Raw genomic sequence first — 230,686 nt, forward strand, 5'->3', positions numbered from 1 at the left:
CTTCACCCCCAGCCGGTCAGGAACTATCCAGATTTGCAGAAAATGGACTGGCTCATACGCTGAAGCATTATCTTCACTATGGGTGATCCCCGTGCCAGCACTCATTATCTGTACATCTCCCGGGCGAATGATGGAGGCGGTTTCCATCGAATCCCGATGCTCAAGCGCGCCCTCCAGCACATAGGAAAAAATCTCCATATTGTCATGTGAATGAGGGGCAAAACCACGTGCAGGCTGCACGCGGTCCTCATTGATCACCAGCAAATCGGAAAATCCCATTTGCTCAGAATCCTGATAGCTACCAAACGAAAACGTATGTTGCGAATATAACCACTCAAGGTCAGAAATACCCCGCGCGTTTGCAGATCTAATCTCTAACATGATGATCTCCTTTTACGTAAAAAATTAGACGCCATCACCATACAGTTTGCGGTCTAATGACAAACGCCCCGCACCGGCTAAAGCAAGCACCAGCAAGCCCCCTGCTATACCGAGATTTTTCATCAGCATGATTTGCTGGATCTGCTCGGCTGAGCCTGCATGAAAAATAATGCCGGTGACAATCGAAAATCCAGCGAGCAACAACGCTATAGCGCGTGTTTGCCAGCCGAGTATCAATGCTATACCGCCCCCCAGCTCAAGTGCGATAGTCAAGGGTAATAACAAGGAGGGCACTCCCATGCTGGCCATATACTGGGCTGTCCCTTCATAGCCCATACCCAGCTTGCCATAGCCGGCCATAACAAAAATAGATGCGAGCAAGACACGCGCCAATGGGAATAATATATTGGCTACGGTAGCTTGGGTCAAAAAACGGGTTATGGTGTTGTGAATGGCTTGAAACATGTTGGCTCCTCCAGAAGTAAATAATCAGGTTGATACTTTACTACTGTTCCAGATAGCAGATAAGTCTACTAAAATGAGAAAAACTGTTATTAATAATGGAACAATAATCCTAAAAACCGTAGTTGGACGGGGTGGAGCGTATGCTGATCAAGGTGCGAGGCAAGGCGCGATGAGGCCGCAGGGCAGCCCCCTGCAACGAAGAGCAACGCCGCATTCGCGCCTGGAGCGGCATGCGATGCACCTCGTAGCGGCCTCACCATTTTGGTGAATGAGAAAATTTCGAAAATACCTCTATATATCATGTCCTTAACTCTCCAATCAAGCGGTCAACTGCGGTTTTTAGGATAATGTTGCTAACCCACATTAATCTCAACGACTTGATCATATTTAGAGAAGTCATCCGCGCAGGCGGTTTCAGCGTCGCTGCACGCAAATTGAATCAGCCCAAAGCGTCAGTCAGTCGAGCCGTTCAACGGCTGGAAGATGATCTGGCTGTTCGCCTGATCCAGCGTACTACACGCAGCTTACACCTGACAGAAGCGGGTGTGCTGCTGTTTGAGCAGGCGAATGCTTCGCTGCAGCAAATTGGGGATGTGCTGTGCCGTATCAAAAATATGCATGAGCAACCTGAAGGTCACTTGAAGATCACCATGCCGGTAGAATTTGGCATGTTTTTTATGGGTAGCTTGATTGCGGATTTCATGCAGCTTTACCCGCGCGTGCATGTGCAGGTGGATCTTTCCTCACGCCTGGTCAATTTAATTGAGGAAGGATTTGATCTGGCGCTGCGCATGGGTGCAGGCGCATTAGAAGATTCAAGTCTGGTCGCCAGAAAACTGGGCGAACTGTCGCTCAGGTTTTACGCCAGTCCTTACTATCTGGGCAAGCATGGTCGTCCGGATACATTGCAGACATTGACCAAACATGAAAGCATTCTATTTCGTCATACTCACCAGCAAACAATTCAAGCGAGCTGTCTCTCTCATAAAAAAGTACCGGATAGCCGCACTGAGATTCAACTTCATGGCAAGCTGAGCGTAGATCACTATAGTGTCATGAAAGATGCTGCAGTGGCTGGCGCGGGCATTGCCTTGATGCCACCCTTTATGTGTCATGCTGAAGTACTGGCCGGTCAATTGGTGAATATCCTTGAGCAATATATTGTGGAGACCGATCAATTGTTTCTGGTTTATCCTACCCGTAAACATCTACCCGCAGCCGTCAAAGTCCTGCTTGATTTTATGAGCGAGCGTTTGCTCTCCCATCCATTACTGAACCTGGAACAGTCCAATGAAATTCATGCATAGTTGCTCACATAGCCCGCTAATATCGTTCTTATTCCATTTCTAAATCAAAACTGACTTTGTCGGCTTCACCTTGCCGTATTATTTATACTGTCCGCGGTTCGCCTTCGTGTCATTTTTGATTTAGAAATGGTATTACCTGGCTAATAACTTATACACCGCAGCAGCAGAAAAACCAAACACGATATGGGCAGCTACCGTAATCCAGTCCCGCGTTTCTACAAACCACGGAAAAATATGGACAAAACCATACATATTTACGATAAATAAGCCCACACCAAATAAGCCACCCACAATCAACGAAGCTTTTAAGGCGAGCGGACGAATCAACCAGGACAGTGCGATCGCATAGATAATTGATAAGACAAGGTGGATTCCTGTCGCGATCAGCATCACCTGCCAATCCAGGGTTGCCGGTGGGAGCAACACTTTCTGCCCCAGAATGATCGCAGCAGCAAAACGTGCATCGCGATATAAAATCGTAGGCAGCGCATCCCAGAATAACCCCCACAGCAGGATTTGAGCGACAGTTGATAATACTGACGCAGCCACCCCGGCATAAAGCGCAGCTGTCAGGAATTTTGCTGGCGGATTCATTATCAAGAGATAATCAGACCGATTTATGTCTATCTAACAAATTTCAGGGTTAAGCTTTCAACAATGTCCATATCCCAATGCCGATAAATCCTACCCCGGCAAGATAGTGCAGATGTTTGGCACTGATATACTGGGCAATTACCCGCCAAGCAACACCCCAATGGCCGAAGTCAATATCAGTGCCAATGAAGCGCCGAAAAATATGGTTATTTTGCTTACGTCCTTATCTGCCGCAAATAGCATCGTGGCTAATTGAGTCTTATCCCCTAATTCAGCAATAAACACAGCAGTAAAAACAGTGAACAATAATTTGTAGTCCATTTTAAAAAATATTTTTGGGTCACTCCATCAGTAGCTCAAGCAGGATATCAGCTACTTTAGCCGGCGTACTCAACTCCGCTTTGGCTTAAGCCAACGAGATTGATATTGGTCTCATTCACAGCGGAGTTGGCCGCTAACACCAACAGCTCAGCCTGAGTCATGGAGCCGCCATCACCTTGCAACAAACCAACATAGAAATCTCGCTCCTCTGCTGAAGGCGGTGCACCGACTACGTTTTGGTAAACCAGGTTAACGAAATCGGCATTGCTGGACGAACCGGCTAGCGAAGCGAACTGCGGGGTATCGATGGCTAACTGACTGACTTCCAGCATCGATCGGCCACTATCAAATAGCTGTAAGCCGGTAGCCACGAATTCAGGGGTAATGTTCTGTGTGTCAAAGGCCGCTCCAATGAGGCGCACCGTATTACCAGCAGCTTGGCCCTGAGCAAGATCAAATGCCAGATTTTTATCCTGGAAATCGAACCGTTCCATGTTGACGAGCGTGTCATTACCTTCCGGTCCGCTCACACTGAAGCCGGATGCAGTTGCATTGATGTCAAATGCCGAGCTGTTGCCGCTGTAGACCGCAGTATCCGCACCGGCTCCACCATCCAGAGAATCATCTCCGCCAAGACCGTTTAAAAAATCGTTCCCGTCAGTGCCAGTAAGCGTGTCCGCGCCATCGGTCCCTACTATTGTATTACTTTGAACGGTTCCAGCTTCTCCCGCAATTGTGCCAGCTTCTCCCGCAAAATTTTTAGGTGAGTTAACTGCGATGGCACCATCGCGGTCGATTGAGTTCGTGCCATCGAGTGGTAGCGCATTGTAAGTGACCGCGTCGACATCGGCAAAATTGACAGTTGCGCTACCATTGGTAAACAAAAATCCATCAGGAATAATGAAATCTGGCGTGGCAACGCCCAGATTAGCGAAGCCTTGTGTTGCGATCAGTACGCTCGTATTGGCAGTAGAGGTATTAGGAAGATCGGCAGGAAAGCTGAAAGTGTTGGTTGTGCTACCTTGCGTCACAGAAATACTCTGATTGTTCCAGAATGATTCTGCATTAAAATCACCCACTGACATTTCTATAAATTGAATAGAACCGTCTGAATTCGAATAAAGTTCGTTGATGCGATATAGGTGAAATGACATAGAGTCCTCCTAAATTATTGAATAGTGTAAAATTTTATTGCGCTTTCTTAGGGATTGGGAAAGATTGGAAATAAATCTATTGCACAATCCGGAAAGCCGTATCGGGCGGTGCTTGTTCTTTGCCCGTTTTCTTGGCATGTGACTGCGTTAAAAGTTTGTTTGGTCGTTTCTGCGTTACGTCTACTTTGCTTCTGATCATTTGCTGCGATTTTTTAGTGAGCCTTCGTTTTAACGGAATTTCGTTTTAACAAAACTCCGTTGTAACGAAACTTCATTTTCAAAAGTTTTCAATTGATGTGAACAATTTGATGAATAGAGGTCTTATATTCTATACAAAGAAAATTCGGCGTTTATCCGATGCGTATATTTTATTAATTTCTGTTCTTGCCGAGCATTCTCTCTCTATTACCTGCGTGTCAGAACAGAGACCCCTGCATAACTGGCGTTTTGAATAGATTTAGTATTTTTAACTGATTGATGTTAATCCATTCTTACATCAAAAATGACGCGAAGGTGAACCGCAGACAGTATAAATAATACAGCAAGATGAAGCCGACAAAGTCAGTTTTGATTTAGTAAAATGGATTAAAACAATGCGACACAAATAATTTTCTGATTTTTCGGTCAGAATGGATGATATTAAAAATAGCTGGAACTCGAATATACGATAGTTACTCGTATTAGTTATTAAATTAATCTTTTAATTACTTATGAGACCGCGTGCCCATCTTATCATTAACGCAAAATCAGGAGTTGGCAAAGGCTCAACATTAGCTCAAGAGTTTAAAAACATCTGCGAGGAGCTTAATTATGAGCTTGTCGAGTATATCATACATAATCCTGAGGAGCTTGAACAAAAAAGCCAAACTGCTGTAGAACAGGCATTGGATACTTCCGATGTTGTGATAGCTGCTGGCGGTGATGGGACAATACGTAGTGTTGCACAAGCAGCGTATGGAAAAAATATACGCTTTGCCATTGTGCCTTGCGGAACTTTTAATTTCTTCGCACGTGCCCATCATATTCCTGAAGATCATCTGGCGGCATTCCGCCTGGCACTGACAGGGCTGCCTCGGCCAGTCAGATTAGGTTTAATAAATGAGCAAGTGTTCTTGATTAATGCTAGCTTAGGTGTCTATGCTAAAGCGATTAAAGATCGCGAACGTAGTACCAGCCGTTTTGGTCGATATCAATTAGTCGTTATTATTTCCACGATCCTTAGTTTTTTTAGTAAACACCGCTTACTTAAAGTAGATTTGCATACCGGAGATAAGCTTGCTACGGTATATACCCCTACGATTTTTATTGGTAATAATGCCCTGCAACTACGCAACCTTGCCCTGAATGTGGCTCATTGTATGAAGGTTAATCTTTTAGCGGCTGTCATGGTGAAACCGGTTACTAAATCTGAAATTATCAGAATTATTTTTAGAGGAATATTTAAAACGCTGGAAAATGAAGAAAACCTCGAATCCTTCTGCGTTGACTCTCTAACTATTCATACACGTAAGCCATCAAATTTGGTTGCCTTGGATGGGGAAATCATGAGTATGAATTCACCTCTTCATATCAATGCTCTGCCGGGAGCTCTCAACATGGTTTTACCGGCCGACACATCATTGACTGGTGAGCTTTAAAATGAGTTTATTACGAATAGCTCATCTTTCCGATCCTCATTTCGGGACAACACGTCTAGATGTGGTAGATGGGTTACTTAACATTTTAAAGAAAATTCAACCAACCTTAATTCTTCTGACAGGTGATATCACTCAACGAGCACGGGCTAATCAATTTAAAGCCGCCAAAGATTTCGTTGATCAGCTTGGACCAGCGGCTGTAATTGCCGTGCCTGGCAATCACGATATATCTCTCGGAAATATTTATGCGCGCATTTTTCATCCCTACAAAGGATATAAAAACATCTTTAAACAAAAACTGGAACAACATATTGTTTTGGAGGACCTCTGTATCACATGCTTAAATTCAACCAGCCGTTGGCGGCACATACAAGGTGACTTTCAAAATTCCTACCTTGAAAAGCAGTTTCAGGAAAATTATTCTTACTGTAAAGTACGCATCGTCGCATTTCATCACCCTATGGACTGCGCTAAACATGTTGATGACAAAAATTTACTTAAGAGTCGTAATCATGCTATTGCTCTTTTTGAGCGCCATAAGGTAGATATGATTGTTTCCGGTCATATTCATGATCCCTATGTCAGCTTATCTGAGGATCGCTATCCTCATATTCAGCGGAAAATGATTCTTTCTGTGGCGGGTACTTGTCTTTCATCGCGAACTCGAGCTGGAGCTCCAAATTCTTTTAATTTGATTGAAATCAATACGGATCTGATTCCCAGCATTACGTTAACCCGTTTTGACATGGACTTATGGTTTCATTTTAGCCCCAAAGAAACCCACCGTTTTAGCCGCGATCCCAACTTAAGTTGGAATCGCGAGCCATCTTCTTGGGCGGGGAATCTGACCGAACACCCTAGGCAATGATTAAGGATAGGGTACAGTATTGCGGAGGAACCCATCTCGTGAAAAAGATGCCATCCAAATAGGGAAAACGCTGTTTAACCAACAAGACAAACGTGGCAGGCTGGTAGCGTGCTGGTGGGATGAAGTATGGTTAATAAAGTATCTTCAACCCTAAAACCGTAGGGAACTAGTTATTAAAAAATAATATTCTCCTTGACCAGCATGAATGCCAACAGGTAATGTTCACCTTTACTCGATTACAGCGTATCTTTCGAATTAATTATTTTGAGGAAGGAGTCGGAGCCTAACCATGAAAAAAATAACTTTACTCTTAGCAACCATAGGATTGGCAAGTTTGATGGGTTGTACCAAGACTGATAATTACACACCCGCGGCGACCGCCAGTGGTGAGGAGATATTCAGCATGAACTGTACTAAATGCCACAAACCCAATACGGATGGGAGTGTGTTGGTGCTGGACCCTGCCATGGCAAATAAAGACGCCATCATCAAAAAAGTACAAACAGGCAGTATGGGCATGACTGCCTTCCCTAACATCCAGGGTGAGCCAGCAGATCGTTTGGCTGAATACGTTCTCACCAACAGCAGAACCAAGTAAACTCATTGTTTAGCCTGACTATTCCACTAGCTCCATCTGATGAAATAGTCAGGTTAAGCCCAGTGCTCCAGGCACAACCATCACCACAAAGGCTTTTCGAAATCTCCCACTTTGCAGTGGTCCGGAGAGATGCTCTTCTGCGAAAGAAGCTATAGCTTAACCAGTTAAGAATGAGCAAAATATATAAGATTTGAAAAGCATCTCAACGGTTTGGTCTGAGCCCATTTATGTTCGATCACAAAACCGGACTCAGGGCTGGCAAGATAGGCAACCATCAGCGCGATTTCATCGGCTTGGCATAATAGCACGGCAGGGTCATTACTTTTTCAGCATCTCGGCAAATTGACCTGTTCGGGTTCATTTCAGTATCCACCGACCCGGCTGAATATTGTTTATGGTGATGCGGCACGGGCCCAGATTGCACGCCAGGTAATAGCAAATAATCTTCTCAGGAGATAGTTATAGCCAAACAATAAAATTCGGTACCTGGATTACCTTCCCTGTCAGGTAAAACGCCTACAAAATCGCCACGGCCTTCTTTCATGACGGGCACATTGTACTCCATGGTATAAATTGACCATTCTGGCCCTGCATTGAACCAGCGCCAGCCGGAATTACCAACCTCATTGGTTGAGTAGGCTACAGCAAAGCTCGATTGATCTCTACTGGCAGCACGGGCAATGACACTGACAGTGATACGATGACCGCTGGCAGCAGTTTCGATTTGATGAGGAAGGCGGATACTGTAACCACCCGTTGCCCCACTGGATACAGCTTTAGGGTTACCATTTGCAAGAGTAATATAGCCAGCTTCGCCATTCTTGCCGACATGACTTAAATAGACCATATCTTCCTGAATGGTTGATGCCTCACAACTTTCAAAAACGTAAAGAAAAGCGGTATCTTGAGCATTACCTATTATGCGCAGTTGTTCTGACAGACTGGCCGGTATTGCTGGTACTTTCGTTACTTCAGGAGAAGTAAATTTAGGAGGAGTAGCTATAGGAGAAATAGCTTTGGGGAACGTAGCTGCCGAGGATTTTTTCAGTGCACACACAGACTGACCAAATGCTTGTAACCCTTCAATTACTCTACCATCATCAAGACTAACTGGCTGAGGTAATAAGATAAATGGCTTATTTCCTGCAGTAATTGACTCGATTGACAAACCTAACCGATCTGCCCAGCATTCGATGGCATCGCGGCCAATAAATGTATTCAAATGAACATTAGATTTACCAGAAAGAATATTAGAGTAAGTAGCTTCGAAAACATCCCAATTTTGGGAATATTCCAAGAATGAAAAAATTATCATGCCATCATCTTTGATAACCCTTTGAGCTTCAATTAAATAACAGTAGATTTCTTCGGGAAGTAAATGCGTAAATACTGAGAAGAAAACACAAAAGTCTGCACATTTACTGGGGTAAGGAATAGAGATATTCTCAACATTCTGAAATTGCCAATTAAAAGGGCAATCTTTTTTTGCGTAATCGAGCAACTCATCAACAATATCGGTTCCTAAATATGTTCCATTTTTTAAATAAGGAATCATAGCTTTTGCCAAACGCCCCGAACCACAGCCGATATCAATAAGTGTATGATTTGGCAACAGACCAAAGTGAATGAGCAATTGTCTTTCGATTTGACCCCATGCAACAAAGTTTCCCCCGATAGCACGTGACATAGCCTCATCCAGTGGATACTGCTCCATTAAATTTCTTACTAAGTTTCGATAATCTTCAATAAAATGAAATTTCTGGCTAACAACATTTTGTGTATATGAAGCAGCACTTCGTTTCTCGTAGTAACCATGTTTCTTAAAATGATCATAACCGGAGCTGAATATGCCTAGTTGTATAGCTTTAACAACATCAGGATTGTTGCAAAGATAAGTAGTCTCATCCCATTCTTCTGGGATAGTGTTTGTAGAAATTAAAAGTTTAGTCATTTAGAAATTCTCAATGGTTAGCTTCAAGCTTAAATTCCTGGAACTACTCCGAGTCTTCCAGAGAATCTATAATTTGAGTCAAACTGCAATGTCTGGCTCTTCTTTCAAACGATAACATGCCCTTTCCAAATCTACCAATGGAATGTTGCCGATGTGCTTTAGCAATCGTCAATGTGAAACTGAAGTGGTACCCAAAAACTGTACAGGTTGTTAAGCTCTGGCAGAATTAAAAAGGAGCTTAATGACAATGAGTAAAAAGCGCATACAATATACTGGCGCTGGCGGCGATACGTGGTGATAAAACGTCTCCCCCAATTAGCAGCGCGTTATAAGGTACATCCCACGCAGATCAATACCTGGAAACGGCAACTCATTGAGCAAGCTGCCGAGCTATTTTCTAAAAATAATACTGCCGCTAATAAGGAGCAACCTACAACAGATGACCTGCACCGGGTTATTGGGCAATTGACGGTAGAACGCGATTTTTTAGTGAGAAAGCTCAATCATTAAGTCTTACAAAACGCAAAGAGATGATTGCACCCCATGGGAGTCTTAGTCAGGTTCGTCAATACCAATAATTGAAATGGCAAGGGGTGCTACTATGACAACATTTTTGTTGAACAACTTTGGCGAACAGTTAAGTATGAGCTTTTATATACCCCAAAATTTAATAATCTGAAGGAGATAAAGCAGAATTTATCCACATAGTTGAAATGGTACAATCAAGAACGATTTCATCAAAGCCTTGACAGTCTTACACCTGATGAAATCTACTATAATGATTCAAGAATTGATCGGGTTGCCTGAGTCCGATTTATACATGTCAGAACTTAACTTTCTTTTAGGTTGTCCAGTTATAGGAAATCACATCAGCGCTGATATTGACTGCAAACAGGCTGACGGTGAGCAATCGCTTTCCGATCAGGGCGCGCCGATCGCGTTGACACACCTTGCGCATGCCAGTCATGCGTGCCATGACATCTCTGGCCAGCAGGTGCATAACCGTGCGTGCGCGGCGCATCATGTGCAAAGCCATTTTCATCAACTTCGCCTATGCGTCATATTTGGTCAGGAAATATAAGTCATCCCATCTCTAAATCAAAATTGACTTTGTCGGCTTCACCTTGCCGTATTATTTATACTGTCTGCGGCTCGCCTTCGTGTCATTTTTGATTTGGAAATGGAATCAGATATCAATCCTTATTCAGATTTTTCTTCTGAAGTAGGAGCATCTCGTGTTTCAACCTGATCTGTTTCAGCTTGGCTGGTCGCAGGCGGGGAATGCTTTGTACGGTAAGCCATCTTACTAATCACCACAAAAAAGAGCGGTACAAAAAAGATGGCAAGAAAGGTAGCGGCCAGCATGCCGCCGAACACGCCCGTTCCGATGGAATGCCGGCTCGCAGCACCCGCGCCAGAGGCAATCACCAGTGGAAACACACCCAGGATAAAAGCCATGGAGGTCATGATAATAGGCCGGAATCGAAGACGTGCCGCTTCAAGCGCAGCTTCGACTAAAGGTTCACCTGCTGCATAGCGTTGATTGGCAAACTCGACGATTAGAATCGCATTCTTGGCGGCAAGCCCAATCAGGGTGATGAGTCCGATCTGGAAATAGATATCGTTACTTAGGTCACGCGTCCAGATAGCCAGCAGGGCTCCCAGGACACCAAAGGGGATCGCCAGAATAACTGCAAACGGAATGGACCAGCTTTCATATAAGGCCGCCAGCACCAGGAAAACCATGAGCAAGGCGAATAAAAATACCAGCACGGCTTGCCCGCCGACCTTACGCTCCTGGAAGGAGATGCCGCTCCAATCGAGTGTGTAGCCTTTCGGCTCCAGGATTTCATGGGCTACTTGCTCCAATGCTTCCAGTGCTTGTCCTGAGCTATAGCCGGGTGCAGCGCTTCCGAGTACGAGGGCTGAATTGAAGCCGTTGAAATGAGTCACCGGGTCTGGCCCGCTGCTGAACTCAGTGGTCACCACCGAATCGAGCGGAATCATTGACTGCGTATCATCACTGCGAGCGCGCACATAGATTTTGCTGATATCATCCGGGCTGGAGCGATATTCAGGTAGGGCTTCGGTTTGTACCCGGTAAATACGGCCAAATTTTACAAAGTCGTTGATATACAGATTGCCGAAATAAGCCTGCATGGTATCGAATACTTCAGAGATAGGCACACCCAATGCTTTAGCCCGCTCCCGGTCTACCTGGGCATAGAGCCGGGGCGAGCTGACCCGGAAATTGGTACCAGCCACCGCGATCGCGGGATGTGCCATGGCCTGCGTGACAAATTCCTGAGCAGTGGCTGCAAATTCGGCAAAATCACCTCCGCTGGGGTCCTGCAATTGAACCGTGAAACCGCCAGTGGTGCCTAATCCGCTGATCGAAGGCGCATTAAATGCCAGGATTAAGGCTTCAGGGATTTTGGCAAACTCCTCAAAAGCCCCTGCAATCAGACCAGGCACCTGCTCCTCGGCATTTGGGCGCGTATCCCAATGATGCAACGGGATGAACATCGTGGCCTGATTCGTTCCGCGTGTACTGAACACAAAATTCTGACCAGCCAGCGTATCGGTTGAGTGAACGGCAGCAATCGACTGGAAATATCCCTCTACCTTATTCAAAACCTCAGTGGTGCGTGCCAGTGAAGCCCCATCGGGCAACTGGATAACCGTAATAAAATAACCCTGATCTTCTTCCGGCAGGAAACTCTCCGGGGTGATCTTAAACAAACCCAGAATAACGAATAGCAAGACCAGAAAGAGGGTCATGGACATCACCGACCGCTTGATGATAGCCCCGACAGTGCCTGTATAGCGTACCTGCACCCAATCAAACAGCCGGTTGAATAGCTTCCAGAATCCCCCGGGCGCACCATGACTGGGTTTAAGAACCAGCGCACATAAGGCAGGGCTGAGCGTCAGTGCCACGAAGCCGGAAATGGTCACCGAAAGCGCAATGGTAATGGCGAACTGCTTATACAATTCACCGGTAATACCTCCCAGAAATCCCACCGGTACAAATACGGCAATCAGTACCAGCACAATCGCAATCACAGGCCCGGTCACCTCCTTCATGGCTTTTTTTGCCGCTTCGCGCGGTGCCAATCCGCCTTGGGTCATATGGCGCTCGACATTCTCTACCACTACAATGGCATCATCCACTACAATACCGATCGCCAGTACCATACCAAAAAGGGTTAACGTATTGATTGAGAACCCCAGAGCCGCCATCCCGGCCAGTGTGCCAATGAGCGAGATCGGAACCGCGACAGTTGGAATGATGGTCGCTCGCCAGCTTTGCAGAAAAATAAAAACAACCAGAATCACCAGCAATGTGGCTTCAACCAGGGTTTTTACCACCTCTTTGATGGAAACATCGATAAATGTGGTTGTGTCATACGGAATATCGTACGACACCCCTGCCGGAAAGCTTTTGGCCAGCCGATCCATTTCCTGACGTATCCGTTTTACGGTATCGAGTGCATTAGCTCCGGGAGAAAGAAAGGTTAAAAGAAAGGTATTGGGTTTGCTATTCCATCTTCCCTCAAGATCATAGGATTGGGCTCCCAGTTCTACACGCGCGACATCGCTCAACCGCACCATGGAGCCATCCGGATAGGCACGCACAATCATGTCCTCGAATTCCTTGACCTCGCTCATGCGACCACGTGTAATGACCGGAATAGTTAGCTCGGTTGCTTGAGGTAAGGGTTCACGGCCTATTCTGCCAGCCGGAAAATCACGATTCTGATCGCGCACGACAGCTGCAATTTCAGTTGGAGTCAGATTGAGCTGCGCCATACGGATAGGGTCGAGAATAATTCTCATGGAATAGTTCTGCCCGCCGAAGATAGTGGCATCTCCCACACCCGGAAGCCGCTTGATGTTATCGATAATCCGCAGCAATGCATAGTTTGAGAGAAAAACATTGTCATGCTTGGGATCAGTCGAGCTCAACGCAATGACCGCTAACAAATCAGGTGAAGTCTTTTTGACGGTGATCCCCTGGCGGATGACTTCAGCAGGAAGCTGGGGTTCGGCAAGACGTTGCCGGTTCTGCGTCTGTACCTGGGCAATATCGATATCCGTGCCAATCTCGAAGGTGAGTTTCAACGTCATATGCCCATCATTCGTGCTGGTGGATTCGTAATAAAGCAGATTATCGATGCCGGGTAGCTGCACTTCAATGGGTCGTGCTACCGCTTCTGCCACCACCTCTGCGCTGGCACCAGGATAATCCGCATCGATCTGCACCATGGGAGGGGTAATTTGAGGAAACTGCGCAATCGGCAGCGACTGTAAAGCAACCAACCCGACTACCACAATGATGATAGAGAGGACCGAGGCAAAGATGGGCCGGTCAATAAAAAAATGTGAACTCATGGCATTTTATACGTGACGTGATCTGCAGAAGGAGTTGAAGCAGAAATACTCTCGTTCTGCATCTCAACAGCATTTACTCGCGTTCCTGGCAGGACACGATGAAACCCGCCTACCACCACACGTTCGCCGACATGCAGACCGGAGTCAATCAGCCATTCATCGCCATGCCAAGTGCTAGCCTGGACCGGCCGCAGCTCTGCTTTCTCTTCTTCGTCAATCACATAAACAAATGAGCCGGTTGTTCCCTGCTGCACAGCACGCTGCGGGATGAGAATAGCATTCGTTCGAATATAACCCTTGAGGCGAATCTTGACAAACTGGCCAGGAAAAAAATAAGAGCGTCCCGGCGCTTCTTTCCCTTCCGGATTGGGAAATTTGAATCGACCTTGCAACGTACCTGTCTCAGGCCGTAAAGCGATGTCGGCAAAATCGAGCACTCCTTCTTCCGGATACACACTTCCATCAGAAAAAATCATTATGCCCCTTAATTGAAAAATATCAGGCCTCTGAATTTTTTGATCGGCTAGTTCGCGACGGCGGCGCAGCAGATAACTTTCGGGAACACTTACATTCACATACATGGGATCCAGCTGGTCGATGGTTGCCAGTAAGGTCGTCTGGGCCGAGATCAACCGCCCTTCGTAGAATTTGCTTCGACCGATGCGACCACTCACAGGCGCTGTAATCAGGGTATTGTCCAGATCGAATTTCGCTTTGATTAGATCATTCTGCGCAGCTTCCAGGGCAGCCCTGGCTGCCAGCACCTCGGCCTCGGCATCATCAACATCCTTTTTGCTGACAGCCTGTTTTTTTAGCAGCGGCTTCACACGCTCCAAATCATTCCTGGCCTGAGTCACCCGAGCCTGGGCCTCGGCTACTTTCGCTTTGCTGCTAAGGTAAATGGCTTTAAATGGCACGGGATCAATCAGGTAGAGTCGGTCCCCTTCTTTAACATCTCGACCTTCCGTAAAAAACACCTTTTTAATAATGCCGCTGACCTGCGATCGAATCTCCACGGGACGGAAGGCTTCAGTTTGCCCGATGAATTCCGGTTGATCCTCAATCGTTCGTGCCGTCACTGTCATGACTTCCACCTGCGGAACAGGCGGTAATAAATCGGTGGATGGTTGCTCGTCACAGCCGGCAAGCAGAAGCAGGCATAAGCTGACACTCATGCCTGTTACGACATGTCCAGTACGAGCAATCAATACAGTTAACCTTTGGATCATTTGGCACATAGACTCAGACTCCACTCTCTTAGTTCTTAATTATTCTTATTTAAAGTAAGGGTCTTCAAAAAATCAGCTTCCGCGAACACTCAACCTCAATGCTTAAACAGCCTTCTCTCATCACGGCAACCATCCTCCACCCAACGCTTTGTAAAGTTGAACCACTGACACCAGGTGAAGCCGGTGGCTTGCCATGAGCGCGAATTCGGCATCGAACAGCGTGCGCTTGGCCAGAAGCACATCAACATAGCTGGTAATACCTCCTTGGTAACGAAGATCAGCGGTACTTAAAGCTGAGCGAAGCGCCTCGACCTGCTCTTGTTGTGCCTTACGCTGTTCGTTGGCGGTGCGAATCGCTACGAGGGCATCTTCTACCTCTTTGAACGCGACCAGAATGGTCTGCTCGTATTGTGCCAAGGCCTGTTTTGCCTGCGCTTCTGCAGCGCGTTGCTGAAAACCCAGGCTTTGTGCATTCAGTAGCGGGCCTGCCAGCCCAATTCCACCTACGCCAAACTTACTATCCGAAAGCAATAAATTGGACAAGGACGGGCTGGCCACACCGAGGAAACCTGTTAATGAAATTTTGGGAAATCGTTCCGCTTTGGCTACTCCAATCCTGGCAGTGGCCGCTGCTAAAGTTTGTTCTGCCTGAAGAATATCAGGGCGTCGTTGCAATAACTCGGAAGGCAGGCCGGCCGGTATTTCAGGCGGTATCAGCTGCTCTGTAAGAGAACGTCCACGTACAATCGATATCGGATTTCTTCCCAGCAACACACTGAGTTCATTTTCTTTCTGAATCATTAACCGATCAAGCTCTGCCACCCGGGCAGCGGCATTAGCCCGCTCCGCCTCAAACTGATCCAGATCGAGACGGGAAACGACCCCTTGTTGCAACTGTGCCCGGGAAATGTTAACTGACTCTTCCCACGAAGACAATGCCCGCCTGGCAATATCCAATTGCATATCAAATTGCAAAAGGTCAAAGTAGGCTTGCGCCACCGCGCCGACTAATGTTAGCACGATAGCACGCCGGTTTTCCTCACGCGCAAGGAGATCAGCACGAGCAGCCTCATTGGAGCGACGGATCCTGCCCCAGATATCCACTTCCCAATTCAGGGTGGTCTGGCCAAAATAATTAAAAGCTGACGGAAATCCGGGCGGAGCGAATCCACCGAGCTTGCCAGCCACTGGGGCATTGGCTGACACGTCCATTTTCGGTAGAAAATCCATGCGGGCAATATTTAGACGGGCCTGAAGCTCCTCAACACTGGCCACAGCTTGTTTCAGGTCTTTATTTTCCAGCAAAGCCTGATTGATCAGGTGGCGGAGTTCTTCATCCTGCAGAAGCTCCCACCAGGAAAGATTGGCAATAGACTGCCCCTCCGTCTCCGTCATACGAAAATTATCAGCCATGTCGATACGAGGCCGTGCATAATCAGGGCCCATGGCACAGGATGCGAGCAACAGAATCGGCAGCAACCACACCATACGAAACCAGCTATTCTGGCAGTCATAGTATTTCATTCCTGATAGACAGGGTGTCAGGAATCCTTGGCTGAATCTAATCAATCTAACCAAGGCCATGCTGATGGTATCCACCCGTTTAAAATTCATCATCGCAGCAGTTACTATCTTCTAAAACAAGCATGCTTTGAATCCAGCAGCAGGCCAGGCGGTAGGGGTTCAGGGCTATCTTTATGGCACAACAGTATCTCTACCTGGGCGCCCAGTGTAATATGGTAGAAATCGAGAGCCTCTTCACAACCTCCACCGAAAAACAGATAAGGTTCGATAAATGTGTCTGGCATGGTACTTCCTTGAAAAAAAATGACGGCTGAGGCCTGATCGCGATTTGCCTTGTCCCTGGATCACCACACGCTCCACCCCGTCCAACCACGGTTTCTTCAGGATGAAGGCTCTGCTCATGATAACCCATTGTATTTGAAAGTAATTGGTTGATCTAGCTTTCAACATGACAGATTGTACTTGATCTAGCAATATAAGAACAGGAGATGCACCTTTTGCACCGGTTGGGGCTATACCCGCAGATACGCATTTTTATCCCCTAGCCAGCGCTGGAGATGACGCTGGGCTGCTTCGGGGTAGTCACGCAGCAAGGTTTCAGCCACGGTCCTGGCTGCTTCCAATAAATCCATATCCTGCTGCAGATCAGCGAAGCGCAGCATCGGAATGCCACTCTGGCGGGTGCCCAGAAATTCTCCCGGGCCCCGCAGTTTGAGATCCTGACGTGCAATTTCAAACCCATCGCTATGCTCGAAGATGATACGCAGCCGTTCGCGCGCAATTTGGGACAATGGTTTCTGATATAGCAATACACATATTCCCGCTTCACTGCCACGACCAATACGACCACGCAGCTGGTGAAGCTGTGATAACCCCATGCGCTCTGCATGCTCGATCACCATCAAACATGCATTCGGCACATCCACACCGACCTCTATCACGGTCGTCGCAACCAGTAACTGAACCTCTCCCTGGCTGAATGCGCTCATGATGGCAGATTTATCCTGTGCATTCAACCGGCCGTGTACCAGGTTGATTTTTAAATCAGGAAAAGTCTGGCTTAAAAACTCATAGGTTTCGACGGCTGTTTTAAGTTGCAATGCCTCGGATTCTTCAATCAATGGGCAGACCCAATAAGCCTGCTTACCTGCCTGACAGGCTTCCCGCACACGCGCAATCACTTCACTGCGTCGGCTTTCATCGATCAGCTTGGTAACGACCGGTGACCTGCCTGGCGGCAGTTGATCAATGACCGATACATCCAGATCAGCGTAATAGCTCATCGAAAGCGTACGCGGGATAGGGGTTGCGCTCATCATCAATTGGTGCGGCAGCCAGTTGGGTTCACTCCCTTTCTCTCGCAAGGCCAAGCGTTGATGGACACCGAATCGGTGTTGCTCATCAACAATGACCAACCCCAATCGAAAAAACCGGACCTGCTCCTGAAACAAGGCATGCGTGCCCACCACCAGCATGGCGTGACCCGCAGCGATTTGGTTCAGCTCAAGATCACGCTGTTTCTTTTTCTGGCTGCCGGATAACCAGGCCACGGTGACACCGAGCGGGGCAAACCAGCTCAAAAATTTTTGATAATGCTGTTCCGCAAGAATCTCGGTTGGCGCCATGACGGCAACCTGGTAGTCATTTTCGATGGCTTGTAACGCTGCCAGTGCAGCCACAATTGTTTTGCCACTGCCCACATCACCTTGCAACAGGCGCTGCATGGGGCTGGTCGTAGAGAGATCGCTCTTGATTTCAGCCAGCACTTTTTTCTGGGCAACCGTTAGCTCAAAAGCAAGCGTTGCAAGCAACACGTGGGTTAAATGGTTCCTCTCCTGTAAAGCAGGCGCTCGGTAACTTCGCCGCTGACGATAATGCATGCGCATGGATAATTGCTGCGCCAATAACTCATCAAACTTGATTCGACGCCAGGCCGGATGAGTGCGAGATTGCAGTAAATCGATGGTGATATCAGGGGGAGGCTGATGCAAAAGAGCAATACTTTCTCTAAATCCTAACAACTGATAGTGCTGCAATATGGCTTCCGGCAGTGTTTCTGCCATGTACTCTCTGCTATGGCCCCTACTTAGCGCTTGCTGAATCAGTTTGGCAAGAGCGGTTTGAGTAACACCCGCTGTGATGGGATAAACAGGAGTCAAGGTGTCAGCAAGCGGTGATTCTTCATGCACGATGCGACACTTGGGATGAACCATTTCTGCACCAAAGAAGCCGGTACGTGCTTCGCCTAATACCCTTACCCGGGCGCCTATCGAATAGGCTTTCACCTGGCTGGGATAAAAGTGAAGAAAGCGGATAAAAAGGATGCCGCTGGCATCCTTTACCTGACACACCAGCTGCCGCCTTGAACGCGTGATGACCTCACAATGGATAATAACCCCCTCTACCTGTACCTGGCCAGTTTTACCGTCCGGAATATCCCTGATGGGATAAAGCCTTGTCTCATCTTCATAGCGAAGAGGCAGATGCAGAATCAGCTCTAATTCACTGCGAATACCTAACCTGACAAGCTTTTGCTGCAGCTGTGGATTGAGAGAAGAAAAGTGATCGTTTTTCAGTGCGTTCAAGTGAGTTGCTTGTTTACCTTTCGTGGTGATTTTCCTGTCTGAATGACTGAGCTATCGCCTGATTATTTAGACATTACCATTACCGCATCCATTTCCACCAGTGCGCCCCGTGGCAACGAGGCTACACCAATCGCTGCTCGCGCAGGATAGGGCTGGCTGAAATGATGGGACATGATTTCATTGACCTTGGCAAAATGGGCGAGATCCGTTAAATAAACATTTAATTTGACAATATCACCCAGACTGCCGCCGCTTGCTGTGGCCACAGCTTTCATATTGAGGATGACGCGCACGATTTGTGATTCGATTCCTTCGACCATTTGCATGGTCGCTGGATCCAGCCCAATTTGACCAGAAAGATAGACCGTTTCTCCTCCACTCACTCGTACCGCCTGTGAATAAGTACCAATCGCTTGCGGGGCATCAGCCGTCTGGATAATTTGTTTATTCATTCTATCTCCTCGATTATTAAAATAATATAATTTCAGTTAATGACGCTCGTTCAAAGTTTGTGAGAAAGTTTATGAGAAAATCGGTTGTATGTTCTGCTGTGATTCTGCTCTCATAGCTGTGTTCTTATAGCTGTGTTTTGTTCGCCTTATTCCTGGCCACCTGCTACGATTTTCTTTCACAAGCGCTAAGCGCTGGGTCAATTTTCAATAAATCCTTATTTATTACCGTTATTCTGATTACTTAAACACATCCATGCAAAAACTTGTGATTCATGGTGGCAACCCACTTTGTGGTGAAATAAGCATTTCCGGTGCAAAAAATGCCGCATTACCTGCGCTGTGTGCCTCATTGCTGACAAATGACACACTCAAACTCAGAAATATCCCTGATCTCAAAGATGTCACGACCATGATGAACTTGTTGAAACAAATGGGCGTCACTATCTTAACAAACGATCCATCAGAAATGGAGTTATCTGCGGCCCATCTTACCAATCCAACCGCACCGTATGAAATGGTCAAAACCATGCGTGCCGCCATACTGGTACTTGGTCCATTACTGGCTCATAAGGGGGAGGCCATCATTTCCCTGCCCGGTGGCTGTGCCATCGGCCTGCGCCCTGTCGACCAGCATATTAAAGGTCTCCAGGCCATGGGTGCAGAAATCAAGATTGAACATGGTTATATTCATGCCAAAGCTACCAAATTAGTTGGGACACGGATTGTGATGGATATCGTTACTGTGACCGGCACCGAAAATCTCATGATGGCAGCTTGCCTGGCTTCTGGCTTAACGATACTGGAAAATGCGGCACGTGAACCCGAGATTATTGATCTAGCGCAGTGCCTGATTAAAATGGGAGCAAACATTGAGGGTGCCGGAACAGATGTCATTACTATTCAAGGGGTCGAAGCATTGCATGGTTGCATGCATGATGTCATGCCTGATCGCATTGAAACCGGCACTTTCCTAACCGCCGTTACTGCCAGTAGCGGCGAAATCCACCTGAAAGGCGCACGAGCAGATATGCTGGATGCGGTCATCGATAAATTGCAGGAGGCAGGGGCCATCATTAATTCAGAGGAAAACTGGATTCATCTCACGATGAACAAACCACCCAAATCAGTCAGTTTGCGAACGGCACCCTACCCTGCTTTCCCAACCGATATGCAAGCCCAGTTCATGACACTCAACAGTGTAGCTAATGGCACGGCTATCATTACTGAGACTATTTTTGAAAACCGTTTCATGCATGTTCAAGAATTGAGGCGCATGAATGCCGAGATTACGGTAGAAGGTAACACTGCCATTGTGCATGGCATACCTAAGCTTGATGGAGCGAATGTTATGGCCACTGATCTACGCGCATCAGCCAGCCTGGTGATAGCAGGACTGGTTGCGCAGGGTGAAACAGTGATTGATCGAATTTATCATCTTGATCGTGGCTATGAGCGCATTGAACAAAAATTAGTACACTTGGGTGCCAGGATTGCACGCATAAATTAAAAAACCCCAGTAATGAGTTACTGGGGTTAGAGTATACGGCTCTGAAATAAAATTAGCTGCCAGTTAGCGCAGCTTGCTTGTAGCTAACGACCACGGTAGCCAAGCGGGAATTCAGCCCCATCACTGGTACAACCAGCAATTTCTTACCATTCACATCCGACAGCATGGTAATTTTACGTTTTTGCAGCACTTCAGCAGGATAGAGATCTTTCCCTTCTGCTTCTTCCAGTTTTTTATCTGTTGAAACAAGCAGTTTGCCATCATCACCGATCAACACAACGCGTTCCGTATCTTTCATTTTAACCAGCTCATTCAGATATTGACTGACCTGATCAAGATTATTGCGGATCAATTCGCCTCGTACTGCCCATGATAAAACCTGACCAAAACGTTCTTCTTCTTTGTTATATTGACTGTCAGCATATTCACGTGCTCTTCTCATCATTATGGAACGCTCTGTTTCAAGATCCTGGGTTATTTGTACACGTTCTCTGTCCACGCGGGATTCAGCTTGACTGACCGCAATATATTTCCATGCAATAACCAGCAATAATATCCCCAGAAAAACCAGAAGCGACCAGGCGGGTAATTGCATGTGCTGAATTTTGGCAATTGGGGCAAATTTTTCGCTCAATATGTTCATGAGGGAGGCGGGTTTGGCCCACTCGAGTTTGCTTTTTCCGCTTTGATCACCTTCATTTTGTTTGTACTGATCTGTCATGAAATAGCTCCTTGTTGATGTGACAGGAAAGAAAAGTTCCAATTATCCACTATTCCGGATTGAAGGAAAAGAAAAGTTCATAATATTTTGTATGGATGGGTAAAGGATGTTGTAATTCCATTTTTAAATCAAAACTAACTTTGTCGGCTTCGCCTTGCCGTATTATTTATACTGTCTGCGGCTCGCCTTCGCGTTATTTTTGATTTAAAAATGGAATTCATGAAATGAGTTTATTTTTGAATTGATAATCCACCATACTTCAAGCCATTTCAGAGCACTTGTCAGAAGTAAACTATTGCTCCTTACAGGATGTGGAAAACCCTATTCGAGGCAGACAGGTCAAAACAGCGGAAAAAGCGGGGTTTACTTCTGATAAATAAGCATATGAAGCTGTTCTTATACCGCAGCGGCAAGGTAGATAGTTTTTCAACAGCCTGTTAATCTTGAGCATAAAACTTTACCAACTCAATAAACCAATTAAATCCAATTAAACCAATTCTAAATGGAGAAGAAAGCCGCAGTGGAAATGAATGCCAAAACCTGGTCAGGACGGTTCAATGAACCTGTTACTCAATTAGTGCAGCGATATACTGCCTCAATAAATTTCGATAAACGATTAGCTGAATACGATATACAAGGCTCCCTGGCTCATGCTCAAATGCTTTCATCAGTCGGTATCATTAACTCAATTGATCTGGTTGCTATCGAGCAGGGACTCAGCCAGATTCTTGAAGAAATTCGGAATAACCGCTTTGAATGGCAAATCGAATTAGAAGATGTCCACCTTAATATCGAAAAACGCCTGACCGCACTGATTGGGGATGCAGGGAAAAGATTACATACTGCCCGCTCCCGCAATGATCAGGTAGCCACTGATATCCGGCTTTATTTACGGGCCTCGATTGATGAGATTACCCAACTAATCCAATCCCTGCAACGGGCGCTCCTGGATTTGGCTGAACAACATATTGAGACCGTGATGCCTGGTTTTACTCATCTCCAGGTGGCTCAACCTGTCTCATTTGGCCATCATCTAATGGCCTATTATGAAATGCTTGGCAGAGATATCGCAAGACTTCTAGACTGTCGCAAGCGTGTCAATAAATTGCCTCTGGGGGCAGCAGCGCTAGCTGGAACCAGCTATCCCATCGACCGTGAGATGGTCGCACAATTGCTTGGTTTTGAGGGCATTTGCCTAAACTCACTCGATGCCGTATCAGATCGTGATTTCGCAATAGAATTTTGTGCCTGTGCAGCATTGCTCATGACTCATCTTTCACGCTTTTCTGAAGAACTGATCATCTGGATGAGTCCTGCCTTCAATTTTATTCAACTGGCAGATCGTTTCTGCACAGGCTCATCCATCATGCCGCAAAAGAAAAACCCTGATGTACCTGAACTGGTTCGGGGAAAAACGGGGCGTATTAATGGTCATCTGGTGGCATTGCTGACATTGATGAAATCTCAGCCACTTGCCTATAATAAAGATAATCAGGAAGACAAAGAGCCACTATTTGATACGGTCGATACCCTGGTCGCTACACTGCGTATTTATACGGACATGCTCTCTGGCATAACCATAAATCAGGACGTCATGCGTCAGGCCGCCATGCGCGGTTACGCCACCGCAACCGATCTGGCAGACTATCTGGTCAAGAAAGGTCTCCCCTTCCGTGATGCCCATGAAATCGTGGCTCAAGCAGTTCGTTTTGCTGAAAATAAAAGCTGTGATTTAAGCGAACTGTCGCTGTCTGAATTAAAACAGTTTTCATCGATCATCGAACAAGATATTTTCTCCTTTTTAACGCTCGAAGGCTCCATGAACAGCCGCAATCATCCGGGCGGAACAGCGCCAGCGCAGGTACGTGCAGCAATTGTGCAAGCGAGAAAAGAGTTATCCAATCATTGAATCATGATGCGATCAACCCATAATTTATCTTCTCAATCTCCCTGGCCAGAGATTGCCGAGCAGATTGAGAGCACTTTAGATACTCATTTTGTTATAGAAAAGATCCATGCTATTGGCGGCGGATGTATCAATGAGACTTATCATCTTCAAGGCAGGGAGCAGCACTATTTTGTCAAACTGAACAAAGCAAGCACGCTACCGATGTTTGAAGCAGAAGCAGCAGGTCTTAAAGAAATACATAATTCTCACACTTTGCGCGTTCCTGAGCCCAAGTGCTGGGGTAGTAATGAGGTCCATGCCTGGTTGGTGCTAGAATACCTGGAGTTAAAACACTTACCTAATCCACACGCAGAAGCATTAGGCGTGGGTCTCGCCAATATGCATCGCACTTTCTCTGATCAGTTCGGCTGGTTTCGTAATAATACCATTGGCTCTACTTTACAGAAAAACGACCGTTCTTCTGAATGGATCCCATTCTGGCGTCAACACCGGTTAGGATATCAACTCCAGCTTGCTCAGATAAATGGCTATAAAGGCAGGCTACAAACTCAGGGTGAGCGGCTTATGGCCGATCTCGATGTATTCTTTACGGGAACGCGCATCAATGCTTGCTTGTTGCATGGTGATCTATGGAGTGGCAACTACTCGTTTGATGCGGCAGGACGACCGGTATTATTCGACCCCGCCGTATATTATGGAGATCGTGAAACTGATCTTGCCATGACTGAGCTTTTTGGAGGGTTCCCGGCCCAGTTCTATGCGAGCTATCAAGATGCTTATCCACTTGAAGCGGGCTATCATACGCGCAAAACACTTTATAATCTCTACCATGTTTTAAATCATCTGAATCTGTTTGGAAGTGGTTACCTGCGCCAGGCAGAGCAGATGATGGATAAATTGCTTGCTGAGATAAAATAAAGGGTCGGTACGAAGCATCACTATTTTTGTACTTGATTGTAAAGGCATGAGAGACACAATAGAATAAGGGTACCTCTAAAAATTCAAATTTCGTCACAATATTCATTGTTCACAAAAAAAGTTTCCTTACCTATCCGTGATAGGCTGCGTTAACCTTTTTTGTTGCTTGCTTAGAACTCTGAATTTTTAGAAGCGCTCATAAGATCAAAATCAGATTAAACGCTATAATAATTAATCAATTACACTCTTTGTTATTTAACGAATCAAATAAGGACTGCTATGGCACAAAGCTCAACAAATATTTATAAGCGTCTGGAAAGCCTCGAAAAACATCTTGCGGAAGAACATCCTGATAACCCGGTCTTGGCTAAGGCAGTTCACAGTTTTCGCAAATTAGATCGTGTCGCCCAGGATATCGGTTTACTCGATCGCAACGAGTCTTATGCAACCCATGTCACCTGGTGGCCGATGATTGCGGTACTGGGAACATTCTCAGCCGGCAAATCCACTTTTATCAATTCTTATCTGGACATGCATTTGCAACGCACGGGTAATCAAGCTGTCGACGATAAATTTACGGTGATTTGTTATAGTAGCGATAATGAAGTCAAGACGTTACCGGGGATAGCATTAGATGCTGATCCACGTTTCCCCTTTTATCAAATCAGTCGAAGTATTGAAGAGATTTCAGAAGCCGGACCTCAGCGTATTGATGCTTACATTCAGTTAAAAACGTGTCCTTCTGAAAAGATCCGCGGCAAAATTCTGATTGACTCTCCTGGGTTTGATGCCGATAGCCAACGTAACTCTACGTTACGTCTAACGCAACATATCATCGATTTATCCGATCTGGTGCTCGTATTCTTTGATGCACGCCATCCCGAGCCAGGCGCCATGAAGGATACATTGGCATATCTGGTATCAGGCACCATTAACCGGGCTGACTCCAATAAATTCCTTTATATCCTTAACCAAATGGATGTCACTGCCAAAGAAGACAATCCTGAAGAAGTCGTTTCTGCCTGGCAGCGTTCGCTGGCACAAGCCGGTTTATTCGCTGGCAAGTTTTACCGAATTTATAATCCTGAAGCCGCTGCACCGATTGAAGATCCCCTCATCCGGGAGCGTTATGAGACTAAACGCGAAGAAGATATGGCGGAGATCAATACGCGCATGCAGCAAATTGAAGTAGAGCGCTCCTACCGTATAGCCGGTATGCTTGAGCAGACAGCTGAAACCATCAGCAACCAGATTATTCATAAACTTACCAGCATGCTCCAAAAGTGGAAAAAACGAGTCATTTTGTTTGACAGTATCGTATTCGGTACCTTGTTAATTCTAAGTGGGGTCGCTTTCTGGTTAACCGATAGCTGGAATCTATTGAAAACATTTGCTGAAAATATTATGGCCTATGACACTTCCTCACTGATTGGTCTTGGCGTAATAGTTGTGGTTATGGCTTATATTCATTTCACCATTCGCCGTAAGGTTGCAGACAATATGGCAGAAAAACTCCCAGGAAAATTTGGTCATGATCATACCGCCTGCAAGCAATACACTCAGGCATTCCTCAAGAGTACAGCGGGTTTTCGCCCCATGTGTTTTCAAAAACCTGCTGGTTGGAATGGCTCAAATCAAAATATTCTTGCTGAAGTGAGAAGCGAAGCCAATGACTATATCCAGTCATTGAACGATCAATTTACCAACCCTTCTGGTCGTAAAGTTGAAGTTGCAGTGGCAGCTGAAGAAAAACCTGCAACAGAAAGCGTCACTACGCCTGAAACCAGGGTCGAATAAGCAGGGCAAGTGCTCAAAACAGAGTCGCTTGCTTGATGGAAAAAAAACTAACCCTGTCTTTTAAAAGAATGGTTGCTCATCACCCCCAGCCTCGCTGGGGGTTGATTGAGTAAATTGCAGAGAGAGCAAACCCTATCACCCAATAGGACGCAAAAGGACGCAATAGCGCAATATGACAAGGAGAAACCGGCCAAGCCTTTTGATTTTATAATCGAACTATTTGTATTCCGATTTTTTCGTTTTAGTTTCAATAATCTCAGCATCTTCGATGTCAATCGATCTTTCTTTCTCCTCAAATTTTCCAGATTTTTGCAGTTTGCGCCGCAGCCACCAGAACCTTACGCCTATAGCTCCAGCCGCTATCACGATTAAAGCAAAAAAGATTGAAAAAAAGACCATCCCTAGCAACATGGCACCAATAAATAAAGGAATCAGCGCCAAGAAAAATAGCCAGCGTTGCCAAGGTGAACCAGGGGTAGATCGATTCGTCGATGACTCTGACTGCTTATCATCAATTATCCTATGGATAAATATTTTTCTGTGATTATCATTCATTGTGTTAACTCCTCTATTTCTGCCACCGTTTTAGGCACATCGATAGTCAGTACTTCATGACCAACGGCTGTCACTGCTACATCATCTTCGATACGCACCCCGATATTCCAGAAATGCTGCGGAACATTATCCGCCGGACGAATGTAACATCCTGGTTCCACCGTCAAAGTCATTCCCGGTGATAAACAGCGCCATTGACCATTCTGTTTATATTCACCCGCATCATGCACATCCAGCCCCAACCAATGCCCGGTGCGATGCATGTAAAAGCGCTTATAATCTTCTGATTGAATCACACTGTCCACACTCCCCTGGCATAGCCCCAGATCGATAAATCCCTGGGCAAGCACTTGTAAAGCAGCCTGATGAGGCATATCCCAGGTATTCCCGGGTTGGACTACCGCAATGGCTGCCATTTGAGCAGAAAGCACGAGCTGATAAATATCTTTTTGTACCGGTGTAAATTTGCTATCTACCGGGAAGGTACGAGTGATATCGGCTGCATAACCATTAAATTCACAACCTGCATCAATAAGCAGCAAATCACCTGACTGTAATTGTGCTTTATTTTCGATATAATGCAACACACAGGCATTAGCGCCCCCTGCCACGATAGGCGAGTACGCCGGCGCTTGCGAGCCCAGGCGACGGAACTCATGCAATAATTCGGCTTCGATCTCATATTCATACATACCAGGTTGTGTCTTCTGCATCGCTCGACAATGCGCTCCTGCAGAAATTTTTGCCGCATGGCGCATGAGCGACAGCTCTTCCTCACTTTTAAACAAGCGCATTTCATCCAGAATATGACAAATATCACGTACTTCGTGAGGTGCTGATACGCCTCCGCGTACCTTTTCTCTTACCTGTTTAATCCAGCTAATGAGGCGTGTATCCCATGTCGCGTCTTGCCCTAGCATGGCATAGATAGTTGGCTGATTCTCAAGTAATTTGGGTAACCATTCATCCAATTTGGTGATGGGATAAGCTGCATCAAAACCAAATGCTTCACGCGCAGCATCGGGCCCATAGCGGAATCCATCCCAAATCTCACGTTCCTCATTTTTTTCCCGGCAGAACAGTATTTGTTCTGCCTTTGCCTGACTATTCTCGCATATAACCACTAAGACAGCCTCAGGCTCATAGAAACCAGTTAAATAATAAAAATAGCTATCGAAACGATAGGGATAAAAAGCATCACGATTTCTGAGTCTTAAAGGAGAAGTTGCAATAATAGCAACCCCCTGCTGCATCTGTGACAATAAGCGTAAGCGCCGCTCGCGAAAAGTTTTGATTTGATCCATAGTGGCTTGAGTTTTACAAGAGTTTTCAGGGAACGCAAGGACTAATGCGCCTGCTCCCAATTATTGCCCACACCTAGTTCGACTTGAAGGGGCACATTAAGTTTGCAGACATTTTCCATTAAATCCGGCAAGACATGTTTTACTCTATCGACTTCTTCACAGGGTACTTCCAGGACTAATTCATCATGAACCTGCATGATGAGCATACTGTGCATCTTTTCCTTTATCAGCCATTCATGTACGGCAATCATGGCAAGCTTAATGATATCTGCTGCAGTTCCTTGCATGGGCGCATTGATAGCGGCACGTTCCGCTGCCTGTTTGCGATTGTGATTGGAGCTGTTGATTTCCGGCAACCATAATTGACGACCAAATACCGTCTCAACATAGCCTTTCTCTTTGGCCTGCAGTCGAGTCCTCTGCATATAGTCAGCGACCCCGGGATAGCGTGCGAAATAGCGATCGATATAAAGGCGCGCGGCACTACGCTCAATCCCTAATTGGGTTGCGAGACCATAATCAGACATCCCATAGATGAGTCCAAAATTGATTACTTTAGCATAGCGACGCTGTTCCTGATTAACCTGATCCACCGGTACACCAAATACTTCTGCTGCAGTGGCGCAGTGAATATCCTCATTAGCAGCAAATGCCTTAAGCAATCCCTTATCCTGAGAAATATGGGCCATGATGCGCAATTCAATCTGAGAATAATCTGCCGAAATAATACGACTGCCAGGCGGTGCTATGAATGCTTCCCGGATGCGCCGGCCTTCCTGCCTGCGCACCGGTATATTCTGTAAATTTGGCTCATTGCTGGCTAACCTGCCGGTTACGGCAACGGCCTGCGCATAAGTGGTATGTACCCGATGAGTAGTGTTATCCACCATGAGGGGTAATTTATCCGTATAAGTTGATTTAAGTTTAGCCAAGCCACGATACTCGAGCAGAATCTTAGGTAGTGGATAATCGAGCGCGAGCTGCTGCAAAACATCTTCGTCGGTCGAGGGTGAGCCTTTGGGCGTCTTCTTGATAACCGGTAATTTAAGCTGGTTAAATAAAACTTCCTGGATTTGTTTGGTTGAATTCAAATTGAATACTTGTCCGGCACTGAAACAAGCCTGCTGTTCCAGTGCCAATAATTGCTTTTCCAGCTCACGGCTTTGTGCCCGGAGCAGATCCACATCCAGCAGCACGCCATTACGCTCGATCTGAAATAACACATTGAGTAACGGCATCTCGATATGGCGATAAATATAGTCGAGCTGTGCTTGACACGCTATCTTCGGATATAAGCACTGGTGCAATTGCAGCGTAATATCAGCGTCTTCTGCTGCATAGCGCGTTGCCTCATCAAGCATAACCTGGTCAAAACCAATCCGGCTGACTCCTTTCCCCGTTACTTCATCATAGGTTATCGTTTTTACACCCAGGTGACGCCATGCCATGCTATCCATATTGTGCGGATAATGAGACTCCAGCACATACGATTGCAATAAGGTATCATGCGTTATTCCCTTCAGGCTGATGCCATAATTCGCAAAAATATGCTGATCATATTTGAGATTTTGCCCAACTTTCAATTTTGCTGGATTCTCCAGCCAGGATCTCATTTTGTTCAACACAACATCGAGCTGTAATTGTTGTGGTGCACCAGGAAAACAGTGCGTCAGCGGCACATACGCGGCTTGACCCGGCTCCATACATAACGAAATCCCAACCAGTTGCGCCTGCAGTGGGTTCAAACTAGTCGTTTCAGTATCGAGCGAAACCAATGGTGCCGCATCGCACTGCACCAGCCATTTGTTCAACTGATCTTCGGTAAGAACCGTTTCATAACTAACTGATGTGGTTTCACTGGAGATGGATACCGCACCGCCTGGATTTAGCAGTGCAGCCGTTAATGGATCGGACAGAGCTGAGCTGGATAGCTCATTCTGCTGCAACTCGCGTGACCAGGTTTTAAAATCCAGACATTCAAACAGTGCGACCAGTTTTTGAGTATTTTGTGGTTTAACCACCAGATCTTGCCAATCGATTGAAAGATCCACATCACACTTAATCGTCAGCAATGCGCGTGATATCTCTAACCAAGGGATGGCTTTGCGCAGATTCTCTCCGATGACGCCGCCAATTCCATTGGCATGTGCGAGGATATTATCCAGGCTGCCGTACTGCGTCAGCCACTTCACTGCCGTTTTAGGCCCTACTTTTTCTACCCCTGGAATATTATCGGTGCTATCCCCTACCAACGCCAAGTAATCGAGTATCTGCGCAGGCATGACGCCAAATTTATTCAGCACCCCCGCCTCATCCAGAGTCTCATTACTCATAGTATTAACGAGTCTGATCCCAGAATTTACCAATTGCGCGATGTCTTTATCACCGGTTGAAATAATGCATTGTATCCCGGCTTGCTCCGCTTTTTTAGCAAGCGTCCCAATCACATCATCTGCTTCAACGCCTTCAATGATCAGTAAAGGCCAGCCCATTGCCTGGATACATTCGAGCAATGGCGTAATTTGTGCCGACAAATCTGCCGGCATAGAAGGACGATGCGCTTTGTATTGCGGATAAATCTCATCACGGAAAGTTTTGCCTTTTGCATCAAACACGCACGCGCTATAATCTGTCTGGTAATCCTTGTGCAAGCGACGTAACATATTAAGTACACCGTAAATTGCGCCAGTTGGCTCATTTTGTCGATTGCGTAAATCGGGTAATGCATAAAAAGCACGATATAAATAAGATGAACCATCAACTAGCAAAAGTGCTTTCATCTAAAAAAGGACCCCTATGAGCTTGGAAGAAAAACTTAGCGCGGTGATGACTCTTGAGAAGCCCTGGTCGACCAAAGAGTCATGGCGCGTATTTGGAATCATGTCTGAGTTTGTGGAAGGTGCACAGCGCCTGGAATACATTCAGCCGGCAGTCAGCATATTTGGGAGCGCACGAACTGAACCGAGTCACCCCTATTATAAATTAACTGAAGTTATTGCACGGCAATTGTCGGATGCGGGCTTCTCAGTCATTTCGGGGGGTGGTCCGGGAATTATGGAAGCTGCCAATAAAGGCGCCTTTTATGGCAAGGCTCCCAGTGTCGGTCTTAATATCCAGCTTCCTCATGAGCAACACCGCAATATTTATCAGGATGTGAGTCAATCGTTCCGTCATTTTTTTGCCCGTAAATACATGTTTGTCAAATTTGCGACTGCTTATATCGTCATGCCTGGGGGATTTGGCACATTGGATGAACTAATGGAAGCGCTAACGCTTGTCCAGACTGGTAAAACAAGAAAAATGCCTATTATTTTAGTATGCTCGGATTTCTGGCGTGGTCTGCTTGATTGGTTTCAGCAAGTACTCATCCATGAAGGCTATATCTTACCAGAAGATATGAATTTAGTTCAGATCATTGATGAGCCTGTCGAGATTGTCAACGCAATCTTTAAATATTATGAAACGTCCGGCTTTGAACCTACCGCTGCTGAAAAGGAAATTCAACTCAATTTGTAATAATTCACTTTATTTAAGATAGAATGAACATGACCATTCTCCAGGAACCAGCATGCAACGTATAAAGACGACTCTATTTTTGTGTGCTCTTTGTGTTACATTGCCAGCCTCGGCACAATCTACTCAGAAACCAGCTGATCGACCCTCCCTTCCTGAACTGCCTGATTTAGCGTCACGTGAGGAGCCAGAACTGCCTGAGCTGGGAATTGACCCTTCACTGGAACCGGAAGTAACGATTAAAAAAGGTAAAGAAGAAACGGTGGAGGAATATCGCATCAATGGTCAGCTCTATATGATCAAAGTCATTCCTCGTATTGGCAAGCCATTCTATCTTTTAAATAAACGCAGTCCCGTGGGTGAGCCACATCGAGGTGACCTTGAAGGTTATGGTGTAAACGTTCCGATGTGGGAAATTTACAGATTTTGAAACCAAACGAGATTAACATGAGAAAATAATAGCTACGCGAGGCATAAATCTATTTACTGACGCTTATTCTACTGCTTATTCATGTCTGTTTTTACTCCAGTTAGCAAGGAACAACTATCAATCTGGCTCCAGGATTATCCCATCGGCACACTGGTCGATCTTCAAGGTATCTCATCTGGCATTGAAAATACCAATTACCTGGTGACAACCACACTGGGTAAATACATTCTGACGCTGTTTGAGAAATTGACTGCAGCAGAACTCCCCTTCTACCTCAATCTGATGGCTCACTTATCGCAGCGAGGGATTCCATGTCCCAATCCCATTGTTACATGCGAACAAAAACTACTGGGTGAATTGAATGGCAAACCGGCCAGTATTGTGACGTTTTTACCGGGTAAATCGCTGAAACATCCCACGGCCGAACAATGTGCCGAGATTGGAGGAATGCTGGCCAGAATGCACTTGTCTGGCTTGTCTTATCCCGTGAAAATGACCAATCCACGAGGTTTGGAATGGTGGAATACGGCAGCGAAAGAAGTGATGCCATTTCTTACGAAAGAGGAACAAAAATTACTTAATGAAGAGTTGCAATTTCAAGTATTACATCAAACAGAGGCTCTCCCGCGGGGGGTGATCCATGCTGATCTATTTCGCGATAACGTATTATTCACTGATACATCAATCGGTGGCATTATCGATTTTTATTTTGCTTGTAATGACGCATTCTTGTACGATCTTGCTATCACCATTAATGACTGGTGTATATCTGAAGACAGCGTATTAGACGAGATGCACGCCCAGGCACTTTTAACAGCCTATCACCATATACGGCCCCTCATTAATGAGGAGCATAAGGCATGGCCACGCATGCTGCGTGCTGGCGCATTGCGCTTCTGGATATCACGTTTGTATGATTACCATTTACCTCGAGAAGGAGAGCTCACTCATAAGAAAGATCCCATGCATTTCAGAGAAATTCTGAAATATCATCTGGCTAATCATTCCAAATTGATGCAAATCTGGATTAACTAATCAATTAAAATAATCTATCTAGTGCTTGATCATTAACCCTGATCTCATTTCTAAATCAAGCATGGCGCGCAGGTAAAACCGACTCTTTGTCGGTTTGATTTAGAAATGAAATCACCAGAACGGAAAGATGAATGAATGGAATGCTTTTCCCAGGCATTATGTTTTAGAGTCATTCATGTGATTCCATTTCCAAATCAAACATGGCGCGAAGGCGAACCGCAGACAGTATAACTAATACGGCAAGGGGAAGCCGACAAAGTCAGCCTTGATTTAGAAATGGAATTAATTCACATCTTCCCTGCAAAAGGGAATATTTCTAACAAATTATTATATTTTCAGATTAACTAACAAAATTTATTGGAGAAAACAAATTGATAGAAGCTCGACAGGTTCCTGGTAAACAAGGGTTGCAATGGATACTGAGCGGTTTTTATATGTTTCGCTTATCCCCGTTTGTCTGGGTATTGCTGTGTTTCACACTCATATTAATTGCCGCTACACTGGAGCTTCTGCCTGTGCTAGGGAAATTTATTTTCACGCTCCTTTCTCCTGTTTTTATGGCTGGCGTCATGGTAGGTTGCAAAAGCCTGGAACAGGGTGACCAATTAGAACTAGGTCATTTAATGGTTGGTTTCAGAAAAAATACGGTACCGCTGATTACGTTAGGAGGATTTTATCTAATAGGGCAAGTTCTGATAATCGGTGTGTTCATGATGATAGGGGGAAGCGAGCTGGTCGATATGCTGCTCTATGGAAAAAGATTTGATGAGCAAGAGCTGATGGGGGTGATGGATAACATTTTATCTGCCTCAATCGCTGGATTACTGCTGACAATCCCACTCATGATGGCAATGTGGTTTGCGCCTTTATTGGTCATGTTTGAGAATATGCCACCTTTCATTGCCATACGAAAAAGCTTTTTTGCCTGTTTGAAAAATATTATTCCCATTCAGATCTATTTGATTGTGCTCATCATACTGGGCTTGCTCGCGATTATACCTTATGGCATAGGGCTCTTAATCTATATCCCTACTGTATTTGCCTCCATCTATGTGAGTTATCAGGATATTTTCCATCCTGAATCCATGTTTAGTGACAAAGAGGCAATAGAGAAGAAAGAAGAAGATACCGAAGTTAATCAGTAAACCCGCACATGAGCCTGGTAATTCCAGTTCTACATCCAACCTGATTTTGCCGGCTCTCCTTGCCGATTTGGCCACGGAATTACAAAGGTGTCAGTTTGGCATATTCCAGCAGGAGCCATTTGGTTCCTGCGCGATTGAATTGAACCTGAACTCGGATGTCAGAGCCTTGGCCCTGATAATTGATAATTACCCCGGTTCCAAATTTTGCATGCGACACATTCTGTCCTATGCGCCAGCGGGATGACTGTTCTGCTGAATCTGCTGTCACTCTTTCCTGTACCGTTTCTTTTCCAGCAGACTGCCCCCATGCATTCCTGCCAAAGGTAAAGCCTGCCTGCTCATTGACAGATTGAAAAGATTCGCTGTTAACTTTGGATTGTGGCTGCAACCACTTGAGCAAATGATCAGGTATTTCATTAATAAATCGCGAAGCAATATTGTAATGGGTCTGACCATGCAACATCCGGCTTTGTGAAAAGCTCAGATATAACCGTCGCCGGGCACGTGTCATGGCTACATACATCAAGCGTCGCTCTTCTTCCAATCCATTTATGTCATCACGGCTATTTCCGTGTGGAAACAGCCCTTCTTCCAGTCCGCTTAGAAATACAGTATGGAATTCCAGTCCCTTGGCTGCATGCACCGTCATAAGCTGCAAGGCATCCTCATGATGATCTGCCTGATGCTCACCTCCTTCGAGTGAGGCATGGGAAAGAAATGCCACCAGGCTGTCATCTTCAGCTTCGTGCACAAAGCTGGTTGCTGCGTTGATTAATTCATTCAGATTTTCCAGCCGCTCTGCGCCATCACGTTCCAGACCGTAATGGCTCAATAATCCACTGTGAGTCAGCATGTAACGGATAGTCTCAGGTAACGGTAAATTGACACAAGCACGCTGCATCGTCATGATCAGATTAATAAAGCTGGGCAGCCCTTTTTTAGCCCTGCCTTCATCAACGAGAGCGGTTGTTTCGCCACCACCCTTGCTAAAGGCTGCTGCCCATAAGCTCGTTTGATGCAATTTCGCCTCATCCTGCAATTGTTCCAAAGTGCGCGCACCAATGCCACGAGGCGGGAAATTGATCACCCGTAATAACGCATGATCATCATCAGGATGCGCAATCAAGCGCAGATAGGCCAGGGCATGCTTGATCTCCTGACGTTCAAAAAAGCGCATGCCGCCATAAACTCGATAAGATAATGACGCATTGAACAGACTATGTTCCAATACACGCGACTGGGCATTGGACCGATAGAGTAAAGCAATCTCGGAAAGCGCAACCCCCTCTGCATGAAGGGCTTTGATCTCATCAACGATAAAGGCAGCCTCATCAAAATCTGTCACAGCGTTATACACACGCACGGGCTCACCATGCCCTTCAGAAGTCCACAAGTTCTTACCAAAACGCCCGCGATTATGTTCTATCAAGGCATTGGCTGCTTCCAGAATATTGCCATGGGAACGGTAATTCTGCTCCAGCTTGATAATTTTCTCTATAGCAAAATCATATTCCAGCTCCTGCATGTTTCCAGTATGAGCCCCGCGGAATGCATAGATGCTTTGATCATCATCCCCTACCGCAAATACGACAGCAGATTTGGGTGCATCCCCACCGGCCAGTAATTTGAGCCAGCGGTATTGCAACCGATTGGTATCCTGAAATTCATCTACCAGGATGTGTCTGAAGCGATCACGATAATGATTACACAGAATCTCGTTACGCGTCAGTAGTTCATAACACCGTAATAAGAGTTCGGCAAAATCAACCATTCCTTCGCGCATACATAATGTTTCATATACACGGTAAAACTCAAGCATCCTGCGCGTGAAATTGTCATGCGCTTCAACTTGAGAAGCACGCAACCCCTCTTCTTTGGCATGATTGATAAACCATTGGATCTGCCGAGGCGGGAATACTTTCTCATCGACAGACAGATCCTTCAGCAGTCGCTTGATGACTGCCTGCTGATCGCCTATATCGAGAATTAGAAAGGTCTGTGGCAATCCGGCATCCTGATAATGTGCACGCAGCATACGGTGACACAAACCATGAAAAGTCCCGATCCACATCCCGCGCGTATTGATAGGCAGCATCGCAGCGATACGCGCCATCATTTCTCTGGCTGCTTTATTAGTAAAGGTGACAGCAAGAATACCGTTTGGACTCACCTGCCCTGATTGGATCAGGTAGGCGATACGTGTGGTCAGCACCCGTGTTTTACCACTACCCGCGCCGGCCAATATCAAGGACGACTGATACGGTAGTGTGACAGCTTCAAGTTGTTCTGGATTCAATCCAGAAAGTAAGGAAATCATGGCTCAGAAAGTAGTGCTGGTGTTCCCTGCCTGAAAATAAATGAATAACTTATCATAAAACTCATTACTTTTCCCAGGCAGGGATTGAAGAATTACTGTTTACTTTTTGCAGCTAAATCAAGAATTAATGGGGTCAGAATCAATTCAATTGCCAAGCCCATTTTGCCACCCGGCACCACTATAGTATTGGGGCGTGACATGAATGAATCATGAAGCATATTTAACAAGAAAGGAAAATCGATATGCTTGTAATCACGGAAACGGACGACCACCATACTTTCATCTAACGTCGGAATATCACGAGCAATGAAAGGATTGGAAGTATCGACTGTGGGCACCCGCTGGAAATTGATATGTGTGCGTGAAAACTGCGGGGTAATATAGTGCACATAATCGTGCATACGACGCAGAATAGTTTGCGTGACGGCTTCGGCAGAATAGCCACGCGCACTGGTATCGCGGTGGATTTTCTGTATCCATTCAAGATTGACGATGGGCACCACGCCCACGAGTAAATCCACATATTTTGCCACATCCGCGGTATCGCTTTTGACACCTCCATGCAAACCTTCGTAAAACAAAAAATCGGTTCCTGCTGTGATGGGTTTCCAGGGAGTGAAGGTGCCAGGTTTCTGATTGTAAGGAGCCGCCTCTTCTTCATTATGGAGGTACAAACGGGTCATACCCGACCCTGTTTCACCATATTCTCTGAATAAGGTTTCTAATTTTTCAAATTCATTTGCTTCCGGGCCAAAATGGCTGATAGCACGCCCGTTGCTTTTCTCTGACTCTGCAACTGCGTTTTTCATGGCGTCCCGGTCGTAGCGGTGGAAACTATCCCCTTCCACGATAGCGACATTTAATTTTTCCCGACGAAAGATATGCTCAAAACTATTCTTAACCGTGGATGTGCCAGCGCCGGATGAACCAGTCACGGCAATAACGGGATGTTTTCGCGACATTTTACTACTCTCTCCTTAAATATAAACAAAAATGCTAAATTTCCAGATGATCTCCTAGCCACAGAGCTTGTAAAAAAATTGTAGCGCGTGGCTGAGAGCAAAAACAGACAGAATGCTGCACAAGAAAACGAGTCTAACAAGTTTAGACGCGGCCGCATCACATACCCAACACATACCAGATAATTGGCGAAGTTAAAGTTTAAATACCGCCCAACGCAGCTACCAAGACATATAACTAAATTTTTTTACAAGCTCACAAGCACATTAACTTTATATGATACCTTCTTTCCGCATTAATTTGCAGGTAGTCACTTCAAAATATATCCTGATATTCACCAGGCCGAGCCTGTACCATCCTACTGCTTTCCTTAGTTGAAGATACCCGTTCAATCGCTCAAGTATCCTATAAATAAGGCATTTGGAGCAATTCTTGCTATCACCAATCAGGTGAGATTTTAATAAAATAATGTGATTTCGACATCATTCCATTTCTAAATCAAACATGACGCGAAAGCGAGTCACAGACAATATCAATAATACGGCAAGGTGAAGCCGACAAAGTCAGTCCCGATTTAGAAATGGAATAACAGCAATGGTTGGAAGAGCCTGAGTAAACTTAGTATGAAATGGTATTTTTCCCGCGTAACGCTAAGCCATCAGTTCAGCTACCTGATTAACAAAATCGGCTGTGATAGCGGGAATATTCGATTGGGGGATGGTTTTCGATTTAAACCGATAAAAACTAATAAACACGACTCCTGTACCGCAACTCAAAACCCTTCACAAAAGTCGTCAATCCTATAAAAAATCGCTATAGTATCCATCGGAATCTGGCCCCTCTAGTGATGAAATCCTTTTCCTATATTACTTCATCATAAAGAATTCAGATTTATTTTACAGTTTGTCTTATCTCGAACTCACGTTTCTTAACAAGGGGTAAATAGCAAGGCAAAATCGGTGGGCGAGCTGCTTGCTCATGAAGGTTTAATGACTACAGAGCAGCTAGATCAGGCAATTGCATTCCAGCGGCGTAACAATGTGCGTTTAGTTAATGCCATTGCATCATTGGGTTTTCTTACTGCGGAACAGTTAGACCAATTCTTATATCCTGCCCCACCCGTACCCCTAAAAATAATTGACACTGGTTTGAGCGAAGTTTATCTGGTCGATTTATTGCTTAAGGCGGCGTATCTGGAAGCAGGAACATTTACCCTGCCGCGCATGGCAAACATGCTTTCGCTACCCTTCAGTGTGATAGAGGAAATGATTGAGCAAATGAGAGCGGATCATTTGGTGGCTATTCGGACTTCTTCCACTTATACCAGCAGCACTCAGGTACTTGAATTAACTCAGCGTGGGCGGGAAAGAGCAGAGGCAGCATTTAAGATTAGCTTATATGTCGGGGCTGCGCCTGTTCCATTGGAAGATTATACCTTTATGCTTGAAAGGCAAAGTGTTCGTCAGATTGAACTGGATAATGAGTGGATTAATGCTTCTTTAAAGCATTAGTGATTGGCGATAAATTACTGAGCCAATTAGGTCCTGCATTTTCTTCAGGGCGCTCAATCTTTTTATATGGTCCGCCAGGGACTGGGAAAACCAGTATTGCAGAAGCGTTAGGGCATGGAATACCCAGAGAAGTTTATCTTCCACAGGCGATAGAGGTGGGAGGGCAAATTATACGTTTCTTTGATCTGGCTATTCATATGCCTGTCGATAGCCAGAAAACATTAGAAAATTCATCGCTCGATCTTAAAATGAACCTGGCCTATGATCCACGCTGGAAAAAATGCCACCGTCCAGTCGTGATGGTGGGAGGTGAGCTCACGCTTGACATGCTGGAATTACGTTATGACTATTCGAGCAAATTCTATGAAGCACCTATCCATATGAAGGCAGGGAATGGTGTTTTTATCCTGGATGACTTTGGCCGGCAACGAATAGAGCCACGCCAGCTACTTAATCGTTGGATTATCCCACTAGAGCGTGGTGTAGATTTTCCTTCGCTGCATACCGGTATGAAATTTGAGATACCTTTTGATCAGATTACTGTGTTTAGTACCAATTTAAATCCTCTCGATTTGGTTGACGATGCGTTTTTACGGCGAATTCGCCATAAAATATAGCATGTCCCCTATAAATTGATTATAATTTACAGATGACCTATCCGATATTATTTCGCCGTAAAGTATTATCCGTTCGTGAGAAGGAGAACCTCTCAATCGCGCAAGTGGCCAAGCGTTTTGGTGTAGGTGTGGCCAGCGTGATGCGTTGGATCAAAACTCCCGATCCCAAGACCACCCGCAACAAACCTGCCACCAAGATCAACATGGAAATGTTGGCGCAGGACATCAAGAATTATCCGGACGCGTATCAGTACGAGCGCGCCAAACGGTTGGGTGTCAGCAAGCAAGGCATTAACCATGCTTTAAAGCGTCTGGGCGTGACTTATAAAAAAAAAGCCTGTGTCACCCCAAAGCCAGCGAAAAAGAGCGGCGTATCTTCCAGCAAAAAATTGAAGACTATGAGCGAGCAGGCCGCGTTATCGTCTACCTTGATGAAAGCGGCTTTGCGCACGACATGCCACGCACGCATGGCTATGCGCCAGTGGGTGAGCGCGTCCATGGCGTAAAAAACTGGCATGCACGAGGTCGAACCAATGTGATTGGCGCTCTGATCGGAAAGACGCTGCTGACCATAAGTCTGTTCATCGCCAATATCACCGCTGACATTTTCTATGCGTGGATAACGCAGGACCTGTTGCCTAAACTTTTGCCCGCTTGCGTGATTGTCATGGACAACGCAACCTTTCATAAACGGCAGGATATCCAAACCGCCATTGCCAATGCCGGGCATACACTTGAATACCTACCGCCTTATTCCCCTGACTTAAATGACATTGAACCCAAATGGGCTCAGGCCAAAGCCATCAGAAAAAAGGAAGGTTGTTCCATCGAGCAGCTCTTTGCCGCTTATGAAATTTAAATCATTTTATATGGGATCTGCTATACATGTGCAATACCAGACCGAAGATGAATTCAAGGAGATTCTGCGGCGTATCTGCCGTAAACAAAGCGTTCAGTATGATAGTGAAGTAACCGAATATCTGTTAAACAATTACTATCGTAAACAAAATAGACCATTGGTAGGTAGCCATCCACGCGATCTGATGGAGCATATCATCGATCATGCCAAATTCCTGAAGCGGACTCCAGAATTTATCCCAAAGACAGTGGACTCGGCTGCAGCCAATTATTTTATCGAGCTATGACTTTATGTTGAGGATAAAGCAGCTGGTAGAGCACAATCAGCACATACGGCGCAATGCCCGATGGTTATTGCGCCCTACGCGGGTTGGATCGGGTCGGTCGCGCATTTATAGACTCTTTCCATCCCCATTGCGCGCCAATCGTCGCGGGATACGTCAAGCTGCTCGTCCATCCCCTCCCCATCACCCCGTGTCCTGGCATAAAATCCGGACTAATCAAACCGGTTATACTTTCTCCCCCAATACCAAGATCAGCAAGCTAGCTGCCTACCCTTACCCGCAACGTCTGGAATTATCCTTTCACACAATGCGGATTTTTGCCTGCAGCTTTGGCTTGCTGTTGCAATTGCTGTGCTTTGGGTATGCGGGCTTGCAGATCCTTAATACGCGTAGTATGGGAAGGATGTGTCGAGAGAAATTCGACGGGACGAGGGCCTTGACTTGCCTGCTCCATTTTTAACCATAATGCAACGCTTTCGGCAGGGTTGAAGCCCGCTTTGGCCATGAGATCCAATCCGATCGTATCGGCTTCACTTTCATGCAATCGACTAAAAGGCAAGATGATCCCGTACTCCGCGCCGATCCCCAGCAAACTGACTGCAGTCTGACCCATCGCTGTCTGCGGCGCTGCTATCGCCTGAACCAAGGTGATTCCAGCCTGGGCACCTAATTGTTGGGATAGGCGTTCATTGCTATGTCTGGCCAAAACATGACCGACTTCATGTCCGATGACCGTAGCCAATTGATCTTGATTATCAACCAGATTAACCAGACCCGCATATACGCCAATTTTTCCACCGGGTAGAGCAAATGCGTTGAGCGCCGGGTCCTCAAAAACCACAACCTCCCACTCTCCCCCGACTTCTCGTGCAATGGCACTGGCGACACAATGCACAAACTGATTGTCCTGTACGTTGCGACTGATCGGTTTTTCATGTTTTAAATTCTCAAATGCCTGCAATCCCATGTTATTCACCTCTGCATCTGGCATAAAAGCCAGTTGCGTTCTACCAGTTGGAGTTGTGGCGCATGCAGTCAGAAATAAAACAGATAACAACAGTAAACACATTTTTAAACATAGCTGAATGAGCATTTGAAAATCTCCCCAATAAATATTCAGTTTTGAGATGAGGCTTATGAAGGAATCATTACGACAGCTCAATGGCAAGGCAGACAGCACGCAGAGACAGGAAAACGAGTTCAGGAAGTTTCGGCACCATTACCTATCAAAGTGATCGGCAAGAAGCGCGTATCTGTCCAACATAGCTATTTAGAGCGCACAGTTGATTAATTCACACGCTCTGAGGCTATCATGAGCAGTTGAAGCATATCAAGCGTATTATTCACGTTATAATCATGGTTTTTGTCTAGTGCCGGGAAATTCGTTATATGCAAGAAAAATATCACCCTCAGGAAATCGAACAAGATGCACAGCAATACTGGGAAAAGACCGCCGCCTTCAATGTGACGGAAAACCCTGGCATGCCTAAATATTATTGTTTGTCGATGTTTCCCTACCCCTCGGGTAAGCTGCACATGGGACATGTTCGTAATTACACAATAGGAGATGTATTGTCTCGCTATCGCCGTATGCAGGGATATAACGTTTTACAACCTATGGGCTGGGATGCATTTGGGCTACCCGCTGAGAACGCTGCCATGCAGCATGGCGTCCCGCCAGCGACATGGACATACGATAATATTGCCTACATGCGCAAGCAATTGAAAAGCCTGGGCCTGGCTATCGACTGGAATCGTGAAATTACCACCTGTGATCCTCATTATTACCGATGGAATCAGTGGCTATTCCTGCGCATGCTGGAGAAAGGCATCGCCTACAAGAAAACTCAGGTGGTGAACTGGGATCCCATCGATCAAACCGTACTTGCCAATGAACAAGTCATTGACGGGCGCGGCTGGCGTACTGGCGCATTGATAGAAAAGCGCGAGATACCAGGTTACTACCTGGCGATCACCCAATATGCGGATGAACTGATCAACGATCTGGACAAATTACCCGGCTGGCCTGAGCGTGTAAAAACCATGCAAGCCAACTGGATTGGTAAAAGCTACGGCGTCGATATTATTTTTCCTGCTGATAAACTATCTGGCACCCCGCAGGATTTGAAAGTATTCACCACGCGCGCAGACACTTTGATGGGAGCGACTTATGTCGCAGTGGCGGCAGAGCATCCCCTTGCACTCTATGCAGCAAAGAATAATGCAAAACTGACTGAATTCATTGAAGCATGCAAACACGGCGTCACGATGGAAGCTGACCTTGCCACCCAGGAAAAAAAGGGGATGGATACCGGGTTGTGTGTGCTTCATCCCCTCACAGGAGAGTCTCTGCCGGTATGGGTTGCTAATTACGTACTCATGAGCTATGGTGAAGGCGCTGTCATGGCCGTGCCAGCGCATGACGAGCGCGATTTCGAATTTGCCACCCAATATGCTTTACCCATTAAGAGGGTGATCGAACCCAAAGAGGGTGAAATCTATCCAGAGCTTAGTCAGGCTTATGTCGAATATGGCGTTACCATTAACTCGGGAGAGTTCTCCGGACTCGAATCTCAAGCTGCAGTTGGTGCGATTGCAACTGCTCTGAAACAAAAAGGATTAGGAAAAAAACGCGTGCGTTATCGCCTGCGTGATTGGGGCATTTCCCGCCAGCGCTACTGGGGCTGTCCGATTCCATTGATTCATTGTGATCATTGCGGCGTCGTTCCTGTGCCGGATGATCAGCTGCCTGTAGTATTGCCAGAAGATATGGTACCTGATGGGTCGGGTAATCCACTGGTAAAATCGCCCTCATTTTATGAATGTGCCTGTCCCCGCTGTGGCCAGGCTGCCCGCCGTGAAACCGATACCATGGACACATTCGTTGATTCATCCTGGTATTACATTCGTTATGCCTGCCAAGATCAGGGCTCCACCATGGCGGACTTGCGGGTAAATTATTGGTTACCGGTCGATCAGTATATCGGCGGAATTGAACATGCCATTTTGCATCTGCTCTATTCGCGATTCTGGAGTAAAGTCATGCGCGATCTGGGATTGGTCTCCTTTGATGAGCCTTTCTCAAATCTGCTGACGCAGGGGATGGTATTGAACGAGATTTTCTTCCGGAAAATGGCGACAGGTCGCATCAGCTATTTCAATCCATCGGAAATTGATATTCATTTTGACGAGCAAGGCAAACGATTTAGCGCCGTGCTGCGTGCGGATAATCAACCCGTTGAATCAGGTGGCATTGGCACTATGTCAAAATCGAAGAATAATGGGGTTGATCCACAGGAATTAGTGGCGTCCTATGGTGCAGATACGGCGCGATTGTTCATGATGTTTGCCAGCCCTCCCACCCAGACACTGGAATGGTCCGATACGGGCGTAGAAGGGGCCTTCCGTTTCTTAAGACGCCTGTGGCGATTGGTCTATAGCCATTTACAGCGAGGTGCGATGGCTGATGGACAGCCCCTTGCCGAAACACTGCCACCGGAACTCAAATCGTTGCGTTGCCAGCTTCACCAGACCATAGCCAAAGTAACGGATGACCTCGATCGTCGTCACACCTTCAATACGGCCATTGCCGCTGTAATGGAATTGATGAACGAATTAGCTAAACTACAGGATAGCGATTTAACTGCACGACAACTCATGCAGGAAGCACTGGAAAGTATTGTCCTGCTGTTGTCACCGATCGTCCCGCACATCTGTCACGCGCTCTGGCGGGAACTTAGGCCAGGTACGGAATTGCTCGATCAACCGTGGCCCAATGTTGATCCTCTGGCGCTGGTGCAGGATGATATCGAGTTAGTCGTACAGGTCAATGGTAAATTACGTGCGCAAATACGTGTCCCCAAAGAGGCAGATCGTACCACGATCGAACACATGGCATTGGACCATGCGCATATTCAGAAAACCATTACAGGACAGTCAGTGAAAAAAATAATTGTCGTTCCAGGGAGATTAGTCAATATTGTCGTTTAATAAGTTATCAAAAAGCTTATTCGAAGCAGTCGCTGACAGGCAAAAACAGGCAAAAAATCGGAGTTGATACCTGATAAATGAACTATGTTGCGCCTGTCTTTAACCCTGCAACGATAGTTAGAGCGCGTTGCTGAGAAGACGGTGTAACGCTTTGAACAATTGATGACCGAACAGACTCCAACGATGGTTTTATACCAGAAACAAACAGTCGCCACATGATGAAACCCATCCGTATTTTGCTTGTTATTCTTACTATTAGTCTTATCCTCGCCGTTACCGCCTGCGGCTTCCGTTTACGTGGACAGATCTCTAATCTCCCGTTTGAGACTATTTATGTCGCTGCCCCACCCGGCCATACCATCGGGCTGGATATGGAGCGAGCCATTAGTGTCAGCACCACGACCAAAGTGGTCAAAAAACCAGAAAAGGCACAGGCGATACTTCAAATCCTCAGCGCGGTCAATGAGAAGAAAATATTGTCTCTTTCAACCGGTGGACGTGTCAGGGAATTCCAGCTGATCTATCGCGTTTCTGCGCGCCTGCTCGATGCTCAAGGCGCAGCACTTACACCCGTGGATGATATCATTCTGACACGCGTCCTCCCTTTCCTTGATGCGCAGATACTGGCTAAAGCGGCAGAAGAGGAAATGCTATACAAAGATATGCAAGTAGACGCCGTGCAACAGCTCATTCGGCGAATGGCTGCAGTCAAGCTTTAAGGACTTTTTTGAAAATGCCGATTTTTACGCCACTTGCATTCGTTTAACTTATGCGCATTAACTCCGATCAATTGTTTCGTCAGCTGCCAAAACAGCTCATGCCACTGTATACCATCACTGGCGACGAGTTGTTGCTCGCGCTGGAAGCAGCGGATGCGATTCGCCATCAGGCTCGACAACACGGTTACACCGAACGCGATATCTTTACAGCAGATCACCGCTTCGACTGGTCAAATATACAGCGCTGGCAAAGCCAATCGTCCTTGTTTGGAGAACGGAGCATACTTGATCTACGTATTCCTACCGGCAAACCGGGTAAAGAAGGCGGTAACGCTATCGAAGCACTTTGTCAGAACCCATCTGCTGATACCATTACGCTCATCATGCTTCCTAAAATCGATAAGCAAACACAAACAAGCAAATGGTTCAAGGCGCTGGATCATTCCAGTGTGATGGTCACAGTTGATCCGATAGAGCACGCCCGGTTAGCCAACTGGATACAACAACGTCTCGATATCCAAGGACAGCAAATTGCATCCGATAGCCTGCAATTTCTCGCAAATAAGGTAGAGGGCAATCTTCTGGCTGCTCAGCAGGAGATCAAGAAGCTGGCTTTACTTTATCCCTCCGGGATGCTTTCTTTTGAGCAAGTCAAGAATGCGGTACTCAATGTCGCGCGCTATGATGTATTTAGTCTGCCCGAGGCCATGCTGACAGCCGATACTGTGCGCTATACGCGTATCCTGGAAGGGCTGCAAGGCGAAGGCACTCCTCCTCCCCTGATTCTGAGCACACTTACTGAACCCATACGCACATTGCTACTCATTCACCAAGCCCTGGCTGCAGGCAAGCAACTTGCCCAGGCGTTAAAAGACAGCCGTGTCTGGCATCAGCAGCAAAAAATCATGACAGCTGCTGTCAAACGCTTGCCCCCGCGATTACTGTTACAAGCATTGTTACACGCAGCCAGCATCGATAGAATCATCAAGGGTGTTGCCCAGGGTGATATCTGGGATGAATTGCTGCAGTTTGGCTTGCGCCTCACAACGCGCCAGACTTCTATGCATTAAGCCTATTTCTAAATCTAACATGACGCGAAGGCGAGCCGCAGACAGTATCCATCAACGGCAAGACAAAGACGACAAAGTCAGGCCGGCAAAGTCAGCTTTAATTTAGACATGGCATAACAATGCAATTAAACGGACGCAATTAAACGGTAGATTCGCCTAATCATAAAAATACAGGAAAAAAATGAAAGCACGGATTAAATGGCTGGATGGGATTAGCTTTAGAGGTGAAACAGAAAGTGGACATTCCGTATCAATTGATGGCGCACCGGATATAGGTGGGAAAAATCTGGGGCCACGCCCGATGGAATTGATTCTACTGGGACTCGGCGGCTGCTCTTCGATTGACGTCATCCTGATTCTGCAGAAAAGCCGTCAGCAAGTGGCCGATTGCGTCGTGGAAATCGATAGCACCCGCGCTTCTGAAGATCCGAAGGTCTTCACCGACATCCATCTGCACTTTATCGTCACCGGAAAAAACCTGAATCCTCAACAAGTAGAACGTGCGATCAATCTCTCTGCAGAAAAATATTGTTCAGCCTCCATCATGCTCAGGAGTACTGTTAATATCACGCATGATTTTGAAATCATTGAAGGCTAGGGTTGCAGATTGCAGGTTGCAGGTTGCAGGTTGCGGGTTGCGGGTTGCGGGTTGCGGGTTGCGGGTTGCGGGTTGCGGGTTGCGGGTTGCGGGTTAGCATAAAATGAGAAAGTAGGCCTATTATTTCATTTCTAAATCCAAATTGATTTTGTCGGCCTGACTTTGTCGTCTTTGTCTTGCCGTATGATGGAGATTGTCTGCGGCTCACCTTCGCGTCATGTTTTATTTGGAAGAGGAATTAGCAGTCAGCCTGAATTATCCTGAAAAACTACGGTTACGATAATTCATGGCGCCGTATAAAAAACCGAAAATCAAACCTACCGTGAGGAAGTGATATGGCTAAAATAATCGCCATCTGTCCCGTCTGACAATCCAGGCGGCAAAGGCCCAGCCCCTTGGAAGAAAAAATCTCCACTGTTTCCAAAGTTATCTGACCAAATGCCATTCAGTGACTCTGTATTGAGCGACACAAAAAAATTGGCCATGAAACCCGTTAGGAAAATGAGAGGTAAATCCTAAATGATATCGATTGGTTGAACGGTTCAAATTAGCTGCGCCATGTGATGAAGTTTGAAAAGTGGCGATCCCTTGGGTTCCTGTCAGTTCAAAAACAAACCCTTTATCTTAAATATCGAAACACAAAATATCGACAAACGGATTCAGTCTCCAGCAAAACACCCCCAGGCTTTGGGCGTAGTGAGTAATAGGTAATAGTAATCCAATGAAATTAGCTAAGACGATTAACCTTTTCATCTTTACCCCTGCCGGCTAGCTGCCGCTTAAACTCATTCATAAAGGATGCGAGATAAATAACTTATTCTTCTCAGAAAGGTTTTCCCGCTGTCATCCACCCCAGCTTGACTTCTCTATCTCATGCCTACCACTCATATGGATAAAACGTATTTGAAGTTGATACACGTTGGCAGGCCCAGCCTACTGAAACACCTATCGCTGTAGTTGCCTGCTCTATTGAGCATCAAACTCCAAAGGTAGTACTACAACCAGCGCCTAGGCGCCATGACAACATCTCCCTTTATAAACCAATTGCATTATTTCACTGATTCCATTTCAAATCAAACCTCGCGCGAAGCCGAGTCGCAGACAGTGTAAATACTATAACAAGGAAAAGCTGACAAAATCAGGTTTAATTTAACAATAGAATTAAGAAATAGAATGGAACAATGCGAAATATTTACTTGGCATTATTCGCTATATATTTAATTTACAACGATTTAATCCAAATACAAATGTCTCTATTCAGAGACATTTGTATTGCCTCATGCAAACAGAAACAGTATGATGTATGCAAATGCTATACCAATTTAAGTAAATAACTACATTCTAGAATTGATTGTGATAACGCAAAATATCTAGATACAAATGAAATTATTGAAAAAATATAGCTTGGTTTAAGCAAGATAGCTCAAACCACTCGAAAACCAGGGATGAAGTTGATTTATCTACTCATGAATCGAGAATAAAAAACATAACAAAACGTAAAATAAAGGAATTTTATATCATGTAATTAGCATGTGATGACAGCATACTAGATTTAATTGGAGATTCACTGAAATGGCAGTGTTGATTTTAGACTGCCTTCGATAACACGACCCTAATCAAGTCAGACAGGAGTAATTATCTTGATTTTATTTGCCAGCTCAACTGAAGACAAATTTTCTCATTGGAAGCAAGGATTATCAGATATATCTTCTTTATATTGTCTGTCAAATCTGGATATCCTCAGAAATGAGCTGATAAGAAGAACCCCTCCCATCCTTTTGCTTGATTATGACTTACTGGATATCAATAGCTTCCAGATAATTGAAAACCTGCTGATGCTAAGCCCCAGAACTCGCATTATATTGTTTAGCTCCGGGATTTCTGATGAAAATGAATGGAAGTTATTAAAAGCAGGAATTAGAGGCTTTTGCCTGAATACGTTCTCATCCGATCAAATCAGGCGCGCAGTTGAAGCCGTCTGGCGAGGTGAATTATGGATTCGGCGCCAACTGGCCCAGCGTATGCAGAGTGAGCTGGTCATGGCAATGCAGGAAAAAAAACACATTGAGCGTGCGGTAAATAGTCTGCTGGAAAATTTAACAAAACGTGAATATGAAATCGCCATCCTGGTAGGTCGCGGCGAAAGCAATAAGCAGATTGCCAAACGATTGGATATTACCGAACGAACCGTCAAGGCGCACTTGACCGAAATATTCCGTAAATTGGCCATTTCAGACCGAATCAAGCTGGCCTTACTCGTTAAAGATACCGCTACGGCAACGAATCAGGTATTTGACAATAATGACAGTGATTATCCAACCATCTCCGCCTGATACTGTATTTGCTTGCTTATTCAAAAGCCTATGATCATTATTGTCCAGTTAAGCGGAACCAAGCAGTTGATCGGATCGGGGTAACGGATTGTGTCTGTTACCTCTCCTCCACCACCAGACATGCGGTTTTAGCTTTACTGATACTCCGTATTTCGCATCCGGCGGTTGAACCCAGTGACTTAAGCTATCACAAAATCCGATGGAACCGCTTTCCATCAAACTTTCATTCAGTGCCTTCTATTTCTCCTTCGCCTGCGTTTCAGCTTGCATCCTACGGTCACGCTTCCGATTGGAATCCACCAACCTCACGTGACCGCTGGGCAAGTGGTTGCCGCAGTTGCAACGCTCACCCACGTCAGAATACTCCCCGCCAATCGACAAAGATGTTTAAAATGGCCTTCTTTTGGTTCTTCAGCTCTTCGCTCCAACTTGCTTCCAAGGCTTCTTCGCTAATACGGCTTCTGCTGACTTCTACCCTGAATCTCGTTCGGGAGATCTCCCCGGGTAAGGTGCTAAAACCTTCTGCCCGTGCCGCCAATCTCTACCTCGTGCGTCTTTCGGTAACGGTTGAATTTCGTGTTCCCTGTCATTCTTAACTGGTCAGGCTATATGAAAAATTATATCCAGCGCTTCTTCTTAAAGTAGACAAGCATGACTGCCGCCAGCCCAATCATAATCATCCATATCAGTAGGTAGCCATATTCCCATTCAAGCTCTGGCATATATTTAAAATTCATACCATAAACACCGGCGAGAAACGTTAATGGCATAAAAATGGTAGCAATGATCGTCAGCACTTTCATGATCTCGTTCGTTCGGTAGCTCACATTCGAGATATACAAATCGAGCAAGCTCGTAAGCATATCCCGGTAAATCTCGACGCTATCAATGGCTTGCACGACATGATCATAGACATCAAGCAAATAGGGAACTGTTACTTCATGAATCAATGGCGACTCGCGCCGTGCCAGAGATGAAATCACTTCGCGCAACGGCCACACCACTTTATGTAAAAACAGAAGTTCCCGCTTCAACTGGTAAAGCTGCTCTATAACAATTTTATCAGGCCGGATCATTAACGTCTCTTCCAGCAGATCAATCTTATCGCCAAGTTTTTCGAGAACGATGAAATAGTTATCCACCAATGTGTCCAGTAGCGAGTAAGCAAGATAGTCGGTATCCATCTTCCTTAATTTCCCTTTGCCATGACGCAGATGGTCACGAATTAATTGGAAATCATCTCTTTTACTCTCCTCCTGAAAAGATAGCAGGAATTTCTGTCCAAGAATAATGCTGATCTGCTCCGGATGGATTTTGTTCTCCTGCTCGTCAAAGGTAAGCATCTTGGCAACGATAAAGAGGTAATCACCAAAATCATCACATTTTGGGCGCTGCACGATGTTCATCAAATCTTCAGTCACAAGCCGGTGGATGCCAAAATCTTCACTCAATTTCTCAAGTATAACGGGATCATGCACGCCATCGACATCGATCCATGTGATGGTGGGCTTAAGTTTATAAGGTAAGCACTTATCTACTTGTTTAAGTGTATGCTCCTCAAAATTCTGTGCATCATAATCAGTGAGCGTGATATGGATACTGTTGTTCTCCCGTTCCCCTGTGTATAGCAAGGTTTCAGCGGGTAAACCCACCTTTTTTGCTCTGCGTCTAGTTGCCTTTGATTTATGCATGAGAATATTTTTCAGAGGAATCAATCACCAATTGATGATTGCATCTTATAAGGAGCGATACTGGCCTTACTGCGAATAAGCTTCGCTATCCACCAATACTCATCTTAGCATGAAGAACAAACAGTACTCTCACCCTGATGACAGGTGAAAAAATTAGGAGTGTGCGATAAGGGGCGAATAACTTCTTACTTATCCACCCACTTCTAATAAAGACGCCTCTAAAATTAATCTAATCCCAGAGAATCAAGCGTGATTTCAATTTCCTCGATTCTAATTTCCTCATCATCTTCATTGAGGAATTCATTTTCATCAATTATCTTCGCTACTCGGCTAACGGGCATGATGTCATCGACTACATCCTCAACATCAATATTATCAAAAGAAAGTTCTTTGTCCATTGCAACAAACCTCCTTACAACAAATGAAGATGGTAAATCAGCTTTGCTGAGACGACTTATAGCATACAGAATAAAAATAATGAGCGAATTACATTTTCACAATTTGAAGGTTTATATAAAGAAAGTCAATACTTAATTGCTTTTTTTATAAAATTATTAAAACTGCAATTGGAAAACGGCACGTAGAACGGTACAGCGGCACATTAAGCTCGGTCATTGTCCATCGCATCATTATTATTGCGATACGGCCAGTGCTTCTTAATCTAACGTGAGTTCGACATAACGGTCATGCCACTGCAACTGGAAGGGCTTAAGGAAGCCTGATATTAAAGCAAGCGTTTCTTCTCCTGAATAACGATGAAATTCTTTTCCAGGATGCATTAATCATAATTAATTCAGATTCCTTCTGCTGCTTTTCTTTTTTTATCCCGAGCCTGCAATATTTAATTCCATTTCCAAATCAAAAATAACGCGAAGGCGAGCCGTAGACAGTATAAATAATACGGCAAGGCGAAGCCGACAAAGTTAGTTTTGATTTAGAAATGGAATAAGAAGTGGTGGAATGCGTTAAGCTCAATGCTTCGGTATGAACTTATAATGTGGTCGATACCTCTAAAAAGTGTAGATGAGCATGTGTAAACGGGTTCTTTTAATCTAAAAACATCAATGGATGTGTTTTAGTTCCACTAAACCTTTAGGAGGGCTTTACTATGAAACAACTAAATAGCGGTTTTTTTAATTTCTTGTTAATTGCTCTAATGGTTTTTTTCTTGGGCGGCACATCAACGTCAATGGCAGAGACAGCTGGAGAATATATTGATGATTCAGTTATTACTGCGAAGGTCAAAAAGGATATTTTCGATGAGCCCACCCTGAAAACTTCTGAAATTAAGGTAGAAACTTCAAAAGGTGTCGTGCAACTGAGTGGCTTTGTCAGTACCCGCGCCGAAATTGATAGAGCGGGCGAAGTTGCGCGTATGGTTGAGGGCGTGAAGTCTGTCCAGAATGATTTACAGGTTAAGGGACAGTAGATTCGAGCATTAATCTTGAGTAGTGCTAAAGATTATGTAGATGATCTCAAAATCTGCTAAAGCCTGTTTAAATCTAGCGAATAGGCTATTTGTATTAATATTGTTCATTAATACATATTCTAAACTATCACAACCCGGCGAATTTTTCTGCAATTCCTCGCCGGGTTACTCTCTGTCAAGCACTACCTATCATTGATTTTTGTTGGAACTTCTTTATTGAGAATCAGCCTTAGTGCTTCTATCAAATAGGAGTGTTTTGGTATATGTTTGCTGGCGTCCTCCTATTTGCACCATCGGTGCATGTATAGGATCTTTTCCCCTTGCGAGTGCATAGCTAATATTTTTTACGTCCTTTCTATAGCTATTTGCCGCACCTGATAATTTTGCTATAAGCATATGCTAATAAAATGAGGTTTTTTCTCATGAATAATGGGAATACTCTTTTCCCCAAAATTATTTTATTATAAAAAATTTATTCCATTTCTAAATCAAAACTGACTTTGTCGGCTTCCCCTTGCCGTATTATTGATACTGTCTGCGGCTCGCCTTCGTGTCATTTTTCATTTGGAAATGGAATTAAATTCCTTTTACTACTTTTACTGCTTTTATTATCCCAAACTTACGCTAACCTAATAAAGAATTTCATTAACATTCATGGCCCATCAAGAAGATCATCGCTCTCACCGTATAGGGTGGTTACGCGCTGCCGTACTGGGTGCTAATGATGGAATTGTTTCTATAGCCAGCCTTATTATCGGTGTAGCGGCTGCCCATACAAGCCGGGAAGATATTCTTTTGGCAGGCATAGCAGGTCTAGTCGCCGGAGCGATGTCAATGGCGGCCGGGGAATATGTCTCTGTCAGCTCGCAGGCCGATACAGAAGAAGCCGATATTGCGCTTGAACAACGCCATCTTCAGGAAGATCATGAATTTGAATTCCAGGAATTAGCAGAGATCTATATCAAAAGAGGAATTCAACCCGAACTCGCAAAACAAGTGGCCATGCAATTAATGGCTCATGATGCATTAGATGCTCATCTCAAAGATGAATTGGGCATTTATGAACGCATTACCGCAAAACCCATTCAAGCGGCTTTTACCTCCGCAACGATGTTTACCCTAGGTGCTGCCATGCCGCTTATCGCAACTTTTATCGCACCCCCAGCCCAAATTATTCCTATTGTCGCCAGCTTTTCCCTTTTTTCTTTGGCTATGTTGGGTACACTGGCTGCTTATTTGGGAGGAGCAAATATTTGGAAGGGTGCTATCCGGGTAACTTTCTGGGGAACACTCGCCATGGGGCTTACTGCTACCGCAGGAAAACTGTTCGGTATCGCTGCCTGACCATTATCAATTAATCGAGTGCGGCTACATTGAAAGCATCACAGGAAGCAAGATCAGATTCGCTGATTGCAGGCAATTGGACAGCCACTTTACGTAATGCCGTACGCAATCCCTCTTCCAGAACCGGATGATAAAAAGGCATACCTAACAGATCCCTCACCGTTAGCGATTGATCAATTGCCAGTGCCAGTAAATGAGCCATATGCTCGCCTGCTGGGGCACACATCTCGGCACCGAGTAGTTCGCCACTTGCTGATTTTGCATAGACGCGTAACATTCCTTTATTAGATTGTGCAGCCCTGGCACGTCCTTGATGATCAAAACGTACTTCACCGATTACGGTCTCATTATGATTCAGCGACCGAAAAGGGTTGCCAACAACAGTAATACTTGGATCAGAAAATACAATGCCAAGCGGAGTACGACGTGTAAAACATATCATTTCTTCTCGTACTGCGTTTAGCCCTGCGATATGCCCTTCGTCTGCAGCTTCATGCAGCAATGGCTTATAATCACTCGCATCGCCAGCCAGGAATACCGGAAGATCAGCTATCTGCATCGTAGTCGGATTAACCGGGGGTAATCCTTGTTCATTGAGCGGAACGCCTAGCGTTTCGAGTCCAAGATGATCAATATTGGGGCGACGGCCAAGTGCTGCCAGCACCCCATCAACCGCGATGTCTACTTCACTCGTTCGAATGCGCACGCAATTTTCTCCTGGCTCCCAAACCACTTTGGCCCTTTCACCCAAATAGAGCGGGAATTCCTGTGAAAGCAAATCTAACGCCACCTCATTAACGTGTGGATCAGTTAAGCCGCCAATCTGCTTATTGCTGCCGAATGCAGTGACCTTGATCCCTAAGCGGGACAGTGCTTGTGCCATCTCCATCCCGATAGGACCCATTCCAATGACCGCTAACCTGGTTGGTAATGTTTTCTGCTCAAATAACGTGTCTGTCGTCAATAAACGATTTTCCGGTAAATGCCACTCTGCGGGGACAATCGGGTGTGAGCCGGTAGCGATAATAATTTTTTTGGCAGTTAACTTTTTATCATTGATCAGCACCTGATTTGGATTAAGCAAGCGCGCACGACCTGAAATCGCCTTCGTTCCAAGCACTTCAGTCGCTTTTAAGGTGCTGGCTACAAAATCATCACGAAGCTCACGAACACGTTGCATAACACTCGTCATATTGACCATCAGCTGGTCTGCCCCCCGTATACCAAACGTCTCAAAGGTAGTTCGTCGATGAAAGGCATTCGCCGCTTCAATCAACAGCTTAGAGGGCATACATCCAACACGTGCGCATGTCGTTCCCCAGGGGCCACCATTGATAATGACAAATTGTTCGGTGCGCTTCCTTACTTCGCGCAGCGCAGACAAGCCCGCACTTCCTGCCCCAATGATAATGACATCAAGAGTTTCATTTACAAAATTAGAATTCGCCACATTGCACCTATTTAGCTAAGAGCAGTTTTTCAATTACGTTATTTTATTTCATTTCCAAATCAAAACTAACTTTGTCGGCTCCACCTTGCCGTATTATTTATCCTGTCTACGGCTCATCTCCGCATCATTTTTGATTTGAAAATGAAATGAGGTCAATTAACGATTGACTTGAACTTTATTGTATTTATAAAACCATAATAACTTCATGAAGGCAAAATTTAAAAATTATTTAATGATAAAATTAATCAACTTGTAAAATGATATAAAGTTATCTGCTCATTAAATGTCAGATTTCATCATCAATCAGCTGATTCAATCACTGCATAAATAATCAGCCTCCTGAAATATACATATTGTTATCAAATTATTTACAGGAATTTTTAAAAAATCTTCCTGAAAATGGGTATGGATACTGAGACAATCATCGTTACTATTATGGGACGAGAATTCCGCATTAACTGCTCTGAAAAAGAACGCGAGGGTTTATTGCTGGCGGTTTCTTATTTGAATAAAAAAATGCTGCAAATAAAAAATGAACGTAAAATAGTGGGAACCGAACAAATTGCGATTGTAGCAGCGCTTCATATGACTCATGAGCTGCTTACCATGCGTCCAGCCAAAAGTTTTGACATGAGTGAATTTAAGCGTAAAATTAAATTCATAGAAGATAAATTAGATGAGTTGCTGCCCAAAAAAGAAAAAGAAGATCAATAAAAAATAAGTTAAGATTATTTCATTAAATTTTGTTTGAGCATTACAGAATTTCCCTGCGGTGTTTGTTAAGGCTAATACTCTTTGAACCAATTTATATAACAGGTTGCGAACTAAAGTGATGCTGTTGTGCGCTCCTCACAGAAGGGGCACCTGATGCATCCGGTTTGCGACCACCTTGAACCTCAAGGTTCAAGATGACAGCCTGACGGCATTGGCGGGGAAACCCACTTTTCCTTTCTATCGGCATTTTAAATAGGCAGTTCACCAGGCTTGAGCTGATCATGTTGTTCCTCCTCCTTCTCTTTCATTGGGTGCCGGATGGATATATTTTGACCATTTCCTCATCTCATGCTACCGCCGCCACAAAATCACCACCTGCCCAAAAGCTCTCCCCCATAAAATTTCTTGTTTTCTGCATGAATGCAGATTTTCCATTAGAAAATTTTCCTTAAAAAAAATCAGGGTTAGACTGAAATGTGAATTGAGCGCTAACTCGTAAAAAATTCCAGTAAAACAGAACCGCAACCAGCTTTCCAAATATATAGCCTAACCAGTTAAGAATGGTTCAGAATGTATCGGATTTAAAGAAAGAACATATCGACGGTTTGGTTGTTTACGCAGTGCTCTGGACAGCGCCTATTTGTGTTCGATAAGGCAACTCGTGTAAGGCACCATCACCATCGGACATTGTGCCGTATGTACTACCTTACCATCTGGTGCAATGCGTTACACCTTATTGCACCTATGATTTTGTCGGCTCTTCTTGCCATATTATTGATACTGTCTACAGCTTGCTTTCGCGTTATGTTTGGTTTAGATGAGAATTCTTTTGGAATCATTTTTAACCGGTTAAGCTTTAGCGATGAACTTCTTCGTCGCTAAAGCTTAAATCAGTGTAATGGCTTATTCTTTGACTATAAATTCAAAGCTTTTCCTGAGAATGCTTGCAAACATAGAGATAAACCGTTATTAATCAGTTTGGCCAGTTCATTGGTTACTTTGATTGATTGAAGTTGGGTGATGTCTTCCTCAAGAGTTTAATGTTATTGATCAACTGGCTTCTATTTCATCGCTTAATTCACATTAGGCTGATGTGGTTCCCTGTAACTGGACAACCTGAAAGAAAGTTCAGCTCTGATATGTATAGTTAAACAGGTTCAGGCAACCCGATCAATTCTTGGATCACTATAGTAGATTTCATCAGGCGTAAGACGATCAAGGCTTTGATGAAATCGTTCTTGATTGTACCATTCAAACCATGTGGATAAATTCTGCTTTATCTCCTTCAGATTATTGAATTCTCTGGTATATAAAAGCTCATACTTAACTGTCCGCCAAAGTCGTTCAACAAAAATGTTGTCATAGTAGCACCCCTTGCCATCCATGCTGATCTGAATATGATGATCTTTTAGTATGGAGGTAAATGCTTCGCTGGTAAACTGTACGCCCTGGTCGGTATTCATGATCTGTGGACAGCCATAATCCTGGATGGCTGCCTCCAGCGCCTGAGTACAAAAGTCAGTATCCAAGGTATTGGACAAGCGCCAGCTCAACACCTTACGCGAATGCCAGTCGATGATGGCAACCAGATAGCCAAAGCCTTTCTCCATGGGGACATAGGTTATGTCGGCAGCCCAAACCTGATTGGGTTTATTAATGACAAGTTCTCTAAGCAGATAAGGATAGACCTTATGCTGTTTGCTTGAGATGCTGGTCCTGGGTTTTGGAGCTATGCTGACAATACCGAGTGTCTTCATTAAGGAAGAGGCTTTCTTGCGCCCTAACATGATTCCCTGGCGCTGAAACCAGGTAGCATAACTGCGTGAGCCATATTGTGGCGTCTTTAAGTACTGTTCATCCATCATGCGCAGCAGAACCAGATCAGCATTACTGATTGGTTGCGGTTGATAATAATAAGTTGAGCGCGCCAGATCCAGCAGCTGACATTGACGAGTTTGACTAAGTTTGCCATGGGGCTCAATCATCTCTTTGCGTTCTACAAGACTTAATGATTGAGCTTTCTTGCTAAAAAATCGCGTTCTACCGCCAATTGACCAATAACCCGGTGCAGGTCATCTGTTGTAGGCTGCTCCTTATTGGCGGCAGTATTATTTTTACAAAACAGCTCGGCAGCTTGCTCAATGAGTTGCCGTTTCCAGCTATTGATCTGCGTGGGATGTATAGCATGTCCCCTATAAATTGATTATAATTTACAGATGACCTATCCGATATTATTTCGCCGTAAAGTATTATCCGTTCGTGAGAAGGAGAACCTCTCAATCGCGCAAGTGGCCAAGCGTTTTGGTGTAGGTGTGGCCAGCGTGATGCGTTGGATCAAAACTCCCGATCCCAAGACCACCCGCAACAAACCTGCCACCAAGATCAACATGGAAATGTTGGCGCAGGACATCAAGAATTATCCGGACGCGTATCAGTACGAGCGCACCAAACGGTTGGGTGTCAGCAAGCAAGGCATTAACCATGCTTTAAAGCGTCTGGGCGTGACTTATAAAAAAAAGCCTGTGTCACCCCAAAGCCAGCGAAAAAGAGCGGCGTATCTTCCAGCAAAAAATTGAAGACTATGAGCGAGCAGGCCGCGTTATCGTCTACCTTGATGAAAGCGGCTTTGCGCACGACATGCCACGCACGCATGGCTATGCGCCAGTGGGTGAGCGCGTCCATGGCGTAAAAGACTGGCATGCACGAGGTCGAACCAATGTGATTGGCGCCCTGATCGGAAAGACGCTGCTGACCATAAGTCTGTTCATCGCCAATATCACCGCTGACATTTTCTATGCGTGGATAACGCAGGACCTGTTGCCTAAACTTCTGCCCGCTTGCGTGATTGTCATGGACAACGCAACCTTTCATAAACGGCAGGATATCCAAACCGCCATTGCCAATGCCGGGCATACACTTGAATACCTGCCGCCTTATTCCCCTGACTTAAATGACATTGAACCCAAATGGGCTCAGGCCAAAGCCATCAGAAAAAAGGAAGGTTGTTCCATCGAGCAGCTCTTTGCCGCTTATGAAATTTAAATCATTTTATATGGGATCTGCTATACATTATAACGCGCTGCTAATTGGGGGACAGTTTCATCACCACGTATCGCTGCCAGCGCTAGTTTTGCTTTGAATTCGCTCGAATATTGTATGCGCTTTTTACTCATTGTTATTAAGCTCCTTTTTAATTCTGCCAGAGCTTAACAACCTGTACAGTTTTTGGGTACCACTTCAGGCTTTTGTTAAGCAGGATAATAATTTCTAATTGAATGGTTACCGGTGAACGTTCTAAGCTATCACCTCCAGCTCTCATTTTGATGACGCATATCTCATGAAAAAACCAATCAGCCGTATTCTGCTTATCAATGATGAAAAACTGATCCTCAAAGCATTCATCAAGGGATTAAACGACGCAGCCAAGTCAATGGAAAATTCATTGGGGATCACTTTTATTGGCGTCACCACTGCACGCGAGGCGTTGCAGGTACTTGAAGAAGATGGCGATATTCAGGCAGTGGTGGTCGACGATAAGCTCTATACCCTGCAAAGTGAACGGAAAGGTACACGTAATCTGCAAATGACGGCATTAGAGCTCGTCCAGAAAATTTCCCGTTTTCGGCCCGAATTAAATATTTATATACTGATCGCACAAGAACAGCAGGATGACGTCGTCGATGCCCTCTTTTCAGAAACGGTAGATGGTTATTTCTATCGAGAAGAACGTGATTATCGCGGTATGTATCGCATCCTTAATGCTCAGTTGCAAGAAAAGGCGCGCACTCCTTTCTATGATCAACTCAAGAGTTATGTGCTGATGGCAAAGGATGCTTGGCATACACCGGGGCACTCTTCTGGTGATTCACTGCGCGATAGCCCTTGGATAAGCGATTTTTATGAATTTATCGGTGAGCATATTTTCCGGGCTGATCTGTCGGTATCCGTGCCCATGCTTGATTCATTAATGGAACCTACTGGAGTCATCGCGGAAGCACAAAAAATTGCCGCGGAAGCATTTGGCGCACGCCGTACCTTTTTCGCTACTAATGGCACGTCTACTGCCAACAAAGTCATTTTCCAGACCTTACTCGCCCCGGGTGAGAAATTACTATTGGATCGGAATTGTCACAAATCGGTACATCATGGCGTGGTGCTATCAGGCGCTCATCCGGTTTATCTTGACTCATCGGTCAATAAGAAATTCAGTATTTATGGGCCGGTACCTAAACAAACCCTATTCAATGCCCTTGAACAACATGCTGATGCAGAAGCATTGATATTAACCAGCTGCACCTATGATGGTTTACGCTATGATCTTTCCCCGATCATTGAAGCCGCGCATGCGAAGGGGATCAAAGTTATTATTGATGAAGCCTGGTATGGCTTCGCCCGCTTTCATCCCGCTTTTCGTCCCACTGCTTTGGAAGCAGGCGCTGACTATGCCACCCAAAGTACGCACAAAGTACTGTCCGCTTTTTCTCAATCCAGCATGATTCATGTCAATGATCCCGATTTCAACGAGCATCTTTTCCGTGAAAATTTCAACATGCATACTTCCACCAGCCCTCAATACAGCATGATTGCAAGCCTTGATGTAGCCCGCAAGCAGGCCACGCTGGAAGGATACAAACTGCTTTCGCGCACACTGGAGCTTGCCAGGGAACTCCGTCTACAAATCAATGCTACAGGTGTATTTCAAGTGCTGGAACTGCCTGAACTCCTGCCTGATGAAGTCAAGCATGACAATATCCAGCTTGATCCTACTAAAGTAACAGTAGATATTTCACGCTGCGGCTTTACTGTGGAAGAGCTGATCCGGGAATTATTCGAGCACTACAATATTCAAGTGGAGAAATCCACTTTTAATACGCTTACCCTGCTGCTTACCATCGGTACTACCCGCAGCAAAGTCTCGCGTCTTTATGATGCCCTGATGCGCATTGCGCGTGAAGGCCGGGCCCCTCGCCGTCTTTACCAGATATCCGAAGTTCCTCATTTTACTGAGTTGAGATATCTGCCGCGTGATGCATTTTACTGCGAAGGTGAATTAGTACCTTTATTGGACGAAGAAGATAGAGTCAGTAAGTATTTGGAAGGAAGAGTATCTGCCGATCAGATCACACCTTATCCGCCCGGTATCCCTGTGCTGGTACCAGGCCAAACGATTACCAACAGCATCGTACATTATCTGGTCAGTATACTGCGCTCACAAAAACATATGGAAGTACATGGCATTGTCTTTGATGGCTACTTGCCTTGCTTAAGGCTGCTTACCGCTACTGAGGAAGGAAGTTTGAGAAAGCTGTCTTAGCCCTGTTTTTATTCCATTTCTAAAGCAAAATTAACTTTGTCGGCTTCACCTTGCCGTATGATTGATCCTGTCTGCGGCTGGCCTTCGTGTTATGTTTGATTTGAAAGTGGGATAAGAAAGACTAAATTAGCGGTGGAATGGTTTTATTGGAAGGCATAGCATGGGTATCATGGATAGTAAGGTGGCTTCCCTTGTTTTTTATCAACCGCTTTGCTGGGAACCAGACTTTGAAAATACTTCCTTTTTCTATTTCACTGATAATTTCCATGTGAGCCTGATGGCGATTTAACACATGTTTGACGATAGCAAGTCCTAATCCTGTTCCCCCGGTTTCACGGGAGCGACTGCGATCGACTCGATAAAACCGCTCTGCCAGGCGAGGAATATGCTCAGGCCCGATACCGATCCCACTATCCTGCACATAAAATAAGCCCTGGCCCTGCTCTTCTGTCCAGCTCAATGAAATATTGCCGCCATCGGGTGTATAGCGAACGGCATTACTGATCAGATTACTGAAGGCGCTCCGTAACTCGTCCACACTTCCCAGCAAGTGAGCATCACTCACCAGCTTCAAATGAATGTGATGGCGTCCTGCACTAAGCGATTGCGCTTCTTGATACAAGCTTTGCAGCAATTCAGCAATGTTAATCTCTTCCTCATGCAAAATATTCTGCGCATTCTCGAGTTTCGATAAGGTCAGTAAGTCCTCGACCAGATGCTGCATGCGTTTAGCCTGATCATTCATTAAAATCAACGCGCGCTTTTCCATCTCGCTGTCTTTAATATCTTCATATAATAATGTTTCTAGAAACCCACCTATAACCGTCAAGGGGGTGCGCAACTCATGTGAAACATTCGCGATGAAATCACGACGCATGATTTCCATTTTCTCAAAACGTGTAATATCTCGACTGATCAGCAGCTTTTCCCTATCACCATAAGGCACTAGCTGGAGTAAAAGCACCAGCTCCTCATATCGTGATTGCTTGATAATCAGGGGTTTGCTGTAATCCCCGGAAGTTAAATACGCTACAAACTGCACCTGCCGTACCAGATGGGTCACATGCTGCCCAATATCCAGCCTCAGATCTAATCCTAAATGCTGCTCAGCAGAAGGGTTACACCATTCAATTCGATCCGCTTCATCCAGGATAACGATCCCTTCCGGCATTGCTGAAGTAGCGCGCTGCAAACGCTCCAGCGCTTTGCTCAGACTTTGCCGGCTTCGGTAATAACGCCGGATAAAGCGCGCCAGTCGAATGAACACATCCCCCCACACCCCAAAGCTTTTAGGGACATTCGGTATGGTGAATGGATCAAAAGCACTATGATTAAAACGTTGAAACCATAGATCAAGCAAAGCCAAGTAATAGGTATGATATATCGTTAATCCTAACAATACCAAGCTGAATAAAGCCAATGCCGTCACAGCATCTACCACACCCCATATTATAACTGTAACCACTATCAGCAAAATAATAGCAGCAAAGCGTCGCCAGAGATCAAACACTTCAATAGTCCGCGGGTAAGAAATTCTTTTGGATATTCCAGAAATGATTCCATTTCTAAATCAAAACTGACTTTGTCGGCTTCACTTTGCCCTATTATGGGTACTGTCTGCGGCTCGCCTTGGCGTCATGTTTGATCTGAAAATGGAATTAACCTCTTCTCATTTAATTGCCTTTGGAAAAATTAGTTTGCAGCGTATTATGCGCGAAAAAGCAAATAGGTACAGAAAAATTACTGATAATTAAAAGGATAGCAAAGGATAATGCTCAAAATCAATGCAACCCAACTTTTATTCAGCACCAGCTTCACAGCGGGTAGAAAAACGGTAACCTGCTCCCCTTACAGTCTGCACCAATTCATCTTTGCCTGCATCTTCAAGCGCTTTACGCAGCCTTCGTATATGAACATCTACTGTACGATCTTCCACAAAGACATGGTCTCCCCAGATACGATCAAGTAATTGCTCCCGTGTATGCACGCGTTCAGTATGCGTCATCAGAAAGTGCAATAGACGAAATTCAGTCGGTCCCAAGACAATTTCTGCTGACTTTGCACCATTTTCGAGATCATTAGCGGTTACTCGATGTGAGGCTGGATCTAATTTTAACCCGCCTACTTCAACCACTTCATCTGACACTTCTGGTAAGCGTCGGCGTAGCACAGCCTTGATGCGCGCCACAAGTTCACGCGGCGAAAAAGGTTTAATAATATAATCATCTGCACCGATTTCCAGTCCGGTTATCTTGTCACTTTCCTCCACTCTGGCCGTTAACATGATAATAGGAATTATCTTGGTGCGCGCTTCTCGCCGCAGCATGCGAGCAAACTCGATGCCGCTCATATTGGGTAGCATCCAATCCAGCAGCACCAAATCCGGCAACGCATCGTTAACTATTTCCTTTGCCTCTTCTGCACTTTTGGCGCACAAAACGCTATACCCTGCAGTGCGTAAATGGTATGAAATCAGCTCCTGGATTGCGGGCTCATCTTCCACGATCAGTATGGTTGCAGCCATTATACTCATGACTCCATTCAAAAAAATTATTTAGAAATTTCTGAGATAATATAGTGGCAATATTGCATTTTCGTGACAAGCATTCTAGCTGCTATTTATTAATAATTTCAATTTTAAAAAACGTCTATGGCAGGCCTTAGTAAACATACCCCAATTCCCACTGAAATAAAACTTCATCAGAAATCCAGAGTACTGGAAATTTCCTTCAGCGATGGTAAAACTTTTCGGTTGTCTTGTGAGTTTCTTCGCGTCTATTCTCCGTCAGCAGAAGTACGAGGTCACGAGCCTGGACAAGAAATTCTGCAGACTGGCAAACAGGATGTGTCCATCACGCATATCGAGCCAGTGGGCAATTACGCCATCCAGTTAAATTTTTCTGATGGCCACAATACGGGACTTTATTCATGGGATTTACTTTATAATTACGGATTGAATCAAGATACAATGTGGCAACATTACCTGCAACGACTAAATGATGCTGGTATCAACCGTGAAAATAATACATGAGGGATATATCAAACTCATCATTATTTATTGCACTCATTTTCTTAATACTCAATTAATCATTCGAAATGACAAAGACCACCCATTTTGGCTTCAAAACTATTTCAGAAGCTGAGAAAGCACATAAAGTTGCAGATGTTTTTGACTCGGTAGCTGCACGCTACAATCTGATGAATGATGTCATGTCGCTCGGTTTGCATCGACTGTGGAAACGGTTTGCTGTCGAAACCAGTGGCGTAAAAGCGGGTGATCGGATTCTTGATATCGCAGGCGGCACTGCAGATTTGACGGCGTTGTTCGTTGAGCAAGTTGGTGAAACAGGCCAGGTTTGGTTAACTGATATTAACAATTCCATGTTGACGATCGGTCGGGATCGCATGCTGAATGAAGGAATAGCCGTCCCAGTAGCCCAATGTGATGCTGAGAAACTACCTTTCCCGGATAATTTCTTTGATCATGTCAATGTCGCCTTTGGCCTGAGAAACATGACTCACAAGGATATTGCGCTCAAGGAAATGCTGCGTGTGCTTAACCCAGGCGGATCACTTACCGTGCTGGAATTCTCAAAAGTATGGAAACCACTCCAACCTTTTTATGATACTTACTCTTTCAAGGTGCTCCCTCTCATGGGTAAATTAATTGCTCGGGATGAAGGAAGTTATCGTTATCTTGCCGAATCAATTCGGATGCATCCATCGCAGGATGAGTTGAAACAACTCATGCAGCAAGTTGGATTTGAACGGGTAGAATATTTTAATTTGGCTGCTGGTGTGGTAGCGCTGCATCGTGGTTATAAATTTTAGAATATTTTCAAAGGCGTCATAAAATATTTGTGCAAAGGAACCGTTGCGTATGATTCCCTTATGCTTTATCTATTAAAATGCCTTCCTGGATTCTCATCCCATTTCCAGATCAAACATGACGCCAGGCGAACCGCAAACAGGATCAATCATACGGCAAGGAGCAGCCAGCAAAATCAGATTTGATTGAGAAATAGTATAATCTCTTTGATTTATCAGCATTCTTCCGTGAGCGCGCCTCCCACTTGCCCATCAACATCTATCCACAAATGGGGTAAACCCAGGTCAGCAAGCCAGTCTTTGCCTTGCTGCTCTTTTAGCATGCCGATCGTTGAAGCACTGCCCGCAATAACACAAAAATCAGCCACGACACTTACTGCAGCCATTCGGCTTACAGGCCAGCCTGTCTTTGGGTTGAGCACATGGCCATAACGGACGCCATGTATGGTCATACAGCGCTCATAATCCCCACTGCTGGCAACTGCACCCGAATAAAGTTCCAGCGTTTGTAATAAGGTCTCGGGACGACGCGGGTGACGTATCCCGACTCGCCAGGGACTACCGTCCGCATGCGGGCCAATAATCTTGATATCTCCTCCCAAATTGACCATGCCATGCTGAATACCCCTATCCCAACATATCGTAGCAGCACGATCTACTGCATACTCTTTAACGACACCACCCAGGTCAATCTCCATGCCAGCAAGCGGGAATTCAAGCACAGGCGAGGCCCACTTTAATTTATGCCAGCCAATTTTATCCAGCAAGGCTTGAATAACCGCTTCATCCGGTAACTGATTTGATTTAAAATCCCAGGCACGGCGCAAAATACCCGAGGTAATGTCAAAAAGCTCATCACTCTCCCGATAACAGGTGTCGGCATAATCCAACAAGCCGGCTGTTTCGTTATCAACGATAATACTTCCTCCTTTGGCTGCGATCCGATTAATCTCAGACAAAAAACTACTTTCACGATAGCGGGAATAAATTGACTCTAATCGCTGAATATCAGAAATGGCAGCCTCCATCGCACGCCCGGCCTTAGTCTCGGTTATGGCATAAATCTGTATTTCACAAGGTGTGCCCATCGCTTTAAAGGAAAAACGGTACAGTTTCATTAAAAAGAAATTACTCAGGTAGTCATTCAGACAAGTCTAGAACCTTTATTTTCATGTACATGCCTAATGATACGCGTTATCGCATCCAGGTTCTTTTAAATAAATTAAAATGAGTAAATAATAAATTATTTACTTTGTCATTTTTTAACGACAATTTTTTTGGAATCTTAACTATTATAGAAAATTCATGTAGCAAATTGTTTATAAGCTTACTAAGATCATGGAATAATGTTTGGCTGATTCCGAGAAAATATTACGTTTAGTTGCTGACCTAGCCCCATAGATACTGCACTTTGAACTTATAGCTCTTCATAAAAGTCTGATGCAACTTATTCCATTTCTAAATCAAAACTGACTTTGTCGGCTTCCCCTTGCCGTATTATTTATCCTGTCTGCGGCTCGCCTTCGCGTCATTTTTGATTTAGAAATGGAATTAGAAGGTGGAGGCAATGATGGATATACAGCTATGGGTAAGCCAGTTAATGAGTCAACTGGCAGGGTTGCTGCAAGTTAGCTATGCTTTTGGCGCGGGAATGGTCTCTGCGGTAAACCCATGTGGCTTTGCGATGTTGCCCGTGTATCTGGCGCTTTATCTCGGCGCCAAGGACCATCAGTTTCAACAACATTCCTGGCTTTATCGACTTAGCAAAGCCTTTGGTATTACTGTAGCTGTTACGGCAGGCTTTGGTCTCCTATATGGACTGATTGGTATTCTTATTTCTGCCGGTTGGTCGACTTTGCTCGGCGTGATGCCCTGGGTGTCGGCAATTATCGGCGTCATCCTCATCGCACTTGGAGTATGGCTGCTTTTGGGCAATCAGCTTACGCTTGATATCTTCATGAAAATAGGTAACCAGATTGGAGACCCCCGCACCATCAGTGTTCGGGGGTTTTTTCTGTTCGGTATAGCCATGGGGGCAACATTCATGAGCTGTGCATTGCCAGTCTTTCTTATCGTCGTCGGAAGCTCGATGACTTCCGGTAATTCTGAGATAATATTATTACAGTTCCTCTGGTATATTCTCGGAGTAGGAACGGTCCTATTAATATTGACTATAAGTATCGTATCTTTAAAGGAAAGAGTCGTGGTCGAAACCGTGAAACGATTCGTTCCATTTTACCATAAGATATCTGCCATACTGCTGATTTGTGCCGGAGTGTATATTTGCCACTACTGGATGGAGAGCGATCTGCTCCTTTAAATAGACCTTGGCCATATCCAGACAGAATGGCAGTTAAAATGAATCGAAGACTCCATTGATACACGCTTGCTGCTTGCCATCATCGTTATCGCCCTGCTTCACCTATTCTTTCCAGAGCTGTTGGAAACTCAGAGATAATAAAAAAGCACCAAAGCTCTACTCCCAAATCATCTGGAAAGATGGCTGAAAAATATTTCTAGTTCGGTACAGTTGAAATTTTTTTAAGCTGCATTTGGAGAAAGCACACCAATTGATTTGAACATTACGTTTTTCTCAACAGAAGAAAGCAAAAATGGCAAATCCCTATTCTTTCAAATTCAGTCAGTTCAGCCTATCAGTAGATTGAAATAGATGCGTTTGCAGTATTACTGTATTCCAATAATGCATGTAATATTTAAATCAAAGAAAAATATTAAGCGAGATTGCTTTCCTCTTTCTTGGAATTTTGGTGAAAATGAGTGAGGCAATTCTTATCCAGGATGTTCGACATTATAAATCTTAAATAAGGAATAATTCTCATGAAAGCAATATCCACAACTATTCTTGGAGTTGGAATTTTGGCTTTTTGCTTGAGCGCTCAAACCTATGCAGACGATGCAGGTCATACGTCAGAAGCGATGGAGCATGCAGGAGAAGCTAAGGCACATGGTGAAATGGGTCACGCCAAAGAATCACTTAAACATGCAAAAGAAAGTCTGGATCATGCTAAAAAGGCAAGAGATGATCATGCTGCTTCCCAGAAGCATATGGATGAAGCGATTAAACATTTGGAAGAAGGCATCAAGAGTGCTGAAGGTGATCAGGCCAAGGAAGCTGCCAAACATACTGACGAAGCAATCAAACACATGCGCCAATCCGGTCATTAATTATGCTACCAAGCTCAAGCCTCCGATCAAGGTGGAGGCTTGATTATCGGTTTAAGCACAAGCGCAATTCTTAACTCATTTGCCGGCTTCTTCTTGGCGTATTATTTATACTGTCTGAGGCCAGCGTCATGTCATGTTTGACTTGGAAATGGATTTAACTGCGCTTTACACTCTGCTGATTTTCCAACCAGCTCACTCCAAGAAGGGGAGAATTAAATCCCAAACAAATTAAAAGCTATAATGCCACGTAGCTGATAATCCACCCTTACGCTCGAGCTGAAAACCATTCACATCCTGATGCAGTGGTTGCACCCATTCAAAAGCAAAGTGATTGCCAGCAAACTTGCCGTTTGGTACCGAAGCATTTACACCAATGCCTATTTCCCAGTAGTGTCCTCCTTGATTCGCTGGGAAATCCATTGGTCCAATACGTGCATCAAACTGGTTGAAATCTCCATGTATTTTATCGCGGTAAGTATAAGCGCCTCGCACTGAAGCTCCCAGCCAATGGGTTAACTGATATCCTCCCCAGGTAGATGCCTGAAAAATATCCCCCAGTCGATAACCTGATTCGTTACTGCTTTCCATTCGCTTGACGCCATAAAGCTGGGTTCCCCAGTACCAGCGATTATTTTCTCCGGTATAAGTTACATTAGGCATGAAGTCCCAGGTGCCGCTTCCTAGCTGCATATCAAAGTGAATGAGTCCTCCATCAGCCTGAAACATACGCCTGAGCTCCAAATCTACTTTCCCGGTCGGTGCGCTGACACCTAAACCCGCATGGACTCGGTGTCCAGGTAAATCTAGCAGCTTATAAAGCGACATCAGAATGGTGTCACCGACACCGCCGGTTGTATGTCCGCCAATGCCGGTATGCTCGTGGACACCCGGAGTGGGTGGCGGGCGCCCGGTAAGCTCACGCAAATTCATATCCATATCCATGAATTGCGGCATAATCATTAGATTCAACCAGCGAGTGGGCGCATACATGATATCGAGCATGTGCATTCTCATGCTCATATCTTTCGGGGCAAAACGGCACAACGTGACATCGCCACATCCCTCATTGACAATTGTCTGGTCACTGGCATGATGTGTTCCTTGCAACATATCACCCGTCTGACGAGAGTACATAAATCGATATCCCACCATGAGTTCGCCTGGCTTATCCAGCATGTGGCCAAACATGATGCTGGCCGGAACATAATGTTGAGCATGTTGATGCTGTTCGCTATGATCATGATCAGCATGGTTACGCCTAGCCTCTTTCGCCATACGAGTACTAATGGTGTCCATATCAACCTTGATCGCTGCATTGGCAACGTAAAAATCAAAATCAGCAAAACTGCTATGACCATTTCCACCCAGTTTCAGTGCGCTGGCTCGCGTGTAATATTCAAAGGCGGCTTCTAGTTCGATTCCTTTGGTAAATTGCTTGTTAACTACAACACCGCCGCTCAACGAACCAAAACCAGACAAACGGTGATCACTGGAAAAGCTTTTAGGCAGCTTGGCAGCATCAAATGAAACCAGTTGAGGTTGTAAATTAAGTTCAGTTGCATCAATCGGATTGCCATTCGCATCGAAAAAATTACCATTGCCATTACGAAAAAATTGTTGATTGGGATTATCTGAATTTACCCATACTTGCCGTCCTGAGGCATCGATGGCAGGACTACGAAACGCCTGACTGGAAATGAGAAAAGGATTATAAAAATCAGCTGAATCTTGTGAGTAATAGCGAATGCGAGGCGTAACAGTCCAGCCATAACCCAGTGGTTGTACCCAATCCACTTCAAAAGTATGTGCATGGATTCCCCAATCATCGAATGAGAATTGGTAATTCAGATGAAGTGCCGCATCCAATGGGCTAATATGCTGCACGAATTTACTCCCTAAAGCCAATTGATTGCGGATATTGGGGCGCTGCTCCAACAAGGCACGCGCATCACCAATGATGGGGATATTCGGATCGGGACTGATGGCATTCGGGTTAACAAAAATAACCGTCATGACTTTGTACGGATTTTCCATAAACCCGCTGCTATGGGTATAACCGATATTGGTATCGATCAGCGAGTTCTTACCAAGAACCTGAGTCAAGCCCAAATTAGCTGTCCAATCCTGACGATCACCTCGTAATATATCCGAGCCACTGCGCCGCTCTATTTGATTGGCATAAGCGGTGGTAGTCAAATAAGGCACGAGATCCGGGTCGAGAATGGCGGATGTTTCACTGCTGGTATAAGCTGCTCCATATTTCAAGCTGGTTAACTTCTGATTGAAATCGAAACGACCGCTGATATTGCCATAACTGGATTCATAATCCCTTTCTAATGAAAATCCCCCTCCCACATTAAGCGCAGCCTCATCCCATTCATAACCCAGTTTAAAATTTGCCTGATTACGTGTTTCAGGCGATGCGGAAGACAGCACCAGCACATTACGTGAATCAACGACTTGTCCAGCATCGGGTGTCAGTCTAAGTGGATTTAAATTATGATCGAGCAAAACTCGGGTGTTGACGAAAGGAGAGGCCCCAACGGTAACCACCCCGTTGGGTGAGTTTTGCAGAATCGGCCGATTGCCATTCGCCACTAAAGGCGCTGTGGTAACAGGCGTCGCACCCGACCAGGTATCTTGAGTATAGTTAAATGAAAATTTAACTCGATCATAGAAGGTAAAATTGCCGCTTCCATGTACGACGTCAACCGTAATCGGTTTCAGGTTGCTATGTATATTGTAAAGATTGCGTTTACCTTCTTCATAGCGGATATATTGGAAACTGACGTTGTCACTGCTGGGATTGGCACCGTGTGCAGAAGACAATAACAAACCCGGCAAAACAAGCGCGGCAGACGTCAATGCCTGCAGCGCTGTTTTATTGGAAGAAGAAGCTGAATGGGCTTTTAAATCGCTAGATTCAAGTTCCTCAGCTGAATATTGAGTTGAACCAGCTAAGCGTGGATCGTTCAAACCTATTTTCATGGTATGGCTTAGAAACAGCCACAGCCGCCGCCTCCCCCCGAAGAATTAATGCTGGCAGCAGCTTCACGACTGCCATAAACATGTGCCTGAATAGCGCTTTGTAATGGGGTAGGCTCCAGCGCCATTTGCGGTTTGGCAAGATTACCACGCTCCCAGGCCGCTACCTGGACACAGCCGGATAATCCCGATACGCTGAGTAAAATAGCGAAAAGGACAATAAAGTGAGTGACTTTCATCAATGAAGTCAAGCTAAGAATGTCTATACTGGCACAATGAATATAAACTAGCCCTATAATTCTTCTTGCAGCAATTGCTCAATTAAGCCACGCAGCTCTTCAGTTTCCCCAGCCCGAAAACCACGATGAATATGTCGAACCAAACCTCTTTTATCAATAATATAAGTGGATGGCATAGCCATCACGTTGAAGTCTTGAGCGCAGCGTTTACTGGTATCGACCACGATAGAGAAATTAACGGGACGTTTGGCAAGAAATTTCTTGGCATCTTCAAGATTTTCATCCAGATTTATGCCGATCACTTTCAATCCTTTGTCTTTAAATTCCTGCATTAACTGACTCATGAAGGGAAATGATTTAGCGCAAGGAGGACACCAGGAAGCCCAGAAATCTATGTAAATTACTTCGCCTTTCATTGTTTTCCAATCTTCAGCAGGTTTCCCATCCAAAGAAGCCAACTCACAATGCGGTGGCGGCGTATTTCCTTCCAGGTGCGCCCTGACAGATGTCACCATAGAAAGGAAAAATATCAGGCTAACTGAAATTAATAAACTGATTTGCTTAATCATTTTATAAATGATATTCAAAGGACGTGAACAGGCCATAAACAGAACTGCCATTATTCGAATTGATCGACTACTATGTCTGTACCAGTATGCACTTGATTGGCGGTCATGCAATGCCATTCCACTTCAAAATCCCGCGCACCCGCTATCGTTTTGTCCGCCATCATGAAGTAAACACCACTGCCACCCTGCAGGCTTACTTGTTCACTAAATTGTGCATCCCCTGGCGTAGTATCGGTAACACTGATTGCCTTGCTGCCTTTAAACAGCTGAAGACTGACAAACATTCCTGGTATAGGAGCAGAATTATCTCTAATCTTGGCTACGAGATGAGCAGCTGGTCCATTGCCATCATCAAAGCAGGTCACACGTGCCAGCGCAGTAAATGTTGCCTTGTTACCGGCAGGATCAAGCGTAGCACCACCGCCATGCGCACTAATAGTTGCAGCATAACAGGCCGTGATGATGCTACCAGCAGTCACCAATATTTTTGATAGAATTGATAGATTCTTTGCCATACTTCCTCCTTGCTCTTTTGAGCAATCAATATAATCTTTACATATTATATTGATAAAAACATTATGAAACTATTTCTCTGTTTGTTCTCTTAGTCTGTTAGCCAAATTCTGTACATAGCTGTTTCTACCCGCTGGCGATAGTGTCCTTTTCTGTTAATGCAAACGGGATGCATGATCCCGTTTGTAAATGTCAAGTTTAGCGTTTATTGAGGCCAAACTTGCTGACCGTTGAATTTGATCGGCATATCGCGGTTGATCTGCGCAGCGGAAGGTTTTACTTCGACATCAACTCCACCATTACATGATCCAGGCAGTGGATTATTCGTTAAATCGCGATTGATCGTTAATGAAGCGGGTCCATCATCTTCCGCTCCCACACGGTCATACGGTGTTCCCAGATTATTATGGGTCCACAGATTAACAGGCCCTCCAGATTCTCCACTTCCACTGCGTAATGCATCAATTCCGGTAATTTCACAAATATCGACAATGGAAACAAAGAATTTTACGCTCTTAGCGCAAGAAGTTGGTTCAATATTTGTTGCGCTAACTCTGAAAGGAACAAATGCATTCATATGAGCCGGCATACCTGATCCGCCGCCAGACCAAAACCCGACCACATTACCTGTGGGCCCTTGTTTTTCATCTACAAAATCAAATACTGCCCGGGTTTGAAGAGGCTGAACATTAGGCCCCCAGTTTGATACAAAATCGGTCAATGTCCCATTATGCGGCTGACCGCCGACGGTAATAGTCGAATCCGTGCCATCCGGAAAAACCACTGAGGTTCCAATAATCGCTTTCTCGCCACAACCATGACCGATGGTAACATTATTCGTCACTCTGACATTTTCAGTAACTAACGGCACTTCCAATCGTGTATGAGCCAGCGCATTCTGCCCAACACCTGCCAGCACGGCTGCAGCTAAAGCCAGCGTCAGTGTTCTAATTTTATTTTTTTTCATCATGACTCCCTTCTCTAATAATCTAAAATAATAACTCTATGGTTTATTGATTTATTCGAGACAACAATTAAAAAGATTCATCCCAATCCACCGATTAATTTATCAATAAAGATGAATGCGCTGTCACCGTAACTATTTGTCTATCCCCAATGAATAAATAGTCGCAAACGATTATCTGGTTTAATTAAACAAATAACAATGCGACAAATTGTCGCACCCGCTATTCCATGCTTGTCGTAGAAACCATCTGGTTCGAAATCCATATTAAAATCAGTACGGTTCGAACAAAGGAAAACATATTTCTTAAATGACGATAATCAGTCATCCAGGTATGACAATTTGCCGCATATGCAAAGCAATCATTCATTTATATAATATTGAATTAATTAAAAAATAGACTCAACAAATTGGGTATTATCAATTACGTGTGTTGTTTACATCAACCGCTCGCATTCGGGATAAATGTACTTATCCACAAGCAAGGAAATTCATGACACAACCCCTTTTCCCTCTATTCACTCATCTCTGGCTCTACTGCACTGTATTTCTAACTGGTGCTGCAGTTATGGTCATTGAACTGTTGGGCACACGCTTGATCGCCCCCTTCTATGGAGCCAGTTTGTATGTGTGGGCTTCCCTTATTTCGGTCACCATGATTGCACTGGCAATCGGTTATTTTGTGGGCGGACGCTGGGCAGATCGTGCTAAACGAATGGGTTTAACATTGATCATCGCTCTGGCAGGAATGTTTACTCTTATTGTTCCTTGGATAACAGGCCCGATATTACTAGCAACTGATTCTTTAGGATTACGGCTTGGCACCTTCATCAGTACGCTGATATTATTCACGCCCAGTCTAACCATGCTCGGAATGGTTGGTCCTTTTGCTGTCAAACTGGCTACTTCCAATTTAGATGGCATCGGCGCCAGCACAGGTTCCATTTATGCCGTCAGCACGGTCGGCAGTGTTGTTGGCACGCTGTTTCTGGGTTTTTATTTATTCCCCCGTATTGGTTCTCACGAAATCTTTCTTGGGCTCGGTTCAGGGCTATTTTTACTCGCTTTGATCGTTGCATTTTTTGAACGCAAGCGCTTTAAATTGACCACTGCGATACTGCCAGTTATGTTGCTGTTCTTCATTGGCGTCAGTTTATTACCCAAAATAACCAATAATGACCACAAGCAGCACCATTCCTCTTTTCAAACACGCTTCGAGCGTGAAAGCTTATATGGCTGGGTACGGGTCATTGATAATCCAACACTCAATTTACGCTTGCTGACCGCAGACGCCTCAACTATTGGAGCAGCCGGGCTAAGTCATGGCGAAAATGTTTTGACCTACCAGAAAATTGTGGGATTGATTCCGATGCTAGCACCTGATATGTCGAAGGCATTGTTGATTGGCCAGGGCGCGGGTCATATGGCCACAAACCTGCAACATCATGGCATCTTGACAGATACCATCGAAATTGACCCAGCTGTTGCTGAAGCAGCACAAAACTATTTTGATTTCACTCCCACTGGAAAAACAATCATAGGCGATGCCCGTTATGAAATTCGTCAATTGCAAGGAACCTATGATTTAATCATTCTCGATGTTTTCACCGGGGGATCGGAACCGGTTCACCTTCTAACCAAAGAGACTCTCTCGCAAATTCATGCGTTACTTTCAGAACAGGGTCTGCTTGCACTTAATTTTGTATCTTTTTTAGAAGAGGGCACAAATATTGCGGTGGCTTCTGTAGCTAAAACACTGGCGGAGGTTTTTCCGTATCAGCTAGTTTTTATCTCGGAACCTGGCATCGACTTCAATGATTTTATCTTTATCGTTTCTAAACAATTAATTAGTATTGATAGTGGCACACTTAAACCAGACCAGAGCACGTGGCTTAGAAATAGACTGCTCAATTTGGATCAGCATGCAGGTATTGTGTTAACAGACAACTTCAATCCGTTAGAATATTTCCAGGCTAACAAATCTGAATATTATAGACGCATGCTGGTAGATTCATTTGGGACAGAATTTTTCATACGTTAATTTTGGCAAAATGAATTAATTCAACATAAAGAAGTAACGATGGAAAACGCGGCGCTGCCTAATGCCCGATAATAAGTTTTTAATGTCTGATAACCAGACAGAAGGAATCCTACCACGATCGTCATGACTTCACTTAGACACAGCTTTCCTCGTCGATGACGCCGTTTTAGCGATAACTCCGAAAAGCGCTACCCCCACCACGACTCACACGCCTTTACAAAAGGCGTCAATGCCATAAAAAGTTACTACTATTGTATCCATCGGAATCTGATCCCTCCAATGATGAAACTATTTTTAAAAATCCTTTCATCATAAGGAATTCAGATGTCTTTTGCTGCTTTTCTTATCCCGAACTCACGTTAATAAGTAAAGCGGGGAGTTTGTTTTGTTCAATACCGCCACTTATCCTGATACGTTTAACCAATACATAAATCGTAAAAATGAGAAACCAAAATACTCATTACTGAGAGAGCTGTACTTTTGGATTATCTAATTCCATTTCTAACTCAAAACCGACTTTGTCGGCTTCACCTTGCCGTATTATTTATACTGTCTGCGGCTCACCTTCGCGTCATTTTTGAGTTAGAAATGGAATAACCAGATTTATCATACTGTGCCCAACTCATCGGATCATCTGTTGCCGGGACACGCTTGTCACGCATTTGAGATAACGCCATATTATGCCTTGGTCGCACCATGATAATCTGGCTCTGGTTTAACTTCTCAAATCATTTCAATACGCTCTTGATAAGTATAAGTCTATATTTACCACAATACCTGATTAGACGTTGTGATTTACTTGTCGCTTACCGACATCCTGAAACAGGCAACCAATTGGATATCGGGCCTTCGTTCTGCAATAATCCGTCAGCACCCATGTAATACACATGACTGTCAGCCGAGGAAACACCCAAATAGGCATTGCTTGTTGAATAAAAGCGATAGCTATAAATACTTAAAATCTCAGTAGATGCCCCGGCTGGCACAAACAGATCAGGATATTTAGCTTCAGCCCAAGTAAAGAGGCAGTCGATCTCAGCCGTTGTGGGCTGCTCATTAAATTTATTTACGATAGTGCGACCACCTGAAATAACGAGATCCGGATACTCCAGTATTTTGATTTTTTCAAAAGGATTTCCTCTCACCGCAATAATATCGGCAGGCGCACCAGACACCAGAGTGCCAAGCGGAGCCAGACCCAAATATTCTCCAGCTTTTGAAGTTGCCGCCTTGAGTACGTTCATAACATCTGTGAAATCAATCGTTTCTCCACTTGTCAAGTGCAGCATCATATGAAGTTCTTCCCCATTAATTCCCCAAGGAACATTGTCGTGCCCTATCTCAGAACCATAGATGAATTTAGCGCCTTTACTCGCCAGACTCATCGTATTGGAATGTATTCCCTTCTGAGTACTGCTATCTATACAAGATGCAAGTGTATCGATGGTTGTCACAAAGGTAACATCCTGGTCCACCGCACGTTGCAGTAAATCTTCTCTAATTTCAGAACAAGGAATATGCGAGAATTCGTCAACATTTGCATCAAGCGCCCGTTCAAAACCGATATTCTCACCCACATGGACAAGTACTTTTTTGCCTAATTCATGTGCTTTAGTCACAATTGCGTTCACAATTTCCTGTGGTAGCAAAGGCCATGGCGTAGGAGGTAGAGGTTGGCCAGCATGAGGCTGCATCCACGGTGCTCCGCTTTCTCCACCAGGTTCCAATGCAATCTTGATGGCTGTTGCTCCACCTGCAACAAGATCAGCAACGACTTTCTCAGCTTCGACAACGGAGCCAACTGAAATACCAATATGGTCATCTCCCCCAGTACCTCCGAACACATTCAATGGATAGCCATCAGGAGTCTGAATGATCGGGCCAACGCTTAACAAGCGCAGCGTGCCTTGGCCTCCTTCAGGAGCCTTTAACGGTCCACCGGTATCCCGAACAGTAGTGATGCCATGCTCTAGTAGGTCATCTTTTTTTACATTTTGGAAGGTAATATGCGCATGTGATTCGATAAAGCCAGGCAAAATTGTGGCATCACCCAAATCAATTCTGTTTTCACATAATGCGTTTAATTGTCCCGCAGAACCGGTTTGCTTGATTTTTTCTCCCTCGATTAATACTGACATATTGTCTTGAGGGAAATTAATTCCGTCAAACAGCCGGGCTGCTGTCAAGATTTGACAAGCCGGAAGTGCTGGCACTTCCGGAGTAGTGGAGTCTGCAGCATGATTTTCACCGTCATGTGCAAGAGCACCCAAACTAACTCCTTGTAAAAATATCATTGCAACCATCAAATTTAATGCTTTATGACTACAGATTTTGTTTTTCATTTTGCTTTGAAGAATTATCTCTCAATAGGTTTAATTAATTATTTTCGTACAATAAATTCCATTTGATAGCAGAAAAAATAGAAAATATAGCCATATTAATAGTTTGGCATATGATGTTTAAATCCTGCTCTCATGGTAGCTTCGTATTAGTCTGGTATTGTAAAGACAGATCAATATTGCGGAAATGTGGCAAATTGCCGCACCTTGTTATCAAATATTGCTTTTATTTATGCTTGAAGAATATTTTGGAAGCCATGGCTGTGCTAGTTTATGAGCCTCTTTTGCCATCCGATGATTACACATGTTCACCTTCATCTCTTGATCCCCTGCTCTTCCCGGTAGCCCTGCGACAAATTGTCGCGCGACAATTTGTCGCATTTTAAATTTGGAATTATTAATTTAAAGTATGCATCATCGAAATCGATGGATCAGTTATCTCTAGCGAAGCCTTAGAAACACCTATACATTTTTTGTTGTTGTAGATACTAACCTTCTGATATTTAAAACTAAATATTGATATGACGAAAAATGACAGCAACCAGAATAATAAAATTAATGCTAAATAAATATATGCTTAAGACATTAAATGCCGACCTTCCTACGGCATCACGTATTCTGATGAAAAATGCTCAATTGCATTCTGGTCCTCTTTCAGAAATGAATTGATAAAACAAACAGTAATTTCAGCTCAACTTCATTAAGCATTACCCAGGGAGAAAGATTTATGCAACTACCACCATTAGTAAATCCAGCAGAAAAATTAAGCAGCGATGAGCTTTCACGCTATAGCCGTCACTTGCTCATACCTGAAGTAGGATTGATAGGACAGCAGCGCCTTAAAAACAGCAGGGTTCTTGTGATCGGCGCGGGAGGCTTGGGCTCACCAGCGCTACTTTATCTCGCAGCAGCTGGAGTCGGTACCCTTGGGATTGTTGATTTCGACACGGTTGATCAATCTAATCTGCAAAGGCAAATCATTCACGGCCAAGCAGATGTTGGCAGACCAAAATCCGAGAGTGCAAGAGACTCCATCAAAGCCCTGAATCCATATGTTCGTGTGCAATTGCATAACGAACGTCTTGAGGCTACCAATGCTGAAGCAGTCTTTTCAGGATATGACCTGATTGTGGATGGTACAGACAATTTTGCTACACGCTATCTTGTTAATGATGCTTGTGTCCTTACCGGCAAGCCATATGTCTGGGGGTCTATTTTTCGCTTCGAAGGACAAGCTTCTGTCTTCTGGGAAAATGCACCCGGTGATGTGGGATTGAATTATCGTGACTTGTACCCTGAACCACCTCCACCGGAAATGGCTCCCTCCTGTGCCGAGGGCGGAGTATTTGGTGTTCTTTGCGCCGCGATAGGCGCAATAATGGCCACCGAAGCAATCAAATTAATAACCGGTCTGGGAAATACTCTGCTGGGCAGACTTGCTGTCTACGATGCGCTAGACATGACCTACAGATTCATTCCCATACGCCGTGCGCCTGTCAGAACACCCATCAAGACCTTAATTGATTACCGTGAATTCTGTGGTCTCAAGCAAGCAAAAGCAGATCAAGATGAAGGCGTTCCGGTTATCAGCGCGTTAGAACTCAAAAAATTACGCGAAAATGGTACAAAAATGCAATTGATCGATGTCCGCAGGATCGAAGAATGGAATTTTGTCCATATTGAAGGCGCTCAGCATATTCCCAAAGACGACATCATTTCTGACGAGATCTTAACGCAGCTGAATAAAGATGATTTTATCGTTCTTCATTGCAAGATGGGGGTTCGGTCCAGGGACGTTCTCATCGAAATGCAGGAGCTGGGTTTTACCAATGTTAAAAGTCTGGATGGTGGCATTCTTGCCTGGATTAAAGATGTAGACCAGACATTGCCAAGCTATTGATTCTTTCTAAAACATTTTAAGGAGATAGCACAATCATGTTAACGATACAAATCGAAGTTGTTAATGCAATGCTTGCCCAAGCACACCAAGACCACCCAGTTGAAACCTGTGGCATTATTGCCGGCCTAGAAGGTTCTAACATGCCAACGCGTCTTATTCCTATGCGTAATGCAGCTGAATCGGAGACATTCTTTCAATTTGATCCACAGCAACAGTTTAACATCTGGAAAGAAATGGCTGCACGCGGTGAAGAGCCAATAGTCATCTATCACTCGCATACAAAATCGGCAGCTTTCCCAAGTCGTACGGATATTGAATACGCTTCAGAACCGCAGGCACACTACGTCATTATTTCAACAGATCCTAAATACAAACAAGAAATTCGCAGCTTCCGGATTTTAAACGGAATGGTTGTAGAAGAAAGGATCAGAGTACTGGATAAATTTAAATCAGGCGCTGATATATCAAAAGTAGCTTAATCCATTTAAATGGGGTATTCATCAAAGCCCAAATTTTTGCTTTTCTGATTCTTTTTCTAATTTTTAAAATCCAAGGAGTCAATATGCCTATCACCGTTAATGTGCCCACAATTTTGAGACCTCTAACCCAGAACCAAAAGATGATCGAAATCGAGGGCTCAAGCGTTCTGGAGCTTATAGAACACATCGAACAACAGTATCCCGGATTTAAAGAAAAACTGATCTCTAACGGAAAAGAACATCATTTCATCAATATATACGTGAATGATGATGATATTCGCTTTGGCGAGGGTCTTTCTACCCAACTGAAAGACGGAGACACATTGACTATTCTACCTGCCGTTGCCGGTGGGCAAGAAAAGATTAATTGCTAGTTTATAAAGGCGGTAAATATGAATAGACCACTAACTAACTGTACAATCAGTGGTTTTCCAGAGACAGTACTTCCTGATTTTTCTGCTGTTGCTTCATCTATCCGTTATCAATCAAAAACGCTTGGCATAAAAGTTGAATCACAGCAAGACTCTGAAGATAAGTCGGCTGCCTCGTTTCAATTCCAAACACTGCACACAACACCCGTGACGTGCGATATCACGCGCTGGAATGATAACAAACCTGCTGCAGTGACAGAAAATATCATGCAGGCAAGATGCGGATTGATGTCAGTACACGGGCGTGCAAGCGGCAAGCCTCAATCTCTTGGAATAAATTATATTTCTACTCTCACCGCAACACTTGCCTTACAAGGGGTCATAGCGGCTTCCATTGGACAGCTGCGTGGTGCTCAAATATCAAATATCAATGTCTCCATGGCATCTTCGGCTCTAATGAGTATGGGACAGTATATAGCAGGCGCAACGACATCGGATGCTCCTGAAAAGTTATTTCCTGACTTGATTGGGTCTGAAATACATCCGCCATTCAAATCAAAAGACGGTATCGTTTTCGAACTTGAAACCCTCAATGCAGAAATTTGGAAAAAATTCTGGACTGAAGCAGGTGTTAGCCTTCCTTTGGTCAGTAATGGATGGAAAAGTTTTTGGCAGAGATATGCCAAAGCGGTTTCTCCTTTGCCAGAGGAATTATCCAGAACATTATCAAATCTTACATATCAACAAATATCTCAAATCTGCGTGAGGACTGGCATGGCTATCTGCCCCGTTCGTTCTATTGATGATAGAGCAGACGATATTGATAGCAGGCATGTTTGGCATCAGGGTCCCTGGGAATTTCTTTTTCATTCAAGATTTGATAGCGCATTTTCGAATCGTGCTACCAACCATTTACCATTAAGCGGCCTTACTATCATTGAGTCATGCCGGCGAATTCAAGGGCCTTTGGCGGGGCATCTGCTTTCACTGCTTGGTGCGAATGTAATCAGAATTGAACCGCCTGGTGGAGATCCTTTGCGTGGCATGCCCCCAATTGCCAACGGTTGCTCTGCAAGATTCGATGCACTGAATCATCTTAAAGATGTGCGTGAAATCGATATCAAATCCACATCAGGTCAAAAAGAAATCAAAGAACTCATACGGCATGCTGACGTTTTTTTACATAACTGGATGCCTGGCAAAGCAGTATTGCTAAATCTTGATTACGATGATTTAGCATCCATTAATCCCTCTCTGATATATGCCTACGCCGGTGGATGGTCTACGGACAGTGCAGAACACGTTTCTTCAAACACGATGCCCGGAACAGACTTTATGGCGCAAGCCTACTCGGGCATCGCTCATAAGATCGCGAAAGCCTCCGGATCTCAGGGTGGATCGTTATTCACAGTACTGGATGTGCTTGGCGGCGTGATCGCTGCACAAGGAGTCTGTATTGCCTTGCTTAACCGATGTATAAATAACGTGGGTGCTAAAGTCACTTCATCGCTAATGAGTGCTGCCACACTGCTTTGTGTGGAAGATTTTCAAAATCTTTATGAGCAACCAAATGTTAAATCATCTAAGAAAAGCATAATTAATGCTGTTTTTCCGACAAAACACGAAAAAATTGCAATCGAATGCCACAGCTTAGATGCAGCCAGAAAATTGGCTGTGATTCTTAATATCACTACTGATCCTGGAACAATCGACTTTCATCAGCAATTAAGCAATCTTTTTCTAGCAAAAACCGCGCAAGAGTGGGTTGAATTTTTTGAACAGGAAGATATTCCGGCGGGAGTGGTTATTGAAGATCTTTCAAAACTTCAAACTATCCCCTATCTGCAACGAGACTTATGTTCTGGTTCCTATACTAAAATAAATTCTCCATGGAGCTTTCAATGAATCCTTCAGGCATTATCGATTTAGTTCCTGTTGAAGTTCGTAGGCAATGGACACAAAAGGGAATTTACCCAAATAAATCCGTTTACACTTTATTTCAAGAACATGCGCAACATCACCCCAGTAACCCTGCAGTCATGTCGCTCGATCAAATCATTACCTATGCAGAATTGCTGGATAAAACTCAACGTCTGGCCAATAGTTTCAAAAATTTGGGCATAGTTCCGGGGGATGTTATCGCATACCAGTTACCGAATACTTGGCGAAGCTGTGCCATAGATCTAGCAGCAGCCGCTCTTGGCGCTATTGTGGCGCCTTTTCCTCCCGGACGCGGACGCCTTGACATTGAATCCTTGCTTAAAAGATGTCATGCGCGCGTTGTCATTGTGGAACAAGAACATGCCAATATTGATTTGTGCGAACTCATTGAATCACTGCGGCCAACACTGCTTTCATTACGCATCCTGGTTGTTGAGGGAGAAGCAAAGTCAGGCTGGCATACATTGGATTCCCTTTTTCAAACATTGCCTATCCATTCTAGCGCATTACCACAAGTTTCACCCGACTCTCCCGTTCGCTTTTTGATTTCATCCGGAACTGAATCGGAGCCCAAATGGGTAGCTTATTCTCATAATGCGCTGGTAGGTGGGCGTGGACGATTTCTGCAGCGTATCCATTCCAATGGAAAAACATTCAGAGGATTCTATCTCATGCCATTGGGCACAGCATTTGGCTCGACTGCCACATTTGGCGTTTTATCCTGGCTGGGCGGATCGATTGTACTTATGAAGCAATTTGAAATAGCTGGTGCCATTAAGGCGATAGGAAAGTTAAAACCAACCCATATCTTCGGTGTGCCAACAATGTTTCAGCGGATTGCAGCAGATCCGGCACTGCAGGAAACGGACACTTCCAGTCTCATTGCCATCATTAGCGGCGGAGCAAAAATTGATGAAGCATCCATTTACCGTAGCACCGAAGCTTTTCGCTGCAGTTTTATCAGTTTATATGGCTCAGCAGATGGCGTAAATTGCCATACCACACTGCTTGATGATTTATCAACCGTGATTAACAAAGCCGGTCAGCCTAATCCTGATATATGTTCTATCCGGATAGTAGATGATCAAAGACAAGATGTGGCTCAAGGCGATTTAGGTGAAATTGCTGCCAGAGGACCTCTAAGCCCCATGCAATATGTCAATGCCCCTGAATTGGATGCCATGTATCGTGACAAGGATGGATGGGTTTATACCGGTGATCTTGGTTTTATCGATCAAGACGGATATCTAATACTATCAGGTAGAAAAAAAGACATCATCATTCGTGGGGGTACAAATATTAGCCCGGTCCAAATTGAAAATATCGCCGTATCTCATCCTGCTGTTATCAGCGCTGCCTGTGTGCCAATTTCAGATCCAGATCTAGGGCAACGTGTCTGTCTCTGTTTGGTATTGCGTGATGGAATGGAATATCTGTCATTATCTCAGTTTACCCATTATTTACGCGAACATGGGTTAGAAACAAATAAACTTCCAGAATACCTACGCTACTACAAGCAATTGCCACTGAATCCTGCTGGAAAGATTGACAAAAAGCAGCTCGCCACTGAACTGGAATTGATTAATCAATACCTGAAAAAACATAACTTATCCAAAGAATCAGCAAATGTTTAAAACACGCCAGGAATCACACCATACAACTTTAGCGAGAACCCTTGCTGAGCAAGTAAGAAAATTTGTTGATGAGCAAATCATTCCTAATGAATCGCTGCTCAGCAAGGATAGGAATACGACGTTTCTTTTACATGCTGAATTAATCAGCAAAGCGAGATCAGCGGGTCTATGGGGTTTGTTCCACCCACTTTCCTATGGAGGAAAAATAGCTTCTCTGGAAGATTATTTGCTAATTGCAGAACAAGAAGGCCGTTCAGAATTTTCATCTACAATTTTTGGTAGCGATACCAGTCTTGATACCCATATGCTTTTTAAATTTGGCTCGGATGAGATTCGCAAGAACTTCTTGGAGCCATTAGTCAACGGACAAGCCATACCGAGCTATGGTATGACAGAACCAGGACGCAGCGGCTCAATTCCCGCTTTGATTGAAACCTCAGCCCAGCTTTCTAAAGGTTACTGGGTTATCAATGGTAGAAAATGGTTCATTTCCAACATTGACCGGGCTACCTTTACTACTGTGCTGGCGCGAACTGCAGACAATGGTGAGGCGCTGGATAAAAATCTGTCCATGATCATTGTTCCTACAGGCACAGCAGGATTTAAAATTGAACGACAGATTAGAATTATGGGTAGCGACCTCAGTCAGGGTGAAATATCTTTCATGAATGTGCAAGTTCCTGAGCAGAATCTGCTTGGCAAATGTGGAAGCGGTACTTTTCTAATGAGCCAGCGACTGGGTATGGGCAGGCTGCTTCGCTCAATGAGTTGGTTAGCTTTAGCGCAACGTTGCATGGATCTAATGGGTGCACGAATCAATTCAGATCGTGGAAAGATAGCCCGTCTGCCGGAAAAACAGCTCGTTCGACAACATTTTGCCAATGTCTATGAAGCCATCGCAAGCGCTCGGGAATTAATCCGTGTGGCTGCTAAAAGTATTGATGCGCAATCTCCAAATGATATCGAAATTAATGTAGCGAAATTAGCCGCATCTCGGGCCTTATGCATTGCGTCAGACTCAGCCATACAGTTGTATGGCGCAGAGGGTATCAGTGAACTCACACCGCTTTCCGGCATTAGTCGGATAGCCCGCGCATCACGTATTCTCGATGGAACAGCTGAAGCTCTCGTTAGTTCGACTGGCCGCCGGCTTATCAATTTCTATAATGAAAACCGAGCTTATCAATTTGTCTGACTCATATTTCATCCACAGAAACAAGTAAGCATCATAAGTATCCGATATCTACTCATCCATGATAAGAGTTAATTTTTTGTTTTGTATTGTTTTGTTATTTGCAATGACACTGCCAATGCTGGTTTTATACACAACGAGCACTCTTGGGCCGCTTCTAAGCAGTGATCTGCATTTCGACTCCTCCTTGCTAGGTTACCTCATCATGAGTTCATTTGGACTAGCCGCGGTTCTATCGCTCTGGGCAGGCGCTATCGTGGATTACCTTGGCTCCAGATATACATTGCTTATGCTTTTCAGTTCAGTTGGGCTAGCTTTTACACTGATCGCGACGGTAGAAAGTTTTTATAGTTTATTAGTTGCTGCAGCTATCTGCGGTATAGCTCAGGCTCTCGCTAACCCGGTTACCAATTTATTGATTGCACAGCAAGTTCCACCTGAACAGAAAGCTGGCATCGTCGGACTTAAGCAAGCCGGTGTACAACTGGCCGCGCTTATCGCTGGATTAATGCTTCCAAGTATTGCATTACAGTATGGCTGGCGTGTTGCATTTGGAATAGTCGTTCCGATCACAATTTTCTTCTGTTTAAGTGTGTCTTTTGTCACCCCGAAGAAACATATCAGAGCACAAGCTCGTTTAAAACTTTTACCACCGAATTCGCTGTTGCAACGTCTAATGATAATTCAATTTCTGATAGGTACATCGCTTTCTGCCTTCGTCACGTACCTCCCCACCTTTGCTATTCAACAAAATATGGCTCTTCCTCTTGCTGATACTTTAATTGCTGTCTTTGGGGCAGTGGGAATGATTTCCAGGATCGTATTGACGCCAATGGGAGCAAAACTCAAAGATGAATCTTTACTTCTATTCATGCTCGCGGCTATCGCCGCTGTTTCGATGGCAATTACGATGAACGCAACTCCTGACAGTCATTGGCAGCTCTGGGCAGGCGCTATCGGGGTGGGGCTGACTGCGGTAGCTACCAACGCAATAGCCATGAGCATGTTAGTAAGAGATCCTGCTTTTGGTCCTGTGACATTTTCTTCTAGTCTTGTTTCCGTTGCTTTCTTTGCGGGCTTCGCCCTAGGGCCACCGTTATTTGCATGTGTGTCAATCTATTTTGAAAATTTGTTTGCTAGCTGGAATACATTAATAGGCGCTCTCATACTTGCCTGCGTGATGGCGATTGTATTAGCGTTCGCCCGTCGCCACAAGGTGGAGCACCGACGGGTGTAAATTTCATTCTTGCAATTGAAATCCTAAATGGCTTTTATGAATTCTAGAATTTCATGAACAAACAAATCTGGCGCAGTTCTCATGGCGCCATGTTGTTGCCCAGGAAGGGTTTTGATCTGACTGACAGGTAAATGTTGATGGAGCATTTCTGCTGTGAGGTGCCGCCGTTTAGCGCTATTTTTACCTACTAGGAGTAAAACTGGAATTTGCAGAGATTTGAAACGTTGAGGCTCGAATGTATACCTATTTACACTTTGTAATTCACGCAAAATTGTATGAGCTGCTGCCACTCGCCCTACCCAATGCGGGCCAGTCTGCATGATTGCAAGCTCTTGAGGAGATATTTTGACTATTTCATTAAAAAAGAGCAGTAAAGCTTCTTCCAGATTTCCTGACTCTAGTCGGGCTTTTAAGCTAGCCTCAATTTCTGCAGACCAGCCACTTCCTGCTAGAGAAATAGAGGGTTCATAGAGAACAAGTCCTTTGATGTTCGGAGTTAAAAGAGCAGCTTCCAATGCACAAAGACCTCCAAAGGAATGGCCAATAAGACAGGTATGAGCACCAATTGCATCAATTACTGCTGCAACATCTTCGTTTTCTCGCTCGAGAGCATACTCGGAGGCATCATCACTCGCGCCTCGGCCGCGTCGATCGACCGTTCGCACATTGTAGTGCGGCTCTAGCAAAGGCAATACAGATGTCCAGACTGAATGATCACCACTGGTTCCATGCACAAATAATAACGGATCGCCAGCTCCACTTTGCCAGCATGCGATAGAAGTACCATCTCTAGAAGTGATTAATTCCATGATTTTTCAAAAAGTAAAATTTCATCAAAAAGATATATCAGTTACTGGAAAATTATTGCGATTGTTAATTATTTATAGCGCTGTCTGCGCTTTGTTGCAAACCAGTAAAGTATTTGCACAAGAGGATAAAGCTTTCAGTCAGATTAATAAATACTTTCGCATAAATGGCGAAATGATGGGAGTCTATGAATTATGGGATTTCTTCCGCCCAGAACCGGCCATCAACAATAACAATTCATATGATTTATGGGTAGTACGTGCCAGACTAGGGGCATTGCTCACGACTTCCTTTGTAGATGGATATGTACAGGGTCAGTACATCGGCCTCTATGGACTTCCCGATAATGCCGTTGCCAAACCAGGCGGGCCTCTAGGGCTTGGCGCCGGCTATTTCCAGCTAAATCAATCGACCAACGTTAGCAATATTTATCTGAATCAGGGCTATCTTAATTTAAAGTTTGACCCTCTTGGATTACCAGGTGCATCCTTGAAGGCTGGTCGTTTCGCTTATATGGAAGGCATGGAATATAGTTCCGGGATAGACAAATTTGATGGTCTTAAACAAAGGCGGATTGCACAACGACTTATAGGCGGATTCAATGCAGTCTACGTAGGACGCAGCTTCGACGGTTTTTCAGCTATTTATGATAGGCCTGAATTCAATTGGACAATCAGTGGAATTCGCCCTACTCAAGGAATTTTGTCCGTGGAGGGGCAGAAGCAGATTAGCGATATCAACATTATTTATACCGCCTTAACCAGTAAGAAAGATGCTCTGCTATCGGGAACTGAAGCTCGACTATTTTATATCCATTATGATGACAAACGTAATACTCAGGTAGTAGACAACCGTCCGCTTGTTGCAAGGCCCTCGTTAAATAATGAGCACTTGAATATACATACATTAGGTACTCATTTACTCTCACTACATCAGTTAGAATCAGGCAGCCTAGATGCTTTATTATGGGGCGCATACCAACTTGGTGATTGGACTGATCAGAAGCATGAAGCTTGGGCAATCTCCGCTGAGTTAGGCTATCAATGGATCAAATTGCCCTTCAAGCCATGGTTACGTGCCATCTACTATCAAAGTTCAGGTGATGGAAACCAAAAAGATAATAAGCACCAAACCTTCTTTTCAATGGTTCCGAGTGGACGCATCTTTGCAAAATTTCCATTTTATAACCTGATGAATATTCAAGATCTCTTCCTCGAGATCATTGCCTTACCCACACCAAAGACTCAGATCAACATTAACTTGCATCAACTATCCCTGACCAGCACCCATGATCTCTTATATCGTGGGCTGGGAGCGTCGAAGAATTCAGGCGAATTTGGCTATTCCGGGAGCCCTTCGGGAGGCGATAGTGATGTAGGTCAGTTGGTGGATATCAGTTTTATGCATACATTGAATAAACATTTGTCAATGAGACTTTATTACGGCCATGCTTTCGGTGGCAGCGTCATCAAAAATAACTTCCAGGGAAAGAAAAATGCAAATTCATTCTGGGCAGAAGTCAATATGGTTTTCTAAAAAATTCTACTCTTATGGCACTCAATAATACTGATCAACAACTGTTAAGTAATAAAGAAATACAATCCACAATCGACTTATTGATACATCGTATCGACTACATTGATTCGATTTGTAATAATGGTTTTCCACTTTATTCTCCAGGCAAAACCAGTCAATGGATCATTTCACCTGGAGGCTCGTGGATTGGGGGATTCTGGAGCGCACTTTGGTGGTTACGTTCCCGAATAACAGGATCCGAGGCTGATCAGCGAAAAGCATCTGATATTTGTCGACGTTTATCATCGAAACTAAGCATTGATTCCATAAACCGCAGCTTTATTTTCTGGTATGGTGCATCGCTTGGCGATCTCTGGTCTGGTGATAATCAAGCACATAAGCTGGCAGCAGAATCAATTACTGCTCTCGCAGCAACCTATGACCCAACGATCAGATGCATGCCTCTTGGCACTGCAATGGGCGGTGGAACAGAGGGTAAGCGGTGCATTTCTATAGACAGTCTGGCTGCACTAATCCAGCTATTTAGCCGTAGTGAGCAATCTCAGCATCAAAATATCTCTCAGTATCATACCGATACGGCATTAACTGCCTGCTACTATAATGGTGCATTTCACACGAGCGCATATTTTGGCCAGAATAAATTTCACTCGACTGACGAAGCTGGTATTTGGTCACGCGGTCAAGCCTGGGGGATATTGGGATTATGTCGTGCCGCAGCGCAATGGGGAGAACCCTATTTAACATATGCTCACTCTGCTTGTGAATATTGGAAATATACACGTCCAGATCCGCTTCCCCTAGATCGATTGGATAATTCATCCGGACTTTATGATCCTTCTGCATCTGTGATCGCTTCTCTGGCAATGTTCTCTTTAGCTGATCTTCTGCCTGATGGAAATCCATGGCGTCTTCAAGCTCATCAATTGATTAGTGCGGTTATTCGCAGTCCATTTTTCATCGGTTTTTATAAAAATGATGATTATCCAAATAATAAAATCAGAATGAATCCAGGAATTTTTTGGGGGAATTGCTATAAAACCAATGAGGATAAAGAAGAACTAGTCGAAACCGTATGGGGTAGCTTTTTTCTGTTAGCGGCACTTTGCATTTTAGTTGGGATTATCAAACCCAATCATTGTTGAAAACGTTATTACACTGAATCATTAACCTTATTAAGGAAGCATAAATGAATGATACTTCAATAAAACTGACTTTTAGTTCTATTAAATACCTCAAATTCCTATTGATTATTGCACTAACAGGTTTTATTGCTGCTATTTCCCTAGCACAAGATGCAAAACCGAAATCGATCCTGCTCCATGCTGCTCGCGTTTTCGATGGCGATAAATTTAGAACAAATGTCTCTGTGTTGATAACGGATGGATACATAACTCAAATTGATTCGCGCGAATCATTCCCGCTTAATGGCAATATGACCATTATTGATCTTGGTGACGCAACTCTATTGCCAGGCTTTATCGAACTACATGCACATCTCTCTTACCAAAAAGTACCCGCTGAGACTGTTTTGAAACACGGAATCACTACAATTCGTGATCTGGGCGGCCCGGTACACAAGCCATTTGGTGGTGATGGACGCTTGCGCATCCTTACTTCCGGACCCATCATTACAGCGCCAAATGGCTATCCAATTCCAATCCTTGGTGACAAAGATATCGCAATCGCTGTTTCTTCTGAAGAAGAAGGCCGAAAAGTAGCTCGAGAACTTATAAACCAGGGCTCTGTTATCATTAAAATTGCCTTGGAACCTGGTGGCGAAAAAGGCGCTCCTTGGTCAGCTCATCACGACCATCATCATGAGATACCAAATGGGGGGCATAATAATAATCATCATCACAATCAAGCTAAACATGCAGCTTCGCATTCGAATCAAACATGGCCGTTATTATCAGAAAAGATTGTTAAAGCGATTGTTGATGAAGCACATAAAAATGATCGCAGAGTAACAGCACATATTGCAGAAATTAAAGGTGCACAAATTGCTATTGATGCAGGTATTGATGAATGGGCCCATATTCCCTGCGATATCATCCCTCAACACCTCTTAGAAAAGGCCGTATTGCAGAAAGTAAAATTGATTACCACATTTGATACTTTGTCTAAATGTGCAGGTGCTAGCCACAATGCGAGCACTTGGGCAGCACTGGGTGGGGAATTCTTATACGGATCCGAAATAGCTCATCCAGACATTCCCTGGGGAATCGATGCACAAGAACTCATCTACATGAAACAGATGGGAGGAATGAAATTAAATGACGTTTTGCAGGCTGCAACTTCAAAAGCAGGCCAGCATCTGAATATACCATTACTAGGAACGCTACATCCCGGCGCACCCGCTGATATCATCGCAATAAAGGGCAATTCAACTGATAATTTGAAAAAACTCGAGTATCCCGATCTTGTTATTTCAGGAGGAAAAATCATAGTCAATAATTTCTGATTTGGCATTTAATTGCGTGAGTAGTCTTCGTTATTAGCTTTATACTGGGCATTATGCCTAGAAAAGCGATAGAAATCGCTCATAGAGAAAAAAGAGTCTGCCTGGAGAAAATCGTATAAATCTATAGTATTAAGTACAGGATAGTTAAGAGAGCCAGAACAGTTTAATCTTGAGCTACAGAGCAAGAGTGGGGGTATTTGACATATTCTTTTGTATCATGCTTGCAGATTGCTACAGTATATTTTTTACCTTTCAATACACAAGCGAATTTCTTCTCTACCCGATACTGGCCACTGTTTTGTCAGTAGTTGCCATCACATTATAATAAGAAAATACCTGCGCAACTATTTTTCCGTTTTATCGAAAAGGCATCTCCTGCTTGATCCTATGGATCATTAGGGAACACCGTGAATCATACTCTGAAAACTTGGATATATTTAATTTTTCATTATCAGACGTATCATGGTAAGCATATGATTCACTTACAATTTACATGAATACCAGAACAGTATCCTTACTATTCTGGTATTTCTTATCCAACCAAACTAAAAATCAATAAGCATAACGCGTAGGCAGCAGCAATTTTTGTAGAATAAATTACCTTACCGCAAGCGGAGAGGAACTAAATCTGCAGAGATCCAATACTTTTCAATCTAAAAATATCTCGCTATAAATTGAATGCGCTGGGTAATTAGGGAAAGCCGCCTAAATAGTAAAGACAATCATATCTGCCGTAATATCGTTTAAATTGATACCGACAAGATCGATCGATGCTTCTGACCCAAATTCCACCTTAACGCCATCCGTTCTTTGGTTAATATTTGTTATAAAGGGAACAAGTTGTTCTAGACTATTAATTCCAAGTTTCTCAGAATCAAAAAATAGGCGATCTTGGCCAATCGTAAAATCAGTTACCCGAAAATGCCCCAAGGCATAAAAACCAAACGTATCGCTGCCGCTACCTCCAGTCAATTGGTCATGGCCATGGCCAGCAAGCAGAATATCATCACCAGCACCACCAAAGAGCTTATCGGTGTCTTCCTGGCCATCGAGCACGTCATTGCCGTCATCACCATCTAATGTATCGTTACCAGCTCCACCTGTTAAGGTATCGTTTCCAGCCTCTCCTTCTATTTCGTCATGACCGGATCCGCCTTCCATGACGTTATCCGTTTCATCACCAATAATCAGCAAATCATTTTCGCTGAATCCACCCGAACCGAAACCAAGAAATTGGATGCCATCGATTATCTCAAAAATATTCCCAGAGTTACTGAGATTGGGGCGAGGTTGTGTAGTCACAGCCATTATATTATCTCCTTCTACATTAAAGAAATTTCCTAAAACATTATTATTTAATCATTCAAATAATAATGAGTTTAATTCTCAATATTAACAAATAATCATTAGAATACAAGAATAATGTGAATTAAATCGTGCTAATTATTAATGACTATGACTGAGAAACTTACGAACCTCTTACAACGCGCCCAGGATCTTATTATTACGAGCAATCTAAATGAGGCAGCCAAAATCCTCGATCCGTTAAAGCATGAGCATCCATTATCACCTGATGTTGCCAAATTATGGTGTTCCATGGCGATGCGTTCTGAACGAACAAAAGAGGTTCCCGCCTATGCCGCTAATATTTATGACCATGTACAAGGTGATTTCCAGAAAGCACGCTGGGCGCAGATTATGGGAATAGCAAGCTTTTTATTATTAGATTTGACAGCGGCTCATGCTCACTTTACCAGCACAATTCATCATTTAACGTTACTCGCCAAATCGGGAAAAGCTCCGGCCAAAAAGAAACAAGTAGAAAAACAAGCCGGTACCGAAAATATTTTTACCTCTGGCAAGGCTGAGCAATTGTTATGGACAACCTGTGCAGAATTGGCTGCACAAGGCATACCTGCCTTTCCTTTTGCTGGCACGTTGCTCGGTTTAGTCCGTAATGGTCATCTGCTGGAGTTTGATAAGGATCTGGACATTGCGGTATGGATTGAATCTTGGGAAGCATGCTGCCAGGCGCTTGAGAAAATGGGATGGTCCAGGGTATCAATGGGTTTCAACTACAGCAATTACCGCGATTATGTGCATTCAGAAATTGGAATAACCCTTGATCTATGCGGCCTGGAGCATAGGAGTGATCACAAAATCGTAGGCGGCTTTTCCTTGCCAGATTACCCGGGAGAATATCAGCGGGTTTCTGTCTTTCCTGAATTCGATTTAATCAAACGCAGCACAGAGTATGGAGATGCTTGGTTCCCACAACCTCCTGAGAAAATTTTAACCGCCTTCTATGGTGATTGGCGTACCCCCAATCCCTACTGGGATACGGTGATATCTGCCTTAAACCTGGAAAAATTTACTTTGCTGGTACAATGTTATGCTTATTATCGCCTCACCCAGCGCTGGCTATCGGGTGATCTGGTCAAAGCGTGGTCATATGCTCACCAAATAGCCCTGAAAGATCCTGATGATGTAACCGTTTTGCGCAGTCGCCAATGGCTAGAAAGAGCCATATCGTATTTAGGGCAGGAAATTCCATCATGGCCTAGAAATCAACCCCAGAAGCGTGTTTATACACGGATGGTGGCCGATCTGTTTCATGAAGGTCACGTTAATTTCTTACGGGAAGCACGCGCACTGGGCACCCATTTAACGGTTTGTGTTGTTCCAGATACGCGGGTTCTTGAAAATAAAGGCAAACTCCCAGTCATGCCTCAGGCTGAACGCGCTGCAGTCGTTTCCGCTTGCAAATACGTTGACGCCGTTATTACTGAGAGCCCCGTGCATACAACACCAGAGTTTATGGAGAAATATGGCTTTGCAATTTATACGTTTGCCTGCGCTTCTGAGAAGGAACGCATAGAAAAATACAAATTATGCGCGACGCTACCTCCCAATATGATCAAAGAAATCGACTATACACCCGGCATTTCCACCTCCGATCTTGTGCGGCGTATTTTAGATGGGGCAGGAAGTACGAATCCAGAATCTGCGGACTAAACCGATAATTTACATAGCAGCAATATCCGTTTGCATTTTCCACAAAAACAAATATAATTACGAATCATTCTCATTAGCAACATTATTTGCTTTGTATCTATCAGAACAACCAACTTTCAAATCAATCGACAAAAGGCGTGTTACATGTATATTTGTATCTGTAAGGGGGTGACTGATCATGCAATTCGCGAAGCTGTCAGTCAAGGGGCTGAACGCATGCGTGATCTTAAAGCTAATCTCGGCATTACCGAGCAGTGTGGCATTTGTGCCTGCCACGCAAAAAAGGTGCTTGAGCAAGCATTAATGCAAGAATCCCCGGCACAGCCCCCTGTCACCTAAACTCACTCGCTCTGACGAGTCAACTGTCCAGGGAGACCACTATGAAAGGGAATGCAGATATTATTAATTGGTTAATCGCCAGTTATTGCATGAATTAACTGCGATCAATCAGTATTTTCTTCATGCCCGGATGTACAAAAACTGCGGATTAAACCAACTCGGCGAGCATGAATATAACGAATCGATCGAAGAGATGAAACACGCTGACAAACTCATTGAGCGCATCTTATTTCTGGATGGGTTACCCAATTTACAGGATCTGGAGAAGCTTCTGATTGGGGAATCACCTCAGGAATGCGTGACGTGTGATCTCACGCTGAAAAATACCGCACGCGAAACACTGCTCGCTGCGATTGCTGCCTGTGAAGCCGCTCAGGATTATGTTTCACGGGAAATTTTTGAACATATTCTTGAAGATACTGAAGAACATATCGATTGGCTGGAAACACAATTAGATGTCATGCAAAAGGTGGGCAGTCAGAACTGGCTACAAAGTCAAATGTAGGTTCGTTTTGTCGCTGGCATAAAATACCAGTGACCTTCCAGCCAGCCTCCCCTCCTCCCAGGCAAGCCAGCTAATCCTCTTCACTAACTCGAACGGAAAATTAAGCTGTAAAGAATCCAATGGATATTCTGTAGAGTAAGGATCAATTCGTGGCTTAACCGCCCGTCCCATATGCACTGGTTCATAAGAAAATCTGAGAACGATCTCAGGCAATGGCGAGGTGTTTGAGAAAAAACACCCGAATTTACGCTAATCACTTCTAAATTCACTCGCCCTCAGCAAAATCAACTGCCACCCAAAATTGAGTTTTGAGTTGATCATGCATTTCCCAGTTCACTTTGATATTGGTGCATGGAAAAATTCGAATTATAAAAGCAGGCAAGCTCTTACTTTTTCACAAAAACGAGAAAAACACTGCATAAGATCTAATTCTATTTCCAAATCAAACATGGCGCAAAGGTGAGCCGCAGACAGTATCCATAATACGGCAAGGTGAAGCCGACAAAATCAGTTTTGATTTAGTGGAATAATGGAAAAAATGCGACAATAGTTTCAAGATAACCCAAATTCATTACCCATGATGAATGCACGTTGCAGTAATTCATCATCCATATCGATTGTCTCACACCATGAGCCTATTAGAGGGAGATGGTAAATGAAAGGAATTCTGAAACTTGCCTTTAAGCTTCTTGTAAATGACAAGGGTAAATATGCCGCCTTATTGGTGGGAATTACTTTTGCCGTATTTCTCATGGTCCAGATGACATCCATTTTTTCTGGAATTCTTGCCAAAGCTTCCTCAACCGTTATCAATCTGGGAGCTAAAGTATGGGTACTGGATCCCGCAGTCAATAACGTTGCAAACAGCATTCCAATGCCCGATTATGTGCTTAATGCCGTTCGCAGCATTGATGGCGTCGAATATGCTGTCCCGATGTATTCTGGCGGCGCGTTAGTCAAACTTAAAAATGGAGTCTTTCAATCCGTCACTATTTTAGGCTTGGATGATAACAGTCTAGTCGGCCGCCCCGAGCTTATCGAAGGGGAGATTGAGGATATCTATGCTGAGAATGCTTTTATCGTTGTTGATGATGCAGAAATTGCCAAACTGGAAAATCCCGGTATAGGCACAGAATTTGAGTTGAACGATCATCGCGGCGTTATCGTAGGTATCGCTAAGGTAGCCAGCAGCGGATTGTTCGGAATCCCGACTCTTTATACCACTTACAGTAAAGCGATCCAGTATATCCCATCAACACGGTTCACTATTGCCTTTATTCTCGTGGAACCGAAAAGTAGTGACGCAATTCCCCATATTCAGCATCAAGTGAAACGGCTGGGATATGAGGCACTCACCGAAGAAGAATTCATGCAAAAAATTTCCAATTATTACAAATATAAAACAGGGCTGGGAACCAATATTTTCATTATGACGATTGTGAGCTTCCTGGTCGGTCTGTCAATCTCAGGGCAAACATTTTATACCTTCATTCTCGAAAACCTCGAAAAATTTGGTGCATTAAAGGCGATTGGTATCAAGGGAAAGGAGCTCGTTTATATGATTCTTTTTCAAGCTGGACTTACAGCGGTAATTGGATATGGATTAGGAGTGGGCTTTTGTACGCTTATTATCACAATCGCCAAACTAAAAGTCCCTGATTATTCGGCCAATATCACCTTTACCACCTTGGGTTTTGCGTTTGTAATGGTTCTCATCATCGCAGGAATTTCCAGTTATATTGGGATAAGAAAGGTATTGAAGATTGAGCCTTTCGACATTTTCAGAAGCTGAATCAAACTGCCTTCAAAACCAGATAACCGAAATATAATTCATAGAATGGATGAGCCTAATTTGAAATGTTATCTTGCTAGATAGAGCAGCCATAAGTATTACCTGACTTAATTATTGCAATTTTATCAATTAGATAATGACGTGACACCTGCAATCTCTGCTAATGAATTAACGAAATGGTTTGGTGAAGGTGATCTCAGAGCCTTTGCGGTAAGAGAAGTTAGTTTCGAAGCTTATTTCGGTGAAATATTATTTATTGTAGGCCCATCAGGAAGTGGAAAGACGACATTATTGAGCATGATATCTGGTATTTTGCGTCCAAATTCAGGAACGGTAGCGATCGATGGCGTGGATATCTGGAAACTGGCATCTGATCAGATTGCCGAATTCCGATTAAACAAAGTAGGTTTCGTTTTTCAGGATTATCATCTCTTTCCACGCCTCACTACCGCTGAAAATGTCGCTATTCCTCTGATCCTGAAGAAGCAGAACTGGGATGAATCCATCAAAAAAGCAGCCTATTACTTAGAGATCGTAGGGCTCAAGAATAAGGCGGGGCTTCCGCCAGTCAAGTTGAGCGGTGGGGAGCAGCAACGTGTTGCCTTAGCCAGAGCGTTGGTCAGTCAACCGGATTTAATGATCTTTGATGAGCCCACTGCTTCGCTGGATGGGGATACCGGGCGGCGCATCATGGATTTTGTAAAAAATAACATACTTACGGACAAGCGGTGTATTTTGATTGTTACCCACGATAGCCGTATTTTTGAGTATGCCGACAGGATGATGAAAATGGAGGATGGCAAAATTGTCGGTATCGAGAAAGGGAGAAATGATTGAGAAACCAGATCATTATCGTCATTGCCCTATGTGGAGTAATGGCTGGTTGGTTGAGCGCCTATCTATTCGGTATAGAAAAAAAACCGCAGCCACCTGTTTTCAATCCAGCGCCAAATCCTTATGCCAGGGGTATCTACTCGACAGGCATTATCGAAAGCTACCAATCAGCAGGTGAAAATATCAATCTTTATCCAGAAGTTGCTGGCGTTATTACTCAAATTCTGGTAACTGAAGGACAAACTGTCAAGCAAGGAGAGCCTTTGCTCCAAATAGATGATTCCATTCAGCGGGCCACAGTGGAGCAACAACATGCACAAGCCGATGCAGCGTTAGCACTACTGGAGGAATTAAAAGCTCAACCGAGAAAGGAAGTTCTGGATGTTTCTAAAGCACAACTGGATTTTGCGAGAGCCAACCTGAAAACTGCCGAAACACAATTGGAAAAACTGCAACACTCCTATGATCTGGATCCGAGATCAGTCAGTAAGGATAGTCTGGATAATGCGATCAATGCGGCCAAGGTTGCTAAAACCAGTCTTGTGATTGCTCAAAAGAACTACAACCTGACTAAGGCGGGCGCTTGGAGTTACCAGATCCAGAATCAGGAGCGTCAGTACATCGCCTTAACCAAAACTTATCAAGCTGGCAGCGCCTTGCTCGCAAAGTATATTATCAAAGCACCTGTCGATGGTGTGATTATGTCATTACGAGCGACAATCGGTAACTATATTTCACCGCAGGGCGTCTATGACATGTATACAGAAAGTTTTAAACCGGTTGTGGTGATGGGTAATTCAGAAAGCAGCCTGGCGGTAAGATGCTATGTCGATGAGATTCTGATTCACCGGCTTCCGGAGGTTTCGCAAATGGACGCGCAAATGTTCATACGCGGTACTGATATTCGTATTCCTTTAGAGTTTAGTCGTTTGCAGCCTTATGTTTCGCCAAAGATTCAGTTATCGAACCAACGAACTGAGCGGGTGGATGTTAGAGTATTACCCGTACTTTTTCGTTTTGAGAAACCAAAAGATATTCAATTGTACCCAGGTCAGCTGGTAGATATTTATATTCGGGCAAGTAAATAGTGTCATAAAAAGGTTTAGAGTTTGTGAGTAATCAATCCTGATCGCGCTATTCGGTTGCATTGATTATAGTAAAAAAATATCACAATCATTTATAAAGTACAGAAAATATGAAGATCCACGACAATTAAAGTTGGATCTTGAAAGAAAAGTACCTACGCCGGAGAATGGAGGAGCTGTGAATGTGCGAACATTTTTTTCATGTCAAGGCAAAGTACATGCTGGCCAGACTATGGACAGTCTGGTTACTGGCAGCGACAGGTTGCGCTGTTGGCCCAGACTTTGTTCGCCCGCAGCCACCAGAGACTGAGCGCTATGTTCCCGACAAGCAATTACAGGAAACAGTTTCAGCAGATGGGCAGATACAGTATTTTGAGCAAGGCGCTGAAATAGCAGCCGATTGGTGGCAATTATTCAAATCTCCCAAATTAGATGCTCTGGTAAAAGAAGCTATCGCCAACAACCCAACTCTAGAATCAGCACAGGCTAGCTTGCGGCAAAGCCAAGATAATTTGCAAGCAGGGTATGGTGTTTTCTTTCCTCAGATTGATCTCTTAGGAGGGGCAAGTCGCCAGAGATTCTCAGCCGCCCGCTTCGGGAGCCCGGTCAGCAGTACTTTTAATCTCTTCACACTTTCAGCCAGCGTCAGTTATGCGCTAGACATATTTGGCGCTCAGCGGCGTACTGTCGAGGCCCTTAGCGCCAGCAGGGATATGCAGCATTATTCGGTAGTAACTACTTATTTGACGCTGATTGGCAATATTGTAAACACTGTGATTGCCCGGGCAGGCTACGAAGCTCAGATTCAAACCACTCAGCAATTGATTGAATCACAGCGAGAGCAAATCAGGCTTACCGAATTGCAGATGCAAGCAGGTATCCTTGAGTACGAAAAGCCGGTCAACTTGAGATTACAGCTTGAAGTACTCGAATCTTCTCTCCCCCGTCTCATGCAAAAGCGCAGCCAGGCCGAGCACCTGCTTGCCACATTGATCGGTCAGTTTCCAGGAGAACATGAATTTGAAAAGATAGATTTGGCTGACCTTTCTTTGCCAACCATTCTACCCATATCGCTTCCTTCGAGCTTAGTACGGCAACGCCCTGACATTTTATTGGCTGAGGCTCAATTACATCAGAGCAGTGCCAATATCGGTATCGCTACCGCGGCGATGTTTCCTTCTTTTACATTAAATGCTACTTATGGTCAAAACAATAGAAATCTGCTGGATATTTTTTTAAGTAGCGGTAATTTCTGGAGTATTGGCACCAACTTTGTTGCCCCATTATTTCGAGGCGGTACTTTATGGTTTCAGCGTAAAGCAGCCATCGATGCCTTTCAGCAATCGCGCGCGCAATACCGTCAAACTATACTTAATGCTTTAGCGCAGGTAGCTGATGTTTTGCTTGCGTTGGAATATGATGCTGAAGCACTGCAGCATCAGTCACAAGAGCTTCATTTAGCGCAGGAAAGAATGCATCTGATGCAGGCTAATTATCAGGCCGGTCTCGTTAATTACCAACAAGTATCTATTGCAGAGAGTCAGTACTTTCAGAGCAAGTTAAATTACCTACAAACATTAGTGCTGCGTTTGCAAGATACTGCCGCCTTATTTGTCGCATTAGGTGGCGGTTGGTGGAACATAGAAGAAAAAACACGCTCACCACGAGATGATGAGATATTATTTGATGTTAAGTTATCAGAAGAAGAAACTGATAAAGTAAAAACCGATTAAAGGCGGTGGAGAAGATAGATGAAAAAGTAATGGATATTTCTTTTATTTTCTAAAAAATCCGTTCAAGCTTAAAAAGATTTATAGGCTCTGCAGTTTCCAGGAAACATTTTCACCTGCGCGCAACGGAACCAGATTTCCTTCCCCAAATTCAAGGTATTGAGGTATTTTCCAGCTTTCCTTGATCAAGGTAATATGATTGTTATTACGCGGCAAACCATAAAAATCCGCGCCATAAAAACTGGCAAATGCTTCCAGCTTGTCGAGCGCATCTGCTTGCTCAAAGGCCTCTGCGTAAAATTCAATCGCTGCATGGGCAGTATAAATGCCTGCACAACCACAGGCACTTTCCTTACTTGATATTGGATGCGGCGCGCTATCAGTCCCCAGGAAAAATTTTGCATCGCCGCTGGTCGCAGCCCCAATCAAGGCAAGGCGGTGAGTTTCCCGTTTCAGAACGGGCAAACAATAATGATGGGGACGGAGACCGCCTGCAAGCAAGACATTGCGATTAAGCAGCAAATGATGTGCAGTGATCGTGGCAGCGAGGTTGTTTGGAGCTGCACGCACAAACTCGACCGCTTCACGCGTCGTGATATGCTCAAATACGATGCGCAGCCCTGGAAAACGTTGTATCAGCGGCTGCAGTACCCGATCGATAAAAACGCTTTCTCGATCGAATACATCGATATCAGGGTCAGTCACCTCGCCATGCACCAACAGAGGCATACCAAGCTGCTCCATGCTTTCTAAAGTCTTAAAGCATCTGGTAAGATCCGTCACACCGGCATCGGAATTAGTCGTCGCACCAGCAGGATAGAGTTTGACTGCATGCACAATGCCGTTCTCTTTAGCCCGTCTGATTTCAGCTGGAGAAGTATTGTCAGTCAGATAAAGCGTCATAAGCGGTTCGAAATGTCCCTGCAGCGTTTTCGGCAAAGCTGCAAGAATACGCGCCCGATAGGCTGCCGCCATCTCAACAGTCACAATCGGTGGTCTGAGATTGGGCATGATGATCGCTCGGGCAAATTGTCGAGCAGTATCAGCTAAAACATCCTGCATTTGTTTGCCATCACGCACATGCAAATGCCAATCATCAGGACGGGTAAATGTTAGAGTAATTTGCATAAAAGTCTTATGAATCCTTTGATCGCTTGGTTAACGCTTCTTTCTTAGACAAAGCAAACGCATACAGCTTTTTCTTATTGCCACCGGTAATCTCGGCTGCCAGTTGCACAGCCTGCTTCAAGGGTAAATTCTCCATCAAGATATGCAGTGTATGTTCTACCTGTTCGGTGATCTGGCTGCTATTTTCCGTTGCTGCCGGAGAGAGTAACAATACGAATTCACCTTTTTGCTGATTTTCATCAGATTGCAGCCATGTCAGGGCATTACTCAAATCAGAAGTATAAATAGTTTCAAATAATTTAGTTAGTTCCCTGACAATGGTTATCTGACGCCGCTCCCCAAACACTGCAATCATATCCATCATACATTCCAGCACGCGATGCGGAGCTTCATAAAAAATCAGGATACAGGAGGTTAAGGATTTCAGTGATGCTAATTTGCGTTTGCGCTCACCGGACTTAGTCGGGAGAAAACCATAAAATAAAAAATGAGGCGCGATAATACCCGAGGCCGATAGCGCACACACAGCTGCATTTGCTCCAGGAATCGGTATTACCCGATAGCCCTGCTCTCTGACATGGTGAATCAACAGCGCACCGGGATCTGATATGCCGGGAGTGCCGGCATCGGTTACCAAGGCCACCGACTTTTGTGCCGCCAGCATGTTAATGATTTTCTCGGTAGCAGCCCGTTCGTTGTGTTGATGTAGTGTAATTAGGCGGGTATGAATCGCATGGTGCACCAGTAAGCGTTGGGTGAGATGAATATGCTCAGCTGCAATAACATCCACTGCAGCCAGCACATCCAGTGCGCGCAAACTGATATCGCGTAAATTTCCAATTGGTGTGGCAACTACATATAATGTGCTTTTAGTCAGCATTCTTGATTCTGGTCGGTTTCTTATCCCATTTCCCAATCATACATGGTGCAAAGGCGAGCTACAGACAGTATAAATATTATGGCAAGCAGAAGCCGAAAAAATTAGGTTTTATTTAGAAATGGAATGATATTTTCCAAATGAATTGTCGCACATCCTCAACATATCGAGACTACAAAAACAAGTTATCATGAAGGGATCTGACGCTGAACACTTGGCTGCCCTGTTCCTGCAACGCCAACATCTGGTTCTGCTCGAAAAGAACTACCGCTGCCGTTTTGGTGAAATTGATCTCATCATGCAAGAAGGGACAAGCTTAGTCTTCGTCGAAGTCAGAATGCGATCAAATAATTATTTTGGCGGTGCTGCCGCTAGCATTACGACCAGCAAGCAAAGAAAGCTTATCCGCGCTGCCCGACATTATCTATCCCGACTGTACACTACCCCTCCATGTCGATTTGATGCTGTGCTACTGACAGGTCATCATGACCCGGAAATCGAGTGGATCAGGGACGCGTTTGGCGAATAATTCCCTTTCCAAATCAAAACTGACTTTGTCGGCTTCACCTTGCCGTATTATTTATCCTGTCTGCGGTTCGCCTTCGTGTCATTTTTGATTTAGAAAGGGAATAACTCATTATCCTAAGGGCCGTTTTTAGGCCTTTTCCTTGCCATAGGATTTATCCTGTCTGCGGCTTGCCTGCGCGCCATGTTGGATTGGGAAACAGAATAATTCCAATTTTGAATAAAAATTCAATAATTTTTCATATGAAAGTATTTATTTACAAGATATTACGTAATTCTGTAATTATTATTTCTATTGAAAATTAGTATAAGCCATTACAGATTGATACTGCGCCCGCCATCCACTGCAATGATCTGGCCGGTAATAAACGGTGCATGCGCGATTAAGAAATACACTGTGTTGGCAATATCCTCCGGTTCTCCCATGCGCTTGAGGAGTGTCCTGTCTATGATCTCTTTGCGTAATGATGGATCAACCCATTCTTCATGTTCTGGCCATAAAATAGGACCCGGTGCGACACCATTAACACGAATAAGCGGGGCCAGCTCTAAGGCAAGCGATCGGGTAAGCGCAGCTAATCCACCCTTCGCCGCGTTATAAATCACATAGTTTTTCAAAGGCTGTTCCACATGGATATCCACGATATTAACAATACAACCATATCGTTTTTCTAAATAAGGTACGGCTGCCTGGGATAAAAACAAGGGAGCTTTCAGGTTGCTACCAATTAAATCTATCCAGGCTTGTTCAGTAAATTGACCAACAGGTGTAGAAAAGAAGCTGGAAGCATTGTTCACCAATGCATCCAGCTTACCGAATCGCCGTACAGTTTCCTTGATCAAATCAGGCAGGCACTCAATATCCAGTAGATCAGCCTGAATTAACTCAACCGAGTCTGGGCGCATTTGTTCGAGAGTTTGTCGCAACATTTGCGCATCATTCTGAGAAGAACGATAATGCACCATCAGATTGGCACCCTGTGCATGCAGCTTGCAACAAATGGCCGCTCCTACTCGCTTGGCCCCGCCCGTAACCAGAATCACTTTATTTTTCAAAGTCATTCATTATTCCCCTTTTGCACGCGCTACATTTATAATCCCTTTTTCACAATCTACCATAAACAAGGCCGTTCTACTTATATGCCTTCTATTACTTTACCTCCCCCCAGCGAAGCCGGGCTTCAGCATAGTAAAGCGTTACAAAACACTATCCAGGCAAGAATTAATGCCGCAGGTGGTTGGATTTCATTTGCTGATTTTATGGAAGCTACCCTCTACACACCTGGCATGGGCTATTACAGCGCTGGCGCTACCAAATTGGGTTATGCCGGCGACTTTGTCACAGCACCGGAAATTTCTTCATTATTTGGTAAAACCATGGCACAGCAAGCTGTTCAGGTATTCGAACTGATCGGTTATAGCGATATTCTGGAGTTTGGCGCAGGTTCTGGCAAACTGGCACTCGATCTACTGCTTGAACTAGAGCAATTGAACCATTTACCACGACAATACTTTATTTTGGAAGTTAGCGCTGATTTACAGCAGCGGCAACGCGAACTATTCGAAAAATGTGCGCCGCATCTTATTTCATTAGTTCAATGGCTTACCAGCTTACCACATGAATTTAACGGACTTATACTGGCCAATGAAGTGCTCGATGCGATGCCGGTTCATTTAGTAATATGGCAAGACCATCATCTCTACGAACGCGGTGTTACCTGGGATCAACAGAATTTTGAATGGCAGGATCGCCCTTTGATTGCTGGAGAGCTATTTGAAATTGCACAAGCGTTACCTCCATTTAAAGAGGCAATGAATCACGATCCCTTCCGCTACCTCAGTGAAATCAGTCTAGCTAATCGACATTTCATGCGCAGCCTGGCGCAGATACTTCACCGAGGCATGATTCTGCTGATTGACTATGGCTTCGGGCAAAGCGAATATTATCATCCGCAGCGCAACCAGGGCACCCTGATGTGTCATTATCGCCACCATGTTCACGATGACCCCTTTTACTTACCTGGATTGCAGGATATTACCAGCCACGTTAATTTTAGCGCGATCAATGAGGTTGCATTAGCGAGCGATCTGCAGTTACTTGGCTATACCACTCAAGCAAACTTGTTAATCAATTGCGGTATTACTGAGGTCCTATCTCGAACACCCGCTGACATTCCCCATCAATATTTGCCATTGGCCAATCAATTACAAAGATTAGTCAGTCCAGCTGAAATGGGTGAATTATTCAAGGCGATCGCTTATGGCAGAGGAATCAACCAACCGCTAATAGGGTTCACCCGAGGGGATAAAAGGCGATTGTTGTGAAATAAATCAACCAAAAACCCGCCATTGATCGCGGTGGAGGGTACGGTAATTGAAGTGCGGCTACGGTACACTTGGTAGCGACCGCATCCCATTCTAGTGAATGAGAAAATCTTGAAGATACCGCTATATCCTGAGCCAACTTTCCAATCAAACAATCAACGGTGGGTTTTTAGTTCAATAGTTACTTGGCTATACCACTCAAGCAAACTTGTTAATCAATTGCGGTATTACTGAGGTCCTATCTCGAACACCCGCTGACATTCCCCATCAATATTTGCCATTGGCCAATCAATTACAAAGATTAGTCAGTCCAGCTGAAATGGGTGAATTATTCAAGGCGATCGCTTATGGCAGAGGAATCAACCAACCGCTAATAGGGTTCACCCGAGGGGATAAAAGGCGATTGTTGTGAAATAAATCAACCAAAAACCCGCCATTGATCGCGGTGGAGGGTACGGTAATTGAAGTGCGGCTACGGTACACTTGGTAGCGACCGCATCCCATTCTAGTGAATGAGAAAATCTTGAAGATACCGCTATATCCTGAGCCAACTTTCCAATCAAACAATCAACGGTGGGTTTTTAGTTCAATATTGAGGTGAGAATGTACCCCCTAATTCGATATCCGCATGTTTTACTACCGACAGCAGCGTAGCACAAGCTGCACGCATACTCGGCGCAAGACGCAGCAAAGTACCCACATTAACGGATCGGCGCAAAATCAACTCTAGCAAGTAGAGCATGTTGACACTGCCATCAGGATAGACTGCACTCATTAAGATGGGTGGAGGCGAAAATTCGAGAGGATCGGTAATAGCACGTACTGCTACAAAGGGTATTCCAGCATTGACCGCGATCTCGGCAATAGCGCCACTTTCCATGTCGACCGCACAGGCGCCATTTTTTGCAGAAAATCTCCGTTTCTCATCTTTCGAAGTCAATACCTGCTGACTGGTAGCTAAGGTACCTCCCGCGACTTTCACGTGCTTGGGTAGATGCTTTATGATGCGATTACGCCATTCCAAGGCAACAGGGTGAGCATACTCTGTATGGACACGTTCAGGAAGAACCAGATCACCAGGACGCAAAGTCTCATCCAATGCACCTGCTACGCCAAAGCTCACAAGAGCTGATACTCCTCTGTCACGCAATCCCGCTGCAGCCTGCCGGGCAGCCTCGCTTCCTATACCACATACCCAGATTGCCGTTCCTTCTCTGAGCCGAACCATTTCATTGAAAGGAAGCCGGCGTGGCGTGATGCATTTCGCTTCTGCGCGCATTGCGGTGACAATGCCTACTAAGCTCACGAGGGGTTTCTCCCAGTCAGCGCACGATATCGTATCAACGCCCACAAGGGAAAATACTTTGAATAACCGTGATATTTCAAATAAAACACACGCGGAAAACCTGGTGCCGTGAACCATGGTTCGTACCATAATCCATCAGTATTCTGCGTCTTAAGCAAATAATTAATTCCTTTCTCAACTGTCTGGCTGTGTATTTCTCCAGCAGCCATCAGACCAAGTAATGCCCAAGCTGTCTGAAATGAGGTACTCTGCTCAAATTGTCCGGCGCGCTGAGGATCAAAATACGTATCATTGGTTTCGCCCCAGCCACCATCATCCCGCTGAACAGATTTTAACCACTCTACCGCACGACGGATGGCCGGATGCTCCTTGTCAACATTTGCCAGCCGCATGGCTTCTAATACCGACCAAGTGCCATAAATATAATTGCTGCCCCATCGACCAAACCAAGCACCACTGGATTCTTGTTCGCTAAATAGATAGGCCAGACCACGTTCCACTGCCTGCGTATGTTGCTGATCGCCATACATTGCCAGAAAACCGGCACATCGAGCGGTCACGTCGCTAGAGGGTGGGTCAAGCAAAGCACCGTGGTCTGCAAAAGGCACCTCATTGAGATAATAATAAGTATTATCAATATCGAAAGCGGCAAAGCCACCATTACTAGATTGCATACCAGCAAGCCAGTTGGCTGCACGCTGTACATTTTCTTGATAATCAGCGGAGCCAGCTTGATGCAACGCCCAGGCGGCCGCAGCGGTATCATCCAGATCCGGATAATGCGGATTAGCATATTGAAATGCCCAGCCACCGCCCGGTACATCTGGCCGTCGCTCACGCCAATCACCTGGGGCGTCCAGTATTTGATGAGTAATGAGCCAGTCAAGGGCTCGTCGAACTGGTCGTTGATCAGCATCGCGATCCTCCTGTAAAGCAAGACAGGCCAAAACAGTATCCCAAACTGGAGAGGTGCAAGGCTGACACCATGCACGCTCACCTTCATCAACCAGCAATCCCTGAAGTGCTAAGCGGCATTGCTGGCGATAGGGATGATCATAGGCATAGCCGAGCAGCGCCAGAGCCTCATAGGCATTGACCATAGCTGGAAAAATGGCTCCTAAACCACATTCCCCATTAAGACGCTCGATCACCCATTGTTCTGCACGATGTAATGCTTTTTTCCGTACAAAGGTTGGAATCAGCGGTTCAAGCTTTGAGCCCAAGCGCTCCATATACAAAAAAAATCGATTAAGCGGAGTACGGACTGGGAAATAATCCTGTTCTTCTTCGGGTGGAACCGTGAATAACTCCCTAACATGGATATTTCTTGGATTAGCCGCCTTGGCTTTTAAAGAGCAGAGAATAGAAAGTGGAATCATGACAGTACGCGACCAATACGCCACTTTGCTAAGATGGAAAAGAAACCAGCGCGGGAACAAAATAATCTCTGCAGGAACAAATGGAACACCTCGCCACGGTATCTGGCCATACATGGCAAGCAATAGTCGAGTAAACACATTGGCGCGCGCCGCCCCACCATGCGACAGAATAGCAGAGCGAGCACGCACCATGTGCGGAGCATCGGAAGAATCTCCCACAAGCTTCAGTGCATAATAAGCCTTGATACTACAGCTTTGATCAAATGCGCCGCCATAATAAAGCGCCCAGCCACCGTGGGTCATATTTTGTTGCTCACGAATAAAGCGAGCTAACTTGTATTCGAGAACGGTATCGACTTCATCCATAAAATGCATCATCAGGATGTATTCTGCAGGAATCGTACAATCTGCTTCTAATGGAAAACACCAGTGACCATTTTTTTCTTGTACAGAATATAATGCGTTGCGTGCTGAAGAAATGGCGTTATTCAGCTTGGATGTATTCATTTCGTCTATAGTCAAATTGCCTGATTTCAGCCATTGACCCATCAGGGCTGTCCTTTTTATGTTTATAAAGGCAAAGACCTGTTGTGACATTCTAGACATAAACATTAGAAACCTCTATTCAACATATTGAAATATAATTATTTTATGAACCTCTCTTTTTTGTTATTCAACTTAAATACAAAATTCTGATATCCAGTTGCTACCTCACAACAAAAAAGAACCGCTATAAAGATCTACCACACCTGAAACTGATTTATTCAGTAACTTTATTCCTCTTTTTATCATTCTCATCATCACTCTTTTCATCATTCTCATCATCATCCACTTCTTCTATATCGATATAAAGATGATTGTAACGATCGGTGGGAGGGTTACCATCATGGATCAGGAATTCCCGTTGCTGTGTATAGGCTTCGCGTACAAACAAGTACGGATCCAAAGCCGATTGATCACGAATTTTCATTGGTCCTGAAAGTCTTGCGCGCTTATCTACCACTCTTAGAAATACAAGGGGAATCATTATGGGTCCACTGATGGCATAACTCGCATAAAACAAAGCATCAGTAAATAAACTGACAGGCAAATCCGCTATATCTCGCTGACTGCTTGGTCCATATACGGGAACAAATATATAAGAACCACTATTTAACCCCCATACGCCCAATGTCTGCCCAAAATCCTCATCATGCTCCTTGAAACCCATATGACCCGCCATATCAGCGAGCCCGAATATACCAATGGTTGAATTAATCGCGAAACGCAGACTGTCCTCAAATCCCTGACGTATTTTCCCCTGCAGGAAAGCATTCAAGGCAACATTCGGATAAGCGAGGTTGCGATAAAAATTCCCAATAGGACGCTGTACAGCAACAGGCACATGCTCTATATAAACATCTGCCACTGGCTCCAAAATATTCCGATCAATCACGTCCGTAAACCAATAAGATTTACGATTAAAGGATTCATGAGGATCGGCCATATCCATCTCATTTTCATTTTTTGGTGTAGATGTACAACCTGTACAGACCATCACCAGAAAAGACAACAAGATAATAACTAAATGATTTTGTCTCATATCCAAAGTCAGCCTTTTATCTTGTTAAAATGATAAGCCTCTATAGCCACTAAGATACTGGATAGAAAAGGCTAAACAGAATTCTATAAACATGATGCATCACATATTCTTATGTAGTGTTAAAGTACTCGTCACGTACCCTTCTTTAACCAGCCATTCAATCTGGTCAATCAGGGCCTGTCGTATTGAGCTTTGCTGGAAACCCAATTCTTTCACGGCTTTATTACTTTCGAAAAACATGGAACGAGCTGCAAGTCTGACCCCCGTCAATGGAGCCTTGGGAGGTTTACGCGTAATATAATCCGCTGACAATTCAGATAGCGCTCCCACAATGAGAGCGACCCAATGAGGAATGCGAAATTTTGGCATAGCCAATCCAGTAATATCTTCAATCATTAGCAGTAACTCCCCCAAAGTCAGATTCTCATTGCCCAGAATATAACGCTCTCCTGGACGGCCATACTGAGCTGCCAGAATATGCCCTTTCGCTACATCCCGCACATCAACCATATTAAACTTACAATCAAGATAAGCAGGCATTTTACAATTTAAAAAATTCAGAATCATACGCGTGGGAGGTGTAATCCTGCGATCGCCAGGCCCTATGGGTAATGTCGGAGAAACAATCACTACTGGCAATCCCTTTCTTGTAGCGTCAAAAGCTATTTGTTCCGCAAGAAATTTTGAACGACAATAAGGTCCAGGCATTTCATGCAGCTCTCGCTGGATTGATGAATCAATAGGGCGATCTCCTTGTTTCTTGCCAGTCAATATTGACTCAGTAGAAGTATATACCACAACATCAAGATCCGCTTGCGCTGCCTCTGATAACACAGTACGTGTCCCCTCGTAATTCACTTGCTTGAACACGCGCTTGTCTTGCGCCCATAAATCCGGGTTTCCCGCCAGATGATAAAGACGTTGCACACCTTTTAAAGCACGTCGCACCGTATCAGCATCAGTTACAGAACCTCGTATTACTTGTACGTCATTCGGTAGGGAGACATCTTCAAGCTCCAATACTTTTACTGTCTCACCTTGTTCCAGAAGCTGACTTACTAGATGTGTCCCAATAAACCCCCCTCCCCCAGTAACAAGAGAACAACCATAATTTGACAAAACAACTCCTTTAAATCACATATTAGACAGGAAAGCGCAACTTATATAAACAGAAATAGTAAAATACACAATAAGATATTGTGGTAAACGATCATCCAAAAAAGCTGGTCACATTTAGCTTATGTCAGGTCTTATTCCATTTCTAAATCAAACCTGACTTTGTCGGCTTCACCTTGCCGTATGATTGATACTGCCTGCGGCTTGCCTTCGCGTCATGTTTGATTCAGAAATGGAATTACTATTGTTTATCTTGTTTAAATTTGACGTTCCCCATGGATAACTTCAACCAGCTTTAAAGCCTGCAATTCCATTTCCATGACAAGAGTATCTACTTTGGCACGAAAATGCCGATAAAAAATCATGCTGGGTATCGCTACAAGTATGCCAAAGGCAGCATTATACAATGCTACCGATATACCATGGGCGAGTTGTGCCGGATTACTTCCTGTAGACGCATTGGAACCAAAAATTTCGATCATACCAATTAATGTGCCGAATAATCCCATTAACGGACTCAAGGAAGCAATAGTTCCCAAGGTAGTCAGATAGCGATCAAGCTCATGTGCCACGCTACGCCCTGCTTCTTCAATGGACTCTTTCATAACTTCACGTGAATTACCAACATTTCTGAGCCCTACTACAAAAATGCGCCCCAAGGGTGAGTTGTTCTCTAAGCGCGACAACATCTCTGCGTTTGTTCCTGTTCTATTGTATTCCTCTAATATGCTTGGCAGTAAATCCCTGGGAGCGACCTTACTCAGACGAAGACTCCATAAACGCTCGACGATAATGGCAATTGCGACAATGGAAGCAAAGATGATTGGCCATATCGGCCAACCGGCAGCTTGAATAATTGAAAACACGCGTTAATCCCCCAGATAGTGGCATTTCATATATTTTGCAATTGCTGAATACTTTGTTGAGTCAATCAGATGGATTGTGAAGAACACTCGCGTACTGAACGTTTAATCCGAGATGCCCGCTATAATAAAAAATCAAGAGTAAAAAAGATATACCGAATCATAATTTACCGTGACAAGGTATTTTCAGCAAGAAAATATCAATATTCTTTCTTATTCCATTTCTAAATCAAAACTGACTTTGCCGGCTTCACCTTCCCGTATTATTGATACTGTCTCCAGCTCGCCTTCGCGTCATGTTTGATTTAGAAATGGAATTACCTATAACTTCTGTGGATAAATTTGTTTATAGCCATGAATAATGTAAAAAATTAGTCTTATAAAGGATTGTTTTTAAATCTGTTTAATTTCTGAACTTAATAAAAATATTTAATAACAATATGTTGCATTATCATGCTTGTTTCCACAAGACATTTCACTTTCTAAAGAATAATTAGGATAAATATGAATTATTGTAAAATAGTGAAATGAATCTTTCCTTTCAGCCGATTGGCTTTCAATCCGTATTAAGTGTCACCGAATTAAATCGGAGTGCAAGGGAGCTACTAGAACATGCCCTGCCGCTCTTATGGGTAAGTGGTGAAATTTCCAATCTGAAGCAATACCATTCTGGTCATTGGTATTTTTCTCTCAAAGATACCAACGCTCAGGTACGCTGTGTCATGTTTCATCATAAAAATCAGTATCTGAACTGGCAACCTAAAGAAGGTATGCAAGTAGAGGTTCACGCTTTGGTAACACTTTATGAAGCACGGGGTGAATTCCAACTTAATGTTGAAAACATTCGCCGTGCCGGACTAGGATTATTATATGAAGCGTTTGAACGGCTCAAAGCTAAGCTGGAACACGCAGGATTATTCCACCCAACTCACAAAAAAGCACTGCCTACTTTCCCGAGGCAAATCGGCATTATTACTTCGCTCAATACTGCTGCATTACATGATGTGTTAACTACATTGCAGCGTCGAATGCCTGCATTGCCCGTGATTATTTATCCTGCACCGGTGCAGGGAGAAAGTGCCGCTGCCAAGATAGCCGCTGCCATCCACTTAGCCATAAAACGGATGGAATGTGATGTGCTGATCCTCTGCCGTGGGGGCGGGTCGATTGAAGATTTATGGGCATTCAATGAAGAAATTGTCGCACGAGCCATTTATGCTTGCTCCATTCCCATTGTAACGGGTATTGGCCATGAAACGGACTTTACTATTGCTGATTTTGTCGCAGATGTGCGCGCCCCTACCCCTACAGGCGCCGCACAAATTGCTTCTCCAAACGCTCAAGAGATTTCCAATCACCTCCGTCATTTAGGTCAGCGCATGCAGCATGCCATACAACGTAGCATTGAGCGACGCATGCAAATGACCGATTTGCTGACGCACCGTCTGCAACATCCCGGCGATCGTATTTACCATCAAGCAAAACATCTTCATCACTTGCAGGAAAGGCTGTTAAATGCCTACTTAAGATATAGGGAAACACTTTGCTGGAAGCTAAATGAGCTTAATCGGCGCATGCACACAAGCTCACCAGATATTCCTTTTCTGTTCAAGCAGCAACATGATATGGCGCTTCGGTTACGCCGTGCCGGCATACATCAAATCCAAATGTTGGAAAATAATCTTCAGCGTCAACAGGCACACCTGGTACATCTTAATCCGCAAGCGGTACTAGCGCGTGGTTATAGCATTACTTATACAACTGATGGTCATATTGTGCATAATTGGCAACAAATTCATGCGATGGATGATATCCGAATCACTTTTGCTAAAGGATGGGCGCAAGCTAAGGTAACTGAGACAGGAAAATAAGTGTTGATAGACAATTTGATCAGAGTGATGCAGACTTTGGCAACGTTATCCCTTTTCTAAATCAAAATTGACTTTGTCGGCTTCACTTGCCGTATGATTGATCCTGCCTGCGGCTCGTCTTCGCGTCATGTTTGATCTGGAAATGGAATGACTTCGTGGATAAATTTTTATCTCACTCTTATTCATAAATAATTTAAAAGGAATTTAACTGATAATGCCCAGAATCTTTCTCACACTTGGTGCGATTAATGCTTTTTTGTGCGTACTTTTCGGTGCTTTAGGCGCGCATGGCTTAAAGCATACATTGACGACCGATATGCTCGTTATCTTTCAAACCGGCGTGCAATATCATTTTTACCATGCGTTAGGGCTTATCTTAGTTGGGTTGGGATTATTAACCAATTTATCACAATCGCGATTATTGAAATTATCAGGCTGGCTAATGGTTACTGGCATTGTATTGTTTTCCGGCACGCTTTATATTATAAGCGTCACCGAAATACGTGGACTGGGCGTAATCGCGCCGTTCGGAGGTCTTTCTTACATGAGTGCATGGCTATTGTTTGCCTATGCAGCATGGACAGGAAAATAAAAAATAGCGTCAGCTGACTGATTTACCCCATGAAATTTCAGCATTTTTTTGCACCCTGCCCGCGCGGCCTTGAATCCGTGCTCGCCAGTGAGTTGGCACAAGTCGGTGCAGCAGCGATTCAAACATTACACGGTGGTGTTGCGTTTCAAGGCGATTGGCGTATTTGTTATCGTGCTAATCTAGAAAGCCGTATCGCCAGTCGAATTCTATGGCAAATTGCCAGTCAACCCTACCACAATGAGGCGAATATTTATGACATCACTCATGCGCTACCGTGGCATAAATGGTTTGGCCCGGAACTGTCTATACGAGTCAATTTAGCCGCCATAAAATGTCCATTGCGCAGCCTGGATTTCGTCACACTCAGAATCAAAGATGCCATTTGTGACAAATTCCGTAACGTTTGTGGTCAGCGCCCGAATGTCGATACCGTCAACCCTGCCATTCGTATTCACGCTTTTCTTGATGCCCAGATATTGACCCTTTATCTGGATACTTCAGGTGAAGCGCTGTTTAAACGCGGTTTAAGACAACATGCTGGAGAAGCGCCCTTACGTGAAAATTTGGCAGCAGGCATTTTATATCTTGCTGGCTGGCAACCCGGTATACCGTTACTTGATCCGATGTGTGGTAGTGGTACATTTTTAATGGAAGCAGCTCAGATGGCCTGCCGCATTGCCCCGGGATCAGGACGGCATTTCGCATTTGAAAAATTCAAATTACTGGATGCAACATTATGGCAACAGCTCAAGCAATCAGCTCAGGATCAACAACTCCCTTATATTCCCCAACCCATTTTTGGCAGTGATTTATACGGCTATGCACTCGCTCATGCTCGCAATAATCTGACTGCCGCTGGATTAATCGATGTCGTCAGCTTAAAGCAAGCCAATGTGCTCGAAATCACTGCGCCAGCCGCAAGTGGAATCCTCGTCACTAATCCTCCTTATGGGGTACGTATTGGCGAGCAACAAGCGCTTGCACAACTTTACCCCAAGCTAGGAGATGTGCTGAAAAAGAAATTCCCGGGCTGGAATGCTTATATTTTTACCGCCGATCCGCTCTTGCCCAAATTGATACGGTTGACTGCCTCACGCCGTATTCCCTTGTTTAATGGTGCATTGGAATGCCGCCTACTTGAATATAAAATAATCAGTGGCAGTATGCGTAAGAAAACTAAAAACATTGACTGTCAGCAATCTGATACCACCTTATCTTGAAATATTATTTATATAAAATTATCCATTACTCAAATACCCTTAATCATCTTCAACTAAAGTGTCTTAGAGAAGCCAATCGATGCGAATTATCTTCTTATTAATTTTTTTAAGTTGCGCCGGCTTGATTGGTTATGCGCTCTTTCTGCAAAGGGTAGAAGGCTTACTGCCATGCCCGCTTTGTGTAGCACAACGCATCGCTTATTGGTGCGTCGGGCTGACTGCACTATTAGCTTTCCTGCATAACCCCCCAAAAATCGGGCGCAGAGTATATGGCAGTCTGATGCTTATCTTTGCTCTGCTGGGTGCCATCATTGCAGGTCGCCATGCCTGGCTGATACGTTATCCTGAATCCTTTGAGTGCGGTATCAGCCCAGAGGAAGCTTTTCTGAATGCATTACCTATTGCAGAGTGGTGGCCTGGTATGTTTGAAGCGAATGGCGATTGCGCAGATGTCAGCTGGCAACTGCTGTCTCTTACTATTCCAGATTGGTCACTTTTGGCTTTTTTGCTACTGATAAGTACGACTATTTTTCTGTTGCTGGCTAAACGAAGTTGATATTGGGTATTTATTCCATTTCGGCATCAAAACTGGCTTTGTTAGCTTCACCTTGCCGCATGATGGATACTGTCTGCGGCTCGCCTTTACATCATGCTTGATTTAGAAATGGAATTAAGCACATACTAACCTCGGGGATGATGTTTAGCATGGAGTTGCTTTAGTCTTTCTCTGGCTACATGGGTATAAATCTGTGTAGTAGAAATGTCTGCGTGCCCCAGTAATAGCTGGACAACACGCAGGTCGGCACCGTGATTGAGAAGATGGGTAGCAAACGCATGGCGCAAGGTATGGGGTGATAGGGATTTAACAATACCAGCCTGTTGTGCATGACGCTTAATGAGATGCCAGAAAGTTTGACGGGTCATGGTATCACTGCGGGCTGTCACAAATAATTTGTCGGTCACTTTGTTATCCAACAAGCATGGACGAGCCTTTTTGACATAATCATCCACCCAGTAAAGCGCTTCTTCACCAAGAGGAACCAAGCGTTCCTTGCTACCTTTACCCATGACACGTACTATGCCCATATCCGAGCTGACTTGAGCAACTCTAAGGCCCACAAGTTCAGATACACGTAGCCCTGTCGCATAAAGCACCTCCAGCATCGCACGGTCGCGCAGGCCCAATGGCTGCGTAATATCCGGTGCGCTGAGCAATGCTTCAACTTCTGCCTCAGTCAGGCTCTCAGGTAGAGAGCGTGGTAATCTGGGGCTTTCGATGTTGAGAGAAGGATCAATTCTGATCTTCCCCTGGCGCAGCAAGAAACGATAAAACCGCTTCATGCTTGACAATTCGCGACTCGTAGTACTGGCTTTGGCCATAGAGGAAACTCTGCTGGCTAGAAATGCCAATAAATCAGCATGGGTTGCGTCGATGAACGATTGTGTTTGTTGGCTTTGTTTAGCTAACCATGCACCTAATTGCTCCAAATCACTGCGATAGCTTGCCAGGGTGTTACGGGATAAACCATCTTCAAGCCATAGTGCATCAGTGAATTCATCTAATAACTTTGCATTTATCTCAGATGAATTCATACGCGTTCATGGTTAAGGAGCCAGCGTTTGATATTAAGTGGCATACCATCGCTTGCGTGCATGAAGCCTCCGAGACCACCGTTTTTAGCGATGACACGATGACAGGGCACAATGATAGGAAGACGATTGGCACCACATGCTTGTCCCACTGCACGGGGCGCAGAATGTAATTGACAAGCAATATCGGCATAACTACGAGTTGATCCACATGGAATCTGCTGAATAACTTCCCATACCCGCTTTTGATGAGGAGTTCCCGCGATATGAAGCGAAAGATCAAAAACAAAAGTCGGATCATCCTGATAAGCTAGCAGTTGACGACAAACTTCTTCTGCCAGCGGATTGTCTGGGGCGAGTGGAGGAATATCCAATGGGAGATAATCGATGTCGGTCAACCAATCTTCTTCTGTACAGATACCTAATACAGCAAAGGGTGTGATCAATCTTGCCTGGTAATCCTTTAATGGTCCGGCTTCCGTTGTATCACTCATTGTCTCTCCTCCCCTTCAATTTACAGGCTTAGTGGGGGCAAACAACAAGATCACGCCCCCATCAGCCGTTTTATTATTGACCACTCAGCACATTTTGCAAAAGTAAATCATTCAACCTCTTCACAAAGGTTGCCGGATCCTCAAGTTGGCCGCCTTCAGCAAGCAAGGCCTGATCGAACAGTATATTGCTCCAATCAGAAAATTTTGTTTCTTCGTATTTCAGGCGTTGTACCATGGGATGATGTGGATTAATTTCTAAGATAGGTTTGGTATTGGGCACTTTCTGCCCTGCGGATTTAAGCATACGTTCCAGATTACCGCTCATATCATAGGCATCCACGACTAGACATGCAGGTGATTCGGTCAAACGGAATGTCACCCGTACATCCTTGATGCGCTCACCCAATACTTCTTTCATTTTTGTGGTGAGTTCCTTATACCCATCGGCTTCTTTTTCTTGTTCTTTTTTTTCTGCTTCGTCTTCTAATTTACCGAGATCAAGGCTGCCTTTGGCTACTGATTGGAGAGACTTACCGCCATATTCGGATAAATTGGCTACTAACCATTCATCTACACGCTCGGATAGGAGTAAAACCTCAATTCCCTTTTTGCGGAATATCTCCAGATGCGGGCTGTTTCGAGCAGCTTTTAGGCTATCGGCGGTCACGTAATAGATTTTTTCTTGTCCCTCTTTCATGCGTGCAACATAATCATCAAGCGATACCGTTTGCTCGTCAGTATCACTGTGAGTTGAAACAAAACGTAGTAATTTAGCGATACGCTCGCGATTAGCATAATCTTCACCTACACCTTCCTTCAATACCTGCCCAAATTCCTTCCAGAAGGTTGTGAACTTATCGCGATCCTCTTCTTTATCACTACTAGCAAAGTCTTCAATCAATCCAAGAATTTTCTTGACTGAGCCAGCTCGAATATTGTCAATATCTTTTGATTCTTGCAGAATTTCGCGCGAAACATTGAGTGGTAAATCATTAGAATCAATGATCCCACGCACAAAACGTAAGTAATTCGGCAATAATTTTTCTGCGTCGTCCATGATAAAAACGCGCTTAACATACAGTTTGATACCGTGACGACGTTCACGATCAAATAAGTCAAAGGGTGCACGCGATGGGATGTAAAGTAACTGCGTGTATTCTTGCTTACCTTCTACCTTGGCATGAATATAAGCCAGTGGGGGTTCAAAATCATGAGCGGCATGTTTATAGAATTCTTCATATTGCTCCTTTGTAATCTCACTTTTTGATCGCGCCCACAAAGCACTGGCTTGATTAATGGTTTCATCTTCTTCAGTAATTTTATATTCATTACTCTCTTGCGACCATTCTTCTTTCTTCATCACAATGGGCAACGTAATATGATCTGAATATCGGCGAATGATTGATTTCAACCGGAAACCACTCAATAGCTCGTCTTCATCTTCTCGTAAGTGCAAAATTATTTGGGTGCCACGATCTTTCTTTTCCACTGTTTCTAGCGTGTAATCTCCCTCTCCAGTCGATTCCCACTGCACTCCATGTTCGGGTGTCAGGCCGGCACGCCGTGTAATCAGTGTTACTTTATCTGCTACGATAAATGCAGAATAGAAACCTACCCCAAACTGCCCGATCAAATGGGCATCTTTGGCTTGATCACCTGTTAATGAATTAAAAAATTCTCGTGTACCTGACTTGGCAATTGTGCCAATGTTATCAATGACCTCCTGACGGGACATGCCAATACCATTATCTGAAATAGTAATAGTGCGCGCCTCTTTGTCATAACTTACAAGAATTTTTAGATCAGAGTCTGACTCATATAAAGCAGCATCTGTTAACCCTTCGAAACGTAACTTATCAGCCGCGTCTGAAGCATTTGAGATCAACTCCCGTAAAAATATTTCTTTATTGCTGTATAAAGAATGAATCATTAACTTTAAAAGCTGTTTGGCCTCAGCCTGAAAACTCATATGTTCTTTGTTTATTGCAGCCTGCATAGTTTTCTCCTTAAAAAATGCGGTAACATTGTGGGGATGAATTAATAAATTTCAAGTTGAAAATTAAATATGGATACCAATATTTTTTAATTTTCATCCTTTAACTAAGAAATATCTAATCAAAATAACAATCATCCTAATAAACGCATGCTATGAAATTGTCCCTATTTTTAACTCTTTCTATTCTTATTTTTGGCAATTACACACAAGCTGCTGCCCAAGAAGTGGATTTGCCCCTTGAAAAAATCAAATTACCACCCGGTTTTTCCATCAGCTTATGGGCGAAAGTACCTGATGCTCGCGCGCTTGCAATAGGTGACAAAGGAACGGTATTTGTCGGATCAAAATCTGCGGGCAATGTTTATGCTATCACGGATCATCATGGTAAACGGCAGATTAGAACCATTGCCAGCAATCTTAAATTACCTTCTGGTGTTGCATTTCATCAAGGAGCATTATATGTGGTAGCAATCAACCGGATCCTTCGTTATGATCAGATTGAAGAAAATCTTGATCAGCCACCTCAGCCTACGGTTGTAATCGATAGTTTTCCTAAGGAATCCTTTCATGCAGAGCGTTTTATTGCTTTTGGTCCTGACGATTTGCTCTACGCCTCAGTAGGCGCTCCTTGCGATGCTTGTGAAGCAGATCAGTCTCAGTATGCACTCATTTCACGCCTCATGCCTGATGGAAGTAATTATGAAATTTTTGCTCAAGGTGTACGCAATTCGGTTGGATTTGACTGGCACCCTAAAACAAAGGAATTATGGTTTACGGATATCGGAAGGGACTGGATGAGTGGCAGTTTGCCTCCGAATGAGCTTAATCATGCGCCTAGTAAAGGTATGCACTTTGGTTTTCCCTATTGTCATGGTAAAAACACTCTTGACCCCAAATTTGGAGCAAAGCGTGGCTGTGAACGATCTACCCCACCTACCGTTGAGTTAGACGCAAATGTATCTCCAATGGGAATGCGATTTTATACAGGCGACATGTTTCCACCAGAATACAAAAATCAGATTATTATTGCTGAGCATGGTTCTTTGAATCAGCGCACACATAATGGTTATCGACTGGAATGGGTGTATCTGGAAAATAACAAAGTACTCAGAAAAGAAATATTTGCAGAGGGTTGGCTAGAAAATGGAAAGGCGTGGGGAAGACCAGTGGATATACTCATCATGCCAGACGGTGCTTTGCTCGTATCTGACGATGAAGCAGGCGCTATTTACCGAATTAGCTATACTAAATCATAAAATAAGACTGCACCATACAGGAAAGCAGCAAATTATTAGAGGGCACCGCTAAAATGTTCCGCTACATTTTCTGGCGGAGCAGTTTATGTCATTTCTAAATTAAACCCGACTTTGTCTGCTTTCCTTACCGTATTATTTATGCTGCCTACGACTCGTCTTTGTACTATCTTAATGTGCAAATGGAATGCATCCGTTAAATTGTTGGTATTCAGTCAAACATCCACTCTGCTAGAACATAGTGATTTAGTTCTGGATAAATGATTGCTCGGATGTAATAGCAGCTTCAAGTTGACTGTTTGCCATAAGAAAAAATACCGTCACCAGTTAGAAAAGGTTAGGTTATTTATCAGATTGATAGCTGGTTTAGTCTATATCTCTACTGCTGGATAGCATAAAGACTCAGTCCCATAAGCGTTTGTGGAAAAATACCCAACATGATCACTGCCAAACCATTAATGCCGATCAAAACCTTGATATCCATTCCAGTCGAAATAGGCTTGTCGATTTCAGGTGCATCGAAATACATCAACTTAATAATACGTAAATAATAAAATGCACCTATCAATGACAGCATCACGGCTACTACAGTCAGCCATATATAGCCAACTCCTAATACAGCTTGCAGAACAGCCAGTTTGGCATAAAAACCAATCATCGGCGGTATCCCTGCCATGGAAAGCATCAATAACATCATGATCAAAGCCAACCAGGGGCTACGCTGATTCAGTCCTTTAAAATCACTGATATTCTCAGACTCAAAGCCTTCTCGTGAAAGCATCATGATGATGCCAAAAGCACCTAACGTCATTAACACATAGGCCGCAACATAAAATAATGATGAGCTATAACCATTTTCTCCAGCAGCAATAAAGCCAAATAACACAAAACCCATATGTGATATGGTCGAATAGGCCAACATCCGTTTAATGTTAGTTTGCGCAATAGCGACGAGATTACCAATGACCATCGATGCCACCGCCAGAATGACTAACATACCTTGCCAGTCAGCTACCAACTCTCCTAATCCGTCAATGAGCAATCTCATCACAAAACCAAAACTCGCTAGATTGGGAGCGGAACCCACAAAGAGTGTCACCGCAGTAGGTGCCCCCTGATAAACATCTGGAGCCCACATATGAAAAGGAGCTGCGTAGAGCTTAAAGCCAATGCCTGCCACAATAAACACCAGGCCAATTATTAATACTGCATGATCAATTGTGCCTGATTGGATAATCTCTGCTACCTTTGAAGTATGCAAACTACCTGTTGCACCATACACCATGGACATGCCATACAGTAAGAAGCCTGAAGCCAGCGCACCTAATACAAAAAATTTCATAGCTGCTTCGGTAGCAACAGTTGAATCTCGCTGTAAAGCAACCATTGCATAAAGCGAAAGTGAAAGCAGTTCTAACCCCAAATAGAGAGTCAAAAAATGGCTGGCCGAAATCATGACCATCATCCCAAGTGTCGCAAACAAGGCAAGGCTAAAAAACTCACCTCGAAACATTCCCCTTACACCGATGTAAATGCGCGAATAGATCAATACGGCCGCTACTGTTGCATAAACCATCAACTTAAGGATGTCTGACATTGCGTCATCGATAAACATACCTGAAAAGGTATAGTTGGCTTCTGAAGAGAAAGTAGTTAACGTGAGAATTGCACAACCGATTAATGTGAGCTGTGCCAGAAAAAAAGCTAAATAACGTCTCCTTTCTCCCACGATTAGATCAGTAAGCATCACCACACATACCATTACCAGCAAAAATATCTCTGGATAAGCAGGAGTCAAATCAGGCGTCAGAAAATCCATTAATTGTCCTTCAAATTCTGGGGAATTATCTAATAGGTTATTAAAGTTGTTATAGCTTGCTATGTGTCATATGTTCCAGCAAATTACCAACAGTAGCCTGCATTATTTCTGTCAAAGGGAACGGATAGACTCCTAACCATAATACTGCGAAGGCCAGAATTGCTAATAACATAAATTCACGTTTGGAAATATCTTCTAGTGTTTCTACATTTACATTTGCCACAGCACCAAATACGACACGCTTATACATCCACAATGTATAAGAAGCTCCCAGGATAAGCGTCATTGCAGCAAAAAATGCATACCAGAAATTAACTTTGATGGTTCCCATAATGACCATGAATTCTCCTACAAAACCACTCGTACCAGGTAAACCTGCATTAGCCATAGCGAATACCATGAAGAAAGCAGCAAATATAGGCATTTTGTTAATCACACCACCATAATCAGCAATCTGACGTGAGTGTAATCTGTCATATAGTACACCTACGCATAAAAACATTGCTCCGGAAATGAATCCATGCGAAATCATCTGTACCATGGCCCCTTCTATTCCCAAATCGTTCAATAGAAAAAAACCAAGTGTTACAAAACCCATATGCGATACCGATGAATAAGCAATAAGCTTTTTCATATCTTGCTGCATCAATGCGACTAATCCAATATAGACTACCGCAATCAACGATAATAAGATCATTAAATCAGCAAGATATAAACTCGCATCAGGTGCAATTGGCAATGAGAATCGCAGAAAGCCATAACCACCCAGCTTCAGTAATATAGCAGCTAACACGACCGACCCGCCCGTAGGGGCTTCAACGTGGGCATCCGGTAACCATGTGTGCACCGGCCACATCGGTACTTTGACAGCAAATGCGAGTAAGAACGCAATAAATATTAATATTTGCGGTGTCATGGCCAGTGGTAGCTGGTGGTAATCCAGTATTGAGAAACTACCATTAGAGGCGTAATACAAATAAATAAGGGCGATGAGCATCAACAATGAACCAAGCAAGGTATATAAAAAGAATTTGATCGCTGCATATACTCTGTTGGGGCCGCCCCAGACACCAATAATAATGAACATGGGAATCAGCGAAGCTTCCCAAAAAGTATAGAAAAGTACTGCATCCAATGAAGCAAAAACACCATTGACTATGCCTGACATAATCAAGAAAGCACCTAAATACTGGGAAACACGTTGACGAATGACTTCCCATCCGGCTATTACGATTAAAGGTGTAATAAAGCAATTCAGTAAAATTAGTGGCATAGATATGCCATCAATACCTAAATGATAATGCACATTCAGTCGCTCAAACCAAACATGATTTTCTATAAATTGCATCGTGCTCAATGAAGGATCAAAATGCATATAGAGCGGTAGCGCTACAATAAACCCAAAGATTGATCCGACGAGGGAGAGCCAGCGTGCTAATAAAGGATTACGATCATTGCCAATTGCCAAAACAATTAGACCAACAATAATAGGCAGCCAGATAACTAAACTTAATAGCGGGAATCCAAACAGCATGATTATTCCATTTCGTTTACATGTAAATGCGTTTTTGTTTTTTTAGAGCACCATGAAAACTACATCCGGTACTTTGTCTTCTTTTCTCACACTATTTCTTTTCAGAAATAGTAAAGCCACAAGCTCATTAAAATGAAGATGCCCCCAATCATGGTAAATGCATAATGATATATGTAACCTGATTGGAAACGCCGTGCCACAGAAGCTGTCAAAGCAACTACACGTGCTGTTCCATTGACAAAAAATCCATCTATGATTTTGACATCACCGATTTTCCACAAAGCAGATCCGAGTGCGCGCGTTCCACCTGCAAATACCCATGAATAAATCTCATCGATAAAATATTTGCGGTCAAGCAATGTATAGATTGGCCCTGATAATCTCCTGATTTTGCCAGGCCATTCTGTTTTATATAAATATAGAAACCAAGCAGTGAAGATCCCACCAAGGGAAAGCCAGAAAGGTGCCGTTGAGAATGCATGCAGCATCATTCCGATGACACCGGTAAATTCTGCTTCTAATTTTGCAACCGCTCCATGTTCCGGAAGTATCTGAATAGCTCCAGCAAAATAATCACCAAATACCATTGTTCCTATCAGCCAACCAGCAGCAACAGTCGGCACAGCCAATACGATAAGCGGAACGGTCACAACCCATGGAGACTCATGCAAATGCTCACGCGTATGGTCATCCATTCGTGGTTCGCTATGAAACGTCAGAAACATTAAGCGGAAAGTATAAAGTGCGGTAACAAATACTGTAGCGAGTACGCAAAAATAAGCAAATTCTGCACCTGGAATATTGGCAAATTTCGCTGCTTCGATAATGGCATCTTTAGAGAAAAACCCAGAAAAGCCGGGTACACCTGCACTGGCTAGCGCAGCAACAAACATCGTCCAGTAAGTGATGGGCATGTATTTCTTTAATCCTCCCATCTGACGCATATCTTGCTCATGATGCATGGCGATAATCACTGAGCCTGCACCAAGAAATAGTACTGCCTTGAAAAAGGCATGAGTCATAAGATGAAAAATAGCAATCGAATAAGCCGAAGCCCCTAATGCTACTGTCATGTAACCAAGCTGCGATAAGGTAGAAAATGCAATTACACGTTTAATGTCATTTTGTACGACGGCAACCAACGCCATAAATAAGGTCGTAATAGCGCCTATTATCAGGATGACTGATAACGCTGTTTCAGACAATTCAAATAGAGGCGACATCCGGGCAACCATAAAGATACCGGCAGTTACCATAGTAGCTGCATGAATTAAAGCGGATATCGGGGTAGGGCCTTCCATAGAATCAGGTAGCCACACATGTAATGGGAACTGAGCAGATTTTCCCATAGCACCAACAAATAACAAAAGACATATCGCTGTCATCAACATCCAGGGTTGTCCCGGTATGATTTCTATGAAATGCGAAGCCATATGATTTGCGTGAGCGAAAACGATTTCGTAATCAAGCGTTCCAAAATACATCAGGACTAATGCAATGCCCAGCAAAAAACCAAAATCTCCAACGCGATTAACCAGAAAGGCTTTCAAGTTGGCGTATATCGCAGTGGGGCGTGTATACCAGAAACCGATAAGTAAATAAGAAACAAGTCCTACCGCTTCCCAGCCAAAGAAAAGCTGTAAGAAGTTATTAGACATCACTAGCATCAGCATGGAAAAAGTAAACAGCGAAATATAACTAAAAAACCGCTGATACCCAGGATCACCATGCATATAACCAATGGTGTAGATATGTACCATCAACGACACTAGCGTCACCACCACCATCATGGTAGCAGTCAGTAAATCGATTAAGAATCCGATCTCTAAATGAATATCTCCCAATACCATCCAGGTATACACACTACCATTATAGGTATTTCCCTGGTAAGCATCGAAAAAAATGATTAAAGAAGCGACTAGAGATATGAAAACTAAGAAGATTGTCGTTCGATGACTCCAAATTGTGCCTATGAAACGACCGAATAGCCCAGCTATGATTGCACCCATCAGTGGCGCCAGCGGGACCAGCAAATAAAGTTTTTCCATCTATGTTATGAAATATTAATTGTTAGTTATCAAACAGTTCTGTATTTGTAAAGAAGCAAAAACTTACCTTCTCAGCCTTTCAGCTCATCTAGGTCATCCACATTAATGGTACGCAAATTACGAAAGAGCACTACCAGTATGGCAAGCCCAATAGCCGCTTCTGCAGCTGCCACAGTAAGGATAAAGAAAACAAAAATCTGCCCGGCTACATCCTGGAGAAAATGAGAAAAAGCAATAAAATTGATATTGACCGCCAATAGCATTAATTCGATTGACATTAACAGAATAATCACATTTTTTCTATTGAGGAAAATACCAACAACGCCTATCGCAAACAATATTGCACCAAGAACGAGATAATGAGATAACGATATCAACTAACCACCTTTTAATCTGAATGTATATAATGAATGGTTTTATTTTTATATCAGCGTACGATTTTTATTCTTTGCTCTCGGAAGGGATAGAAATTATTCTTAATCGGTCTTCTCGTTTAACTGCAACTTGCTTTGAAGGGTTCGGTGATCTTTTATCGGTACGATGGCGTAAAGTAAGCGCAATCGCTGCCACCATTGCTACCAGTAAAATAACTGCTGCTAATTCAAAAGCATAGACATACTCGGTATATATCAAGCGACCTAATTCTTTGGTATTACTATAATCCGCCCCATGAGGTTGTGGAACGGGCATATTATCTAGATTGAACTGCTTTCCCATCAAGACCATGCCTATTTCAATAGCTAAAACTAGCGATAATAATGCACCAAATGGAAACCATTTCCAAAAACCTTCACGCAATTGCTCAAGATTAATATCCAGCATCATGACGACGAATAGGAATAAAACCATGACAGCGCCCACATAAACCAACACCAATGTAATAGCAAGAAACTCAGCTTCCAGAAGCAACCATATTCCAGCAGAACTAAAAAAAGCAAGCACTAACAGCAAAGCTGCATAGACTGGATTACGCAAGGTAATGACCCCTAGTGCAGACAAAACCAATATCCCGGAAAAAAAATAAAATAAAAAATCCTGAAAGTTCATGTGTGTTAATTTATATGTTTATCGATAAGGTGCATCTGCTTCTCTGTCTTTTGCGATCTGCGCTTCATAACGATCTCCAAATGCAAGTAGCATTTCTTTTGTATACATCAGATCACCTTGCTTTTCGCCGTGGTATTCAAAAACACGAGTTTCAACGATCGCATCAACCGGACAAGCTTCCTCACAAAAACCACAATATATACACTTAATCCCGTCAATATCATAACGAGTCGTACGCCGAGTTCCATCTTCTCGCTCTTCTGACTCAATGGTAATGGCTAATGCGGGACATACCGCCTCACATAATTTACAAGCGATACAACGTTCTTCTCCATTAGGATAACGACGTAACGCATGCAATCCACGGAACCGTGGTGATAGAGGTGTTTTCTCCTCAGGATAATGTACCGTTATCTTGGGCGCAAAAAGATAGCGTCCAGTAACTTTCATTCCTTTTAATAATTCAAACAGAAAAAAGGATTTAAAAAAATGCTTAATACGTTCCATTTCTCTTCCTCCCTTTATTTAAACCATAAATTCAGTGGGAACAACTCCTTAATCGATTCAGGGAGCTGTAATAGTATGCCTAATAGAACAATCCATATCAAAGTAATCGGTATAAATATCTTCCAACCAAGACGCATAATTTGATCATAACGATAACGCGGAAAAGTAGCTCGGAACCACAGGAAGAAAAATAACATAAACGCTATTTTCATTAACAGCCATATAATCCCTGGTATTAAGTTAAACGGTGCAATATTCAAGGGAGGAAGCCAGCCACCTAAAAACATGATACTGGTAAGTGTCGCAACCAAAATCATATTGGCATATTCTGCCAAGAAAAAGACAGTAAACGCCATTCCTGAATAATCAACATGGAATCCAGCTACAATTTCTGATTCACCCTCGGCAACATCGAATGGAGCACGGTTTGTCTCGGCTACACCAGAGATAAAATAGACCAGGAACATAGGAAATAGAGGGATTAAATACCAATTCAGTAAACTATCACCTTGTTGCCCTTTAACAATATCTCCCAAATTCAGACTTTCAGCCATCATTAATACACAAACGAGCGCAAAACCCATCGCTAATTCATATGAAACCAACTGTGCCGCTGATCGCATCGATCCCAGAAACGCATATTTAGAATTAGAAGCCCATCCTGCTATGATCACCCCATACACACCCAATGAAGTCATCGCTAAAATATAGAGCAAGCCAGCATTGATATCAGCAAGCACGAGTTCGGGCGAAAAAGGTACCACTGCCCATGCTGCAAGGGCCGGTGCGATCGTAAGAATAGGTGCGAGTAGAAACAAAAACTTGTTGGCACCAGTGGGGATGATGATTTCTTTCATGATCGCTTTTACCGCATCTGCGATAGGCTGACCCCAACCACGCAACCATGGAATACCGAAAAAAGTGACTCGATTAGGCCCTACCCTAATCTGCATGTAAGCAATGATCTTACGCTCAGCAAATGTGAGATAGGCAACTGCCAAAAGTAACGGCACAACAATCACAAAGATATAGAAAAGGTTCTTTGCCAGAATAAAAACTGTCATGCCCCATTCAGAACCAAACATCTGTTCAAACAGTTGTTGTGTATAGTCCATCAACGAATCTCACTCGTATTATTATAATTTTTCTACAGAAATTTCCCCAAACATTGCACCCAGGGCTATAGAATTGGGATGCGCACAAGCTACCCTCACACAATTGGCAGGAAGCCCATCATCACAAGCTACTTCAAGCTGCGCTTTACCCTCTCCCTGTTTTAACCTAACTATCTCGCCTTCGCTCATATTAAACTGTTTAAGCAATGCAGAAGAGAGCCACGCTTTCGGTGGCATCGCATCACGAGTCAACTGTAAAGGTTCAGCGCGTCGCACAATGGGATCTGCCTGATAAATGGGCATCTCTCCAATGCGTTGCAAGCCAGTCATCTCCTCGGAAGATATATTCACCTCATAATCTTTTAGCTCATTACTAAGATATCTTGTAATGGCATCTTCAGCCGGAATGACCTGTGCGCGAATTTGCTCTGATGTTTCGTAGTCAAAACCCTCTAATTGCAGCAAATTACCCAACACCCGTAATATTTTCCAGCCAGGACGAGTATCTCCCAAAGGTGAAACCACACCGTTGAAGCTTTGCACCCGCCCCTCTGTATTCACAAATGTGCCAGAGGTTTCTGTAAAAGGAGCGATAGGCAAAATTACATCTGCATAATTCGCCACATTGCCCTTAAAAGAGCTCAGAGAAACAACGAATTCAGCATTGCTTATTGCTTTCATCGCTTGCTGCGGATTATATGCATCAAATTCCGGCTCCAGGTTCATGAGTATGTAGGCCTGACAAGGAGACGCAACATTATTCAAACTATCACCCAGCATTTGTGCCGCATTGAATTGAGAGTCATGCTCAGCATGCTTAATTTCAGTTCCCAATACACCTTGATTTGGAATCGCTCTTGCAAGATAGGCGCCTACACTGTTTGCTGCTTCCCCAAGAAATCCAAATTTTGCTCCTGTTAATTTGGCAATTACTTGCGCGATCGCATGGATATCTGCATAGGATGGATGATGCTGAGCAATATTCCCTAAAAAGACGGCAGCTGGACTATTAGCCAGTATACTATTTGCAATCGCACGTGCCTCATCGGTAACTTTTACTGCTTTCAGCGACTGCATGATGTGCTCAGATACTCCTGCACCGGGTTTATCTTCAATTATCGCTTTAAGCACTTGCGCCAGCATATGCATCATTTCAGAAGGTGCAACAATGGCACGGTTTGCGATCTTCATTAATAGGTCATCGTCTATCGGATTAATAATGCTGAGCTGTGCTCCATTTTTTACGGCTTGCCGAAAACGATGAGTCAGAAGAGGATGGTCCTTACGTAAGGTACTGCCAACGATTAAAACTGATTTCAATTGTGGAATATCAGCAATGCTCATTCCTAGCCATGGCACACCTTGCAGGTGGCTATCAGCCCGGAAATCCGATTGGCGTACACGATGATCTATATTTCCGCCGTCGAGTGCTCGTATTAATTTCTGTAATAAAAAGAGCTCTTCCAGCGTGCTATGAGCCGATCCTAAAGCTCCGATAGCTTTTGCACCATGTCTTTCCATCACTGATTTTAAGCTCTCCACGGTAAATATCAGTGCCTCCTGCCAATCACACGCATGCCACTGACCATTATGCTTGATCATGGGGGTGGTCAAACGGTCTTCCGAATTTAATCCTTCGTAGGAGAAACGATCTTTATCCGATAACCAACATTCATTAATTTCTTCATTGTCACGCGGTAAAACTCGCATCACGCGATCTTGCTTTACTTGCACAACTAAATTACTGCCTAGACCACAATGAGGACTGATCGATTTTCTCCGGGAAAGCTCCCAAGGACGCGCAGTATAACGAAATGGTTTACTCACCAGTGCGCCCACTGGACAGAGATCTATCACGTTTCCTGATAATTCTGAATCAACCGTTTTACCAACAAACGCTAAAATTTCTGAATGCTCACCACGACCCGCCATACCTAATTCCATGATTCCCGCAATTTCCTGACCAAAACGTACACAGCGGGTGCAATGTATGCAGCGTGTCATATCAGTTGAAATAAGAGGGCCCAGGTTTTTATTGGTAACTACCCGTTTTTCTTCCTGATAACGTGATTCACTGGCGCCATAACCCACTGCCAGATCTTGTAGCTGACATTCACCACCTTGATCGCAAATAGGGCAATCCAGCGGGTGGTTAATCAGCAAAAACTCCATTACTCCTTTTTGCGCCGTTACTGCCTGCTGCGAGTGTGTATAAACTTTCATCCCTTCTGTTGCAGGTGTTGCACAAGCAGGTAAGGGTTTAGGTGCTTTCTCTACTTGTACCAGACACATGCGGCAATTGGCCGCGATCGACAACTTTTTGTGATAGCAAAAATGAGGAATATAAATCCCGAGTTGCCTGGCACCGTCCATTACGGTGCCACCTTTGGGTACAGTTACTTGCTTACCATTGATTTCGATATTGATCATCGATTACAAACTCTCGGATTAATCACACATAAAAAAAGAATCACATCGACAAAGTGCTCATCACACCATGCATTTCTTATGCTCAATGTGATACACAAACTCATCTCGAAAATGCTGCAACATTGCGCGTACGGGCATTGCCGCTGCATCGCCTAACGCACAAATGGTGCGTCCTTGAATATTGTCAGCCAGATTATCGAGCAAATCTAGATCTTCCGGTTTACCTTTCCCGTGCTCTATGCGATTGATAATACGATAAAGCCAGCCCGTTCCTTCCCTACACGGCGTACACTGACCACAGGATTCTTCATAATAAAAATAAGATAAGCGTTCCAGTGCTCTCACCATACAGGTTGTGTCGTCCATGATAATGACTGCCCCCGAACCGAGCATTGAGCCGGCTTTAGCAATGGAGTCATAGTCCATATCTGTTTGCATCATCACATCACCCGGTAGAACAGGCATGGAAGACCCGCCAGGAATACATCCTTTTAGTTTTCTGCCACCACGCATTCCTCCTGCCATTTCTAGCAGTTTCGCAAAAGGGGTTCCTAGCGGTACTTCATAATTTCCTGGCTTATTAACATGACCTGATACTGAAAAAATCTTGGTGCCACCATTGTTGGGTTTCCCTAGCTGTAGGTATTTTTCTCCACCATGACGTATGATCCAAGGTACTGATGCAAATGTTTCTGTATTGTTGATAGTCGTCGGTTTACCGTAAAGACCAAAGCTTGCAGGAAAAGGCGGCTTGAAACGGGGCTGCCCTTTTTTACCTTCTATCGATTCCAGTAGTGCTGTTTCCTCCCCACAAATATACGCACCATAGCCATGATGATTGTTAAGCTGGAAGCTAAATTCTGAACCCAGAATATTGTTCCCTAAAAAACCGGCTTGGCGTGCTTCTTCGACAGCTTCTTCCATACGCTCATAGGTTTCCCAGATCTCACCATGAACATAGTTGTAACCTGCTTTAACTCCTATGGCATAAGCAGCAATCGCCATACCTTCAATCAAGATATGCGGATTGTATCGCATGATGTCGCGATCTTTAAATGTCCCCGGCTCACCTTCATCAGAATTACATACCAGATACTTATCTCCCTCGTATTGACGGGGCATGAAACTCCATTTCAAGCCTGTGGGGAAGCCTGCCCCGCCACGACCACGTAATGCGGATTTTTTGACCTCTTCAATAACATTTTCAGGCGGGATCTTATTGGTAATTATTTTTCTGAGAGCAGTATAGCCATCACGCTTAAGATAACTTTTTAATCTCCAGTTATCAGGATCAGTTGGATCGACACCAGCTAAAATCACCTGGACAGACTGAGTCATTTGCGCAATTCCTCCAGCAGTTGATCTATTTGCTCATTAGACATAAAACTACACATACGCTTGTTATTAACCAACAAAACTGGAGCATCTCCACACGCTCCCATACATTCGCCTTCCTTAAGCGTGAAGAGTCCGTCAGCTGTCGTTTCATTAAACCCTATTCCAAGCTTTTGCTTTAAATAATTCGCCGCATCATTTCCGCCCGATAAGGCACATGGCAGATTGGTACATACTGTAAGCTTATATTTCCCTACTGGCTTCAAATTGTACATGCCATAAAATGTCGCAACTTCATATACTGCAATAGCTGGCATGCCTAAATATTTGGCAATGAAATCCATGGTTTCGGTAGCGAGCCAGCCTTTTTCATCCTGCGCAATAGCAAGTGCAGACATCACTGCCGATTGTTTTTGATCGGCTGGATATTTTGCAATCTCTCGATTTATTTTTTCCAAGGATTCAGCGCTTAACATTTCTTTTTTTATTTATCTGTCTATTTCACCAAAAACAATATCTTGTGTACCTATGATGGCAACTAAATCAGCAATCATATGACCACGTGCCATTTCATCTATAGAGGCCAAATGAGCAAATCCTGGTGCGCGAATTTTTAAACGGTAGGGTTTGTTGCCACTGTCAGAGATAATATAGATACCAAATTCCCCTTTGGGATGTTCAACGGCTGCATATACTTCGCCAGGTGGAACATGAATACCTTCAGTGAAAAGTTTAAAGTGATGAATCAACTCTTCCATGTTCTGTTTCATGGCTACACGCGAAGGAGGTGCAACTTTATGGTTATCAATTATAACTGGACCAGGATTGTGACGGAGCCATTCAACACACTGCTTAATAATCCGGGTAGATTGCCGCATTTCTTCTATACGCACTAAATAGCGATCATAGCAATCGCCATTAACTCCTACTGGTATATCAAAATCAACCTTATCATAGACCTCATATGGTTGTTTTTTGCGTAAATCCCATTCTACTCCGGAGCCTCGCAACATTGGTCCGGTAAAACCCAAAGCTTTGGCGCGCTCGGGTGAAACCACACCAATATCAACTAATCTTTGTTTCCAGATACGATTATCAGTCAGAAGTGTTTCATATTCATCGACGTATTTTGGAAAACGATTCGTAAAATCTTCGATAAAATCAAGCAGGGATCCTTGACGATTTTCATTTCTTTTTTGTGTTTCCTTTTCGTCATGAACTTGTGAGGCTTGATACTGAGGCATTGTGTCAGGCAGATCTCGATAGACACCACCAGGTCGATAATAGGCTGCATGCATTCTTGCTCCTGACACGGCTTCATAGCAGTCCATCAAATCTTCTCTGTCACGGAATGCATAGAGAAACACTGTCATGGCTCCCACATCAAGCGCGTGTGCTCCCAGCCAGAGTAAATGATTCAATATTCTCGTTATCTCATCAAACATGACGCGTATATACTGGGCTCGCAAAGGCACCTCAATTTGCAATAACCGCTCAATTGCCATTACATACGCATGCTCATTCGCCATCATTGAAACATAATCCAGCCGGTCCATATAAGGCACTGACTGAATATAAGTCTTGTTTTCGGCCAGTTTTTCTGTGGCACGATGTAACAACCCAATATGCGGATCTAATCGCCTGATTACTTCACCATCTAATTCCATTACCAACCGTAAAACACCGTGTGCGGCAGGGTGTTGTGGTCCAAAATTCATGGTGTAATTACGTATTTCAGCCATATCCTAAGCTATCCCAGCATCAAAAAAGATATGTTTTAATTTCATGTTTAATCGACCTTTTTTCCTTCACCGTAAAAATCCTCACGGATGACATAAGGTGTTATCTCTCGAGGCTCTATTGTGACGGGTTGATAAATAACTCGTTTCTGATCAGCATCATAGCGCATCTCTACATATCCAGATAACGGAAAATCTTTACGGAATGGATTACCAATAAAACCATAATCAGTAAGAATCCTTCGTAAATCAGGATGATTGAAAAAAACGATACCGTAAAGATCGAATGCTTCGCGCTCAAACCAATTAGCTGCTGGCCAAATGCCCATTACCGAATCCACTATCGGTAATTCATTATCATCGGCAAATACTCTTACTCGCACTCGATGATTGAGATTGACTGAAAGCAAGTGATAAACAACGGCAAATCGTCTGTTCTGGCGCCCTTCTCCCGCAAAAGAATCATGAGTATGGGCTGAATAATCCACACCACACAAATCAATAAGCGTATCAAAATTCAGATCAGGATGGTCGCGCAATGCTTCCGCTACATCCAACAAATCTTGTGGCCTTACCACAATGGTTATTTCATGCAGGTGTTGACTCAAACTTACTAGCTTACTATCAAGTACACTCTGCAAAGATGATGCGAGCTTTTCCGAACGACTAATCGACATGTTAGAACCTAACGAGCAATGGTATTTGTTCTTTTGATTTTATTTTGGAGCTGAATGATTCCATAAAGGAGAGCTTCAGCAGTCGGCGGGCATCCCGGAACATAAATATCAACTGGTACAATTCGATCACAGCCACGAACGACAGAATATGAATAATGGTAATAACCCCCACCATTTGCACAGGAACCCATGGAAATAACCCAGCGTGGTTCAGCCATTTGATCATAAACTTTACGTAATGCGGGAGCCATCTTGTTGCATAATGTTCCTGCTACAATCATTACGTCTGATTGTCGCGGGCTAGGTCGGAAAACTATTCCAAATCGATCCAGATCATATCGTGATGCTCCAGTCTGCATCATTTCTACTGCACAACAGGCAAGCCCAAATGTCATTGGCCACATTGACCCGGTACGACCCCAATTAATTACAGAATCCAGACTAGTGGTTATAAAACCTTTATCTACTGTACTGTCCATCATATCAATCCCACTCTAGGGCACCTTTCATCCACTCATAAGCAAAACCTACCACAAGTATGCCAAGAAATACTAGCATCGCAATAAAGCCAAACATACCAATTTCATTTAATACCACTGCCCAGGGAAAAAGGAAGGCAATTTCCAGATCAAACAGAATAAATAATATCGCTATCAAATAATAGCGCACATCAAACTTCATACGTGCATCTTCAAAGGCTTCAAAACCACATTCATAGGGCGATAATTTCTCACTATCAGGTCGATTGGGTGCAAACAACCAGCCAGCCAACATGGATAATATACCCACTGCCAACCCAACCAAAATGAAAAGGAGAATTGGAAAATAATTACCAAGCATTGTTTCTAGCATGATTGTTGTTATTCTCTTATTGATTTACTTGCGTAGTCGCTATTTTTTAATATGCAATGGTGCCGATGGCGAGACTCGAACTCGCACAGCTTTCGCCACCGCCCCCTCAAGACGGCGTGTCTACCAATTCCACCACATCGGCCGATTATTTCCGAATCAATAAAAAATTCACTTGATACAGAAATTATATCCAGTCATAAACAACATTTTAATTATTCAGGTATTTCCCCAGCCTTAGAAGCAGCATCATTAACTGACTCTTCTGCAGAAGGCTTCGTATCTGTTGTTGTTTCTGCCTCTTTTACTCCAGCAGACTCCACTTCAAAACGCTTCATTATACTGGTGCTTTCAGTCGCGCCACCAGAGAAATAAGCGAGCGACAAGCTAGTAACAAAAAATACCGTAGCGGCCAAAGCAGTTGTTCTACTCAGAAAATTAGCTGAACCACTTGCACCAAAAAGACTTCCGGCTGAGCCACTGCCAAATGCAGCACCCATATCTGCGCCTTTTCCATGTTGCAATAAAACTAAAACTATCACTACCAACGCTGCTATCAGATGTATCGACCAAACTATTGTTTCCATTTTTTACTCTTAAAAAATCATCGCTGGGCAGCTGAACAGATTGAAATAAACTCATTAGCATTCAATGAAGCGCCTCCTATCAATCCTCCATCGATATCAGGCATTGCAAATAAATCGCTGGCATTACCAGCTTTTACGCTTCCTCCATATAGGATCTGCACGTTAGCCGCCACTTCTGTGTTTTGCTTAGCAATCTTGCTGCGTATAAAGGCATGCACACTCTGAGCTTGTGCGGGAGTCGCCGTTCTGCCCGTACCAATTGCCCATACAGGCTCATAAGCAATAACTGACTGCGTTAACGAATTAGCTCCGGTTAACTTGATCACGGCATCAAGCTGCTCTTCTATTACTCGCTCCGTTTCACCAATTTCACGTTGTGCCAATGTCTCACCGACACATAGAATGGGTATCAAACCAGCGCTCTGGGCTTTCTTAAACTTCTCGGCTACGGTATGGTTATCCTCACCAAACAAAGATCGTCTCTCGGAATGCCCAACAATCACATAACGACAATCAAAATCCAACAACATCTCTACCGCCACTTCGCCAGTATAGGCACCCAGATCAAATTGACTGACATTTTGTGCGCCCCAGAATATATGAGTATCTTTCAGAGCAAGCTGCACCGCTGGCAAATAAGGATAAGGCACACAAACTGCACATATGATATCCCGTAATCCCTCGCTACCGGGAATGATTGCAGTGAGCAGCTCCTGGTTCTGTACCAGATTGCCATTCATTTTCCAGTTACCGACAACCAGCTTTGCGCGCATCCTATTATCCTTACATATCAGAATCGGGAATGCTACCCGTGAATAAGCACTGCGTCAATCTCTTGATAAATTATGCGTTAAGCAATTTGACCCGTTAAAATGGAATGATTTCTTCACTAAATACATAATTTATAGATATAAATCTTTGAAGAGAAAAAGATATTTTTTACAATGCAGTTTATCCATCTTATGCGGTGCTAACATTGCTGGGAAACAATATTGTCCTTCTGTTAATTTTTTTCAACAATCAAAACTTATCCAAATCAAGCGCAAATCACACTATGTCATTTACCTAAGATGGCTTCTTTTGCCATTGCCTCAAGAATCGCTCATCACCTAGGGCTGGATTCCGATTAGTTAGATCGTACCACCGCTCTCGAGCCATTCACGACAGTCGAAAGTGAGTGCTCGATCACAAGCAGCCTCATACAGCGTTATCTCCTTGTCAGAAAGCACCTCACGCCAACGACCGTTTGTACCTTTATGAAGAAAAGTTTGTGCTCCTCCTTTCCAGAAATGGCCACCTCCTGGCGCGTATTGATCTCCCTGACGTTTCATTTCCGCAAAGGAAACTGCCTGGATGATGTCAGCCCAAGTATTCTCGGACACATCAATTTCCAGAAATGCAGCCATGCGGCGCACTTCCCGCTCAGTATCTTCGAGCATGTCGTTGTAGTGAAATAGTTGAATGTTTGGCAGGTGACGAAAATTCCACCAAGACTGTACATTGGATAGATGCGACCAATAGGGCCAACCATCAGTTTCCCACGCGAACGAACCGCGCGTTATCCAATTTCGCCAAAAGGTATGGATATCATCAGGTGGTCGCGGCAGCTCATCACCCACTCGGCCCGGCAGCAAATTCATCAGTGTAAAAAACTCATCCTTCATACTCTTATAATGATTCCATAACGACATGAAAACATCCCGCGGATCGCGGGCAATATAAAGGTACTTGATTTTCTCACTATACAACATTCCATCAAGCGGCAAATGCGTCTTGATGAAGCGACGGTGCGTCTGAGCTTTCAATTTGTTCAACACTACTTCAAGCGGCATAATGCGCATATCCAGCCACGGTGACATTTCCGCAGGGGCAGTCGGGAAATTTCTATCTGGAAAAAGCAGATGTGCCACAATAGCCTGAGTCCAGGTCGTACCCGCCTTGTATGATGTAGCCACGACGATATCATTCTCGCGCGGCTCGAAATAATCCCAACGGGTGCTATCGAAATGATGATTCTGGTAGATACGGGTACGCTTCGGTAAAGTTGGCATGCTGGTAACCTATTTTTGAAATGAATTATGGGTAACTTAGAGAAACCTCTCGATTTGGCAAGCATGTATCAATGTCAAAATAAGATTGGCAGCCGTCTTATTTTGGTTTAGTTATAAACCTCTTGAGTAATTTATCAGTTTCATTCCACTCTTTTTACAATCACTATCACACTAGGATATTTTCTTTGCCGATACTAGCTTTTATAACTAAGCGTATCCTGATATGCACTTTGACTTTACCTCTGATTCTCGTTACTGATTTATTGGTAAGGAGTGATGAGTGCGTTGCGCTATTCCGGCGGCACTACCTTTGGTCGCCGGTTTTCATCAATCGCTACGTAAGTTAATACCGCTTCGGTTACTTTGATGCAGATCTCTTCTCCACCTTCCCGTGTACCACGTTGCGCATAGACCGATACATCGACGGTAATCGATGTACGCCCTATCTTGATAATATTGGCGTAGAAACTAACGATATCGCCCACAAACACAGGTTGCTTAAATACAAAGGAATTGACAGCCACAGTTGCGACGCGTCCTCGTGCTCGCCGGATGGCGGGAATGCTGCCCGCAATATCGACTTGCGACATGATCCAGCCACCGAAAATATCACCAGCGTAATTGGTATCCGATGGCATCGGTACTGTGCGCAAGATGGGCTGACTTTCTGGCAAGGAAACGTGTCGTGCGGGATCATACGGAATGTTTGGCATTACTGACTTATAACAAGTTAGAGGTAGTTTAAAGAGAATTCATTTTGGTCAGTGCCCCGCGTATAAGCGCTCGATCTCAGTCTTATAGCGCTCCAGAATTTTTGACCGCTTCAATTTCAGAGTAGGTGTCAGCATTTCATTTGCCACTGTCCACGGCTCATGGATTAAAGCTACACGATATACTTGGGCATACCCTGGAAATTCATTGATTTGCTGGCCAATCATCTCCAATACAATTTCTTCTGCTTGCTCATTTTTCGCCAGTTGCTGCGGGTCGGTTGACACTTGGCACTGGGCAGCAACACTTTCCCAGCCACGCCTGCTCAGTACCACCAATGCACTCAAATAAGAGCGCCCTTCACCAATGATCATGACTTGCTCGAACAGAGGATTTCGCAAAATAGCCGCTTCCATATCGGCTGGCGGCACCTTTTCACCCGTGGAGGTCACGATAATATCTTTTATACGTCCAGTAATTGTGATGTACCCTTGTTCATCGATACTGGCAATATCCCCCGAATTCAGCCAACCATCCTCAGAGATGGTAGCTCGGGTCGCTTCCGCGTTATTCCAGTAGCCAAGCATGACATTAGGGCCGCGAATCAGCAAGGCACCGTGCTCTCCGAGCTTGACTTCCACCCCCGGGATAGGCAAACCCACACTGGAGGGCAAGTTATTAGCCAGGCGGTTGGCACAAACTACTGGACTCGTTTCTGTCATGCCATATCCTTGCAATATCGGTAATCCTAAGCCAATGAAGACACGTGAAATCTCCGGCGAGAGCGCTGCTCCTCCACTTAGCGCCAACTGTAGCCGTCCACCCAGCTTATCCATCAACTTCCGTGCTACCAGCTTATCCAGCACTGGCCATAGCAAATGAGACCAGTGCCAGGAATCACGCCCTTGCTGATGCTCAAATCGGCTGTAACCGACTTCTACCGCCAGATTGAACAGTTTTTTAGCTAGCGCTGGTCCCTCATCCAATTTAGCGCGTATGCCTGCATATACTCGCTCATAGATACGTGGCACCGAAACCAGTACGGATGGACGAATTGTGAGCAAATCCTCCTGCAACTGTTGAATCGAGCGAGCATAAGCGATAGTGGCGCCACACATCATGGGCACATAATATCCAGCTGTGCGCTCAAATGTATGAGACAGGGGCAAAAACGAAAGCAGCAGATCATCGGGTGTCACGTTCACGACCTGAGCAGAAGCGTAAGCATTGGTCAGGATATTATGATGACTGAGCATCACGCCTTTGGGATGCCCCGTTGTGCCCGAAGTATAAATGATCGTTACCAGTGCATGCGGGTCGTTAGTCTGATGCGGGATATCACCCGCTTGCTCCGGCAACCACTTGCTCATCGCAATCACCCGATCGTCCTCTATCTGAACTGCCTCCTGCTCGGACAAAGTAATGATTACGATGCGCGATAATTCGCTGAGGTGCTCCTGTTTTACCAGAGAAAATGCTTCCCATTGCGCCAATTCCTCTACTAACAGCAGCTTAACACCGGCATTCTGCAAGCAGTAAGCTGCATTTTCAGCACGATCCTCTGTGTAAAGCGGCACCACCACCAAACCCAATCCAATCGCTGCCTGTTCGAACATTACCCACTGGTGGCAATTTCGCGACATCACCGCGACCCGATCGCCAGGAGCCAAGTTTTCACGCGACAAGGCAGTTCGCCAGCGCATGACTCCTTGTGCCATCTCAGCCCAAGTGTAATTACGCCATTTCTCAGTCGCCACATCAAAATCGCGATAAGCCACTGATTCGGCAGAACGACGTACTCGTTCTTTGAATAAGCCATCCAATGTTTTAGCCACTTCTACCGGAATGACATCTGTCTTGCTGTGCGGATGATTTGTCACGTTTTCTCCCTGTTTATATTGACCATACTGTTCGTAGAAATTCTGCCCTGTTTTATGATGTCGTACCTGTTACTTTCCCAAAATCAGGCGGAAAATCATCGACCATAATCACGCGACGTCGCAAGACCTTCATTTTTTCAAGTAATGCGGCTTCTTCTTGATTAATGATACCGCGCTCCAGTGCCTCAGTTACTTTCCTATCTTTGGATGAAGCCAATTGGCCTGTCTTAATAGCGTTGCGCAATTTTATCTCGATGGCGTCGCATGCCACGGCACATTCCAAAGCCTGCTCAAGATGCGCCAAGGGCTCTTTGTCAGCTGTAGGAACATACATTCCTGCTGTCAGACGATCACGCACTTCTCCAGGCTCCAAAATCAGTCGAGCAACTGTATGCGAAAGCGCATCGGAGGGTGGTGCAAACCGCATCCCTAATGGGAACACCAGTATTCGCATCACCCAATGCATCAACCAGCTTCCCGGAAAGTTCTTCAGCAATTCATCGAAGGTCTGCTGAATACGATAGCATGCATCCTGGATCGACCAATGTAACAGCGGTAAATCTGCAACAGGTCGTCCCTCATCTTCAAAACGCTTCAGTGTTGCAGAGCACAAATACAGCATACTTAGAATATCGCCGAGTCGTGCAGATATCCTTTCCTTCCGTTTGAGTGCTCCGCCCAGCTTTAGCATGGCAATATCGGTCACTAAAGCAAACGCAGCGGAAAAGCGCGTCAATTGCCGGTAATAATCGGCGGTATCATTCAAAACACCCTCTGGTACTCCTTTAATATATTTGCTGCCTAAACCGAAGAAAAAGCTTCGCATGATATTACGCAGACTAAAGCGAATATGTCCCATCAGTGCCTGATCAAATGCAACCGAAGCATGTTTTTTGTCTGGATCATTCGCTGCATTGATTTCTTGCAATACGTAGGGATGGCCACGTATCGCACCCTGACCGAAAATGATCATATTGCGCGTCAAGATATTGGCGCCTTCGACCGTAATACCGACTGGAAGCTGCTGATAAGTGCGGGCTAAATAGTTGCTTGGCCCCATACAAATGCCTTTGCCACCGTGGATATCCATGGCATCATTAATCGCCTGACGGCTACGCTCGGTCAAATGGTATTTAACGATAGCTGAAATCACCGATGGTTTTTCACCGAGATCCACTGCACCAGCAGTCATGACTCTGGCCGCATCCATCATGTAGGTGTTGCCAGCAATGCGTGCCAGCACTTCTTCCACTCCTTCAAAGAAACCAATAGGGGTCTTAAATTGCACGCGCACCCGACCGTATGCACCACCTGTGCGTGCAGCCAGTTTGGCTGCCCCGGTACTGGTAGCGGGCAGTGAAATCGACCGCCCGGCAGCCAAGCAGTTCATCAACATCCGCCAACCGTTACCCACTCCCTCATGTCCACCGATTACCCACTCCATGGGAATGAATACATCCTTGCCAGAATTTGGACCATTCTGGAACGCTCCATTCAACGGAAAATGACGACGGCCGATATTCACACCTGGCGTTTGAGTAGGAATTAAAGCCAGGGTAATACCCAGATCTTCTTGATCGCCAAGTAATTTATCTGGATCACGTAACCTGAAGGCCAATCCCAGGATAGTGGCAACCGGACCCAGCGTAATATAACGTTTCTCCCAGGTAACGCGCATGCCGAGTACATCTTGCTGACCGTTATGCTCACCTCGACATACAATACCCAGATCAGGGATGGATCCAGCATCAGAACCTGCTTCTGGTCCTGTCAAGGCAAAGCAAGGCACTTCCAGACCTTTCGCCAAACGAGGTAGATAATAGTTTTTCTGCTCCTCAGTTCCGTAATTCATTAGTAATTCAGCCGGACCCAAAGAATTGGGCACCATGACCGTTACGGCTGCCGTGTTACTGCGCGAGCCGATTTTCATCACCACCTCAGAATGCGCCAATGCCGAAAAGCCATATCCCCCATATTTCTTCGGGATAATCAAACCGAAGAATCCGTTGTCTTTAATAAATTGCCAGACATGCGGTGGCAAATCATAGCAGTCGTGGGTAATATGCCATTCATCCAGCATCGCACAAAGTTGCTCAACAGGGCCATCCAGAAATGCCTTTTCCTCCGGGCTGAGCGTAGGTTTGGGATAAGCCAGTAATTTATGCCAATCTGGTCTACCGCTAAACAGCTCTCCCTCCCACCACACTGTCCCTGCATCGAGCGCCTCCCGCTCAGTCTGTGAAATCTGAGGAAGAATTTTGCGGAAAATTTTCAATATAAAATTGGAAACAAGGTTACGACGCAAAAAGGGGATCACCAGAATGATGGCTATGATCCCTATCAACGAAAAAATTAGCAGTAAAAATGACTCAAGCATCGTTTTTCCTGTAAGAATTGAGAGTCTGATTACACTACCGCAGAAAATACTTGTGTCAAGTCTTACTGCGCTGAAGTTCTCAATGGTCTATCAAAATCCCTTTGAGGTGTTGTAAAATCGACTCATTCCATTTCTAAATCAAATATGACGCGAAGGCGAGCCACAGACAGTATCAATCATACGGCAAGGTGAAGCTATCAATCATACGGATACGGCAAGGTGAAGCCGACAAAGTCAGTTTTGATTTAAAAATAGAATCAGATCATAAACAAAATAATAAGTGTCAATATCTCACTGACCTCTTCACTTGGTGTCATAATACCTATATTTATCAGCAATCATCTCATTAGGACTGTAAATGGAAAACCGGGCCCATGCACTTGCAGCGGGTTTATTCGTCATTCTCCTGGGCATGGCAGCGGCAGCCGCCATCATGTGGTTTAGCGACCAGAAGATACTGCACGACCACTATATTCTGGTATCGAAAGAAGGTTCCGTGGCAGGATTGAATCCTGAATCCTCAGTTCGTTTTCGTGGTGTCCCTGTCGGCAAGGTCGAAAACATCAGGTTCGACCCGCAGAATCCGAATCTGATCTTAATACGCATCGCCGTGCGTAGCCATGTCGTTTTTCCAAAAAATATCTATGCACAATTATCTACTCTGGGAATTACTGGACTTGCCTTTATCGAAATGAATATTGAAGGGAAAGAGCCTTCGGATGAACTCCTCTCCCCTGATGAACGTATTCCTCTGCGCCCCTCTTTTGTCAAAGAACTCTCCACCTCATTGGAAGATTTACTCAATAATTCCAACCATGCCATCAAACGCATCAATTCTTTGTTAAACGAACAGAATCAGGAGCAAATCCATACTATTCTGACTGGTCTTGTCCAGGCGCTCCGCCGTTACGATAGTTTGGCAGATCAGCTACAATCAGGCATTCAATCTCTACCTGATTTAACTTCCGAGGTTGGACTTGTGTTTAAGCAGACCAATCAGCTCTTTGCAGATATCAATCAAACTCTGGGAAAAATTAACCGACAAAACGGTCTGGCAGATAACTTGACACAGAATAGCCGGGAACTTACTGATACTTTACTAAAATTACGAGAAGTCAGCACAGCCATTACAGAAAGCTCCTACCATATCAACCGTATGATACTTAAATTAGAAGAACAGCCGCAAAGCTTACTATTTGGTAGCCCTCCTACTTTACCTGGCCCCGGAGAAAACGGTTTTGTGCCGCCACGGAAGATCATGCCATGATCCAATTCGCTATTAAATTCGCTATCGTATTTTTACTGCTTGCTGGCTGTTCACTAGCACCGCAAAAAAATTCTCCAGTAACCGTCTATGATTTTGGCCTGCAGCGCCCTGCAGAGCAGAGCAATCCAGTTCCCTTTAACACAAGTATTTTCGTAGCAGAGATTAAAGCTCCTGTATGGTTGGATAACTCAGCAATCCAGTATCGACTTGCCTACCATGATCCGGCACGATCCTATGCCTATGCCAGCAGTCGTTGGGCTGCCTCACCAGCCAAACTGCTTACTCTGCGAATTAAAGATCACCTCATTACCCGGAATGGTATGATCAGTAGCCATGACGGCTTAAAGGCAGACTATGCTTTATACATCGAACTCGTGGAATTTACTCAGGTATTTGATAAACCAGACAATAGCCTGGCTATCATTCGCTTGCGCGCTAGCTTGATCGAACGAAATTCACGCTTATTACTCGCTCAAGAAAACTTCTCTAGCGAACAAGCCGCTCCGTCGGCTGATGCTGCTGGCGCGGTCGCGGCTTTTATTTCAGCAAGTGATGCTGTATCGGACAAATTAAGCCAATGGCTTATTCCATTTCTCAATCAAAAATGACGCGGAGGCAAGCCGCAGACAGGATCAATCATACAGCAAGATGAAGCCGACAAAATCAGTTTTGATTTAAAAATGGAATGACGATAGATTTTATAGATTCAACCAAGCAAAATAGGATGAACAAAATTTCATTTCACATCTTTCCGTGATGCGCTTATGATAATATCCGTCACTTTTAACTTTATATGCATCACGTGCGCCTACTGTATATCGCTGCTTTCATATCCTTCTGGCTGACTGCTTGTGGAACAAAAGGGCCGCTCTATCTTCCCCCCAAAGAATCTCCTCCAGCATCACAACCGTCTGAGGAGACACAAAAAAATCAATGAGCAAATTTACATCCTTTACTTATCAACATGATCAACTTTTCGCCGAATCGGCGTCCTTGATCGAGATTGCCAAAGAATTTGGCACGCCCTGCTATGTTTATTCTCGTGCCGCGTTGATGGCTGCTTATCAAGAATTCCATCGTGCCTTCGCTGGGCGGGATCATCTCATCTGCTATGCAGTCAAAGCCAACTCCAATCTCGCCATCCTCAATATTCTTGCCCGTCTAGGGAGTGGGTTTGATATTGTTTCCGGCGGCGAATTACAACGAGTATTAAAAGCAGGTGGAGATCCCCAAAAAATTGTGTTTTCAGGTGTGGGGAAAAACCAGGATGAAATGCGTGCAGCACTTACTGCAGGTATTCTTTGTTTCAATGTCGAATCAGAAATGGAGTTACTGAATCTTAACCAGCTGGCGAAGGAAATGAATACAATTGCGCCAGTAAGCCTTCGAGTTAACCCCGACGTTGATGCTAAAACTCATCCTTATATCTCGACGGGTCTCAAAGAAAATAAATTCGGTATTCCCATGGCGGAAGCAGAGCGAATTTATCATACTGCAGCACATGAACTGACTCACGTTCGCATCACCGGTCTGGATTGCCATATTGGCTCGCAGCTCACCGAAATCGATCCATTCATCGAAGCCAGTAGCAAAATGCTGGCCTTACTGGATCGTTTGGAGAACCAAGGCATACATATTGAACATCTGGATCTGGGCGGTGGGCTGGGTATTCGTTATCACCAGGAATCGCCTCCGCCCATTGAAGATTATGTCACCGCGCTATGTAGCCGTGTTGGGCAGCGTAAGCAACGCATACTTATTGAGCCTGGCCGCTCATTAGTGGGCAATACCGGCTTACTGCTGACGCGTGTTGAATATCTTAAACATGCTCCCCATCGAAATTTTGCTATTGTGGACGCTGCAATGAATGATCTGATGCGCCCAGCGCTGTATGATGCTTACCATGAGATATTGCCGGTCGTTAAAAAATCTGGTGGAGTTAACACTTATCAGGTGGTAGGGCCTGTCTGTGAGACAGGAGATTTTCTGGGGCACGATCGCCAGCTAAGCTTAACTCAAGATGATTTACTGGCTGTCATGTCAACTGGTGCCTATGGAATGAGTATGAGCTCAAATTACAATACTCGGCCACGGGCAGCAGAAATCATGGTGGATGGTCATGCTATCCATTTAATTCGTGCACGAGAAACAATCGAACAACTTATTGCTCCTGAAAAGATACTGGACTGAAATCAGCTATGAATTAGTATAAATAAACTTATTGTTTTTTTCACAGTTAGCTGCCTAGATCGATTTATGACAACTTATACCATGGCCCACCCTGCCAGCATTGAAGATAATCACTACCAAGAGCACATTTTGCAAGGGGTTTCCCGTACCTTTGCGCTAACCATTCCACAACTTCCCCCCTCACTCTATCCAGTCATTGGCAATGCTTATTTATTGTGCCGTATTGTAGATACCGTGGAAGACGATAATGGCTTATCTTCTGAGCAAACCCGCAAGTTTGCCGAAATGTTTATCCAGGTTGTCAGCGGAAAAGTCGCAGCTGAAGCATTCGCAGAAGCCTTATTTCCCCTGCTTTCTGATCACACCATTCCTGCCGAACATGACTTGATCAAAAATACGCCTGCGGTCATCCGCATCACGCATAGCTTCAACCTCACTCAACGCAAGGCATTGGAGCGTTGTGTCCGCATCATGGGACAAGGCATGGCTGATTATCAGGATACCGAGTCGCTGGCAGGATTAAAGGATCTAGCCGCCCTGAATCAGTATTGTTACCACGTTGCGGGGGTGGTAGGAGAAATGTTGACCGAACTGTTTTGTGATTATTCGGAAGAAATCAACCTCAATAAACCCGCTCTCATGAAATTGGCCGTTTCCTTCGGCCAGGGGCTGCAAATGACCAATATCCTGAAAGATATCTGGGAAGATAGAAAGCGCGGCGCATGCTGGTTACCGCAAGATATTTTCAGGGAAAAAGGGTTTGATCTTAATGAGCTGCAACCAGGATGTACGGATCCCCGCTTTGATGAGGGTCTCGGCGTATTAATTGGCATTGCCAAAGCGCATTTACGTAATGCGCTGACTTATACCTGCATGATCCCGCCCAAGGAAACGGGGATACGCCGCTTCTGCCTGTGGGCATTGGGCATGGCCGTTCTGACGCTGAATAAAATCAATCAGAATCGTTCTTTCATTCAAGGTGAGCAAGTCAAAATTTCGCGCAAGAGTGTCAAAGCCACTGTGCTGATCACCAGTGCATTAGCCCGCCAGGATTGGGCATTGCAACAGATGTTTGCATTGACTTCGCGACATCTGCCAGAAGTTGATGTTCTGGGTAAAAAAGTGTAGAAGAATTTGATATCGCTCTCTTTTAATTCCATTTTTAAATCAAACATGATGTGGAGGCGAACCGCAGACAGTACCAATCATACGGCAGAGAAATGCCAACAAAGTAAATTTTGATTTATAAATGGAATAACCAGATGGGGAGAACGAAAATAAGCTCAACTTCATATTTTCTGTAACGGTTTAAGATCCACTATGAAATCTCTGGTAACAGGTGCAAATGGTTTCGTTGGTTCGGCAGTGGTGAGATGCTTACTAGCAGCCGGTCATGAGGTTCGTGCATTCGTTAGGCCAGGAAGTGACCGACGCAATGTGATGAAACTCCCCATCGAGATCGTAGAAGGCGATCTACGCGATGCCACCTCATTAAAGCGTGCGGTAACAGGCTGTAACTATCTATTCCATGTCGCAGCAGATTACCGCTTGTGGGTTCCCAACCCGGCTATTATGTACGACATCAATGTCAATGGCACCAAAGCGCTGATTCTTGCAGGCGCAGAAGCAGGTATGGAACGCATGGTGTATACCAGTAGCGTAGCCACTTTAGGATTGAATTCAAACAGCGAACCCGCCGATGAAGAAACGCCCTCCAATTTGGCTTCCATCGCTGGACACTACAAGCGCTCAAAATTTCTGGCTGAGCAAATGGTGCAGCAACTCGTGCGCGAACATCAGTTCCCGTTAGTCATTGTCAATCCATCCACTCCTATCGGCCCGCGCGATGTTAAACCCACTCCCACAGGACGCATCGTGCTCGATACGCTGCGCGGGAAAATGCCGGCCTATGTCGATACCGGACTGAATGTCGCCCATGTTGATGACATTGCGCATGGCCACCTGCTCGCTTATAAAAAGGGGAAATGCGGAGAGCGTTATATTCTGGGGGGCGACAACATGACGTTGCTGCAAATTCTCCAGACCATCGATACCATCACCGGTAAGCCCACCAAACGCAGAAGCATCCCTGTCAAGCTGATGCTTCCGCTTGCGCATACTATGGAGATGGTCGCCAAACTCACCAAAACCGAACCGCGCGCGACGGTTGATAGTATTCATATGGCCAAAAAGAAAATGTTTTTCTCCAGCGCAAAAGCGGCACGTGAACTGGGTTATCAATCCCGCCCCGCTGTGGAAGCGATTCAAGACGCAATCGACTGGTTTAAAAGTGCAAATTATTGTTAAAAGCTTATTTTCTTAATATCGCCAGTGTTTCAACATGCGGGGTATGAGGAAATAGATCGACCAACTGAATCTCGCCAATCGACCAGCCTTTTTTTGAGAAAGACCAGGCATCGCGCGCAAATGTCTCAGGATCGCAAGAGATGTAGTAAATTGTCTTCAACGAAACAAAATGCTCAAAAAAATCCTTCATGTTTTTAAGGCCTGCGCGTGGTGGATCGAGTACGAGAGTATCGGCATCTGCAATACTTTTTCTCAAGATTTTCCAGATAAACGGCTTAAATAGATCGACCGGGCGTGCATCCACTTTGGGCAGATTCTTTATGCGGAGTTGCTTGATGGCATCGAGCCCTACTTCATACGCAATGATTTCGCTGCATCCCGATTCAGCAATTACTTCGGTGAAATTACCTGATCCACAAAATAACTCAATGACTTTACCGATACGAGGGGTTTCATTGAGTTTGCCACGCAACCAGGATTTGATCCATTCATTTTGCGCGGTATTGCCCTGCTTAAAAGGTCGTTTCTGATTGAGTTGAACATTTTCAGCTGGCAAATCATCATCGACATCAATGAAATTCCAATCATAGCCAGTGCCAGGTACCCACTCTTCTCGCGGCAAACTCCTGAGCATGCCTTGCAGAAGATTTCTACACGTATCGTTCAACACGATACAATCCTTTACCGGGGCAATTTTATGGGACCCTTCAGCCACAAAACCTAATTTCTCACCATCAGTTTTCACCTGAAAGCGATTGCGGTAACCATATAAAAAAGGGGAAGGATGCACTGGAGGGATGTTCCATTGCTCCATATCGAACCCGATTCTCTTCATGGCATAAATCAAACGGTTTCGTTTTTGCTCAAGCTGGCTTTCATAATTCGCAATCATCCAGGGACAGCCCGAACAAGCCTCTTCGTTAATACCAAGAAAAGCACAGGCAGGCGGCTGCCTTTGGTCAGATGGTTTAATGAGTCGAACCAGCCTGGCGTAGCCGTATTTCTTGTTATGCAACGGCCGATCGATAACTTCAAATTCACCCAAATCTCCGGGCCAAGTGCCAAACACAAAATAGGAAATATTTTCCTCTTCGCTTTTAATTACCCCTAGCCCTTTTTGTGACAAATGGGTCACTTCCCCCGTGAATTTCATCTAATCAGTAGTGATAGAATTAATTTCTAAAATTCATACTTGTTTCATTTCTAGATCAAAACTGACTTTGTCTGCTTCACCTTGCGGTATTATTGATACTGTCTGCGGCTCGCCTTCGCGTCATGTTTGATTTGGAAATGGAATTAGCCGCGCCCTTGGTGTCAGGGCAAACTCTGGGATTGCACCTGTGCACGCTTACAATTTTAATGCACCAGGTTAATGTACCAGACGCAGCCCGGGCGGCAGGGATTCCCCATACATACTCCGCTCGTCGGCTTCTTGGAGTTCAGTGGGATGCTCAACCATCTCAATCCATGATGCTGGACATTTCGCTTGTTGTAAATATTGGATAATTTGCGCACGCAGCTCTGGTGAAATATCCCGTTCCCGATCTCCACTCATGCGCGCCAACATGGTAGCGGCAAAGGCGGCAGGGCGAATCTTTTTCCAGTCCAACTTGATCGCCCTTTGCAGCCAATTGGCGGCAATCTCTGCCGGTACAACATTATGTACACTGCCATAAAACGGTACTCTTGCCCCAATGCGTCCTACCGCCCACCAGGTTTGCAGTGATTCGGATGCTTTTTGCAGGCGCTCCAACAACCATTCGCCTACTTCGATTTTACGTGCTGTGGGTAAACGTTCCAATGTTGCGACCAGGCGTACCATATCATCATAGCCTTGAGGCTTTGCTCCCGGTGACCGCTTCCGGGCGCGCTTGCTTAAGGGTTGCAGGTCATAAGCAATATCATCAAGAATCTGGCATTGAGCCGGCTCGCTTAGCCCACCACTCACGCGCCGCCACAAAATCCACCATTCCGCCCATACTGCTGCTTCGGTTATATATTGCAACCCTTGCTCATAAATGGACCATAACTGTTGCACCCGCCAATCATCAAGCGGATAACCAAACCCAGGGCGTAAACAAAAGCCAATCAAATTAAACCATAATCTTTCATGGGTAGCGGAATAACGACGGCGCTGGCCACATTCCCATAGTGTGCCGAATAATTCGCGCAATAAAGCGGTATCCCAATCCTCGCGCTTGCCTAAAATCTTTTCCAGATCAAACCGCAAGGTTTTTATGGCCTTGGGGCTGATCTTCTTTGATGGGGGCCCATAAACCAAACTGAGCAGCTCACTTGCTTCCGCAAAACGAGGATGTAAGGTACTGGACATACTCGATACGAGCCCACCCTTGCCACCACGCAATTGAAACTCCAGCTTCCAGCGCTGTGAAGATTTATCCTGGGCAACACAGGCCATCTCAAGCGTACCGACTTCAGTCAAGGTAGTTTGTAGCTGCACTGGCACTTCAGCCGTTTGCGACCGTGCCACATCCTTATCCTGAGCGAGTACTGTGGCGATGGGAGGTAGCGGCGTAAACATGATGTCATCCAGGGTAACGATATCTCCCGGCTGGAAGGTTGTATCATTAATGGATGAAACGAGATGAAAACGCACGGGCTCACCAATCCGTAAGGCAAAATTACGTTCAGTCAATTGGACCGCTTGGCCTTCTTCTGTGCCACGCGGCAAGATACATACCCCTTGCTGCGCTTCTTGTTCTGCAGCAACCTGGATAAAGTAACTTCGCGCTGAACCCCCACCAATTCGGATACCCTGACCATGGCGTGCCATCGCGTAAGCCACTGCGCCAGAAGCTACGGCAAGATCGGGCTGCGTGTTTAATAGTTGTTGCAACGGTGCACCGCGCCACTGCGCTAATATACCCAGCAAGCGCTGGGATAACAAGGTGCTGTTAAAAATGCCGCCATTGAGCAAAATAGCATCCGGAATCGGAATGCGGTCATCGAGCGGTGCCAATTCACCCAATGCCTCGCGCGAAGCCTGAGCATGCAGTGTGAGAAACGCAGCAATATGTCGACTGATGGCCGGGTCGGACACATAAGGCAATCCAAACTCAACGATACCACCGCGCGTACGTTGCGGAAGCTCATCCACCGGTGTGATCGGTAAGAACCCATCCAACAGCATGCGGTGTACCGCCTCACGATTTAGTTCAGTTGAGCGCGCTCCACCAATCAGCTTGGCGCCTGTACCCAGAATGGTCACCATGATTTTTTCCGGCGCATCAGCATCCAACAAGCGCTCCTTGGCCTTACGGCATTGCTGCATCAGTTGCGACAGACTGGCTGCACTCAGCGGCGCACCTGGCGTAACCAGCTGTCTTTCCGCAATATGCGCCAGGGCCAGATCCATGTTATCACCCCCTAGCATAAGATGATTGCCCACCCCAATACGGGTCAGATGCACCTGGCCATTTTTGAGCGTGACCTTAATCAGGGTGAGATCTGTCGTGCCCCCGCCCACGTCACACACCAGAATCAGGCGGGTATCCGCTAATAAGGTATTCAGTTGCTGTTGATGGCGCGCAAGCCAGTCATAACAGGCAGCCTGCGGCTCTTCTACTAAACGTGCACTTGTAAGACCTGCCAAATGCGCAGCCTCCACCGTCAATGTCCTTGCCCCTTCATCAAAAGAGGCCGGGATGGTAATGACGACTTCCTGCTTTTCTAATGGATACTCAGGAAATTGATGGTTCCAGGCACTGCGTACATACGCCAGATAAGTGGCGCTGGCATGGACCGGCGAAATTTTGTCAATGCCTTCAGCCCCTCCCCATGGCAAAATCGGTGCCATGCGGTCTACCGCCGCATACGACAGCCAGCTCTTCGCACTGGCAACCAAACGACCCGGCACACGCGAACCCAGTTCACGGGCCAGTTCGCCAAATACCGCCTTGGGTTCCTGCGGATCGATGCGGTTTAACTGCCATGGCAGATGAAGATCGCGCTCGGCAAGCTCCCCTGCCGCAGGATGATAACGTAAAGAAGGTAATAACGGCTGCGCAGCTACTTCACCGAGTGCGACTAATTGTTCTATGTTAAATAATTCAGGCGTAGGCTCGGACTCGTTCAGGTCGGCATAGGCCGCAACGGTATGAGTCGTGCCCAAATCGATACCGACGATATAGCGGGCGGGATTTTTTTCTTTACTCAAGGTTTGTTTTCCACACCGCCACGCACATCAAACTCTACTTTCCAATGTTCACCTTTCGGCGATACCGCCTCAAGGTGCAGGGTACCCATTTCTGTGATAGCTGCTTGCAAATGTACCGGAACCACTTCTCCTGGCGAGTGATTCTCAGCAGGCAGGTTGATTTCGATTTCTTCCAGCTCCTCGATTTCTTCTGGCAACCACTCATTCAGCATCATGCCTGCTTGATCTTCACGCCGCACCGATGAACCGAAAAAGCGAAACCTTACCGGTTCACCGACAACCAGCCCAAACTCCTGGCTAGGTACTTCAGTACGTGTTCCTTCCTCCATGCCAAAAGGCGCAACACACAGTATCTGGATAGGAGGCTCAATACCAGGAACCGCTGGCATGGCACTTTCCACCCCGATATAATATGATTTGGCGGTACCCCCGCGAATACGTACGCCCTGGCCAAGTCTGACATAACCATAATAGGCTGCACCTTTCGCCACGGCGAGGTCTAAATCCGCACCTTCTAACAAGCGTATAGCAGGAGAATTCTCCTTTTGTAACCAGCTATTGATTACCTCACTCACGCGTTCAGTCAGCACCGGCGCCTTAAACACGCCGCCATTGAACAGCACGGCTGTCGCATGTAAAAAACTGGCTCCCTCTGCTAATGCATTTTCAAAACCTGCTAATTCTGCAGCAGCACCCGCCTGTCGCGTCAGAAATGCTGCTAAATGCCTGGTAATAGCGGCATCCTGCGCATAGGGTAATCCGAGTTTAGTTAATGCACCACGTGCCCGGGAAACCAATTGTGCCGTTACTTCCACTTTTGGAAAAAAACCCTCCACAATAGTTTGTGTCACCTCAGCACGAGTTAATTCAGTGCGCAAAGTGCCGCCAATTAAACGTGAGCTCCGGCTGGGAACGACCACCGGGACTGTTTCCGCATCGGGATCATTGAGCAGGATTTCCTTCGCAGTACGGCATGCGTGAGTCAAGCCATGCAATTGCCACGGCTCAAGACGAGTGCCTTGATGGGCAAGTTTGGAACTGACCACATGGGCTAATGCCAGATCCATATTATCACCGCCCAGCAAGATATGATCTCCCACCGCGATACGCTGCAGGACAAGATTACCTTCCTGTTCAGTCACCGCAATCAAGGACAAATCAGTTGTCCCCCCACCCACGTCTATCACCAGAATGATATCACCGGGTTTCACCTGCTTACGCCAATCTCCTCCGGTCGCTTGTAACCAACTGTATAATGCGGCCTGTGGTTCTTCCAGGAGAAGAAATTGATCCAATCCGATCGTCCGCGCAGCTTCAGCAGTCAGATCCCGCGCGGCAGGATCAAAGGAGGCAGGGACAGTAATTGTCACCGACTGTTGTGCTAAAGGTGACTCAGGGTGTTGGTTATTCCATGCGTCGCGCAAATCTTGCAGATAGTGAATGGAAGCCTGCAAAGGTGAAATTTTTTCAATTTCATCGGGTGCGTCCAGTGGCAAGAGAGCTAAGCGCCGATCTACTCCCGGATGGCACAACCAGCTTTTTGCACTAGATACAACCCGTATTGGTGTACGTATCCCTTGACTACGTGCCAATTCACCCACGACATATTGCCGTTCGCTATCCCATGGCAGCATTAAATCATTTTGTGCAAACTCATCGGGATGAGGTAAGTATATAAAAGACGGGAGTAACGCCTTCTCTTCTACATTACCTGGCGAAGTCAGTTGGGGTATCCCCATGATTGCTTGCGCCACCGTTTCTCCCTGACTTTGCGCCAGATCCACACAGGATACGGCGCAATGTGTCGTGCCTAAATCAATACCTATGCTATATTTTGCTTCTTTCACAGTTCTATCTCTGCCGGAGCTAATACTTTCACATCATGACCTTCTGCGAGTTTTGGCAAGGTGATGTTGTTAACCCGCCAGCCGCGGTGAACCAAAGTACCACTAAAGGGGGGCTGACCAACCACTTTACCCGTCAAACGAATAGCTGAGGCATCAAAGCCCGCGTGCAACGTTACTCGCGCACCTTCTTGTTCCTCACGCACAGGTCCCGTCATCATATGGTCATGCAAGACTTTCCGACACCCCTCGTGCACCACTCTGACGGCTGCACCAATGTCCGCATCGGAAAACCGCGCGACATCTTCCTCTATAAAATCGATAAAACGCCCCTCTTGCTGTAATAGTCCTAACAACTGCAGCGCCGAATCGGGTGGTGCTTCCTTCAGCATCGGCGCCATTGACTGAGGCCTGGCTTCGATGGGAGGTGTCTCACCGGTGGAAGCGGTGATTTCACCTTTACCTATGCGCAAGACGGCACCAGCAAATTCCCTATTAAAGAGGAAGCGAAAATAAACACCGAACGCGAGAAAAAATCGAACAAAAAATCCTGGTACAGCCGGCTCACTCATTGTCCTTTCCTTTTTATTTTCAAGATGAGATTATGCTATCACGTATCGCAGGGACAGTGATCTAGCCTGGATGATAAACAATAGCGAAAACATAAAACTCAATAACTAACTATAAGGTATTTAGAATGTCTGCGATCAACCAGGCAACCCAGGCTAGCCTCAATATCTCATAAATTTACGTCATGAAATCAATTTTTCCAGAATGATTGCGCCTAATGGCGGCAGCGTTAAGCTTATGGAATACGGTCTTCCGTTCCATTCTATGGCTTCTGCCACTAGATTTACATCACCATTGCCTACATTGCTCCCCGCATAAAAATTCGAATCCGAATTAAAAATTTCTTTATAAGTACCCGATTCTGGCACACCCATTCTGTAATTTTCATGGAGGACAGGGGTAAGATTAAGGGCAACCACCAGAAAATTCTCATCTGACTTGCGCAGATAGGTTAAAATCGAATTTCTGTTGTCATTACAATCAATCCATTCAAACCCATGCCAATCAAAATCATATTGATGAAGCGCTGTAGTTTGGTGATACAGGTGGTTCAAATCCTTCACTAGCAGTTGTACACCTTTATGGTTGGCATACTCAAGTACATACCAATCTAGAACTCCAGCGCTGTTCCATTCAAGTCCCTGACCAAATTCTGTCCCCATAAAGAGCAATTTTTTACCGGGATGAGTAAATAAATAAGTATAGATCAGGCGCAAGTTGGCAAAACGTTGCTGTTCATCACCGGGCATCTTGTTCAGCATGGAACCCTTCCCGTGCACGACTTCATCATGAGAAAACGGCAAAATAAAGTTCTCTGAAAAAGCATACAACATACTGAACGTAAGAATATTGTGATGGTGCTGACGATAAATGGGATTCTTGGACCAGTAGGCCAGAGAATCATTCATCCATCCCATATTCCATTTGATATCAAAACCAAGTCCACCGCTATCGGCAGGTTTTGTCACTTGTGGCCAGGAGGTAGATTCTTCTGCAAAAATCAGCACACCCGGACACTGGCCATGAACAACAGTGTTGACTTGACGCAAAAAATCAATAGCTTCCAGATTTTCTCTGCCACCGTATTGATTAGGTATCCATTCTGTGCGTGAGTAATCAAGGTAGAGCATGGAGGCCACTGCATCCACCCGTAATCCGTCAATATGGAATTGTTCCAGCCAATAAAGCGCACTTGAGAGCAGGAAATTCTTTACTTCATGGCGGCTATAGTTAAAAATCAAGGTAGACCAATCCAAGTGCTCACCTTTGCGTGGATCGCCATGCTCGTATAACGGTGTACCATCAAAACGCGCTAAGCCATGCGCATCCTTGGGGAAATGAGCAGGCACCCAATCAAGAATAACCCCGATATGATGCTGGTGCAGATAATCGACAAAATAACGAAAATCATCTGGAGAGCCGAATCGGCTGGTAGGCGCATAATACCCGGTCACTTGATAACCCCAAGAAAGATCAAAAGGATGTTCGGTTATTGGCAGCAGTTCGATGTGAGTGAACCCCATTTCAATCACATAAGGCACCAGCCGATGTACCAATTCCTGATAGTTAAGAAATTCACCTTCCATGCCACGTTGCCATGAACCGAGGTGAACTTCGTAAATTGACACGGGCCGATGTTGCCAATCAAACCGGCTACGTTGCTCCAGCCAGTTTTGGTCACCCCACTGATAGCTGGTTTCTCTAGCAATGATCGATGCATTGCGTGGACGTAATTCAAATTCTTGTCCATACGGGTCAATTTTTGAGTGGATAGTGCCGTATTCCCGATTACGGATCTCATATTTATAGAGCATGCCGGGATGAACATCAGGAATAAAAAGCTCCCATACGCCATAACCCTGGCGGACACGCATCGGATGACAACGGCCGTCCCAGCGATTGAAATCACCGATCACGCTTACACGCTCTGCGCCAGGTGCCCATACAGAGAACAGCGTACCCCTGACATTGTTAACTTCGTGTGGATGAGCACCCAAAAAACGGTAGGCATGCCAATGTTTTCCTTCAGCAAATAAGTGAAGATCAAAATCACCGAGCTGCGGCAGGTAGGTATAGGGATCATGCGCGATATGTTCGTAGTTATCGTAATCATGCCAGATAAAGCGGTAGTGTTGCGGCAGGTTGCTACCGTCACCCTGCCATTCAAAGAGGTCAGTGTCACCCACTCGTTGCATAGTCAGTCCGTTTTCTGCAATCGTGACAGATTTCGCATGTGGTTTAAAGGCGCGCACAATTGTCATGCCCTCCTTATGATGACGGCCTAATACAGTAAAAGGATCATGATGACGTGCTGCAATTATCTTTGCAATGTCATTGTTTAAAGGCATATTTTATTCCTTATAGCTGGATCGCACTTAATAATGCGGATTATCCACCACTCAATGTTTGGTATATTTACTAAAAATCATTCTTAAGGATTTCATAAGTGCGGCGGCATATTTCACGCCCATAATCCGTCCATAAGCCTTGTCCCCAGTAGCGGTAACAGCTTGTTTGCGAGCAAAGCAGATGAAAGAGGGCATTCCGATAGCAATGTTCATCCGTGGCATGGCCTGATTTAAGCGCTGTGGTGTAAAACAGCTTGCTCACTTCTTCCAGGGGCTCGAGCACACTCTCATAGCCTTTTACCCAAGAAAGATCGTTAGTCCAACTCCCCCCTTCCATATGAAAATTGTGATCTTCCCGCGATAGCGCTTCAATGGCCGCATTGAGTTTGTCTGAACCATCCCCTGGTTGGATATACGTCCAAATCTTTTTATGGAACAAGGGGCGGATGATGGGAAAATCTTCTTCTTTAAGTTGAATGGAATAAAGGTATTCCAGATATTCACTGACGTTGACGCCAGGCGTATCACTATAAGCGCACTCGCGCATTACTTCTTGATATTTGGATGGAAATTCATTCATCATAACGCCACCATTTTCGCCATCAGCGATTTGACTGACCACTGGCGGAATATTCTTGCCAGCCAATTCTGTCCGCGACAAGTATTTTGCTTCGTAATAAGGCTGCATTTGGCCAATGAGTTTGGTATCTGAGCCTTGGGTTTTGATAATAGCAACGATGCTTGCGGTTGTGCCGTTGGAGTGGGCGCAAACCAAACGGTGTGGTAAGTGAGGTTGTCGCGGCGAGCAGCCACTTTCCAGCTCCTCGACGGAATGCTCTTGAACCAATACCCATTGATAGCCGCACTCTTTTAATGTTTTGATGAATTCATAAGCCACATCGGGATGGTTAGGCAAAGCCATTTCAGAAGGAGAAAAACCGCGCACCCGCTTAAGTGCCTCTAATCCAAAGATTGCAGCAAAATGATGTTGCCAGGCTTTCACGTGCAAGCGATAGTCTTGCACGGGAGTAGAAGGTGCCACGGAGTGACCCCAAGGGCAGCCCAGCCATTCTACTGCGCAATTATATTCAGGGTTGCAGGTGATATCTTTAAGGCTGTCTATCACATCGTGCCGCCCCATTTTGCGTATGCCGTGCAGCAGGGTACCCGAGTACTCCAACATGATTTTTGGGTTTTTACCTTCATGAATCAATTGCGGAATATATTCTCCCATCCGCTTATAGCAATAGGCAAACACAGGGGCGTTGTGATTATCGCCGTTGTTCGGATGCTCCATCATGTACTGCAGATTACTGATGAGAGCAGCGGTCTGTAGATGATCACCACCCGCAGGCATAAGTGGCTGATGCATGTGCAGCGCGCAAGCAAATGCGCTTTTTATGCGGCTGAAATCTATCCTGCTATGCGGCAAGAATACAGAATCATTTTGGCATTCTCGAATAACTTTTGCCACAAGATCTTCCGATCCACAAATATTGGGCAGGCCATTGATATATTCGGGTAACTGTTTCATTGTTGTGAATTTCCTTATGCTTGGCTTTTTCTCAAACAATGCACTGTGGTTAGTTTATATCGAATATATTTTCAAAAATATATTCATAAAAAAGACCTTTTGCGCAACCCTGAAAATTTTGCGATGGTAAGGGAACGTCTCTAAATGACAGTTTTATTCCATTTCCAGATCAAACATGACGCGAAGGCGAGCCGCAAACAGTATCAATAATACGGCAAGGTGAAGCCGACAAAGTCAGTTTTGATTCAGAACTGGAATTAATCGCTATTTCTTGGCAGAAAAACGAAGTTTTACTGCTCTCTTAGGCCATTTTTCCTCATTACGTCCTATTTAGACAGACTGCTCCCTAATAATTCATCTACCAGATGGTATTGACAGCTTTTCTCAGATTCATGCACTCAGTATGTATCAATCACCGCGCCCGTGGCACTTCTCATCATCAAAATCGTGTGATTAAATCTGTTCACTGATAGCAGCCAAAAACCTTCCAGTTTGGCTTTTACTATCAGCCGGTTATGGAATCCGCACAATATCGGTTTTTTATCAGGTATTGCCTCTAATAATTCGCGTGGATCGGTATAAACCGCTAAGAGTCAACTGTCACTTCTCCCAAGCAATTAGAGCATAACTTCTGTACCTTGGGTTGCCCTTTGCTGGTCAGTAAGCTAAGCCGTATCATATCTTGTTTCTAACCGAAGTAAGCTATGTTGCAGATCAGATATAAACTCCATTTTTTGCCTGTGCTTGCCTATATTGACTGCCTCGAATACGTTTTCAACAGTTCGCCAGGATCAAATAGAAAATATCATCCAAAAAAAGGATGATCTCCAGACCCAAGAAAATTATAACCCTAGCACAAAGAGAGCTATTAGGGTTAATATAGTAGTCAGTTATTAGCACTAGCAAATTTCAATCCATTTAGAAAAAAATATGAAAATTTGGCCAGGACAGCCTTATCCTTTGGGAGCCGTTTATGATGGATCTGGAACGAACTTTTCAGTATTTTCAGAAATCGCCGAACGGGTCGAGCTATGTCTCTTTGATGAAAAAGGGAAAGAACAGCGCATTGATTTACCCGAGGTAACAGGCTATTGCTGGCACGGCTATGTGCCCTTCATGGAGCCGGGCCAGCGTTACGGTTTCCGCATCCATGGACCCTGGGATCCTGCTAAAGGTCAGCGTTGTAATCCTGCCAAGTTGCTGCTCGACCCATACGCAAAAGCAATCGATGGGCAAATTCAATGGAATGAAGCTGTTTTCCCATACCGTTTTGGCAAGGGTAGCGAAGTTCGAAGCATGAGCAATAGTGCGCCATACATGCCACGCAGCGTAGTACATCAGCCCCATTTTGATTGGAATGGGGATCGTAGATTACAAATTCCCTGGCATGAGACCATCATCTATGAGACCCATGTCAAAGGGATCACTAACCGGCATCCAGACATTCCGCCTGAAATACGAGGCACTTACACTGCTCTAGCCCACCCAGCAATTATCGAGCATTTCAAGCAACTTGGGATAACAGCAGTCGAGCTCATGCCGATCCATCACTTCATCCACGACAAACATCTGGTGGATCAAGGTTTGCGAAATTATTGGGGATACAATTCCATTGGTTATTTCGCACCCCATAGTGAATATGCCGCCCAAAAACGCCCTGGTGCAGCTGTGGCTGAATTCAAACAAATGGTCAAGGGACTGCATCAGGCTGGAATCGAGGTGATTCTGGATGTGGTTTACAACCATACAGCGGAGGGAAACCACCTCGGCCCGATGCTTTCTTTCAAAGGTATCGATAATACCTATTATTACCGACTTGCTGACGATCCACACTATTACCAGGATTACACTGGCACTGGTAACAGCCTGAACATGCGCAATCCCTTCGTGCTACAGCTCATCATGGATTCGTTACGCTACTGGGTGCTGGAGATGCATGTGGATGGATTCCGCTTTGATCTGGCTGCCACTTTAGCACGTGAACTGCATGATGTGGACCGCCTTTCCGTATTCTTTAATATCATTCAGCAAGATCCGATCATCAGTCAGGTGAAGCTTATTGCTGAACCTTGGGATGTCGGAGAAGGGGGGTATCAGGTGGGTAACTTTCCGCCGGTATGGAGCGAGTGGAATGGAAAATACCGGGACTGTGCACGCGATTTCTGGCGCGGTGAGAATCAAACACTCGGTGAGTGTGCCTCTCGCTTTACCGGCAGCTCGGATCTTTATGAGCAAACTTCTCGCCGGCCCTACGCCAGCATCAACTTCATCACTGCGCATGATGGTTTCACTTTAAACGATCTCGTTTCCTACAATGAAAAGCATAATGAAGCCAACGGTGAGAAAAACAATGATGGTGAAAATCACAATCGTTCGTGGAATTGTGGTGTGGAAGGCAAGACAGATGACCCAAATGTACTCCAGCTACGCAAACGCCAGCAGCGAAACTTCCTTGTCACGCTATTCCTATCGCAAGGTGTGCCGATGCTGCTCGGAGGTGATGAAATCAGCCGTACGCAACAAGGTAACAATAATGCCTACTGCCAGGATAATGAGATTTCCTGGTACGATTGGGAAAATGCGGATAAAGACTTGCTCGTTTTTTGTCAGAAACTCATCGAATATCGCAAAAACCATCCTGTTTTTCATCGGAGACACTGGTTTCAAGGTCAGCCCATTCATGGCAGCGAAGTAAAGGACATTGCCTGGTTTACCTTAGAAGGGGCACAGATGTCTGAAAATGATTGGGGCCTGGGATATGCCAAGTCACTTGGTATTTTCTTGAATGGCATAACGATCCCGAACCCCTACCCACGTGGCGAGCCGGTAAAAGACGACAATTTTTATGTAATTTTCAATGCCCACCATGAAGCGCTAACGTTTACTCTCCCCGGAATGGAGTGGGGGGCCCTTTGGATAAAGGAGCTCGACACCAGCATTGGCTGGCCGGAAAACCAGGAATCGTTTAAAGCAGAAAGCCAGATCAATGTGGAAGCCCGTTCCGTGGTAGTGCTGCGTCATTCATCTTTTCATCTTAAATCCATTGCCAATGATTGATTACAGTTGTCGCATGACCTTTATCCTTAAACCTAGATTCAACCTAGATTCCTCAATTGAAGTCTATTTGATAAGCCGCCGGAATCCAATGTTACTCTTAGTTTCAGACTTAAAACGGTAACTGCTCCTCAGTTACCGTAAATAAACGGGAAGCGAAGCGCGGCAACACTTTCAGTTGATTTTGATTATTTTATTAAAATCTCACCTGATAGGTGATGCCAGGAATTTTTAAAAATACCTTAATCTATATGATTCATAAGTGATTTAATGTAATTCAACTGAGAAAAATAGGTTAAATGACACTCCCACATACCCCACATTAATGATGGTCGTCATCATGATGATCGTGCATTAGATCATCACCATGCGCATCTACCAGCGCGGAATATTGTGCAGCAGTCATTCCATGGAGTTTTAGAAGGAAAGCATTGATTGCCCAGATTGTTGCATCATTATGCGTAGGCCCCCAAGCGGGCATGGCCGTCATTTTGATACCATTCTTGATCACCCAGAAATATCTTTTGGAAAGAAATGATTTATCACCTTCATCAGTTGCGGGCTCTCTTTCATGAAATACAGGTGCTTGTGGGTAAAGACCGATTGCCAGTTCGGTGGGTTTCTTACCGGGCGCTAAATGACATTCGGTACACATGGCGTGGTACTGCTTGAAACCTTTTTCAAGCATAAGGTCATCATCAAGCACTGGAATTTCGATTTCTTTTGCGCGTGCATTTATTGAGCTATCACGAACCCAACTGATCAGTTTTTCTGTGATCGCCCAATGTTTATCGGTAGCAGCAAAGTTGTAGGCACCAGAATTTAATGCGATTAATATAAGCACGAGTACTGTCAGTGAAACGATGGTTTGCAATTTCATTTTCATTCCTCCTATGGTTATTCAGAACGATACATGATGATCTATAACAATAAAGTATCACATCGACGCAAGCTTCGCGACCCAGATTAATTTAAGCTAAATTCCTCCTCATCTGATCACTCGTTCTGGGTTAGTATTTTGAATATAATAAAATTCTCTATAAATTTCATTCTCACCTTCCAAGTATTTTCGCTCCGGATCTAATTGCGAGTTCCTGCAAATACATGGCTGCGGTGCAACTTCTTGCCCTGTACTCGCAAAACCATACTCTTCATTCCACCCACCTAAAGAATCTAGGTTTAATTGAATTTTATCGATATTGTCTCTATAACACGATATCAGATTTGCTTTTGGTCGTATTAGCAATGGCTGATTGTTATCACCAAATTTCAATAACAATATTAATCAGACCAAGTACGCGTCGAATATTTTTCAATAAAAAGCAGACCATCGGGACACACCAACACCATAACAAGAGCATCGGACATCAAACCCTTACCATGCAAAGCGAGAAGATATCGATTCTTTTTTGCGTTAAGTGGATAGATTCTAGAAAGAATGAAGTACTGAAATTTATAAACAGCATCCACTTAAGAATAGTTAACTTAATGATTCTATGGATATTTTGTATGGCTCATAGCAAAGTAAATTTATTTTCTATTTGCATGACAATTTTCCTTGACAACGATTTATGCTAAGTGCACCATGTTTATTGCAATGAGTGATTAGGACCATGATAGTTTCTATTGTTTTTCACACAACAGGAGAATTTCAGATGAAAACTATTACCATTGATCCATTTTGTTTCCGAATGTAGTTAGTGCAATCGAATGCATATATAATCTTAATTACAATTGCCACGCACGTGTCATTACCGTCGGCGACAGTGTGCACCCCAGCTGCGACACTTCTTTCAACAACAAGAACCACACCCAAGCCACTATGCACGCGACAGAGATTGGAGCCTGCAAAGCTACAGCATGCAAGTTCAATGATAACTTTGAATGCATAACCAAAAACATTCGGGTCGGTCGCAGTATGGATGAAATTAGCTGCCTCACATTCATAGATAGCGCGCTGATCTCATCCTCCTGAGAAGAAGGATTTCAGCAGTCCGTCTCAGTGATAATCTTGCATTCGATGCTAGTTGGGATGCTGTAATATATCTAGCTAACTGTCCGTGCACAATGATAGGTAGAATGTTGGAAGTAATCTGCGTCTGTAATACCGCTTACTGGGCGCTGGATACTCACCCCAGAATGAGCCTCCAACTTTCTCTACTTCTGGGAAAGGAATAGAGTGAGAAGCAAATGCCTTTCAATATAGATTCTCAAAGCGATGTAGAAAAGCTGCTTGGCATTGTGCGCGACCTTGTTCATGAGCTGCGGCCGAATGAACCTGTTCCCAAACATCTCGGGTTAGATCATTCATTGGAGCGCGACTTCGGTCTAGACAGCCTGGCGCGCGTAGAGCTGCTAAGTCGCATCGAACGAGAACTGGGTTTAAAGCTTGGCGAAAAAGCGCTGGCTGAGGCCGAGACACCTCGTGATTTGCTCAAGCAGATTGCAGGTACGAGCACTGCCGAAACACTTACTCCAGCTGGAACAGCGAAGTTTGCAGAAACCCAGGTATATCCTCCTCCGCCGGAAACCGCGTCTACGCTGATCGAAATCCTAGACTGGCGTGTCGCGAGGCAACCTGAGCAGGTTCATATCACGCTTTATGGCGAAGAGGAGCATACCGAAGACATTACCTATCGCAGGTTGCAGGAAGAGGCCAAAGCGTTGGCTGCCGGCCTGCAACAGCTTGGGCTAGGTTCTGGCGAAAGGATAGCTATCATGTTGCCCACTGGGCGAGGATTCTTCGCAGCTTTTTATGGTGCACTCTATGCTGGATGCGTACCGGTACCGCTGTACCCGCCGGGCCGACCTTCGCAAATTGAGGATCACATGCGGCGTATCGCCAATATCATCGGCAATGCCCAAGCCAGCATTCTCATCACAGTTGAGCAAGCCAAACCACTGGGACACTTGCTGCGTGCGCAATGCGAATCACTCCGTATGGTTACAACCGTCGCAGATTTGTCTATCCATGGAGCGCACCCTCCTTCTCCGAAGTTAGAACCACAAAGTATCGCTTTACTGCAATACACTTCTGGCAGTACCGGCAGCCCCAAAGGAGTAGTATTAACCCATGCTAACCTAATCGCCAACTTGCGAGCGATGACGCTTGCTTCGAGCATTACTGCCGCAGATATTTTCGTCTCATGGCTGCCGCTCTATCACGATATGGGATTAATTGCCGCTTGCATGGGTAGCCTCTATGTCGGGTTTCGGCTAGTACTGCTCTCGCCTCTCAGCTTTCTTGCCCGACCAGCATGCTGGTTATGGACGATTAACCGGCATTGTGCCACAGTTTCAGCAGCTCCTAATTTTGCCTATGAGTTATGTGCCAACAAGCTCGATGATCGTGAGCTGAATGGTCTGGATCTCAGTTGCTGGCGTCTGGCCTACAACGGAGCTGAGCCAATCAGTGTAAATACGATAGAACATTTTGTTGCACGCTTTTCTCGCTATGGTTTCAGCCGTACCGCCATGACGCCTGTTTATGGCCTGGCAGAATCGTCTGTAGGGCTGGCTTTCCCTCCGGCGGAACGTGGGCCGCTGGTTGATCATGTGGATCGAGATACGCTCTTACACTCGGGTATCGCGCGTTGTGTGCAGGCTGAAGACCGCTCTGCGCTGCACATCGTTTCATGCGGCTTACCTTTACCCGATCATCAGATACGCATTGTCGATGCTGATGGGCAAGTACTGGCCGAACGTACGCAGGGGCGCGTGCAATTTCGCGGACCGTCAGCGACCAGCAGCGGTTATTTCTGCAATCCCGAAGCGACAGCGCGCCTGTTCGACGGACAATGGCTTAATAGCGGTGATATGGGTTACATTGCGGCCAGAGAGCTGTATCTCACTGGACGTGAGAAGGACATTATCATTCGCGGTGGGCACAACATTTACCCGCAGGAACTGGAGGAAGCGGTAAGTAAAGTGCGTGGCATCCATAAAGGTGGAGTAGCCGTTTTTCCCGCCAGCAATACACACGCTGGCACAGAACGCTTGATAATACTTGCTGAAACACACGAAAGCAGCACCAAGGAGCGTGAGCGGATAGTAACTGAAATCAACAACCTCGCGGTAGACTTGGTGGGGCTGCCAGCAGATGATATCGTGCTAGTACCGCCGCGCACGGTGCTGAAGACCTCCAGTGGCAAGCTTCGCCGTACTGCTTGCCGTGAGCTTTATGAACAAGGTGCGATCAACAGCACTCTACGACCACTATGGTGGCAAATGATACGCCTTGGGGGTGCTGCAGCCATAGCGCGGGTTATGCGTTTGCTGCGGCGCGGTGATGAATGGGCATGGGGGCTGTGGGCCTGGGCAGTTTTCGTTGCTATTGTGCCCTTCGCCTGGCTGCTGATCGTGCTGATGCCTGGACTTACTCTGCGCCGGCGCATCGCCCGGGCAAGTGCACGTCTAGCAGTTGCGCTAACCGGTCTGAAGCTACAGGAGGAAGGCTTGCAGCATCTCAAGAGCGAAGCGCCCATGGTTGTGGTAGCCAATCACGCCAGCTATCTGGATGCACTCCTACTTACCGCAGTACTGCCTGCTAAGTTCGCCTACGTGGCCAAACAGGAATTACTGCGCAATCCGGCAGCTGCTATCCCCTTGCGTCGATTAGGCAGCGCATTTGTTGAACGTTTCGATGACGCACGCGGGGTAGAAGATGAACGCAAGCTGGAGGAGCGGGCGCGCGCAGGTGAGTCTATAGTTTTTTTCCCAGAAGGTACATTTCGGCGTGAAGCCGGGCTGATGCCGTTCAGAATGGGAGCATTTCTGACTGCTGCACGCACCGGTATCCCCATACTACCAGTCACCCTGATCGGCACCCGCACTATGCTATGTGCTGGACAATGGTTGCCACGTCGAAGTAAGCTGAAAGTGCTGATTAGCACACCCTTGCATCCATTAGGAAATGACTGGCAAGCAGCATTACAATTACAAGAAGCAGCGCGCCGCCAGATACTGGCAGAGCTGAGCGAACCTGATATTATCATTGCCGCTGGACCAACGTCATCAAGTGAAAATTTCCGTTAATGCTGGCAGATTATTAATCACTCCCAATTCCATTTTTAAATCTAAAGGATATCCATCAAATTATTTATTGATGTAATTTCAATAACTTGCTATAGTTAATAATTAACTTTTGATCTAGAAATGGAATAAGAAACTGTTTGGAAACGCCTGTTTTATGTCAAGCGCTTCAACATAATGCGTGCCATAGCGATGTAAACCCAGCTTTCATCCGTCCGGGTGAGGCGTTCATAACTTTTACTAAGCCTGCCAGACTGACTTCTGGATAACTCATTTTCTGGATAACTCATTTCCAGGATTATGCACCATCGTTTGCCGCGCAAAATAGCGATGGGGTGGATGGGTTGCGCCTGTCAGCAGAGAACAACCTCTTTTCTATCATCATTTCCACCAAAATGTGCAGAAAAGCATATTTCATCACAACAAATTCTGAATAGAAATCCGATTTATCTACTTGAAAAAGGAATCTCTGGCAAATTCACTCTTATTTTTGATGCTCGTGCAATATCCAGGCTAGCGCTTGTCCAATACATTGAATACTGACTTCGCAATCAAGCACTAGAGACAGCCATTCAAAATTATGGTTGTCCATAGATCATGAATACTGATCAGGGTGTCCAGTTCATTAGCGATGCATTTGCTTCGATATTAAAGAAGCATTATATCTAGATCAGCATAGAGGGTAAGGATTGCTACCATGAGAATATTTTTTTGAGCGATTATGGCTGTCAGTTAAGCAAGAGTTTTTATATCCGAGTTTATTCAATAACTTGGAGGAGATAAAGAAAAATTTAATTGCATGGTTTGATAGGTATGGTCAAGAATGATTCTATCAAAGCCCTGACAGGCTTACGCCTGAAGAAATCTATCATAATGCTCAAAGAAACCATCTGATTGCCTGAACCTGATCAACTAAACTTACCAGAGCTTAATTTTCTTTCAGGTTGCCCAATTAATTAATAGGAACTATATCAAGGTAAAGAATCAGGCAGTAAGTTATAGAATAAATATTAGCTCATTTCAATGTATTAAAAACTGCGGATGTCATCAGGCAGTAATAAAGACGTAATGTTGAACCGTATAATGATCAATACTAAGTTTATTCCTGTTCTTAGGCTACGGTGTCAGCTTTTATCATTTCTCCCTTTTGTACCACAGCTGGCACCTTTTTACAGATTTTATCTTTGCAAGAACCATAAAATTTGCATAGATGAAGGCTTTGACCAGTATATTTCTCCAGTTCTCACGCGCTCTAATATACCCTACCAAAAAGATTTTTTACAATTAATAAGAAAGATTTGATATTTCTATGAGATTCTATTTGATTTTAACTAGCTTATTACTAAGTGCGTGCTCTACCCTGCCCCTCGCATTTGAAGATCCACATATAACAAAAATTTCATATACAGAGGTAAACGCAGACATTGAAAATAATAAAAATACTTTGGTGCGCTGGGGTGGTGTCATTGCGGATGTCAAGAATGATGAAAACTTCAGCTGGATGGAGGTCATATTTTATCCATTGGATTATTATGGTCGCCCCAAAATAAATAAACCCAGCGAAGGACGTTTTGTCATTAAAAGTCCGGAATTTTTTGATCCAAAGGACTATGCTAAAAATAGAGAAATTATTACTGTAGGCGTAATTGAAGGCAGAACTGAGCATATAACCAGCTCCGATAGTTCAGAGCTACCATTGATAAAAGCCACAGCTATTCATCTCTGGCCGATAAATTACCGAGATAATTATTACGGACATTGTCGGTTCTGCTATTTTATGCAGCTATTCTGGTAGATGCGAAATTTTTCCGTAAAACGTCACAATGAAATAATTTATCATCTACTGGCAATTAATCATTCTAAAATCATTGAGTTGGGCTCAATCTGGTTCAACCTAAATACCACAGTTGAGTTAGGTGGAGCGTGTAGTGATCCAGATGCGATGTAAAGTGCGGCGAAGCCACAGACTGTGCTCTGTACAACGAAGAGCAACACGCCACATTCGCGCCTGAATGGACAGATGATGTCCTCTTCGTTGCATCACACCATTTTGGAGAATACAAAATTTCTAAAGTGCCCCCCCCTATACCATGAGCCTAGCTTACTAATCAAGCATTTAATTACGTTTTAGATTCAAGCTTTACTTACTGAAAGAGAGCTTGAACAAAAGAGCGTCCGTAAACACCGAAAATCACCCCTTCTCAATAACATTAAATATAAACATGAGCTAAGACTCATGAAATTTCCAAAAAGAACAGCTGCAACTAAACACCTTTCATTCCCTCCTGAAAGATGTCTATGAATAATTTGGTTTTATTGGCTGCGGGTTTAATGATAGGTTACGGTTTGGACAATTTTGGTTTGAGCTGAAACATCGTTGGTTTACTCAACAGAAAATCGATAACCAATTCCCCTGACTGTCTGTACCAGATTTTCTTTACCTACTACTTTAAGAGTGGTTCTCAGCCTGCGAATATACACGTCGATGGTACGTTCTTCGATAAAAACATGATCACCCCATAATCGATCTTGCAGTTGGGCACGTGTATGTACCCGCTCTTTGTTTGCCATCAAAAAATGCAAGAGGCGAAATTCAGTGGGCCCTAATGTAATTTCAGCTGGTTCTAACTGCTTATCCTTGATGTACGCATGTACTCTATGTGTAGCTGGATCAAGTTTTAATCCCCCCAACTGAATAATTTCCTCCGCCATCTCGGGTAAACGCCGACGTAACACAGCTTTGATTCTTGCAATCAGCTCATGAGGTGAAAAGGGTTTGATAATAACATCTTCCACCTCAACCACCAGATTAGCGATTATTTCACTTTCCTGATCTCGAGCAGTTAATATAATAATTGGAATGGATTTGGTACGTTCTTCAATCTTCAAACTGCGTGCAAATTCTACCCTGTCCATATTAGGCAGTACCCCACCAATTATCACAAGATCGGGTAAGACATTGATGATTATTCTTTTAGCTTGCTCTGCATTATCAGCACATAAAGCAATCAGACCTGCTCTTTTTAAATTGAGCGAAATCGTTTCCTGGAGAATAGGTTCATCTTCAACTATTAGAATTGTTATTGTCATACATTATCTCATTCTTAGTATATATAGTTAAAGGATGTTGAGATAATATAAATAAAATTTTACAAATTCGTGACAATAACATGAAAACAACCTTTCATTTGTATAGCTGATTAATTATTTGATTTATTATCAAAAATAAGCAAAGCAAATAAATAGAAGATACTCATCTTAGATTATGACCTGCTAGTTCTCTCTAGCTGACTTCGTTCCTGTTGCGCCTAAAGGTTTGTTGAATCAATCAATAGCATCGGGTGAGAAACGAATAGAAACAATACGCAGCAATGTCAGTACCGCAATCACAGCAATATGTAATCCAACTTCTATCAATGTGTATGCTTTATACCAGAGGCCGATTAACTCTCCGATCAGCACCACTAATGCAACATCGAGGATGAAGGTTACCTTTACACGCCCTACTGCCAGATAAGATTGTAATATGCGAATCAGTTCAAGCACTGCGAGGACCAACACGACATCAATAATGATATGCTCGACAACGTTTGCCCATCCATTCTTGAAAATATGAGGCAAGTTTGACATTAAATTGAGTATGCCTACGCCTATCCACAAATAGAGCGCTAACATCAGGATACCAACTATAAATTGAATGATGCGCAGATGCCAATCACTATCAGTTAACAGGACTATATTTTTTCTTTTGATTATTTCTTGATTAATCATTGATCCACTCCATTTGATTGAATTATGTGGATTCTTATCTTATAGATTTAATATAAAAGTTTTGTGACGTTCTAATCATTTTTCTTCCGCTACATTCCGTCTCACCTTATCCACTTATCTTATCAAGAAAAATCAAGCGCATTGGCCTGGGCGCTCATGAATCCTGATCATTTCCACATTTATTTAACTTATTGTATATAAATAAGTTATTTTACAGATGACGAGTGTTTAATGCTTAATGTCATCTGATCGTAACGATAATGAAATATTCAACTAGTAGCATGCGGCAATTGCTAATAACGGATTGCAAATTCAGATTGCATGCTATCCGTCTTACCCACTTAATTCATTTTATGCATTGGGACTTATGCTGAAATATTTTCTAAAGAAAACAATTTTATTCATTGGATTGATATTTTTAACTCCTGCACCGACAGCGATGGGAAGTAGTCTGGAAAATCTGGCAAAGGCACTGGCCAAGATTCGAGGCGAAGTTGAGACATTACAAACACAACTGGATACTGAAAAGGAAAAACATGGCAGCAGAATGTCTGCACTCAATTCGCAATTGGCAGATTTAAGTGTGGAAGAGAGAAGGCAGAAAATGAGTATTGAGAAATTGCAGCATTCTATAGAAAAAATGACGGCTGATGCTAAGAAAGCTGAGCAATCAGGCGAGAATCTGAAGCCTGTCTTATTAGCAATACTAAAAGATTATAAACAGTACATTCAGATAGGTTTCCCGTTTAAAACGGAAGATCGTATCAAGGCAATTGAAAATCTAGAGAATAACGTGGTTAATCAAACAATTGATCCTAATAAAGCCATTAATCAGGCATGGTCCTTAATAGAAGATGAAATTCGTCTGAGTAAGGAAAATGGGATCTATCAGCAAACCATTTCGTTGAGTGGAGAAAAAATGCTGGTGGATATTGCAAAACTGGGCACGGTTTTCCTTTTTTTTCAAACCAGAGATAACCGGGTTGGGATGGCTAAAAGAGATACCGATAATGGCTGGAAATTCGAAACAGTTGATGACAATGACCACATTGAGCGCATCACCAAGTTATTTGACTCATTGAAAAAACAAATCCGCCAAGGTTATTTTGAATTACCTAATCCTCTCATAAAATGAAGAAAATCCTATTTTTGTTGTTACTGCTGATTGTACAGGGAAGTTCTGTCTGTGCTGCCGAAGATAAAAATACAGCTACTTCGCAAACCACCATTGTTTCTGAACCTGCAGTTAAGCAGGATAGTCCTTCAGATCCGGGTAAACAGCAAAAAAAGAGCGTAGCAAAACAAGAAATAATTAATTTAGAGACTGCGTATAAACGTGAGTATGCTTTCCTGGAGGCCCAAAAACGGGAATTAACTGAACGTCTGAAAAACTATCAAGCCAACGCAGCCCGCGAAGAAAAGAATCTCTCTCATAAAATCAGCGCACTTGAACGCAGCTCTGTTGAGCGCTCAACTAAAATTGATCAGCTCAACACGCAATTGTCAGAAGCAGAACGCAAAGAAGCCGCTGTTACTGAACGCAGCGATACTTTAGAGATAACCTACGCCCAGGCAGAAGCAACCCTTAAGAATCATGGTATTGAGGTACCCTCATCCATTAAAGATGCGCAAGATAACGATCCTGCCAAAGTAAATTATCTGTTTAAACAAGCATTGTCATTAATTCAGGGGTTGAGTGCGATCCAGACAAAGACTGGAAGCTTTTTCCTGGAAAATGGCAAACAAGCTCATGGAACGCTTATTCAATTAGGTAATATCGCAGCATATGGTACCAGTGAACAAGGAAATGGCAGTTTAGTGCCTGCTGGTGGCGGAGATTTCAAAGTATGGAAGGGTTCTGGTGCGGAAAGTGCGGTCGCTTTGAGCAAAAACCAGCAACCTGATTTATTACAGCTTTTTTTATTTGAATCACGCACTAATGCAATTGAAGAATCCACTGAAAAGTCGGTGGCGAGCATCATCGATTCAGGTGGCCCCATTGGTTGGGTTATTGTGGCTCTTGGTGCCATTGCCGGGTTTCTTATTCTGATTCGTGCTTATTTGCTTCAATCCAACAGTGCTAACACTCAGAAACTTTCTGATCAGATTATTCATCAGCTTGACGAGGGGGATTTGGAGGTCGCTAGAAAAAGCTGCGAGGATAATTCATCAGCTATCAGCCGGGTTTTGTCATATACATTGCATCATTTGAAAGATGACAGGGATCACATGGAAAGTATTGTATATGAAGCAATTCTGCAAGAATCCGGACCACTGGATCGCTTTGGCTCGGCTATTCTGGTCATTGCTTCAGTAGCACCATTGCTGGGTTTGCTGGGAACAGTAACCGGCATGATTGAGACTTTTGACATGATTACCGAGTTTGGCACCGGTGATCCAAAATTATTATCCGAAGGGATAGCGATTGCATTGGTAACGACAGAGTTGGGTCTCATTGTTGCCATTCCAGCATTATTGCTTGGCTCTGTATTGTCAGCTTGGGCGAGGAATATTAAACGTGATATGGAGCATTCGGCGCTTAGAATTACTAATATTTTCCTCGGTAGATCGAATTCGATCGAGGTGAGTGATGCAAAAACTCAGCATATCAGCAATGATCCTTTAGTGCTGAACAATTGACCGGCTAATTAACCAGCTTAAAGAAATTTACACCAAAAAAGCAATATCCCGATGAATGTCTCTGAATACATTCTGCTAATTAAGGAATTATTTGTTGCTGGCGGAATCGTCATGCCCCCACTGGTGCTTTGTATCTTATTACTCTGGTACGGGGTGGGTTACCGATTCTGGATTATGAAAGAGCCTAAATCAATGAGTGTGCGAGATATGTTTCGTTATTACCAGGAGCACACTGATAAACCTGCTAAAAGTATTGTGGCACAGGCGATGCAACAAGGCATTGAATTGAAGAAAAAAAATGTTAGAAATCTTCGCCGTCACCTGGATGCGACTTTCTATGAGTATGAAAGAGAAATTGGAAAATTTTCTACTCTGATTCGTGTGGTTGTTCTTATCTCTCCTCTGCTGGGTTTATTGGGAACCGTGATTGGCATGATTGAAACATTTGATTCTCTGGCAACCATGACATTGTTCTCCCAAACCGGCGGTATTGCTGGTGGTATTGCACAAGCCTTATTTACCACTCAAATGGGGTTAACCGTTGCGATTCCAGGTTTATTAATGAATAGCCTCTTGAATAGAAGGCAACGCCAAATAGAGCAGGATCTCACTCAAGTCAAAGATTTGTTGTGTCATCAAAAATTACTATCCATAACCTAATGAGCCATAAATTATGAGAAGCAATGAATCCAGTGAAGCTGAAGCCACCATCGACATGGCTCCATTGATCGACATCGTATTTATTTTATTGATTTTCTTCATGGTAACGACAACCTTTGTGAAAGATATGAAGCTGGAGCTTGAGCGGCCTAAGGCAAGTAGCTCAGTCACTGCTTCGAGCAAGGCCATTCGTTTGTTTATTGATCGGAATGGGGATACCTATCTCGATGGTGAATTGGTGCGTTTGTGGTTGATACAAAGCAAGTTACGCGATTTATTGAGTACCTCTTCCAGCAAAGTAATTCTAGTTGTAACCGATGAAGGTGTTCCTGCTGGAAAGCTGGTTGAAGTAGTAGACCAGGCCCGACTGGCAGGAGCTGAAAGCGTAGGTGTGGCAACTAAAAAAGAAGCGGGGTGATACCAATATGGAAACGAATAAATTTAATCGGCACTTGGCTGGCGCTATATCCATGTTATTGGGATTGATTTTGGTTTTCGGTCTGATATTGGTGATGAATCACTATATGGGAAAAATAGAGAAAGCACCACCCCAAGAAGTAACTGAGATCAGTATGACCAAAGAAATCAAACAAGAACCAAAAAAAGAAATCAAAAAAATAGAACCCAAAAAACAAGTGGCCCGACCTCAAGCCCCTACCCCTTTTAAAGGTCTCGATACGGCGCTATCTGGCATTGATCTCGGATTGCTCGGTTTGGGTGATGGAAAGACCAGTGATCTGGACGATTCTTTAATTGGTAAAACAGCTCATACCGTAATGACCGCTGATCTGGTTGATGTTCCGCCTAAGCCGATAGCCAGAGGAGCATTTAAATACCCGCCTACAGCAAAAAAGAACGGTATCAAAGGTTATGTTGTCTTGTCAGTACTCGTTGAGACTGATGGCTCAGTCAATCAAGTACAAGTGCTGGAATCAAATCCGTCAGGGATTTTTGATGCTTCTGCCCTGCAGGGCATTCGGTCCTGGCAGTTTGAACCTGCAAAGTATAAGGGCGAAGTTGTAAAAGTGTGGGCAAAACAAAAAATTCGTTTCGATTTATCCTGATTCTCCAGCTAGATCGTAATGAATAAAATGAAAATACAAATAATCAGATTAGCTCATTATTTAATGTTTATTTTTATCCTGAGCAATTACAGCAACGCTGTGTGGGCAGCCGAGAATAAAGATAAAACCCAGCCGACAGATTTCCTTGATCTTGCGGCTGTCATGCTAAAAGATGGTCATAGTGATCGCGCCTTGTTAGCCTTGCAGAGTGTGGATCTGAAAGATAAAAAAACCGATCTGGCGAGGTTTTATACGCTACAAGGCTTAGCCTATATGAATCTGAATGATTTTGCAGCAGCCAAAGACAGTTTGCAGCTAGCGGTTAAAAATGGACAGAACGATGTCGTTATTTTTGTCTATCTGGCGCAAGTTCATTATGCGCTCAAAGCGTATCGAGATACGATCCAGTCCATTAAGAAGGCGGGTGAACACGCCAGCAAAGCGACCTTAATCACTCTAAAGGCACAAGCTTACTGGCATCTGAAAGAAACAGCTGCCGCTATCAATGCACTGGATGAGGGTCAGAGACTCTATCCAACAGATTTCAGTTTTCTTAGACGTAAGGTTTTTTATTTTGTTGAGCTCGGTTTATATCATGAAGCTACCCAATTGGGCAGGCAATACCTCAAGCAATCAAAGGCGGCTGCGGAGGACTATATCGCTATTGGTAATGCATTGCGGTTAAGCAAGCAATATCAGGAGGCGCTAGATATCCTGGAAATTGCTCGTCTGCGATTCCCTGAGAATGAAATGGTTGCAAAACTGCTGGCGTACACCTACCTGGATCAGGGAAAACTCAATTCGGCGGCATTCATCCTTGAGCAAGCCGCTTTATTGAATCCAGGCCTACAAGCTGAAGCAGGAGAGATTTATCGGCGTGCAGGTCGTTTTCATAAGGCATTGACGCTGAATGAAAGCATCAGTGATCAGAAAGTAAAACTTAAACAACGACTATCCATTCTGCTTGCATTAAAGCAATTCGAACGTGCTGCCAATATGGAATCAAGCTTATATCGGTCCGGAGTATTGGATGATCAAGAAGTACGCTACGCGCTTGCGTATGCCTTATTCTCAAGTAAGCGCTTTCCAGAAGCTAATAAGCATTTGGACCATTTAAAAGATGCCGAGCTTTTCAGAAAAGGCACTGAGCTTCGTCGATTGATGGAAATCTGCAAAACCGAACCATGGCAATGCACTTAATTCTTGCAATGACAGAAATCAGACCATGTCATGGCTACCTCATTACTTGTTCTGCTGACTATAGAGCTTGCGTTCATTACGATTGCAATGCGTATTTGATGGCATTCCCCCTTATGCCGCCTTGATACCTTCCAGGTAACAGCTTCCTCCCTTTTTCATTAATAAATAATCTTCTGGTGCAATTTCATTGCCGGTGAAGAGAGGGCTTTTTACACCTAATGTTTACCTCGATTAATCATGCTTTTTGGATGCTGTGTTAAGCAGACAGATTTTCATCGCAAATATTTTTTCAAAAATAAAGACTACAAAAATAAGATGAAAAAATCTTTTCTTTATCTGGTCATTTTGTGCACTGCAATTTTTTTTAACTCTCTTGCATGGGGAGAGACTGAAAAAGCAGAGTTTTCGATTCACCTCTTTCAGGATGGCCTGCCTATTGCTGATGCAGAACTAACGATCAGCAGCATGACATACGAAAGAACGGATGCACAACTAATTGAAGCTACGCCCTCCCTGCTTACCTGGCGTGTTGAAGACCAACCTTTCCTTAAAACAAATGCCAATGGCAGCATAGCAGCAAAATTGCCATCCGGTAAGTATCATTTCAAACTCAAAACAAGCGATCAGACATTTGCCTTTGATTTGCCTTTACATACCGCTGAGAATGTGCAAATTCTGGTGACTTTTTATTCCGATGGCAAGGAGCCGTTACTCAACATTGAAAGCTCCGTTGCCGGTACCATTGCAGGTTCTGAAGCGCCAGACGAGAAACCGCCAGTTGAAGGTGATGGCGTTATGATAGTGAAAGTTCTTTCTGTGGAAACAAAAAAACCGATCAAGGATGTGCAGATTTTCGTGAGCGGCCTGAAGCAGCAGCTCAGAACAGATGAGCAGGGTCAGTTGGAAGCGAGCATCCCGGTCGGTAGCTATAGCGTTTCGTTGCTGCACCCAGCTTATAGCAGCCAAACGCAGGATGAAATAAAAATCACCAAGGATCAGACAACCAAATTATCCTTCAATCTGACTCCGGCTGGTGTTGAGTTGGCTGAATATGTCGTCTTGGAGCCGTTTCTAGCGGGAACATTGACTTCGGTCATTGAAGAACAGAGAACCTCAACACAGGTAACGACCGTCCTCGGCGCCGAGCAATTCAGCCGCAGTGGGGACTCTGATGTGGCCAGCGCATTAAGAAGAGCTTCTGGTCTAACATTAGTAGGGGGTCAGTTTATCTTTATTCGTGGTCTGGGTGAGCGTTTTTCCTCAACCTTAGTGAATGGTGCGGCGATTCCGAGCCCGGATGCAACGCGCCGTGTTGTGCCACTCGACCTTTTCCCTACCAACTTTCTCGAAAGTGTTCAGGTACAAAAATCTTATTCCGCTGATCGACCTGGTGAGTTTGCCGGCGGTACATTGGAAATGCGTACCCGTGGTATACCGGATGAGTTTTTCTTTAATTTAAGTGCCCAAACCGGTTTTAATGACAGGACCACTTTTGACAAGGGCCTTTCTTATAGAGGAGGTGACACCGATTTTCTAAGTTTTGATGACGGCGCCCGTGGTTTACCAAACTCGATTGCTGAGGCTACCAAAGATGGCAGCACTATCCAACCACAAACCACTTTTAATCCTAATGGATTTACCTCTCAGCAAGTTGAAACCTTTGGAGAGGATCTATCTGATGTTTGGGATGTATCAGAAAAAAACAAAGGGCCAGATAGAGAATTACAAACTGCCATGGGTGATGTATTTAATCTGGGTAATTTCAGGGTGGGTTATATAGCAGCGGGAGGCTGGAGTCAGCAGTTCAGGAATCTGCATGAAATCAATCGGGAATTCACGCCAAGAGCTAATGCCAGTGATGGCAGTTTACGGCTAGCTCGGGATTTTGACGTAAGGCGAACGTTAGAAGAAGTGCAGTTAAATGGCTATCTTGCAGCAGATATAGAATACAAGGACAAACATCGAATTTTCTCCAGAACGATGTTTTTGCGTCAATCAGTTGATGAAGCAAGAATAGACCAAGGCTTTACTGATGCGGAAACGACCGATGTGCGCAGAACGAAACTTAAATTCTTTTCTAATCAACTGTTGATGCAACAGGTGGGCGGCGAACATCATTTGGATTGGTTGAAAGATCTTTCCCTTAACTGGTTATATACCAATGCAACCGCCAAAAGAGATGAGCCGAACACGCGGGATTACCGCTATGATCAACTTCCAGATGGCAGTTTTGCTTTTTCCCGCAGAGCGGATAGTAATCAGACCATGTTCTCTGACTTGACAGACAAGGACCAAAGCTGGCGTGCTGATGGGAAATTACCCCTTGAATTTTCCCCAAACTATAAAGTAAATCTGAATAGCGGTTTTATTCATCAGGATAAATCCAGAGATTCAAGTATTCAGCGTTTTACTTTTTTCCCTGTGGGGCCGGATGGAAGAAGTCCCGCAGTTCTGGGACAATCTTCACTGGAATCCATTTTGCAGCCTCGCTTTATCGGCCCAAATGGTTTCCAACTAAGAGACACGACGCGTCCAACAGACAGCTACAACGCTACCCAGAAACTCTTTTCATATTATGGCAAGCTGGATCTGACTATGTATGAAAGATTCAACTTAACGGGTGGCGTACGCTGGGAAGATAATAACCAATTTGTTGAAACATTCCAGAATGTTGCCAATACCAATCAATCTGTGACCAGCAGATTAAAACGGGTGGATGCGCTACCTTCAGTAACAACCACTTGGTTTATCACCGACAAGCAGCAATTGCGAGCTGGTTTTAGTCAAACGATTTCAAGACCGGATTTCAGAGAATTATCACCCGCGCCCTTTACCGATCTCAACACTAACACCGAAACAATCGGCAACCCTAATTTACAGCAGACGGATGTGACTAATTATGATGTACGTTGGGAATATTATTTGTCACCCAGTGAAAATTTGATGGCTAGTTTTTTCTGGAAAGATTTAACCAACCCCATTGAGCTGGTGTCTTTGGCCGGAACAGCAGGTCTGCAGACATTTCAGAATGCTGACAAGGCTACGGTTTTCGGGTTTGAGCTGGAATTATTAAAACAGTTGGGTTTTCTGCATCCCTTGCTTAATAATTTTTATGCAGGCGCAAATTATACCTGGTCCGATTCCACGATTAAATTGAATGCAGAGAACCTGCAAGCACAAACGACCAATAACCGGCCGTTACAAGGCCATTCAAAGCATATCTTTAATTTCCAGATCGGTTATGAAAATCCCGGCTGGAAAACACAGGCAACCTTGCTATATAACATTGCTAGCGAACGAATTGTCGCTGCCGGATTACTGGGTGCGCCGGATAAATATGAACAGCCTTTTCATCAGCTGGATTTTGTTTTCAATCAGGCTGTCAACAAATGGCTTTCCATGCGTATGACTGCACAAAATCTGCTGGATGACGATGTGCTGGTCCTGCAGGGCGATGAGATCTCACGTCAGTTCCGTCGGGGGCGTCAGTTTAATGTAGGGGTGCGTATTAATTTTTAATCTAAAACAAAATCCAGCTATTGATTCTTTTCAGCACAAGCTTAGAAGTTACAAAATTAATATATCGCTTCCTCTGATGCTCAGGCTATGCCACCTGGGTGTCATGTTTATTTAACCTGACAACTGTAACTGGATGGGGTGGGTCGGGTGAATGAGAAAATTACTGAAATACCACGATTTGTTGTAGATTAGATTCTCCAATCAAGCAGTCAACTGCGGTTGTTAGATTGAAGGGTTATATTCAAATGCTTGCTATCAGTATTCCTGACAGTTGACTATTTGTATGACACCTTCCCCTTCTTCATTATGGTTGATTTCCATGTTAATTGGATTGCAGAAATCACCGTTATATGAAATTTCCTTATTAGTTCAATTATTTGTAAAAAATTTTACTTTTTACTCTTTACTGAAAAGCTAACGCTCCAAATTATGCAGGTAAGGAACAAATGAATTAATTTATTTGCATGAAACACCCTTTATGTCATAGCAAAGTAACAATGTTGTCATATTAACTTGCTAAATTTGTTAAAGCAAAATGTTTAATCCTTCGGGTTCACTTCCCTGTCCCCTCGGGCGTTAGAAACGGAAAGGCGGCTGCTCCGAGGGGAAAAAAACGGCGTAATCCCCTGCTACTTGCGGCGAGGATGGTCGTTTTTAGGTCGCCACAATTTTATTTTTGGAGATAATAAATGGTAAGGTTTGAGAATAAGCGGGCAGAATTGGCAATAGCCGCAGCATTTCTGTTAGGTATGGTTGCATCAAATAGTCATGCGGCAACAGCTAGCTTTGATCCTGCGACGGGTGTGGTTGACTTTCCTGTAGTGGAAGTTTTAGATGGCGCAACATCCTCTTTTTATAGCGCGAAACTGCAAGTCACTGATAATGAGCTACAACTGATAGCTGCTGACGTTATATCACCTGCAAAGGGACAACAGCGTGTTGTATTTGATTCTGCAACAGCGGCTGTACATGTACCATCTGTCGTCGTGGGTGCGGAAGAGTTTTATGCTAAGCTGCAGTTAGTACCTGGATCAGAACCTTTACGTTTTACCGTCGCACAATTGGTGAGCAATAATTTTCAAGGCTGTCCTTCTTTTTCCACACCTGGACCTAACCAGGGATCCTGTGTTTTAAGTGGTGAAATCAAGCAAGATATCACCTTGACTAAAAATACTCAGTGGATTTTATCAGGCGGCGTTTTTATCGGTGGCAATAATACTGACAGCGCTACATTAACCATTAATCCAGGCACAAAAATTTTTGGTCAACAGGGAGCTGATTTCTTGTGGATCAGACGCGGTTCAAAAATCATGGCTGAAGGAACACCGGATAATCCTATTGTCATAAGCGGTCCGTTACAGCAGAGTGGAGGCGAATGGGGCGGTTTGGTACTTGCCGGGAATGCCCCAGTGAACGGTTGTAATGAAGGTGTTAATCCTTGCGAAATTCCTTTTGAAGCTATTACTTCAGAATTTTTTGGCGGCAATAATCCTGAAGATAACAGTGGTGTAATCAAGTATACACAAATTCTTTTTGCCGGCTTTGCCGTGCGCCCAAATGAAGAATTGAATGGATTAACACTCAATGGTGTCGGTTCAGGTACAGTAATTGATTTTGTTCAAGTCCATAAAGGTTTGGATGACGGTGTTGAAATGTTTGGCGGTACAGCACAGATGAAGCATCTGGTACTGACTGAAATTGAAGATGACAGCCTGGATTGGGGAAGCGGATGGAGAGGACGCGCGCAATTCGTACTGATAAAACAATCTGCTAATGATGGCGACCGTGGTGTCGAAGCAGATAACAACGAAGTCAATAATGATAGCTTACCCCGCGCAAAACCAATTCTTTCGAATATAACCATGCTTGGCGCCCCTGTTGCCACTGAAGGCTTTCTATTACGCCGAGGCACGGGTGCGAATATATGGAATACTGTTGTGACGGGCTTTCCTGTGTGCATAACCATCGATGGGGGAGCCACTTTTCAAAATGCAGGAACTCCAGGCAATCTAAGTGGTGAATTAACGATGGTTAATTCTTTTGTAAATTGCGCTACTAACTTTAAAGATGGTGTAGATGCGACGTTCTCTGTCGCAGACTGGTTTAATTCCCAAGCTGGAAACAAAACTGAAGATCCGCTCCTGAATGGCTATTTACCCGCAACAGGCTCCCCTCTGACATTGGGCGGTGCAGCAGTAAATGATCCATTCTTTGATACTGTTGATTATGTAGGTGCATTCAAAGATGCCAATGATGACTGGACACAGGAATGGACTTTTAATTTTAACTAGGCTGTTTAGAGAGCTTCTTTAAAGTATTCTAGTTGTATTGAATAAATAAACAATCGCTGGGTTGCCTCCATCGGCACCAGCGATTGTTTATTCCATTTCTAAATCAAAACTGACTTTGTCGACTTCACCTTGCCGTATTATTGATACTGTCAGCGGCTCACCTTCGCGTCATTTTTGATTTGGAAATAGAATGACTTTCTTCCTTCCCTTCTCCAATTTGTTATATGCATGTTTTAAATGCTATTGATGGAATCAAGCATTAATCGGTACCAACAAAGCAGCTGTCAATAGCACATTGGTTTCAGTTATCTCAATCAATGCCCCGGCGGTATCCCCTGTCGTGCCATGGATGCGCTGTATCATCATAAAGCGCACGACTAAAAATGTCAGAATTGTCGTAAGGATTAGCCAGAAATAATCAAGACCTGTCATTAGAAACAGAAGAAGGGGGCTAACAGTAATGACAAAAATACTCAATTTACGAGGTAGATGAGTGGAGAGGGATGTACCCAGCCCATGACGACGTACATACGGTGTGGTTAAAAACAAAAGTGGAATCAGTGTTCTGGCCAAGATAGTCGCATATAAAAGGACCATCCAATTCTGCATAATAAACAAACTATGCAGTGTAACAAATTTGAGCAGCAGCACTAATAGGATGGCTATTACTCCCATTGGACCACAGTTGGGGTCTTTCATGATGGCCAAGGTTTTTTCTGTATCTCCCATGCCACCCACCCAGGCATCGGCACTGTCAGCCACACCATCCAGATGCAATCCCCCGGTGAGCGCAATCCAGCCAGTAAGCAGCAAAGCAGCCACCACTAGTGGTGGCGCGTCACGCAACAGCCAGCCCAATGTGATCAGCAATGTACCGATCATCAAGCCAACCAGTGGATAAAATAGCAAGGAATAGCCTACAGTTTTCTCACTGGGTAGTGAGAACAGCGGTACCGGCAAGCGGGTAAGAAATTGTAATGCGACCAGAAAGGGTTTGATCACTCTGGCTTATCGCTCTTGAGTGTGAGCCGGTAGCTATTTTCATGCCATTCCGTCTCAACAGTTCGCATGGCTGCATAGGGCACGTCAAAATTCAGCAGTTGCTGCAGCGATTGCTGGCGGAGATGACACAGCAGAATACGCATGACTCCACTGTGAGTAATCAGCAGGATATTCTGATTAGCAAACCGGGTGTGAATGTCATGCCATGCTGTTAGCACGCGCGCTTTGAAATCCAGTAAATGTTCTGCCTGCGGAGGCGGATTATCTAATGGATTCTGCCAGAAGCGGACAAGTGCTTCAGCATCAATCTGCATCAGCTCAGCTGCGGTACGTCCTTCCCATTCGCCGAAATGGATTTCTTGCAGACGTGCGTCCTGTGTGAGTGGAATAGCGTAGCGTTCTGACAGCGCCTGAGCAAAATGCGCACAGCGCTTCAGGGGAGAGGTAATGATATGTTTCCAATGCCTCGGAGTTTGCTCAACACGCATCCACATCTGCTGCCAACCTGCTTCGGTCAAAGCATGATCAGTACTGCCACAAAACCGTCCACCATGGCCAGTGTCACCATGCCTGAGCAGATCAATAAACGCCATAGAAGTCATGCGATTATTTTATTATTGTGTTTTGGTCGAAACGTGAGCCGCAGAAAACGTCGCCATTTCATTGTGCAAGCGACAGGCCATGCGCAGCAGATTGACCGCCACGGCCGCACCACTACCTTCTCCCAAACGCATAGCCAAATCAAACAAAGGGGTAGCTTGGAGTGCTTTGAGCACATGAGCATGGCCGGATTCGGCGGACTGATGTGCATAAATAAACCAATTTCTACTCCCCAGGCAAATCCGCTCGGCAGTAAGCGCTGCTACGGTGCTGATAAACCCATCTATCAGCAGTGGCAGACCAAGTTGAGCACCACGGATATAGGCACCCGTTAGGGCAGCGATCTCGAATCCTCCGACACGGCGTAATGCTTCCAAAGGTGAATGCGTATGGCAACGATGCAATGTTAATGCCCGTTCTATTACATTAATTTTATGACTAATTCCTTTGCTGTCCAGCCCGCTACCTGCTCCGGCCAGTTGGGCAGGAGGTGCATTCAGCAACAGGCAGGCAAGCGCAGTCGCACTGGTAGTATTGCCGATGCCCATCTCCCCTGCTATCAATAACTGTCGATTGTTAGCCTGTGCTTGTTCAACGCTGGCACGGCCTGTATTGAGGGCTGCAGCCAGCTGATCCTCACTCATCGCAGCTGTGTGCACAAAATTGGCGGTACCGGCTCCGAGGTGATAGTGCTTGATATTGCTCAGCGTATCAGTTGAATGCAGGGTACCAAGATTGATGATTTCCAGCTGCGCACCAAGAGTGCGTGCCAGCACATTAATCGCCGCACCACCTGCAGCAAAGTTTTTGATCATCTCAGTGGTAACGGATTGCGGAAAAGCAGAAATATTCTCAGTAGCAACGCCATGGTCAGCCGCAAAAATCGTAATCTGCACCTGGTCGACGCAGGGATGTAAGGTATGTTGCAACGCAGCGAGCTGGACTGCGATCTCTTCCAGACGGCCAAGCGCACCCGGTGGTTTAGTCAGCTGCATCTGATGCTGTAGCGCTGCCTGACGAATTTGTTCATTCGGCATCGCTGGTGCTATCTTGAGCCAATCGAGGGGAATATTTTTTTTCACGAGCTTCCCTTAAGATAATGCGGCAGACCGGCCACTGTCAGAATCACCTGTTCGCATTGCCGGGCAATCAGTTGATGCAGTTTACCTGCTTCATCGCAGTAGCGGCGGCTTAATTCACCCATGGGGATCACTCCCATGTTGGTTTCGTTACTGACCAGAATAATACGTCCAGGTAGAGTTGGCAGAACAGAGAGAAATGCTGCATATTCACGCTCAAACACAGTGCTATCCTGATGCAGCAGCAGATTGGTCAGCCACAGCGTCAGGCAGTCGACCAGCAGGCAGTGATTTTCTGCTGCCTGTTGACTGAGTACTGCCGCCAGTTGCAAGGGTTCTTCCATCACTTGCCAGTGAGCAGGACGATTGGCCCGATGCAATTCAATGCGTGCCTGCATTTCAGCATCTTCAATAGTAGCCGTCGCGATATAGATTACTGGCAAATGGCTCTGGATTGCCAGACGTTCTGCCAGCCGACTCTTACCAGAGCGTACACCACCTAGAATTAATGTTTTGCTGTTAGTCATGCGGATGAGCCTTGCAAATTGAGTAATTGATAAAGCTGCTTGGTATCCAGGCACTGTTCAATGCTATCCGCCAGCCGGTTAAAGACTGCCTCACATATGGCATGATAATTGGATGATTGATGGTTATCTTTCAGGCCAGCCCAGTTCAATAACGCCGCGCATGCCTCAGCAGATTCAAACAGGCCATGCAGATAACTGCCCATAATCAACCCATCTTCACTCATGGCGCCATCTGTATTCTCTGCCAAATAGATTGCCGGTGGATAGCTTTTCTGGAAGGTAGTTACGCCGCAATGGATTTCATAACCGATCACAGTTGCGCTTTGATAGACCAGTGTGCCTTGCACATTGCGCAATAACTTGTCAGGTTGTAATGTGGTACTCATCTCAAAAAAAGCCATCCCCTGTGTACTGCCAGCCTCCCCTTCCAGTCCGTCGGGATCATGGATCCTTTCTCCCAGCATCTGAAAACCGCCGCAGATACCGATCAGCTTGCCGCCATAGCGCAAATGTCGCCGGATAACATGTTCCCAACCTTGTTGGCGCAACCATTCCAGATCAGCACGTACGCTTTTGGAGCCAGGCAGAATAATCAAATCTGCCGGTGGAATCGTTTCGCCTGGGCCGATAAATTGCAACTTGACCTGCGGATGCAAGCGCAGTGGATCAAAATCGGTATGGTTGCTGATACGTGGCAGTGCCGGCACGATGATTCGCAGATATTCATGCTGAGTCGGTGCAATCAAGCCAGCTGTTTGCGGCAACGCATCTTCAGCTTCAAGATGTAACCCTTGAAAATAAGGCAACACCCCCAATACCGGCTTACCGGTATATTGTTCCAGCCAATCCAGCCCGGGCTGCAATAAGGCCATATCTCCGCGAAAGCGGTTAATAACAAACCCTTTGATGCGCGCCTGCTCACTCTCACTCAGTAGTGCGAGCGTGCCAACCAGATGCGCAAACACACCGCCTCGGTCAATATCCGCAATGAGAATTACCGGGCAGTCGACCGCTTCGGCGAACCCCATATTGGCAATATCATTGGTGCGCAGATTAATTTCTGCTGGAGAACCGGCTCCTTCCACGATGATCCTCTCGTACTGTGCAGCCAAGCGCGCATGGGATTCGAGCACAGCGTTCAGTGCAATCGTTTTGTAGTTGTGAAAACCGCAAGCATCCATATTGGCCATCGCATGGCCGTGAATGATAATTTGTGCATTTTTATCCGTGTTAGGTTTCAATAAGACCGGATTCATATCGGTATGCGGTGCCAAACCGGCGGCCCATGCCTGTACCGCCTGCGCGCGGCCAATTTCCCCACCATTACTGCTGACTACACTATTCAGCGCCATATTCTGCGGCTTGAAAGGTGCCACGCGGATACCCTGGCGCGACAGCCAGCGGCACAAAGCGGTGACCAGCATGCTTTTGCCAGCATCCGAAGTGGTTCCCTGAATCATCAATGTTTGTGCGTTCATAGAGGTGCTGTTAAATTTGAGCCAGTGCTCTGTCCAGCCGTTGCCATCCAGCTTCAGTAGTGGGCAGACCGAAACGCAGACTGCTTGGCTCAGTAAAGAGTCGAGTCAGGATACCCTGGCAGGCGAGTTTCTCAAAGATATCACTCGCTTTTGCTGAACATACCCATTGAAAAAAGGCGCTACCTCCGTGTGGGGTGAGATGATGCTGGCTTAATAATGAATATAAGCGTCGACTATCCTGCAACAGTCGCTGGCGGGTTTTTTCCTGCCAGTTTTTATCCTGCAGCGCTTGTATGGCCATCCAGCGTGCCGGTCCGTTCACTGTCCAGGGGCCAAGCAGGTTATTCAGTGCTATTAATAATTGCGGGTGGGCACAGACAAAGCCTACGCGTGCACCCGCCAAGCCAAAGAATTTACCTAAAGAGCGCAATACAATCAGACCAGGCTTCGTCGTATGAGAGGCAATACTCAATTCCGGTGTGGCATCGATAAAGGCTTCATCCACGATTAACCAGCCGCCACGTTGCGCTAGTTGAGCATGCCAGTTGAGTAGCTGGCTGATTGGAAAGGTGACACCTGTCGGATTGTTCGGGTGGATAATAATCAGGACATCCGTATCGAGTAAAACTGCATCTATCTGCTCAGGTGATACCGCCGAGACCGTATGATGATTGCGTTTCCATGCGTGGGCATGTTCCGCATAGCCGGGGTTCAGCACGCTGACACGGGAAGGTGCGCGCAGTTGTGGCAATGACTGGATAGCCGCTTGTGAACCTGCCACTGGCAAGAGAAAACCTGCTCCATAATAGCGACTGGCCGCAGCATTCAGTTCATCCTCCTCTTCTGGTAATCGCGTCCAGCTGGATGCAGGCGGTGTTCTAACAGGCCAGCCATTGGAATTGAGGCCAGTTGAAAGATCAAGCCAATTTTCCAATGGGATAGCAAAGTGCGTCGCTGCCGCGCGTAGTCGCCCGCCATGATGCAATGGGCCATGGTGATTATGTTGCTGCCAGGCGTCCAAGAAACCATTCTCCTGCGCAGATAATAAGCAGCCAGAGGATTAATGCGCGTTTGATCAAGGCTAATGCGCGGTCAATATCGCGGATCTCAGGCTTCTGTCCTGTTCCCAAAAGAGGGCGGGCTTCCAATTTGCCGTGATAGCAGGCAGGTCCACCGAGTGAAAGACTGAGACTACCTGCGCCTGCCGCCATGACTGGCCCTGCATTAGGACTTTTCCAGATGGTTCCCTGAGTGCGCCAACATATCAGGGCATGACGTGCTTGGCCAGTTAGCGCATAGCTGAGAGCAGTCAGCCGAGCCGGAATGAAATTCAAGTAATCATCCAGTCGCGCTGCTGCCCAACCAAAATGATGGTAGCGCTCATTGCGATAACCCCACATGGCATCCAATGTATTGATCAGGCGATAGGCAATAACACCAGGAGCACCGGCCAAGACAAACCAGAAAATGGCGCCAAAGATGGCATCATTGCCATTCTCCAAAACGGACTCAATAGTTGCTTGCGTGACAGCAACATGATTCAGCTCAGCTGTATCGCGGCTCACCAACAAGCCTACCTGTTGGCGTGCAGCTACCAGATTATCTGCCAACAAAGCATGCTCTACCCTTTTGGCATGTGTACCCAGGCTATTCCAGCCAATCGCTAGATACAACACGAGCACATCGATAACAACATGCCAGGGAGTAAAATCAATCCATGCCGTAAGCAAGATCAAGGGGGCAACCAACAACAGCACAGCCATGCTGCCATGCATCCTGGTGTCTGCGTAAAAATAGCGTTCAGTCAATTCTGCTAACTTGCCAAACCCTACCAATGGATGGAACCGACGAGGCTCTCCCAGCCATGCGTCCAGTAGCAATGCAATCAGAACAACCAGAAAGGTGCTCATTTTTCAATGTTGCCCCAGATGTTATGAAAAACTAATTCATCCAATGGGCGCTCATCTGCCCAACCTACCAGCTTTAACATCGGCGCAGGATAAAATGCTTCGACATGACCCAGACATAAAATAGCGATCGGTTTACTGCCTATTGGCATATGCAATAACTCAGCAAGCTGAATCGGATCAAATAATGAAACCCAACCCATACCCAGGCCTTCGGCACGGGCAGCCAGCCATAAATTCTGAATAGCGCATGCCACCGAAGTCAGATCCATTTCCGGCAAAGTACGGCGGCCGAAAATATGCTGTTCACGCTGGTCGCACAAGGCAGCCACCAGCAGTTCGCCGCATTCACGAATGCCCTCCACTTTCAGGCGCATGAATTCATCACCTCGCTCAGCCAGTGCTGCTGCAGTGCGAACACGCTCTTCCTCTACCAGGGAAGCTAAAGCATTGCGCAGCTGAGGATCAGTAATGCGTACGAACCGCCAAGGCTGCATCAAACCTACACTGGGTGCTTGATGTGCGGCAGCGAGCAAGCGCTTCAACACAACCGGATCCACTGAACCAGGAATAAAATGACGCATGTCGCGGCGCTCGGCTATCACCCGATAGATGGCGTCTCGTTCTAATTCGCCGAAGGCATGGGGGTTCATGGTGAAAATAATGCAGCTGTGACAGTCGGGTTTGAAGGCATGTACCAATGCATAAAGGAAACGGTTAAACGTCTTGAATTAAATATTGCTTCAGGCCGAAGCCCTTTTCTTGCTGGTTGTGTCAATGCTGAGGGCTGAATGGCTGTTTCCAAATGTAAATGGTGAAAAGTTTGTCCGCGTAACTCTCCTTGGGGAAATCTGACTGAATGCAGACCTAAATTAACCAGATTGCGCTGCATAGTCGCTTTGCCTGAAAACAAATTTAATAAATCAACTGTTTTGCCATGATGATCTGTCAGGGTTGAAAGCAGATAGAGCATGCCACCACATTCAGCAAGAATCGGCTTACCCGCCGCATAATGGACATGAATGGCTTGATGCATGCTTTGATTGGCCGCAAGTCTTTCCATGTGTAACTCTGGATAACCACCGGGCAGATAAAGGCTATCTGCTTCAGGCAGTGAAGTATCGTCCAGTGGTGAAAAAAATTTCAGTTGCGCACCCAGTGCGTTTAACAGATCCAGATTAGCCTGATAAACAAAACTAAACGCGGCATCGGAAGCGACTGCAATCCGTATTCCTTTGAGCGCTGGCATGATCGTAGGTAAATCCTCCGGTGCCATAAAGGTTATGGCAGGCGGCAGTTCGTGTAAGCTGGTCAAAGCTATATATTCAGCTAATTGCTCCAGATAGTGATCCAAATGATTAATTTGGTTTGCCTGGACTAAACCCAGGTGACGGCTGGGTAACTCACCGCTGACATGGCGTGGGAGTGAGCCAAGCCATGACAAATGTTTTGGCAAGCTCTCTTTTGGCAAGCTCTCTTTGAGCATTTCTTCATGAACAGAGCTTGCAACTTGATTGGCCAATACACCGATCATTCTGCAGTCAGGGCGAAAGGTTGCCAGTCCATGGGCTACCGCACCAAAAGTTTGCGCCATTGCAGTCGCGTCAATGACTGTCAACACTGGAATGCCAAATGCTACCGCAAGATCGGCACTGGATGGCTCGCCATCGAAGAGCCCCATGACGCCCTCGATTAAAATCAAATCTGCAGTAGAAGCAGCCTGATATAAAAGCTGCTGGCAATGTGATTGACCACCCATCCACAGATCCAGCTGATAAACTGGATAGCCAGAAGCTTGCTCCAGAATCATCGGATCAAGAAAATCCGGGCCAACCTTGAATACACGTACTTCTCGTCCTTGATTTCGATGAAATCGGGCAAGTGCGGCAGTAAGGGTTGTTTTACCTTGCCCTGACGCTGGTGCCGTAACAAGTAGCGCTGGGCACTGTTTCACAAATCAATCCCTTTTTGCGCCTGGATGCCAGCCCGATAAGCATGTTTGATATCGCGCATTTCAGTGACGGTGTCAGCTGCTTCACAAAGTGCATCGGGAGCAGCACGTCCAGTAATGACCACATGTTGCATGGGCGGGCGATTGTTTAAATCATGCAGCACCATGGTTAAATCCAGCCAGCCAAATTTGATTGGGTAGGTCAATTCATCGAGCACGACTAGATCCAGGGCGGGGTTACGCAGCATTTCTTGCACAATCGCCCAGCCGCGTTGCGCCGTTTCGCTATCGTGAGCCAAATCCTGCGTGTCCCAGGTGAAGCCTTCCCCCAGAACATGCCAGATCACATTCTCCTGATGCCGGAAAAAAGCTTCTTCGCCGGTATCAGTACGGCTTTTGATAAATTGCGCGACTCCTACCCGCATGCCATGCCCCAGCGCGCGTGCCAGCATACCAAATGCCGAGCTGGATTTGCCTTTTCCATTGCCGGTAAGAATGAGCAACAAGCCTTTATTCTGATCTGCGCGCGCGATAGCAGCATCGATGACTTCTTTCTTGCGCTGCATGCGCTCGCGGTAGCGTTTTTCCCGTTCTGACTCTGCCTTTTTACCCTCCGGTTGAGGGGGAATGCAATGGCACGCAGTTTCGTTTTCACGATCTTCTCCAGAATCTGACATGGTGTTAGCCTGCCGAGGTGTTAGAGGAATCGAATTGCTGGCGTAGCGCTACCAATGCAGCATGAATGACCACTGCAATTCCGGCATAAATCAGGAATGATTCAATATACATCGGGAAATACTTGATTGATCGCTCTGCAAATTCAACCCATGTCGTGGACTCGAAACGGCCGGAGAAAAAATAGAAACCCCCACTGGAAAATAATTCGCACAACATTAAACCTATCATCATACTGAGGGAAAGTGGCATCAAGGTGCGCCAGGAAAATTGATGACGATGCGCGTACCAGCGACCAGCCAGCCATAGTGAAATATATGCAGGCAATAAAAACACATAAGCTGGCGTCAAACAGAAACCGCTGACACCCCCCCAGGTATAAGCTGCAAAATCGAGCCAGCCGCCAAGCGCCAGAAAACCCAGTAATGGCCAGGCTGAACGTAAATAGACACCGGCCAGAAAGAAAATGAGCCAGGAAGCATCCGGCAGATTATGCAATGAGACAAAATGATGGCCGCGGGTAATGATCATCAGTAATACCAGTGCTAGACCGATACCCATTTGATTGCGAGTGGATAAAGTAAACATTTTTGACTCCTTGTTAAGGTTGATAACGTAAAGTAGCGAAGAAATTACGCCCCGGCTGGTTGAAGAAGGCTGCCGTTTCATAGTGTTCATTAAACAGATTTTCAATTCGACCCAGTAGACGCCAGTGTTTGCTCATTATATATTCAGCGCGTAAATCAAATTTCACATAGCTGTCAAGTTTGCGTGTATTGGCTATATCATCGAAGCGTTCGCCTTCAGCCAGAAACATGGCCCCTACCCTGTATCGACCAAACTGGCGATCAATATCCAGGCGAAATGTCTGTTCTGCCCGTCTGGGTAATATATTACCCTTATTGAGCCCGGATGAGCGATTTTCAGGATCCAGGAAAGTCAGATTGCCATTCAATTGCCAGCCCATAATCTTTGTGCCGAGGACAGCTTCCAGTCCTTGGATACGCGCCTGATCGATATTAGCTGGCGCCAGGATGCTGGCATCAAACGCAATTAACTCATCAATGCGGGTTTGATATACATTTAATGACCAATTACCCCAGTCAGGGCTGCCACGTACACCAAATTCAAAGCTGCGTGACTCCTCGGGGCGCAGATTGGCATTACCAAAGCCTGGAAAAAAGAGCTCATTAAAGGTAGGCGCTTTAAAAGCACTGCCAAAACTCGCAATCAGACGTACCTTGTCAGTAATGGCGTAACCCCAGCCAGCGCCCCCGGTAACCCGGCTACCAAATTGCTGATTGTCATCATGCCGCAGCGATAACTGCACATTATGTGCAGCAAGAGAGGCCAGATGCTGGGCAAAAACACCCCAATTACTGCGTGAGTTCACGGTAAAAGCTTCGGTGCTGTTGACCTGATCATGCTGATAATCCGTACCCACTGTCAATTGATGATTCTGATTCAGCATAAAATTATTTTGCCAGGTAATGGTGTCACGCGTGGTATCAAAGCGCGTCATAAAAACCTTGCCCAGGTAATTATCCGCATCATCCCGGCTACGACCTGCAATGATATTTACCCGCCAGAAATCGAAAGGCGAGAAACGCGCAGAGCCACCGAAAACCTGTTGTGCTATAACAGCTTTGTTGACAAAACTGCCATCAAACTCTGTCTTGCCCGCTGAATGCATAAAATTACCCTCGATTTCCAATCCGTTCTGGAAACGATATCCTGCGCGGGCAGAACCGGCCACATTGCGATAACCATCCCGATCCGGATCAGGTTCATCGGTAAAACATCCCGCAGTAGCCGAGCCGGTGCAGGCATTAAAACCGCTCGTGCCAATACCACTTACTGTCATATTGAACCAGCCCTGCTTGCCACCGCCTGAAAGACCGACCGAACCATTGAACGTCGTGTAGCTACCCCCACCAAAACTAAAGCTTGGCTTAATCCCCTCACCCACCCCCTTGCGGGTAAAAATCTGAATGACACCACCGATTGCTTCGGAGCCATACAAACTGGAACGCGGACCGCGCACAATTTCAATGCGCTCAATCTGTTCAACAGGGATATTTTCAAAGGCCGTCGTTCCTGATGTGGCCGATCCTGCCTTGATGCCGTCGATTAATACCAGCACATGATCAGATTCAGTCCCACGCATCTGCAGAAAAGTGCCTTTACCCGGACCACCATTATTGTGAACATTGATGCCCAGTACACCGCGGAACAAATCCTCAAGTGATCTTGCCTGTTGGCGTTCTATATCTTTGCGTGAGATCACCGTCACCGAAGCAAGCGATTCTTCTGTCGTCTGTGCAGTACGTGTGGCGGTGACGATAATGGGCTTTCCTTGATGATCGATATTTTCTGCCAAGACAGTGGTAGCGGCAGTCGTAGCTGCACCTAGCCATAGCACAGCCATTGCCGATAACCGGCATTTTTGCATGATCTCATTCCTCCGCGCACACCCGCGCGTTGTCAGGTTAACAAGTCTGTTTTGCAGAGGAATTCAGAAATAGGCCAACAGATCGGTTTTAAGGAAAGCCGATCGAAGTGCCGGTTATCGCCCTCCGCAATAACATCGAATTTACTTCAGGCCGGTCTCCGGACTCATGAGCGGAATATATTCCTGATCTACGCCTTCCCATGTCAATACACAGTGGCATGATGTAGATCGCTAACCCATTTACCGTTGCGGGGGCAGTGCTGGCATTGCCTGAATCGAATCAGAGCGCACCAGCTTCCCGTTTAACGTTCAAGATAAAAACTTCAAGAAGGCACCTGAGGTAAGTGGCGCGCAGACTACAGAATTAGGGAATGGGTGTCAAGTTTTAAGGGGTGACAAGAATGAAGCGGCTCAATATCCATTCTCTCTCATCTCTGGCTGCTGTTTATGCTTATTGTGAAAAAAATTTGACGCTTTTATTTAGGTATATAAAATTGCTTGGCTCGATAACCGCGATGCCTAAGTTTGAGTTAGTCACGCCCCTAATCCAAAAGACATGATCTATTCATCATATTTGTAGATCTAACAAAGTTTGTTATGATGAGAGCTAAATCGATGCAATTATATAAAACATAAGGAAATAACATGCAACTCACCGTGTTAGATGTCATTTTTGACGTAATATATTGCGTCATTTCGGAGGTCTAATTCTAGTTAGACGGTCAAATTTGCTTTGGCATCGAAAATGAAATATCAAGAATTGATAAATCACTTAACTGACTTGCGTGTATTATTAAGTGCAAAATTTGAAGAGGTCGTGTTTTCCGAGCATTTCGTTCCTGCTGAAAAGCCGGTTATAGGTGATTGGGTCGATCAGAGAAACCTTCCTGTTCCGGTCAAAGGTGATGGCGTTGGTAACAAATCCGGCATTTATTTCATAACCTCGGAAGACCAAGAAGTTCTATACATCGGAAAGGCAACAACGAATAATCTTCACGAGAGAATATGGGATCACCTTCAAACACCAAAAGTTTTAGATAATGGATGGAGGGTGTTCCCAAATAGTAAATTTCAAGCGGGTATAGCAAAAAACTATTCTCAGTTGATTAGCGACGGGAAGGTAAAAATCGGCATTATTGCAATTCATCCAGCAGTGGCTACTTCATTAGTTGAAGTATATTTACAAACAATTCATTTGCCGCCGCTATGCAAGCAAATTGGGTAACTCGTCTAACCCTGCGCTCAAGCGGGACGCGCCAAAAAGCGACGCGCCCCTTAGCTTCACGTTAGGGGGTCAGGTAAAGCTACGCGGATGTCAAACTTCACGAAATGAATGGTCAGATATATGGGTGCGGCCTTTAAATATATCGATATACACTCCTTACAAAAGATTCTCGGTAACTATTACCCAGACAATCTGTTTTCATTTGCCAAGCATCTCGACGCTTGGCTGGTTGGCATTAATGATCACACGGATGTCTCTTCTAATGAAGAGAAAGCAATCCCAGATCGCCTGCTAGCCCATAACCTCAACAAGAAGAATCGCCCGAGCTTTAGCCTGTTGAATTTGGATGTAAATGTTGTTCATACAGTTGAACTCGGAGTACAAAGGGCGACGACTGCTATACAGCTTCGATTTAAAGATGCGCCAGATAGGAGGCGCAAAGAAGATCAGCGTGTAGTTTTACATATTCTCATCAAGTATCCTGAATCTACCCAGTGGCTGATTAGTATACCGATGCAAGCCATTATGAAAGGTTGGGGAGATGTTGAAAGCGGATATATGGGATATTCTCATAGCATCTGCTTTCTTGATGAGAATGGAATTCCGTTGTCAGGCGAAAGTGAAAATGGAATCCCACTACATCAACACTTCTACTACGGAGTGACAAACAGAAATTGGCTTAAACGAATGGGAGAACATCTTTCGGAAGTTAGAAGCGGTAGCAACAAGTCCTTTCACAAAGCGTGGCGTGAATACCAAGGACGTGCGGACGTTGGCCTCTCCTCGGAGTTGGTGGTTCTTAATCTCTCTTATAAGGAGGTAATGGATTGGGAAGAACTAATGGTTGACGAATGCATGGCCGCAGGAAATTCACTAAATATGATACCGGGCGGATTTAAGGGCTTAAAATTTCTCCACGAGCATCGTATTACGGATCGATTAGGCATTTCTCTTGAAGAGAGGGAAAGGGCCATTAACGACTTTTCCAAGTCCCATCCAAGACTCGGAGTGCCAAACCTTATAGTCGCTGATCTCTGGAAAGATGAAGAATACGCTACAAGGATCATATGTGGTGCTCCTGGTCGGTTAAGCGTCCATCAGATACGAGAGATTAGGCGCTTGAACAAAATCGGAGTTCCGATTGAAAGGATAGCATAAATTGTTAAAGCAACTTCAATCGGTCAAGTCACAAGAGTAGTCGAGGGCCATACGTACACAAGGATTCATTAGCGCAATATGGGCGTGTCTACGAAAAAAATTGGGGTCACCCATTAGCCGTCCTAAGTCAAGAGCACGAACAAAATTCTCGCCATTCGGCGATAAGATAACTACCCATAACACCCTTGCTAAACATTTTGCTGAAATTCCTCGCACCCTTTGCTTCAAATTATGATGATGTCAATCGCACCAGTCACCCATCAGGATCAAGCAACAACCTATGGGGTCAGGTCTTACATTTGACATCACTACCCTAATATTTTAACCTTCAACAAGTTTAAATCTATATAGAATGCACAAATGGCAAGACCTTTACGCATTGAATTTGGCGGGGCGCTGTATCATGTAACAGCACGCGGCAATGCACGGGAAGATATTCAATAATGACAACATTGATCGCCAACAGTTTTTGCTGTTGCTACAGAACACGATCAATCGTTATGACTGGTATTGCCATGCCTATTGTCTCATGGACAATCACTACCATTTATTAATTGAAACCAATACTCCAACCTTGTCCAAAGGAATGAAGTATCTCAACGGCACTTACACGCAATATTTCAATCGGCAGCATCAGCGTGTTGGCCACGTGTTTCAAGGTCGTTTCAAAGCCATCCTGGTGCAGAAAGATGCCTATCTGTTCGAATTGGCGCGTTATATTGCCTTGAACCCGGTGCGAGCACAGATGGTGCGAAGTGCCAGAGCGTGGCGCTGGAGCAGTTATCGCGCAACCGCTGGATATGAAAAAACGCTGCCTGTTTAACTACTGAATAGAGCCTTGCTGGAATAACAGGCCAATATGAAAACTTCGAGGTAAAAAAACCGCTTCTCTATCGGGCGCGGTTATCCGCCTATGAAAAAAATGTGTTCAGCACCTGGACGGGATATATCCGTATTGATCAGTAGTGTCAAATGATGATAATGACAGAATATATCTTGATAGAGTGATAGTCAGCGGTATCAACCAGTTGATTTCGATAACTCAATATCAACTAGCTTGTTTATTTCTGGCGAGATAATTTTTAGAAGTATGTCACCCTGTCCATTATCCAAGCCTGCTTTTTCGAATATTTCACTCGTTCTGTCAGAAAATGATTCGTCAGAAAAAAATTGACTTGGCGGATATCCTCTAGCTTGCGAAGCTGTTAATTCAATATACTTTGATGCTAAGTCAATATAGCTACAATAAAGCATTTTATCTGAAAGTCGAGAATAACACCTCGCTACTTTCTCAATCATGCCATATACCCCGTGTTTTTTGTAACCGGCAACTGCTTCCTGTGATGCTTTAGTCATTTCTTTTGTAATGTCTTGAGAAAATTGAGCATATACTGAAGACATAAAAGCACAAATTACTATAAACAGGATTATTTTTATCGTTCTCATATTCTCATTTCCTAGCTCGACCTTTGCCTATAGCAACCCTTAAACCCAACCCTTAGAGTCAGGCCTTACAATTGACATCACTACCCTAATATTTTAACCTTCAACAAGTTTAAATTCACATAGCATGCACAGATGGCAAGACCTTTACGCATTGAATTTGCTGGAGCGCTGTATCATGTGACAGCACGCGGCAACGCACGGGAAAATATCTATCATGATGATATTGATCGTCAACAGTTTTTGCTGTTGCTACAGAACACAGTCAATCGTTATGACTGGTATTGCCATGCCTATTGTCTCATGGACAATCACTACCATTTATTAATTGAAACCAACTCTCCCACCCTGTCCAAGGGAATGAAGTATCTCAACGGCACTTACACGCCATATTTCAATCGGCAGCATCAGCGTGTTGGCCACGTATTTCAAGGCCGTTTCAAAGCCATCCTGGTGCAGAAAGATGCCTATCTGCTGGAATTGGCGCGTTACATTGCCTTGAATCCGGTGCGGGCACAGATGGTGCGAAGCGCCAAAGCGTGGCGCTGGAGCAGTTATCGCGCAACGGCTGGATATGAGAAAAATGATGCCTGTTTAACTACTGAATGGATTCTCGCTGGATTTGATAAAACAAAGCGTGTCGCGCAGCAACGCTATCGAGGTTTTGTTAGGGCCGGCAAAGAGCAACCTTCCCCCTGGCAGTGGTTGAAGAACCAGATTTATTTAGGTGATGATAATTTTATCAATGATATGCAACGCAAGCTTAAATCTGAACAATCACTCAAAGATATACCCAGAAAGCAAAAACAAGCCCCCATCAAATCACTGAGCTTTTTTGTTGATCGCTATAAAAACCGTGATGAAGGTATGGCTCAGGCGTATTTAAGCGGACACTATACGCTCGCTCAAGTGGGTGAGCATTTTGGCGTGAGTTATGCTACCGTAAGTCGGGCTGTGAAGCAGGCGGAAAAGAGCAAGCGGTAGTGTCAAATTAAGGTCTAACCCTGAGGAATCCCTGGGATAATTTAAGCGCGATTGCCTTGGTAGTTCGGTGAGGAGCATCATCACACAGGCATGGAGCCGACAGCGCTGAAAACGCACATATTTTTAGGGTCTACCATTGAATTTGTGGATGACACAGACCGACTAATGCATGTCCCCTATTCTTGTTATAAATCTATTCTTTTAATACGAAGCTAAATGGTTGAAAGGCAATAACAGGTACTGGCTGACCATTTTGCAAGGGAGGTTTACATCGCCAGGTTTTAACTGCAGTAATAGCGGCCTCATCTAGACGAGAGTAGCCGCTGCTGTTAGTAACTTGCGCCTTTTTAACGCGACCACTTTCATCCAATTCCAGTTTTAGCATTAATTTACCATGCTCGCCAAGTATGCGCGACCGGGAAGGATAGGAAGGGGAATTCATGACTGGGCAGATAACCGATAGTTCTGAAGACAACATAACTGGACCAGAAGGCATTTGCGTACCGGATCCTGCTCCGGATCCTCCACCAGCTCCTGGGTGCCCTGCCATGGCTACATTTGCAGCACTGGATGATTCTTGACCGTCTGTAGGTTGCGGTAATGTCGTTTTCTCCTTAGCCTTGCCGGATGCTCGGGCAATCGCTTTCGATGGTCTTGACACAACAGAAGTTGTTTTCTCCTGATGAATTTGCTTGGGTGCTGAGGGTTTCTTCTCCGGCCGATATAACGGTTGCCCTATAAGAGGTGAGGGAGCACTTTGGGTTGCGGGGGCGATTTGGGGGAGTGATACTAATCTAAACGTGATAGTTTCGTCCTCTATCCGATCATTTTTCTGCACCAAATTAATGGGCAACATTGTGATTGCGCTATGCACAAGACATGTCACCAAGATTGGCATAGGCCAACCGTGCAGCTGATTCATGGCGCTTCAGCTTCAGGCTTCTGAGTCGCAATACTCACTGATGTAAATCCGACTACCTGAACATCACTTAAGATCTGCACGAGCCGCTGCACCGGTACTGATCGATCCGCCACTAAAAGCACTGTCTGGTAACGCGATATCTTTGATTGCAGCTCATGCTTAAGCCCGCTTAATTCAATCTCCTCGTTCTCAACCTTAATTGTGCCCGTGACAGGTATGGTGATCACCAGAGATTCAATTTCCGCTTCATTAGATGATTCCGCTTCTGGAACCGAGATATCGAGCGTCTGAATCCGTTGAAAATTAGCAGCAAGAATAATAAAAATGACCAGGGTAAATATACAATCAATTAAGGGCGTGAGGTTGATTGTGGGTGATGTGCGTTGCCGAGTTTCAAAATCCATCTGTCACCTCCGGTTTGGCTTCGTTCCTGGGTGCAACGTAGAAGATGCTCTGTATAATGTCACCCAAGTGAAGACGAACATTGTCTAAACGACTTGAAAGATAGTCATGGATAGCAAGGGTCGGCACTGAAATCGTCAGGCCGGCTGCCGTCGTTACTAATGCCTCCCAGATTCCCGACGAAAGGTCTGAGAGATTGATGCTGGAATTACCGGCTTCCTGAAGGTCCATAAACATTTTGATCATCCCAAATACCGTACCGAGCAGGCCAAGGAGTGGCGCAATCTGAGCGATAAAGGAGAGCAGTGAAAGGTTCTTTTCCAGCTTCTGTATTTGTAGGGTGGCGACCCGTCTAGCCTCAGATTCTGCAAGCTCAGGCCGTTCCGTGAGTGCCTTCGCAGCGGCGCATACCACGCGAGCGGCAGGGTGAGAATGGTGATTACAAGCCCTGCTCACCGCATTGAAATCTCCTAAACGGGTAAGATTTAGTACCTCTTCGAACCAGCTTAGATCGGATAGGTGTAATGCCCGGTACTCTATGAGTTTGCGAATGGACACGGCAAGCGCAACGATCGAACACACATAGAGCGGCACCATTGTCCAACCACCTTGGGCAAGAATTTCTCCGAGCAATATTTCTTTATTACCATTCATAAGCGCTCCTTTACCATAGGTAATCCCACTTAAATTATTGGTAATCCTACTTGCATCATTGCGAGCATCAGAGGCTCTAGAAGAAATCGTAAAGAGTGCCTTAAACGTAAGAGGGACGAAACGCAGAATCAAGAAAATGATTCTCACGAATTCCGTTAAAAGGAAATTTTAGCGAAACTACGTGTTGGCGTAACTATCCATCAAATGGATCAGCGAGAATCAAGTACCACTCAATATAACGATTAGGACACAGAATAGACTTTTCCAACCTCTTAAAACGTTTTAAATCAATTCCCCTACTCTTAGTGACAGTATATTAAAAAACCATTTTAATAAACAAGAAAAATAATGATTACCATTTACATAATCAGCTCTGAAAAATACCTGAGACACGTATGTAGATTGGAATTCATGCGGGATGGTAGACCCTAATATATATTAAAGGGTAGTGTCCCCTCCCCCGCCTTTCCCGTACTCATTCAAACTATTCACTCATCACATCTGGCAGTTGACTTTTCTTTCCGCAGACTTACAATCCCCATTAGCGCCCTTTCCTCTAGTTTAGTTCAGCAATGTTTATCCACTGTCGATTGAATAGTGGTTATTACAAGCTTGGGAAAAGTGATGTATAAGCACTATTCATTTTATGCCTCTGCTAGTGCCACTTAGCCATTATGATTTTTTAAATGGGAAAATACTCAAAGCTTCGCGAAAAAATTTTGGCGGGTAGCGCTGATTCGAATATAGAATTTGCTATGGTATGCCAGCTACTTGTCCGTTTGGGTTTCGAAGAGCGAGTGAAGGGCGGCCATCACATTTTTGCTCGAAATGACGTTGATGAAATTATCAATCTCCAGTCTAAAAGTGGTAAGGCTAAGGCATACCAGGTGAAACAGATCAGAAATATCCTGTTGAAGTATCGATTAGGAGAAAAGAATGTCGATTAGGTATGAATTAATCATCTATTGGAGCGAAGAGGATGGGACATTTGTTGTGGAGGTTCCGGAATTACCTGGTTGTATGGCCGATGGTGAGACCTACGAGCAGGCAGCATCCAATGCACAAATCGTGATCGAGGAATGGCTCCAAACTGCTCGTGAGCTTGGTCGCCCTATCCCAGAGCCCAAGGGTCGTTTGATGTATGCTTAACCAGCCCATCAATTCAAAGCCGGAAAAAAGGGAACGTTACCGGTAGGTGTCAACATACTTTTCGCCTGAATACATTATTTAAGCAACCTTTTCCATCGTGGTTTTTGGTTGCGTATTACCGGGATTAAGCCTGACTGTTGATTCGTGTGACCAGTTTCGGGTTTCGCCTGACCAACGTTCCGGATGCTTCTTTTTCGCTTCCTCATAGAGACGTTTTCGCTGTTCAAGAAGAGTCACATCATCACCATGATGGCGCTGTGTTGGTGTCACATATTTTATGCCGCCATGGCGATGACAGTGGTTATACCAGTCAACAAAATGCAGCACCCATTGGCGTGCCTCGTCAAGACTTTCAAAAGGTTTGGATGGATAAGCAGGTGTATATTTCAAAGTTTTGAATAATGCCTCTGAATACGGATTATCGTTACTCACCGAAGGGCGGCTGAATGATGGAACAACACCCAGCTTCTGCATTGTTACCAGCATGGTGGCCCCTTTCATCGGGCTGCCATTATCTGAATGTAATACCACCTTCTGGTGGATGGGTAATACTTCAGTCAACCGGGTTTTTCGCAAAACATCAGCAGCTCGTTCCGATGATTCATTCTCATAGACTTCCCAGCCTACAATTTTACGACTATAGATATCCATGAACAGATACAGGTAAAAGAATACGCCTTTGAGCGTACTGGCCAGATAGGTAATGTCCCATGACCACACCTGATTGGGTCCATCTGCCATATAGGTTGTCGGTTTCTTTGTCGTGTCTGGATTGGCCGTACGGCCTCGGCGATGCAATTGGCCAGCATTACGTAAAATGCGGTAGAAACTGCTTTCTGACGCCAGATAAATAGCTTTGTCTGCTAGGGCAGGGACAATCTGTTTAGGTGTCTGGCTGCAGAATTCTTTACTGTTACAAACGTCGAGGATATGCTTTCTTTCCTGCTCACTGAGTTTATTGGCAGGCGTTTTCTCGACTATCTGCCGACGATCTTCCAGGCCAATGTGATGCCAGTATTGCAGCGTGCGGCTGCTGATGCCGATCACCTCACAGGCCAATCGTTGCCGTACACCTTGATTCACTGCTTCTGTTATTAATTGTATGGCCATCTGACGATCCTGCGCGCAGATCAATCTTCCTCGCTCACCCCCCAGATGGCTTCGCACTTTTTTGACAGCACCAGCAGCGCGGCTGTTTCTGCCAGTGCTTTTTCTTTGCGTCTGAGTTCAGCTTCCAGACGCTTTATCTGCTTCCGCTCTTCCTGACGATAGCGATTCTTTTCTTTCTCAGCCTGGGCATGGCGTTGATACCCTGACAGTGCTGCCGTTTTCCATTGATCAATCTGTTCTGAGTACAAGCCCCTTTACTGCAGCAATATTCACTCAGTTGTGCGCTATTCAAACCAGCTGTTTCTATTACAACCGCCAGCTTATCTTCTGCTGTCCAGTCATCTGCTTTACTGTTATCTCCCGGCACTGCGATCCCCCTATTCCTGTATTCTTTTCTCCATTTATACAGCGTAACATCAGATACGCCTGTTTCTTTACACAATTGGGGAACAGATACCGCATTGGGTGGCATCATCTTCTTGATGACTGATTCCTTAAATTCTTTTGAATAACTCTTTTGCTTCATGTCCTCTCACTTCGCCCTTCAAGTTTTTAGGTTTCAACTGCGGTGAAAGGTATCCTGACACATAGGGTTACTGAGGCATACCCACCAATTTAACATCCCTTCAACGCGTTGCAGTAGCCCTCTAAAAGAGCTTGCGTCTGCTTCCATATTAAAGCCGATAATTCAAAGGCTGTGTAGCAACAAGCAATTCGGGTAAGAAAATCTACTAAAAGTAGATGGGTTAGCGCAGCTTGGTGCAGACAACTAAAGTCATCTATCCGCTCCAAGCTAAGCGCGCATGAGTCAGCATATTTAAAGCCAAAGTCACCGTCTAAAGACGTGGGTTTTTACCAAATTTATGGAAATAAATCCATTTTTGTTCTGCAAGTCCGTATAATACAAAGTCCCTGCATCTAACCAATCACTGCAGCGGTCTTTCTTCTCATCTAATGATCAGTCCGATATTTTTTGATGTCGACTATTACTGATCCTTTATTCGTCTGCCTCGATTGGTGCTACTTATGAGTAACAGGCCGTCGCAGGAGTATTACCTTGTTTGTTCAATCAAAAACTCTAAAAACAACCCTTATCACCTCTCCTTTCAACGAGCTGGGATTAAGTAAGCCCATCTTGCGCGCGATTGCCGACGCTGGCTACATCACGCCCACCCCTATCCAGCTCAAAGCTATTCCGCAAATATTGTGCGGTAGCGATCTGCTTGCTGGCGCGCAAACCGGTACCGGGAAAACTGCCGGCTTCACATTACCCATCTTGCAATTACTGAGTCAGAAAAAAGCTACCAGTTTAGGAAAAGGCCGTCCACGCTGTTTAATCTTGACACCCACGCGCGAACTAGCCGCACAAGTAGAAGAATCGGTCAAAACTTATGGCAAATATCTATCGCTTACTTCCAGCGTCATATTTGGCGGAATAAGTATCAACCCGCAAATTATGCGCTTGCGCAAGCCACTGGATATCCTGGTCGCCACCCCTGGCCGTCTGCTCGATCACGTTGGCCAGAGAACACTGGATTTATCTGGGATTGAGATCCTCGTGCTGGATGAAGCCGATCGCATGCTGGATATGGGCTTCATCCACGATATTAAAAAAATTCTTGCATTGCTGCCTAAACAAAGGCAGAGCCTACTGTTCTCTGCCACCTTCTCAGATGAAATCAGGGCGCTGGCTGCTACTCTGCTAAGGAACCCAACTTTTGTTGAAGTGGCACATCGCAACACTGCGTCAGAGCTGGTCGAGCAATCGGTGCATTTAGTGGACCAAAGCCATAAGCGTGATCTGATGAGTTATCTGATCAAATATCATAATTGGCAGCAAGTGCTGGTTTTTACCCGAACCAAACATGGCGCCAATCGCTTGGCAGAAAAGCTGATCAAAGATGGGATCGAAGCTGCCGCGATTCATGGCAACAAAAGCCAAGGCGCTCGCACCAAAGCATTATCCCAATTCAAGCAGGGAACCGTACAGGTGCTGGTTGCAACCGATATCGCTGCACGCGGGCTGGATATCGACCAACTGCCGCAAGTGGTAAATTTTGAACTGCCGAATGTACCTCAAGATTATGTGCACCGCATTGGCCGCACTGGCCGTGCAGGTAGCCCTGGCGCTGCGATATCGCTGGTAGACCGTGAAGAAATGAAACACCTCCGCGACATAGAACGACTGATAAAACGTGAGCTTCCCAAAACAACTGCCCCAGGCTTTGTCGCACCTGCCAAAATTGAACCTGAAGCACCCAGGCCAGCGAATCAACAACGACGCGCCATCAACCAAGGTAACAAGCCGAATCAGACCTCCCGCAAAGCAGGAGAGCGCGCTAAGCAAGCAGTCAATAGTCGCGCGAAATATGAACGCCTGGAACAACCCAAGCAACCCAGACAACACAGCTCAAACCCTACCCCCCGCTCAAAACCAGCCGGTACTCAGCAGCGCTCAGACAATGCGCAAAACTCACCCAAGAAACAACCTGCTCAAAAAATGTCTGAAGCTGCACGCCATCAAGCCATGCCCCAGACCACCTGGTTTTCGCCAAAATCAAGCAACTATTCAGGCAAGCGTGGGCATTAATCGATGAGAATTTGGGTAGATGCTGACGCTTGCCCTGTCGCCATTAAGGAAATTTTGTTTCGTGCAGCAGAACGCACCCAAATTGTGACCACACTGATTGCCAACAAACCGCTACGTGTTCCACCCTCACCTTATATCAAGACGCAACAGGTACCAGGCGGCTTTGATGTGGCGGATAACAAGATCATATTGGCACTGCAAGCAGGTGATCTGGTCATCACTGCTGACATTCCGCTTGCGGCACAGGTAATTGCAGCGGGCGGTCATGCCCTTAACCCGCGCGGTGAGCTCTACACCACCGACAACATCAAGGAACGCCTTACCATGCGTAATTTTATGGAAGAATTACGTAACAGCGGAGTAAATATTGGAGGAGCCTCTCCCTTTAACCAGGCTGATCGTCAAGTATTTGCCTCGAAGCTCGATTGGCTGTTAGCACGCTATTTCAGATCCCCTATTCCATGAATTGAAATGCAATTGACTATATACAAAATGTTCTGCACGGATAGGTTATCTGTTTGAGCTAATCAGCTGATTGACAGCAGTTTTTAATTGCGCTGCCACAGTTTCATGGGATCAAATCTTGCGTTGCAACGAATACAAATAATAAGTATCAATCATTGCCTAGTGTGACAAACTTATTTAAGCAATAACGCTTTTTTATTGGTGAAGTACAAAAACAAATTAGTTTAAAACAAAAAGCGATAATATTCATATTATCAAGCGATCGAAGAAATTGCCCAAGAAACCGGTGGATGAAATTGTTGACGGTATTACGGGTAGAGGAAAGATGATGAATGTGATATACCAACGGGACATTACCCAATATTTGGAACCGCAGCGTATTTTAATGTTGATTATAGGGCTGTTATTCGGTTAATTCGTTCATTTTGCAAGCTATTATGACTGATACCTTTTCTACTGTGTCATTGCGAAGATTTAATTCCAGTTAGCTATTCAAGTGATACTAGCGAATCAATGGAAAGCGTCTTGGGAAGGGCTGGGCATTTCAATCACCCCTATGCTGCTTCAGGAGTTTAAAGAGCTCATCGCCCGGTACTCCGAGCCCCACCGGAGATACCATACTGTGCGCCATCTTGAAGAGTGCTTTGCGAAGCTCACCGAGATCTGCAATCTCGCAGAGCATGCCGCCGAAGTAGAGTTAGCGATTTGGTTCCACGATGCAATTTATGAGAAACACTCCAACCAGAACGAAGTTAAGAGTGCAGAGCTAGCAGTAAAGAAAGTACTGGCTGCAGGTGGGACCAAAGATGCCGCTGCCCGTATCTCAAACTTGATCATGGCAACCCGGCACGCCGTACTGCCGCGCAATAAGGACGAACAAGTCTTGATCGATGTAGACCTATCCATCCTGGGTGCAGAACCTGAAAGGTTTAAGGAATACGAACGACAGATACGTGAAGAATATTCTTGGGTTCCGTTTTTCTTGTTCAGAAAGAGACGGAGGAAGATTCTGAAGGATTTTCTCGCACGGCCAACGATATTCAATACGCCTGTGTTCATACAACGCTATGAAAAGCAAGCTCGACAGAATATTGAACGTTCGATGACACGAATGGGTAACTAACCGGGCAATCAACCGAACCCGTTACAAACATGAGACCAGGTCTTGCTTTTTGCAGCACTAGGCAAATACTGACAGTCAAAAATATAAAATTGCCTCCTCCCGTTTTTCGGTGTAATGACGAGTGCGGCTTACGCGAGCTAACCCATTTACCATTGCAGGGGCAGTGCTGCTGGCATTGCCTGAATCGAATTTGAACGTACCAGCTTCCCGTTTAACCTTCCGGGTAAAGAACTCAAGGAGGCACCTGAAGCAAGTGGTGCGCAGAAGACAGAATTAGCAAATAGGTGTCAAGTTTTATGGGATGATAACAGCCCATTGAACTTGCCCGTCGAGTTTGGTCTTTTTTGCCAGGTAGACAAAGTCATGTTGCACTAACAGAAAATAAAATAGCAACCATATCTCTGATTTTCCTGATGATGAGTTGCAATTAAGTAATTTTTTGTTCGGTCAGCAATGTGTTTGACAGTCAGTCTGATTTCCAGTACATTCATTTTTTAGTGAAAAAAAGCGTTTTATTTTTTCTGCGTTACCAGGGGTTTGATATGTACTAGCGATCAACAAGAACCTCGAGTATTGATGTTTTTTCTTGTCGCGTCTCGCTGTCAAATACCCCTGAAAGCCAAAATCCATTTGGAGGTCAGCGATGATGAATAAGATTGCGCTACTGAAAAAAGCACCCCCACTTACTTTATTAATGATTGGCGGTGTTATTCTATTGGCTGCTTGTGCTAGCCCAACGCCGGCACGGCTTGCCATTTCGTCAGCAGATGAAGCTTATGACCGGGCGATCAGCGCCGATTCCGCAAAATATGCGCCACTGCCAACGCACTTAGCCAAAGATAAACTAGATCAGGCAAAATCCTCCCTCAGCAATAAGGACTATGAGATCGCGCGACGGTTGGCCGAAGAAGCCCAAGTCGACGCCCGACTGGCCGAAAGTACCGCCCTGTCCGAGCGGGCACAATCGCAAACTCAAGAAATTCAAAAAGCGATTGAAGATCTTCGGCGGGAAAGCAAAGTACGCTAGCTCTGCACTCCAAACCGACACGCAGCCTCAGTCTATTACGCTCGACGGTGTATAAGATAGTGTTTTACACCGATCAATGAACAAAGGAGACGACGATGATTACTCAAAGCAATCGTTTTTTTTGGTGGAATAATCGCGCATTTACCATTTGCCTCGCTGCTACATTGAGCGCTTGTGCCGCTCCCAACGGGACGCTGCAACAGGCACGGGTAGCTTACGAACAAACTCGACAAGATCCAAAAGTTGTCAACATGGCACCTGTAGAACTCCAAAAGGCCAGTGAGACTATAGTGCGGGCTGAGCAGGCCGGAAACCGTAAGGAAACTGCTCATCTTGCCGGCATCGCCCAAAGACAGTTAGAGATTGCACGCGTCGAGGCTCAACGGAAGGAAGCCGAAGCAGCATTAGAGCAATTGATTAAAGAGCGTGATCAAATTCTATTAGAAGCGAGAACTAACGAAGCTCGCGCGCTAGCGAATGAATTGGCTGAGCTTAAGGCCGAGCAGACGGAGCGTGGTTATGTGATGACGCTGGGTGATGTGCTGTTCGAATACAACCGTGCAACTCTAAAGCGTGGTGCGCAGATGAATCTCTCTCGTCTCGTTTCATTCTTACAATCCCATCCCGAGCAAAATATCCTCATCGAGGGGCACACGGATAATACCGGATCAGAATCTTATAACCAGAGATTATCGGAGCAGCGTGCCCAATCGGTGCAGAATTTTTTGATAAGCAACGGCGTTAATCCTCAGCGCATCACGGCTCAGGGTTTTGGTGAAAGTTATCCGGTGGCTTCCAATCGCAACGAAGCCGGCCGCCAACAAAATAGGCGGGTAGAAATTATATTTCCTAAAGCTGAACAAGCTGGTGCCACGGGCAGATAAGGAGATTTGTTTTTTGTAACGAGAGCTTACTCTGAAATTCAGCAATCTTTTTTGCATTGCCAGGCAAGCTTCGGATTTGAGATGAATTGAGAGCACAAAGCAAAGAAAGAGTAAGGTGCAGAATCAAGCATTCTTATTCTTGCGAACAATAGTCCCAATCGTTGCTGGGTGCGTGAGTGAGGTAGCAAATACTACGCTGGCTGACGCACCCCGTTTGACAAATTGTCATCAATGGTTTCAATGAGGAGATGATAATAATTGTTACCCATCAGACAGTAGCCATGACACAACCAGTTGTAATCTGCAACAACCGCTCCAAGGATTTCTAAAAACCTTAATCAGTCATCATCTTCATAAATATTTTCGCCGCGATCTCCACGTGATGTGACGTGATAAAGCACATTCGGGAATCCTAAACGGAATAGCCCTTGACACATAATCTGTAGTATATCCACTTATTTTTCTTGATTCGCGACCTGGCCCTTATTTTTGACGCTTATTTTCCGTTAGATGTTGGACACAAACTAAACAACAAACCAAGAAAATGCCTAGGGTCTAGGAGACCTTACAAGACGTTCCAAGAATAACAAGGTATAGATGCTGAGAGATTGATGGGTTACACACTTATTACGTGAATTCAAGTTTAGATATTTAGGTTCAAGCCTTCTTTTCCGCCTCATGACTGATGTTGCGTGCTGCCATAGCCATAGCGATTAACAGCCAGCCATTGATCATCATCTCAATAGCCACAAATAAACCAATTACCCAAAACGCAGTTTCTGGCCATCCATAAACAATCAAGCCGGCTAACAATAAATCAATCAAACCACCTACCAGCGTTAGCTGCCATTTCCAGCCACGTTTTCGGCAGTTCCATGCATAACTAATACGTGACAAACCGATAGCAATCAAGAAGCCCGCTAATATAAGGGTAAGGCTGAGTGTACCGCTCACTGGATCCCACACTAACAATCCACCAAATACGATATAAATTAGCGCGATAAGCAGATGCAAAGCACGGCCTGACCATTTAACTTCTTTTGTAGCCAAGCCATGCCAGAGCTGAAAACAGCCGGACACCAGAGCTAAGGCACCAAACAAAATTACGCTGGCCAAGGTCAGGTAGAATTGCATAGCTACGCCAAGCATCCCAAAGATGAGCAGAGCTATGCCGAGTGCCAATAGCCAACCCCAGCTAACTGGCAATTCTAATTTTTCTTGATCTATCATCCTTGTTTTCTCCTATTAAGAAAAATTTTTGAATATCAGCTTGTCACAACAGCTCTAAACCAGCAATTTCTTACATCCTATCCGTGTTTTAGGGATGACAAGCAAGACATTGATTCTTAATTATTTTCTTTCTATGCTCCGGAAAGATAGTTGATTTGTGGTATTGCTAATACAATTACCATTTGGATAATTGATGCTCACACTTATCGAAACAAAATTTTTTATCCAGGTCTCTTCCAATCTTTTATTCAATCTGATCAATATGGCCACGGCTGATTTTGCTTGGGATTTAATTGCCGAGGCCAGATTCTCAGAGGATGCTAAAAATATTAGAACAAGGAATCATCTTAAACAGGTGGTGTAAAAAGGTAAATACCTGATTTTATGACATATTGCCTCTCATATGTTGGCTAGAGTAATGCAAATGTTTAATAGAATTTTATTTCATTACACATCTTAAAATTTGGAAATTTAATCCGAATCAAAGTTCATTATTTTTATAACTAAACTAAAAGGGGCGTGAATCGCGACCTGGCTCCATTTTTGTGCTCCATTTAGAATTTCCGATGCTTTATTACGTCACATCGCATGGAGATCGCCGCGAATATAAAAAGTGTCCGTCATTACATAGCGTATGAAGCACTTTGTTCGTGCATGCCGATCATCATGCTTTGCCTGATGATCAATTCAGAATCTAGAATCTACTTACTCAGACTCATTTCTCGTTGAGAAAACGCAAGCCCTTCAGACTTATTCCATAATGGAAGAGACTAACGTTAGCCGCTGGCCACGTTTGGGAGTACAATCGCCACAATCTCCCTCTCCAAAAAAACGAGGAACAAAGCTTATTGATTTCAGCATCGAATTCGAACAGGAAGAAGATGGTCGATGGCTTGCAGAAGTCCCGCAGCTTGCGGGTGTTCTTGCTTATGGCACGACGCCTGGCGAAGCCATGGCTAAAAGCCTAAGTACTTGTGCTGCGGGTATTGGCTGAACAACTTGAACATGGCGAAATTCGGCCTCAGTTCATCAGTATTTCCCTTGCTGCGACATGAGCCAATGACTATCATGCAAGGTCAGACGTGTACTCGTCGCATTATTGCGCATAAGTTGGCAGGTCAAACGTCAATCGGGGTCTCATCGCACATTATCACAGAATGGTTGGTCTGATGTTGTCTTTGCATTCCATAATCAGGAGGAGATTGGGCCTCATATGCTTGCAAAAAGTGCTAGGTCTAGAATTATTAATATCTCAATAAAACTGAGCCACGGTTTATTCGGTTGCTCTTCAGTCTGATTTACACAAGGCAAGTTTAATACACCCCTTCCCATAAAATTTTGCTTCACTGGAAGATCTGGTTGAAGTAGCACACATAAGAACATCCGAGCGCTTGCATTGTTTGCTAATACCGCTAGTGCTTTCCAGTACGCAAAGTAAATAAACATAATTTGTCATTAATACACAGGCATAAACAGAAACTTCATATTTTTGACATATTTTTCTAACTATCTGAGACCGACTGGCACACTCTCAGCCAAGGTAAAGCACTCTTGACGATTATTACCCTTTTGATAATATGCTGCGCAATACGATAGGTGCACACATATAAACCAAGCGATTAATTCATCTATTTTTATTAAAGCGCGATTGCACTCCACGAAGAAATTATTTGTGTAGCACAAATCATTTGCATAGCATTACTTTCTTATTCTTTAGATCAGCATGTTCAGGTTATTTGTATCAGAAACAAGTCAGACTATTACCAAGTTACTTCAATGGCAAACAAAAAGAACTAACTTTAAAGTCGCACTGATTTGCATTGTGGTGGCGTTAGCATTGACCCTTAATCGTTATTTTGGAGATTATCGTTTTGTATTATCTATTTTGGAAAGCATAGAGCTATATGAGCTTTCGAACTTTTTTCGATCATTCATGCTGCGTCACTCAGACGCTCAGCTACATCAATTAATGTTCTGGGCATGCTCAATTATTCTGTTTTATTTCATTGTGCCGATACTGGTGATTGTGTTGGTGATAAAAGAAAAGCTCAGTAATTACGGATTAGCTCCTAATTACAGTTTTAGCAATTATAGGCCTTACTTAATCATGATTATCAGTATGGCGCCTTTAGTTGTTTATTTCTCAGGGACAGATAGTTTTTTGGCAAGCTATCCTTTTTATAGGATAGGAAAAAATGAGAATTTTTATCCGAATTTTGTAATTTGGGAGTTATTTTATTTTCTTCAGTTCATTGCGCTTGAATTTTTATTCCGAGGATTTTTATTGCATGGCACTAAACGAAGATTTGGGGTTTATGCCATATTTGTCATGACGATTCCCTATTGCATGATTCATTTTGGCAAGCCTTTACCTGAAACAATAGGCGCAATCGTTGCCGGGATCGTGTTGGGTGCGATGAGTCTGAAAAGCAAGAGTATCTGGCCAGGGGTCATGCTTCATTATGGTATCGCAATCATGATGGATCTAAGTGTTTTATATCGTAAAGGGATGCTATGAATCAGTCTATTTGAGATCCTACAGACTCTCTCGCTCATTATCATGGGATGTTAACCTCCCAGTAGCGCTAATATGAGGCTACAAGCTTATTCTCTTGTTCTATCCTTTATCGGCGATAAACATGACAGCAGCCGATGCGAACACTTCGAGACCGTCTTTTGAATGAACATTCATAGCATTTTTTCGAGCAAATCAGTCGCATTATCCCTCGCTCGAAACACATCCCTTACTAGTAAAGCCTGACCCTCAGTGTTCGTATTAGCGTAAAATCAACAAGATATGATTTTATAAGATAAGTTAGTAAGCTCTATTTTAAATTGGGACAATCCAAGTAGCCATCTTGAGACTGTGAAGTAGTCACATTTACCACACGATTTTTCTGATTTGGTGTGTTGTCAGGGCCTGTGGCTTCACCAATCGCTTTAACAATTAACTGGTTAGATTTTGCACCACTTGCTACCAAACGCTCCATCACTGCCTTAGCCCTTCTTTCCGATAAGGCCTGATTGTAATCTGGTTTACCAACAGTATCCGTTGAGGCAGTAATAGTTGCCGTTGCATTGGGATGTTCTTTTAACCAATGACCTATTCTGCTGATGGCTTCATCTCTGGTTTTAAACGGTTCAGCACTACCCGTCTCAAAGTAAGCAACTGAATGGTGCTTTTTACGTGTTTTTTTTGCTCCTTTATAATGGTTATGGCTGTGCACTTCAGTCAGCCATTGACACATCTCTTTCTCTGATTCCAAACGATGGTGTGCTGCTGATCTGGCAGCATTCAAGGCTTTTTGTTTCTCATCGATATTCCAGTAGTGGTCATTCTCAAGGTGGCTTAGCATATTATTGGCTGCTTCCAGATCTTTTGCAGACTGCTCCGCATGTAACATGGCTTGTCCATAGTGACCTGATCTAGCTGCATCAATCTCAGCTTTTAAATCAGCCGTGTTCTGTTTAGGTGTGGTACAGGCTGCCAGCAGGAATGCCAAAAGCGCAAGCAAGGGGTGAATATAATTTTTCATGATAATATCCTTTTGATTGAATGAGTCGAAACAGGTTTACTTGCCATCATCCAATGGACCATAAATAGTCCAGTAACCGGGATAATTCAATCCAATATAGCGGCTGTCCTCACTGAAGCGATCCCAAACATAGGCTGGAGTCGCAAAATCGTAAGTTGGAAACGGTGAAGTCAAGAATTCAGCGCCTCCCACAAACGTTCGAGTCACCCCATGCATAACACCTCGAACCAGGCCCCAAGTCAGGCCTACAAGGATATTATGCTCGTTGCTGATATTGATGACATTCTTGGGGATTTCGACGAACCCAAAGGCCATATTCGCCAAACCCTGGCTGAGTTTGTTGCCAAAACTGGTTAAATAGTCTTCTTCTGCTTGCACCGTTGATGTCATCATTAGTGCACAGACCAGAACGCACGTGGCAAGAATTTTACTTTTATTCATGATTAGCTCCTTGTTTTTCAAATTCAATACGTCGCAAGACCATACACAGGCTTAAAAATATGCAGATCCCGCTTCACTGTTAGCTTGATAAAACATATTTACAGATCAGTGTGTTTTAGGTGACATGCTCCTTTTGTCGCATTGTGGTATTCCGTTAGCTTATCGGGATATGCTGACTTAAAAAATACGTGTAAACACGTAAACTGAATACAATCGGTGGTGATCATCAAGTCACAGTGACTCAATGTTTCAGTTATTCTTTTGATCGGCTCAGATGGTGAGCAAAAGCGATGGATTAAACCAATTCAGCTTTATTGCATCAGGATGCTCAGTAGGATGAATGCATCAAAAAATGGCACTAGAATTAACCGCACTACAAGCTTTGCTATGTTCCAGGCTAAAGAAGTTATTATGGCAACAAGGAAGAATGCCACAAAGAATAAGAATAACAGGCAATTAATGGCATGACTGTGATTGAGAAACCCATCCTTCACGATTGATGTGTCTCATTGCATTCAACGCGTCTTTACCTTTATGTCCATTACTTGTTACATTCTATATCGCACACAAATGCACATTTTCGGCAGGATGGCTGACTATGGCAATCCACCAGGCACAGATCCATGCGATTTACATAGCAGACCAGACCGATGGATTCCTATTCTTTTGTCCAGCCAGCAGTACTTACAGGCAAGCGAACTATGAGCTTATCTACTGCTTGTGATACGCTAGTTATATGCTCGCGTTAAATACTGGCGTTCTGCAGGCTATCGCTCAGCTTATTGGCTCAGTTTATTGGTTTACCTGCACGATATGAAGCGACAGTGCCGAGTAGGGTACGGTAACAAGTAGTCTCCTCTACCGGATTGAAGCCGATATCCGTCATAAAAACCGGTAACAGGCCCAGAATATGATCGTGCACTTCTTCAAACCACCGCACGATCAGAGAGATTAACCACATGCCTGGATCATGCGGTCGACTGAAATCCGCCACATGCAATTCCCCACCGGGTTTGAGGATGCGGAAAACTTCCCTGAGCATTTGCTGCTTATCCTGTCGTGTTAGATGATGAAGCACCAGGCTGGCAAATACGTGATCGAAGCATCCATTCGGATAGGGCAGACAAGTTGCCCTACCCTGCTGAAGGACGATACTTTCTCCTGCCTGCTCGGCCTTACTTCGTGCGATATCCAATACCTGAGGATCCACGTCAAGTCCATATACGGTGACATTCGGTTGAGTTTGTTTGATCAGCATCGCGAGCGTGCCCGTACCGCAGCCGACATCCAGCACATTTTGACCCGGCTGAACGTGCGCTTGTGCAATCAATGCAGTCTTTACTCTTTCTTCATGAAAAAAGAGCCGCATCATCGGATCGTACCAGCGCGTCAACCAATGGAAATGAAACGCCGGAATATAATGGGAGTGTTTTTTCATGATGATCAACCTTTCTCATGTGCTGAAGATTATTTTATTGCAATGATTCATTCCATTTGTGAGTCAAAACTGAGTTTGTCGGCTTCACCGTACCGCATTATGGATATTGTCTGCGGCTCACCTTCGCGCCATGTTTGATGGGGAAATGGAATAACATCACTATGTCCATGAGTCTTTCCATTGACCTGGGCGATGATGTTGAACTTTGTGCCGGTTACTCTCTCCTACTTTTAAAGCACAGAAAATAAAGCAAAGCCGCATGCTCTACGCTGTGCTTAGTTTAAATTCCTTTTTTTGTTTAACTTTTATCCATTTTAATATGAAAGCACTCGTATTTCATAAACCAAAAGACGTAAGAGTTGAAACCGTACAAGACCCTGAAATACAGAAGGAAACTGACGTTATCCTTAAAGTAACTTCCACCGCTATCTGTGGTTCTGATCTTCATATTTATAACGGAATGTTTCCTCAACTGCGTAGTATGGTATTGGGGCATGAATTTATGGGTATAGTAGAAGAAACCGGTTCCGGGGTTACTCATCTGAAAAAAGGAGACCGGGTGGTCGTACCCTTCCCGATTGCCTGCGGACATTGCTGGTTCTGTACGCATCAACTCCCTACGCAATGTGAAGAATCGAATCCTGAGTTTTATGGTCCGGAGGGGCACTTATTGAAAGGTAAGGGAGGCGGACTGTACGGCTATACCGATATGTATGGCGGCTATGATGGCGGCCAGGCGGAATACGTTCGTTTACCGTTTGCGCATTATAGTCCGCGTAAAGTTCCTGATAACATGAGCGACGAGCAGGTATTATTTCTTACCGATATCTTCCCTACCGGCTATACAGCTGTTGACTGGGCTCAGCTAAAAGGCGGCGAGACCGTTGCGATATTTGGCTGCGGTCCTGTTGGATTAATGGCGCAGAAGGTAGCCTGGCTGCACGGTGCGGGAAGAGTCATTGCCCTGGATGTGGAAGATTACCGACTCGAAACTTCAAGACGCACCTGTCGTACCGAAACCCTCAATGCGCACGATGAAGATGTAATTGAAAAAATACGTGAAATGACTCACGGAAGAGGTGCTGATGTTTGCATCGACGCTGTGGGCATGGAAGCAGACCGCAGCTTATGGGACAAAATTACCAACGTCATCAGACTCGAAAGAGGGACCATTAATGCGCTGCGTATGTGTCTGGATGCAGTACGCAGAGGCGGTACCGTTTCTATTGTAGGGGTATATGGTTATCCTTATGATAATTTTCCTATCCACCAGATCTTTGACAAAGGTATTACCATTAAAGCAGGACAAGTTCCTGTACAAAATTATATCGATCATCTGATACATCTGGTAGAAGAAGGAAAAGTTGTGCTGGATGACATTATCTCGCATCGCCTTCCTTTAAGCGAAGCCGCGAAAGGGTATCAGATTTTTAATGATAAGGAAGATAACTGTGTGAAGGTGGTTTTGAAGCCATGATCAGGGTTTTCAGAATTAGTTTTAAAGATTGAAAAACCGTTAGTTAAACTATACTCAGCACGGTAACAATTGCGGATTTTAAAGGTATTGAAGGCCTTAAATTATAAGAGTTTTTCGCATTTCTATTTTCCGCATCTGTGGCCGCGCGGAGTATAGCTCGTGTGTAGAGTCCTTAAATTGGTTTACGAAAATAAATATTTATATTTTTTCTGTTTTAAATGAACGCTGTATCTGAATTTTCTTAACCAGCACATAGACTGCTGGAAGAACGATTAATGTCAGTACAGTAGCTGAAATCATACCCCCAACCATGGGTGCAGCAATGCGCTTGGTCAGCTCTGAACCTGTACCACTGCTTAACATAACTGGCAGTAAACCAAAAACACTTCCTGCAATAGTCATCATTACTGGACGTATTCGCATTCCAGCGCCTTCTTTCACAGCATTATAAAGATCTTCAATCGTGATTTTTTCGCCTGCGGCTTGGCGTTTTGCCTTGATGGCATTCAGTGCCTGATCAAGGAACTCCAGCATCACCATGCCAGTTTCAGCCGCGATCCCCGCCAAACCAATGAACCCCACAGCGACTGCGATACTCATGTTGTAACCAAACCAATACATTAACCAGATACCGCCGACCAGGGAAAAAGGCACCGACAACATCACGATCATTGTCTCGCTTAAACGCCCAAAGTTTAAATAAATAAGAACAAATACGAGCAAAAGCGTAAACGGCACCACCATTTTCAATTTCTCAGTTGCACGTTGCATATATTCAAACTGACCACTCCAGGTAGCATAGTAGCCAGGTGGAAACTTTATTTGTTCACAGACTACCTGCTGCGCATCTGCAATGTAGCTGCCGATATCCCGATCACGGATATCGACAAAAATGTAAGCAGACAGCAAAGCATTCTCGGTACGGATACTCGGTGGTCCTTTGACCAGCTTGATTTGGGCCAACTGACCCAGTGGAACCATTGCTCCCAGGGTGGGTACCAACACTTGTGTCGCAATCGCTTGCGGGTCACTGCGCAGTTCGCGTGGGTAGCGCACCGTGACACCATAACGCTCACGTCCTTCCACAGTCGTAGTAATCGTTTCAGCTCCCAGCGCGGTTTTAATTACATCCAACAAATCGCCCACAGCCAATCCATAACGAGCGAGCGCGATACGATCAGGCTCAATATCGAGGTAATATCCGCCAGTAGTTCGCTCCGCAAAAGCGCTTGTGGTGCCTGGCACAGTTTTAACCGCCATCTCGATTTGCGTACCTAATTTTTCTAATTCACTGAGATCATTTCCAAACACCTTGATCCCGACGGGGGTACGGATGCCGGTTGCGAGCATGTCAATTCTGTTTTTGATCGGCATTGTCCAAGCATTGGCCACACCAGGTATTTGCAGCGCCTGATCCAGCTCGGTAATCAATTTGTCGATAGTCATACCAGAGCGCCACTCACTTTCCGGTTTCAGATTGATAATCGTTTCGATCATTTCCAACGGGGCTGGATCAGTAGCTGTGTTAGCACGCCCAGCTTTGCCGAATACCGAGGCCACTTCAGGAAAGCTTTTAATGATCTTGTTCTGTGTCTGCAGGATTTCTGCTGCTTCGGTAATGGAGATGCCAGGGAGTGTCACCGGCATGTAAAGCAATGTGCCTTCATTCAGCGTCGGCATGAATTCGGCTCCCAGTCTGACAGCCGGGTAACCGGTCAAGCCCAGGATGACGATAGCAATAACAAGGATGCTTTTTTTCCATTTGATAACCCAGGGAATGACGGGTTGATAGAGCCGGATTAAGAGTCGACCTAGTGGATTATCCTGCTCGCGCGGAATGCGGCCACGAATCAGCAGCAGGATGAGGGCTGGAACCAGCGTGATCGAAAGGATTGCTCCGCCCGCCATGGCAAATGTCTTGGTAAGGGCGAGCGGCTGAAACATACGCCCTTCCTGCGCCTCAAGCGTAAATATCGGCAGAAACGATACCGTGATAATCAACAGGCTAAAGAACAATGGTGGACCGACTTCCTTGCATGCAGCAACAACGGCTTCCACACGTGCCGAGGACGGAGCAAGCGGATCGAGACGTGCAAGATGTTTATGCGTATTCTCAACCATGACAATGGCTGCGTCAGTCATCTCGGCAATCGCAAGCGCTATGCCAGCCAGGCTCATAATATTGGAATTGATGCCAAGATGAAACATGACAATAAACGCGATGAGCACACCGATCGGTAACATGATCATTGCGACCAGGGCACTGCGCACATGCATGAGAAAAATGGCACACACCAGCGCTACGATAATCACTTGCTCAACCAATACTTCATTCAGCGTGTCGATGGCACGCTGAATCAGTTCAGATCGGTTATAAACTGATTGAATTTCAACGCCTTCCGGCAGACCCGATTTAATTTCATTGATTTTCTGTTCGATATCGTGGATGACATCGAGTGCATTTTCACCATAACGCGCGATGGCAATGCCTGAAACGGCTTCCCCTTCACCATTAAGCTCAGTAATCCCACGTCGCTCATTAGGTGCCAGCTCTAACCGGGCGATATCACGCAATAATACCGGCATACCTTCATGCGCCTTGACGACCAGATTCTCAATGTCACTGATATTGCGCAGGTACCCTCTGCCACGCACCATATATTCGGTTTCCGTGAGCTCGATCACACGCCCGCCTACATCCCGATTACTCTGAGCAACCACATCGATTACTGTTTTGAGTGGTATGCCATAGGCTTGTAAATGCTGTGGATCGACCGTAATCTGATAAGTTTTTTCGAACCCACCGACACTGGCGATTTCTGAAACACCTTCTGTGGCAACCAATTGATAACGCAGGAACCAGTCCTGGATGCTACGCAGCTCATCCAGTGTACGGTCTCTAGCGGTAACGGCATACTGGTAAACCCAGCCTACCCCGGTCGCATCCGGGCCAAGTGCAGGCCTGACACTTTCCGGTAATTTATTGGCGGCAAAATTCAGGTATTCCAGTACACGTGAACGCGCCCAGTAAATATCCGTACCATCTTCAAAAATGATATAGATAAACGACACGCCAAAGGCTGATAACCCACGCACTACTTTCGATTTCGGTACGCTCAGCATAGCTGTGGTCAGTGGATAAGTAACCTGATCTTCCACTACTTGAGGCGCCTGGCCCGGATATTCAGTATAAATGATGACCTGAACATCGGATAAATCAGGAATCGCGTCAATGGGTGTTTTCCATACCGCATACACGCCCCATACAATGAGAGCAAATGTTGTCAGCAATACCAGAAAAACATGTCGTACCGACCATTCGATTATTTTTCCCACCATCTTCAGTGTCCCTCGTGCCTGCCGGAAGCAGCGCCGTTATGCAAGGGAGAGATACTAACAATGACATACTCCCCGGCTGTTCCCTCGGTAATTTCGAAGGCAACCTTTTGACCTGGTTTTAATGATCGCAGTAATACTGGATCAGCAACCCGGAAATCCATCAGCATCGCAGGCCAATTGAGACTGGCGATCGGTCCATGAGTCACCGTAATGGTGGCATGCACAAAATCAATTGACTCGATGCTACCTTCACCTCGATGAGTTTCCGGTTGGTGGCTTTCAAACAATTCACCGGGTTTAGCATGTGATTTTTTTCTGGATGCCACAGCATGGTTTCCATGACTGAAATCGCTCAATGCTGCCTTGAGATTGCTTTCTGCATCAATCAGGAAATTTGCCTTGACTACCACAACTTCTCCCGCTTCAAGTCCTCCTAGTACCTCAGCATAACCATCGGCGTGCATGCCAAGTTTGACCGTTCTCGGCTCAAACCGACCTTCGCCCAGATCGACCAGCACCAGCTTCCGTGTGCCGGTATCCAAGACTGCTGAGTCAGGCACAGTCAGTACCTTTTCTTTACTATGAAAAGAAGCAAACTCCACGTGCGCGTACATAGCAGGCTTAAGCAGTTCATCAGCATTGGGCAATTCAATGCGAACGATAGCAGTACGCGTTTCTGGCGTGACTTTGGGATAAATGAAAGCGACCTCTCCACTAAATACTTTGTCCGGATAGGCATCGACTCTGATGGTAGCCATCTGCCCAGGATGGATCATGCCGAGATCTTGCTCAAACACATCGGCTAGTACCCACACGCGGGATAAATCAGCAATTTGATAGAGAACTTCTCCAGGCTCAAAGCGTTTTCCTTCAACAGAAGGTTTTTCCAATACCACGCCATTGGTTAGGGAGCGCAGCGTAACATGCTCTCTGACTTTGCCTTCACGCTGTAAGCGTTGTAATTCAATTTCCGATATATTCCAATTGCGCAGTTTCTGTAAGGCACTCTCAGCCAGTCTTTGCATGGCAGCTTTGATATCCGGATCACTCTCAGCGACCAGCCTCATGCCTTTCTCTGCAATCAGATATTCCTGTTGCGCGGTGATGAGTTCAGGGCTGTACACATCCATCAAAGCTTGCCCTTTTTTCACTGCCTGGCCAGTAGTATTAACGTAGAGCCGATGTATCCAACCTTCAAATTTGGTCACTAAGGTATACAATTTGCGCTCATCTGGCGCAATCGTGGCCACGGCCCTGACAGTACGAATCAACTGGCGTGGTGCTACCGCTTCAGTTCTCACTCCCAGCTTTTGTATTTTTTCAGTACTGATCTTTACTGCTTTACTATCCGATGGCGATTCCTCCCCTTCATAAACAGGGATGTAATCCATCCCCATCGGATCTTTCTTGGGTACGGGCGAGGTGTCTGGTAATCCCATGGGATTACGGTAATAAAGAATCTTGCCCTTGGGGGTAGTAACCTCAGGTGATTCGGCCACAAGCTTAACAGACTGGGTATTTCCCCACCAATACCCGACAACGAGCGAAAGTGCAATCAAAGCAACAATAATGATGACTTTAACAAGGACTCTCATAACGAACTCCATTAATGTGGAGGCACCAATTCATCAGGGATTTTGCCAGTAAGCAGATCGATTTCTGCGAGCGCCTTGTTATAGTTGGCTATCGCTGTCACCAGGTTGATTTCATAGTTAAATACTGTCATCTGGCTATCGAGCAGCGTGAGAAAATCGACTCGATTAACTCGGTAGGCGGCCAGCGCTGATTCAACCGTCAATCTGGCCTGTGGCAGAATAGTCGTTTGATATAACTGTACCGATTTGAGATTTTGCTCAGCCGTTGCCCCTTGTTGACGCAGTTTTGCCGCAATCTCGTTAGTTTGCACCTGATAAAGATCCAATGCCTGATGGTGCATCGCTTGCGATTCCGCAATCCGTGGTTCGATTTTACTGTTACGCCATATTGGAAGGTTAACCGCCACAGTCAGGCTGATCATGTCAGGGCGCGATGTGTTATCCAGCATCCTATCCCGCTGACCATACGAAAGGCGCACATCAAAATCGGGGTAGTATTCTTTTTGCACGAGCTCCACTGCTTTTTTATTGCGGGCAGTAAGGCTTTGCAATGCTAATAATTGCGGCCGCTGCGTCATGGCTCTCTCTCGCAATGACTCCAGATTTAAGGAAGTTTGATGCATGGGTAGCGGCTCAGGTATCAGTTCTCCAGCATAGGTACTACGACCAAGCGCGCGAATAAGCTCTGCTTCAATCATGGGCCGTTCGCGAGCCAACCTGAGCAGTTCATCCAACATTCTGGAAATCTGTGTCTGGGCCTTCAGGACATCGGCCTGGCTTCCTTCCCCTACTTGATAACGTCCTTCGGCAATCTGCAGAAAGTGCTCAAGAATCAGCTTGTTTTTTTCGACCAATTGGGTCATTTCTACGATAAGTCCAAGGTCAAAATAAGCGATTCTCAGATCACGTACTACCCGATTCACAGTTTCCTGATAGCCATAACTAATCGCTTCTGCATCTTTACTCGCGACTTCCTTGCGCAAACCACGTTTTCCCGGAAAGGGAAAACGCTGAGACAGGCCAATCATTTTCATGGTCATATCCTCGCGATTGAATGGCGAAGATGCCAAAGGCGCATTGATCACTCCCGCTTCCAGCATGGGGTCATCCAGTGCTTCTGCGGGTGATATTCTCTGCTGAGCTGCTTCGCGCTCCCGCAGTGATGCTTGAATTTCCGGATTGTTCTGCAGAGCCTCCGTGATGAGGGGGGTTAGCGGCGTAATCTGCTTGCCACTGACTGTGGGTTTATATTGCTGAAACATCATTGGATAAGCTGAGTTTGAAGCACCTGCCTGTCCATCGAGCGGAATCATCGCTCCTGCAATCCATACTGCGATCATTCCATTACTGATTATGGAAAAAATATTTCTAGCATTGTCTGGCGATGAGGCAATCATTTTGCTCTCCCTAACGTATTTTAGTCTAGATATCTATTCCTATTTTCTCGGCTGAATATGCGTAATTACATAGTCCCCATTCGATTGAATGAAGTTAAAAGCCACACCGTCACCTACCTTGATTCCTTGCATGAGTGTATGCTCCTTGATTTGGAAATTCATGGTCAGAGCAGGCCATTTAAGCGATGCAATCGGACCATAGGCAAGTTTCACGATGTTCTTGTTCCAATCCAATCGCTTTTACCATTGCTGTTCCCTTATGAGATACAGTGGCTGCATCAGCAAACTGCATGGTGATCCATCCAACCATTAAAATACAACACAAACACTGACAAAAACATTCATTACATTTCGTTTCATGACCCTCACTCCTGAATAAATAACCACTCTCTGCATACAAATCGATCTGACGATCTAAACAGACAAATTTATCCTGGCACACTGGCAGGACACCCTGCGCTTTCCTCTCAGCGAGGCAAGCAGCACAAGTTTGGAAAACTATTAAGAATATTTATTGAATCGAATGGGCTTTGCTGATGTCAACAGACGTGCAGCCCAGTCAATCAATGAGGAGAGGAAGGAATGGGAATGAAAAGGCGCAGGAACAGCAGATATAACGGCGGCCCGATGGCAGGTATGAACGCAATATAAAAAGTATGGGGTGAAAAACTAAGGAGAACACCCATCACAATCATTATTACCGGTAACCCGACGATAACATCGAACGACGCAATCTCACCTGTAAGCTTGGGTTTATTTACCGAATACTCACAATTAGCCAAACAAACTCGCTCACTAGGTGAAGCAGGCTCGGCACAAGGCCCCTCCGTATGCTTCATGCTCTGTGGTGCTGGCAGATAGGGCATCACCAGACAACCCTCCAGCATGATCTTTGCTTGCACTACTAACAACGATATGAGCAGTACTCCACTCAACATACGTTTTGAATAGTGCAAGGAAAACTGACGGGAGCAAGTAGAAAGGGTCCAGTACTTCATGCTGAAAAGCACATCCTTAAAACCGGGAGCCGAATCTTGCTACTTTGCTGAGTAAACATTACTTGATCTCTACAGCCATTTTACGGTGGGAATCAGCCATATCCATATTCGCTTTTGCAGCCTGTTCGTGAAGATGAATCAAAGCCTCAGTATGGCTCTGTAAATTTTGTGCCTGTCTACCATAGTGGGGAGCGTTTGCATCGTATTTCTCAAGTAGCTTCTTATACTCTTGCGCTTTTGACTGCATCTCCCTCGCCGTCGCTTCATAATGTTTGGCTAGCGCTTCATGGTCAGCAGGCGTTTTAGCATTCTGGATAGCCTGCGTCATATCCATTGGATGAGGATGCATGTGTGCGCAGGAAGTCAATGAAGCAAGAACAATCAAAATGACAGAAACCTTACATATTTTCATGGCATCGCTCCTGAATGAGTTGAAGTATAGCGCTAACAATTAAGACTAATTCTTGAGACGACTTACAGTAATGCAGTCTACTATTAAATTTTCTCCGAAAAAAGAATTTTGTAGACACGGCCTAGCTAACAACCCTGGTGTACTCCCTCAAGCATTTCTTGGATTCACCCCGGTTCTCATCCCCACGCATGTGGGGAACACGCAAATGCTGAACTGCCAGATACTGTTAAGACCGGTTCATCCCCACGCATGTGGGGAACACTGCATTCATTGCCGGGTGATAGCTTTTGGTTCCGGTTCATCCCCACGCATGTGGGGAACACCACATACTGAAAACTTAAATCGCTGAAAGTGGCGGTTCATCCCCACGCATGTGGGGAACACAATGACGCTGTCCCAGAATTTTCTTTTGATCTCGGTTCATCCCCACGCATGTGGGGAACACCGCTGAGGGGTCTCTCATCGTAATTGATGAGGCGGTTCATCCCCACGCATGTGGTGAACACACTTCCCCTATCTCGCTGATATTTCAGCGGTAAAAAGGAAGGTAAAATTCTACCAAATTTTTAAGGAGCTTCTCCTGTTTCTTCAGGCAAAAAAGAAACCAACTTTGCACCATCTATTTCATTTGGTATCCTTCGATTAGTGCCTAGCGTTACAAAATCAAAACCGGCCTCGTTATTGGTGCGCCATGCCATCACGGCATTGCCCTCTTCAATTCCTTTTTCTACCTGGTTCCAGATGTAATCACGTACTTTGACTGAATAATTTCCAACATACACACCTGCACGAATTTCCAGTAACCAGATAGCCAGTCGTCCGCGTAAGCGGGGCGGAGCATTTTCAAGCACGATGACCAGCATCGCCCAGACTCTCAGGATTTGGTATAGCTGGCTGTACAGCACTATCTGGCGCAGCAGGTGGTGAGATCTCAGGGCAATCGCGCTTAAATTATCCCAATAACCCGACGTAAATACTCATTATCCCATCCGGCTTTTAAACGCTTGGTCTTGATGCCAACCTTGGATGTTTTTTCGGTCTTGATCAGATTCAGGGCGATATGCCGGATAACAGCCAGATTCGCAGCACTATGTCCCTTGCGAGTCCGATTGCTGTCTTCATCAAAGGCGATATCAAGCACCCAGTGCAAATTGTTCTCTATAGCCCAATGCGCCCGCACCACACGCTCTAATCGCTCTAGATCATTCGCATCAAGGCTACTGATATTGAGCGGGTTTCAATTCGGCCATGCCCACCTTCATAACTAACCGAGGTTACTTTCGGCGATAAAGATGACGTGAAAAATGTTTTCACATCGTCGTGTAGGTCACGCTGATTGCCTTTCAGGCTAAACACATAATCACCGCCTTGCTGTTTAATCTGTTCGGCAATTTTCTTTTGGCAGCCCATGGCGTCGATAGTAATCACTGCCCCTGCGATATTCAGTCTTGAAAGCAATTTGGGAATGGCGGTGATTTCATTTGATTTGTCATCGACTTTAGCCTGGCCTAACACCAGATTGTTGTGCTGAGCCCAAGCGCTGACCCTATAGATGGCGGCTTTTTTTGAAGCTTTGTCGATGCTACGTCTTAAACACTTGCCATCTATCGCAATCACTTCGCCTTCGGTGAGGCTGGCCACGTCAGCAACCCAACGGGAAAAAACAAACGCTGAACTGCTCGTTATCAATGGCGGCGTAAACTTCTCCGAAGCTATCGTGCGAAGGTATGCCATGCTCCAAGCCCAGCAATTCAGTGAACCACGCCTCTTTTGCCAAGCCAAATTGTTCAATGGAACCCACATCTGCACCACAAATAGTAGCGCAGATGCTGATAAAGAAAATATCTTGTAGCTGATGTTTCTTTTGTCTGTTTACTCGGGGATCTTTAATGCTCGAAAAGTGATGGATAATTGAAGGTGTTGGCTTTGCTATCATTTAAAATCAAAATGATAACGCTATTACCCTATCTAAATTCTATTTTCAAGCACTTTTAAGCGCGATTGCCCTGAGCAGAATACAGCTTTATATTGCCTCATATTACTGGTAAAAAACCTAGATTTTTTGGAGACTTTTATAGTTATCAAATTCTAAAGCAGTAACCAACCTGGAAACTTAGTTACACCGTAATTGCTGGGGAACACTCACATTTTAGATGTATTTTATCTCTTGGTGAGTAGTAGTCATAAATATCTCTTCTATCACTGCTTCGACTTTTATCATGCATTATTTTTGGCGGATTAGTAGCATTTTAAAATTATTTTATATCCTGGTAAGCAGTAGTCATAAACATCTCTTCTATCAACGCCTCGACTTTTATCATGCATTATTCTTGGCGGATCAGTAGCATAAGGGTTATTGTATAAGTCATTGGGATATTGACTGCCATACCCTCCATACGGATTATTGATTGAATCTGGCGAGTAAGGAATAACCGGACGACCATAAGGGTTAGACGTTGAATTTGGATCGTATCTCTCGGTGCTCAAATTACCTAAATATTTACCAGTTTCTCGGTCAATCGAATAGGGTGGATCTGCAAATGAAAGGCTTGTTAATGCACCCAGAATGAGTCCAGCGGAGATTTTCATAAACTTCATTTGCCTCGCTATACTTGTTAATAGTTACAAGATCCACTTCTACGAGGCCTAAAAGCCCAACATAACACCGACATTCCCCGTGTTAATACCCATGAATAAATGACCCGGTGCTACGCCATATGCAGGTGCAGGTACAGGTGCGTATGGATAGTATGGTCGGTTGTAATAAACATTTGCTGGAGGAACGGGTGGATAGTAAGGTTGGCCGTAATAAATATTCCGTTGATAGTAATGATTTTGCCCATGGTGAAGATGCTTATGCTTATGGTGATGATGGTGATGCCCATGATGATGGTGATGGCCTCTTCCAGCTTCAGTCACCACGGGAGTAGCTAAAACAACACTCAACAATATTCCGGATAATAATTTTACTGATGTGTTAGTTTTAGTTATTGTTTTCATGTTAAGTCCCCTTGATTTTTGTGGAGCAGAACTTCTTCTGTTGGTATCAACTTTATACTGGAGAACATGAATAGAAACTGAACAATCTGAGAAGAATAAAAGTGGGATTACATGTACCTTGTTAGGTAAAGATTAGGAGGTTTACTATTTTTAAAATAATACGCTTTTTTATTCCTGTTTGGTGAAGTGGGTGTAATTTATATAGTTCCTGCAAATTTATTTATATTAAATTATTAACTTGTCCACAGTTTCTGTGGATAACTATGTGTGTAAGTTGTAAATACTGATGCTAAGATGGTTATTTATAATAATCTTTTTTAGATCGATTAAACTTTGTGCATATAAAAATATTATTTATATTCAATGTATTATCGATGTGTATTTATATATTGACTACTCCAATGATTTTGGTTGATATAAATTGCTTCTTAGAAAATAGTGTGGATTATTTTAAATTGTCAAGAGATCAATCGCACGCACACTTCTATTCAAAATATTAAGATTTAGGTTGTACAAAGAAGAGCTTGGAAATTCTTCAGCAATTGTGAATCAACAAATGAGCGTTACTTTTTTTATGTTTAATAAGGGATCTGGTATATACACACACTAACTTGGTAACGCTCTCTATAGTTCATCTTAGCAAAGCTGAAGAGTCGCTATACCTTGTTTCTGTGCACGGTCATGTGTAGAAATCAGATTCCCTTTCATATCGTATGTCTTACTCAAGTCGTAGGCATAGTTGATACGAAAGCCAACAGCTTCCCCGAAGAAATCAAATAATTTCTTCAATCTCTCCTCACTGTTTACCTCTTTAATCACATTTTAGGAGAAGTCATTCTATTTCTAAATCAAAACTGATAATCCTCTAGCCAGCCTCCTCGCAGCCAGTTGTTAAACTGGCTGCTGCAAAAACGATGAGGAGACTGAGATGCAACATTACTGCGGAATTGATTTACATTCAAATAATCATGTAGTGGTAGTCATTGACGAAGAAGACAAGCGCGTGTTTGAGAAGCGGTTAAGTAATGATTTATCGCTCACACTTCAAGCACTGAAGTGGTACCCAAAAACTGTACAGGTTGTTAAGCTCTGGCAGAATTAAAAAGGAGCTTAATAACAATGAGTAAAAAGCGCATACAATATTCGAGCGAATTCAAAGCAAAACTAGCGCTGGCAGCGATACGTGGTGATGAAACTGTCCCCCAATTAGCAGCGCGTTATAATGTACATCCCACGCAGATCAATAGCTGGAAACGGCAACTCATTGAGCAAGCTGCCGAGCTGTTTTGTAAAAATAATACTGCCGCCAATAAGGAGCAGCCTACAACAGATGACCTGCACCGGGTTATTGGTCAATTGGTGGTAGAACGCGATTTTTTAGCAAGAAAGCTCAATCATTAAGTCTTGTAGAACGCAAAGAGATGATTGAGCCCCATGGCAAACTTAGTCAAACTCGTCAATGTCAGCTGCTGGATCTGGCGCGCTCAACTTATTATTATCAACCGCAACCAATCAGTAATGCTGATCTGGTTCTGCTGCGCATGATGGATGAACAGTACTTAAAGACGCCACAATATGGCTCACGCAGTTATGCTACCTGGTTTCAGCGCCAGGGAATCATGTTAGGGCGCAAGAAAGCCTCTTCCTTAATGAAGACACTCGGTATTGTCAGCATAGCTCCAAAACCCAGGACCAGCATCTCAAGCAAAC

Annotated in this window: 201 protein-coding genes, 1 tRNA gene, 1 other RNA gene, 5 pseudogenes, 1 CRISPR repeat array and 1 riboswitch (2 of these 210 only partly in view); of the genes and pseudogenes, 99 read left to right on the plus strand and 109 right to left on the minus strand. The window is 44.7% G+C overall.

Going from position 1 to position 230,686, the window contains the following annotated elements; all coding sequences use genetic code 11:
• A protein-coding gene (locus AAW31_RS03300) for a pirin family protein (protein ID WP_046849149.1) crosses the window boundary here: on the minus strand, nt 1-381 show its 5' portion. 342 nt of this gene lie to the left of the window's left edge; 381 of the gene's 723 nt are visible here — the first part of the coding sequence; its start codon is at nt 379-381; its stop codon lies beyond the left edge, outside the window.
• A 24-nt stretch (nt 382-405) separates the two neighbouring features.
• Entirely contained in the window at nt 406-846 is a 441-nt protein-coding gene (locus AAW31_RS03305) for a DoxX family protein (RefSeq protein ID WP_046849150.1), read from the minus strand.
• On the opposite strand from AAW31_RS03305, the gene AAW31_RS03310 reads away from it, so the two are divergent.
• Both AAW31_RS03310 and AAW31_RS03315 read left to right on the plus strand, forming a co-directional pair.
• Entirely contained in the window at nt 845-1,114 is a 270-nt protein-coding gene (locus tag AAW31_RS03310) for a hypothetical protein (protein WP_046849151.1), read from the plus strand. The two genes, AAW31_RS03305 and AAW31_RS03310, sit on opposite strands and share 2 nt — an antisense overlap.
• 109 nt (nt 1,115-1,223) lie before the next feature.
• Nucleotides 1,224-2,153: a LysR family transcriptional regulator gene (locus AAW31_RS03315; RefSeq protein WP_158441369.1), complete on the plus strand. Its 930-nt coding sequence runs from the start codon at nt 1,224-1,226 to the stop codon at nt 2,151-2,153.
• 132 nt (nt 2,154-2,285) lie between these two features.
• Here AAW31_RS03315 and AAW31_RS03320 read toward each other — a convergent pair whose 3' ends face one another.
• The 3 genes from AAW31_RS03320 to AAW31_RS03330 form a co-directional block, all read right to left on the minus strand.
• Nucleotides 2,286-2,747, minus strand: a complete 462-nt coding sequence (locus tag AAW31_RS03320; protein WP_052752048.1) for a sodium:proline symporter — start codon at nt 2,745-2,747, stop codon at nt 2,286-2,288.
• A 138-nt stretch (nt 2,748-2,885) separates the two neighbouring features.
• Nucleotides 2,886-3,068 (minus strand): TMEM165/GDT1 family protein, encoded by a 183-nt coding sequence (locus tag AAW31_RS03325; protein WP_235264481.1) that lies wholly within the window; start codon nt 3,066-3,068, stop codon nt 2,886-2,888.
• Nucleotides 3,069-3,124: 56 nt separating this feature from the next.
• Complete coding sequence (locus AAW31_RS03330; protein WP_046849154.1) at nt 3,125-4,222, minus strand: DUF4214 domain-containing protein; 1,098 nt, start codon at nt 4,220-4,222, stop codon at nt 3,125-3,127.
• 710 nt (nt 4,223-4,932) lie between these two features.
• On the opposite strand from AAW31_RS03330, the gene AAW31_RS03335 reads away from it, so the two are divergent.
• The 3 genes from AAW31_RS03335 to AAW31_RS03345 all read left to right on the plus strand — a co-directional run bounded on the left by AAW31_RS03335 (nt 4,933) and on the right by AAW31_RS03345 (nt 7,325).
• Nucleotides 4,933-5,859: a diacylglycerol/lipid kinase family protein gene (locus AAW31_RS03335; protein WP_052752049.1), complete on the plus strand. Its 927-nt coding sequence runs from the start codon at nt 4,933-4,935 to the stop codon at nt 5,857-5,859.
• A gap of 1 nt (nt 5,860) precedes the next feature.
• Nucleotides 5,861-6,727, plus strand: coding sequence for a metallophosphoesterase family protein (locus AAW31_RS03340; RefSeq protein WP_052752050.1), 867 nt, complete (start codon nt 5,861-5,863; stop codon nt 6,725-6,727).
• 289 nt (nt 6,728-7,016) lie between these two features.
• Nucleotides 7,017-7,325, plus strand: coding sequence for a c-type cytochrome (locus AAW31_RS03345; protein ID WP_046849155.1), 309 nt, complete (start codon nt 7,017-7,019; stop codon nt 7,323-7,325).
• Nucleotides 7,326-7,773: 448 nt separating this feature from the next.
• Here the strand turns inward: AAW31_RS03345 and AAW31_RS18695 are convergent, their stop codons facing one another.
• The gene (locus AAW31_RS18695) at nt 7,774-9,276 is read right to left on the minus strand and encodes a class I SAM-dependent methyltransferase (RefSeq protein WP_052752051.1); all 1,503 of its coding nucleotides are present in this window, start codon (nt 9,274-9,276) and stop codon (nt 7,774-7,776) included.
• Nucleotides 9,277-9,567: 291 nt separating this feature from the next.
• Between AAW31_RS18695 and AAW31_RS03355 the strand changes: the two genes are divergently transcribed.
• On the plus strand, nt 9,568-9,786 hold the full coding sequence (locus AAW31_RS03355) for a hypothetical protein (RefSeq protein WP_082110328.1): 219 nt from the start codon (nt 9,568-9,570) through the stop codon (nt 9,784-9,786).
• 331 nt (nt 9,787-10,117) lie between these two features.
• On the opposite strand, the gene AAW31_RS03360 is transcribed toward AAW31_RS03355, so the two are convergent.
• The 7 genes from AAW31_RS03360 to AAW31_RS03390 form a co-directional block, all read right to left on the minus strand.
• The gene (locus tag AAW31_RS03360; protein ID WP_046849157.1) at nt 10,118-10,318 is read right to left on the minus strand and encodes a hypothetical protein; all 201 of its coding nucleotides are present in this window, start codon (nt 10,316-10,318) and stop codon (nt 10,118-10,120) included.
• A gap of 158 nt (nt 10,319-10,476) precedes the next feature.
• Nucleotides 10,477-13,671: a multidrug efflux RND transporter permease subunit gene (locus AAW31_RS03365; RefSeq protein WP_046849158.1), complete on the minus strand. Its 3,195-nt coding sequence runs from the start codon at nt 13,669-13,671 to the stop codon at nt 10,477-10,479.
• Nucleotides 13,668-14,909, minus strand: coding sequence for an efflux RND transporter periplasmic adaptor subunit (locus AAW31_RS03370; protein ID WP_309567454.1), 1,242 nt, complete (start codon nt 14,907-14,909; stop codon nt 13,668-13,670). Before AAW31_RS03370 ends, AAW31_RS03365 begins: the two co-directional genes overlap by 4 nt.
• A gap of 111 nt (nt 14,910-15,020) precedes the next feature.
• A complete protein-coding gene (locus tag AAW31_RS03375; protein WP_235264482.1) occupies nt 15,021-16,517 on the minus strand; it encodes an efflux transporter outer membrane subunit in 1,497 nt (498 codons plus the stop codon).
• Between the two features lie 11 nt (nt 16,518-16,528).
• Entirely contained in the window at nt 16,529-16,708 is a 180-nt protein-coding gene (locus tag AAW31_RS03380; protein WP_046849159.1) for a hypothetical protein, read from the minus strand.
• 228 nt (nt 16,709-16,936) lie between these two features.
• Nucleotides 16,937-19,000: an ATP-dependent DNA helicase RecG gene (gene recG / locus AAW31_RS03385; RefSeq protein WP_046851475.1), complete on the minus strand. Its 2,064-nt coding sequence runs from the start codon at nt 18,998-19,000 to the stop codon at nt 16,937-16,939.
• Nucleotides 19,001-19,071: 71 nt separating this feature from the next.
• Nucleotides 19,072-19,461, minus strand: coding sequence for a RidA family protein (locus AAW31_RS03390; RefSeq protein ID WP_046849160.1), 390 nt, complete (start codon nt 19,459-19,461; stop codon nt 19,072-19,074).
• A gap of 253 nt (nt 19,462-19,714) precedes the next feature.
• On the opposite strand from AAW31_RS03390, the gene murA reads away from it, so the two are divergent.
• Nucleotides 19,715-20,968 carry a UDP-N-acetylglucosamine 1-carboxyvinyltransferase gene (gene murA / locus AAW31_RS03395; RefSeq protein WP_046849161.1) on the plus strand — a complete coding sequence of 418 codons (1,254 nt, stop codon included), beginning with the start codon at nt 19,715-19,717 and terminating at the stop codon, nt 20,966-20,968.
• A 52-nt stretch (nt 20,969-21,020) separates the two neighbouring features.
• Here the strand turns inward: murA and AAW31_RS03400 are convergent, their stop codons facing one another.
• Nucleotides 21,021-21,689: a hypothetical protein gene (locus AAW31_RS03400; RefSeq protein ID WP_046849162.1), complete on the minus strand. Its 669-nt coding sequence runs from the start codon at nt 21,687-21,689 to the stop codon at nt 21,021-21,023.
• A 502-nt stretch (nt 21,690-22,191) separates the two neighbouring features.
• Here AAW31_RS03400 and argH point away from each other — a divergent pair.
• The 3 genes from argH to AAW31_RS03415 all read left to right on the plus strand — a co-directional run bounded on the left by argH (nt 22,192) and on the right by AAW31_RS03415 (nt 26,313).
• Entirely contained in the window at nt 22,192-23,598 is a 1,407-nt protein-coding gene (argH, locus tag AAW31_RS03405; RefSeq protein ID WP_046849163.1) for an argininosuccinate lyase, read from the plus strand.
• A 3-nt stretch (nt 23,599-23,601) separates the two neighbouring features.
• Nucleotides 23,602-24,516, plus strand: coding sequence for a fructosamine kinase family protein (locus AAW31_RS03410; RefSeq protein ID WP_235264483.1), 915 nt, complete (start codon nt 23,602-23,604; stop codon nt 24,514-24,516).
• Between the two features lie 279 nt (nt 24,517-24,795).
• A complete protein-coding gene (locus AAW31_RS03415; protein WP_046849165.1) occupies nt 24,796-26,313 on the plus strand; it encodes a dynamin family protein in 1,518 nt (505 codons plus the stop codon).
• Between the two features lie 216 nt (nt 26,314-26,529).
• Here AAW31_RS03415 and AAW31_RS03420 read toward each other — a convergent pair whose 3' ends face one another.
• The 3 genes from AAW31_RS03420 to polA are packed head-to-tail and all read right to left on the minus strand — an operon-like array spanning nt 26,530 to nt 30,952.
• Entirely contained in the window at nt 26,530-26,868 is a 339-nt protein-coding gene (locus AAW31_RS03420; protein WP_046849166.1) for a SoxR reducing system RseC family protein, read from the minus strand.
• On the minus strand, nt 26,865-28,172 hold the full coding sequence (locus AAW31_RS03425; protein WP_046849167.1) for an aminopeptidase P N-terminal domain-containing protein: 1,308 nt from the start codon (nt 28,170-28,172) through the stop codon (nt 26,865-26,867). Before AAW31_RS03425 ends, AAW31_RS03420 begins: the two co-directional genes overlap by 4 nt.
• 41 nt (nt 28,173-28,213) lie before the next feature.
• On the minus strand, nt 28,214-30,952 hold the full coding sequence (gene polA, locus AAW31_RS03430; RefSeq protein WP_046849168.1) for a DNA polymerase I: 2,739 nt from the start codon (nt 30,950-30,952) through the stop codon (nt 28,214-28,216).
• Nucleotides 30,953-30,968: 16 nt separating this feature from the next.
• Here polA and AAW31_RS03435 point away from each other — a divergent pair, with 16 nt between their 5' ends.
• The 4 genes from AAW31_RS03435 to AAW31_RS03450 all read left to right on the plus strand — a co-directional run bounded on the left by AAW31_RS03435 (nt 30,969) and on the right by AAW31_RS03450 (nt 34,295).
• The gene (locus tag AAW31_RS03435; RefSeq protein WP_046849169.1) at nt 30,969-31,688 is read left to right on the plus strand and encodes an LOG family protein; all 720 of its coding nucleotides are present in this window, start codon (nt 30,969-30,971) and stop codon (nt 31,686-31,688) included.
• A 52-nt stretch (nt 31,689-31,740) separates the two neighbouring features.
• Nucleotides 31,741-32,115, plus strand: a complete 375-nt coding sequence (locus AAW31_RS03440) for a DUF2782 domain-containing protein (RefSeq protein ID WP_046849170.1) — start codon at nt 31,741-31,743, stop codon at nt 32,113-32,115.
• An 81-nt stretch (nt 32,116-32,196) separates the two neighbouring features.
• A complete protein-coding gene (locus AAW31_RS03445; protein WP_046849171.1) occupies nt 32,197-33,150 on the plus strand; it encodes a homoserine kinase in 954 nt (317 codons plus the stop codon).
• A gap of 371 nt (nt 33,151-33,521) precedes the next feature.
• A complete protein-coding gene (locus AAW31_RS03450) occupies nt 33,522-34,295 on the plus strand; it encodes a BPSS1780 family membrane protein (RefSeq protein ID WP_235264484.1) in 774 nt (257 codons plus the stop codon).
• Between the two features lie 79 nt (nt 34,296-34,374).
• Here AAW31_RS03450 and AAW31_RS03455 read toward each other — a convergent pair whose 3' ends face one another.
• A complete protein-coding gene (locus AAW31_RS03455) occupies nt 34,375-36,612 on the minus strand; it encodes a UvrD-helicase domain-containing protein (protein ID WP_046849172.1) in 2,238 nt (745 codons plus the stop codon).
• 92 nt (nt 36,613-36,704) lie between these two features.
• Nucleotides 36,705-37,574 carry a phosphoribulokinase gene (locus tag AAW31_RS03460; protein ID WP_046849173.1) on the minus strand — a complete coding sequence of 290 codons (870 nt, stop codon included), beginning with the start codon at nt 37,572-37,574 and terminating at the stop codon, nt 36,705-36,707.
• Between the two features lie 987 nt (nt 37,575-38,561).
• On the opposite strand from AAW31_RS03460, the gene AAW31_RS22535 reads away from it, so the two are divergent.
• The 5 genes from AAW31_RS22535 to AAW31_RS03480 are packed head-to-tail and all read left to right on the plus strand — an operon-like array spanning nt 38,562 to nt 40,845.
• Nucleotides 38,562-39,083 (plus strand): hypothetical protein, encoded by a 522-nt coding sequence (locus AAW31_RS22535; protein WP_235264485.1) that lies wholly within the window; start codon nt 38,562-38,564, stop codon nt 39,081-39,083.
• On the plus strand, nt 39,083-39,700 hold the full coding sequence (locus AAW31_RS22540; protein ID WP_052752053.1) for an ATP-binding protein: 618 nt from the start codon (nt 39,083-39,085) through the stop codon (nt 39,698-39,700). The genes AAW31_RS22535 and AAW31_RS22540 overlap by 1 nt, the downstream gene beginning before the upstream one ends.
• A gap of 32 nt (nt 39,701-39,732) precedes the next feature.
• Complete coding sequence (locus tag AAW31_RS03470; RefSeq protein WP_200899698.1) at nt 39,733-40,206, plus strand: IS630 transposase-related protein; 474 nt, start codon at nt 39,733-39,735, stop codon at nt 40,204-40,206.
• Complete coding sequence (locus tag AAW31_RS03475; protein ID WP_144412826.1) at nt 40,089-40,559, plus strand: transposase; 471 nt, start codon at nt 40,089-40,091, stop codon at nt 40,557-40,559. The genes AAW31_RS03470 and AAW31_RS03475 overlap by 118 nt, the downstream gene beginning before the upstream one ends.
• Nucleotides 40,560-40,569: 10 nt before the next feature.
• Nucleotides 40,570-40,845 carry a hypothetical protein gene (locus AAW31_RS03480; RefSeq protein WP_144412827.1) on the plus strand — a complete coding sequence of 92 codons (276 nt, stop codon included), beginning with the start codon at nt 40,570-40,572 and terminating at the stop codon, nt 40,843-40,845.
• Between the two features lie 289 nt (nt 40,846-41,134).
• Here AAW31_RS03480 and AAW31_RS03485 read toward each other — a convergent pair whose 3' ends face one another.
• Complete coding sequence (locus tag AAW31_RS03485; protein ID WP_046849176.1) at nt 41,135-41,935, minus strand: M48 family metallopeptidase; 801 nt, start codon at nt 41,933-41,935, stop codon at nt 41,135-41,137.
• A gap of 296 nt (nt 41,936-42,231) precedes the next feature.
• Between AAW31_RS03485 and leuS the strand changes: the two genes are divergently transcribed.
• From leuS to AAW31_RS20385, 6 genes are all read left to right on the plus strand, one after another.
• The gene (leuS, locus tag AAW31_RS03490) at nt 42,232-44,832 is read left to right on the plus strand and encodes a leucine--tRNA ligase (RefSeq protein WP_046849177.1); all 2,601 of its coding nucleotides are present in this window, start codon (nt 42,232-42,234) and stop codon (nt 44,830-44,832) included.
• A gap of 215 nt (nt 44,833-45,047) precedes the next feature.
• On the plus strand, nt 45,048-45,551 hold the full coding sequence (locus AAW31_RS03495) for an LPS-assembly lipoprotein LptE (RefSeq protein ID WP_046849178.1): 504 nt from the start codon (nt 45,048-45,050) through the stop codon (nt 45,549-45,551).
• 50 nt (nt 45,552-45,601) lie between these two features.
• On the plus strand, nt 45,602-46,621 hold the full coding sequence (holA, locus tag AAW31_RS03500) for a DNA polymerase III subunit delta (RefSeq protein WP_046849179.1): 1,020 nt from the start codon (nt 45,602-45,604) through the stop codon (nt 46,619-46,621).
• A gap of 181 nt (nt 46,622-46,802) precedes the next feature.
• On the plus strand, nt 46,803-47,219 hold the full coding sequence (locus tag AAW31_RS03505; protein WP_046849180.1) for an OsmC family protein: 417 nt from the start codon (nt 46,803-46,805) through the stop codon (nt 47,217-47,219).
• A 1,640-nt stretch (nt 47,220-48,859) separates the two neighbouring features.
• Entirely contained in the window at nt 48,860-49,552 is a 693-nt protein-coding gene (locus tag AAW31_RS03510) for a response regulator transcription factor (RefSeq protein ID WP_082110329.1), read from the plus strand.
• 230 nt (nt 49,553-49,782) lie between these two features.
• Nucleotides 49,783-50,148: a hypothetical protein gene (locus AAW31_RS20385; protein WP_144412828.1), complete on the plus strand. Its 366-nt coding sequence runs from the start codon at nt 49,783-49,785 to the stop codon at nt 50,146-50,148.
• Nucleotides 50,149-50,169: 21 nt separating this feature from the next.
• Here AAW31_RS20385 and corA read toward each other — a convergent pair whose 3' ends face one another.
• A complete protein-coding gene (corA, locus tag AAW31_RS03515; RefSeq protein WP_046851479.1) occupies nt 50,170-51,243 on the minus strand; it encodes a magnesium/cobalt transporter CorA in 1,074 nt (357 codons plus the stop codon).
• Nucleotides 51,244-51,467: 224 nt separating this feature from the next.
• The gene (locus tag AAW31_RS21125; RefSeq protein WP_158441371.1) at nt 51,468-51,641 is read right to left on the minus strand and encodes a hypothetical protein; all 174 of its coding nucleotides are present in this window, start codon (nt 51,639-51,641) and stop codon (nt 51,468-51,470) included.
• Between the two features lie 710 nt (nt 51,642-52,351).
• Here AAW31_RS21125 and AAW31_RS03520 point away from each other — a divergent pair.
• Nucleotides 52,352-52,672, plus strand: a complete 321-nt coding sequence (locus AAW31_RS03520) for a BON domain-containing protein (protein ID WP_046849181.1) — start codon at nt 52,352-52,354, stop codon at nt 52,670-52,672.
• Nucleotides 52,673-53,326: 654 nt separating this feature from the next.
• Nucleotides 53,327-54,016, plus strand: a complete 690-nt coding sequence (locus AAW31_RS03530) for a VIT1/CCC1 transporter family protein (protein WP_046849183.1) — start codon at nt 53,327-53,329, stop codon at nt 54,014-54,016.
• A gap of 10 nt (nt 54,017-54,026) precedes the next feature.
• Here the strand turns inward: AAW31_RS03530 and AAW31_RS03535 are convergent, their stop codons facing one another.
• Nucleotides 54,027-55,466 carry a dihydrolipoyl dehydrogenase gene (locus tag AAW31_RS03535; protein WP_046849184.1) on the minus strand — a complete coding sequence of 480 codons (1,440 nt, stop codon included), beginning with the start codon at nt 55,464-55,466 and terminating at the stop codon, nt 54,027-54,029.
• Between the two features lie 399 nt (nt 55,467-55,865).
• Between AAW31_RS03535 and AAW31_RS03540 the strand changes: the two genes are divergently transcribed.
• Both AAW31_RS03540 and ssrS read left to right on the plus strand, forming a co-directional pair.
• Nucleotides 55,866-56,180, plus strand: coding sequence for a cell division protein ZapA (locus tag AAW31_RS03540; RefSeq protein WP_235264486.1), 315 nt, complete (start codon nt 55,866-55,868; stop codon nt 56,178-56,180).
• A gap of 47 nt (nt 56,181-56,227) precedes the next feature.
• Nucleotides 56,228-56,405, plus strand: a non-coding RNA gene (gene ssrS / locus AAW31_RS19510) — 6S RNA.
• A 932-nt stretch (nt 56,406-57,337) separates the two neighbouring features.
• On the opposite strand, the gene AAW31_RS03545 is transcribed toward ssrS, so the two are convergent.
• Nucleotides 57,338-58,231: an IS3 family transposase gene (locus AAW31_RS03545; RefSeq protein WP_258920429.1), complete on the minus strand. Its 894-nt coding sequence runs from the start codon at nt 58,229-58,231 to the stop codon at nt 57,338-57,340.
• Nucleotides 58,232-58,396: 165 nt separating this feature from the next.
• Between AAW31_RS03545 and AAW31_RS03550 the strand changes: the two genes are divergently transcribed.
• The 3 genes from AAW31_RS03550 to AAW31_RS03560 all read left to right on the plus strand — a co-directional run bounded on the left by AAW31_RS03550 (nt 58,397) and on the right by AAW31_RS03560 (nt 61,494).
• Nucleotides 58,397-58,756, plus strand: a complete 360-nt coding sequence (locus AAW31_RS03550; protein WP_046849185.1) for an IS630 transposase-related protein — start codon at nt 58,397-58,399, stop codon at nt 58,754-58,756.
• Nucleotides 58,752-59,222, plus strand: coding sequence for a transposase (locus tag AAW31_RS03555; protein ID WP_144412830.1), 471 nt, complete (start codon nt 58,752-58,754; stop codon nt 59,220-59,222). The genes AAW31_RS03550 and AAW31_RS03555 overlap by 5 nt, the downstream gene beginning before the upstream one ends.
• Before the next feature lie 295 nt (nt 59,223-59,517).
• Nucleotides 59,518-61,494 (plus strand): aminotransferase class I/II-fold pyridoxal phosphate-dependent enzyme, encoded by a 1,977-nt coding sequence (locus tag AAW31_RS03560; RefSeq protein WP_046849187.1) that lies wholly within the window; start codon nt 59,518-59,520, stop codon nt 61,492-61,494.
• Between the two features lie 121 nt (nt 61,495-61,615).
• On the opposite strand, the gene phoR is transcribed toward AAW31_RS03560, so the two are convergent.
• On the minus strand, nt 61,616-63,004 hold the full coding sequence (gene phoR, locus AAW31_RS03565) for a phosphate regulon sensor histidine kinase PhoR (protein ID WP_046849188.1): 1,389 nt from the start codon (nt 63,002-63,004) through the stop codon (nt 61,616-61,618).
• A gap of 288 nt (nt 63,005-63,292) precedes the next feature.
• Nucleotides 63,293-64,018: a phosphate regulon transcriptional regulator PhoB gene (phoB, locus tag AAW31_RS03570; protein ID WP_046849189.1), complete on the minus strand. Its 726-nt coding sequence runs from the start codon at nt 64,016-64,018 to the stop codon at nt 63,293-63,295.
• 126 nt (nt 64,019-64,144) lie between these two features.
• Between phoB and AAW31_RS03575 the strand changes: the two genes are divergently transcribed.
• Nucleotides 64,145-64,525, plus strand: coding sequence for a gamma-butyrobetaine hydroxylase-like domain-containing protein (locus tag AAW31_RS03575; RefSeq protein WP_046849190.1), 381 nt, complete (start codon nt 64,145-64,147; stop codon nt 64,523-64,525).
• 65 nt (nt 64,526-64,590) lie between these two features.
• Nucleotides 64,591-65,325: a bifunctional demethylmenaquinone methyltransferase/2-methoxy-6-polyprenyl-1,4-benzoquinol methylase UbiE gene (ubiE, locus tag AAW31_RS03580; protein ID WP_046849191.1), complete on the plus strand. Its 735-nt coding sequence runs from the start codon at nt 64,591-64,593 to the stop codon at nt 65,323-65,325.
• 93 nt (nt 65,326-65,418) lie between these two features.
• Here ubiE and AAW31_RS23020 read toward each other — a convergent pair whose 3' ends face one another.
• The gene (locus tag AAW31_RS23020; protein WP_258920412.1) at nt 65,419-65,544 is read right to left on the minus strand and encodes a hypothetical protein; all 126 of its coding nucleotides are present in this window, start codon (nt 65,542-65,544) and stop codon (nt 65,419-65,421) included.
• Nucleotides 65,538-66,440, minus strand: coding sequence for an FAD:protein FMN transferase (locus AAW31_RS03585; RefSeq protein ID WP_046849192.1), 903 nt, complete (start codon nt 66,438-66,440; stop codon nt 65,538-65,540). The genes AAW31_RS23020 and AAW31_RS03585 overlap by 7 nt, the downstream gene beginning before the upstream one ends.
• Before the next feature lie 452 nt (nt 66,441-66,892).
• Between AAW31_RS03585 and AAW31_RS03590 the strand changes: the two genes are divergently transcribed.
• Together AAW31_RS03590 and smbP are read left to right on the plus strand one after the other, a co-directional pair.
• Complete coding sequence (locus AAW31_RS03590; protein WP_052752054.1) at nt 66,893-67,642, plus strand: cytochrome c biogenesis CcdA family protein; 750 nt, start codon at nt 66,893-66,895, stop codon at nt 67,640-67,642.
• 518 nt (nt 67,643-68,160) lie between these two features.
• Nucleotides 68,161-68,508, plus strand: coding sequence for a small metal-binding protein SmbP (gene smbP, locus AAW31_RS03595; RefSeq protein WP_046849194.1), 348 nt, complete (start codon nt 68,161-68,163; stop codon nt 68,506-68,508).
• A 228-nt stretch (nt 68,509-68,736) separates the two neighbouring features.
• Here the strand turns inward: smbP and AAW31_RS03600 are convergent, their stop codons facing one another.
• The 5 genes from AAW31_RS03600 to AAW31_RS03620 all read right to left on the minus strand — a co-directional run bounded on the left by AAW31_RS03600 (nt 68,737) and on the right by AAW31_RS03620 (nt 73,781).
• On the minus strand, nt 68,737-71,496 hold the full coding sequence (locus tag AAW31_RS03600; protein WP_082110330.1) for a DUF3570 domain-containing protein: 2,760 nt from the start codon (nt 71,494-71,496) through the stop codon (nt 68,737-68,739).
• 8 nt (nt 71,497-71,504) lie between these two features.
• Nucleotides 71,505-71,732, minus strand: a complete 228-nt coding sequence (locus tag AAW31_RS03605; protein WP_046849195.1) for a DUF4266 domain-containing protein — start codon at nt 71,730-71,732, stop codon at nt 71,505-71,507.
• Between the two features lie 53 nt (nt 71,733-71,785).
• The gene (locus AAW31_RS03610; RefSeq protein ID WP_144412831.1) at nt 71,786-72,247 is read right to left on the minus strand and encodes a TlpA family protein disulfide reductase; all 462 of its coding nucleotides are present in this window, start codon (nt 72,245-72,247) and stop codon (nt 71,786-71,788) included.
• Nucleotides 72,248-72,351: 104 nt separating this feature from the next.
• The gene (locus AAW31_RS03615) at nt 72,352-72,816 is read right to left on the minus strand and encodes a hypothetical protein (RefSeq protein ID WP_046849196.1); all 465 of its coding nucleotides are present in this window, start codon (nt 72,814-72,816) and stop codon (nt 72,352-72,354) included.
• 203 nt (nt 72,817-73,019) lie between these two features.
• Entirely contained in the window at nt 73,020-73,781 is a 762-nt protein-coding gene (locus tag AAW31_RS03620; RefSeq protein ID WP_235264487.1) for a hypothetical protein, read from the minus strand.
• Nucleotides 73,782-74,271: 490 nt separating this feature from the next.
• Between AAW31_RS03620 and AAW31_RS03625 the strand changes: the two genes are divergently transcribed.
• On the plus strand, nt 74,272-75,819 hold the full coding sequence (locus AAW31_RS03625) for a fused MFS/spermidine synthase (RefSeq protein ID WP_046849198.1): 1,548 nt from the start codon (nt 74,272-74,274) through the stop codon (nt 75,817-75,819).
• Between the two features lie 68 nt (nt 75,820-75,887).
• Here the strand turns inward: AAW31_RS03625 and AAW31_RS23840 are convergent.
• The 3 genes and pseudogenes from AAW31_RS23840 to AAW31_RS03630 form a co-directional block, all read right to left on the minus strand.
• Nucleotides 75,888-75,998: pseudogene (locus AAW31_RS23840) on the minus strand (IS982 family transposase); the annotation flags it as partial.
• 381 nt (nt 75,999-76,379) lie between these two features.
• Complete coding sequence (locus AAW31_RS21130) at nt 76,380-76,517, minus strand: hypothetical protein (RefSeq protein ID WP_158441373.1); 138 nt, start codon at nt 76,515-76,517, stop codon at nt 76,380-76,382.
• Between the two features lie 108 nt (nt 76,518-76,625).
• A complete protein-coding gene (locus AAW31_RS03630) occupies nt 76,626-78,161 on the minus strand; it encodes an amidohydrolase family protein (protein WP_046849199.1) in 1,536 nt (511 codons plus the stop codon).
• A 724-nt stretch (nt 78,162-78,885) separates the two neighbouring features.
• On the opposite strand from AAW31_RS03630, the gene moeB reads away from it, so the two are divergent.
• The 7 genes from moeB to AAW31_RS03665 all read left to right on the plus strand — a co-directional run bounded on the left by moeB (nt 78,886) and on the right by AAW31_RS03665 (nt 86,912).
• The gene (gene moeB, locus AAW31_RS03635; protein ID WP_046849200.1) at nt 78,886-80,058 is read left to right on the plus strand and encodes a molybdopterin-synthase adenylyltransferase MoeB; all 1,173 of its coding nucleotides are present in this window, start codon (nt 78,886-78,888) and stop codon (nt 80,056-80,058) included.
• Nucleotides 80,059-80,093: 35 nt separating this feature from the next.
• Nucleotides 80,094-80,537: a Mov34/MPN/PAD-1 family protein gene (locus AAW31_RS03640; RefSeq protein WP_046849201.1), complete on the plus strand. Its 444-nt coding sequence runs from the start codon at nt 80,094-80,096 to the stop codon at nt 80,535-80,537.
• An 83-nt stretch (nt 80,538-80,620) separates the two neighbouring features.
• Nucleotides 80,621-80,911, plus strand: a complete 291-nt coding sequence (locus AAW31_RS03645; RefSeq protein WP_046849202.1) for a MoaD family protein — start codon at nt 80,621-80,623, stop codon at nt 80,909-80,911.
• Between the two features lie 18 nt (nt 80,912-80,929).
• Nucleotides 80,930-82,813 (plus strand): CoA transferase, encoded by a 1,884-nt coding sequence (locus AAW31_RS03650; RefSeq protein WP_046849203.1) that lies wholly within the window; start codon nt 80,930-80,932, stop codon nt 82,811-82,813.
• A complete protein-coding gene (locus AAW31_RS03655) occupies nt 82,810-84,483 on the plus strand; it encodes a class I adenylate-forming enzyme family protein (RefSeq protein WP_046849204.1) in 1,674 nt (557 codons plus the stop codon). The genes AAW31_RS03650 and AAW31_RS03655 overlap by 4 nt, the downstream gene beginning before the upstream one ends.
• Nucleotides 84,476-85,678: an acyl-CoA dehydrogenase family protein gene (locus AAW31_RS03660; protein WP_046849205.1), complete on the plus strand. Its 1,203-nt coding sequence runs from the start codon at nt 84,476-84,478 to the stop codon at nt 85,676-85,678. Before AAW31_RS03655 ends, AAW31_RS03660 begins: the two co-directional genes overlap by 8 nt.
• Before the next feature lie 103 nt (nt 85,679-85,781).
• Entirely contained in the window at nt 85,782-86,912 is a 1,131-nt protein-coding gene (locus AAW31_RS03665; protein WP_235264488.1) for an MFS transporter, read from the plus strand.
• A 23-nt stretch (nt 86,913-86,935) separates the two neighbouring features.
• Here the strand turns inward: AAW31_RS03665 and AAW31_RS03670 are convergent, their stop codons facing one another.
• The gene (locus AAW31_RS03670) at nt 86,936-87,721 is read right to left on the minus strand and encodes an alpha/beta fold hydrolase (RefSeq protein ID WP_046849207.1); all 786 of its coding nucleotides are present in this window, start codon (nt 87,719-87,721) and stop codon (nt 86,936-86,938) included.
• Between AAW31_RS03670 and AAW31_RS03675 the strand changes: the two genes are divergently transcribed.
• From AAW31_RS03675 to AAW31_RS03685, 3 genes are read left to right on the plus strand one after another with little or no spacing between them, the layout of a single operon-like run.
• Nucleotides 87,720-89,255 (plus strand): alginate export family protein, encoded by a 1,536-nt coding sequence (locus AAW31_RS03675; protein WP_082110331.1) that lies wholly within the window; start codon nt 87,720-87,722, stop codon nt 89,253-89,255. The two genes, AAW31_RS03670 and AAW31_RS03675, sit on opposite strands and share 2 nt — an antisense overlap.
• Before the next feature lie 14 nt (nt 89,256-89,269).
• A complete protein-coding gene (locus AAW31_RS03680) occupies nt 89,270-90,397 on the plus strand; it encodes a hypothetical protein (RefSeq protein ID WP_046849208.1) in 1,128 nt (375 codons plus the stop codon).
• A gap of 44 nt (nt 90,398-90,441) precedes the next feature.
• Nucleotides 90,442-91,716: an amidohydrolase family protein gene (locus AAW31_RS03685; RefSeq protein WP_046849209.1), complete on the plus strand. Its 1,275-nt coding sequence runs from the start codon at nt 90,442-90,444 to the stop codon at nt 91,714-91,716.
• A 705-nt stretch (nt 91,717-92,421) separates the two neighbouring features.
• On the opposite strand, the gene AAW31_RS03690 is transcribed toward AAW31_RS03685, so the two are convergent.
• Nucleotides 92,422-93,024 (minus strand): calcium-binding protein, encoded by a 603-nt coding sequence (locus tag AAW31_RS03690; protein ID WP_046849210.1) that lies wholly within the window; start codon nt 93,022-93,024, stop codon nt 92,422-92,424.
• Between the two features lie 147 nt (nt 93,025-93,171).
• Here AAW31_RS03690 and AAW31_RS03695 point away from each other — a divergent pair, with 147 nt between their 5' ends.
• The 7 genes and pseudogenes from AAW31_RS03695 to AAW31_RS03725 all read left to right on the plus strand — a co-directional run bounded on the left by AAW31_RS03695 (nt 93,172) and on the right by AAW31_RS03725 (nt 101,019).
• Nucleotides 93,172-94,731: an adenylyltransferase/cytidyltransferase family protein gene (locus AAW31_RS03695; protein ID WP_046849211.1), complete on the plus strand. Its 1,560-nt coding sequence runs from the start codon at nt 93,172-93,174 to the stop codon at nt 94,729-94,731.
• A 144-nt stretch (nt 94,732-94,875) separates the two neighbouring features.
• Nucleotides 94,876-95,070: a bacterioferritin-associated ferredoxin gene (locus AAW31_RS03700; protein WP_046849212.1), complete on the plus strand. Its 195-nt coding sequence runs from the start codon at nt 94,876-94,878 to the stop codon at nt 95,068-95,070.
• A 41-nt stretch (nt 95,071-95,111) separates the two neighbouring features.
• Nucleotides 95,112-95,575: pseudogene (bfr, locus tag AAW31_RS03705) on the plus strand (bacterioferritin).
• Nucleotides 95,576-96,230: 655 nt separating this feature from the next.
• Complete coding sequence (locus AAW31_RS03710; RefSeq protein WP_046849213.1) at nt 96,231-97,367, plus strand: ABC transporter permease; 1,137 nt, start codon at nt 96,231-96,233, stop codon at nt 97,365-97,367.
• Nucleotides 97,368-97,508: 141 nt separating this feature from the next.
• Complete coding sequence (locus AAW31_RS03715; protein ID WP_046851484.1) at nt 97,509-98,204, plus strand: ABC transporter ATP-binding protein; 696 nt, start codon at nt 97,509-97,511, stop codon at nt 98,202-98,204.
• Nucleotides 98,201-99,289: an HlyD family secretion protein gene (locus AAW31_RS03720; protein WP_046849214.1), complete on the plus strand. Its 1,089-nt coding sequence runs from the start codon at nt 98,201-98,203 to the stop codon at nt 99,287-99,289. Before AAW31_RS03715 ends, AAW31_RS03720 begins: the two co-directional genes overlap by 4 nt.
• Nucleotides 99,290-99,468: 179 nt before the next feature.
• On the plus strand, nt 99,469-101,019 hold the full coding sequence (locus tag AAW31_RS03725; protein ID WP_082110332.1) for an efflux transporter outer membrane subunit: 1,551 nt from the start codon (nt 99,469-99,471) through the stop codon (nt 101,017-101,019).
• Between the two features lie 78 nt (nt 101,020-101,097).
• Here AAW31_RS03725 and pyrC read toward each other — a convergent pair whose 3' ends face one another.
• Together pyrC and rsmI are read right to left on the minus strand one after the other, a co-directional pair.
• Complete coding sequence (pyrC, locus tag AAW31_RS03730) at nt 101,098-102,144, minus strand: dihydroorotase (RefSeq protein ID WP_046849215.1); 1,047 nt, start codon at nt 102,142-102,144, stop codon at nt 101,098-101,100.
• Between the two features lie 7 nt (nt 102,145-102,151).
• Nucleotides 102,152-103,024 carry a 16S rRNA (cytidine(1402)-2'-O)-methyltransferase gene (gene rsmI / locus AAW31_RS03735; RefSeq protein WP_046849216.1) on the minus strand — a complete coding sequence of 291 codons (873 nt, stop codon included), beginning with the start codon at nt 103,022-103,024 and terminating at the stop codon, nt 102,152-102,154.
• A gap of 187 nt (nt 103,025-103,211) precedes the next feature.
• Here rsmI and AAW31_RS03740 point away from each other — a divergent pair, with 187 nt between their 5' ends.
• Nucleotides 103,212-103,550 (plus strand): YraN family protein, encoded by a 339-nt coding sequence (locus AAW31_RS03740; protein ID WP_046849217.1) that lies wholly within the window; start codon nt 103,212-103,214, stop codon nt 103,548-103,550.
• Between the two features lie 311 nt (nt 103,551-103,861).
• Here AAW31_RS03740 and AAW31_RS03745 read toward each other — a convergent pair whose 3' ends face one another.
• Nucleotides 103,862-104,602 (minus strand): pteridine reductase, encoded by a 741-nt coding sequence (locus tag AAW31_RS03745; protein ID WP_144413036.1) that lies wholly within the window; start codon nt 104,600-104,602, stop codon nt 103,862-103,864.
• Between the two features lie 84 nt (nt 104,603-104,686).
• Here AAW31_RS03745 and AAW31_RS03750 point away from each other — a divergent pair, with 84 nt between their 5' ends.
• Entirely contained in the window at nt 104,687-105,871 is a 1,185-nt protein-coding gene (locus AAW31_RS03750; protein WP_046849219.1) for a class I SAM-dependent methyltransferase, read from the plus strand.
• Nucleotides 105,872-106,457: 586 nt separating this feature from the next.
• Here AAW31_RS03750 and AAW31_RS03755 read toward each other — a convergent pair.
• From AAW31_RS03755 to AAW31_RS03775, 5 genes are all read right to left on the minus strand, one after another.
• Nucleotides 106,458-107,177 (minus strand): phosphorylase family protein, encoded by a 720-nt coding sequence (locus AAW31_RS03755; RefSeq protein WP_046849220.1) that lies wholly within the window; start codon nt 107,175-107,177, stop codon nt 106,458-106,460.
• Nucleotides 107,174-109,105 carry a squalene--hopene cyclase gene (shc, locus tag AAW31_RS03760; protein WP_046849221.1) on the minus strand — a complete coding sequence of 644 codons (1,932 nt, stop codon included), beginning with the start codon at nt 109,103-109,105 and terminating at the stop codon, nt 107,174-107,176. The genes AAW31_RS03755 and shc overlap by 4 nt, the downstream gene beginning before the upstream one ends.
• A gap of 211 nt (nt 109,106-109,316) precedes the next feature.
• The gene (locus tag AAW31_RS03765; protein ID WP_144412834.1) at nt 109,317-110,138 is read right to left on the minus strand and encodes an MlaA family lipoprotein; all 822 of its coding nucleotides are present in this window, start codon (nt 110,136-110,138) and stop codon (nt 109,317-109,319) included.
• Between the two features lie 99 nt (nt 110,139-110,237).
• Nucleotides 110,238-111,257, minus strand: a complete 1,020-nt coding sequence (hpnA, locus tag AAW31_RS03770) for a hopanoid-associated sugar epimerase (protein WP_046849222.1) — start codon at nt 111,255-111,257, stop codon at nt 110,238-110,240.
• 254 nt (nt 111,258-111,511) lie between these two features.
• Nucleotides 111,512-112,120 (minus strand): MotA/TolQ/ExbB proton channel family protein, encoded by a 609-nt coding sequence (locus AAW31_RS03775; protein WP_046849223.1) that lies wholly within the window; start codon nt 112,118-112,120, stop codon nt 111,512-111,514.
• A gap of 524 nt (nt 112,121-112,644) precedes the next feature.
• Between AAW31_RS03775 and xseA the strand changes: the two genes are divergently transcribed.
• From xseA to AAW31_RS03795, 4 genes are all read left to right on the plus strand, one after another.
• Nucleotides 112,645-113,988: an exodeoxyribonuclease VII large subunit gene (gene xseA, locus AAW31_RS03780; protein ID WP_046849224.1), complete on the plus strand. Its 1,344-nt coding sequence runs from the start codon at nt 112,645-112,647 to the stop codon at nt 113,986-113,988.
• A 214-nt stretch (nt 113,989-114,202) separates the two neighbouring features.
• Entirely contained in the window at nt 114,203-114,580 is a 378-nt protein-coding gene (locus tag AAW31_RS03785; protein ID WP_046849225.1) for a DUF423 domain-containing protein, read from the plus strand.
• Between the two features lie 29 nt (nt 114,581-114,609).
• Nucleotides 114,610-115,800 (plus strand): THUMP domain-containing class I SAM-dependent RNA methyltransferase, encoded by a 1,191-nt coding sequence (locus AAW31_RS03790; protein WP_046849226.1) that lies wholly within the window; start codon nt 114,610-114,612, stop codon nt 115,798-115,800.
• Nucleotides 115,801-115,879: 79 nt separating this feature from the next.
• Complete coding sequence (locus tag AAW31_RS03795) at nt 115,880-116,356, plus strand: disulfide bond formation protein B (RefSeq protein ID WP_046849227.1); 477 nt, start codon at nt 115,880-115,882, stop codon at nt 116,354-116,356.
• Nucleotides 116,357-116,481: 125 nt separating this feature from the next.
• On the opposite strand, the gene xerD is transcribed toward AAW31_RS03795, so the two are convergent.
• The 3 genes from xerD to htpG all read right to left on the minus strand — a co-directional run bounded on the left by xerD (nt 116,482) and on the right by htpG (nt 119,880).
• Entirely contained in the window at nt 116,482-117,393 is a 912-nt protein-coding gene (xerD, locus tag AAW31_RS03800; protein ID WP_046849228.1) for a site-specific tyrosine recombinase XerD, read from the minus strand.
• On the minus strand, nt 117,390-117,884 hold the full coding sequence (locus AAW31_RS03805) for a methylated-DNA--[protein]-cysteine S-methyltransferase (RefSeq protein WP_046849229.1): 495 nt from the start codon (nt 117,882-117,884) through the stop codon (nt 117,390-117,392). The genes xerD and AAW31_RS03805 overlap by 4 nt, the downstream gene beginning before the upstream one ends.
• 73 nt (nt 117,885-117,957) lie before the next feature.
• On the minus strand, nt 117,958-119,880 hold the full coding sequence (gene htpG, locus AAW31_RS03810) for a molecular chaperone HtpG (protein ID WP_046849230.1): 1,923 nt from the start codon (nt 119,878-119,880) through the stop codon (nt 117,958-117,960).
• Between the two features lie 152 nt (nt 119,881-120,032).
• Between htpG and AAW31_RS03815 the strand changes: the two genes are divergently transcribed.
• Nucleotides 120,033-121,136 carry a PQQ-dependent sugar dehydrogenase gene (locus AAW31_RS03815; RefSeq protein WP_052752056.1) on the plus strand — a complete coding sequence of 368 codons (1,104 nt, stop codon included), beginning with the start codon at nt 120,033-120,035 and terminating at the stop codon, nt 121,134-121,136.
• Nucleotides 121,137-121,512: 376 nt separating this feature from the next.
• Here AAW31_RS03815 and nuoN read toward each other — a convergent pair whose 3' ends face one another.
• The 21 genes from nuoN to AAW31_RS03920 all read right to left on the minus strand — a co-directional run bounded on the left by nuoN (nt 121,513) and on the right by AAW31_RS03920 (nt 143,839).
• A complete protein-coding gene (nuoN, locus tag AAW31_RS03820; protein WP_046849231.1) occupies nt 121,513-122,952 on the minus strand; it encodes an NADH-quinone oxidoreductase subunit NuoN in 1,440 nt (479 codons plus the stop codon).
• Between the two features lie 49 nt (nt 122,953-123,001).
• Nucleotides 123,002-124,486 (minus strand): NADH-quinone oxidoreductase subunit M, encoded by a 1,485-nt coding sequence (locus AAW31_RS03825; protein ID WP_046849232.1) that lies wholly within the window; start codon nt 124,484-124,486, stop codon nt 123,002-123,004.
• A gap of 101 nt (nt 124,487-124,587) precedes the next feature.
• Nucleotides 124,588-126,534: an NADH-quinone oxidoreductase subunit L gene (gene nuoL / locus AAW31_RS03830; RefSeq protein ID WP_046849233.1), complete on the minus strand. Its 1,947-nt coding sequence runs from the start codon at nt 126,532-126,534 to the stop codon at nt 124,588-124,590.
• Between the two features lie 71 nt (nt 126,535-126,605).
• Complete coding sequence (nuoK, locus tag AAW31_RS03835) at nt 126,606-126,911, minus strand: NADH-quinone oxidoreductase subunit NuoK (protein ID WP_046849234.1); 306 nt, start codon at nt 126,909-126,911, stop codon at nt 126,606-126,608.
• A gap of 64 nt (nt 126,912-126,975) precedes the next feature.
• A complete protein-coding gene (locus AAW31_RS03840; RefSeq protein ID WP_046849235.1) occupies nt 126,976-127,581 on the minus strand; it encodes an NADH-quinone oxidoreductase subunit J in 606 nt (201 codons plus the stop codon).
• A gap of 18 nt (nt 127,582-127,599) precedes the next feature.
• On the minus strand, nt 127,600-128,088 hold the full coding sequence (gene nuoI, locus AAW31_RS03845) for an NADH-quinone oxidoreductase subunit NuoI (RefSeq protein ID WP_046849236.1): 489 nt from the start codon (nt 128,086-128,088) through the stop codon (nt 127,600-127,602).
• Nucleotides 128,089-128,102: 14 nt separating this feature from the next.
• Nucleotides 128,103-129,203: an NADH-quinone oxidoreductase subunit NuoH gene (nuoH, locus tag AAW31_RS03850; protein ID WP_046849237.1), complete on the minus strand. Its 1,101-nt coding sequence runs from the start codon at nt 129,201-129,203 to the stop codon at nt 128,103-128,105.
• A 21-nt stretch (nt 129,204-129,224) separates the two neighbouring features.
• Nucleotides 129,225-131,633, minus strand: a complete 2,409-nt coding sequence (gene nuoG, locus AAW31_RS03855; RefSeq protein ID WP_046849238.1) for an NADH-quinone oxidoreductase subunit NuoG — start codon at nt 131,631-131,633, stop codon at nt 129,225-129,227.
• A gap of 60 nt (nt 131,634-131,693) precedes the next feature.
• The gene (gene nuoF, locus AAW31_RS03860; protein ID WP_046849239.1) at nt 131,694-132,971 is read right to left on the minus strand and encodes an NADH-quinone oxidoreductase subunit NuoF; all 1,278 of its coding nucleotides are present in this window, start codon (nt 132,969-132,971) and stop codon (nt 131,694-131,696) included.
• The gene (nuoE, locus tag AAW31_RS03865) at nt 132,968-133,444 is read right to left on the minus strand and encodes an NADH-quinone oxidoreductase subunit NuoE (protein ID WP_046849240.1); all 477 of its coding nucleotides are present in this window, start codon (nt 133,442-133,444) and stop codon (nt 132,968-132,970) included. The genes nuoF and nuoE overlap by 4 nt, the downstream gene beginning before the upstream one ends.
• Before the next feature lie 12 nt (nt 133,445-133,456).
• Nucleotides 133,457-134,710, minus strand: coding sequence for an NADH-quinone oxidoreductase subunit D (locus AAW31_RS03870; RefSeq protein WP_046849241.1), 1,254 nt, complete (start codon nt 134,708-134,710; stop codon nt 133,457-133,459).
• Nucleotides 134,711-134,757: 47 nt separating this feature from the next.
• Nucleotides 134,758-135,384, minus strand: a complete 627-nt coding sequence (locus tag AAW31_RS03875) for an NADH-quinone oxidoreductase subunit C (protein ID WP_046849242.1) — start codon at nt 135,382-135,384, stop codon at nt 134,758-134,760.
• A gap of 8 nt (nt 135,385-135,392) precedes the next feature.
• Nucleotides 135,393-135,866 carry a NuoB/complex I 20 kDa subunit family protein gene (locus AAW31_RS03880; RefSeq protein WP_046849243.1) on the minus strand — a complete coding sequence of 158 codons (474 nt, stop codon included), beginning with the start codon at nt 135,864-135,866 and terminating at the stop codon, nt 135,393-135,395.
• 1 nt (nt 135,867) lies between these two features.
• Nucleotides 135,868-136,224, minus strand: a complete 357-nt coding sequence (locus tag AAW31_RS03885) for an NADH-quinone oxidoreductase subunit A (RefSeq protein ID WP_046851488.1) — start codon at nt 136,222-136,224, stop codon at nt 135,868-135,870.
• A gap of 69 nt (nt 136,225-136,293) precedes the next feature.
• A tRNA-Leu gene (locus AAW31_RS03890) sits at nt 136,294-136,378 on the minus strand.
• A gap of 70 nt (nt 136,379-136,448) precedes the next feature.
• Nucleotides 136,449-136,820 (minus strand): preprotein translocase subunit SecG, encoded by a 372-nt coding sequence (secG, locus tag AAW31_RS03895; protein WP_046849244.1) that lies wholly within the window; start codon nt 136,818-136,820, stop codon nt 136,449-136,451.
• Nucleotides 136,821-136,837: 17 nt separating this feature from the next.
• On the minus strand, nt 136,838-137,593 hold the full coding sequence (gene tpiA / locus AAW31_RS03900) for a triose-phosphate isomerase (protein ID WP_046849245.1): 756 nt from the start codon (nt 137,591-137,593) through the stop codon (nt 136,838-136,840).
• A 357-nt stretch (nt 137,594-137,950) separates the two neighbouring features.
• Nucleotides 137,951-138,871 (minus strand): sulfotransferase domain-containing protein, encoded by a 921-nt coding sequence (locus tag AAW31_RS03905; RefSeq protein WP_046849246.1) that lies wholly within the window; start codon nt 138,869-138,871, stop codon nt 137,951-137,953.
• A 290-nt stretch (nt 138,872-139,161) separates the two neighbouring features.
• Nucleotides 139,162-139,584, minus strand: a complete 423-nt coding sequence (locus AAW31_RS03910) for an acyl-CoA thioesterase (RefSeq protein WP_046849247.1) — start codon at nt 139,582-139,584, stop codon at nt 139,162-139,164.
• A 48-nt stretch (nt 139,585-139,632) separates the two neighbouring features.
• On the minus strand, nt 139,633-141,462 hold the full coding sequence (locus tag AAW31_RS03915) for an AMP-dependent synthetase/ligase (protein WP_046849248.1): 1,830 nt from the start codon (nt 141,460-141,462) through the stop codon (nt 139,633-139,635).
• Nucleotides 141,463-141,514: 52 nt separating this feature from the next.
• Nucleotides 141,515-143,839 carry an acyl-CoA dehydrogenase gene (locus AAW31_RS03920; RefSeq protein WP_052752057.1) on the minus strand — a complete coding sequence of 775 codons (2,325 nt, stop codon included), beginning with the start codon at nt 143,837-143,839 and terminating at the stop codon, nt 141,515-141,517.
• A gap of 358 nt (nt 143,840-144,197) precedes the next feature.
• Between AAW31_RS03920 and AAW31_RS03925 the strand changes: the two genes are divergently transcribed.
• The 6 genes from AAW31_RS03925 to hpnA (AAW31_RS03945) all read left to right on the plus strand — a co-directional run bounded on the left by AAW31_RS03925 (nt 144,198) and on the right by hpnA (AAW31_RS03945) (nt 149,603).
• Nucleotides 144,198-145,106: an MlaD family protein gene (locus AAW31_RS03925; protein ID WP_046849250.1), complete on the plus strand. Its 909-nt coding sequence runs from the start codon at nt 144,198-144,200 to the stop codon at nt 145,104-145,106.
• On the plus strand, nt 145,103-145,714 hold the full coding sequence (locus AAW31_RS03930) for an ABC-type transport auxiliary lipoprotein family protein (protein WP_046849251.1): 612 nt from the start codon (nt 145,103-145,105) through the stop codon (nt 145,712-145,714). Before AAW31_RS03925 ends, AAW31_RS03930 begins: the two co-directional genes overlap by 4 nt.
• A 185-nt stretch (nt 145,715-145,899) precedes the next feature.
• Complete coding sequence (lptM, locus tag AAW31_RS20395; protein WP_139225177.1) at nt 145,900-146,043, plus strand: LPS translocon maturation chaperone LptM; 144 nt, start codon at nt 145,900-145,902, stop codon at nt 146,041-146,043.
• Entirely contained in the window at nt 146,040-147,296 is a 1,257-nt protein-coding gene (lysA, locus tag AAW31_RS03935) for a diaminopimelate decarboxylase (protein ID WP_046849252.1), read from the plus strand. The genes lptM and lysA overlap by 4 nt, the downstream gene beginning before the upstream one ends.
• A gap of 66 nt (nt 147,297-147,362) precedes the next feature.
• Entirely contained in the window at nt 147,363-148,424 is a 1,062-nt protein-coding gene (locus AAW31_RS03940; protein ID WP_046849253.1) for a phytoene/squalene synthase family protein, read from the plus strand.
• Between the two features lie 192 nt (nt 148,425-148,616).
• Nucleotides 148,617-149,603, plus strand: a complete 987-nt coding sequence (hpnA, locus tag AAW31_RS03945; RefSeq protein WP_046849254.1) for a hopanoid-associated sugar epimerase — start codon at nt 148,617-148,619, stop codon at nt 149,601-149,603.
• Between the two features lie 4 nt (nt 149,604-149,607).
• On the opposite strand, the gene AAW31_RS03950 is transcribed toward hpnA (AAW31_RS03945), so the two are convergent.
• The 6 genes from AAW31_RS03950 to AAW31_RS03975 form a co-directional block, all read right to left on the minus strand.
• Nucleotides 149,608-150,756, minus strand: a complete 1,149-nt coding sequence (locus AAW31_RS03950) for a class I SAM-dependent RNA methyltransferase (protein ID WP_046849255.1) — start codon at nt 150,754-150,756, stop codon at nt 149,608-149,610.
• Between the two features lie 216 nt (nt 150,757-150,972).
• Nucleotides 150,973-153,780, minus strand: a complete 2,808-nt coding sequence (locus tag AAW31_RS03955; RefSeq protein WP_046849256.1) for an Hsp70 family protein — start codon at nt 153,778-153,780, stop codon at nt 150,973-150,975.
• On the minus strand, nt 153,777-155,627 hold the full coding sequence (locus AAW31_RS03960) for an Hsp70 family protein (RefSeq protein WP_046849257.1): 1,851 nt from the start codon (nt 155,625-155,627) through the stop codon (nt 153,777-153,779). Before AAW31_RS03960 ends, AAW31_RS03955 begins: the two co-directional genes overlap by 4 nt.
• Nucleotides 155,624-156,196 (minus strand): DUF2760 domain-containing protein, encoded by a 573-nt coding sequence (locus AAW31_RS03965; RefSeq protein ID WP_046849258.1) that lies wholly within the window; start codon nt 156,194-156,196, stop codon nt 155,624-155,626. The genes AAW31_RS03960 and AAW31_RS03965 overlap by 4 nt, the downstream gene beginning before the upstream one ends.
• A gap of 180 nt (nt 156,197-156,376) precedes the next feature.
• Nucleotides 156,377-158,542 carry a 1,4-alpha-glucan branching protein GlgB gene (glgB, locus tag AAW31_RS03970; protein WP_046849259.1) on the minus strand — a complete coding sequence of 722 codons (2,166 nt, stop codon included), beginning with the start codon at nt 158,540-158,542 and terminating at the stop codon, nt 156,377-156,379.
• A gap of 70 nt (nt 158,543-158,612) precedes the next feature.
• Entirely contained in the window at nt 158,613-160,076 is a 1,464-nt protein-coding gene (locus tag AAW31_RS03975) for a glycosyl hydrolase family 57 (protein ID WP_046849260.1), read from the minus strand.
• Nucleotides 160,077-161,006: 930 nt separating this feature from the next.
• On the opposite strand from AAW31_RS03975, the gene glgX reads away from it, so the two are divergent.
• Complete coding sequence (gene glgX, locus AAW31_RS03980) at nt 161,007-163,133, plus strand: glycogen debranching protein GlgX (protein ID WP_046849261.1); 2,127 nt, start codon at nt 161,007-161,009, stop codon at nt 163,131-163,133.
• 319 nt (nt 163,134-163,452) lie between these two features.
• Here glgX and AAW31_RS03985 read toward each other — a convergent pair whose 3' ends face one another.
• Nucleotides 163,453-164,010, minus strand: a complete 558-nt coding sequence (locus tag AAW31_RS03985; RefSeq protein WP_235264489.1) for a c-type cytochrome — start codon at nt 164,008-164,010, stop codon at nt 163,453-163,455.
• Between the two features lie 801 nt (nt 164,011-164,811).
• On the opposite strand from AAW31_RS03985, the gene AAW31_RS23380 reads away from it, so the two are divergent.
• From AAW31_RS23380 to AAW31_RS04005, 3 genes are all read left to right on the plus strand, one after another.
• Nucleotides 164,812-165,105 carry a DUF1540 domain-containing protein gene (locus AAW31_RS23380; RefSeq protein ID WP_158441375.1) on the plus strand — a complete coding sequence of 98 codons (294 nt, stop codon included), beginning with the start codon at nt 164,812-164,814 and terminating at the stop codon, nt 165,103-165,105.
• A 215-nt stretch (nt 165,106-165,320) separates the two neighbouring features.
• Nucleotides 165,321-168,164, plus strand: a complete 2,844-nt coding sequence (locus tag AAW31_RS03995; RefSeq protein ID WP_046849264.1) for an AMP-binding protein — start codon at nt 165,321-165,323, stop codon at nt 168,162-168,164.
• Between the two features lie 1,318 nt (nt 168,165-169,482).
• Complete coding sequence (locus tag AAW31_RS04005) at nt 169,483-169,956, plus strand: Slp family lipoprotein (RefSeq protein ID WP_052752058.1); 474 nt, start codon at nt 169,483-169,485, stop codon at nt 169,954-169,956.
• Between the two features lie 587 nt (nt 169,957-170,543).
• On the opposite strand, the gene AAW31_RS04010 is transcribed toward AAW31_RS04005, so the two are convergent.
• On the minus strand, nt 170,544-171,251 hold the full coding sequence (locus AAW31_RS04010) for a winged helix-turn-helix domain-containing protein (RefSeq protein ID WP_046849267.1): 708 nt from the start codon (nt 171,249-171,251) through the stop codon (nt 170,544-170,546).
• A 234-nt stretch (nt 171,252-171,485) separates the two neighbouring features.
• Nucleotides 171,486-171,932, minus strand: a complete 447-nt coding sequence (locus tag AAW31_RS04015; protein ID WP_046849268.1) for a phosphate-starvation-inducible PsiE family protein — start codon at nt 171,930-171,932, stop codon at nt 171,486-171,488.
• Nucleotides 171,933-172,299: 367 nt separating this feature from the next.
• Between AAW31_RS04015 and AAW31_RS04020 the strand changes: the two genes are divergently transcribed.
• From AAW31_RS04020 to AAW31_RS04055, 8 genes are all read left to right on the plus strand, one after another.
• Nucleotides 172,300-173,067: a DUF3450 domain-containing protein gene (locus AAW31_RS04020; RefSeq protein ID WP_046849269.1), complete on the plus strand. Its 768-nt coding sequence runs from the start codon at nt 172,300-172,302 to the stop codon at nt 173,065-173,067.
• Nucleotides 173,064-174,572: a MotA/TolQ/ExbB proton channel family protein gene (locus AAW31_RS04025; protein WP_046849270.1), complete on the plus strand. Its 1,509-nt coding sequence runs from the start codon at nt 173,064-173,066 to the stop codon at nt 174,570-174,572. The genes AAW31_RS04020 and AAW31_RS04025 overlap by 4 nt, the downstream gene beginning before the upstream one ends.
• 51 nt (nt 174,573-174,623) lie before the next feature.
• Nucleotides 174,624-175,232, plus strand: coding sequence for a MotA/TolQ/ExbB proton channel family protein (locus AAW31_RS04030; protein WP_046849271.1), 609 nt, complete (start codon nt 174,624-174,626; stop codon nt 175,230-175,232).
• Nucleotides 175,233-175,245: 13 nt separating this feature from the next.
• Entirely contained in the window at nt 175,246-175,650 is a 405-nt protein-coding gene (locus AAW31_RS04035) for an ExbD/TolR family protein (protein WP_046849272.1), read from the plus strand.
• Nucleotides 175,622-176,296, plus strand: coding sequence for an energy transducer TonB (locus AAW31_RS04040; RefSeq protein ID WP_235264490.1), 675 nt, complete (start codon nt 175,622-175,624; stop codon nt 176,294-176,296). The genes AAW31_RS04035 and AAW31_RS04040 overlap by 29 nt, the downstream gene beginning before the upstream one ends.
• 27 nt (nt 176,297-176,323) lie before the next feature.
• Complete coding sequence (locus AAW31_RS04045) at nt 176,324-177,496, plus strand: tetratricopeptide repeat protein (protein ID WP_046849274.1); 1,173 nt, start codon at nt 176,324-176,326, stop codon at nt 177,494-177,496.
• Nucleotides 177,497-177,811: 315 nt separating this feature from the next.
• Nucleotides 177,812-181,015, plus strand: coding sequence for a TonB-dependent receptor domain-containing protein (locus tag AAW31_RS04050; protein WP_046851489.1), 3,204 nt, complete (start codon nt 177,812-177,814; stop codon nt 181,013-181,015).
• 719 nt (nt 181,016-181,734) lie between these two features.
• Nucleotides 181,735-183,306: a hypothetical protein gene (locus tag AAW31_RS04055; RefSeq protein ID WP_235264491.1), complete on the plus strand. Its 1,572-nt coding sequence runs from the start codon at nt 181,735-181,737 to the stop codon at nt 183,304-183,306.
• 252 nt (nt 183,307-183,558) lie between these two features.
• On the opposite strand, the gene AAW31_RS04060 is transcribed toward AAW31_RS04055, so the two are convergent.
• The 12 genes from AAW31_RS04060 to btuB are packed head-to-tail and all read right to left on the minus strand — an operon-like array spanning nt 183,559 to nt 194,977.
• On the minus strand, nt 183,559-184,308 hold the full coding sequence (locus AAW31_RS04060; RefSeq protein ID WP_200899700.1) for an adenosylcobinamide-GDP ribazoletransferase: 750 nt from the start codon (nt 184,306-184,308) through the stop codon (nt 183,559-183,561).
• Entirely contained in the window at nt 184,305-184,901 is a 597-nt protein-coding gene (locus AAW31_RS04065) for a histidine phosphatase family protein (protein WP_200899701.1), read from the minus strand. The genes AAW31_RS04060 and AAW31_RS04065 overlap by 4 nt, the downstream gene beginning before the upstream one ends.
• A 21-nt stretch (nt 184,902-184,922) precedes the next feature.
• Complete coding sequence (cobT, locus tag AAW31_RS04070; protein WP_235264492.1) at nt 184,923-185,990, minus strand: nicotinate-nucleotide--dimethylbenzimidazole phosphoribosyltransferase; 1,068 nt, start codon at nt 185,988-185,990, stop codon at nt 184,923-184,925.
• Complete coding sequence (cobU, locus tag AAW31_RS04075; RefSeq protein ID WP_046849277.1) at nt 185,987-186,514, minus strand: bifunctional adenosylcobinamide kinase/adenosylcobinamide-phosphate guanylyltransferase; 528 nt, start codon at nt 186,512-186,514, stop codon at nt 185,987-185,989. Before cobU ends, cobT begins: the two co-directional genes overlap by 4 nt.
• Complete coding sequence (locus AAW31_RS04080) at nt 186,511-187,992, minus strand: cobyric acid synthase (RefSeq protein ID WP_046849278.1); 1,482 nt, start codon at nt 187,990-187,992, stop codon at nt 186,511-186,513. Before AAW31_RS04080 ends, cobU begins: the two co-directional genes overlap by 4 nt.
• 10 nt (nt 187,993-188,002) lie before the next feature.
• Complete coding sequence (gene cobD, locus AAW31_RS04085) at nt 188,003-189,013, minus strand: threonine-phosphate decarboxylase CobD (protein WP_235264493.1); 1,011 nt, start codon at nt 189,011-189,013, stop codon at nt 188,003-188,005.
• Complete coding sequence (cbiB, locus tag AAW31_RS04090) at nt 188,991-189,902, minus strand: adenosylcobinamide-phosphate synthase CbiB (RefSeq protein WP_046849279.1); 912 nt, start codon at nt 189,900-189,902, stop codon at nt 188,991-188,993. The genes cobD and cbiB overlap by 23 nt, the downstream gene beginning before the upstream one ends.
• Complete coding sequence (gene bluB, locus AAW31_RS04095) at nt 189,899-190,552, minus strand: 5,6-dimethylbenzimidazole synthase (RefSeq protein ID WP_046849280.1); 654 nt, start codon at nt 190,550-190,552, stop codon at nt 189,899-189,901. The genes cbiB and bluB overlap by 4 nt, the downstream gene beginning before the upstream one ends.
• The gene (locus AAW31_RS04100) at nt 190,549-191,853 is read right to left on the minus strand and encodes a cobyrinate a,c-diamide synthase (protein ID WP_046849281.1); all 1,305 of its coding nucleotides are present in this window, start codon (nt 191,851-191,853) and stop codon (nt 190,549-190,551) included. The genes bluB and AAW31_RS04100 overlap by 4 nt, the downstream gene beginning before the upstream one ends.
• The gene (gene cobO, locus AAW31_RS04105; protein WP_082110334.1) at nt 191,850-192,527 is read right to left on the minus strand and encodes a cob(I)yrinic acid a,c-diamide adenosyltransferase; all 678 of its coding nucleotides are present in this window, start codon (nt 192,525-192,527) and stop codon (nt 191,850-191,852) included. The genes AAW31_RS04100 and cobO overlap by 4 nt, the downstream gene beginning before the upstream one ends.
• Nucleotides 192,528-192,531: 4 nt before the next feature.
• On the minus strand, nt 192,532-193,113 hold the full coding sequence (locus tag AAW31_RS04110) for a hypothetical protein (protein WP_046849282.1): 582 nt from the start codon (nt 193,111-193,113) through the stop codon (nt 192,532-192,534).
• 13 nt (nt 193,114-193,126) lie between these two features.
• Nucleotides 193,127-194,977 carry a TonB-dependent vitamin B12 receptor gene (btuB, locus tag AAW31_RS04115; RefSeq protein WP_144412837.1) on the minus strand — a complete coding sequence of 617 codons (1,851 nt, stop codon included), beginning with the start codon at nt 194,975-194,977 and terminating at the stop codon, nt 193,127-193,129.
• A gap of 132 nt (nt 194,978-195,109) precedes the next feature.
• Nucleotides 195,110-195,331, minus strand: a riboswitch (cobalamin riboswitch).
• Nucleotides 195,332-195,722: 391 nt separating this feature from the next.
• On the opposite strand from btuB, the gene AAW31_RS04120 reads away from it, so the two are divergent.
• The 3 genes from AAW31_RS04120 (at nt 195,723) to AAW31_RS21700 (ending at nt 198,183) form a co-directional block, all read left to right on the plus strand.
• On the plus strand, nt 195,723-196,202 hold the full coding sequence (locus tag AAW31_RS04120; protein WP_052752059.1) for a GIY-YIG nuclease family protein: 480 nt from the start codon (nt 195,723-195,725) through the stop codon (nt 196,200-196,202).
• Nucleotides 196,203-196,322: 120 nt separating this feature from the next.
• The gene (locus tag AAW31_RS04125; RefSeq protein ID WP_052752060.1) at nt 196,323-197,360 is read left to right on the plus strand and encodes a hypothetical protein; all 1,038 of its coding nucleotides are present in this window, start codon (nt 196,323-196,325) and stop codon (nt 197,358-197,360) included.
• A 421-nt stretch (nt 197,361-197,781) separates the two neighbouring features.
• The gene (locus AAW31_RS21700; RefSeq protein ID WP_052752061.1) at nt 197,782-198,183 is read left to right on the plus strand and encodes a transposase; all 402 of its coding nucleotides are present in this window, start codon (nt 197,782-197,784) and stop codon (nt 198,181-198,183) included.
• Nucleotides 198,184-198,380: 197 nt separating this feature from the next.
• On the opposite strand, the gene AAW31_RS04135 is transcribed toward AAW31_RS21700, so the two are convergent.
• Nucleotides 198,381-198,806, minus strand: coding sequence for a hypothetical protein (locus AAW31_RS04135; protein ID WP_046849283.1), 426 nt, complete (start codon nt 198,804-198,806; stop codon nt 198,381-198,383).
• A 132-nt stretch (nt 198,807-198,938) separates the two neighbouring features.
• Here AAW31_RS04135 and AAW31_RS04140 point away from each other — a divergent pair, with 132 nt between their 5' ends.
• Nucleotides 198,939-199,787: a transposase gene (locus tag AAW31_RS04140; protein WP_046849284.1), complete on the plus strand. Its 849-nt coding sequence runs from the start codon at nt 198,939-198,941 to the stop codon at nt 199,785-199,787.
• Nucleotides 199,788-199,980: 193 nt separating this feature from the next.
• Here AAW31_RS04140 and AAW31_RS18710 read toward each other — a convergent pair whose 3' ends face one another.
• The 3 genes from AAW31_RS18710 to AAW31_RS04155 are packed head-to-tail and all read right to left on the minus strand — an operon-like array spanning nt 199,981 to nt 201,765.
• Nucleotides 199,981-200,709, minus strand: a complete 729-nt coding sequence (locus tag AAW31_RS18710; protein WP_052752062.1) for an energy transducer TonB — start codon at nt 200,707-200,709, stop codon at nt 199,981-199,983.
• On the minus strand, nt 200,706-201,113 hold the full coding sequence (locus AAW31_RS04150; RefSeq protein ID WP_046849285.1) for an ExbD/TolR family protein: 408 nt from the start codon (nt 201,111-201,113) through the stop codon (nt 200,706-200,708). The genes AAW31_RS18710 and AAW31_RS04150 overlap by 4 nt, the downstream gene beginning before the upstream one ends.
• Nucleotides 201,103-201,765, minus strand: coding sequence for a MotA/TolQ/ExbB proton channel family protein (locus tag AAW31_RS04155; RefSeq protein WP_052752063.1), 663 nt, complete (start codon nt 201,763-201,765; stop codon nt 201,103-201,105). The genes AAW31_RS04150 and AAW31_RS04155 overlap by 11 nt, the downstream gene beginning before the upstream one ends.
• Before the next feature lie 686 nt (nt 201,766-202,451).
• Between AAW31_RS04155 and AAW31_RS04160 the strand changes: the two genes are divergently transcribed.
• Nucleotides 202,452-202,712 (plus strand): type II toxin-antitoxin system HicA family toxin, encoded by a 261-nt coding sequence (locus tag AAW31_RS04160; RefSeq protein WP_046849286.1) that lies wholly within the window; start codon nt 202,452-202,454, stop codon nt 202,710-202,712.
• Nucleotides 202,702-202,914 carry a type II toxin-antitoxin system HicB family antitoxin gene (locus AAW31_RS04165; RefSeq protein ID WP_046849287.1) on the plus strand — a complete coding sequence of 71 codons (213 nt, stop codon included), beginning with the start codon at nt 202,702-202,704 and terminating at the stop codon, nt 202,912-202,914. The genes AAW31_RS04160 and AAW31_RS04165 overlap by 11 nt, the downstream gene beginning before the upstream one ends.
• A gap of 78 nt (nt 202,915-202,992) precedes the next feature.
• Here the strand turns inward: AAW31_RS04165 and AAW31_RS04170 are convergent.
• Nucleotides 202,993-204,550, minus strand: a pseudogene (locus AAW31_RS04170) (IS3 family transposase).
• 531 nt (nt 204,551-205,081) lie between these two features.
• Between AAW31_RS04170 and AAW31_RS04180 the strand changes: the two are divergent.
• The 5 genes from AAW31_RS04180 (at nt 205,082) to AAW31_RS04200 (ending at nt 210,113) form a co-directional block, all read left to right on the plus strand.
• Nucleotides 205,082-206,614 (plus strand): DEAD/DEAH box helicase, encoded by a 1,533-nt coding sequence (locus tag AAW31_RS04180; protein ID WP_046849288.1) that lies wholly within the window; start codon nt 205,082-205,084, stop codon nt 206,612-206,614.
• Between the two features lie 3 nt (nt 206,615-206,617).
• Nucleotides 206,618-207,079 carry a YaiI/YqxD family protein gene (locus AAW31_RS04185; protein WP_046849289.1) on the plus strand — a complete coding sequence of 154 codons (462 nt, stop codon included), beginning with the start codon at nt 206,618-206,620 and terminating at the stop codon, nt 207,077-207,079.
• Between the two features lie 496 nt (nt 207,080-207,575).
• A complete protein-coding gene (locus tag AAW31_RS04190) occupies nt 207,576-208,202 on the plus strand; it encodes an HD domain-containing protein (protein WP_046849290.1) in 627 nt (208 codons plus the stop codon).
• 643 nt (nt 208,203-208,845) lie between these two features.
• The gene (locus tag AAW31_RS04195) at nt 208,846-209,229 is read left to right on the plus strand and encodes a DUF4398 domain-containing protein (protein WP_052752066.1); all 384 of its coding nucleotides are present in this window, start codon (nt 208,846-208,848) and stop codon (nt 209,227-209,229) included.
• Between the two features lie 95 nt (nt 209,230-209,324).
• The gene (locus AAW31_RS04200) at nt 209,325-210,113 is read left to right on the plus strand and encodes an OmpA family protein (RefSeq protein ID WP_052752067.1); all 789 of its coding nucleotides are present in this window, start codon (nt 209,325-209,327) and stop codon (nt 210,111-210,113) included.
• A 657-nt stretch (nt 210,114-210,770) separates the two neighbouring features.
• On the opposite strand, the gene AAW31_RS04205 is transcribed toward AAW31_RS04200, so the two are convergent.
• Nucleotides 210,771-211,343, minus strand: a complete 573-nt coding sequence (locus AAW31_RS04205) for an HdeD family acid-resistance protein (protein WP_046849291.1) — start codon at nt 211,341-211,343, stop codon at nt 210,771-210,773.
• A 760-nt stretch (nt 211,344-212,103) separates the two neighbouring features.
• On the opposite strand from AAW31_RS04205, the gene AAW31_RS21705 reads away from it, so the two are divergent.
• The 3 genes and pseudogenes from AAW31_RS21705 to AAW31_RS04220 all read left to right on the plus strand — a co-directional run bounded on the left by AAW31_RS21705 (nt 212,104) and on the right by AAW31_RS04220 (nt 213,861).
• Nucleotides 212,104-212,337 carry a type II toxin-antitoxin system HicB family antitoxin gene (locus tag AAW31_RS21705; protein ID WP_200899702.1) on the plus strand — a complete coding sequence of 78 codons (234 nt, stop codon included), beginning with the start codon at nt 212,104-212,106 and terminating at the stop codon, nt 212,335-212,337.
• 96 nt (nt 212,338-212,433) lie between these two features.
• Nucleotides 212,434-212,640, plus strand: a pseudogene (locus AAW31_RS23385) (hypothetical protein); the annotation flags it as partial.
• Nucleotides 212,641-213,066: 426 nt separating this feature from the next.
• Nucleotides 213,067-213,861 carry a CPBP family intramembrane glutamic endopeptidase gene (locus tag AAW31_RS04220; protein WP_052752068.1) on the plus strand — a complete coding sequence of 265 codons (795 nt, stop codon included), beginning with the start codon at nt 213,067-213,069 and terminating at the stop codon, nt 213,859-213,861.
• A 307-nt stretch (nt 213,862-214,168) separates the two neighbouring features.
• Here the strand turns inward: AAW31_RS04220 and AAW31_RS04225 are convergent, their stop codons facing one another.
• Nucleotides 214,169-214,879: an OmpA family protein gene (locus AAW31_RS04225; protein ID WP_200899704.1), complete on the minus strand. Its 711-nt coding sequence runs from the start codon at nt 214,877-214,879 to the stop codon at nt 214,169-214,171.
• Nucleotides 214,880-214,915: 36 nt separating this feature from the next.
• Entirely contained in the window at nt 214,916-215,272 is a 357-nt protein-coding gene (locus AAW31_RS04230) for an exosortase system-associated protein, TIGR04073 family (protein ID WP_200899705.1), read from the minus strand.
• A 384-nt stretch (nt 215,273-215,656) separates the two neighbouring features.
• Between AAW31_RS04230 and AAW31_RS23025 the strand changes: the two genes are divergently transcribed.
• The gene (locus tag AAW31_RS23025) at nt 215,657-215,788 is read left to right on the plus strand and encodes a hypothetical protein (RefSeq protein ID WP_258920413.1); all 132 of its coding nucleotides are present in this window, start codon (nt 215,657-215,659) and stop codon (nt 215,786-215,788) included.
• A 319-nt stretch (nt 215,789-216,107) separates the two neighbouring features.
• Here the strand turns inward: AAW31_RS23025 and AAW31_RS04240 are convergent, their stop codons facing one another.
• The gene (locus tag AAW31_RS04240) at nt 216,108-216,758 is read right to left on the minus strand and encodes a class I SAM-dependent methyltransferase (protein ID WP_046851502.1); all 651 of its coding nucleotides are present in this window, start codon (nt 216,756-216,758) and stop codon (nt 216,108-216,110) included.
• 319 nt (nt 216,759-217,077) lie between these two features.
• Here AAW31_RS04240 and AAW31_RS04245 point away from each other — a divergent pair, with 319 nt between their 5' ends.
• Nucleotides 217,078-218,235, plus strand: coding sequence for a zinc-dependent alcohol dehydrogenase (locus AAW31_RS04245; RefSeq protein ID WP_046851503.1), 1,158 nt, complete (start codon nt 217,078-217,080; stop codon nt 218,233-218,235).
• 198 nt (nt 218,236-218,433) lie between these two features.
• On the opposite strand, the gene AAW31_RS04250 is transcribed toward AAW31_RS04245, so the two are convergent.
• The 9 genes and pseudogenes from AAW31_RS04250 to AAW31_RS19530 all read right to left on the minus strand — a co-directional run bounded on the left by AAW31_RS04250 (nt 218,434) and on the right by AAW31_RS19530 (nt 228,565).
• Entirely contained in the window at nt 218,434-221,574 is a 3,141-nt protein-coding gene (locus AAW31_RS04250) for an efflux RND transporter permease subunit (protein ID WP_046849296.1), read from the minus strand.
• Between the two features lie 2 nt (nt 221,575-221,576).
• Complete coding sequence (locus AAW31_RS04255) at nt 221,577-223,169, minus strand: efflux RND transporter periplasmic adaptor subunit (RefSeq protein ID WP_046849297.1); 1,593 nt, start codon at nt 223,167-223,169, stop codon at nt 221,577-221,579.
• Between the two features lie 11 nt (nt 223,170-223,180).
• Nucleotides 223,181-224,566 (minus strand): TolC family protein, encoded by a 1,386-nt coding sequence (locus AAW31_RS04260; RefSeq protein WP_235264494.1) that lies wholly within the window; start codon nt 224,564-224,566, stop codon nt 223,181-223,183.
• A 39-nt stretch (nt 224,567-224,605) separates the two neighbouring features.
• A complete protein-coding gene (locus tag AAW31_RS04265; RefSeq protein WP_052752069.1) occupies nt 224,606-224,800 on the minus strand; it encodes a copper-binding protein in 195 nt (64 codons plus the stop codon).
• A gap of 329 nt (nt 224,801-225,129) precedes the next feature.
• Nucleotides 225,130-225,564: a hypothetical protein gene (locus tag AAW31_RS04270; RefSeq protein ID WP_144412839.1), complete on the minus strand. Its 435-nt coding sequence runs from the start codon at nt 225,562-225,564 to the stop codon at nt 225,130-225,132.
• Between the two features lie 58 nt (nt 225,565-225,622).
• Complete coding sequence (locus tag AAW31_RS04275; protein ID WP_046849299.1) at nt 225,623-225,976, minus strand: hypothetical protein; 354 nt, start codon at nt 225,974-225,976, stop codon at nt 225,623-225,625.
• Between the two features lie 172 nt (nt 225,977-226,148).
• Nucleotides 226,149-226,482: a CRISPR direct-repeat array (repeat unit 29 nt; unit sequence CGGTTCATCCCCACGCATGTGGGGAACAC).
• A 60-nt stretch (nt 226,483-226,542) separates the two neighbouring features.
• Entirely contained in the window at nt 226,543-226,839 is a 297-nt protein-coding gene (gene cas2e / locus AAW31_RS04280; RefSeq protein ID WP_046849300.1) for a type I-E CRISPR-associated endoribonuclease Cas2e, read from the minus strand.
• A gap of 83 nt (nt 226,840-226,922) precedes the next feature.
• Nucleotides 226,923-227,912 (minus strand): annotated as a pseudogene (locus tag AAW31_RS04285) (ISAs1 family transposase).
• 302 nt (nt 227,913-228,214) lie between these two features.
• Entirely contained in the window at nt 228,215-228,565 is a 351-nt protein-coding gene (locus tag AAW31_RS19530) for a hypothetical protein (RefSeq protein WP_187426907.1), read from the minus strand.
• Nucleotides 228,566-228,681: 116 nt separating this feature from the next.
• On the opposite strand from AAW31_RS19530, the gene AAW31_RS21140 reads away from it, so the two are divergent.
• From AAW31_RS21140 to AAW31_RS04305, 4 genes are all read left to right on the plus strand, one after another.
• Nucleotides 228,682-228,906, plus strand: coding sequence for a hypothetical protein (locus AAW31_RS21140; protein ID WP_158441379.1), 225 nt, complete (start codon nt 228,682-228,684; stop codon nt 228,904-228,906).
• Between the two features lie 998 nt (nt 228,907-229,904).
• Nucleotides 229,905-230,078 carry an IS110 family transposase gene (locus AAW31_RS21570; RefSeq protein ID WP_144412841.1) on the plus strand — a complete coding sequence of 58 codons (174 nt, stop codon included), beginning with the start codon at nt 229,905-229,907 and terminating at the stop codon, nt 230,076-230,078.
• 17 nt (nt 230,079-230,095) lie between these two features.
• Complete coding sequence (locus AAW31_RS23845; protein WP_046849303.1) at nt 230,096-230,377, plus strand: IS3 family transposase; 282 nt, start codon at nt 230,096-230,098, stop codon at nt 230,375-230,377.
• 20 nt (nt 230,378-230,397) lie between these two features.
• Nucleotides 230,398-230,686: the 5' portion of an IS3 family transposase gene (locus AAW31_RS04305; RefSeq protein WP_046848692.1), read on the plus strand. The gene runs 539 nt beyond the window's last position; the window shows 289 of its 828 coding nt (coding positions 1-289); it begins with the start codon at nt 230,398-230,400; its stop codon lies beyond the right edge, outside the window.

Origin of the sequence: Nitrosomonas communis (assembly GCF_001007935.1) — a bacterium.
Lineage (GTDB): Bacteria > Pseudomonadota > Gammaproteobacteria > Burkholderiales > Nitrosomonadaceae > Nitrosomonas > Nitrosomonas communis.

Excerpts from the sequence above, each read along its gene's own strand:
- AAW31_RS04200 (WP_052752067.1), top strand. The coding sequence starts at position 209,325 with ATGATTACTCAAAGCAATCGTTTTTTTTGGTGGAATAATCGCGCATTT.
- corA (WP_046851479.1), bottom strand. The coding sequence starts at position 51,243 with ATGCATAAATCAAAGGCAACTAGACGCAGAGCAAAAAAGGTGGGTTTA.
- nuoH (WP_046849237.1), bottom strand. The coding sequence starts at position 129,203 with ATGGACTATACACAACAACTGTTTGAACAGATGTTTGGTTCTGAATGG.
- AAW31_RS03965 (WP_046849258.1), bottom strand. The coding sequence starts at position 156,196 with ATGAGTGAGCCGGCTGTACCAGGATTTTTTGTTCGATTTTTTCTCGCG.
- AAW31_RS03675 (WP_082110331.1), top strand. The coding sequence starts at position 87,720 with ATGATTTTTCAAAAAGTAAAATTTCATCAAAAAGATATATCAGTTACT.
- bluB (WP_046849280.1), bottom strand. The coding sequence starts at position 190,552 with ATGAACCCCCATGCCTTCGGCGAATTAGAACGAGACGCCATCTATCGG.
- cbiB (WP_046849279.1), bottom strand. The coding sequence starts at position 189,902 with ATGAGCACCTTTCTGGTTGTTCTGATTGCATTGCTACTGGACGCATGG.
- AAW31_RS04250 (WP_046849296.1), bottom strand. The coding sequence starts at position 221,574 with ATGGTGGGAAAAATAATCGAATGGTCGGTACGACATGTTTTTCTGGTA.
- AAW31_RS04255 (WP_046849297.1), bottom strand. The coding sequence starts at position 223,169 with ATGAGAGTCCTTGTTAAAGTCATCATTATTGTTGCTTTGATTGCACTT.
- AAW31_RS03710 (WP_046849213.1), top strand. The coding sequence starts at position 96,231 with ATGAAAGGAATTCTGAAACTTGCCTTTAAGCTTCTTGTAAATGACAAG.
- AAW31_RS03640 (WP_046849201.1), top strand. The coding sequence starts at position 80,094 with ATGTTAACGATACAAATCGAAGTTGTTAATGCAATGCTTGCCCAAGCA.
- AAW31_RS03505 (WP_046849180.1), top strand. The coding sequence starts at position 46,803 with ATGAAAGCACGGATTAAATGGCTGGATGGGATTAGCTTTAGAGGTGAA.
- AAW31_RS23845 (WP_046849303.1), top strand. The coding sequence starts at position 230,096 with ATGAGTAAAAAGCGCATACAATATTCGAGCGAATTCAAAGCAAAACTA.
- AAW31_RS23020 (WP_258920412.1), bottom strand. The coding sequence starts at position 65,544 with ATGCTGATAAATCAAAGAGATTATACTATTTCTCAATCAAATCTGATT.
- AAW31_RS04205 (WP_046849291.1), bottom strand. The coding sequence starts at position 211,343 with ATGATAGATCAAGAAAAATTAGAATTGCCAGTTAGCTGGGGTTGGCTA.
- AAW31_RS04185 (WP_046849289.1), top strand. The coding sequence starts at position 206,618 with ATGAGAATTTGGGTAGATGCTGACGCTTGCCCTGTCGCCATTAAGGAA.
- AAW31_RS03655 (WP_046849204.1), top strand. The coding sequence starts at position 82,810 with ATGAATCCTTCAGGCATTATCGATTTAGTTCCTGTTGAAGTTCGTAGG.
- AAW31_RS03560 (WP_046849187.1), top strand. The coding sequence starts at position 59,518 with ATGAAAAAACCAATCAGCCGTATTCTGCTTATCAATGATGAAAAACTG.
- AAW31_RS21570 (WP_144412841.1), top strand. The coding sequence starts at position 229,905 with ATGCAACATTACTGCGGAATTGATTTACATTCAAATAATCATGTAGTG.
- argH (WP_046849163.1), top strand. The coding sequence starts at position 22,192 with ATGGAGAAGAAAGCCGCAGTGGAAATGAATGCCAAAACCTGGTCAGGA.
- AAW31_RS03345 (WP_046849155.1), top strand. The coding sequence starts at position 7,017 with ATGAAAAAAATAACTTTACTCTTAGCAACCATAGGATTGGCAAGTTTG.
- shc (WP_046849221.1), bottom strand. The coding sequence starts at position 109,105 with ATGGGTCAATGGCTGAAATCAGGCAATTTGACTATAGACGAAATGAAT.
- AAW31_RS04065 (WP_200899701.1), bottom strand. The coding sequence starts at position 184,901 with ATGGCGTTTATTGATCTGCTCAGGCATGGTGACACTGGCCATGGTGGA.
- AAW31_RS03360 (WP_046849157.1), bottom strand. The coding sequence starts at position 10,318 with ATGAAAATGGCTTTGCACATGATGCGCCGCGCACGCACGGTTATGCAC.
- murA (WP_046849161.1), top strand. The coding sequence starts at position 19,715 with ATGCAAAAACTTGTGATTCATGGTGGCAACCCACTTTGTGGTGAAATA.
- AAW31_RS03905 (WP_046849246.1), bottom strand. The coding sequence starts at position 138,871 with ATGCCAACTTTACCGAAGCGTACCCGTATCTACCAGAATCATCATTTC.
- AAW31_RS03470 (WP_200899698.1), top strand. The coding sequence starts at position 39,733 with ATGACCTATCCGATATTATTTCGCCGTAAAGTATTATCCGTTCGTGAG.
- AAW31_RS03615 (WP_046849196.1), bottom strand. The coding sequence starts at position 72,816 with ATGGCAAAGAATCTATCAATTCTATCAAAAATATTGGTGACTGCTGGT.
- hpnA (WP_046849254.1), top strand. The coding sequence starts at position 148,617 with ATGAAATCTCTGGTAACAGGTGCAAATGGTTTCGTTGGTTCGGCAGTG.
- AAW31_RS03340 (WP_052752050.1), top strand. The coding sequence starts at position 5,861 with ATGAGTTTATTACGAATAGCTCATCTTTCCGATCCTCATTTCGGGACA.
- AAW31_RS04035 (WP_046849272.1), top strand. The coding sequence starts at position 175,246 with ATGAGAAGCAATGAATCCAGTGAAGCTGAAGCCACCATCGACATGGCT.
- ubiE (WP_046849191.1), top strand. The coding sequence starts at position 64,591 with ATGACAAAGACCACCCATTTTGGCTTCAAAACTATTTCAGAAGCTGAG.
- AAW31_RS03650 (WP_046849203.1), top strand. The coding sequence starts at position 80,930 with ATGAATAGACCACTAACTAACTGTACAATCAGTGGTTTTCCAGAGACA.
- AAW31_RS03725 (WP_082110332.1), top strand. The coding sequence starts at position 99,469 with ATGTGCGAACATTTTTTTCATGTCAAGGCAAAGTACATGCTGGCCAGA.
- AAW31_RS03540 (WP_235264486.1), top strand. The coding sequence starts at position 55,866 with ATGGGTATGGATACTGAGACAATCATCGTTACTATTATGGGACGAGAA.
- AAW31_RS04050 (WP_046851489.1), top strand. The coding sequence starts at position 177,812 with ATGAAAAAATCTTTTCTTTATCTGGTCATTTTGTGCACTGCAATTTTT.
- AAW31_RS03605 (WP_046849195.1), bottom strand. The coding sequence starts at position 71,732 with ATGAAAGTCACTCACTTTATTGTCCTTTTCGCTATTTTACTCAGCGTA.
- AAW31_RS03415 (WP_046849165.1), top strand. The coding sequence starts at position 24,796 with ATGGCACAAAGCTCAACAAATATTTATAAGCGTCTGGAAAGCCTCGAA.
- AAW31_RS04165 (WP_046849287.1), top strand. The coding sequence starts at position 202,702 with ATGTCGATTAGGTATGAATTAATCATCTATTGGAGCGAAGAGGATGGG.
- AAW31_RS03380 (WP_046849159.1), bottom strand. The coding sequence starts at position 16,708 with ATGCCAGACACATTTATCGAACCTTATCTGTTTTTCGGTGGAGGTTGT.
- AAW31_RS03310 (WP_046849151.1), top strand. The coding sequence starts at position 845 with ATGTTGGCTCCTCCAGAAGTAAATAATCAGGTTGATACTTTACTACTG.
- AAW31_RS04230 (WP_200899705.1), bottom strand. The coding sequence starts at position 215,272 with ATGATGACATCAACGGTGCAAGCAGAAGAAGACTATTTAACCAGTTTT.
- AAW31_RS03815 (WP_052752056.1), top strand. The coding sequence starts at position 120,033 with ATGAAATTGTCCCTATTTTTAACTCTTTCTATTCTTATTTTTGGCAAT.
- AAW31_RS04125 (WP_052752060.1), top strand. The coding sequence starts at position 196,323 with ATGGGTGCGGCCTTTAAATATATCGATATACACTCCTTACAAAAGATT.
- AAW31_RS04010 (WP_046849267.1), bottom strand. The coding sequence starts at position 171,251 with ATGACAATAACAATTCTAATAGTTGAAGATGAACCTATTCTCCAGGAA.
- AAW31_RS03910 (WP_046849247.1), bottom strand. The coding sequence starts at position 139,584 with ATGCCAAACATTCCGTATGATCCCGCACGACACGTTTCCTTGCCAGAA.
- AAW31_RS04140 (WP_046849284.1), top strand. The coding sequence starts at position 198,939 with ATGGCAAGACCTTTACGCATTGAATTTGCTGGAGCGCTGTATCATGTG.
- AAW31_RS03530 (WP_046849183.1), top strand. The coding sequence starts at position 53,327 with ATGGCCCATCAAGAAGATCATCGCTCTCACCGTATAGGGTGGTTACGC.
- AAW31_RS23025 (WP_258920413.1), top strand. The coding sequence starts at position 215,657 with ATGAATGCATCAAAAAATGGCACTAGAATTAACCGCACTACAAGCTTT.
- AAW31_RS04020 (WP_046849269.1), top strand. The coding sequence starts at position 172,300 with ATGCTGAAATATTTTCTAAAGAAAACAATTTTATTCATTGGATTGATA.
- btuB (WP_144412837.1), bottom strand. The coding sequence starts at position 194,977 with ATGCAAAAATGCCGGTTATCGGCAATGGCTGTGCTATGGCTAGGTGCA.
- secG (WP_046849244.1), bottom strand. The coding sequence starts at position 136,820 with ATGGAAACAATAGTTTGGTCGATACATCTGATAGCAGCGTTGGTAGTG.
- AAW31_RS03550 (WP_046849185.1), top strand. The coding sequence starts at position 58,397 with ATGACCTATCCGATATTATTTCGCCGTAAAGTATTATCCGTTCGTGAG.
- AAW31_RS03660 (WP_046849205.1), top strand. The coding sequence starts at position 84,476 with ATGTTTAAAACACGCCAGGAATCACACCATACAACTTTAGCGAGAACC.
- AAW31_RS03645 (WP_046849202.1), top strand. The coding sequence starts at position 80,621 with ATGCCTATCACCGTTAATGTGCCCACAATTTTGAGACCTCTAACCCAG.
- AAW31_RS04080 (WP_046849278.1), bottom strand. The coding sequence starts at position 187,992 with ATGAACGCACAAACATTGATGATTCAGGGAACCACTTCGGATGCTGGC.
- xseA (WP_046849224.1), top strand. The coding sequence starts at position 112,645 with ATGAATCTTTCCTTTCAGCCGATTGGCTTTCAATCCGTATTAAGTGTC.
- AAW31_RS04045 (WP_046849274.1), top strand. The coding sequence starts at position 176,324 with ATGAAAATACAAATAATCAGATTAGCTCATTATTTAATGTTTATTTTT.
- AAW31_RS03390 (WP_046849160.1), bottom strand. The coding sequence starts at position 19,461 with ATGAATAAACAAATTATCCAGACGGCTGATGCCCCGCAAGCGATTGGT.
- AAW31_RS22535 (WP_235264485.1), top strand. The coding sequence starts at position 38,562 with ATGACTACAGAGCAGCTAGATCAGGCAATTGCATTCCAGCGGCGTAAC.
- pyrC (WP_046849215.1), bottom strand. The coding sequence starts at position 102,144 with ATGCAAATTACTCTAACATTTACCCGTCCTGATGATTGGCATTTGCAT.
- AAW31_RS03445 (WP_046849171.1), top strand. The coding sequence starts at position 32,197 with ATGTCTGTTTTTACTCCAGTTAGCAAGGAACAACTATCAATCTGGCTC.
- AAW31_RS21125 (WP_158441371.1), bottom strand. The coding sequence starts at position 51,641 with ATGGACAAAGAACTTTCTTTTGATAATATTGATGTTGAGGATGTAGTC.
- AAW31_RS03335 (WP_052752049.1), top strand. The coding sequence starts at position 4,933 with ATGAGACCGCGTGCCCATCTTATCATTAACGCAAAATCAGGAGTTGGC.
- AAW31_RS03805 (WP_046849229.1), bottom strand. The coding sequence starts at position 117,884 with ATGAGTGATACAACGGAAGCCGGACCATTAAAGGATTACCAGGCAAGA.
- AAW31_RS03985 (WP_235264489.1), bottom strand. The coding sequence starts at position 164,010 with ATGAAATTGCAAACCATCGTTTCACTGACAGTACTCGTGCTTATATTA.
- nuoN (WP_046849231.1), bottom strand. The coding sequence starts at position 122,952 with ATGGATTTTCTGACGCCTGATTTGACTCCTGCTTATCCAGAGATATTT.
- AAW31_RS04135 (WP_046849283.1), bottom strand. The coding sequence starts at position 198,806 with ATGAGAACGATAAAAATAATCCTGTTTATAGTAATTTGTGCTTTTATG.
- AAW31_RS03425 (WP_046849167.1), bottom strand. The coding sequence starts at position 28,172 with ATGGATCAAATCAAAACTTTTCGCGAGCGGCGCTTACGCTTATTGTCA.
- AAW31_RS03590 (WP_052752054.1), top strand. The coding sequence starts at position 66,893 with ATGGATATACAGCTATGGGTAAGCCAGTTAATGAGTCAACTGGCAGGG.
- AAW31_RS03750 (WP_046849219.1), top strand. The coding sequence starts at position 104,687 with ATGCCTTCTATTACTTTACCTCCCCCCAGCGAAGCCGGGCTTCAGCAT.
- AAW31_RS03825 (WP_046849232.1), bottom strand. The coding sequence starts at position 124,486 with ATGCTGTTTGGATTCCCGCTATTAAGTTTAGTTATCTGGCTGCCTATT.
- AAW31_RS21705 (WP_200899702.1), top strand. The coding sequence starts at position 212,104 with ATGGAAGAGACTAACGTTAGCCGCTGGCCACGTTTGGGAGTACAATCG.
- AAW31_RS03410 (WP_235264483.1), top strand. The coding sequence starts at position 23,602 with ATGATGCGATCAACCCATAATTTATCTTCTCAATCTCCCTGGCCAGAG.
- AAW31_RS03975 (WP_046849260.1), bottom strand. The coding sequence starts at position 160,076 with ATGAAACAGTTACCCGAATATATCAATGGCCTGCCCAATATTTGTGGA.
- AAW31_RS04160 (WP_046849286.1), top strand. The coding sequence starts at position 202,452 with ATGGGAAAATACTCAAAGCTTCGCGAAAAAATTTTGGCGGGTAGCGCT.
- AAW31_RS03695 (WP_046849211.1), top strand. The coding sequence starts at position 93,172 with ATGACTGAGAAACTTACGAACCTCTTACAACGCGCCCAGGATCTTATT.
- glgB (WP_046849259.1), bottom strand. The coding sequence starts at position 158,542 with ATGCCTTTAAACAATGACATTGCAAAGATAATTGCAGCACGTCATCAT.
- AAW31_RS03400 (WP_046849162.1), bottom strand. The coding sequence starts at position 21,689 with ATGACAGATCAGTACAAACAAAATGAAGGTGATCAAAGCGGAAAAAGC.
- AAW31_RS03880 (WP_046849243.1), bottom strand. The coding sequence starts at position 135,866 with ATGATGGACAGTACAGTAGATAAAGGTTTTATAACCACTAGTCTGGAT.
- AAW31_RS03690 (WP_046849210.1), bottom strand. The coding sequence starts at position 93,024 with ATGGCTGTGACTACACAACCTCGCCCCAATCTCAGTAACTCTGGGAAT.
- AAW31_RS03330 (WP_046849154.1), bottom strand. The coding sequence starts at position 4,222 with ATGTCATTTCACCTATATCGCATCAACGAACTTTATTCGAATTCAGAC.
- AAW31_RS04225 (WP_200899704.1), bottom strand. The coding sequence starts at position 214,879 with ATGAAAAATTATATTCACCCCTTGCTTGCGCTTTTGGCATTCCTGCTG.
- nuoG (WP_046849238.1), bottom strand. The coding sequence starts at position 131,633 with ATGATCAATATCGAAATCAATGGTAAGCAAGTAACTGTACCCAAAGGT.
- rsmI (WP_046849216.1), bottom strand. The coding sequence starts at position 103,024 with ATGCTGACTAAAAGCACATTATATGTAGTTGCCACACCAATTGGAAAT.
- AAW31_RS04275 (WP_046849299.1), bottom strand. The coding sequence starts at position 225,976 with ATGAAAATATGTAAGGTTTCTGTCATTTTGATTGTTCTTGCTTCATTG.
- AAW31_RS03940 (WP_046849253.1), top strand. The coding sequence starts at position 147,363 with ATGACAACTTATACCATGGCCCACCCTGCCAGCATTGAAGATAATCAC.
- AAW31_RS03840 (WP_046849235.1), bottom strand. The coding sequence starts at position 127,581 with ATGAACTTTCAGGATTTTTTATTTTATTTTTTTTCCGGGATATTGGTT.
- AAW31_RS04150 (WP_046849285.1), bottom strand. The coding sequence starts at position 201,113 with ATGGATTTTGAAACTCGGCAACGCACATCACCCACAATCAACCTCACG.
- AAW31_RS03885 (WP_046851488.1), bottom strand. The coding sequence starts at position 136,224 with ATGCTTGGTAATTATTTTCCAATTCTCCTTTTCATTTTGGTTGGGTTG.
- AAW31_RS03620 (WP_235264487.1), bottom strand. The coding sequence starts at position 73,781 with ATGAAAAAAAATAAAATTAGAACACTGACGCTGGCTTTAGCTGCAGCC.
- cobO (WP_082110334.1), bottom strand. The coding sequence starts at position 192,527 with ATGTCAGATTCTGGAGAAGATCGTGAAAACGAAACTGCGTGCCATTGC.
- glgX (WP_046849261.1), top strand. The coding sequence starts at position 161,007 with ATGAAAATTTGGCCAGGACAGCCTTATCCTTTGGGAGCCGTTTATGAT.
- AAW31_RS04110 (WP_046849282.1), bottom strand. The coding sequence starts at position 193,113 with ATGTTTACTTTATCCACTCGCAATCAAATGGGTATCGGTCTAGCACTG.
- holA (WP_046849179.1), top strand. The coding sequence starts at position 45,602 with ATGCGCATTAACTCCGATCAATTGTTTCGTCAGCTGCCAAAACAGCTC.
- AAW31_RS03670 (WP_046849207.1), bottom strand. The coding sequence starts at position 87,721 with ATGGAATTAATCACTTCTAGAGATGGTACTTCTATCGCATGCTGGCAA.
- AAW31_RS03365 (WP_046849158.1), bottom strand. The coding sequence starts at position 13,671 with ATGAGTTCACATTTTTTTATTGACCGGCCCATCTTTGCCTCGGTCCTC.
- AAW31_RS18710 (WP_052752062.1), bottom strand. The coding sequence starts at position 200,709 with ATGAATCAGCTGCACGGTTGGCCTATGCCAATCTTGGTGACATGTCTT.
- AAW31_RS03440 (WP_046849170.1), top strand. The coding sequence starts at position 31,741 with ATGCAACGTATAAAGACGACTCTATTTTTGTGTGCTCTTTGTGTTACA.
- AAW31_RS03460 (WP_046849173.1), bottom strand. The coding sequence starts at position 37,574 with ATGTCGCGAAAACATCCCGTTATTGCCGTGACTGGTTCATCCGGCGCT.
- smbP (WP_046849194.1), top strand. The coding sequence starts at position 68,161 with ATGAAAGCAATATCCACAACTATTCTTGGAGTTGGAATTTTGGCTTTT.
- AAW31_RS19530 (WP_187426907.1), bottom strand. The coding sequence starts at position 228,565 with ATGAAAATCTCCGCTGGACTCATTCTGGGTGCATTAACAAGCCTTTCA.
- AAW31_RS03600 (WP_082110330.1), bottom strand. The coding sequence starts at position 71,496 with ATGAAAATAGGTTTGAACGATCCACGCTTAGCTGGTTCAACTCAATAT.
- AAW31_RS03485 (WP_046849176.1), bottom strand. The coding sequence starts at position 41,935 with ATGCTCATTCAGCTATGTTTAAAAATGTGTTTACTGTTGTTATCTGTT.
- AAW31_RS03930 (WP_046849251.1), top strand. The coding sequence starts at position 145,103 with ATGATCCAATTCGCTATTAAATTCGCTATCGTATTTTTACTGCTTGCT.
- AAW31_RS03520 (WP_046849181.1), top strand. The coding sequence starts at position 52,352 with ATGAAACAACTAAATAGCGGTTTTTTTAATTTCTTGTTAATTGCTCTA.
- xerD (WP_046849228.1), bottom strand. The coding sequence starts at position 117,393 with ATGAATTCATCTGAGATAAATGCAAAGTTATTAGATGAATTCACTGAT.
- AAW31_RS04120 (WP_052752059.1), top strand. The coding sequence starts at position 195,723 with ATGAAATATCAAGAATTGATAAATCACTTAACTGACTTGCGTGTATTA.
- lptM (WP_139225177.1), top strand. The coding sequence starts at position 145,900 with ATGCATCACGTGCGCCTACTGTATATCGCTGCTTTCATATCCTTCTGG.
- AAW31_RS03920 (WP_052752057.1), bottom strand. The coding sequence starts at position 143,839 with ATGCTTGAGTCATTTTTACTGCTAATTTTTTCGTTGATAGGGATCATA.
- AAW31_RS03480 (WP_144412827.1), top strand. The coding sequence starts at position 40,570 with ATGGGATCTGCTATACATGTGCAATACCAGACCGAAGATGAATTCAAG.
- htpG (WP_046849230.1), bottom strand. The coding sequence starts at position 119,880 with ATGCAGGCTGCAATAAACAAAGAACATATGAGTTTTCAGGCTGAGGCC.
- AAW31_RS03925 (WP_046849250.1), top strand. The coding sequence starts at position 144,198 with ATGGAAAACCGGGCCCATGCACTTGCAGCGGGTTTATTCGTCATTCTC.
- AAW31_RS03665 (WP_235264488.1), top strand. The coding sequence starts at position 85,782 with ATGACACTGCCAATGCTGGTTTTATACACAACGAGCACTCTTGGGCCG.
- AAW31_RS04195 (WP_052752066.1), top strand. The coding sequence starts at position 208,846 with ATGATGAATAAGATTGCGCTACTGAAAAAAGCACCCCCACTTACTTTA.
- moeB (WP_046849200.1), top strand. The coding sequence starts at position 78,886 with ATGCAACTACCACCATTAGTAAATCCAGCAGAAAAATTAAGCAGCGAT.
- AAW31_RS04240 (WP_046851502.1), bottom strand. The coding sequence starts at position 216,758 with ATGAAAAAACACTCCCATTATATTCCGGCGTTTCATTTCCATTGGTTG.
- AAW31_RS03685 (WP_046849209.1), top strand. The coding sequence starts at position 90,442 with ATGAATGATACTTCAATAAAACTGACTTTTAGTTCTATTAAATACCTC.
- AAW31_RS04030 (WP_046849271.1), top strand. The coding sequence starts at position 174,624 with ATGAATGTCTCTGAATACATTCTGCTAATTAAGGAATTATTTGTTGCT.
- nuoL (WP_046849233.1), bottom strand. The coding sequence starts at position 126,534 with ATGGAAAAACTTTATTTGCTGGTCCCGCTGGCGCCACTGATGGGTGCA.
- AAW31_RS04220 (WP_052752068.1), top strand. The coding sequence starts at position 213,067 with ATGTTCAGGTTATTTGTATCAGAAACAAGTCAGACTATTACCAAGTTA.
- AAW31_RS04015 (WP_046849268.1), bottom strand. The coding sequence starts at position 171,932 with ATGATTAATCAAGAAATAATCAAAAGAAAAAATATAGTCCTGTTAACT.
- tpiA (WP_046849245.1), bottom strand. The coding sequence starts at position 137,593 with ATGCGCGCAAAGCTGGTTGTCGGTAACTGGAAAATGAATGGCAATCTG.
- AAW31_RS03680 (WP_046849208.1), top strand. The coding sequence starts at position 89,270 with ATGGCACTCAATAATACTGATCAACAACTGTTAAGTAATAAAGAAATA.
- lysA (WP_046849252.1), top strand. The coding sequence starts at position 146,040 with ATGAGCAAATTTACATCCTTTACTTATCAACATGATCAACTTTTCGCC.
- nuoE (WP_046849240.1), bottom strand. The coding sequence starts at position 133,444 with ATGTTAAGCGCTGAATCCTTGGAAAAAATAAATCGAGAGATTGCAAAA.
- AAW31_RS04260 (WP_235264494.1), bottom strand. The coding sequence starts at position 224,566 with ATGATTGCCTCATCGCCAGACAATGCTAGAAATATTTTTTCCATAATC.
- AAW31_RS04270 (WP_144412839.1), bottom strand. The coding sequence starts at position 225,564 with ATGAAGTACTGGACCCTTTCTACTTGCTCCCGTCAGTTTTCCTTGCAC.
- AAW31_RS04025 (WP_046849270.1), top strand. The coding sequence starts at position 173,064 with ATGAAGAAAATCCTATTTTTGTTGTTACTGCTGATTGTACAGGGAAGT.
- phoB (WP_046849189.1), bottom strand. The coding sequence starts at position 64,018 with ATGGCTGCAACCATACTGATCGTGGAAGATGAGCCCGCAATCCAGGAG.
- AAW31_RS03785 (WP_046849225.1), top strand. The coding sequence starts at position 114,203 with ATGCCCAGAATCTTTCTCACACTTGGTGCGATTAATGCTTTTTTGTGC.
- AAW31_RS03375 (WP_235264482.1), bottom strand. The coding sequence starts at position 16,517 with ATGATGAATTTTAAACGGGTGGATACCATCAGCATGGCCTTGGTTAGA.
- AAW31_RS03305 (WP_046849150.1), bottom strand. The coding sequence starts at position 846 with ATGTTTCAAGCCATTCACAACACCATAACCCGTTTTTTGACCCAAGCT.
- cobU (WP_046849277.1), bottom strand. The coding sequence starts at position 186,514 with ATGACTAACAGCAAAACATTAATTCTAGGTGGTGTACGCTCTGGTAAG.
- AAW31_RS03630 (WP_046849199.1), bottom strand. The coding sequence starts at position 78,161 with ATGAAAAACAAAATCTGTAGTCATAAAGCATTAAATTTGATGGTTGCA.
- AAW31_RS03790 (WP_046849226.1), top strand. The coding sequence starts at position 114,610 with ATGAAATTTCAGCATTTTTTTGCACCCTGCCCGCGCGGCCTTGAATCC.
- AAW31_RS03370 (WP_309567454.1), bottom strand. The coding sequence starts at position 14,909 with ATGTGCCAAATGATCCAAAGGTTAACTGTATTGATTGCTCGTACTGGA.
- AAW31_RS03625 (WP_046849198.1), top strand. The coding sequence starts at position 74,272 with ATGACACAACCCCTTTTCCCTCTATTCACTCATCTCTGGCTCTACTGC.
- AAW31_RS03950 (WP_046849255.1), bottom strand. The coding sequence starts at position 150,756 with ATGAAATTCACGGGGGAAGTGACCCATTTGTCACAAAAAGGGCTAGGG.
- cas2e (WP_046849300.1), bottom strand. The coding sequence starts at position 226,839 with ATGCTGGTCATCGTGCTTGAAAATGCTCCGCCCCGCTTACGCGGACGA.
- AAW31_RS18695 (WP_052752051.1), bottom strand. The coding sequence starts at position 9,276 with ATGACTAAACTTTTAATTTCTACAAACACTATCCCAGAAGAATGGGAT.
- AAW31_RS04245 (WP_046851503.1), top strand. The coding sequence starts at position 217,078 with ATGAAAGCACTCGTATTTCATAAACCAAAAGACGTAAGAGTTGAAACC.
- AAW31_RS03420 (WP_046849166.1), bottom strand. The coding sequence starts at position 26,868 with ATGAATGATAATCACAGAAAAATATTTATCCATAGGATAATTGATGAT.
- nuoF (WP_046849239.1), bottom strand. The coding sequence starts at position 132,971 with ATGACTCAGTCTGTCCAGGTGATTTTAGCTGGTGTCGATCCAACTGAT.
- AAW31_RS21130 (WP_158441373.1), bottom strand. The coding sequence starts at position 76,517 with ATGGTGCGACCAAGGCATAATATGGCGTTATCTCAAATGCGTGACAAG.
- AAW31_RS03325 (WP_235264481.1), bottom strand. The coding sequence starts at position 3,068 with ATGGACTACAAATTATTGTTCACTGTTTTTACTGCTGTGTTTATTGCT.
- AAW31_RS03740 (WP_046849217.1), top strand. The coding sequence starts at position 103,212 with ATGAAGGGATCTGACGCTGAACACTTGGCTGCCCTGTTCCTGCAACGC.
- AAW31_RS03700 (WP_046849212.1), top strand. The coding sequence starts at position 94,876 with ATGTATATTTGTATCTGTAAGGGGGTGACTGATCATGCAATTCGCGAA.
- AAW31_RS03455 (WP_046849172.1), bottom strand. The coding sequence starts at position 36,612 with ATGATTTCCTTACTTTCTGGATTGAATCCAGAACAACTTGAAGCTGTC.
- AAW31_RS03875 (WP_046849242.1), bottom strand. The coding sequence starts at position 135,384 with ATGTCGATTAGTCGTTCGGAAAAGCTCGCATCATCTTTGCAGAGTGTA.
- leuS (WP_046849177.1), top strand. The coding sequence starts at position 42,232 with ATGCAAGAAAAATATCACCCTCAGGAAATCGAACAAGATGCACAGCAA.
- AAW31_RS03435 (WP_046849169.1), top strand. The coding sequence starts at position 30,969 with ATGAGCTTGGAAGAAAAACTTAGCGCGGTGATGACTCTTGAGAAGCCC.
- AAW31_RS03765 (WP_144412834.1), bottom strand. The coding sequence starts at position 110,138 with ATGAGACAAAATCATTTAGTTATTATCTTGTTGTCTTTTCTGGTGATG.
- AAW31_RS03795 (WP_046849227.1), top strand. The coding sequence starts at position 115,880 with ATGCGAATTATCTTCTTATTAATTTTTTTAAGTTGCGCCGGCTTGATT.
- AAW31_RS03870 (WP_046849241.1), bottom strand. The coding sequence starts at position 134,710 with ATGGCTGAAATACGTAATTACACCATGAATTTTGGACCACAACACCCT.
- AAW31_RS03610 (WP_144412831.1), bottom strand. The coding sequence starts at position 72,247 with ATGGTGACATCTGTCAGGGCGCACCTGGAAGGAAATACGCCGCCACCG.
- AAW31_RS21700 (WP_052752061.1), top strand. The coding sequence starts at position 197,782 with ATGCACGGGAAGATATTCAATAATGACAACATTGATCGCCAACAGTTT.
- AAW31_RS03320 (WP_052752048.1), bottom strand. The coding sequence starts at position 2,747 with ATGAATCCGCCAGCAAAATTCCTGACAGCTGCGCTTTATGCCGGGGTG.
- AAW31_RS03995 (WP_046849264.1), top strand. The coding sequence starts at position 165,321 with ATGCCTTTCAATATAGATTCTCAAAGCGATGTAGAAAAGCTGCTTGGC.
- AAW31_RS03585 (WP_046849192.1), bottom strand. The coding sequence starts at position 66,440 with ATGAAACTGTACCGTTTTTCCTTTAAAGCGATGGGCACACCTTGTGAA.
- AAW31_RS03575 (WP_046849190.1), top strand. The coding sequence starts at position 64,145 with ATGGCAGGCCTTAGTAAACATACCCCAATTCCCACTGAAATAAAACTT.
- polA (WP_046849168.1), bottom strand. The coding sequence starts at position 30,952 with ATGAAAGCACTTTTGCTAGTTGATGGTTCATCTTATTTATATCGTGCT.
- AAW31_RS04155 (WP_052752063.1), bottom strand. The coding sequence starts at position 201,765 with ATGAATGGTAATAAAGAAATATTGCTCGGAGAAATTCTTGCCCAAGGT.
- nuoI (WP_046849236.1), bottom strand. The coding sequence starts at position 128,088 with ATGGAACGTATTAAGCATTTTTTTAAATCCTTTTTTCTGTTTGAATTA.
- AAW31_RS03495 (WP_046849178.1), top strand. The coding sequence starts at position 45,048 with ATGATGAAACCCATCCGTATTTTGCTTGTTATTCTTACTATTAGTCTT.